At 61.9% G+C, this 230,686-nt stretch carries 213 protein-coding genes and 1 pseudogene (2 of these 214 only partly in view); 70 read left to right on the top strand and 144 right to left on the bottom strand.

The genetic code is table 11. The annotated features are described in order from the left end of the window. The 14 genes from C8K58_RS20140 to C8K58_RS20075 form a co-directional block, all read left to right on the top strand. Positions 1-283, top strand: partial view of a MacB family efflux pump subunit gene (locus tag C8K58_RS20140; protein WP_027606171.1) — the 3' end only. 1,688 nt of this gene lie to the left of the window's left edge; the window shows 283 of its 1,971 coding nt (coding positions 1,689-1,971); its start codon lies off the left edge, out of view; its stop codon occupies positions 281-283. Beyond that, positions 276-1,688 (top strand): efflux transporter outer membrane subunit, encoded by a 1,413-nt coding sequence (locus C8K58_RS20135; protein ID WP_108574188.1) that lies wholly within the window; start codon positions 276-278, stop codon positions 1,686-1,688. Before C8K58_RS20140 ends, C8K58_RS20135 begins: the two co-directional genes overlap by 8 nt. Before the next feature lie 107 nt (positions 1,689-1,795). Beyond that, entirely contained in the window at positions 1,796-2,545 is a 750-nt protein-coding gene (locus tag C8K58_RS20130) for an alpha/beta fold hydrolase (protein ID WP_108574187.1), read from the top strand. 107 nt (positions 2,546-2,652) lie between these two features. Then, complete coding sequence (locus C8K58_RS20125; RefSeq protein ID WP_027606168.1) at positions 2,653-3,423, top strand: FadR/GntR family transcriptional regulator; 771 nt, start codon at positions 2,653-2,655, stop codon at positions 3,421-3,423. Between the two features lie 123 nt (positions 3,424-3,546). Then, on the top strand, positions 3,547-4,749 hold the full coding sequence (locus C8K58_RS20120; RefSeq protein ID WP_027606167.1) for an ABC transporter substrate-binding protein: 1,203 nt from the start codon (positions 3,547-3,549) through the stop codon (positions 4,747-4,749). Positions 4,750-4,816: 67 nt separating this feature from the next. Then, positions 4,817-5,677: a branched-chain amino acid ABC transporter permease gene (locus tag C8K58_RS20115; protein ID WP_065923782.1), complete on the top strand. Its 861-nt coding sequence runs from the start codon at positions 4,817-4,819 to the stop codon at positions 5,675-5,677. A 1-nt stretch (position 5,678) separates the two neighbouring features. Further along, positions 5,679-6,689 carry a branched-chain amino acid ABC transporter permease gene (locus C8K58_RS20110; protein WP_098479098.1) on the top strand — a complete coding sequence of 337 codons (1,011 nt, stop codon included), beginning with the start codon at positions 5,679-5,681 and terminating at the stop codon, positions 6,687-6,689. Then, positions 6,686-7,435 (top strand): ABC transporter ATP-binding protein, encoded by a 750-nt coding sequence (locus tag C8K58_RS20105; RefSeq protein WP_098479097.1) that lies wholly within the window; start codon positions 6,686-6,688, stop codon positions 7,433-7,435. Before C8K58_RS20110 ends, C8K58_RS20105 begins: the two co-directional genes overlap by 4 nt. Continuing rightward, positions 7,435-8,130, top strand: a complete 696-nt coding sequence (locus tag C8K58_RS20100; RefSeq protein ID WP_027606163.1) for an ABC transporter ATP-binding protein — start codon at positions 7,435-7,437, stop codon at positions 8,128-8,130. The genes C8K58_RS20105 and C8K58_RS20100 overlap by 1 nt, the downstream gene beginning before the upstream one ends. Before the next feature lie 13 nt (positions 8,131-8,143). Further along, positions 8,144-9,412 (top strand): Zn-dependent hydrolase, encoded by a 1,269-nt coding sequence (locus tag C8K58_RS20095; protein WP_108574186.1) that lies wholly within the window; start codon positions 8,144-8,146, stop codon positions 9,410-9,412. Then, positions 9,409-10,815, top strand: coding sequence for an amidase (locus tag C8K58_RS20090; protein ID WP_108574185.1), 1,407 nt, complete (start codon positions 9,409-9,411; stop codon positions 10,813-10,815). The genes C8K58_RS20095 and C8K58_RS20090 overlap by 4 nt, the downstream gene beginning before the upstream one ends. Positions 10,816-10,926: 111 nt before the next feature. Next, positions 10,927-11,790 carry a LysR family transcriptional regulator gene (locus tag C8K58_RS20085; protein WP_027606159.1) on the top strand — a complete coding sequence of 288 codons (864 nt, stop codon included), beginning with the start codon at positions 10,927-10,929 and terminating at the stop codon, positions 11,788-11,790. An 89-nt stretch (positions 11,791-11,879) separates the two neighbouring features. Next, the gene (locus C8K58_RS20080) at positions 11,880-12,557 is read left to right on the top strand and encodes a sterol desaturase family protein (RefSeq protein WP_108574184.1); all 678 of its coding nucleotides are present in this window, start codon (positions 11,880-11,882) and stop codon (positions 12,555-12,557) included. Next, entirely contained in the window at positions 12,554-13,648 is a 1,095-nt protein-coding gene (locus C8K58_RS20075; protein WP_108574183.1) for an SMP-30/gluconolactonase/LRE family protein, read from the top strand. The genes C8K58_RS20080 and C8K58_RS20075 overlap by 4 nt, the downstream gene beginning before the upstream one ends. A gap of 60 nt (positions 13,649-13,708) precedes the next feature. Here C8K58_RS20075 and C8K58_RS20070 read toward each other — a convergent pair whose 3' ends face one another. The 4 genes from C8K58_RS20070 to C8K58_RS20055 all read right to left on the bottom strand — a co-directional run bounded on the left by C8K58_RS20070 (position 13,709) and on the right by C8K58_RS20055 (position 19,503). Then, entirely contained in the window at positions 13,709-15,220 is a 1,512-nt protein-coding gene (locus tag C8K58_RS20070; RefSeq protein ID WP_027606156.1) for a hypothetical protein, read from the bottom strand. A gap of 113 nt (positions 15,221-15,333) precedes the next feature. Further along, a complete protein-coding gene (locus C8K58_RS20065) occupies positions 15,334-16,395 on the bottom strand; it encodes a lipocalin-like domain-containing protein (protein WP_108574182.1) in 1,062 nt (353 codons plus the stop codon). Then, positions 16,385-18,847 (bottom strand): FtsX-like permease family protein, encoded by a 2,463-nt coding sequence (locus tag C8K58_RS20060; protein ID WP_108574181.1) that lies wholly within the window; start codon positions 18,845-18,847, stop codon positions 16,385-16,387. Before C8K58_RS20060 ends, C8K58_RS20065 begins: the two co-directional genes overlap by 11 nt. Continuing rightward, entirely contained in the window at positions 18,844-19,503 is a 660-nt protein-coding gene (locus tag C8K58_RS20055) for an ABC transporter ATP-binding protein (protein WP_108574180.1), read from the bottom strand. Before C8K58_RS20055 ends, C8K58_RS20060 begins: the two co-directional genes overlap by 4 nt. Positions 19,504-19,777: 274 nt before the next feature. Here C8K58_RS20055 and C8K58_RS20050 point away from each other — a divergent pair, with 274 nt between their 5' ends. From C8K58_RS20050 to C8K58_RS20040, 3 genes are all read left to right on the top strand, one after another. Next, a complete protein-coding gene (locus tag C8K58_RS20050) occupies positions 19,778-20,446 on the top strand; it encodes a histidine phosphatase family protein (protein ID WP_108574179.1) in 669 nt (222 codons plus the stop codon). A 193-nt stretch (positions 20,447-20,639) separates the two neighbouring features. Continuing rightward, positions 20,640-22,295 (top strand): lipid IV(A) 4-amino-4-deoxy-L-arabinosyltransferase, encoded by a 1,656-nt coding sequence (gene arnT, locus C8K58_RS20045; protein ID WP_098479091.1) that lies wholly within the window; start codon positions 20,640-20,642, stop codon positions 22,293-22,295. Further along, positions 22,295-23,815 (top strand): glycosyltransferase family 39 protein, encoded by a 1,521-nt coding sequence (locus C8K58_RS20040; RefSeq protein WP_027606150.1) that lies wholly within the window; start codon positions 22,295-22,297, stop codon positions 23,813-23,815. The genes arnT and C8K58_RS20040 overlap by 1 nt, the downstream gene beginning before the upstream one ends. A gap of 105 nt (positions 23,816-23,920) precedes the next feature. On the opposite strand, the gene C8K58_RS20035 is transcribed toward C8K58_RS20040, so the two are convergent. The 6 genes from C8K58_RS20035 to C8K58_RS20010 form a co-directional block, all read right to left on the bottom strand. After that, the gene (locus C8K58_RS20035) at positions 23,921-24,325 is read right to left on the bottom strand and encodes a RidA family protein (RefSeq protein ID WP_092354680.1); all 405 of its coding nucleotides are present in this window, start codon (positions 24,323-24,325) and stop codon (positions 23,921-23,923) included. A 311-nt stretch (positions 24,326-24,636) separates the two neighbouring features. Then, a complete protein-coding gene (locus C8K58_RS20030) occupies positions 24,637-25,569 on the bottom strand; it encodes a pyridoxamine 5'-phosphate oxidase family protein (RefSeq protein ID WP_098479981.1) in 933 nt (310 codons plus the stop codon). A 79-nt stretch (positions 25,570-25,648) separates the two neighbouring features. Continuing rightward, positions 25,649-26,533, bottom strand: a complete 885-nt coding sequence (locus C8K58_RS20025) for a LysR family transcriptional regulator (protein WP_092354683.1) — start codon at positions 26,531-26,533, stop codon at positions 25,649-25,651. After that, on the bottom strand, positions 26,533-27,453 hold the full coding sequence (locus C8K58_RS20020) for a LysR family transcriptional regulator (protein WP_098479089.1): 921 nt from the start codon (positions 27,451-27,453) through the stop codon (positions 26,533-26,535). The genes C8K58_RS20025 and C8K58_RS20020 overlap by 1 nt, the downstream gene beginning before the upstream one ends. 18 nt (positions 27,454-27,471) lie before the next feature. After that, positions 27,472-28,104, bottom strand: coding sequence for a glutathione S-transferase family protein (locus C8K58_RS20015; protein WP_027606144.1), 633 nt, complete (start codon positions 28,102-28,104; stop codon positions 27,472-27,474). A 104-nt stretch (positions 28,105-28,208) separates the two neighbouring features. Next, positions 28,209-29,081: a LysR family transcriptional regulator gene (locus C8K58_RS20010; RefSeq protein ID WP_108574227.1), complete on the bottom strand. Its 873-nt coding sequence runs from the start codon at positions 29,079-29,081 to the stop codon at positions 28,209-28,211. A 135-nt stretch (positions 29,082-29,216) separates the two neighbouring features. Between C8K58_RS20010 and C8K58_RS20005 the strand changes: the two genes are divergently transcribed. Then, positions 29,217-29,990: a glucose 1-dehydrogenase gene (locus C8K58_RS20005; protein WP_108574178.1), complete on the top strand. Its 774-nt coding sequence runs from the start codon at positions 29,217-29,219 to the stop codon at positions 29,988-29,990. 14 nt (positions 29,991-30,004) lie between these two features. Then, positions 30,005-31,057 carry an L-idonate 5-dehydrogenase gene (locus tag C8K58_RS20000; RefSeq protein ID WP_027606141.1) on the top strand — a complete coding sequence of 351 codons (1,053 nt, stop codon included), beginning with the start codon at positions 30,005-30,007 and terminating at the stop codon, positions 31,055-31,057. A 430-nt stretch (positions 31,058-31,487) separates the two neighbouring features. On the opposite strand, the gene fetB is transcribed toward C8K58_RS20000, so the two are convergent. Together fetB and C8K58_RS19990 are read right to left on the bottom strand one after the other, a co-directional pair. Further along, the gene (fetB, locus tag C8K58_RS19995; protein ID WP_027606140.1) at positions 31,488-32,279 is read right to left on the bottom strand and encodes an iron export ABC transporter permease subunit FetB; all 792 of its coding nucleotides are present in this window, start codon (positions 32,277-32,279) and stop codon (positions 31,488-31,490) included. Further along, entirely contained in the window at positions 32,276-32,953 is a 678-nt protein-coding gene (locus tag C8K58_RS19990; protein WP_027606139.1) for an ATP-binding cassette domain-containing protein, read from the bottom strand. The genes fetB and C8K58_RS19990 overlap by 4 nt, the downstream gene beginning before the upstream one ends. A gap of 131 nt (positions 32,954-33,084) precedes the next feature. Here C8K58_RS19990 and C8K58_RS19985 point away from each other — a divergent pair, with 131 nt between their 5' ends. Next, a complete protein-coding gene (locus C8K58_RS19985; RefSeq protein WP_092485758.1) occupies positions 33,085-34,161 on the top strand; it encodes an aldo/keto reductase in 1,077 nt (358 codons plus the stop codon). A gap of 623 nt (positions 34,162-34,784) precedes the next feature. Next, entirely contained in the window at positions 34,785-35,993 is a 1,209-nt protein-coding gene (locus tag C8K58_RS19980; protein ID WP_108574177.1) for a DUF1835 domain-containing protein, read from the top strand. Positions 35,994-36,047: 54 nt separating this feature from the next. Here C8K58_RS19980 and C8K58_RS19975 read toward each other — a convergent pair whose 3' ends face one another. From C8K58_RS19975 to nac, 12 genes are all read right to left on the bottom strand, one after another. Beyond that, complete coding sequence (locus C8K58_RS19975) at positions 36,048-36,881, bottom strand: ABC transporter substrate-binding protein (RefSeq protein WP_098479085.1); 834 nt, start codon at positions 36,879-36,881, stop codon at positions 36,048-36,050. Between the two features lie 59 nt (positions 36,882-36,940). Beyond that, a complete protein-coding gene (locus C8K58_RS19970) occupies positions 36,941-37,669 on the bottom strand; it encodes an amino acid ABC transporter ATP-binding protein (protein ID WP_169899070.1) in 729 nt (242 codons plus the stop codon). A 23-nt stretch (positions 37,670-37,692) separates the two neighbouring features. Next, entirely contained in the window at positions 37,693-38,436 is a 744-nt protein-coding gene (locus C8K58_RS19965; RefSeq protein ID WP_092354705.1) for an amino acid ABC transporter permease, read from the bottom strand. Positions 38,437-38,442: 6 nt separating this feature from the next. Then, entirely contained in the window at positions 38,443-39,144 is a 702-nt protein-coding gene (locus tag C8K58_RS19960) for an amino acid ABC transporter permease (protein WP_027608104.1), read from the bottom strand. Between the two features lie 109 nt (positions 39,145-39,253). Next, entirely contained in the window at positions 39,254-40,006 is a 753-nt protein-coding gene (locus C8K58_RS19955; RefSeq protein WP_092354708.1) for an SDR family oxidoreductase, read from the bottom strand. Positions 40,007-40,099: 93 nt separating this feature from the next. After that, entirely contained in the window at positions 40,100-40,873 is a 774-nt protein-coding gene (locus C8K58_RS19950; RefSeq protein ID WP_108574176.1) for a LamB/YcsF family protein, read from the bottom strand. Continuing rightward, positions 40,870-41,262: an acetyl-CoA carboxylase gene (locus C8K58_RS19945; protein WP_027608101.1), complete on the bottom strand. Its 393-nt coding sequence runs from the start codon at positions 41,260-41,262 to the stop codon at positions 40,870-40,872. Before C8K58_RS19945 ends, C8K58_RS19950 begins: the two co-directional genes overlap by 4 nt. After that, the gene (locus C8K58_RS19940; protein WP_108574175.1) at positions 41,259-42,233 is read right to left on the bottom strand and encodes a biotin-dependent carboxyltransferase family protein; all 975 of its coding nucleotides are present in this window, start codon (positions 42,231-42,233) and stop codon (positions 41,259-41,261) included. The genes C8K58_RS19945 and C8K58_RS19940 overlap by 4 nt, the downstream gene beginning before the upstream one ends. Continuing rightward, positions 42,230-42,886 carry a 5-oxoprolinase subunit PxpB gene (gene pxpB / locus C8K58_RS19935; protein WP_092354714.1) on the bottom strand — a complete coding sequence of 219 codons (657 nt, stop codon included), beginning with the start codon at positions 42,884-42,886 and terminating at the stop codon, positions 42,230-42,232. Before pxpB ends, C8K58_RS19940 begins: the two co-directional genes overlap by 4 nt. Beyond that, entirely contained in the window at positions 42,883-44,235 is a 1,353-nt protein-coding gene (accC, locus tag C8K58_RS19930) for an acetyl-CoA carboxylase biotin carboxylase subunit (RefSeq protein ID WP_098479082.1), read from the bottom strand. The genes pxpB and accC overlap by 4 nt, the downstream gene beginning before the upstream one ends. Positions 44,236-44,268: 33 nt before the next feature. Beyond that, positions 44,269-44,682 (bottom strand): acetyl-CoA carboxylase biotin carboxyl carrier protein subunit, encoded by a 414-nt coding sequence (locus tag C8K58_RS19925; RefSeq protein ID WP_108574174.1) that lies wholly within the window; start codon positions 44,680-44,682, stop codon positions 44,269-44,271. 114 nt (positions 44,683-44,796) lie between these two features. After that, positions 44,797-45,702: a nitrogen assimilation transcriptional regulator NAC gene (nac, locus tag C8K58_RS19920; RefSeq protein ID WP_027608096.1), complete on the bottom strand. Its 906-nt coding sequence runs from the start codon at positions 45,700-45,702 to the stop codon at positions 44,797-44,799. Positions 45,703-46,081: 379 nt separating this feature from the next. Here nac and C8K58_RS19915 point away from each other — a divergent pair, with 379 nt between their 5' ends. The 3 genes from C8K58_RS19915 (at position 46,082) to C8K58_RS19905 (ending at position 50,245) form a co-directional block, all read left to right on the top strand. Continuing rightward, positions 46,082-47,290 (top strand): aspartate transaminase, encoded by a 1,209-nt coding sequence (locus C8K58_RS19915; protein WP_092354723.1) that lies wholly within the window; start codon positions 46,082-46,084, stop codon positions 47,288-47,290. Positions 47,291-47,299: 9 nt separating this feature from the next. Further along, positions 47,300-48,850 (top strand): MFS transporter, encoded by a 1,551-nt coding sequence (locus C8K58_RS19910; protein ID WP_092354727.1) that lies wholly within the window; start codon positions 47,300-47,302, stop codon positions 48,848-48,850. Between the two features lie 63 nt (positions 48,851-48,913). After that, entirely contained in the window at positions 48,914-50,245 is a 1,332-nt protein-coding gene (locus tag C8K58_RS19905) for an OprD family porin (protein ID WP_098479078.1), read from the top strand. 10 nt (positions 50,246-50,255) lie between these two features. Here C8K58_RS19905 and C8K58_RS19900 read toward each other — a convergent pair whose 3' ends face one another. Next, positions 50,256-50,792 (bottom strand): hypothetical protein, encoded by a 537-nt coding sequence (locus tag C8K58_RS19900; protein ID WP_027607487.1) that lies wholly within the window; start codon positions 50,790-50,792, stop codon positions 50,256-50,258. A 205-nt stretch (positions 50,793-50,997) separates the two neighbouring features. On the opposite strand from C8K58_RS19900, the gene C8K58_RS19895 reads away from it, so the two are divergent. The 9 genes from C8K58_RS19895 (at position 50,998) to C8K58_RS19855 (ending at position 64,874) form a co-directional block, all read left to right on the top strand. Then, positions 50,998-51,684 carry a molecular chaperone gene (locus C8K58_RS19895; RefSeq protein ID WP_223841607.1) on the top strand — a complete coding sequence of 229 codons (687 nt, stop codon included), beginning with the start codon at positions 50,998-51,000 and terminating at the stop codon, positions 51,682-51,684. A 23-nt stretch (positions 51,685-51,707) separates the two neighbouring features. Further along, a complete protein-coding gene (locus C8K58_RS19890; protein ID WP_098479077.1) occupies positions 51,708-52,691 on the top strand; it encodes a fimbrial protein in 984 nt (327 codons plus the stop codon). Positions 52,692-52,748: 57 nt separating this feature from the next. After that, on the top strand, positions 52,749-55,547 hold the full coding sequence (locus C8K58_RS19885) for an ATP-binding protein (protein ID WP_027607484.1): 2,799 nt from the start codon (positions 52,749-52,751) through the stop codon (positions 55,545-55,547). Next, the gene (locus tag C8K58_RS19880) at positions 55,534-56,727 is read left to right on the top strand and encodes an EAL domain-containing protein (RefSeq protein ID WP_027607483.1); all 1,194 of its coding nucleotides are present in this window, start codon (positions 55,534-55,536) and stop codon (positions 56,725-56,727) included. The genes C8K58_RS19885 and C8K58_RS19880 overlap by 14 nt, the downstream gene beginning before the upstream one ends. An 83-nt stretch (positions 56,728-56,810) precedes the next feature. After that, complete coding sequence (locus tag C8K58_RS19875) at positions 56,811-59,984, top strand: hybrid sensor histidine kinase/response regulator (protein WP_108574173.1); 3,174 nt, start codon at positions 56,811-56,813, stop codon at positions 59,982-59,984. 23 nt (positions 59,985-60,007) lie between these two features. Beyond that, on the top strand, positions 60,008-60,655 hold the full coding sequence (locus C8K58_RS19870; protein WP_027607481.1) for a response regulator: 648 nt from the start codon (positions 60,008-60,010) through the stop codon (positions 60,653-60,655). 196 nt (positions 60,656-60,851) lie between these two features. Further along, complete coding sequence (locus C8K58_RS19865) at positions 60,852-61,457, top strand: fimbrial protein (protein WP_065940259.1); 606 nt, start codon at positions 60,852-60,854, stop codon at positions 61,455-61,457. A 77-nt stretch (positions 61,458-61,534) separates the two neighbouring features. After that, positions 61,535-62,275 carry a molecular chaperone gene (locus C8K58_RS19860; protein ID WP_108574172.1) on the top strand — a complete coding sequence of 247 codons (741 nt, stop codon included), beginning with the start codon at positions 61,535-61,537 and terminating at the stop codon, positions 62,273-62,275. A gap of 85 nt (positions 62,276-62,360) precedes the next feature. Then, complete coding sequence (locus C8K58_RS19855; protein WP_108574171.1) at positions 62,361-64,874, top strand: fimbria/pilus outer membrane usher protein; 2,514 nt, start codon at positions 62,361-62,363, stop codon at positions 64,872-64,874. A 6-nt stretch (positions 64,875-64,880) separates the two neighbouring features. Here C8K58_RS19855 and C8K58_RS19850 read toward each other — a convergent pair whose 3' ends face one another. From C8K58_RS19850 to C8K58_RS19835, 4 genes are all read right to left on the bottom strand, one after another. Continuing rightward, the gene (locus tag C8K58_RS19850; RefSeq protein WP_065940262.1) at positions 64,881-65,744 is read right to left on the bottom strand and encodes an alpha/beta hydrolase; all 864 of its coding nucleotides are present in this window, start codon (positions 65,742-65,744) and stop codon (positions 64,881-64,883) included. Then, a complete protein-coding gene (locus C8K58_RS19845) occupies positions 65,744-67,969 on the bottom strand; it encodes a TonB-dependent siderophore receptor (RefSeq protein WP_065940263.1) in 2,226 nt (741 codons plus the stop codon). The genes C8K58_RS19850 and C8K58_RS19845 overlap by 1 nt, the downstream gene beginning before the upstream one ends. A 97-nt stretch (positions 67,970-68,066) precedes the next feature. Beyond that, entirely contained in the window at positions 68,067-69,410 is a 1,344-nt protein-coding gene (locus C8K58_RS19840; RefSeq protein WP_027607475.1) for a sensor histidine kinase, read from the bottom strand. Then, complete coding sequence (locus C8K58_RS19835) at positions 69,410-70,135, bottom strand: response regulator transcription factor (protein WP_108574170.1); 726 nt, start codon at positions 70,133-70,135, stop codon at positions 69,410-69,412. Before C8K58_RS19835 ends, C8K58_RS19840 begins: the two co-directional genes overlap by 1 nt. 105 nt (positions 70,136-70,240) lie before the next feature. Here C8K58_RS19835 and C8K58_RS19830 point away from each other — a divergent pair, with 105 nt between their 5' ends. Further along, positions 70,241-71,065 carry a 5'-nucleotidase, lipoprotein e(P4) family gene (locus C8K58_RS19830; protein WP_108574169.1) on the top strand — a complete coding sequence of 275 codons (825 nt, stop codon included), beginning with the start codon at positions 70,241-70,243 and terminating at the stop codon, positions 71,063-71,065. Positions 71,066-71,072: 7 nt separating this feature from the next. Here the strand turns inward: C8K58_RS19830 and C8K58_RS19825 are convergent, their stop codons facing one another. The 6 genes from C8K58_RS19825 to gabT form a co-directional block, all read right to left on the bottom strand. Continuing rightward, positions 71,073-72,413 carry an OprD family porin gene (locus tag C8K58_RS19825; RefSeq protein WP_371921655.1) on the bottom strand — a complete coding sequence of 447 codons (1,341 nt, stop codon included), beginning with the start codon at positions 72,411-72,413 and terminating at the stop codon, positions 71,073-71,075. A gap of 69 nt (positions 72,414-72,482) precedes the next feature. After that, positions 72,483-73,688 carry a DUF1624 domain-containing protein gene (locus C8K58_RS19820; protein ID WP_027607471.1) on the bottom strand — a complete coding sequence of 402 codons (1,206 nt, stop codon included), beginning with the start codon at positions 73,686-73,688 and terminating at the stop codon, positions 72,483-72,485. A gap of 28 nt (positions 73,689-73,716) precedes the next feature. Beyond that, the gene (locus C8K58_RS19815; protein WP_256592534.1) at positions 73,717-74,487 is read right to left on the bottom strand and encodes a DUF4198 domain-containing protein; all 771 of its coding nucleotides are present in this window, start codon (positions 74,485-74,487) and stop codon (positions 73,717-73,719) included. Positions 74,488-75,308: 821 nt separating this feature from the next. Next, on the bottom strand, positions 75,309-75,797 hold the full coding sequence (locus tag C8K58_RS19810) for an Lrp/AsnC family transcriptional regulator (RefSeq protein ID WP_010449292.1): 489 nt from the start codon (positions 75,795-75,797) through the stop codon (positions 75,309-75,311). 45 nt (positions 75,798-75,842) lie between these two features. After that, the gene (locus C8K58_RS19805) at positions 75,843-76,487 is read right to left on the bottom strand and encodes a 2-haloalkanoic acid dehalogenase (RefSeq protein WP_065940268.1); all 645 of its coding nucleotides are present in this window, start codon (positions 76,485-76,487) and stop codon (positions 75,843-75,845) included. A 48-nt stretch (positions 76,488-76,535) separates the two neighbouring features. Next, on the bottom strand, positions 76,536-77,828 hold the full coding sequence (gene gabT / locus C8K58_RS19800) for a 4-aminobutyrate--2-oxoglutarate transaminase (protein ID WP_027607468.1): 1,293 nt from the start codon (positions 77,826-77,828) through the stop codon (positions 76,536-76,538). A gap of 194 nt (positions 77,829-78,022) precedes the next feature. Here gabT and C8K58_RS19795 point away from each other — a divergent pair, with 194 nt between their 5' ends. Next, on the top strand, positions 78,023-78,949 hold the full coding sequence (locus tag C8K58_RS19795) for a glyoxylate/hydroxypyruvate reductase A (RefSeq protein ID WP_108574167.1): 927 nt from the start codon (positions 78,023-78,025) through the stop codon (positions 78,947-78,949). A 150-nt stretch (positions 78,950-79,099) separates the two neighbouring features. Here the strand turns inward: C8K58_RS19795 and C8K58_RS19790 are convergent, their stop codons facing one another. The 12 genes from C8K58_RS19790 to C8K58_RS19735 all read right to left on the bottom strand — a co-directional run bounded on the left by C8K58_RS19790 (position 79,100) and on the right by C8K58_RS19735 (position 93,145). Further along, positions 79,100-80,191 (bottom strand): tartrate dehydrogenase, encoded by a 1,092-nt coding sequence (locus C8K58_RS19790; protein ID WP_108574166.1) that lies wholly within the window; start codon positions 80,189-80,191, stop codon positions 79,100-79,102. A 20-nt stretch (positions 80,192-80,211) separates the two neighbouring features. Beyond that, positions 80,212-81,672 carry an NAD-dependent succinate-semialdehyde dehydrogenase gene (locus C8K58_RS19785; RefSeq protein ID WP_108574165.1) on the bottom strand — a complete coding sequence of 487 codons (1,461 nt, stop codon included), beginning with the start codon at positions 81,670-81,672 and terminating at the stop codon, positions 80,212-80,214. Positions 81,673-81,789: 117 nt separating this feature from the next. After that, positions 81,790-82,947, bottom strand: a complete 1,158-nt coding sequence (gene argE / locus C8K58_RS19780) for an acetylornithine deacetylase (protein WP_108574164.1) — start codon at positions 82,945-82,947, stop codon at positions 81,790-81,792. Beyond that, positions 82,944-84,098: an FAD-binding oxidoreductase gene (locus C8K58_RS19775; protein WP_108574163.1), complete on the bottom strand. Its 1,155-nt coding sequence runs from the start codon at positions 84,096-84,098 to the stop codon at positions 82,944-82,946. The genes argE and C8K58_RS19775 overlap by 4 nt, the downstream gene beginning before the upstream one ends. Next, positions 84,095-85,474, bottom strand: a complete 1,380-nt coding sequence (locus tag C8K58_RS19770) for an NAD(P)/FAD-dependent oxidoreductase (protein ID WP_098479063.1) — start codon at positions 85,472-85,474, stop codon at positions 84,095-84,097. The genes C8K58_RS19775 and C8K58_RS19770 overlap by 4 nt, the downstream gene beginning before the upstream one ends. Beyond that, complete coding sequence (locus C8K58_RS19765) at positions 85,456-85,764, bottom strand: (2Fe-2S)-binding protein (protein ID WP_027607461.1); 309 nt, start codon at positions 85,762-85,764, stop codon at positions 85,456-85,458. The genes C8K58_RS19770 and C8K58_RS19765 overlap by 19 nt, the downstream gene beginning before the upstream one ends. Next, positions 85,761-87,602: an ABC transporter ATP-binding protein gene (locus tag C8K58_RS19760; protein WP_108574162.1), complete on the bottom strand. Its 1,842-nt coding sequence runs from the start codon at positions 87,600-87,602 to the stop codon at positions 85,761-85,763. Before C8K58_RS19760 ends, C8K58_RS19765 begins: the two co-directional genes overlap by 4 nt. A 1-nt stretch (position 87,603) precedes the next feature. Continuing rightward, positions 87,604-88,479: an ABC transporter permease gene (locus C8K58_RS19755; RefSeq protein WP_065940277.1), complete on the bottom strand. Its 876-nt coding sequence runs from the start codon at positions 88,477-88,479 to the stop codon at positions 87,604-87,606. Beyond that, positions 88,476-89,432, bottom strand: a complete 957-nt coding sequence (locus C8K58_RS19750) for an ABC transporter permease (protein ID WP_027607458.1) — start codon at positions 89,430-89,432, stop codon at positions 88,476-88,478. Before C8K58_RS19750 ends, C8K58_RS19755 begins: the two co-directional genes overlap by 4 nt. 13 nt (positions 89,433-89,445) lie before the next feature. Further along, the gene (locus tag C8K58_RS19745; protein WP_027607457.1) at positions 89,446-91,083 is read right to left on the bottom strand and encodes an ABC transporter substrate-binding protein; all 1,638 of its coding nucleotides are present in this window, start codon (positions 91,081-91,083) and stop codon (positions 89,446-89,448) included. Between the two features lie 95 nt (positions 91,084-91,178). After that, complete coding sequence (locus C8K58_RS19740; protein WP_108574161.1) at positions 91,179-92,453, bottom strand: FAD-binding oxidoreductase; 1,275 nt, start codon at positions 92,451-92,453, stop codon at positions 91,179-91,181. A 23-nt stretch (positions 92,454-92,476) separates the two neighbouring features. Then, positions 92,477-93,145 (bottom strand): haloacid dehalogenase type II, encoded by a 669-nt coding sequence (locus tag C8K58_RS19735; RefSeq protein ID WP_065940281.1) that lies wholly within the window; start codon positions 93,143-93,145, stop codon positions 92,477-92,479. Between the two features lie 1,389 nt (positions 93,146-94,534). Here C8K58_RS19735 and C8K58_RS19720 point away from each other — a divergent pair. Together C8K58_RS19720 and C8K58_RS19715 are read left to right on the top strand one after the other, a co-directional pair. Then, a complete protein-coding gene (locus tag C8K58_RS19720; RefSeq protein WP_092354806.1) occupies positions 94,535-95,386 on the top strand; it encodes a GNAT family N-acetyltransferase in 852 nt (283 codons plus the stop codon). Between the two features lie 22 nt (positions 95,387-95,408). Continuing rightward, positions 95,409-96,122 carry a cupin domain-containing protein gene (locus C8K58_RS19715; protein ID WP_108574160.1) on the top strand — a complete coding sequence of 238 codons (714 nt, stop codon included), beginning with the start codon at positions 95,409-95,411 and terminating at the stop codon, positions 96,120-96,122. A 1-nt stretch (position 96,123) separates the two neighbouring features. On the opposite strand, the gene C8K58_RS19710 is transcribed toward C8K58_RS19715, so the two are convergent. Continuing rightward, positions 96,124-97,008, bottom strand: a complete 885-nt coding sequence (locus tag C8K58_RS19710; RefSeq protein WP_108574159.1) for a LysR family transcriptional regulator — start codon at positions 97,006-97,008, stop codon at positions 96,124-96,126. Positions 97,009-97,103: 95 nt separating this feature from the next. Between C8K58_RS19710 and C8K58_RS19705 the strand changes: the two genes are divergently transcribed. From C8K58_RS19705 to C8K58_RS19675, 6 genes and pseudogenes are all read left to right on the top strand, one after another. Next, positions 97,104-98,240 carry a DSD1 family PLP-dependent enzyme gene (locus tag C8K58_RS19705; RefSeq protein ID WP_108574158.1) on the top strand — a complete coding sequence of 379 codons (1,137 nt, stop codon included), beginning with the start codon at positions 97,104-97,106 and terminating at the stop codon, positions 98,238-98,240. Beyond that, positions 98,230-98,637 (top strand): RidA family protein, encoded by a 408-nt coding sequence (locus C8K58_RS19700; protein ID WP_092354818.1) that lies wholly within the window; start codon positions 98,230-98,232, stop codon positions 98,635-98,637. The genes C8K58_RS19705 and C8K58_RS19700 overlap by 11 nt, the downstream gene beginning before the upstream one ends. Further along, entirely contained in the window at positions 98,634-99,806 is a 1,173-nt protein-coding gene (locus C8K58_RS19695; protein WP_108574157.1) for an FAD-binding oxidoreductase, read from the top strand. Before C8K58_RS19700 ends, C8K58_RS19695 begins: the two co-directional genes overlap by 4 nt. A gap of 143 nt (positions 99,807-99,949) precedes the next feature. Further along, a complete protein-coding gene (locus C8K58_RS19690) occupies positions 99,950-101,413 on the top strand; it encodes an aldehyde dehydrogenase family protein (RefSeq protein ID WP_108574156.1) in 1,464 nt (487 codons plus the stop codon). A 504-nt stretch (positions 101,414-101,917) separates the two neighbouring features. Continuing rightward, positions 101,918-102,429, top strand: a pseudogene (locus C8K58_RS19680) (hypothetical protein). Further along, entirely contained in the window at positions 102,426-102,911 is a 486-nt protein-coding gene (locus C8K58_RS19675; protein ID WP_051429394.1) for a hypothetical protein, read from the top strand. The pseudogene C8K58_RS19680 and the gene C8K58_RS19675 overlap by 4 nt, the downstream one beginning before the upstream one ends. A 3-nt stretch (positions 102,912-102,914) precedes the next feature. On the opposite strand, the gene C8K58_RS19670 is transcribed toward C8K58_RS19675, so the two are convergent. Next, on the bottom strand, positions 102,915-104,249 hold the full coding sequence (locus tag C8K58_RS19670; protein WP_092354828.1) for an LLM class flavin-dependent oxidoreductase: 1,335 nt from the start codon (positions 104,247-104,249) through the stop codon (positions 102,915-102,917). Positions 104,250-104,566: 317 nt separating this feature from the next. Between C8K58_RS19670 and C8K58_RS19665 the strand changes: the two genes are divergently transcribed. Then, positions 104,567-105,295 carry a trans-aconitate 2-methyltransferase gene (locus C8K58_RS19665; RefSeq protein ID WP_108574225.1) on the top strand — a complete coding sequence of 243 codons (729 nt, stop codon included), beginning with the start codon at positions 104,567-104,569 and terminating at the stop codon, positions 105,293-105,295. On the opposite strand, the gene ribD is transcribed toward C8K58_RS19665, so the two are convergent. The 7 genes from ribD to C8K58_RS19630 all read right to left on the bottom strand — a co-directional run bounded on the left by ribD (position 105,296) and on the right by C8K58_RS19630 (position 112,448). Then, positions 105,296-106,399 carry a bifunctional diaminohydroxyphosphoribosylaminopyrimidine deaminase/5-amino-6-(5-phosphoribosylamino)uracil reductase RibD gene (ribD, locus tag C8K58_RS19660; RefSeq protein ID WP_256592533.1) on the bottom strand — a complete coding sequence of 368 codons (1,104 nt, stop codon included), beginning with the start codon at positions 106,397-106,399 and terminating at the stop codon, positions 105,296-105,298. Next, positions 106,396-107,052 (bottom strand): cyclopropane-fatty-acyl-phospholipid synthase family protein, encoded by a 657-nt coding sequence (locus C8K58_RS19655; RefSeq protein WP_027607440.1) that lies wholly within the window; start codon positions 107,050-107,052, stop codon positions 106,396-106,398. The genes ribD and C8K58_RS19655 overlap by 4 nt, the downstream gene beginning before the upstream one ends. Before the next feature lie 17 nt (positions 107,053-107,069). Next, on the bottom strand, positions 107,070-108,758 hold the full coding sequence (locus C8K58_RS19650) for a WD40 repeat domain-containing protein (RefSeq protein ID WP_027607439.1): 1,689 nt from the start codon (positions 108,756-108,758) through the stop codon (positions 107,070-107,072). Between the two features lie 28 nt (positions 108,759-108,786). Further along, positions 108,787-109,383, bottom strand: a complete 597-nt coding sequence (ribA, locus tag C8K58_RS19645; RefSeq protein WP_027607438.1) for a GTP cyclohydrolase II RibA — start codon at positions 109,381-109,383, stop codon at positions 108,787-108,789. Positions 109,384-109,393: 10 nt separating this feature from the next. Then, the gene (locus tag C8K58_RS19640) at positions 109,394-110,425 is read right to left on the bottom strand and encodes an SUMF1/EgtB/PvdO family nonheme iron enzyme (RefSeq protein ID WP_027607437.1); all 1,032 of its coding nucleotides are present in this window, start codon (positions 110,423-110,425) and stop codon (positions 109,394-109,396) included. Between the two features lie 74 nt (positions 110,426-110,499). Continuing rightward, complete coding sequence (locus C8K58_RS19635; protein ID WP_098479053.1) at positions 110,500-111,393, bottom strand: VOC family protein; 894 nt, start codon at positions 111,391-111,393, stop codon at positions 110,500-110,502. After that, positions 111,393-112,448, bottom strand: coding sequence for a class I SAM-dependent methyltransferase (locus C8K58_RS19630; protein ID WP_027607435.1), 1,056 nt, complete (start codon positions 112,446-112,448; stop codon positions 111,393-111,395). Before C8K58_RS19630 ends, C8K58_RS19635 begins: the two co-directional genes overlap by 1 nt. Before the next feature lie 342 nt (positions 112,449-112,790). Here C8K58_RS19630 and C8K58_RS19625 point away from each other — a divergent pair, with 342 nt between their 5' ends. Together C8K58_RS19625 and C8K58_RS19620 are read left to right on the top strand one after the other, a co-directional pair. Then, the gene (locus tag C8K58_RS19625; protein WP_027607434.1) at positions 112,791-113,444 is read left to right on the top strand and encodes a metalloregulator ArsR/SmtB family transcription factor; all 654 of its coding nucleotides are present in this window, start codon (positions 112,791-112,793) and stop codon (positions 113,442-113,444) included. 35 nt (positions 113,445-113,479) lie between these two features. Then, positions 113,480-114,217, top strand: coding sequence for a nitroreductase family protein (locus C8K58_RS19620; protein ID WP_027607433.1), 738 nt, complete (start codon positions 113,480-113,482; stop codon positions 114,215-114,217). On the opposite strand, the gene C8K58_RS19615 is transcribed toward C8K58_RS19620, so the two are convergent. The 22 genes from C8K58_RS19615 to C8K58_RS19510 all read right to left on the bottom strand — a co-directional run bounded on the left by C8K58_RS19615 (position 114,184) and on the right by C8K58_RS19510 (position 139,072). Next, positions 114,184-115,626: an efflux transporter outer membrane subunit gene (locus C8K58_RS19615; RefSeq protein WP_108574155.1), complete on the bottom strand. Its 1,443-nt coding sequence runs from the start codon at positions 115,624-115,626 to the stop codon at positions 114,184-114,186. The two genes, C8K58_RS19620 and C8K58_RS19615, sit on opposite strands and share 34 nt — an antisense overlap. Then, on the bottom strand, positions 115,623-118,706 hold the full coding sequence (locus C8K58_RS19610) for a MexW/MexI family multidrug efflux RND transporter permease subunit (RefSeq protein ID WP_108574154.1): 3,084 nt from the start codon (positions 118,704-118,706) through the stop codon (positions 115,623-115,625). The genes C8K58_RS19615 and C8K58_RS19610 overlap by 4 nt, the downstream gene beginning before the upstream one ends. 21 nt (positions 118,707-118,727) lie before the next feature. After that, positions 118,728-119,834 (bottom strand): efflux RND transporter periplasmic adaptor subunit, encoded by a 1,107-nt coding sequence (locus C8K58_RS19605; protein ID WP_092354840.1) that lies wholly within the window; start codon positions 119,832-119,834, stop codon positions 118,728-118,730. Positions 119,835-119,870: 36 nt separating this feature from the next. Continuing rightward, positions 119,871-120,371, bottom strand: a complete 501-nt coding sequence (locus C8K58_RS19600; RefSeq protein ID WP_043293747.1) for a DUF2165 family protein — start codon at positions 120,369-120,371, stop codon at positions 119,871-119,873. Between the two features lie 232 nt (positions 120,372-120,603). Next, complete coding sequence (locus C8K58_RS19595) at positions 120,604-121,026, bottom strand: RidA family protein (protein WP_108574153.1); 423 nt, start codon at positions 121,024-121,026, stop codon at positions 120,604-120,606. A gap of 11 nt (positions 121,027-121,037) precedes the next feature. Beyond that, positions 121,038-122,621, bottom strand: a complete 1,584-nt coding sequence (locus C8K58_RS19590) for an FAD-dependent oxidoreductase (protein WP_108574152.1) — start codon at positions 122,619-122,621, stop codon at positions 121,038-121,040. A 12-nt stretch (positions 122,622-122,633) separates the two neighbouring features. After that, complete coding sequence (locus C8K58_RS19585; protein WP_108574151.1) at positions 122,634-123,557, bottom strand: ABC transporter substrate-binding protein; 924 nt, start codon at positions 123,555-123,557, stop codon at positions 122,634-122,636. A gap of 18 nt (positions 123,558-123,575) precedes the next feature. Beyond that, positions 123,576-124,349 carry an amino acid ABC transporter ATP-binding protein gene (locus C8K58_RS19580; RefSeq protein WP_027607425.1) on the bottom strand — a complete coding sequence of 258 codons (774 nt, stop codon included), beginning with the start codon at positions 124,347-124,349 and terminating at the stop codon, positions 123,576-123,578. Further along, a complete protein-coding gene (locus tag C8K58_RS19575; RefSeq protein ID WP_098479051.1) occupies positions 124,342-125,307 on the bottom strand; it encodes an amino acid ABC transporter permease in 966 nt (321 codons plus the stop codon). The genes C8K58_RS19580 and C8K58_RS19575 overlap by 8 nt, the downstream gene beginning before the upstream one ends. Positions 125,308-125,323: 16 nt before the next feature. Next, positions 125,324-127,717 (bottom strand): TonB-dependent siderophore receptor, encoded by a 2,394-nt coding sequence (locus C8K58_RS19570; RefSeq protein WP_098479050.1) that lies wholly within the window; start codon positions 127,715-127,717, stop codon positions 125,324-125,326. Positions 127,718-128,858: 1,141 nt separating this feature from the next. Then, a complete protein-coding gene (gspD, locus tag C8K58_RS19565) occupies positions 128,859-131,081 on the bottom strand; it encodes a type II secretion system secretin GspD (RefSeq protein ID WP_027607422.1) in 2,223 nt (740 codons plus the stop codon). Then, entirely contained in the window at positions 131,078-131,602 is a 525-nt protein-coding gene (locus tag C8K58_RS19560) for a general secretion pathway protein GspN (protein WP_092354849.1), read from the bottom strand. The genes gspD and C8K58_RS19560 overlap by 4 nt, the downstream gene beginning before the upstream one ends. Next, a complete protein-coding gene (gene gspM / locus C8K58_RS19555) occupies positions 131,599-132,210 on the bottom strand; it encodes a type II secretion system protein GspM (protein WP_024076406.1) in 612 nt (203 codons plus the stop codon). Before gspM ends, C8K58_RS19560 begins: the two co-directional genes overlap by 4 nt. Beyond that, a complete protein-coding gene (locus C8K58_RS19550) occupies positions 132,185-133,228 on the bottom strand; it encodes a type II secretion system protein GspL (RefSeq protein ID WP_108574150.1) in 1,044 nt (347 codons plus the stop codon). The genes gspM and C8K58_RS19550 overlap by 26 nt, the downstream gene beginning before the upstream one ends. Further along, entirely contained in the window at positions 133,225-133,950 is a 726-nt protein-coding gene (locus C8K58_RS19545) for a general secretion pathway protein GspK (protein ID WP_108574149.1), read from the bottom strand. The genes C8K58_RS19550 and C8K58_RS19545 overlap by 4 nt, the downstream gene beginning before the upstream one ends. Beyond that, positions 133,947-134,576, bottom strand: coding sequence for a prepilin-type N-terminal cleavage/methylation domain-containing protein (locus tag C8K58_RS19540; RefSeq protein ID WP_108574148.1), 630 nt, complete (start codon positions 134,574-134,576; stop codon positions 133,947-133,949). The genes C8K58_RS19545 and C8K58_RS19540 overlap by 4 nt, the downstream gene beginning before the upstream one ends. Then, positions 134,573-134,941 (bottom strand): type II secretion system protein, encoded by a 369-nt coding sequence (locus C8K58_RS19535; RefSeq protein WP_092354855.1) that lies wholly within the window; start codon positions 134,939-134,941, stop codon positions 134,573-134,575. The genes C8K58_RS19540 and C8K58_RS19535 overlap by 4 nt, the downstream gene beginning before the upstream one ends. Continuing rightward, positions 134,938-135,369: a type II secretion system protein gene (locus tag C8K58_RS19530; protein ID WP_027607416.1), complete on the bottom strand. Its 432-nt coding sequence runs from the start codon at positions 135,367-135,369 to the stop codon at positions 134,938-134,940. Before C8K58_RS19530 ends, C8K58_RS19535 begins: the two co-directional genes overlap by 4 nt. A gap of 9 nt (positions 135,370-135,378) precedes the next feature. Then, on the bottom strand, positions 135,379-135,804 hold the full coding sequence (gspG, locus tag C8K58_RS19525) for a type II secretion system major pseudopilin GspG (protein WP_027607415.1): 426 nt from the start codon (positions 135,802-135,804) through the stop codon (positions 135,379-135,381). 20 nt (positions 135,805-135,824) lie between these two features. Then, the gene (gene gspF / locus C8K58_RS19520) at positions 135,825-137,027 is read right to left on the bottom strand and encodes a type II secretion system inner membrane protein GspF (protein WP_108574147.1); all 1,203 of its coding nucleotides are present in this window, start codon (positions 137,025-137,027) and stop codon (positions 135,825-135,827) included. Then, positions 137,024-138,754 carry a type II secretion system ATPase GspE gene (gene gspE, locus C8K58_RS19515; RefSeq protein WP_108574146.1) on the bottom strand — a complete coding sequence of 577 codons (1,731 nt, stop codon included), beginning with the start codon at positions 138,752-138,754 and terminating at the stop codon, positions 137,024-137,026. The genes gspF and gspE overlap by 4 nt, the downstream gene beginning before the upstream one ends. Before the next feature lie 93 nt (positions 138,755-138,847). Continuing rightward, positions 138,848-139,072: a hypothetical protein gene (locus C8K58_RS19510; RefSeq protein WP_027607412.1), complete on the bottom strand. Its 225-nt coding sequence runs from the start codon at positions 139,070-139,072 to the stop codon at positions 138,848-138,850. 507 nt (positions 139,073-139,579) lie between these two features. On the opposite strand from C8K58_RS19510, the gene C8K58_RS19505 reads away from it, so the two are divergent. Beyond that, complete coding sequence (locus C8K58_RS19505) at positions 139,580-142,330, top strand: glycoside hydrolase family 3 protein (protein ID WP_027607411.1); 2,751 nt, start codon at positions 139,580-139,582, stop codon at positions 142,328-142,330. 462 nt (positions 142,331-142,792) lie between these two features. Here the strand turns inward: C8K58_RS19505 and C8K58_RS19500 are convergent, their stop codons facing one another. After that, on the bottom strand, positions 142,793-143,407 hold the full coding sequence (locus C8K58_RS19500) for a TetR/AcrR family transcriptional regulator (protein ID WP_027607410.1): 615 nt from the start codon (positions 143,405-143,407) through the stop codon (positions 142,793-142,795). Positions 143,408-143,436: 29 nt separating this feature from the next. Continuing rightward, positions 143,437-144,459 carry a LacI family DNA-binding transcriptional regulator gene (locus C8K58_RS19495; protein ID WP_027607409.1) on the bottom strand — a complete coding sequence of 341 codons (1,023 nt, stop codon included), beginning with the start codon at positions 144,457-144,459 and terminating at the stop codon, positions 143,437-143,439. A gap of 208 nt (positions 144,460-144,667) precedes the next feature. Between C8K58_RS19495 and C8K58_RS19490 the strand changes: the two genes are divergently transcribed. The 3 genes from C8K58_RS19490 to C8K58_RS19480 are packed head-to-tail and all read left to right on the top strand — an operon-like array spanning position 144,668 to position 149,113. Next, positions 144,668-146,851 (top strand): TonB-dependent receptor, encoded by a 2,184-nt coding sequence (locus C8K58_RS19490; RefSeq protein ID WP_108574145.1) that lies wholly within the window; start codon positions 144,668-144,670, stop codon positions 146,849-146,851. Between the two features lies 1 nt (position 146,852). After that, positions 146,853-148,184 carry an LLM class flavin-dependent oxidoreductase gene (locus C8K58_RS19485; protein WP_108574144.1) on the top strand — a complete coding sequence of 444 codons (1,332 nt, stop codon included), beginning with the start codon at positions 146,853-146,855 and terminating at the stop codon, positions 148,182-148,184. Beyond that, positions 148,181-149,113, top strand: coding sequence for a sulfonate ABC transporter substrate-binding protein (locus C8K58_RS19480; RefSeq protein ID WP_108574143.1), 933 nt, complete (start codon positions 148,181-148,183; stop codon positions 149,111-149,113). The genes C8K58_RS19485 and C8K58_RS19480 overlap by 4 nt, the downstream gene beginning before the upstream one ends. Positions 149,114-149,224: 111 nt before the next feature. Here C8K58_RS19480 and C8K58_RS19475 read toward each other — a convergent pair whose 3' ends face one another. The 9 genes from C8K58_RS19475 to C8K58_RS19435 all read right to left on the bottom strand — a co-directional run bounded on the left by C8K58_RS19475 (position 149,225) and on the right by C8K58_RS19435 (position 159,210). Continuing rightward, the gene (locus C8K58_RS19475) at positions 149,225-151,630 is read right to left on the bottom strand and encodes a TonB-dependent receptor (protein ID WP_098479042.1); all 2,406 of its coding nucleotides are present in this window, start codon (positions 151,628-151,630) and stop codon (positions 149,225-149,227) included. Between the two features lie 122 nt (positions 151,631-151,752). Then, positions 151,753-153,363 carry a gamma-glutamyltransferase family protein gene (locus C8K58_RS19470; RefSeq protein ID WP_027607404.1) on the bottom strand — a complete coding sequence of 537 codons (1,611 nt, stop codon included), beginning with the start codon at positions 153,361-153,363 and terminating at the stop codon, positions 151,753-151,755. 22 nt (positions 153,364-153,385) lie between these two features. Next, on the bottom strand, positions 153,386-154,165 hold the full coding sequence (locus C8K58_RS19465) for an amino acid ABC transporter ATP-binding protein (RefSeq protein WP_027607403.1): 780 nt from the start codon (positions 154,163-154,165) through the stop codon (positions 153,386-153,388). Positions 154,166-154,167: 2 nt separating this feature from the next. Next, a complete protein-coding gene (locus C8K58_RS19460) occupies positions 154,168-154,944 on the bottom strand; it encodes an amino acid ABC transporter permease (protein WP_027607402.1) in 777 nt (258 codons plus the stop codon). Between the two features lie 12 nt (positions 154,945-154,956). Continuing rightward, positions 154,957-155,763, bottom strand: coding sequence for an ABC transporter substrate-binding protein (locus C8K58_RS19455; protein WP_027607401.1), 807 nt, complete (start codon positions 155,761-155,763; stop codon positions 154,957-154,959). Between the two features lie 64 nt (positions 155,764-155,827). After that, complete coding sequence (locus C8K58_RS19450; RefSeq protein WP_027607400.1) at positions 155,828-156,496, bottom strand: GntR family transcriptional regulator; 669 nt, start codon at positions 156,494-156,496, stop codon at positions 155,828-155,830. 255 nt (positions 156,497-156,751) lie between these two features. Beyond that, a complete protein-coding gene (locus tag C8K58_RS19445) occupies positions 156,752-157,189 on the bottom strand; it encodes a hypothetical protein (protein ID WP_092485937.1) in 438 nt (145 codons plus the stop codon). A 57-nt stretch (positions 157,190-157,246) separates the two neighbouring features. Then, a complete protein-coding gene (locus C8K58_RS19440) occupies positions 157,247-158,530 on the bottom strand; it encodes an ATP-binding protein (RefSeq protein ID WP_108574142.1) in 1,284 nt (427 codons plus the stop codon). Beyond that, positions 158,527-159,210, bottom strand: coding sequence for a response regulator transcription factor (locus C8K58_RS19435; RefSeq protein ID WP_027607397.1), 684 nt, complete (start codon positions 159,208-159,210; stop codon positions 158,527-158,529). The genes C8K58_RS19440 and C8K58_RS19435 overlap by 4 nt, the downstream gene beginning before the upstream one ends. 196 nt (positions 159,211-159,406) lie before the next feature. Between C8K58_RS19435 and bamA the strand changes: the two genes are divergently transcribed. From bamA to C8K58_RS19400, 7 genes are all read left to right on the top strand, one after another. Next, complete coding sequence (bamA, locus tag C8K58_RS19430; RefSeq protein WP_108574141.1) at positions 159,407-161,773, top strand: outer membrane protein assembly factor BamA; 2,367 nt, start codon at positions 159,407-159,409, stop codon at positions 161,771-161,773. A gap of 165 nt (positions 161,774-161,938) precedes the next feature. Continuing rightward, positions 161,939-162,793, top strand: coding sequence for a lipopolysaccharide biosynthesis protein (locus C8K58_RS19425; protein WP_108574140.1), 855 nt, complete (start codon positions 161,939-161,941; stop codon positions 162,791-162,793). A 686-nt stretch (positions 162,794-163,479) separates the two neighbouring features. Continuing rightward, positions 163,480-164,934 carry a site-specific integrase gene (locus C8K58_RS19420; protein ID WP_108574139.1) on the top strand — a complete coding sequence of 485 codons (1,455 nt, stop codon included), beginning with the start codon at positions 163,480-163,482 and terminating at the stop codon, positions 164,932-164,934. Between the two features lie 776 nt (positions 164,935-165,710). Next, positions 165,711-166,928, top strand: a complete 1,218-nt coding sequence (locus tag C8K58_RS19415) for a hypothetical protein (RefSeq protein ID WP_108574223.1) — start codon at positions 165,711-165,713, stop codon at positions 166,926-166,928. Further along, a complete protein-coding gene (locus C8K58_RS19410) occupies positions 166,925-167,386 on the top strand; it encodes a three component ABC system middle component (protein ID WP_108574138.1) in 462 nt (153 codons plus the stop codon). Before C8K58_RS19415 ends, C8K58_RS19410 begins: the two co-directional genes overlap by 4 nt. Beyond that, positions 167,383-169,383, top strand: a complete 2,001-nt coding sequence (locus C8K58_RS19405; protein WP_108574137.1) for a DUF3732 domain-containing protein — start codon at positions 167,383-167,385, stop codon at positions 169,381-169,383. Before C8K58_RS19410 ends, C8K58_RS19405 begins: the two co-directional genes overlap by 4 nt. Before the next feature lie 225 nt (positions 169,384-169,608). Beyond that, on the top strand, positions 169,609-174,939 hold the full coding sequence (locus tag C8K58_RS19400) for an ATP-binding protein (RefSeq protein ID WP_108574136.1): 5,331 nt from the start codon (positions 169,609-169,611) through the stop codon (positions 174,937-174,939). Between the two features lie 142 nt (positions 174,940-175,081). On the opposite strand, the gene C8K58_RS19390 is transcribed toward C8K58_RS19400, so the two are convergent. From C8K58_RS19390 to C8K58_RS32440, 12 genes are all read right to left on the bottom strand, one after another. Continuing rightward, complete coding sequence (locus tag C8K58_RS19390) at positions 175,082-176,206, bottom strand: hypothetical protein (protein WP_108574222.1); 1,125 nt, start codon at positions 176,204-176,206, stop codon at positions 175,082-175,084. Between the two features lie 5 nt (positions 176,207-176,211). Next, the gene (locus C8K58_RS19385; protein ID WP_108574134.1) at positions 176,212-177,069 is read right to left on the bottom strand and encodes a histidinol-phosphatase; all 858 of its coding nucleotides are present in this window, start codon (positions 177,067-177,069) and stop codon (positions 176,212-176,214) included. Then, the gene (locus C8K58_RS19380) at positions 177,066-178,094 is read right to left on the bottom strand and encodes a radical SAM protein (RefSeq protein WP_108574133.1); all 1,029 of its coding nucleotides are present in this window, start codon (positions 178,092-178,094) and stop codon (positions 177,066-177,068) included. The genes C8K58_RS19385 and C8K58_RS19380 overlap by 4 nt, the downstream gene beginning before the upstream one ends. A gap of 38 nt (positions 178,095-178,132) precedes the next feature. Further along, entirely contained in the window at positions 178,133-179,959 is a 1,827-nt protein-coding gene (locus C8K58_RS19375) for a hypothetical protein (protein WP_108574132.1), read from the bottom strand. Then, positions 179,956-182,412: an AAA family ATPase gene (locus C8K58_RS19370; RefSeq protein WP_256592532.1), complete on the bottom strand. Its 2,457-nt coding sequence runs from the start codon at positions 182,410-182,412 to the stop codon at positions 179,956-179,958. Before C8K58_RS19370 ends, C8K58_RS19375 begins: the two co-directional genes overlap by 4 nt. Beyond that, the gene (locus C8K58_RS19365; RefSeq protein WP_108574131.1) at positions 182,412-183,905 is read right to left on the bottom strand and encodes a hypothetical protein; all 1,494 of its coding nucleotides are present in this window, start codon (positions 183,903-183,905) and stop codon (positions 182,412-182,414) included. The genes C8K58_RS19370 and C8K58_RS19365 overlap by 1 nt, the downstream gene beginning before the upstream one ends. Then, positions 183,889-187,296, bottom strand: coding sequence for a DEAD/DEAH box helicase (locus C8K58_RS19360; protein WP_108574130.1), 3,408 nt, complete (start codon positions 187,294-187,296; stop codon positions 183,889-183,891). The genes C8K58_RS19365 and C8K58_RS19360 overlap by 17 nt, the downstream gene beginning before the upstream one ends. Positions 187,297-187,302: 6 nt before the next feature. Continuing rightward, positions 187,303-188,697 carry a protein kinase gene (locus C8K58_RS19355; RefSeq protein ID WP_038848920.1) on the bottom strand — a complete coding sequence of 465 codons (1,395 nt, stop codon included), beginning with the start codon at positions 188,695-188,697 and terminating at the stop codon, positions 187,303-187,305. Beyond that, positions 188,694-189,395 carry a PP2C family serine/threonine-protein phosphatase gene (locus C8K58_RS19350; protein WP_108574129.1) on the bottom strand — a complete coding sequence of 234 codons (702 nt, stop codon included), beginning with the start codon at positions 189,393-189,395 and terminating at the stop codon, positions 188,694-188,696. The genes C8K58_RS19355 and C8K58_RS19350 overlap by 4 nt, the downstream gene beginning before the upstream one ends. Continuing rightward, the gene (locus tag C8K58_RS19345) at positions 189,395-190,066 is read right to left on the bottom strand and encodes a VWA domain-containing protein (protein ID WP_108574128.1); all 672 of its coding nucleotides are present in this window, start codon (positions 190,064-190,066) and stop codon (positions 189,395-189,397) included. Before C8K58_RS19345 ends, C8K58_RS19350 begins: the two co-directional genes overlap by 1 nt. Positions 190,067-190,232: 166 nt before the next feature. After that, positions 190,233-191,717 carry a sigma-54-dependent Fis family transcriptional regulator gene (locus tag C8K58_RS19340; RefSeq protein WP_166655313.1) on the bottom strand — a complete coding sequence of 495 codons (1,485 nt, stop codon included), beginning with the start codon at positions 191,715-191,717 and terminating at the stop codon, positions 190,233-190,235. 287 nt (positions 191,718-192,004) lie between these two features. Continuing rightward, positions 192,005-192,169 carry a hypothetical protein gene (locus tag C8K58_RS32440; RefSeq protein ID WP_158277083.1) on the bottom strand — a complete coding sequence of 55 codons (165 nt, stop codon included), beginning with the start codon at positions 192,167-192,169 and terminating at the stop codon, positions 192,005-192,007. A 565-nt stretch (positions 192,170-192,734) separates the two neighbouring features. Here C8K58_RS32440 and C8K58_RS19330 point away from each other — a divergent pair. Continuing rightward, complete coding sequence (locus C8K58_RS19330; protein ID WP_108574125.1) at positions 192,735-193,094, top strand: hypothetical protein; 360 nt, start codon at positions 192,735-192,737, stop codon at positions 193,092-193,094. Here the strand turns inward: C8K58_RS19330 and C8K58_RS19325 are convergent. Beyond that, entirely contained in the window at positions 193,075-193,590 is a 516-nt protein-coding gene (locus tag C8K58_RS19325; protein ID WP_108574124.1) for a lysis system i-spanin subunit Rz, read from the bottom strand. The genes C8K58_RS19330 and C8K58_RS19325 overlap by 20 nt on opposite strands. Further along, positions 193,587-194,120, bottom strand: coding sequence for a glycoside hydrolase family 19 protein (locus C8K58_RS19320; RefSeq protein WP_108574123.1), 534 nt, complete (start codon positions 194,118-194,120; stop codon positions 193,587-193,589). Before C8K58_RS19320 ends, C8K58_RS19325 begins: the two co-directional genes overlap by 4 nt. A 110-nt stretch (positions 194,121-194,230) precedes the next feature. On the opposite strand from C8K58_RS19320, the gene C8K58_RS19315 reads away from it, so the two are divergent. Beyond that, positions 194,231-196,276, top strand: coding sequence for an acyltransferase family protein (locus C8K58_RS19315; RefSeq protein WP_108574122.1), 2,046 nt, complete (start codon positions 194,231-194,233; stop codon positions 196,274-196,276). Between the two features lie 37 nt (positions 196,277-196,313). On the opposite strand, the gene C8K58_RS32320 is transcribed toward C8K58_RS19315, so the two are convergent. The 40 genes from C8K58_RS32320 to C8K58_RS19125 all read right to left on the bottom strand — a co-directional run bounded on the left by C8K58_RS32320 (position 196,314) and on the right by C8K58_RS19125 (position 223,730). Next, complete coding sequence (locus C8K58_RS32320; protein WP_133822135.1) at positions 196,314-196,634, bottom strand: hypothetical protein; 321 nt, start codon at positions 196,632-196,634, stop codon at positions 196,314-196,316. Then, a complete protein-coding gene (locus tag C8K58_RS19310; protein WP_158277082.1) occupies positions 196,631-197,029 on the bottom strand; it encodes a tail fiber assembly protein in 399 nt (132 codons plus the stop codon). Before C8K58_RS19310 ends, C8K58_RS32320 begins: the two co-directional genes overlap by 4 nt. Continuing rightward, a complete protein-coding gene (locus C8K58_RS32315; RefSeq protein ID WP_133822134.1) occupies positions 197,026-198,300 on the bottom strand; it encodes a hypothetical protein in 1,275 nt (424 codons plus the stop codon). The genes C8K58_RS19310 and C8K58_RS32315 overlap by 4 nt, the downstream gene beginning before the upstream one ends. 1 nt (position 198,301) lies before the next feature. Beyond that, positions 198,302-198,943: a DUF2612 domain-containing protein gene (locus tag C8K58_RS19305; RefSeq protein WP_108574120.1), complete on the bottom strand. Its 642-nt coding sequence runs from the start codon at positions 198,941-198,943 to the stop codon at positions 198,302-198,304. After that, positions 198,943-200,163, bottom strand: coding sequence for a baseplate J/gp47 family protein (locus C8K58_RS19300; protein ID WP_108574119.1), 1,221 nt, complete (start codon positions 200,161-200,163; stop codon positions 198,943-198,945). Before C8K58_RS19300 ends, C8K58_RS19305 begins: the two co-directional genes overlap by 1 nt. Then, a complete protein-coding gene (locus tag C8K58_RS19295) occupies positions 200,156-200,506 on the bottom strand; it encodes a hypothetical protein (RefSeq protein WP_106804530.1) in 351 nt (116 codons plus the stop codon). Before C8K58_RS19295 ends, C8K58_RS19300 begins: the two co-directional genes overlap by 8 nt. After that, complete coding sequence (locus C8K58_RS19290; RefSeq protein WP_108574118.1) at positions 200,503-201,210, bottom strand: Gp138 family membrane-puncturing spike protein; 708 nt, start codon at positions 201,208-201,210, stop codon at positions 200,503-200,505. Before C8K58_RS19290 ends, C8K58_RS19295 begins: the two co-directional genes overlap by 4 nt. A gap of 47 nt (positions 201,211-201,257) precedes the next feature. Then, on the bottom strand, positions 201,258-202,676 hold the full coding sequence (locus C8K58_RS19285; RefSeq protein WP_108574117.1) for a hypothetical protein: 1,419 nt from the start codon (positions 202,674-202,676) through the stop codon (positions 201,258-201,260). Continuing rightward, entirely contained in the window at positions 202,673-202,981 is a 309-nt protein-coding gene (locus C8K58_RS19280; protein ID WP_108574116.1) for a hypothetical protein, read from the bottom strand. The genes C8K58_RS19285 and C8K58_RS19280 overlap by 4 nt, the downstream gene beginning before the upstream one ends. After that, the gene (locus C8K58_RS19275; protein ID WP_108574115.1) at positions 202,981-203,637 is read right to left on the bottom strand and encodes a phage baseplate protein; all 657 of its coding nucleotides are present in this window, start codon (positions 203,635-203,637) and stop codon (positions 202,981-202,983) included. Before C8K58_RS19275 ends, C8K58_RS19280 begins: the two co-directional genes overlap by 1 nt. Before the next feature lie 2 nt (positions 203,638-203,639). Next, complete coding sequence (locus C8K58_RS19270) at positions 203,640-204,917, bottom strand: hypothetical protein (protein WP_108574114.1); 1,278 nt, start codon at positions 204,915-204,917, stop codon at positions 203,640-203,642. Positions 204,918-205,073: 156 nt separating this feature from the next. Next, on the bottom strand, positions 205,074-205,475 hold the full coding sequence (locus tag C8K58_RS19265; RefSeq protein WP_108574113.1) for a hypothetical protein: 402 nt from the start codon (positions 205,473-205,475) through the stop codon (positions 205,074-205,076). Between the two features lie 3 nt (positions 205,476-205,478). Continuing rightward, positions 205,479-205,886, bottom strand: coding sequence for a hypothetical protein (locus tag C8K58_RS19260; RefSeq protein ID WP_108574112.1), 408 nt, complete (start codon positions 205,884-205,886; stop codon positions 205,479-205,481). Positions 205,887-205,896: 10 nt separating this feature from the next. Next, on the bottom strand, positions 205,897-207,039 hold the full coding sequence (locus tag C8K58_RS19255) for a DUF3383 family protein (RefSeq protein WP_108574111.1): 1,143 nt from the start codon (positions 207,037-207,039) through the stop codon (positions 205,897-205,899). A gap of 18 nt (positions 207,040-207,057) precedes the next feature. Then, positions 207,058-207,603: a hypothetical protein gene (locus tag C8K58_RS19250; RefSeq protein WP_108574110.1), complete on the bottom strand. Its 546-nt coding sequence runs from the start codon at positions 207,601-207,603 to the stop codon at positions 207,058-207,060. Next, a complete protein-coding gene (locus C8K58_RS19245; protein WP_108574109.1) occupies positions 207,600-207,971 on the bottom strand; it encodes a hypothetical protein in 372 nt (123 codons plus the stop codon). Before C8K58_RS19245 ends, C8K58_RS19250 begins: the two co-directional genes overlap by 4 nt. Continuing rightward, complete coding sequence (locus C8K58_RS19240) at positions 207,968-208,567, bottom strand: hypothetical protein (protein ID WP_108574108.1); 600 nt, start codon at positions 208,565-208,567, stop codon at positions 207,968-207,970. Before C8K58_RS19240 ends, C8K58_RS19245 begins: the two co-directional genes overlap by 4 nt. Continuing rightward, entirely contained in the window at positions 208,568-208,987 is a 420-nt protein-coding gene (locus tag C8K58_RS19235) for a DUF4054 domain-containing protein (RefSeq protein WP_108574107.1), read from the bottom strand. It lies immediately after the preceding gene. Positions 208,988-209,029: 42 nt separating this feature from the next. Beyond that, positions 209,030-209,344, bottom strand: a complete 315-nt coding sequence (locus C8K58_RS19230) for a hypothetical protein (protein ID WP_108574106.1) — start codon at positions 209,342-209,344, stop codon at positions 209,030-209,032. Positions 209,345-209,412: 68 nt separating this feature from the next. Next, a complete protein-coding gene (locus tag C8K58_RS19225; protein WP_108574105.1) occupies positions 209,413-210,441 on the bottom strand; it encodes a DUF2184 domain-containing protein in 1,029 nt (342 codons plus the stop codon). Between the two features lie 5 nt (positions 210,442-210,446). Further along, positions 210,447-210,941, bottom strand: a complete 495-nt coding sequence (locus C8K58_RS19220) for a hypothetical protein (protein WP_108574104.1) — start codon at positions 210,939-210,941, stop codon at positions 210,447-210,449. Between the two features lie 2 nt (positions 210,942-210,943). After that, complete coding sequence (locus C8K58_RS19215; RefSeq protein ID WP_108574103.1) at positions 210,944-212,101, bottom strand: DUF2213 domain-containing protein; 1,158 nt, start codon at positions 212,099-212,101, stop codon at positions 210,944-210,946. Positions 212,102-212,126: 25 nt separating this feature from the next. Further along, entirely contained in the window at positions 212,127-212,942 is an 816-nt protein-coding gene (locus C8K58_RS19210) for a phage minor head protein (protein ID WP_108574102.1), read from the bottom strand. A 2-nt stretch (positions 212,943-212,944) separates the two neighbouring features. Then, entirely contained in the window at positions 212,945-214,303 is a 1,359-nt protein-coding gene (locus C8K58_RS19205; protein ID WP_108574220.1) for a DUF1073 domain-containing protein, read from the bottom strand. Between the two features lie 34 nt (positions 214,304-214,337). Next, positions 214,338-215,888: a phage terminase large subunit gene (gene terL, locus C8K58_RS19200; protein WP_108574101.1), complete on the bottom strand. Its 1,551-nt coding sequence runs from the start codon at positions 215,886-215,888 to the stop codon at positions 214,338-214,340. Beyond that, a complete protein-coding gene (locus C8K58_RS19195; RefSeq protein WP_178087837.1) occupies positions 215,888-216,535 on the bottom strand; it encodes a hypothetical protein in 648 nt (215 codons plus the stop codon). Before C8K58_RS19195 ends, terL begins: the two co-directional genes overlap by 1 nt. A 49-nt stretch (positions 216,536-216,584) precedes the next feature. After that, positions 216,585-216,818, bottom strand: a complete 234-nt coding sequence (locus C8K58_RS19190; RefSeq protein ID WP_108574100.1) for a hypothetical protein — start codon at positions 216,816-216,818, stop codon at positions 216,585-216,587. A gap of 213 nt (positions 216,819-217,031) precedes the next feature. After that, positions 217,032-217,349 (bottom strand): hypothetical protein, encoded by a 318-nt coding sequence (locus C8K58_RS19185; RefSeq protein WP_108574099.1) that lies wholly within the window; start codon positions 217,347-217,349, stop codon positions 217,032-217,034. Positions 217,350-217,546: 197 nt separating this feature from the next. Then, positions 217,547-218,227, bottom strand: coding sequence for a hypothetical protein (locus C8K58_RS19180; RefSeq protein ID WP_108574098.1), 681 nt, complete (start codon positions 218,225-218,227; stop codon positions 217,547-217,549). After that, positions 218,224-218,826 (bottom strand): recombination protein NinG, encoded by a 603-nt coding sequence (locus tag C8K58_RS19175; RefSeq protein WP_108574097.1) that lies wholly within the window; start codon positions 218,824-218,826, stop codon positions 218,224-218,226. The genes C8K58_RS19180 and C8K58_RS19175 overlap by 4 nt, the downstream gene beginning before the upstream one ends. After that, positions 218,823-219,131, bottom strand: a complete 309-nt coding sequence (locus C8K58_RS19170) for a hypothetical protein (protein ID WP_108574096.1) — start codon at positions 219,129-219,131, stop codon at positions 218,823-218,825. Before C8K58_RS19170 ends, C8K58_RS19175 begins: the two co-directional genes overlap by 4 nt. Continuing rightward, positions 219,128-219,598 carry a hypothetical protein gene (locus C8K58_RS19165; protein ID WP_108574095.1) on the bottom strand — a complete coding sequence of 157 codons (471 nt, stop codon included), beginning with the start codon at positions 219,596-219,598 and terminating at the stop codon, positions 219,128-219,130. The genes C8K58_RS19170 and C8K58_RS19165 overlap by 4 nt, the downstream gene beginning before the upstream one ends. After that, the gene (locus C8K58_RS19160) at positions 219,595-220,290 is read right to left on the bottom strand and encodes a hypothetical protein (protein WP_108574094.1); all 696 of its coding nucleotides are present in this window, start codon (positions 220,288-220,290) and stop codon (positions 219,595-219,597) included. The genes C8K58_RS19165 and C8K58_RS19160 overlap by 4 nt, the downstream gene beginning before the upstream one ends. Beyond that, complete coding sequence (locus tag C8K58_RS19155) at positions 220,287-220,682, bottom strand: hypothetical protein (RefSeq protein WP_108574093.1); 396 nt, start codon at positions 220,680-220,682, stop codon at positions 220,287-220,289. Before C8K58_RS19155 ends, C8K58_RS19160 begins: the two co-directional genes overlap by 4 nt. A gap of 1 nt (position 220,683) precedes the next feature. Then, the gene (locus C8K58_RS19150) at positions 220,684-221,490 is read right to left on the bottom strand and encodes an ATP-binding protein (RefSeq protein WP_108574092.1); all 807 of its coding nucleotides are present in this window, start codon (positions 221,488-221,490) and stop codon (positions 220,684-220,686) included. After that, positions 221,480-222,286: a phage replication protein gene (locus tag C8K58_RS19145; RefSeq protein WP_108574091.1), complete on the bottom strand. Its 807-nt coding sequence runs from the start codon at positions 222,284-222,286 to the stop codon at positions 221,480-221,482. The genes C8K58_RS19150 and C8K58_RS19145 overlap by 11 nt, the downstream gene beginning before the upstream one ends. Continuing rightward, the gene (locus C8K58_RS19140) at positions 222,286-222,957 is read right to left on the bottom strand and encodes a GIY-YIG nuclease family protein (RefSeq protein WP_108574090.1); all 672 of its coding nucleotides are present in this window, start codon (positions 222,955-222,957) and stop codon (positions 222,286-222,288) included. The genes C8K58_RS19145 and C8K58_RS19140 overlap by 1 nt, the downstream gene beginning before the upstream one ends. An 83-nt stretch (positions 222,958-223,040) precedes the next feature. After that, positions 223,041-223,286: a hypothetical protein gene (locus tag C8K58_RS19135; RefSeq protein WP_108574089.1), complete on the bottom strand. Its 246-nt coding sequence runs from the start codon at positions 223,284-223,286 to the stop codon at positions 223,041-223,043. A gap of 19 nt (positions 223,287-223,305) precedes the next feature. Beyond that, the gene (locus tag C8K58_RS19130) at positions 223,306-223,500 is read right to left on the bottom strand and encodes a hypothetical protein (RefSeq protein WP_040267807.1); all 195 of its coding nucleotides are present in this window, start codon (positions 223,498-223,500) and stop codon (positions 223,306-223,308) included. A 35-nt stretch (positions 223,501-223,535) separates the two neighbouring features. Next, positions 223,536-223,730, bottom strand: a complete 195-nt coding sequence (locus C8K58_RS19125) for a Cro/CI family transcriptional regulator (protein ID WP_108574088.1) — start codon at positions 223,728-223,730, stop codon at positions 223,536-223,538. A 108-nt stretch (positions 223,731-223,838) separates the two neighbouring features. Here C8K58_RS19125 and C8K58_RS19120 point away from each other — a divergent pair, with 108 nt between their 5' ends. Beyond that, positions 223,839-224,624, top strand: coding sequence for a LexA family transcriptional regulator (locus C8K58_RS19120; RefSeq protein ID WP_108574087.1), 786 nt, complete (start codon positions 223,839-223,841; stop codon positions 224,622-224,624). A gap of 43 nt (positions 224,625-224,667) precedes the next feature. On the opposite strand, the gene C8K58_RS19115 is transcribed toward C8K58_RS19120, so the two are convergent. After that, positions 224,668-225,009 carry a hypothetical protein gene (locus tag C8K58_RS19115; protein ID WP_108574086.1) on the bottom strand — a complete coding sequence of 114 codons (342 nt, stop codon included), beginning with the start codon at positions 225,007-225,009 and terminating at the stop codon, positions 224,668-224,670. A 467-nt stretch (positions 225,010-225,476) separates the two neighbouring features. Here C8K58_RS19115 and C8K58_RS19110 point away from each other — a divergent pair, with 467 nt between their 5' ends. From C8K58_RS19110 to C8K58_RS19075, 10 genes are all read left to right on the top strand, one after another. Further along, positions 225,477-225,683, top strand: a complete 207-nt coding sequence (locus C8K58_RS19110) for a hypothetical protein (RefSeq protein WP_108574085.1) — start codon at positions 225,477-225,479, stop codon at positions 225,681-225,683. 976 nt (positions 225,684-226,659) lie between these two features. Then, positions 226,660-226,836, top strand: coding sequence for a hypothetical protein (locus tag C8K58_RS32435; protein WP_158277081.1), 177 nt, complete (start codon positions 226,660-226,662; stop codon positions 226,834-226,836). 23 nt (positions 226,837-226,859) lie between these two features. Next, positions 226,860-227,297: a hypothetical protein gene (locus C8K58_RS19100; protein ID WP_256592531.1), complete on the top strand. Its 438-nt coding sequence runs from the start codon at positions 226,860-226,862 to the stop codon at positions 227,295-227,297. Further along, the gene (locus C8K58_RS19095; RefSeq protein ID WP_108574082.1) at positions 227,294-227,485 is read left to right on the top strand and encodes a hypothetical protein; all 192 of its coding nucleotides are present in this window, start codon (positions 227,294-227,296) and stop codon (positions 227,483-227,485) included. The genes C8K58_RS19100 and C8K58_RS19095 overlap by 4 nt, the downstream gene beginning before the upstream one ends. Next, positions 227,482-227,619, top strand: coding sequence for a hypothetical protein (locus tag C8K58_RS32430; protein WP_156179858.1), 138 nt, complete (start codon positions 227,482-227,484; stop codon positions 227,617-227,619). The genes C8K58_RS19095 and C8K58_RS32430 overlap by 4 nt, the downstream gene beginning before the upstream one ends. A gap of 280 nt (positions 227,620-227,899) precedes the next feature. Then, complete coding sequence (locus C8K58_RS32425) at positions 227,900-228,049, top strand: hypothetical protein (protein WP_158277080.1); 150 nt, start codon at positions 227,900-227,902, stop codon at positions 228,047-228,049. Between the two features lie 43 nt (positions 228,050-228,092). Further along, a complete protein-coding gene (locus C8K58_RS19090) occupies positions 228,093-229,202 on the top strand; it encodes a hypothetical protein (protein WP_108574081.1) in 1,110 nt (369 codons plus the stop codon). Positions 229,203-229,212: 10 nt separating this feature from the next. Continuing rightward, on the top strand, positions 229,213-229,971 hold the full coding sequence (locus C8K58_RS19085) for an ERF family protein (RefSeq protein ID WP_218279007.1): 759 nt from the start codon (positions 229,213-229,215) through the stop codon (positions 229,969-229,971). Between the two features lie 6 nt (positions 229,972-229,977). Then, positions 229,978-230,595, top strand: coding sequence for a lambda exonuclease family protein (locus tag C8K58_RS19080; protein ID WP_108574218.1), 618 nt, complete (start codon positions 229,978-229,980; stop codon positions 230,593-230,595). Beyond that, positions 230,592-230,686, top strand: partial view of a hypothetical protein gene (locus C8K58_RS19075; protein WP_108574080.1) — the beginning only. 499 nt of this gene lie beyond the right edge of the window; 95 of the gene's 594 nt are visible here — the first part of the coding sequence; its start codon is at positions 230,592-230,594; its stop codon lies beyond the right edge, outside the window. The genes C8K58_RS19080 and C8K58_RS19075 overlap by 4 nt, the downstream gene beginning before the upstream one ends.

Genomic DNA, 230,686 nt, shown 5'->3' with positions numbered 1-230,686 from the left:
CGAGATCGGCATCCGCATGGCCACCGGCGCGCGCCAGCGCGACATCCTGCGCCAGTTCCTGACCGAGGCGGTGATGCTGTCGGTGGTCGGCGGCCTGTGCGGCATTGCCCTGGCCCTGCTGGTGGGTGGCGTGCTGGTGCTGGCCAAGGTGGCGGTGCAGTTTTCCCTGGTGGCGGTGCTTGGCGCATTCGGTTGCGCACTGGTCACCGGCGTCGTATTCGGCTTCATGCCGGCCCGTAAAGCTGCCCGGCTCGATCCGGTTAAGGCGTTGACCAGTGAATAAACGATCCATTCCCCCGTACCTGCCCGCACTTGGCCTGTGCCTGCTGCTCACGGCCTGCGCCGGTGACCCGCCCGCCGTGGACAGCGCTATTGCGCCGCCGGCTGCCTGGCAGTTTGCCGAACGCGACGCCGCCCGGGCCACCAACCAGCGCTGGTGGACGCAGTTCGGCAGCCCCCAGCTGGACCGCCTGGTCGACCAGGCCCGGCGTGACAGCTTCGACGTGGCCGCCGCCATGGCCCGCGTGCGCCAGGCCCAGGCCACGGCGGTGATTGCCGGGGCGCCACTGTTGCCCGAGGTGAAGTTCAACCTTGCCGCCAGCCACCAGAAGTTGTTGCACGGCGCGGGCGGGCCGGACCTTGACGCCTCACAAAGCGATGACGCCGTCGATAATTTCGGCGCCAACTTCACCGCCAGCTACGAAGTGGATTTCTGGGGTGGCCGCGCCGCTGCCCGTGACAGTGCCCTGCACAGCCTGCGCGCCAGCGAGTTCGACCAGGCGACCGTGGAGCTGACCTTGCTCAGCAACGTCGCCGACCGCTACGCGCAAACCCTCGCGGCGCGCGAGCGCCAGCAGATCGCCGAGTTGAACCTGGCCAATGCGCGTAACGTCCTCGAGCTGGTGCAGACCCGTTACGACGCAGGCTCCGCCACGGCCCTGGAACTGGCCCAGCAGAAAAGCCTGGTGGCCAGCCAGCAACGCCAGCTGCCGTTGATTCAACAACTGGCCGAAGAATCCCAGATCACCCTGGCCGCCCTCCTCGGCCAACCGGTCCAGGCCCTGGACCTGGGCGCCGAACCCTTCCAGGACCTGACCTGGCCAGCCATCGGCGCCGGCCTGCCCAGCCAGTTGCTCAGCCGCCGGCCGGACATTGCCAAGGCCGAGGCCGAACTGGCGGCGGCCCAGGCGGACGTCACCGTGGCCCGCGCCGCCATGCTGCCGGCCCTGACCCTCGGCGCCACACTCGGCTCCGATGCCTACAAGGCCGTGGACGTCCTGCGCAGCCCCTACTACACGCTGACGGCCGGCCTGGTCGGGCCGATCTTCAACAACGGCCGTTTAAGCGCCGAGCGCGACAAGGCCCGCGCGCGCCAGGATGAGCTGTTGCAAACCTACCGCGGCGCGATCATCAACGGTTTTGCCGATGTGGAAAAAGCCCTCAGCAGCATCACGCGCCTGGACCAGCAGCGCCACTGGCAAACGGAAGAACTGCAACAGGCCCAAACCGCCTTCCGGATCGCCGAAAGCCGCTACCAGGCGGGTGCCGAGGACTTGCTGACGGTACTGGAAACCCAGCGCACCCTGTATGCCGCCCAGGACTTGAACGTGCAATTGCGACTGTCACGCCTGCAGGCCAGCATTGCGCTGTACAAGGCATTGGGCGGCGGTTGGAAAACCAGCATCTGATAAACGAAACTCCAGTTTCGTACATAAGTCGTCTACCGCCCCTACATTCTTCGACTCAGGTTCCTTGGTAAAAAATGCCGCTATCACACGGCTGCCAGGGAACACTGATGAATGTTGCAAAATACCTCGCGTGCGGCTGTCTCTGGTTGATGGCAAACCTTGGCCAGGCAGAGCCACTGATCAAACCCACCGCCATTGATTGGCTGCTCGATTGCCCCCTCCCCACCACCGAACGGCTTGACCCCGAGGTGCTGTCGCGCACCCAGTGCGGCATCATCACCGTCCCGCGCAACCATGCCGCCCCCTGGCAAGGCCACCAGCGCCTCTACCTGACCCGTGTCGGCGCCCGCGATCCCCTGAACCGCAAAGGCGTGGTCTTCACCCAGGCCGGCGACACCGCGCAAAAAAACTACGGAAGCACCTTCGCCATTCACCTCGCCAGCCGCTGGGACACGTATTCCACACAAGCCTATCGCACGCTGCTCAACCGCTACGACATGATCGAACTCAGCCCCCGCGACCTCACTCAGGAGCATGGCGTCGAACAGGCCGTACGGGATATGGAGTACGTACGCGCCCAGTTGGGCGACGCCCAACTGCATTACCTGGGGGACACCCTCGCCACGCGCCTGGGCAGCCGCTATGCCGCAGTGTTTCCCGAGCGCGTCGCACGCATGGTGCTGGTCAACGCCGAACACACCATGGCGGGTAGGCTTGGGGTCGAACAACTGCGCCTCAAGGAGCCCGCCAAACCGGACGCCGGCGGCTGTATCAACCGATGGGTGGGTGACTTCCTCGCCTATGGCAAACAGCCGCCACCGTCGACTCGCTGCCTTGACGTGGCAGGCAGGCAGTAGCGCGTCGTTTACGACCTGTTGCCGCCGAAAACGACACCCTGCGTTGACGCTCCGTCACAATCGTTATTAAGTGCTATTTATCCGCATTAATACGATAAATCGAACCCATGCTGACTCGCCCGCTACGCCGCAAACGCCAGAAGCTGTCCGACGTGATTGTCGAGTCGGTCAAGCGCTCCATCGTCACCGACGCCTTGAAGCCCGGCGACCGCCTGCCCACCGAGCGTGAGCTGATGGAAAGCTTCCAGTGCTCCAAGGGCTCGGCCCGTGAAGCGCTCAAGGCCCTGGAGGTCGAGGGGCTGGTGAGTACGCGCACCGGCCCCAGCGGCGGTGCCTACCTGAACCAGGCCGGCACGGAGCCCGCCAGCCGCGCGCTGCGTAACTACCTGCACTTCCAGCACCTGGACGGCGAGCAGGTGTACCAGTTGCGCAAGGTCATCGAAGTGGAACTGGCGGTGTCGGTGCTCGGGCGCCTGAGTGAGGACGACTACCGGGCATTGCAGGACAACGTGGATTTCTGCAGCGCCCCCGAAGACAGCGAAGCCGGCCAGCGCGAGCAACGCCTGGCGGAACTGGAGTTCCACAACCTGCTGGCCAAGGCCTGCCCCAACCCGTTGCTGAGCTTTATGGCGCAATTTCTCAACGACCTGCTGCGCGACCTGGTGGTACTGAAAAAAGCCTACAAGCCCAAGCGCAAGCAGTTCGACGCGGCCAACCTCGACTATCACAAGCAACTGCTGAACGCCTTTCGCGCCGGGGATGAAGGCGCGGTACGCAGCCTGATGCATGAACATATGTGCGACGCCGAACACCATATGACCGCGCTGGAAGGCCAGGTCAGCCCGCACTTTCTACTGGAGTTCGACCACAACCACTGAAAACACCCCGCCCACAGTTGACTGCATTCACTGCGTTACCCCAATAACAGGCCTGCCCACAGGCCCTGCTCCACCGTATCGCCCTTGCTACTCCTGCCAATAACTAAACCAGGGAGTCACCCCATGCAGCGTCGTACGTTATTGAAAGCCAGTCTTACCGCGGCCGCCGCCCTCAGTCTTCCGCTGAGCGTACGGTCCGCATTCGCCGCCGAGCCCTTTACCTTTTACGGCCTCAAGTCCATGTCCGGCGCCTTTGCCAGCTATGGCAAGTTTGCCGACATGGGTTCGCGCCTGGCGGTGGCACAACACACCGAGCTGCTGGGCCGCCCCTTGAACTACAAGGTCATCGACACCGAGGGCAACGCCGGCAAGGCCGTGCGCAAGGTGCAGGAGGCGATCCAGCAGGACGGCGCGCGGTTCTTCCAGGGCTGTACGCTGTCGTCGTCGGCACTCGCGGTGGCCAAGGAAGTCGACAAGGTTGGCGGTGTATTCATGACCCCGGTGGGTGCCGATGAAGTCACCGGCAAAGACTGCAACCACGCCACGTTTCGCTGGTCGGTGCCCACCTACGGCGCGATCCGCGAAACCATGGTGCCGCTGATCAAGCTGCTGCCGGATGCCAAGCGCTGGTACACCATCACGCCGCAATATGTGTTCGGCGAAGCGCTGCTCGAAGGCGCCAGAAACGTGCTCAAGGAACATGGCCTGGAGCACGTCGGCAACAGCTACCACTCGCTGCAGGAGCAGGAATTCTCCGGCTACCTGACCAATGCCATTTCCACCAAGCCGGATGTGCTGGTGTTGCTCAACTTTGGCAGCCAGTCGTCCAACACCCTGCGCCAGGCGGTGAACTTCGGCATCAAGGAACGCATGAAAGTGCTGCTGGTGTGGTCCGCCGGCCTCGACCAGTTCCAGGAACTGGGCAGCGATATCCTCGACGGCGTGTACCTCGGCGCGCAGTACTGGCATCAGGTCGACACCCCGCTCAACCGCGAGCTGGTCAAGCTGACCCAGGCCAAGTACGGCATCAACCCCACCTACCCGCTGGCCGCCGACTACATCAGCACCAAAGTCATGCTCGACACCATCATCGCCACCGGCAGCTTCGACGGGCCGACCGTGGCCAAGGCCATGCAGGGCCTGAGTTTCGAAGGCCCCACCGGCAAGGAGTCGATCCGCGCCGGCGACCACCAGGTGATCAAGGACTACTACCTGCTGGTCGGCAAGGCCGCCGGCGAGATGGCCGACAAGGATGACCTGGCCAAGGTGCTCAGCGCCGGCCAGTCCTTCCCGCCGGTGGAAGCCACGGGCTGCACGCTCGCCTGATCCGCTAAAACACCACCGTTGTACACGGCAGGGCCGCCCCGGCGGCCACCTGTTCGAGGGTTTCTGCATGCTTAATCTTTACCTGTTCCAGATACTCAACGGCCTTGGATTGGGAATGATCTACTTCCTGATCGCGGTCGGGCTGACGATCATTTTCGGCCTGCTCAACTTCGTCAACTTCGCCCACGGCGCGTTCTTCCTGCTGGGCGCCTACATCTGCTACACCGCCGTGAGCCTCACCGGCAACTTCTGGCTGGCGCTGCTGATTGCGCCGCTGGTGGTGGCCGCGTTGGCCTGGGTGATCGAGCGGCTGTTGATCCAGCGGATCTATCACTTGCCGCACATGTTCCAGATCCTGGTCACCCTGGGCATCGCGCTGATCATCCAGGAAGCCAGCGTGATGATCTGGGGCCCGGTGGGCAAAAGCGTCGCCGTGCCGGAACTGCTGCGCGGCGTGCTGGTGGTGGGTGATTTCGTCTACCCCTACTACCGCCTGTTCCTCATCGTGTTTTCCGGGCTGGTGGGCCTGGGCCTGTGGCTGCTGCTGGAGCGCACGCGCTTCGGCGCCCTGGTGCGCGCCGGCAGTGAAAGCACCGAGACCGTGTCGCTGCTCGGCACGAATATCTTCCGCCTGTTCTCCATGACCTTCGCCCTCGGCGTGGGCCTGGCCGGCATGGCCGGGGTGCTGTTCGCGCCGTTGCGCGGTGCGCAGCCGTTCGTTGGCCCGGAGATTCTCGGCATCGCCTTCGTGGTGGTGGTGATCGGCGGCATGGGCTCGTTCAGCGGTGCGTTGGTCGGCGGTTTGCTGGTGGGCGTGGTGCAAAGCCTGATGACCACACTCTGGCCCCAAGGCGCGAGCCTGATGATCTACGGCGCCATGGCCGTGGTGATTCTGGTGCGGCCTTACGGCCTGTTTGGGAGAGCCTGACATGAGCGAGAAAAATCCCCTGCCGTTTGCCAAAACCCAATCGCGCGCCATGTTGCTGTGGGTCGTGGCGGTGCTGATCGGCCTGCCCGTGCTATTGCCCTCGGCGACCCTGGCCAGCGAGATCCTGATCTTTGCCATGGCCGCCCTGGCCTGCAACCTGTTGCTGGGCTACACCGGGCTGCTGTCATTCGGCCAAGGCATCTTCTTTGGTGCCGGTGCCTACTGTGCGGCACTGCTGATGATCCACCTGCAACTGGGGTTGTTCGCCGCGCTGCTGGGTGCCGCCATCGCCGGTGGCTTCCTGGCCCTGCTGGTGGGTGCCCTGGCAATCCGGCGCACCGGCATCTACTTCGTGATGCTTACGTTGGCCTTCAGCCAGATGGCGTACTTTGTCGCCTACACCCTCAGCGACTGGACCGGTGGCGACAACGGCCTGCTCAGCGTGCCGCGCCCGGAAATCCGCATCGGCGATACCGTGCTGCTGTCCCTGGCCGACGCCCGTGCGTTCTATGGTTTTGTCGCGGTGCTGTTCCTGTTGATCTTTATCGGCGCACGCCGGGTGATCGCCTCGCCGTTCGGCAGCACGCTGATGGCGATCCGCGAAAACGAAACCCGCGCCTCGGCCATCGGCTACGACACGCGGCATTTCAAGATCCTGGTGTTCGTGCTGTCCGGCGCAGTCACCGGGATTGCCGGGGCGCTGTACGCCATGCTGCTGCACTTTGTGCCGCTGTCGAATATCGACCTGGCGATGTCCGAGAACATCCTGATCATGACCATTATCGGCGGCACCGGCTCGCTGTTCGGTTCGTTGCTGGGCGCCGGGTCCATCGTGCTGCTGGGGGATTTTCTCTCCGACCTGTGGCCCCGTTGGCTGATGCTGCTGGGGGTGATCCTGATCCTGGTGGTGATCTTCATGCGCGGCGGTTTGTGGGGCGGCCTGGCCGCGTTGTTCGAGCGCGTGCGCGGCCGTCGCAAGGCCGCCGTCGTCGCCAAGGAGGAAGGGCTATGAGCATCCTGTTGGAAACCCAGGACCTGGAACTGGCCTATGGCGCGTTCCGTGCGGTGAATGGCGTGAACCTCAAGGTCGAAGCCGGCACCATCCACACCATCATCGGCCCCAACGGTGCGGGCAAGACCAGCCTGTTCCACTGCCTGACCGGTGAACGCCAGGCCACGGCCGGGGCGATTCATTTCGACGGCAGGAACCTGATGCGCAAGCCGGCCCACGGCCGCGTCGGCCTGGGCATGGCGCGCTCGTTCCAGCTCACCAGCCTGTTCCAGAACCTCAGCGTGCGCGAAAACCTGCGCCTCGCCGCCCAGGGCCGCGACGGTGCACGTGCATTGAACTTCTGGCGCCGCGTGGACAGCAAGCGCGAACACCTGGAGATGGCCGACCAGGTGCTCGAACGCCTGCAACTCAGCGCCCGCGCCGAGACCCTGGCCGGCGAGTTGTCCCACGGCCAGCAACGGGTGCTGGAGGTGGGCATGTCGATCTGCTCCAAGCCCAAACTGTTGATGCTCGACGAGCCCACCTCGGGCATGGGCATCGATGACATCCCGATCATGACCCAGTTGATCAGCGACCTCGGCCGCGACCACACGGTGCTGTTGATCGAACACAACATGAGCATCGTCATGTCCATCAGCCAGCGCATCACGGTGATGAGCCACGGGCAGATCCTGGTGGAAGGCACGCCGGAGTTCGTGCGTGCCGATGAACGCGTGCGCAATGCTTATCTTGGGGAGGCTGCCTGATGCTGATCGTCGAGAATATCCATTCCTACTATGACAAGAGCCACGTGCTCGAAGGCGTGTCGCTGAGGGTCAACCCCGGCGAACTGGTGACCCTGCTCGGGCGCAATGGCGCGGGCAAGACCACCACCCTGCGCAGCATCCTCGGCATCATCTGCCCGCGCCAGGGCCAGATCCACTTCAACGGCCAGGCGCTGGTGGGGCAGAAAATCTTTGAAATCGCGCGCCAGGGCCTGGCGCTGGTGCCGGAAAATCGCGGGATCTTCCGCCTGCTGACCGTCGAGGAAAACCTGCGCATCGCCGTGCGCAAGACCAGCCGCTGGCAGCTCGAAGACGTGTACGGCATGTTCCCGCGCCTCAAGGAGCGGCGCAGGAACGCCGGCCATGCACTCTCCGGCGGCGAGCAACAGATGCTCGCCATCGCCCGCGCCCTGCTCAACGACCCCAAGTTGCTGATCCTCGACGAACCCACCGAAGGCCTCGCCCCGGTGATCGTCGACGAACTGGTGAAGATCCTGCGCAAGGTCAAGGACGACGGCCTGCCGGTGCTGCTGGTGGAACAGAACCTGATGGTCTGCGACAAGCTCGCCGACCGCCATTACGTCCTCGAACAGGGCCGCGTGGTCTACGAAGGCAGTGCCGCCGCCTTCCGCGCCGACCCGACCATCAAGAACCGCTACCTGGCGCTGAGCGCCTGACGGGAGAATACAGATGAACAGTTTTGCGCAACCGCTCCAGGGCAACGCCCCGCTGATCAACCGCGACCGCCTGTGGCAATCGCTGATGGACCTGGCGCAACTGGGCGCCACGGTCAAGGGCGGCGTGTGCCGCCTGGCCCTCACCGACCTGGACCGTCAGGCCCGTGACCTGTTTGTACAGTGGTGCGAAGCCGCCGGGTGCAGCGTCAGTGTCGACGCCATCGGTAATATCTTCGCCCGCCGCCCTGGGCGTAATCCCGCCCTGCCCCCGGTGATGACCGGCAGCCACATCGACACCCAACCCACCGGCGGCAAGTTCGACGGCTGCTACGGGGTGATGGCCGGGCTGGAAGTGATCCGCACGCTCAACGATTTGAACATCGAGACCCAGGCGCCGATCGAAGTGGTGGTATGGACCAATGAAGAAGGCTCGCGCTTCCCGCCGTGCATGATGGGCTCCGGGGTATTTGCCGGTAAGTTCGACCTGCAGGACACCCTCGACAAGCAGGACGAGCAAGGCCTATCGGTGGGCGCTGAATTGCAGCGCATCGGCTATGCCGGTTCGCGTGCGGTGTTGGGCCACCCGGTCGGCGCGTATTTCGAAGCGCATATCGAGCAAGGCCCGGTGCTGGAAGACCAGGCCACCACCATTGGCGTGGTCATGGGCTGCCTGGGCCAGAAGTGGTTCGACCTGACCCTCACCGGCGTCGAAGCTCACGCCGGGCCGACGCCGATGCACCTGCGCAAGGACGCCCTGGTCGGCGCCGCCGAGGTGGTCAGTGCGGTCAACCGTATCGCCCACCAGCAACAACCTCACGCCTGCGGCACGGTCGGCTGCCTGAGCCTGCACCCGGGGTCACGCAATGTGATTCCCGGCCAGGTGCACATGACCCTCGACCTGCGCCACCTGCATGCCGACAAGCTGCAGGCCATGGTCGATGAAGTGCGCGGCGTGATCGAAGCCACAGCAGCCCGGCACGGGTTGACCTTCGAACTGACGCCCACCGCCGACTTCCCGCCCCTGGACTTCCACCCGGCCTGCGTCAACGCCGTGCGCGATGCGGCGGGTGCCTTGGGCCTGAGCCATATGGACATCGTCAGCGGCGCCGGGCATGACGCGATTTTCGTCGCCGAGCTGGGCCCGGCCGGGATGATCTTTGTGCCGTGCGAAGGCGGCATCAGCCATAACGAAATCGAAAACGCCGCGCCGGATGACCTGGCGGCCGGATGCGCCGTGTTGCTGCGCGCCATGGTCAACGCGGCACAGGGGGAGCAGCCATGAGTGACCTAGGTGAACTGACGGCGGTACAACTGCTGGCGCATTTTCGCGACAAGACCCTGTCGCCGGTGGACGTCACCGAGGACGCATTGCTGCGCATCGAACGCCACAACCCGGTGGTCAACGCCTACTGCCATGTGGACCCCGAGGGCGCGCTGCGCGCCGCGCGGGCGTCGGAGCAACGCTGGTTGAAGGGTGAACCCTGCGGTGCCCTGGATGGCGTGCCCGCCTCGATCAAGGACCTCACGCTGACGCTCGGCATGCCCACCCGCAAGGGCTCGCGCACCTCGTCGGCCGAGGGGCCGTGGGACGTCGACGCGCCCTTCCCGGCCTTTATGCGCAAGGCCGGCGCGGTGCTGCTGGGCAAGACCACCACCCCGGAATTCGGCTGGAAAGGCGTCACCGATAACCCGCTGTACGGCATCACGCGCAACCCGTGGGACACCCGCACCACGGCGGGCGGCTCGTCTGGCGGCGCGGGCGCGGCAGCTGCATTGAACCTGGGCGTGCTGCACCAGGGCAGCGATGCCGGCGGCTCGATCCGCATCCCCTGCGCGTTTACCGGCACCTTCGGCATCAAGCCAACGTTCGGCTATGTGCCGCAGTGGCCGGCCAGTTCGATGACCATCCTGTCGCACCTGGGGCCGATGACCCGCACCGTGGAAGACAGCGTGCTGATGCTGCAGGCCGTGGCACAGCAGGATACGCGGGATGGCCTGATCGGCGCGCCGAGGACCACGCCATGGCTCACGCCGCACACCGATTTGAACGGCCTGCGCGTGGCCTACAGCCCCACGTTTGGCTACGTGGATGTCGACCCGCAGGTGGCCAGGGTGGTCGCCCGGGCGGTCGAGGGCCTGGTGCAGTTGGGTGCCCATGTCGAGCAGATCGACCCTGGCTTCAGCGACCCGCTGGAGGTCTTCAGCACCTTGTGGGCGGCGGGCGCGGCACGCCTGACCGGGTCCATGAGCGACGCACAGAAACAACTGCTGGACCCTGGGCTGCTGCGCATTGCCCAGCGTGGCGAGCAACTGAGCCTGGATGACTTCAACGCAGCCCTCGAAGCCCGCGCCGCGCTGGTGGCCCGTATGGCGGCGTTCCACGAGCATTACGACGTGCTGGTCTCGCCGATGATGCCGATCACCGCGTTCGAGGCCGGGCACAACGTACCGCCCGGTTCCGGGATGCAGGAATGGACCGAGTGGACACCGTTCACCTACCCCTTCAACCTTACCCAGCAGCCGGCGGCGTCGGTGCCGTGCGGCTTGGCGGCGAATGGTTTGCCGGTGGGGTTACATGTGGTGGGCGCGCGGTTTGCCGATGAGCAGGTGTTGCGAGTGTGCCGGGCGTATGCCAAGGCGTTTCCGACCCGGCACTTACAGACACCGATCACCCCAACACCGTAGATCCAAATGTGGGAGGGGCGGTGCGACGATTCGACTTGCCCCTCCCACATTTTCTGACCGCATTCCAATCCCCTGCCTCTACAATGTCTCCCATTCATCCCCGGGGGCTTCATGGACATCGAACTGGCACGCACTTTCCTGGAAATCACCCGCTGCGGCAGCCTGGCCGCCGCCGCCGAGAAACTGCACGTCACCCAGACCGCCATCACCGCCCGCGTTAAAAACCTGGAAAGCCAACTGGGCAGTACGCTGTTCGTGCGCAACCGCGCCGGTGCACGCCTGACCGCCGACGGCGAGGCGTTTGTGGTGTACGCCAACCAGTTGCTGCAAACCTGGGAAGCCGCGCGGCGCGACCTGCCGTTGCCCGATGGCTATCGCAATGTGCTGCATATCGGCGGTGAAGTCAGCCTGTGCAACCCGCTGATGCTCGGTTGGGCCCGGGCCCTGCGCGAACAGATCCCCGGGCATGCCCTGCGCACCGAAGTGCGTGAAGGTGAATACCTGCTGCGGCAGCTGGAGCTCGGCGTACTCGATGCGGCGCTGGTGTTCCAGCCGCAGTACTGGCCGGGGTTGCAGGTGGAGCAGGTGCTGGAAGAAAAACTGATCCTGGTGCAATTGACGAGCAAACCGGCCCCGTACGTCTACATCGATTGGGGCCCGGGTTTCCGCCAGCAGCACGACGCGGCCCTGCCCGACAGGGCTCGCGCGGCGGTGAGTTTCAACCTCGGGCCGCTGGCATTGCAGTACATCCTCGAGAACGGCGGCGCCGGCTATTTCCGCACGCGGGTGGTACAGAGCTACCTGGACAGCGGCGTGATGCAGCGCGTGCCCAAGGCCCCGGAGTTCAGCTTCCCGACGTTCCTGGTGTACTCGCGGGCACGGGATTCGGCGGTGTTGCAACAGGCCCTGGGGCTGCTGCGTGAAGTGGTCAAGGCCGAGAGTGACTGGTCGCAGCGCTGGGACCCGTTGATCTGAATCCCTTCACCGGCGCAGCGCGCAAAACTCGCAGATTCCCGTGTACCAACTAAGCTCAGTCTCCAACAAAAAAACCTGAGCAGCCCGCCATGGTCCACCCCACCGAGACGTTTCGCAGCCGCTACCGCGCCGAGGTCAGCCCCCATTACAACCCCTGGCTGCACGCCGGCTTTGTGCTCGGCTATGGCGTGTGCTGCATCGGCCTGGCCGGGGCCTCCACCCACCGAGTGACGCCGTTCGAGTGGCTGACCGTGCCGCTGACCCTGGTGTTCTTCAACCTCTGTATCTACCTGGTGCATCGCCACCTCGGCCATCACAAGCACGCCTTGGCCCGCCTGTTCTATGCGCGCCACACCGGTGATCACCACAGCTTCTTTACCCCCGGCCACATGACCTACGACAGCCCGCGAGACTGGCGCGTCATTCTCTTTCCGGCGTGGCTGATCGTGCTGCACAGCCTAGCCATCACCCTCCCCGCCTGGTGGTTGCTCCAGCACCTGAACACCAATGTCGCCGGGCTGTTCGCCGGGAGCATGATCCTCGGTTACCTGCTCTACGAAGTGTTCCACGCCTGCGAGCACTTGCCCGCCGACCACCCGCTGGCGCGCCTGCCGTGGATTCGCCAGATGCACCGACTGCACGCCCTGCATCACCGCCGCGAGCTGATGCAGGGGCGCAATTTCAATATCGTCCTCCCGCTGATGGATTACCTGTTCGGCACCCTGTACTGGGAACCGAACCCCAACGACAACCAGGAATCGTCATGAGTACCCGTCGAAAGAAAATGCGTCATCTGCTGTTTGTGCTGCTGGCGGTGATCGCTTTCCTGCTGTTGATGCCGACCAAAGTGCAACCGGTGAACTGGGCTCCGCCCAAGGCGCCATCGATGAAGGAAGGTGCCTATGCCGACAACCAGCGCCTCAAGGCTGTGCAGAAAATCGGCGCCCAGGGCATCGCCGGCCCCGAGGCCTTGCTGCTCGATGCCCAGGGGCTTCTGATCAGCGGGCTGCGTGACGGCCGCATCATCCGCACGTCGCCCGACAACCCCACCCTGGAAGTACTGGCCAACACCGGTGGGCGGCCGCTGGGCATGGCACTGCACCCGGACGGGCGCTTGATCATTGCAGACGGGATCAGGGGCTTGCTCGCGCTGGATCCCCAGCGCCAACTGACCGTCCTGAGCGCCAGCGCCAATGGCGTCCCCTTTGGCTTTACCAATGACGTGACCATCGATGCCGGCGGGCGCTATGCGTACTTCAGCGATGCTTCGAGCCGCTGGGGTTATGGCCAGGATGGCGAGGCGGTGATCGAGCATGGCGGCGATGGTCGCCTGCTGCGCTATGACTTTCGCAACGGCACCACCGAGGTGTTGCTGGACCAACTGCAATTCGCCAACGGCGTGGCCCTCGGCCCCGATGAAAATTACCTGCTGGTCAATGAAACCGGGGCGTATCGCATCAGCCGCTACTGGCTCAAGGGCGAACGTGCGGGCAACCACGACTTGTTTATCGACAACCTGCCCGGCCTGCCGGACAACCTCAGTTTCAACGGCCAGGACCGTTTCTGGGTGGCGCTGTACTCACCACGCAACCCGCTGCTGGACAGCTTTGCCGGCTACCCCTTGCTGCGCAAGGTGATGGTGCGTGCGCTGATGGTGGTGCCCAAGCCCATTGAGCGCAAAGCCTTCGTGCTGGGGCTGGATACCGATGGCAAGGTCATCGCCAATTTGCAGGATGGCAGCGCCGGCAATTACTCGCCCATCACCACGGCCCGGGAATATGGCGACTGGCTGTACCTGGGCTCATTGAAGAATACGAGCATGGCGCGCTTGTCGTTGAAGCTGGCGTTGGCGCAATAACGCAAACAGGGCATACAGACGCCTGGCCTGTATGCCCTGGGTACTACGGGTCACTCATGTTCAGCTCTTGGTGCTGCTCAGCAAGGTCTGTTTGCACAGGTGGCCGAAGCTGACGAACTCGGTGTTGTCACCACCGACGCCGATACCCGGGTACTCCAGTACTTCCATGCGCCACACGCCGTAATTGAAGTCGGTACGCCAGGTGTTGTTGTAGCCCTGGGCGTAATCGACAAAGGTGGTCTGGAAATCACCGAAGCAGGTGCCCACGTTGATCGTGCCCGCCGCTTGGCCCGCACTGTCGGTCGCCGCCGAATACGCCTTGTAGACGATATCGCCGTTGGCCGGGTCGATCCGCTGGTCGAGATAGACGATCGGGTGCAGGCCCACCAGCGGTGCACCGGTGCTGTCCGACAGGCCCATGGTCCAGGTCAGGTCGCGATAGGCTTGGGTGGTCATGTAGCCGTAGCCCACGTCGGAAGCCGAATACGGAATGCGCAACACGTTCGCCTCGCCCTTCACATCCGGGCTGTTGACCCGCGGGTTGGAACCGAACGACAAGTTGTACTTGCCGGTCGCGCTCCACGGCTCGTTCGGGTGCTGGTTCGGCCGCACACGTACCTTGACCACGCCACCGACACCCGGGCTCGGGATCGAGGTCGACACGACGTTGGCCCCCACGGTGACCCACTGGGCGCCATCGAAACGCTCGAGGATCCACTTGTTGCGCGTGCTGCCACTGGTCGCATCGGCCGTCAGCGCAATACCCACACTCTGGCCACGGACGGCGGTGAAATCGAAGTAATCGACATCATCCAGGCTGTCGGCATTGCCGTTGATGTAGTTGAGGGTGTCCGGCAGTTGGAAGGCCGTGTCCGGGGTGTCATTGGGTTCGAACGCATCAAGGTTGGTATCGACCGCCACGCCGAACTGAAAGCTCGAGCCCTGGACCGCCGCGTTGGCCTCCATGAACCAGTAGTAATCGCCGGCCGGCACCACGCCGCCAAGGCTTTCATCGCCCGTGCCGGGGTTATTGGAGGTGCCCAGGGGCAGCGGATTGCCCTGGCCGTCGTCCTGGAACAGCGACAACGACATGTCGGTGCCTGCGGTCTGGTTGACCAGCAGAACATTGATCCGCGCCTTCTGCGGCAGGTTGAAGTGGTAGCACAGCAGGTCGCCGGTTTGCACGCCATCGATCGTATAGAGCGAGTTGATGTCCAGCGTCTGCTCACAGCCCTGGACCAGCGCAGCCTGTACGGCAGGCGCCGACTGGGCCGTGGTTTTCTGCAGCTTGGTCACCCTGGCCGGCGCAGTGTTGTCTTCCACCACCGAGTCAGCCTTCGCCTTGGGGGCAAACAGGGTTTTCTTCTGCTGGGCACCCGCCAGCAATTGCTGCTTGAGGGCAGCCGTCGCCTTGTTGGCCTTGACCTTCGCAGCGCTTTTCAAGCCTTGCTTGACCGCAGGAGGCGCCGCTTGCGCAGCCAGGTGAGGGTATTGTTCAGCGAGGGCAAAGGCCGAGACGAAGCAGGTGGCCGCCATGGCCGCACCGAGCATAAAGGCTTTTTTCGATTTCATTTTTTATCCATCCATAGTTAAAAACTGAAGGTCAGGTGACATCCGGTCACCTGGGATGGAATCTAGCCAACAACTGTATGTATGTCCAGTATTTTTGTAGGAAATTTCTTCATCTAATACCCGGTCATCTCCAGGTACCCCACCCCACCCTCAAACCGCACCGGCCCTTCCCAATACGGAATACTCAGGTTCATCCAGGCCTTGGGGTTGACGGCCTGGGTGGTGATATCCAGCTGCTTGCCGGGAATTTTCAGCGACCAGCGTGTGGGAATCTGGCGACCGTCGATCGCCGTGGTGTCCAGCGGTGCCAGTTGGATGTCGGCGTTGTGCAGGGTCTGGGTGTGGCCTTCGCGGTCGATCCAGGTGCCGGTCAGGTAGGACGCGCCGTCGGTTTGCCGCACCCGAAACAGCATCAACTGCTCGCCACGGTCCAGGTGCAGGGAGAACCAGTCCCAGCCGGTCTGGCTGGCGGTCAGCGGTTGGCTGCTCCATTCGCGGTCGAGCCACGCGGGGCCGCTGACCTGGTACGTCTTACCGTCGATGCTGACATCGCCCTCGGCGGTAAAAAACGGCTGGCTGTAGTAGTACGACGCCTGGCCCTGATCGGATTTGCGGCTGTAGCCGTTGTCGCCTTGCAACACCAATGGCCGGCTGGAGGTGAGGCGCAGGTCGTAGGCAAATTGCGCACCGCTGGCCTTGAGTTGCATGTCCGCCAAGGCGCTCGCGGCACCGGGCTGGCTGGCGAAATTCCAGTCGTCGATCCAGGCGTTGAACGGCACTGCCTGCGCCCCGGCCTGGCCGACGCCGCCGCGGGCGAAGCGTTCGGCAGCGTAGTGGCGGGTGGCGGAGGTGACGGCGGCGTGGCCGAGCCATACGGTCGAGTCGTGCCAGCCCGCCTGCGTCGGCCCAGCCTTGAGGGCGTTGCGAAACAACGTCCATTGCACGCCGAACACATTGCCCTGGGCGTCCTTGAGATTGGCGGTGACGTACCACCACTCGATCCGAAAGCCATCGTGGGAGCCGTGGTCTTCGGGAAAGCTGAAGACCTTGCCGGGCAGCACCTGGGCAAAGTCGGCGGCGTCACTGCCCAGGCCGGCGAAGCTTTCCTGGGGCGCGGGGACTTTGTCGCAGGCCGCCAGCAGTAATAACGCACACATCAACGCCCTAATCTTCATGGGCAAACGTCCTCAACAAATCCGCCGGACGGCTGCGGTACAGCTGCCATAGGGGCCAGGCCGACGCCAACAACGTGGCCAACATCGCCAGCCCCAGCAATTGTGCGAGCTGCCACGGGAACACTTGCAACGGCAGCCGCCAACCAAAGGCCTGCACGTTGATCACCGCGTCCAGGCACCACGCCAGCAACAGCCCCAGGGGCAATGCCAGCAGCAGCGTGAGCACCGCCAGCAGCCAGGTTTGCCCCAGGTTCAGCAGCATCAATTGCCTGCGCGTCACCCCCAATGCCCACAGCGGGGCGAGTTGACCGAGGCGGCTCTGGCTCTGGGTCAGCAGGCTGATGAACAGCGCTACGCCGGCCACGCCCAAGGTCAGGCTGTTGAGCGCGGCGGTGGCGGCGAAGGTGCGCTCGAACACCTGGCTCGACCAGCCCTTGAGTTGCTGTTGATCGACGATACGGCTGTCTTCCAGGGCAAAGGCGCGCTGCACTTCAGCCACCAGCGGCGCCACGTCCTGCGGCAGCACCCGCAGGTTGAAACGCGCCGGTGCCAGTGTCGGCCAGTGGGCCAGCAGGTGCCGGGAATTGACCAGCACGTGGCCCTTGGGGTTGCCGTAATCGGCGTACACCCCCACTACGGTGGGCGACCACACCCCCTGGGGCGTGGGAATGCTCACCGTATCACCCAGCGTCACCCCGAGCCGCCGCGCCAGTTGCTCGCTGAGCATCAGGGTCTCGCCTTGCTGCAACTGGTCCCACGGCGCCCTCGCCGCTTCCAGCAACGGCCAGTGCTGGCGATAGGTCGGGTCGTCGACCACGCCAAACAGATCCGCCGGCCAACCCTGCAATTGCACCGCGACCTGCCAGGTGGGCAACACGGTTTGCACCAACGGTTGCTGCGCCAGCCAGGCGCTGAGTTGCTCTGCCTGGGCCGGGTTTTGCGGGTTGAGGTACAGCTCGGCGGTGAGGCGTTGCTCCAGCCAGTTATTGAACGTGTGACGAAAGCCCGAGGTCATGGAGCCCGCGCCGATATTCGCGGCCAGGGCCAACAGCAGCGCCATCAATGCCAGGCTCAGGGCCGGCAATTGTTGGCGGCAGTCAGCCAGGAACCACTGGCCGAGGACCGAACGGCTGCGCCCCAGCAGCGCCTCCAACAGGCCATTGAGCAGCACCGGCAGGCCCAGGGCGGCACCGAGCAGCAAGGCCGCCATCAACACAAAACCGGCGGCCAGGCTGTCGCCCAGCCATAACGCCAACAACGCGATCAGCAAGGCCGTAGCCGCGACCCAGCCCTGGCGCCGCAACCAGCGCCCATGGGCCTCGTGCCAGGCCTGGGCGTTGGCCAGCGCCAGCAACGGCAAACGCGCCGCGCGCCATAGGCTGCTGGCGCCGGCAAGCAAGGCGCCGAGCAGGCTCAAGCCCAACCCTGCCGCCCACCACCAGGGACTCAAGCTCAATTGGCCCGGCACCTCGGCGCCATACAAGCCACGCAGGCTGGCGGCCACATCCGGCAGCAACAGGCTGGCCAGCAGGTAACCACTGGCGACGCCGAGCACGCCCCCCAACAGCGACAACGCCCCCAGCTCCACCCCCAGGCCGAGGATCAACATCCGCGCACTCACCCCACAGGCGCGCAAGGTGCGCAACAACCCGCGCCGTTGCTCCAGGGCCAGGCCGATGGCCGCATGCACGATAAACAGCCCCACCACAAACGACAGGAAACCCAATGCATCAAGGTTCAGGTGAAAGCTCTCGGTCAGCCGCGCGAGGTTATTCTCCTCGCCCTGCTTGAGCTGCAGCCCGGCGGGCGGTGTGGGATGGCGAGCGGCGAAGGCCTTGTCTACCAGCAGGCGCGAGAGCTGGCCGGGCATCTCCAGCAGCGCCTGGGCAAACCCGATATCGGTGAGCAACAGGCCGGGCGCCATATCCGCCTGGACTTGCAATGGCGGCAGGCGCTGCCCATTCAGCGTGAGCGGTTGCTGGCCCTCGCGCAGCCCCAGGGCCTGCAAGGTGTGCGGCGCAATCCAGGTACGCCCCGGCGGTTCAAAGAAAGCCAGCATCTGCGCCTGGCTCAGGCGCTGCCCCGCCACCGCGCCGCTGCCGGGCAACGACAGTGGTTCGATGCCCATCAACTGCAGGCGCACGTCCTCATGCCCCTTGAGTTGCAGCCGCCCCTGCACCACCGGCGACACCGGCCACCCGGCACGACGCAGTTGGGCAAACAGCGTTTGCGGGAAACTGGCGGCGTCCGGCGCACTGAGGCTGGCCTGGGGTTCGCCGCCGATCAATTGGCTGGCGCGCGCGTAACTGTCGCGGGCCTGGCTGTTGAGGGCCTGCACCCCGGTCAGCAGCGCGGTGGCCAGCCACAGGCCGGTGAGCACGCTGAAGAACTGCACCGGATGGCGTCGCCAATGGCTGAGCAAGGCACGCAAGGTCCAGTAAAACACCCTCACGTCGGCATGACCTGTCCATGATGCAGCACCACTTGCCGGTCCAGTCGGGCGGCGATGCGTGGGCTGTGAGTGACCATCAACAAGCTGGTGGGACTGTCGCGCAGCAGGTCCAGCAGCAGTTGCAGGACCTCGTCGCTGGTGGCTTCGTCGAGGTTGCCGGTGGGCTCGTCGGCCAACAGCAAACCCGGGCGCGAGGCCAACGCCCGCCCGACCGCCACCCGTTGCTGCTGGCCGCCCGAGAGTTGTTCCGGGTAACGCTTGAGCAAGTCCACCAGGCCCAGGCGTTCGACCAATTGCGCCTGCCACTGCGGGTCAAAACGCCCCGCCAGGCGGGCCTGGAACGCCAGGTTGTCGTCGACGCGCAAGCTGCCGATCAGGTTGAACTGCTGGAACACCAGGCCAATCTCAGTGCGCCGCCAGTGGGCCAGTTGCGCCTCGCTCATCTGGTCAAGGCGCTGCTCACCCACCTGGATGCTGCCGCCGTCCACCCGATCAAGCCCGGCAACCAAGTGCAGCAGGGTGCTCTTGCCGCTGCCGGACTCACCCATCAACGCCAGGCTGCTGCGCCCCCCCAGGTGCAGGTCGACCCCCGCCAGTACCGCCAACGGGCCCTGGGGGGTGGCGTAGCTTTTGAAGACACCTTGCACCTGCAACATGGGAACACTCATCGGATGGCTGGCAATCGAGAATAACGGCTGAGGATCAAGGCCACGCAAATTTTTCACATGGTTTTCACCGGCCGCCCACCCACCGCACTTTAAATTGCCGGCCAAGCGTCACTCGTCGACAACTTATTAGTTGCCACGCCTGGCAACTTTTAACCGCAGCATGTTCAGCGAAAAGACAGCCACCCTGTGACAGCCTCGCGCTTCACTTCGGGCACTTGCCGACAAGTTGCGCCTAATTAATACAACACAGCCGATAGTGACCATGGTGAATGTAGTGGTTGACCTTACCCTGATTAAACCACGCTCGCGCCGAGCCTTTTTCAAGCGCCTCAAACCGCGTTGGCTCGGGCTTACGGTGGTCGCCGTGCTGCTCACTTGCGCGCTGTTCTGGCCGACCTCCCCACGGGACCTCGGCGTGGGCAACCGCCTGCTGACGTCCCAGGTGCTGCCGCTGTGGCGCGACGGCGACCTGATCGTACTGGTGCGTCATGAAGAGCGCTGCGACCGTTCGAGCAACCCGTGCCTGGGCCCGGTGGAAGGCGTGACGATCAATGGCAGCCAACACGCCGAAAACCTGGGGAAAGCCTTTAAATCCCTGGGTATGGACGGCACCGACGTACTCTCAAGCCCCGCCATTCGCACGGCCCAGACCTCGCGTTTCATGTTCGGCAAAACCGACATGACCTCCAGCGAACAAGCCGTCTGCGGCAAGGCCATGGGTGAAGAACTGCTCGGCCACAAACAGGCTGGACGCAACCTCGTATTCGTCACCCACAGCGGTTGCATCGCCGACTTTGAAACCGCCCTGGGCTTCCCCCACGCCAAGTTTTCCGAGTACGGCAGCGCGCTGTTCGTGCAGGTGCTGGCCAACGGCAAGTTCAAGGCCCTGGGCATCATGAAAAACCAGGACTGGCCTGCCGCGCTTAAATAAATCCACGTCATTCCCTTCCCGCCACTACGGCTTATGTTCAGCAAAAAGACAGCCCTGTTCTGGCATGTTTAGTTGCGTCCTTAATTAAGGTCGTTATGACTATTTCCTGTTATTTAGTGAACGCCGTGACGACTTTCACCATTACTTCATTAATTGAAAAAAACACCATCAGACGTCAAGGAGCGACGTTTTCATGACTCGCCTGAACCCCCTGCCGGTACTCTTGCTGGCCTTCGTCGCGTTTTATCTGTTGCCACTGGGCCTGCACGGTTTGTGGATACCGGATGAAACCCGCTACGCCCAGATCAGCCAGGAAATGCTCCTGAGCGGCAACTGGGTGGCGCCGCACTTCATGGGCATCCGCTATTTCGAAAAACCGGCCGCCGGTTACTGGCTGATCGCCCTGGGCCAGGCCGTGTTTGGCCAGAACCTGTTCGGCGTGCGCATCGCCTCGGCGCTGACCACCGGCTTGAGCGTGCTGCTCGCTTACCTGATCGCCCGTCGCCTGTGGAACGACCCGCGCAAAAGCTTCGCCTGCGCCCTGCTCTACCTGAGCTTTGGCCTGGTGGCCGGGCAGGCGGGGTATTCCAACCTCGATCCGCAATTCACCCTGTGGGTCAACCTGAGCCTGGTGGCGCTGTGGTTTGCCCTCGACAGCAGCACCCTGCGCAGCCGCCTGGGCGCCTGGGCCGTGCTGGGATTTGCGTGTGCCATGGGGTTCATGACCAAGGGTTTCCTGGCGTGGGCGCTGCCGGTGCTGATCGCCGTGCCCTATATGCTCTGGCAACGGCGCCTGGGCGAGTTGCTGCGGTATGGCCCGCTGGCCATCGGCGTGGCCGTGCTGGTGTGCTTGCCCTGGGTGTTGGCGATCCACAACCAGGAACCGGATTTCTGGCGCTTCTTTTTCTGGAATGAACACATCCGCCGCTTCAGCGCCGACAACGCGCAGCACGTGCGACCCTGGTGGTTCTTCCTGCCGATCATGGCGGTGGCTTGCCTGCCGTGGGCCGGGCTGCTGCCCGACACCCTGTACCAGGCCTGGAAAGAAAAGCGCCAACCGGCGATCGCCTTCCTGGCCCTGTGGCTGCTGCTGCCCCTGGGCTTGTTCAGCCTGAGCAACGGCAAGCTGCCGACCTACATCATGCCGTGCCTGCTGCCCCTCGCATTGCTGATGGGGCATACCCTGAGCGAGCTGGTCAGCCAGGGCAAAACCCGCACCCTGCGCCTCAATGGCCTGCTCAACTTCGTGATCGGCATGGCCGCCATGGTCGGGCTGATCTACCTGCAAATCGCCCGGCCGCTGTACAGCAACAGCCATGCCGAGATGTTCAGCCTGTCCCTGGCGTTTATCGTGCTGCTGGGCTGGATCCTTGCCAACCTGCTGCAAAGCGTGCGGCCGCTGACGCTGTGGGCGATGCCGGCCTTGGGCATCGGCCTGCTGGTAGTGCTGCTGCCGTCAAGCATGCCGGCCTACATCGCCGATAACGAAATGCCCGACCAATTTGTGCTGGAGCATCTGGATGAGTTGCAGCACACCCACGCGCTGCTGAGCAATGAACTGGAAAGCGCCAGCGCCTTGGCCTGGCGCCTGCAACGACCCGACGTGGCGCTGTATGACACCGAAGGCGAGTTGCGCTACGGCTTGCAGTACGCCGGTGCGGTCACACGCAAAGTGGAGTTGGAACAGGTTCAGGGCTGGCTCAAGGACGCGCGCCAGCACGGCTCGGTCGGCGTGCTGCTGCGGGTCAACAGCACCAGTGAAATGCGCGAGGCCGGGCAATTGCCGCCCGGAGGCAAACGCTACTACAAGGGCTACCTGGAACTTATCCTCTACCCGCAGGCGCCATGATGCCGGGTTATTTCAAGACCGAACGCGGCGCCCTGCTGCTGTTGCTCGGCGTCTCGGCCCTGCTGCTGCTCACCGGCCTGGGCGCACGTGACCTGTGGGGCCCGGAAACCCGCTGGGCGAATATCGCCTTGCAGATGCTGCAGAGCGGTGACTATTTCGATCCCTATCTCAAGGGCGTGCCCTATTACGACAAACCCCTGCCCTCCTACTGGCTGATCACTGGCGCGGCCCACCTGGCGGGGGGCCTCGGGCCCTGGTCGTTGCGCCTGCCATCGGTGATCGGCGCGTGGTTGAGTGTGTGGCTGGTGTACTTGATCGGCGAACGTTTGTTCCGCAAGGGCACGGGGCTGATCGCCGGCTGGATGCTCGCCACCACGTTCTACTTCCTGTTCTGGGCCCGCGTGGCCACGGCGGATGTGCTCACCGTGTGCGGCGTGCTGGCGGCCGTCGCCTGGTATTGGCGCGGCCCCGACGACACACGGCTGTGGCGCTACACGGTGTTTTTCCTGTTGCTGGCCCTGACGTCGTTGTTCAAGGGCCTGATCGGCTTCGTGCTGCCCGGTCTGGTGCTGTTGCCGCACCTGCTCGGCGAACAGCGCTACAAGCGCCACCTCAACCTGCGCCTGCTTTTGGCCGTACTGATCGCCGCCGCGGTGTACGCCGTGCCGTTCGTGCTGTCGCACGTCTACGGCGCACCGGCCTATGGCGCGAGCGGCCTGGCCTTGGTATTCCGGGAAAACGTGGTGCGTTTCTTCGACCCGTTCGACCATATGGGGCCGATCTACACCTACCTGATCTACCTGCCCGCCTACACCCTGCCCTGGACGCCGTGCTGGCTGCTGGGCCTGTGGCTGGCCGTGCGGCACTGGCGTCACACCCCGCCGAACGTGCGCTGGCTGGTGTGGGGCCTGGGCCTGCTGTTTGTGTTCTTTACCGCCAGCGGCAGCCGGCGCAGCTACTACGTACTGCCGCTGGTGCCGTTTGCCCAGTTGCTGGCGGCGTGGTGGCTGAGTGAACGCGTGTTGAAAAAGCCCGCCAGTTGGCCGCGCTGGCAGAAAGGTCTGGGGATCGCTGCCGCACTCATGCTGTTGATCCTCGGCGTGGCCTATCCCTGGTCCAACGGCAACGGCGGCGTGACCCGCTTCGCCGAGGATGTGCAAGCCGAGGCCGTGAAAAGCGCACCCTGGAACCAATGGCAAATGGTGCTGGTGGAAGTCGACAACAAGGTCCCGATGTACCTGCAAAATGGCGGCAAGCCGTTCTACTACATCGCCGAGACCCAGGACTTTCCCCGCCAGGGTCACACCGCCGCCTTCATGGCCTGGCTGGAAAAAACCAGCGGCCAGACCTTCGACCCGCACCGTACGATCATCGTCGCGCAGTTTTCCAAGGATGATCCGACGCCGCTGGCGTATCTGGGTGCGGATCATCAGGTGATCACGACCCAGCCGGACAATGGCGAGCGGTTGTTTCAGAAGCGTGACGAGGGCAGTGTGGCGTTTATCCCTGCGTCACGCTGATAGCTGTGTATCGAGTGTGCTTGTACCGCGCTGGGCGTGGCGTGGGGACAGTGAGCCGCTGGATCATGGCAAACAGGTTTTCGCGTGAACATGCTTGTTGTGGCCTTATTTCGGTGAAATCACCGCCTCCGCCTCGATTTCGATCAACCACTCCGGCAACGAAAGCCCACTGACAATAATCCAGGACGACGGCGGCGGGTTATGGGGGAAGCGCTCACGCAGCGCCTGGGCGATGAGCTCCTGCTGATCACGTGCGGATTCGACGATATACAGCCGCAGCATTACCACATGGGACAAGTCACCCTCGACCTCGGCCAGGATTTTTTCGATATTGTCCAACGCCGTATCGGTTTGCTCGGCAATGCCTGGACCGACCGTACGCTCCTGGGCATCCACACCTACCTGGCCGGAAAGCAGAATACGCCGGCCATCAGGCACTTCGATGGCTTGGCTGAAGCCGTATTGCAGGGAGTTGAATACGCTCTTGGGATTGATGACCTTGGGTTGCATGACGAGTCCTTGTTGTCGGTAGAAGTGCAAGGCTAACGTTAAAAGTCTTACGTCTCCAGGAGAGGACTTTGGGTGATGAAGATGAGCAGGTCCATCGGACCGCTCTTACGCAGCTTTCGGGTTGCGTCTGATCAACCTCGCCGCCGCCCTTCGCGGGTCGCTGCACATTCAGAGAAGGGGTGTGGAAGCCCGAACTCCCATCATGTGGAAGTGATTAGGGCCGCTGCGCAGCCCAACGCGGGACAAGCCCGCTCACCACAGAGGGAGTTCCCCTGCTTGCTCTTCAACAGGCCGTGATAAATACGCTGACGCTACCAACCGCCCATCGCCAGGCTGAACGGCGAAAACTCCGCGAACTGCCAGCGCAACGCCAACGCCGCCGGGCGGCGGACCACGTGGTCCACGGTCACCGTCCAGAGCCGCTGCGCGCCCTCGAAGCGGGCGACTTCAGGGCCGTCGAGGATCAGCGAGGTATGCCCGGCGATCTGCAGCACATCCCCCGTTTCAAAGTCGATAAACAGCAGCCCCGCCACCGGGTTGGCCGCCAGGTTGCCCAGGGTGTTGAAGAACAGGTTGCCGGCAAAGTCCGGGATGGTCAGCACGTCGCCCTCCACGCGCACGAAGCCGGTATTACCGCCGCGATGGGAGACGTCCACCGAGCGTTCGCCGTCGACCTCCACGTAGCTGGCGACGAAGAAGGTGTCGGCGTTGCGGATCATGCTTTCGGCAGCGGCGTCCAGGCCGTCAAGACGCTCGACCCGGGTGCCGGGTTTACGCGCAATCCCATCGACCGGCCGCAGCTGGATGTATTTGGGGCAATTGCCGTAGGTCTGCACCACGTCGACCGACAGGCCCTCGTGATCGAGCGCGCCGATACGCCCATTCATGCGGTTGCGCCGCCGGGTGTTGAGGTCGATACCCAGCAGACCCACGGCAGCGCCCTTGTGCAAGGCGGCGCGGGCCGGGTCGCTGGCAGAGGGCAGGCTGTCAATCTGCAACGTATAAGGGTCGGGAGAGTGGACGAACCCCGGCGCGCCTTCAATCAGGGTCGCCCAGGGAATCCCCTGTTCATCCACCACGCCAAGCACCAGGTAGGGCAACAGCGGATAAAAATCCCGATGCTGCTCCGGCAGGTGATCGCGTATCACCTTGGGCCCGACCACCGCCATGCGCTCGGCCACGCCGACCGCTGCTTGTAACTGCCGTTCGCCGGCATGCCAGGGGGATTGTTCAATAGGGTTCATGGTGATCACCTCCAGTGGGTTGCCCCCATGCTGCGCCTCGCCAGCCAAACGCAGAATACCCAGCCCAGGCAATCCACTGTTACGCCAACTGAAATGCCGGATGCTCACGCAGCGCCGCCACGCAATGATCGACAAAACTGCGCACACGCATCGGCCCATGGCGCCCTTCGCCGTACACCACATGCACCGGCAGGGGCGCTGGCTCATAGCCCTGCAGGACGCGGCGTAACTGGCCGCTGAGCAGATGCTCATGCAGCGGATAGCTCAAGCAACGCACCAGCCCCGCGCCCTGCACCGCCGCATTGATCGTGCCTTGCACCGTGGCGCAACTCAGCCGCGCGCGGGCCTTGAGCTGGCACCCCTGGAACGCCCAATGCACCGGGTCGGCAGTGGCGATCAGGCGATGCCGCTTGAGGTCGTCCGGGTGTCGGGGTTCGCCGTGCGCCGCTAGGTAAGCGGGACTGGCGCAGAGGATCTGCCGCACGTGCCCGACCGGCCGCGCGATCAGTGAGGAGCTGGGCAACTCGCCGACCAGGATCGCCACGTCCAGCCCCTCTTCGTGCAGGTTGGGGTAATAGTCGTGGTAGTGGGCGGTAAGCTGCACCGCCGGATAACGATCCATGTAGCTGGCCAACAGCGGCGCCATCACATAGCGGCTGAACAGCAACGGCATGAACACCCGCAGATTGCCCTGGACCTGTACATGCAAGCCGTTGGCCGAGGCTTCGGCGGCGTCCACGGCGGCCAGCAGCCGCACGCAGTCGGCCATGTAGACAGTGCCCGTGTCGGTAAGGCTGACACCCCGCGTGCTGCGTTGCAGCAACGGTACGCGCAGGCGTGCTTCCAAGCGGGCGATCGCACGCATCAATGTCGGCGCCGAGACCTGGGCTGCACGTGCGGCCGAGGCCAGGCTCGGTTGCTCGGCGAGCGCGGCAAACAGCTGCATATCGCGATAACGCTCCATCAACCGCGCCGCTTCATCGCCGGATTCAAGGCCGTGTCCTGGCCCAGGCGATGGCTGAGGAAATCCACAAAGGTGTGGATCTTGGCCGGCACGCGCGCGCTTTTCTGGAACACCACCTGGATCGGCAACGGGGCCGGCTCGAAGTCCTCGAGGACAATTTCCAGCTCACCGGCCGCCACCGCCGCCGCGACCTGATAGGACAGCACCCGCGTCACCCCCCAGCCCAGACGAGCCAGGTTGATCGCTGCGTTGTTCGCCGAGACCACCAGCCGCGGTTCGATGGGCACCGTCAGCGGCTGGCCGGCGTCGACAAACGCCCACTCACTCACCAATCGGCTGGAGGACAGGCCGACGATCTGCGCCGCAGGCAATTGCCCGGGGTGCCGGGGGCGGCCGTGCTGGTCGAGATAGCCGGGCGAGGCGCAGACCACCCGGCGTACCTCGCCCACTTTGATCGCCTGTTGCCCCGGCTCATGCAGATGGCCGATGCGCACAGCCACATCGATACCCTCGTCGGTCAGGTTGACCACCCGATCCACCAGCAAGGCATTGATATTCACCAGCGGAAAACGGTCGAGGTACTCGCCCAGCACCGGCGCCACATACAACTCGCCAAACAGTACCGGTGCGGTCACCGTGAGGTGGCCGCAGGGGATCGAATAACTGCCCGCCGCCGCTTCTTCGGCTTCGTCCAGCTCGGCGAGGATGCGCCGGCAATCTTCGAGGTAACGCTGGCCGGCCTCGGTCAGGTGCAGGCTGCGGGTGGTGCGCGCCAGCAGCTGGGTGCCGATGCGCGCTTCCATGGCGGCGATGGCCCGGGTCACGCTGGGTGGCGAGGTGTTCAGGCGGCGCGCCGCGGCGGCAAAGCCCTCCTCCTCGGCCACCGCCAGGAACACCTGCATTTCGTGAAATCGGTCCATCGATGCGCCTCAGCAACGTTAATGTGATTGCAACCCTACCGCCGTACGCGGCATGCCCACAAATCCCGGCAAGGCCTCGATGCTGGCAAGCCAGGCGCGCACCTTAGGGTAGTCGGCCAGCGACACATTGCCTTCCGGCGCATGGGCCACGTAGGTGTAGAACGCAATATCGGCGATGCTCGCTTGCTCCCCCGCCAGGAAGCGGGTTTCGCTCAGTTGCTGCTCCACCAGTGCCAACAAGCCATGGGCACGGCTGATCGCCGCCGCCGCATCCACGTCGGCACCGAACACCACGGCCAGCCGTGCGGTGGCGGGCCCGGCGTGCAGCTCGCCGGCGGCCGCCGACAGCCAGCGCTGTACGCGCGCCTGCCCCACCGGGTCGCTTGGCAACCATTGGCCCTTGCCGTATTTCGTGGCGAGGTAGACCAGGATCGCGTTGGAATCCGCCAGTACGGTGCCGTTGTCGTCAATCGCCGGGACCTGGCCGAAACGGTTGATGGTCGCAGTGAAGTCAGCGCTTTTATGCGCGCCTTGCTTGAGGTCCACCAGGATGAACTCGCTGGGCAACCCCAGCAGGGACAGCATCAGCTCGGCCCGATGGGAATGGCCGGACAAGGGGAAACCATAGAGTTTGATCGCAGGCTGGGACATGTAAGGCTCCAAAGGGTGGGGTTTTGACACCGGCATGTTCCACCGCTGCGCCGACCACTGGAATCACCAGCTTTTACAATCCAGCATTTCAGCGGGTGAAACAATCACTCGCCAAACAGTTCGACGATCAACGCAAACAGCGTGGTCTTCACCGCACTGTCCAACGTGGTCCAGGCCAACCCCGTGCGCGCCTGGAACGCCCCCAACGCCAGTGGCCGCGACACGCAATTGGCCGGCAACGCCCGCGCGGCCTGCTGCGGCAGTACGCCGACGCCCAACCCGGCGCAGACCAGCGCGAGCATGGTGGTGAACTCGCCCAGTTCGGACGCGATCTGCAAAGGGATGCCCACGGCCTGGATAAATTCGTCGTAGAACCCGGGCGCATAGCGCCGCGCAAGGATGTACACCGGCACGTCGAGCAGGTCGCCGGGCTGGATCGACGCCTGTGCGGCCAGCGGATGATCCATCGGCAGGGCCACGCAGAACGGCTCGCGCAGCACCACGCGGGTGTGCACCCCTGGGTAGGCGGCGGGCAGGCGCATCAGGCCGAAATCCAGGCGGTCACTCTTCAGCGCGGCGGCTTGATCGGGGCCGGGCATGTCCTTGAGTTCCAGCTCGATCCGCGGGTAGCGCTGATGCACCGTGCGGATCAACTCGGGCAACAGGTGCGGCAATACCGACGACACAAAGCCCAGGCGCACCCGGCCGATTTCCCCCCGGTTGGACGCCCGCGCCGCTTCCGCCGCCCGCGCGGCCTGGTGCAGGGTCGCCTGGGCTTCGGGCAGGAACACCCGACCGGCATCGGTCAAGGTCACCGAGTGGCGATTGCGGTCCAGCAGGCGTACGCCCAGGCCAGTTTCGAGCAGCTTGATCTGCATGCTCAGGGCCGGTTGCACAATCGACAACTGCGCCGCCGCCCGGCCGAAATGCAGCTCCTGGGCCAGTGCCACAAAGGCGCGCAAGTGCTTGAGCTCCATCGAGCCTCCCCGGTTATCACCGATATTGATCAGCCGATCATAAATGAACATTGGACCTGAACCCTATACCGGAGTGAAGTTAAGCCCATCAGCCATTGTTTTGATTATCACAAGCGCGCCCGGAGAAACATGCCCATGCAAAGCGTTCTAGACACCTTTCGCCTCGATGGCCGGCTGGCGCTGGTCACCGGTTCCAGTGCCGGTATCGGCCTGGCCATCGCCCGAGGCCTGGCCCAGGCCGGTGCGCGAGTGGTGCTCAACGGGCGTAACCGCAGCACCCTGCGCGACGCCGCCGCGCTGCTGACCCTCGAGGGCCTGGAGGTGCACGCCGAGGCCTTCGACGTCACTGACAGCGCGGCGATCCAGGCCAGCGTGGCCGCTATCGAGGAACGCCTCGGGCCCTTGGACATCCTGGTCAACAACGCCGGCATGCAGCGCCGTGGGCCGCTGGAAGACTACAGCGAGCAGCACTGGCGCGAACTGATCAGCACCAACCTCGACAGCGCCTTCCTGGTGGGCCAGGCCGTGGCGCGGGCAATGATCCCGCGCAAGCGTGGGCGCATCATCAATATCTGTTCGGTGCAAAGTGAATTGGGCCGCCCGGGCATCGCGCCGTATGCGGCGAGCAAAGGTGCGTTGAAGATGCTCACCAAGGGCATGGCCATCGACTGGGGCCCCCACGGGCTGACAGTCAACGGTATCGGCCCCGGCTACTTCAAGACCGAGTTGAACGCCAACCTGGTGGCCAACCCCGAATTCAGCGACTGGCTGGTGCAACGTACGCCGAGCCGACGCTGGGGCGACGTCGCTGAGTTGGCCGGTGCGGCAGTGTTCCTGGCCAGCGATGCCGCGAGTTTCGTCAACGGTCATATCCTCTATGTCGACGGTGGCATCACCGCGTCGCTGTAACCCTGGAGAACCTTATGCACGCCATTGTCTGCCACGCCTCAAAAGACCTGCGGGTCAGCCCCCAGGACGAACCCCACAGCCTGGGCCCCGAGCAACTGCGCGTGCGCATCGCCCGCGGCGGCATCTGCGGCTCGGACTTGCACTATTACCAGCACGGCGGCTTCGGCACTGTGCGCCTGCGCGAGCCGATGGTGCTCGGCCACGAAGTCTCGGCAGTGATCGACGCCGTGGGCTCCGACGCCGGCCGGTTCAAGGTCGGCCAACGCATTGCCGTATCGCCCTCGCGCCCGTGCGGTGCTTGCCGTTATTGCCATCAAGGCCTGCCCAACCACTGCCTGGACATGCGCTTCTACGGCAGCGCGATGCCCTTCCCGCATGTCCAGGGCGCGTTTCGCCAGAGCCTGGTGATCGAGACGCACCAGGCACATCTTTTGGCCGATCATGTCAGCCTCGCCGAAGGTGCACTGGCCGAACCGCTGTCGGTGGGGTTGCATGCGATCCAACGGGCCGGCGCGGTATTCGGCAAGCGCGTGCTGGTGACCGGTTGCGGCCCCATCGGCAACCTGCTGATCGCCGGCCTGCGCGCCGCCGGTGCGGCTGAAATCGTCGCGGTGGACCTGTCCGCCAGCGCCCTGGCCTGCGCGGAAAAAATGGGCGCCACGCGCACCCACAACATTGCCGACGGCATCGACGCGCTCAAGCGCTACACCGCCGAGAAGGGTTACTTCGAGGTGATGTTCGAAGTCTCCGGCAGCGCCCAGGCCCTGCGTAACGGCCTGGACTGCATCGCCCCGCGCGGCGTGCTGGTCACGGTCGGCTTGGGCGGTGAGGTGTCGCTGCCGCTGAACCTGCTGGTCAGCCGCGAGATCGACCTGCGCGGCACCTTCCGCTTCCACAGCGAGTTTGCCCAGGCGGTGGACTTGCTCAATCGCCAGGTCATCGACGTACGCCCGGTGATCTCCCACACGCTGCCGTTTGAGCAGGCGGTGCAGGCGTTTGAACTGGCGGCGGACAAGACCCAGGCGATGAAGGTGGTGCTGGATTTTGGCGTGGTGGATCAGCCTTGAACCTGTGACGCGCCCTTCTGGTCAGCAAGATTCTTGTGGCGAGGGCGCTTGCTCCCGTTGGGACGCGAAGCGGCCCCAGCTCTTATCAAACTTAAAATAACTCACTGATTTTAAAGGGTTAAAGTTTCACACTGAAGTCTTGAGCCCTGCATAAATAATTTCAGGCGAGCGCATTCTTGTGGTGAGCGGGCTTGTCGAATCGTCGCACCGCCCGCGTTGGGCTGCGCAGCAGCCCCAAAACCAGGCGCAGAGGAGTGTCTGATACACCACATTTGTCTTCATCAGGGGCGCTTCACACCCCAACGCGGGCGGTGCGACGATTCGACAAGCCCGCTCGCCACAGAGGTCCCAGTTTGCTGCGCGACAGCGCGGCGCCGAAGACGGGGTGGGGCCTCCATCACCACAGAAAACCCCTTCGCCAAATGAACGCTTAGCGCTCTTGCAAGCGCTCACGCAAAAAACGGTGGCTCCTGGAAAACAACCGCCGATAGGTCAGCAACACCGCCCCCACCGTACCCAACGCCGACGACGCGGCAATCAGGAACATGATCACGATCTGATAGCGCACCGCGTCCACCGGGCTTTCCCCCGCCAGCACCTGGCCGGTCATCATGCCGGGCAGGCTGACGATGCCGACCACGGTCATCTGGTTAAGCGTCGGGATCATCCCCGCGCGTACCGCCTGGCGGATCGCTTCCTGCGCCGCCTCCCAGCGTGAGCCGCCGAGGGCCAGGATCATCTCGATGGTGTTGCGCCCCGAGGTCAGTTCCTGGGTCATGCGTTCGATCCCCAGGGACACGCCGGTCAGGGTATTACCGAGGATCATGCCGAGGATCGGGATCGCGTACTGCGGCTCGTACCACGGGTGGATGCGGATCACCGCAAACAAACCCACTGCCGTCACCAGCCACGAACTGCCCCACACCGACAGGATGCTGTCGACCCTTTGCCCACGGTACGTCCTGCGCCCGCGCCCCGCCGCCGACAGCCCGGCGATCAGGGTCATTGCGCCCATCAACGGCAGCACCACATACCAGTAGGCGAACGCGAACACCCAGCCCAGCAGGTAACCGATGGCCAACAGTTGCACCACGGTACGCACCGCCGCCCACAGCAACTGGCGGCCCAGGCCCAGGCGCAGCAGCAGGGAGAGCGCACCGTTGACCAGGATCAGCGAAGCGGCGATGCCCATGTCCAGGGCGGTGAGGTTTTGATAATTCATGGCTGGGTCGCCTCGCTCAACACGCCGGCACTCATGTGCAAGTGGATGTCGCTCATGCGCCGCGCCTGATCGAGGTCATGGGACACCCAGACATAGGCGCGGGCGTTGTCGCCGGCAAACCAGGCGCTGATCAGCACTTCCACGTCGCGGGATGAGGTGGGGTCGAGGGCAGCGGTGGGTTCGTCCAGCAGCAGCACCTCGGGGTTGAGTTGCAGGGTGCGGATCAGCGAGACCACCTGGGCCTCGCCGCCCGAGAGGTCCAATGCGTTCCTGGTCAAAAAATCGGCTGCCTTGCCGGCATGCCCCAGCAACGCGGTCACCGCTTGCGGGTCGAAGCGGCGCTGGCGCAGGGTCTTGAGGCTGAAGGGAAAGCGCAGGTTGTCCTCCACCGTGCCTTCGAGCAGCGCGGGGCGTTGGGAGAGGTAGCTGATATGGCTGCGGTAATGGGGAATCTCGGCATTGGCAATCGGCTGGCCGTTCCACAGGACCTGCCCGCTGGTGGGCGCATCCAGCAGCGCCAATGCCCGCAGCAATACGCTTTTGCCGGAACCGGAAGCGCCGGTGATCGACACGCGGTCGGCGCGGTTCAAGGTGAAATCCGTGGGCTGCAGCAACGGTACCTGCCGGCGTTCGTCCATGCGCGTGAGGGCGCGGGTTTCGATCAGTGCACTCATGGACGCGGTATTCCTCTTAAACCTGTTGGGCGCAATGGTGCGGCAGGCGCGGGAAGTTTTCATGAAAAAATTCAAACTATCGCCACCCACGTCGTTCAGAACTTCAGGTTCAACGTTAAGTAGGAGACGACATGCAATACCGACAACTGGGCCATTCGGGCCTGCTGGTATCCGAAATCATCCTCGGCACCGTGCCCTTTGGCGGTCGCGCCGAGTTTGAAAAATGCGGATCGGTAGACGTGCCCCAGGCCAGGCGCATGTTCGATATCGCGTTCGACGCCGGGGTGAATATGGTCGACACCGCCGACCTCTACTCCCACGGACTGGCCGAAGAAGTGGTCGGCAAAGCCTTGGGCGACAAGCGCAACGATATCCTGCTGGCCACCAAGGGCCGTAGCCCCGTGGACAACAACCCGAACAACTCAGGCTCGTCGCGCTATCACCTGATTCGCGCGTGCGAAGCGAGCTTGAAGCGCCTGGGCACCGACCATATCGACCTCTACCAATTGCACAATTGGGACGGCATGACCCCCATCGAGGAAACCCTCGAAGCCCTGCGGCTGTTGGTTGGCTCAGGCAAGATCCGCTACTTTGGCACCAGCAACTTCACCGCCTGGCAGATGATGAAAACCCTCGGCAAGGCCGAATTGCACGGCATGCTCAAGCCCATCACCCAGCAGATCTACTACACCCCGGAATCCCGCGAGGCCGAGTACGAGTTACTGCCCCTGGCCCTGGACCAGCACGTGGGGACGCTGGTGTGGGGGCCGATGGGCGAAGGCCTGCTGACCGGTTCCACCCGGCGCGGGCAGCAGCCACCGGCCAATACCCGTCAGGGCAGCGGCTGGCCCGAACCCTACGTGCATGACCAGGAACGTGCGCTGGACATCATCGAGACCCTCGCCGCCGTGGGCGATGAACAGGGCGTGTCAGTGGCGCGCACCTGCCTGGCCTGGCTCAAGGACCGTCCGGGAATTACCTCGCTGATCGTCGGCGCCCGCACGGAAGCGCATCTGCGTGACAACCTGGCGGCCACGGAATTGAAACTCACCGATGAACAGTTCTCGCGTATTGAAGCGGTGACACGGCGCCAACCGTTGTACCCGTACTGGCATCGTTTTACTGCCGGGATTGATCGCTTCGACCCGGCAGAACGGCCGTTCCTGGCCGAGCACCAGAAGACCATGGATGCACGCAAGGACAAATAATCCAGAACAGCGTACCTGTGGCGAGGGAGGTGCCACTACCTCTTCGACGTAGCGCTGTCGCGCAGCAAACTGGGACCTCTGTGGCGAGCGGGCTTGTCGAATCGTCGCACCGCCCGCGTTGGGGTGCGAAGCGCCCCTGATGGAGACAAATGTGGTGTATCAGACACTCCTCTGCGCCTGTTTTTGGGGCTGCTGCGCAGCCCAACGCGGGCGGTGCGACGATTCGACAAGCCCGCTCACCACAAGAATGCGCTCGCCTGAAATTATTTATGCAGGACTCAAGACTTCAGCGTGAAATTTTATCCCTTTAAAATCAGTGAGTTATTTTAATCTTGATAAGAGCTTGTTCCCTCACCACAGGTTACTTTTTCCCCTTTCTACGTCTTCACTGACTGGCATGAGGGCAAATCCCCCTCCCACATTTAATCCCGTCCCCCCCAAAAAAGGAGTACGGCTTCGATCCCAAGCCCGATTTGCAATCAAACGCCGCAGTGCCTATATTTCCCGCCTGGCGCTCTCTACGCCACCTTCCGCGGAAAGGGCTGCGCCCAGGACAATGAAGCTCTACCTCATTTCTACGACTCCCAACCTTAAAGCGGAAAAGGTTTGTGCAAGGAGATCGTATGTCGCAACGCCCCGTATCCTCCAACACCGATGGCCGTCTCAACCTTGAGCAGCAGCGCAAGCGCGCCAAGGAACTGTTGCGCCAGCTGAAAGCCCAGGACCCCGGCGCCACCCTGTCCCAAGCCCAATGGCAGATCGCCAGGCAACTGGGCTTCAGCAGTTGGCCCAAGCTCAAGGCCCATGTCGACGCCATTGACTTCGCCGCCCGCCATCCCGACTTTGCCGCCAGCGACGAAGCACGCACCACCCACTGGCGCTGCGGCAATGACATTGCCCACAGCCTCCAGGTGGCCGGGTTCAAGGGCCGCTTCCAGATGCTCACCGACCCGCTGTGCATGGGCCCGGTGCGCGACGTCCCCGCCGCAGAATTCCGCGCCCTGCGCAGCGCGTTCATCAGCCAGGCCTTTGCTCTGCCCTTAGCGGACGTCACGCGCCGCGTCGACGATGAATACGATCAGCTGGAAACCTTGGCCAGTGCCGAGCACAGCGTGCTGTGGTGCGAGGCGGACGCCTATGACCAGTTGTTCCTGATCCGTGCCCTGGCCGGCCTGGAGCAGGCACCGCCCAAGCTGGAGCTGATCGAGGTGGATCGTATTCCCGGTGTCGAGCGTTTTATCGGTATCGGCCAACTGGCGCCGGATGTATTGGCGTGGCTCTGGCCACAGCGGCGCCTCATCGGTGACGATGCCGTGCACCTGGCCAAACAGGCCTGGTCGGCCTATTGCGACAGCTCACCGACCCGGCTGGCGGCGCTTGCCCATGGCCAACACCCGGCCCTGCCGTTGCTGGCGCCGGCGCTGTTGCGTCAATTACAGGAGTTGCCGGGCACCCAGGACGGCCTGTCGCTGACCGAACGCCTGGCCCTGACCTACCTCGCCGAAGCCGGGCCGCTGCCGTTTGGCCGTGTGTTCGCCGAGCTGATGGCCAGGCGCGACCCGCTGCCGTTCCTCGGGGACATGATGTTTCATGCGCTGTTGCGGCCGTTGATCGATGGCGAGCAGCCGTTGCTGACGGAAACCGAGATGCATCTGGACTGGCCCCGCCGCACGTTGTCGCTGACCCCCTTGGGCCATAGCGTGCTCAACGGACAGGCGTACTGGCTCGACCATGCCAGCCACGAACGCTGGGTGGGCGGTACATGCGTCAGGCCCGGCCAACCGCACTGGATGATTGATGAGGCCCTGCGCCCCCAGTACAGAACACCGTAAAAAAACAGCCCGCCGTGCATCACCCACGGCGGGCTTTTTCACAACCGCCGGCGCTTACGGCAACGGCTCGAACTTCAATGCGCTCAAGCTCTGCACCTTGTCCTCGCGGACCATCTTGTATTCGGTGTTCGGGCCGATCCAGCGGTCCCAGATCGCATCGATCTCCCCTGCCTTCTCCATCGCCATCAACGACTCATTGACCTTGGCCAGAAACGCCGGCTCATCGCGGCGCATACCGGCGCCAATGGGTTCCAGGGCCATCGGCTCCTTGGCCAAGGCCAGTTCGACACCACTGGCCTTGGCCTGGTTGACCAGTTTCAGCGCGGTCATGGTGTTGGTCACCAGGCCCACCACCTTGTTCTGTTGCAACGCCATGTAGGCCGAGCCGGTGTCCTGGAAGGTCACCGGGGTGGCCCCGGCAAGGCGTATCGACTGCTCGGAGGTGGAGCCCTTGGTGGAGCTGATGCGCTTGTCCTTGAAGAAGCTTTTCGGCTGGTCGGCATTCGCCGCGCGCACCACCAGGGTTTCCTTGGCGATGTAGTACGGGTCGCTGAACTGGATCTGTTCGGCGCGGGTCTTGGTGTAGGCCAGGTTGGCGAAGATCACGTCGACGCGACCCATTTTCACTTCGGGAATCCGCGCTTCAACCGACAGCGGCTTGAGTTCCAGGGCCACGCCCATGGTCTTGGCCAGGGCCTTGCACAGGTCCACGTCCATGCCCACCAACTCGCGGGTTTTCGGGTCCGGCGCGGAGAATGGCGGCACGTCGGCGTAGACGCCGCAGCTCAGGGACTGCTTGGCCAGGATGTCGCTCAACTGGTCGGCCTGTGCGACGGCGATCGCCAATGGCCCCAATGCCAGTGCGGTAAACAGATGCTTCATACCCATGGGAAATCTCCAGAAAGTTGGACCAGCAAAAATGGCAGAGGGAGCAAAGCCGCCGCAGCTCAATGGGCCCGCAGGTCGGCGATAAAACGTTGCGCTCGCGGGTGCGAAGGCTGGGTGAAGAACGCATCGGGGCTGCTCTTTTCCAGAATCTGCCCCGCGTCCATAAACCAGATGGTGTCGGCCACTTCGCGGGCGAAGTTCATCTCGTGGGTCACGCACATCATGGTCATGCCGTCCTTGGCCAGGCCCTTCATCACGCTCAGCACTTCACCGACCATTTCCGGGTCGAGGGCGCTGGTGGGCTCGTCGAACAGCATCACCGGCGGTTCCATCGCCAATGCCCGGGCAATCGCCACGCGCTGCTGTTGGCCGCCGGACAACTGCGCCGGGTAAGCACCGGCCTTATGGGCCAGGCCGACGCGGTCGAGCAATTCCATGGCCTTTTGTTTGGCAGCGGCGCCCTTGAGGTTGCGCAGCTTGTTCGGCGCCAGGGTGATGTTTTCCAGCACCGACAGGTGCGGGAACAGGTTGAAGCTCTGGAACACAAACCCCACGCGGCTGCGCAGGCGGTTGATCTGCGCGTCGGTGCCGTGCACGTCCTGGCCATCGAACAGGATCTGGCCGGCCTGGATGTCTTCCAGGCGGTTGACCGTGCGGATCAGCGTCGACTTGCCAGAACCCGAGGGGCCGCACAGCACCACCACTTCACCGGGTTGCACCTCGGCGGTGATGTCGGTAAGCGCCTGGTACTCGCCGTACCATTTATTGATTTTCGAAAACATGATCATTGGATGCATGAGCGCAGCCCTCTTCAATTATCGGTGGTCAGCAACGGACCGCCCGCCACGGTTTGCCCGCCATCGCCCAGGCGCTTGCGGGCAATGCGTTGCTCCACCCAACCGGCCAGGCGGGTCAGGCCGAAACACAGCAGGTAGTAGATGATCGCCAGGATGAAAAACACCTGGAACGGCTTGGTCAGCAGCTGGTTGTTGACCTGGTTGGCGGCGAAGGTCACTTCCTGCACGTTGATCACGTAGCCCAGGGAGGTTTCCTTGATGATCGAGATGAACTGGCTGATCAGGCTCGGCAGCGCGTTGTACAGCGCCTGGGGCAGGATCACCCAGACCGTGGTGCGCACATAGCCCAGGCCCAGGGCGCGGGACGCCTCGTACTGCCCGGCCGGCAGCGCCTGGATGCCGCCGCGAATGATTTCGCACAGGTAGGCGCTCTGGTAGATCACCAGGGTGCAGAGCATGGTCATGAAGCCGGTGATGTTATGGCCGATCAGCAACGGCACCAGGAAGTAGGTCCAGAAGATCACCATCAGCAACGGGATGCCACGCAGCACATAGACCCACACTGTCGCGACCCAGTACAAGCCCTTCCACGGCGACACCCGCGCCAAGGCCAGCAGCAGGCCGAACGGGAACGCCAGCAGCAACGCCAGCGCCGCCAGGATCAGGGTACTGACCAGGCCACCCAGCGGGCCGTGGGGGTATTGGCCGATCAGGAACAGCGTCCAGTTCTGCTGCACGATTGAAAACATATCGAACATCGCGGTCTACCTCGCCAGGGCTTTGCTGAAGTGACGGGCGAGCAATGCCCCGGCGCCCATCAGCAGCAGTGAAAACACCAGGTAGAAAACCGTGGCCACCAGGTACGACTCAAAGGTGCGGAACGTGTAGTTCTCCACTTCGCGGCTGGCGTAGGTCAGTTCCATCACGCCGATCGCCATCGCCAGGCTGGTGTTCTTGAACAGCAGCACGGTGTGGTTGATCAGCGACGGCAGGCAGTTGCGCACGCCCTGGGGCAGGATCACGTAGCGCATCGAACGCACGTAGCCCAGGCCCAGGGCCCTGGACGCTTCGGTCTGCCCGGCGGGAATGGCGCGCAGGCCGCTGCGCATGTCTTCACAGAAATACGCAGCCTGGCACAGGCCCAGGGCGATCACCGAGAACAGGTATTCAGTGTTGTGGTTGGCCAGCCACAGTTGCGTGGACTCGCCAAGCAGCGTCGGCACGCCGAAGTACCACAGCATCAGTTGCACCAGGGTCGGCACATTGCGGTGGTACGACACATACCCCGCCACCAGGCGGTCGGCCAGCGTGTTACCGGTCAGGCGCACCGTGACCAGTGTCAGCGCCAGCAGCATCGCCAGCAGCCAGGCGAACAGCGCCAGCTGCAAGGTCATTTCGATGCCCTTGACGATCAGCTCGGCATACTCGCCTTGCAGAATCGCGGCCAAATCGAAGTCTTGCTTCATGGTCAATCCCTATCGGCATTGGGCTAGGGCAGAAATCAAAATCACCCGGCGTGGCCGTGGCGGGATGCAGCGCTGACGGATCGATCCGTTCTTTTGCCGGGGCTCGGATTCAGCCCTGGTAGTCCTGGGGCCGGGCGGTGGAAAGCCCGCCCGGCACCTGCAAGGTCGGGGTGATTTCCATGTGCCCGATGTTGACCGCAATCGGCGCGGCAATCGCGAAGGCGATGGCATTGGCGATGTCCTCGGCCTGGGGCAATTCAAAGCCCTCGACGAAGCGCTTGTAGGTGGCTTCGGAATCGCCGTGCACGTGGGCAAAAATATCCGTGGCGACCCGACCCGGGCAGATCTCGGTGACCCGCACGCGCTTGCCGAACGCATCGATGCGCAACTGGCGCGAAAGCATGCTCACGGCGGCCTTGGTCGCGTGGTAGGTGGAGTTGCCGCCAAAGTTGTAGGCCGCCGCAATCGAACTGATGTTGATGATGTGCCCGCAGTCGCGCTCGACCATGCCCGGCAGCGCCAGGCGCGCCAGGTGCAGCACGGCGCGCAGGTTGACATCGATCAGCAGGTCGATGCCGTCGGCGTCGGCCTTGAGCAGGGAGCCAGGCTTGTCGACGCCAGCGTTGTTGACCAGGATGTCGAAGGTGTTTTCGGCGAACAGTCTGGTCAGCCCGGCAAGGTCGGTGACATCGACGGCATGGGCGATGCAGCCGGTCCTGGCCGCCAGTTCCTGCAACTTGTCGGCGCTGCGGGCCAGGGCATGCACCTGCACGCCTTCCTGGCACAGGCGCTCGACAACGGCGGCGCCGATGCCGGAGGAAGCTCCGGTGACCAGCGCGGTTTTGTAGTCGGAAAATGGCATGGGGTGGTCCTTGTGCTACGGGTTATGGTTCGACTCTATCCAGCCTTCGGGCGCTGGACCAAGACGCAATGGTTGTGTGGCGATAAGGCCTGCTTATGACGCGGCCAGCAGCTGGGAAATCGGCGTGATGCGACCGCCCAGTTGCTCGATTTCGGCGCGAATGGTGCGCGCCAGTTCGACCGCGCCGGGGGTGTCGCCATGCAGCAGGATCGAATGGGTCGGCACCCGCAGCACCTTGCCGCTGAGGGCGGTCACGGTGCCCTCCTCCAGTAACTGCCGCACCCGGCGCAGCACCGCTGCCGGCTCCTTGATCACCGAACCGTCGACCTTGCGCGGCACCAGCAGGCAATCGTCGTCATAGGCGCGGTCGGCGAGAAACGTGGTGGCGACGCGCAGGCCGCACTTCTCGGCCGCGCCCTCGATGGCGCGGCTGCTGGAGGAGCTGATGATCAGCGTCGGGTCAAACGCCGCCACCGCCCGCACCAACGGCTCCGCCAGCGCCGCATCGGCGGCGGCCATATTGCCCAGGGCGCCGTGGAAGCTCATATGGGTCATGGGATGGCCGTTGACCGCCGCGATCCCGGCGAGCGCGCCGAGCTGGTAGATCACATGGGCGGCGAGTTCCTTGATCTCGATGTTCATCTGCCGACGGCCAAAGCCCATCAGGTCCGGGAAGCCCACATGCGCCCCCAGGTCGATGCCGCCGGCCTTGGCCAGGCGCACCGTGTTGTCCATGATCAACGGGTCGCCGGCATGGAAACCGCAGGCGACATTGGCCGATGAAATCAGGTGCATCAGCGCCTCATCCTCGCCCATGCGCCACGGGCCGAAGCCTTCGCCGAGGTCGGCGTTCAAATCAATCTTCATGCGGGGTACTCCACACCAAGGAAGGCTTCGCCGTAGCCGACGGTGGTGCCGCACGGCACGCGCACATCGACGACCCGTGCGGCGCGGGGCGCGCGCAAGGGCAACAGCAACTCACCCACTTGCAGCAGCGCGACCAGTTGCCCGGCGCTGAGCTGATCGCCCACCGCCACGAACGGTTGATCCAGTTGGGGATGGGTCAGCAGCAAGCGGCCCAGGCCGGTGGTGCGCAGCACCTGGTCTTCAACCACGGCCACGGCAGGCGCCGCAACAGCGCCGGCCGAGGCGCCGCGCTTGAGCGTCAGGTGCACACCGGGGCGGCTCATTTCGGCACCGGCCAGGTGGTGCTCCTTGAGCCACAGCGCCAATTGGCGAATTTCCTCAAGGGTCATGCTTTCACTCCTTCACGGTGCAGTTCCAGCAGGCGGCTGACTTCCCGCAGATACGCGCGATTGGTTTCCAGGGCCTCGACGGCCTCCAGGTAGCTGCACTCGATAAAGCGCACCTTGCCGCCGATGGGCGCCTGGCCCAGGCGCCACAGGTCGGCCTCGATCACACTGCCGAACTTGGGGTAGCCGCCGCTGGGCTGGGCGTCACGCATCTGGATGATGGGCTGGCCGCCGTGGGGCACCTGGATCACCCCCGGCACGATGCCGTGGGAGCGAATTTCCATCGGTGCAATGGGCAGCAGCGGCTGGCCTTCCATTCGGTAGCCGTAGCGATTGCTCTGGGTGGTGATCTTCCATTCACCGGCCCAGAACGCCGCGCGGGAGGCCTCCTGGAAGCGCTCGTATTCGGCGGCGGGCAACACGCGCATGGCAGGCACCCCATCAACCTGCAACGGCAGCGCCAGGCCTGGCGCCAGCACCCCAACATCCAGCGGCAACGGGCTGATACCGGGGTGCAGTGCCCCCAGCCGATCACCCTGTTGCAGGGCGCGGCCGTCGAGGCCACCGAACTCGCCGCGCAATTGAGTGCTGCGCGAACCCAGCACCGACGGCACATCCACCCCGCCCGCCAAACACAGATAGGCACGGCTGCCAGACGTCGGATAGCCCAGGCTCAAGACCTGGCCTTCGCGGCCCTGGCACACCCAGTTCGGTGGCAAGGGCTGGCCGTCCAGGGTGGCGTCGCAAGCGGCGCCGGTCACCGCAAAGGCACAGTCCTGCAGCAGCCGTACCTCGAACGGGAACAGCGGTATTTCAATCGCGGCGGCGTCTTCGGGATTGCCCAGCAACAGGTTGCCCAAGGCCAGGGCCAGGTGGTCCATGGCGCCCGATGTGCCCACGCCATAACCCAGGCTGCCGAAGCGGCCGAAGTCCTGCACGGTGGCCAGGGCGGTGGCCGATAAAATCTCGATCATCGAATGATCCTCTCGATGCGCAAGCGCAGGAAATCACCCGGCCGCAAGATCGCGGGCGGGGTTTGGGCGGGGTCGAAAAACGCCATTTCAGTGCGGCCGATGGTGTTCCAGCCGCTGGGGCCGGCCGAGGCGGACACCCCGGTCTGCACCCCGCCGATGGACACCGAGCCCGCCCCAATAGTCAGCACCGGCACCTGGCGCCGTGGCGTGGCCAGGCGCGGGTCCATGCCGCCGAGGTAGCAATAACCGGGGTGGCTGCCCAGGGCGTACACCGGGTACAGCGGTTCGCAGTGCAGGTTGGCGATGGTCTCGATATCCAACCCGGTGTGGGCGATCACGTCCGCCATATGCGGGCCGAACTCGCCGCCGTACACCACCGGCAATTCGACAATGCGCCCCTCCAGAGGCAGCGGCTGGCTCTGTTCCCAGGCTTCCAGCAGGCGCTGGCACAGGCCGTTCAGTTCACGGGGCGGCGTGAGGAAGGTGAGCATCAGGTTGTTCATGCCGGGCACGGCTTCGTGGATCTCGGGCCATTCGCCGGCTTGCAGGGCCAGGCGCCAGATGCGCTGCTGCGGGGCCAGGTCCAGTTCGCCCGGCGCCTCGAAGAGCAAGGCGCTGGAGCCCAGCAGGCTGATGACAGGGGCGATGTTCATGTCGGACTCCTTTGCTGCAACCAGCGCTCCAGGTGATGAATATCGACGCCGCCGGCGCAGAACGCCGGGTCATCCAGAATCTCGCGGTGCAACGGAATGTTGGTGGTGATGCCCTCCACGACCATCTCGCTCAGGGCCAGGCGCATGCGCGCCATGGCGTCTTCGCGCGTGGCGCCGTGGGTGATGACCTTGGCCACCATCGAGTCGTAGTACGGCGGCACGCGGTAGCCGGTGGTGACATGGGAATCGACCCGCACACCAAAGCCGCCGGGCACTTCCCAACGCTGGATCAGGCCGGGGGTCGGCATAAAGGTCAGCGGGTCCTCGGCGTTGATGCGGCACTCCAGGGAGTGGCCGTTCAGTTGAACGTCCTCCTGGCGCACGCTGAGCACTTCACCGCGGGCCATGCGCAGTTGCTGCTGGACGATGTCGATGCCGGTGGTCATCTCGGTGACCGGATGCTCCACTTGCAGGCGCGTGTTCATCTCGATGAAGAAGAACTCGCCGTCCTCATACAGAAACTCGAAAGTGCCCACGCCGCGATAGCCGATGCGGCGGCAGGCCTCGGCGCAGCGTTCGCCGACCGTGGCGATCAGCGCGGGATCGATGCCCGGCGCCGGCGCTTCTTCCAGGACTTTCTGGTGGCGGCGTTGCAGGGAACAGTCGCGGCAGCCGAGCCAGATCGCATGGCCATGGGCATCACACAGCACCTGGATTTCCACGTGCCGGGGGTGGCCGAGGAATTTCTCGATATACAGTTCAGGGTTGCCGAACGCCAACCGCGCTTCTTCGCGAGTGAGACCGATGGCCGCCAACAACTCGGCCTCTGCCTGCACCACGCGCATGCCGCGACCGCCGCCGCCACCGGCGGCCTTGACGATCACCGGGTAACCGATGTCGGCGGCGATGGCGAGGATGCTCGCATCGTCGCTCGGCATGCTCGAATCCGGCCCCGGCACGCACGGCACACCGGCTTCACGCATGGCGCGCTTGGCTGCCACCTTGTCGCCCATGGTGCGAATGCATGCGGCGCTCGGCCCGATAAAGGTCAACCCGGCCGCTTCGATGCGCTCGGCAAACCCGGCGTTTTCCGACAGGAACCCGTAACCGGGGTGGATCGCCTGGGCACCACTGACCCTGGCGGCAAACAGCAGCGCCGTCTGGTTCAAGTAGCTCAGGCCCGGTGCGGCCGGACCGATGCACAGCGACTCATCGGCGTTTTGCACATACTGCGCATGGCGGTCCGCTTCGGAGTGCACCGCCACGGTCTTGATACCCAGGCCGTGGCAGGCACGCGCAATGCGCAGGGCGATTTCGCCACGGTTGGCGATCAGCACTTTGTCGAACATTGAATTCACCTGAATAACGAATACGCGTGGGGGTCAACCGAGCCGGAAGAGGGCCTGGCCCGCTTCGACTTCGACGCCGGCCTGGGCAAGAATCTCAACCAACTTGCCGGCAACCTTGGCCTTGACCGGATGGAACATCTTCATCGCCTCGATCACCGCCACGGTCTGACCGGCTTCGATCGCTTGGCCCACGCTGACGAACGGCGCCTCACCCACGGCGGGCGTCAGGTGCAGGACGCCATAGAGGCTGGCCTTGATCTCCACGGCGGCGCTGGCCACGGGGGTTGCGGGTGTTGGCGCTGCGGTCACGGCCGGCGCGACGCTGGTGATCACCTGACCTGCCTGCTTGAACAGCCGCAGCGTGCTGTCACCTTCGGTCAGGCTCAGTTCCAGCAGATCGGATTCGGCCAGCAAATCCATCAACCCCTTGATACGTGCTGAATCCATGTATGGCCCCTGCCTGTCGAGCGTGTCTTGAGTGGATGGGCCCAATCTACCGAGCCCCTCGAAAAGCGGCCAAGACGCTTTGGCTTTGGGGTGATAAGCCGACCTTATGACCGCTCAAATCAGGCTGCCACGCATCTTCGCCACCAGCTCCAGCAGGATCGCCTTGACCGCCTGGGCCGGCACCGACAACGGCAAATGCCCCGACAGGCACAGCGCCAGCGGCGCCTCCACCTCGGGTTCGACGATGCGGCACATGTGCACCGAAGTGGCCGCCACCATCACCCGCGCCGACGACTCCGGCAGGATGGTCGAGCCGAAATGGTCAGCCACGGCGGCGGTCAGCGTGGTCGAGGATTCAATTTCGGCCACCACCCGCGCACTCAGGCCGATGCGCAGGAAGGCTTCGTCCACCAGCCGACGCATCACGTTGTAGGGACGCGGAAGCAGCATGTCCATGTCGGCCAGTTCGGCCAGGGGCACTTCTTCACGCGTGGCAATCGCCGGGTCGGCACTCACCAGGTACAGCGGCTCGCGCAACAGCGAGACAAAACTCAGGCCATGCACCTCGCGCCCGCCATACAGCACGGCCATGTCCATACGGCCGTTCATGATCAGCTCGCTCAAGGTGGTACCGAAATTTTCATTGAGGTACAGCAGGATGCCAGGGTGGCGCTCACGCACGGTGCGCAGCAACGGCAACGACAGCGCCGACGCCGCAGTACCCGGCGCCAGCCCCACCGACACCTGCCCGGACAACGCCTGGCCGGTGGCATTGATATCGCTCTGGGCCTGCTCGCACTGACGCAAAATAATCTGCGCATGCCCATACAACACCTTGCCCGCCTCGGTCGGCGTGACGCCGCGCTTGGTGCGAATCAACAGCTGCTGTTGCAGCTCGGCTTCCAGGGTTGCCAGTTGTTGGCTCAACGCCGGTTGCGCCACATGCAGTACATCGGCGGCCTGGGTCATGCTGCCGATGTCGACCAGTTTCACGAAATACTTCAGGCGGCGCAGGTTCAAAATGGCGATGCTCATGTAATGGACAAGTGATGCCTTAAATGTGGGAGGGGGCTTGCTCCCGATGGGGCAGTGTCAGTTGACGCATCTGTGACTGACACACTGCTATCGGGAGCAAGCCCCCTCCCACATTTGGTTTTGCGTACACCTGGCAGGTTTGCAAAAGACAGGCCATCCGTATAACCAGCCATAAGGCTTTGCTATGGGTGCCCCTGATCCTCCATCCAAGGCACCCGCCCGGAGCAGCCAGGACTGGACGCACCGCAACAGTGCAACCCCAGCCATAAGCACTGCCTATCAAACCAGAACGAACTCATCTTATGGCGCCCTTCCCCGCGCCTCGTACTGTGGCCCCTGTCAACGCCATCAACGAGGAACGCCCGTGACTGCCTCCCGCATCGCCGCCCGTGTGCAACGCATCAAACCATCGCCCAGCAGCGCCGCGTCCGACCGCGCCAACGAGCTGCGTCGCCAGGGCCAGTCCATCATCAACCTGGTGGTGGGCGAGCCGGATTTCGATACGCCACCCAACATTCGCCAGGCCGCCAGTGCCGCCATCGAGCGCGGTGAAACCCGCTACACCCAGAACGCCGGTACCCCGGAGCTGCGCCAGGCCATCGTCGACAAGCTGGCACGGGAAAACGCCCTGATCTACACCGCCCAGCAGGTGCTGGTGACCAGCGGCGCCAAAAGCGCGATCTTCAACGCCTTCGCCGCCACCCTCGGCGCCGGCGATGAGGTGCTGATCCCGGCGCCGTACTGGGTGTCGTACCCGGACATGGTGCTGGCCTGCGAAGGCGAGCCCGTAACCCTCGCCTGCCCGGAACACAACGGCTTCAAGCTGACCCCAGGCCAGCTGCGCGCGGCGATCACCCCGCGTACCCGCTGGCTGCTGCTCAACTCCCCCAGCAACCCCACCGGCGCCAGCTACAGCCACAGCGAATTGCGCGCCCTGGCCGATGTGCTGCTGGACTATCCCCATGTGCTGCTGATGACCGATGACATCTACGAGCACATCCGTTTCGACGGCCTGGACAACCCGCATATCCTCGCCATCGAGCCGGCCTTGAGCGAGCGCAGCCTGGTGGTCAACGGCGTGTCCAAGACCTACGCCATGACCGGCTGGCGCATCGGTTACGCCGCCGGCCCCGCCGACCTGATCGGCGCCATGGCCACCCTGCAATCGCAGTCCACCAGCAACGCCTGCTCGATCAGCCAGGCAGCGGCGGTGGAAGCGCTCAACGGCGACCAGAGCTTCGTCAAGCAAAGCGTGTTGGTCTACCAGCAACGCCGCGACCGCTGCCTGGAGCTGCTCAATGCCATTCCCGGCCTCAGTTGCCGCAAGCCCGATGGTGCGTTCTACCTATATGTGAATTGCGCTGGCCTGCTGGGTAAAACCACGCCCGAGGGCAAGGTGCTGCACACCGACAGCGACGTCGTGATGTACCTGCTGGAAAGCCAGGGCGTGGCGGTGGTGGCCGGCACGGCGTATGGCCTGGCGCCGTTTTTCCGTATGTCGATCGCCACCGCGATCGCTACTCTCGACCAGGGCTGTGCACGCATCGCCACCGCCGTCACCGCGTTGCGCTGAGGGCCGACCATGACCGTGGCAGCCCACCCGCCCTTGAGTTTCCAGCAAGCCTTGCTGGCCATGCTCGGCATCTCCCTGGTGCTGATGCTCTCGGCACTCGACCAGACGGTGATCGGCAACGCCTTGCCGAGCATCGTCGCCGAACTCGATGGATTTGAACTCTACGCGTGGGTGGCCACCGGTTACCTGTTGGCGTCCATCGTCACCATTCCGATTTTCGGGCGGCTGGGGGATTACTACGGGCGCAAGCCGTTCGTGCTCGCCGCCACGTTGATTTTCACCCTGGCCTCCCTGGCCTGCGCCGTGGCCGATGACATGCGGGTGCTGGTGATCGGCCGCGCCTTGCAAGGCGTGGGCGGCGGCATGCTGATCGGCACCGCGTTCGCCTGCATTCCCGAACTGTTTCCCGATACCCGTCAACGCCTGCGCTGGCAAATGCTCTTGAGTGCGCTGTTCAGCGTGGTCAATGCCATCGGCCCGGGCCTGGGGGGTTACCTGACCGGCGCCTTTGGCTGGCGCTCGGTGTTCTACCTCAACCTGCCCCTGGGGTGCCTGGCGCTGTTGATCGCCTGGCGCTTTCTGCCCTGGTACCGCCCGCAGCAGCGCAGCGGCATTCGCCTGGACTGGCCCGGCGCGCTATTGATCGCTCTGGCCCTGGGCAGCCTGCAGCTATTTGTGGAGTGGCTGGGGCATTCGAGCCTGGCGTTGAGCGCCGCCCTGGGCCTGGGCTGCATGGCCGCGATCAGCGCGCTGTGGCATTGGGAGCGGCGTTGCCCCCATGCGCTGTTGCCGGCGGCGCTGTTCAGTTTGCCGAGCCTGCGATGGTTGTTCGCACTGTCGGTGGCGGCCGGCGCGATCATGTTTTCGCTGTTGTTCTACCTGCCGCTGTTGCTGCAAGGCGCCTACGGCTACTCGCCCCAGGACGCCGGCCTGTTGATCACGCCGCTGGCGTTGAGCATCACCTTGGGGGCCATCGTCAACAGCCGCATCGTGACCCGTTTGCGCAACCCCAACCATTTGCCTCTGGCAGGCTTTGTCGCACTGCTGCTGGCGTGCCTGGGCCTGGCGGTGGTCGGGCGCGGGGCCGCGTTCAACCTGCTGCTCGGTTTGATCCTGCTGGCCGGCCTGGGGCTGGGATTTATCCTGCTCAACCTCACGGTCTTCACCCAGACCCTGGCCGAACGGCAGTTCCTGGGGATTGCCACGGCGCTGACCCAGTCCCTGCGCCTGGTCGGCGGGCTGCTCGGCACTGCGGGCATGGGGGTGCTGGTCAACCTGCTGTACAGCGCCAATGTGCAGCGGGTGTTTCTCGCCGCGAATCACGCCGAGGGCATTGCCGCGTACGCCGATCCGCAAACGCTGTTGCATGCCAACCTCGACGCCTCGCCGTGGCTGAACCTGGCCCGGGATGCCCTGGCGCAGTCCGTTGGCGTAGGCCTGTTGCTGTGCGCCGGGATCGGCGTGCTGGCGCTGTTCATCCTGTACCGCTTGCCGCCGGTGCGACTGCATGTCGTGCCGGCCACCGTTGCTCCTGAAACACCTGCTCCTGAAAACAAATAGAAAACCTTCACTGCCGCTTTTGACTGCCCTCAAAAAAACCAAACACACATGGGGATGACACCGATGGAGCTTTTCAATCGCGCACCAACAGTACTCGCCGGTCTTTGTGGCCTGCTGATCGCCCAACAGGGCTACGCCGCCGGCCTGGTGGAAGACAGCAAGCTCAACGTGCTGGCCCGCAACTTCTTCAGTAACGCCGACAACCGCAGCGGCGCGGCCGACCCCAACTACACCCAGGAATGGGGCCAGGGCTTTATCGCCAACTTCGAGTCGGGTTTCACCCAGGGCACGGTGGGCTTCGGCATCGACGCCATCGGCATGTTCGGTGTGCGCCTGGACTCCGGCAAGGGCCGTCACTACAACCCGCAAAGCACTGCGTTCAACGGCAACGTGTTCCCCACCGATCACGATGGCCGCGCGGTGGACCAGTTCGGCAGCCTGGGCCTGACCGCCAAGGCGCGCTTTGCCCGGACCGAGCTGAAATACGGGACCCTGGTGCCCATGCTGCCGGTGGTGATGTCCACCGACCGCATGCTGCAACAGACCTTCAACGGCGGACAGGTGCAGTCCAAGGACCTGGACCATTTCACCTTCACCCTCGGCCAGCTGGAACACGTGAAAGGCCGTGGTTCGAGCAACCAGATGGGCATGTCGATCCCGGGCGCCAACAACGCGGTCAGCGGTGAGTTCGTCAACAAGTTCTACTACGGCGGCGTCGACTACAAACCCACCAAAGACCTGACGTTGCAGTACTACTATGGCAACCTGCAGGACTTCTACAAGCAGAACTTCCTGGGCCTCAAGTACGACTGGCAGATCGGCCCGGGCACCCTGCGCACCGACCTGCGCCACTTCGATAACCGCTCCGACGGCGCCAACGGCAACGACCCGGCGTTTTACACCTTCGGCTACTACGGCGACGGCGTGATCAAGGGCAAGGTCGACAGCCGCCTGAGCAGCGCCCTGTTCACTTACCTGGTCGACGGCCATACGATTGCCGCCGGCCTGCAACAGGTCAGCGGCGACAGCGATGCGGTGTGGCTGAACCAGGGTGACGGTTCCACGGCCTACTTCATGACCGAGTCGATGATCGGCAAATTCCAGCGCGCCGGGGAAACCACCTGGCAGGTGCGTTACGGCTATGACTTCGCCACGGTCGGCGTGCCAGGCCTGAGCTTTATGGGCATGTACGAAAGTGGCTCGAACATCCGCACGCCAACGGGTGACAAGAGCGAGTGGGAACGCAACCTGACCGTGAGCTATGTGTTCCAGCAAGGCCCGCTGAAGAACCTGAGCATCGCCTTGCGCCATGCCTCATTGCGCACCGAAGTGACCACCCAGCGTGACAGCGATGAGCATCGGGTGATCATCAGTTACCCGTTGAGCATTTTGTAACGCCAGCCCCCTAGCGCTTGGGCGACAACCCGATCGCACACGCGACCACCGCCGGGTCGCCGGGGCAAAACGCACGCGTGCCTATTGAACCCTTACTGACCCGGGGCGCCATGCGCTCCGTGTCTACTGCGCGCAGCGTCGGGCGCTCCAGTGACTGTGGCGTGTGCAAGGGATCGACCATCTCCATGCAACGGCGCAGCGAGTTGAAGTCCGGCGATTGCGACAGCGACAAATGCAAGGTCTGGCTTACCGACACCGACACCCTTGAACTCTGCGCACATTGGCCGTCATACGCCAGTGTGTGGCGGATCAGCGGGTTGTCATGGCAGTACTTCAACAGGTTCACCTCCCGTGTATGCACCAGCGCCATGTTGATGATCAACAGGTCGAATGCCACGCCGGGGGAACGCGTCAACGCCAGCAGTTCGTCGAACGAACCAATCGGGGCGATACGGTGATAGCCCATCTGGTTGAGCATTTTCTCGATCTTGATCCGTTGCAGAAGGTCTGCATCGGCAATCAGAAGGCGTAACGCTTTATTGGACATAGGTAAACCTGACAGTTGGGCATCAGCGTCGATCATTCAACGCCGCTACGTTAACCGTCGGGCGGCAAACCTGACTTTAAGGCGATTCTGAAACGCTAAGCCGGTACACCGGCACACTTTTAAGAATCGCCTGAAAGCCCCCGCGCGCACCTCTCCCTACCATGGGCTGCGTCCCCACACGCTCCCATGGATTTCAATTGTGCTCATGTTTCTACTCAGAATGGCGATGCTGGCCTGTGCGCTGCTGGCTCTCGCACCGCCACCCGCCCGTGCTGCGTTGAAGATCGAAGGCACGCGCCTGATCTACTTCGGCCAGGACAAGGCCGCCAGTATCAGCGTGGTCAATCAGGCACCGCGTGACGTCGTGGTGCAAACCTGGGTCACCGGCGAGGACGATTCAGCCGCAGGCCCCGTGCCGTTTGCCACCCCCGAACCGCTGGTGCGACTGGGCGCCGGAGAACATCACCGGCTGCGCATCCTGTATGCCGGGGAAGGCTTGCCCGCCGATCGCGAGTCGTTGTTCTGGCTCAACGTCATGGAAATTCCGCTCAAGGCGCAAGACGCCAACAGCGTGCAGTTCGCAATACGCCAACGGCTCAAGCTGTTCTATCGGCCGCCCGCGCTCAAGGGTGGCTCGGCCGAGGCGGTGCGGCAATTATCATGGCGCAGCGACGACGGGCCGACTATCACCGTCAGTAACCCCAGCGCGTTTCACCTGTCGCTGGTCAATGTGCAGACCGACAGCCTGGCGCTCAGCGATTACCTGCTGCTCAAACCCCATGAGAGCAAAACCCTCACCGCACCGAGACGTCTGGCCAAAGGCACCCCCCTTCACTTCACCGAAATCACCGATATCGGCTTGCAGGCCCGCCATAGTGCGGCGCTCAAGTGATAGATCGCGGAGTATCTGCCCCCATGTCACTCACCAAACACTGCTTACCGATGCTGCTGTGGGCCTATGCGGTCCTGCCGGCTACCAGCCACGCCCTGGCCTGCCGTGAGGACGGCACCAACTCGATCATCACCCAGGAGGCACTGGGTACTGCGCTGGCGGTGGCCGCCGATGCGCCCAACGGCACCATCATCTGGGAGTCGGGCCCGCGCTCGACCGATGTGATCTGCAAGGACGACTACGGCCATGGCCGCGAAGAAGTGTATTTCTACGTCAATCCGGCCGGCGTGAGTATCGGCACGGGTATTCGCGTGGGCATTCGCTACAACAACCAGCCGATTACCCAAAGCACCGGCAAGGTCGGTACCGGCTTCTATTCCGATCGAGGCTGCAACTTGGCCAATTGCGTCGGCTGGGACAAGGCGCGCTTTACCCTCAACTTCAGCGTGTTCATCGAGAAATACGACCCCACGCCACCCAGCGGGCAAGCCAGTACGTTGACCTCCTACCGGGTATTCCAGCTCGACGGCGTGCGCGGGCTCAACTCGCGGCCCAACAGCAATTTCAACTACGTGGTCACCGGCATGAACGATATCCGCTTCGTGCCCTGTACCCCCGAGTTGACCATCACCCCCAGCGTGGTCAACTTCCCAACACCGTCGCGCAAGGCTGCCATCGGTGAAGTGGCCAGCAGCGCCAACTTCAGCCTGAACCTGCGCAAGGGCTGCGACACGCCCTACACCATCAGCGCACGCTTCGCCAGCACGGCGGGGGGCGGCAGTGTGATCAATGGCTTGCTGGTGCCGGATAACAACAGCTCGGTGGGCATCGCGCTGTCCCGCGCCGAGAGCCAACAGCAATTGCCGTTCAATAACTGGTTCACGCTGCAAGAGTTGATGGGGCTGGGCCAGAGCCACGATGAATTCCGCGCCGACCTGAAATGGCGCACCTTGCCGATCCCGGGTGCCTTCGACGCCGCCGTGGTGGTGGATATGTACTACAAGTAGGCCCGTTTTAAGGATCGTCTTATACCCCCGGTGCACCGTGCTGTTTAAAGTGCGCCGATGCGATTGAAAAGTTATCTGCTCCAGATCAACCCCGTCCTCTCCCGACCCGAAGCAGCCAGAAGGCTGCTTCGTATTTTTGCGACCGTACTGCTGATCGGCATCCTGAGCGGGGTCTATACCTTTCTACTGTCGACGTTCAACAACGACATCTCCCAGCGCCGCGGCTACATGAGCAGCGCCATCGCCGAAGCCCACACTTTTTTCACCAACCGCGAGGCCCTGCTCGAAAGCCTCAGCCTGTCCGCAGTGCGCAAGCAGGCAAGGATCTATCCACCCTCGGAGGAGGAACAACACCTGCAACTGGGTGACACGCCAGGCAACCAGTGGAGCATCTGGCTGACCACGCGCATGCGCGATTACCTCAAGGCCAAGCAGGTCAACCTGCTCTACGTGAACACCGGCCCGACCCCACAGGTGACGCGGCTGTACGACTCCACTGCGCAGGTGCTGCCGATTTCCAAATGCATGCTCAACCGCCTCAAGGCCCTGCAAAACAGCGACCCGGGCACACTCAAGGAGCTGTGGCTCAGCGACAAGACCGAGCAGCACTCGCACCTCTACATCTTCATTCGCCTGGATGAGCGCGACCCTCGCTCCGGCTGGCTGGGCCTGGAAATGGAAAGCCGCGAAGTGTCCCAGACCCTCAGCGACCAGAGCGCCGGCGAATTCATGATGCTCAACTCCCAGGGCATGCTGGTCTTCACCAACAGTCACGACTCACAGCTGAGCCAGCAACGCCTCAAGCCCAGGGAAGACAATTTTTTCGGGTTTGTCGGCAGTGGTTTCCTGCCCGACCACCTGGTGATCCGCAAGCATCTGAAGTCCTCGGACTGGCAACTGATGTACTCCATCGACCTGCGCGCGGTGGTCACCGGCCTGTGGAAACAGTTGCTCGGCTCGCTGCTGTTCTGCCTGTTCAGCCTGACGTTGATCTGGCTGGTGATGCGCCGCGTCGACCAGCGCTTCATCATCCCTTCGATCCATCGCATCCAGGCCTTGATCGAAAGCGAGGCGTTCGGCCGCGACGTGATCCAGACCGCGCCCGTTGCCCTCTGCGTGCTGCGCCGCACCGACGGCCAGGTGGTGCTGGAAAACACCCTGGCCCAACAGTGGCTGGGCCACGGCCCGGAGCGTGAGGCGTTGCGCGCCGGCTGGATCGAGCAGGCCTTTGCCTGCGAGCCGAGCGAACACAGTGACTACTTCGAAACCATCGACGGCCGCCACCTGTACCTGAGCAGCGCCCCCACCCGCTATCGCGGCGAGGACGTGCTGTTTTGCGCGTTCAGCGATATCAGTGCACGCAAGCAAGTCGAGGCGGCGCTGGAAGAAGCACGCCAATCGGCGGATGCCGCCAACGCCGCCAAAACCCTGTTCCTGGCAACCATGAGCCATGAAATCCGCACACCGTTGTATGGCGTGCTCGGCACCCTGGAATTGCTGGCGCGCACGCAACTGGACGCCCAGCAGAAGGACTACCTGCATGCCATCGAAGGCTCCTCCTCGACGCTGCTGCAGTTGATCTGCGACGTGCTGGATGTGTCGAAGATCGAGGCCGGGCAACTGGCCCTGGAGTTGAGCGAGTTCTCGCCCCTGGACCTGGTCCACGAAATCATCCAGGGCTACGCCGCAGCCGCCCAGGGCAAGGGCCTGCAACTGTACGCCTGCTTTGATCCCACGCTGCCGGAACGCTTGATCGGCGACGTGACGCGCATCCGTCAGATACTCAACAACCTGCTCAACAACGCGGTGAAGTTCACCGACTACGGGCGCGTGGTGCTGCGGGTCAAAGTACTGGGCCGCGACGGCGAGCGTTCCAGCCTGTTGTGGCAAGTCTCGGACACCGGCAAAGGCATCGCTCAGGAAGACCAGGCGATGATTTTCGAACCGTTCTACCAGAGTGAAGGCAACACCAATGTGGTCGCCGGCACCGGCTTGGGCCTGCCGATCTGCCAACGCCTGACGGAGTTGATGAACGGCAATATCCGCATGGTCAGCGAACTCGGCCTGGGCAGCAGTTTCAGTCTGATCCTGCCGCTGGAAGAGGCCCCCACCCCGCCCATGCCCCCCCTATTGGCCGAGACTATCTACGTGGCCTCGCCGATTCCGGAGTTGGCCAACTCGGTCAGTGGCTGGCTGCGTCGCTGGGGCGCCAGGGCCCAGACCGGCCTGCCGACCCTGGCGGACAATCATCTACTGCTGCAAGTGCACCCCGGCAGCATCGACCCGTTGCTGGTGCCCGAGTGGCCGGGCCCGGTGATTCACGTCAGCAGCAACGCCTGCACGGCCCTGGAGGCCGACGCCGGTGCCTGGCACGTCAACCTCAACCACCTGGGCGCTATTCATCAGGCCGTCAGCCAGGCGCAAGGGCTGTGGGTGGCCCGCGCCGATGAGCACACGCGCCAGCGTGACCTGAATAAACTCAACCTGCACCTGCTGGTGGCCGAGGACAACATCATCAACCAGCTGATACTGCGTGACCAACTCGAAGAGCTCGGCTGTACCGTGGAGCTGGCGGCCGATGGCCGGGAAGCGTTGCAGCTGTACACCGCCGGCAACTTCGACGTGGTGTTGACGGACGTGAACATGCCCCATATCAACGGCTATGAATTGGCGCGCGAACTGCGCCGCCAGGGCTGCCCGTTGCCGATTATCGGGGCCACCGCCAACGCCATGCGCGGCGAGGCCGACCTGTGCCTGGCCGCCGGCATGAACCACTGCCTGGTCAAACCCTTTGCGTTGCGGGCTCTATTCAACTCCCTGGCGCCTTATGCACGGATCACCCATGAAGCCCCTTAGTATTTTGATTGTTGAGGATCATCCCCTGCAGCACATCTACCTGCAGCACCTGCTCAGTGAGTTGGGGGAGTTCATGCTCGAAACCGCCGCGGATGGCAAAGAAGCGCTGGAGCAGCTGCGCCAGCGGGATTTCGACCTGGTACTGACCGACCTGCTGATGCCCGGCATGGACGGCGTGCAGTTTATCCAGTGCCTGGCCAGCCTGCGCTGCAAGCCGGCGCTGGCGATCATGAGCGCTGCGTCGCGACGCATGTTGATGGCGGCCAGCCTGGTGGCAAAAAACCTCGATGTGGAGGTGATCGGGCTGATCTCGAAACCGGTTGCCGCCGATGCGTTGCGCAGCCTGGTGGAACAACTCAGGAACAGGGTGTGCAAGCCCTCCCCCGCAATGCCCGAGCACGTGGACATCGACCGTCACAGCCTGATCCAGGCCATGAGCGCCGGCCAGTTCCAGGCCTGGTTCCAACCGAAAAAATCCCTGGCCAACGGCCGTATCGTCGCCGCCGAAGCGTTGGTGCGCTGGATGCACCCCGAGCAAGGCGTGATGCTGCCGGGTGCCTTCCTGCCGGCGATCAAGGCCTTCGAACTGGAGGAACGACTACTGTGGCTGGTGCTCAAGCAGGCGATCCACGCCCAGGAACACTGGCGCCAGCGTGGCTATGAAATCCCGGTGTCGATCAACCTGCCCACCCACCTGCTCAACAGCCACGACCTGGCGGACCGTTTGCTGGAGTTCGTGCTGCACCACGATGGCATCCCGGGGATGATCTGCTTCGAGTTGATGGAGTGCTCGGTGCCGCAGGACATCAGTAACTTCTATGCCGGTGCCTGCCGCCTGCGCATCAAGGGGTTCGGGCTGTCCCAGGATGATTTCGGCAAGGGCTACAGCTCGTACCTGAACCTGGTGTCCACGCCGTTTACCGAACTCAAGATCGACCAGGCGCTGGTCCAGGGCAGCCATGACAACGAAGGCATTGCCCAGGCGTTGGCGAGCATCATCGCGCTGGGCCGCAAACTCGGCCTGACCGTGGTCGCCGAAGGGGTGGAGACGCCCCAGCAACTGGCGCTCCTGCGCAAGATCGACTGCAACCAGGTGCAAGGTTTTCTGATCTCCCACGCGGTGTCGCCGGATCAATTTCAACAACTACTGAACAATGATGGCCCTGCGACATCTCACTAGCAGCCGGCCCCGGATTATTTACCCCGTATTAAGGAGTAAGCTCCATCCAGTGCCGATTTATCCTGCGCCCGCGGAAACCCTTGATGAAGCACAACAACGCGATCCTCGAAGCTTTCACCCGCAGCTCATTGCGCCTGAACAAAGGCCTGATGGTGCTGATTGGCATCGCGTTGCTGCTGGTCCTGACCAACTACTGGTCACTGCAACGCGGGATCGAAACCCGCTACGGCGCCACGCGCTTTCACTTCGCGCGGCTGATGGAAAACCTGCAGGAGCAGGAGTCCTATCTCAAGAGCCTGACCCACCCGGGCATCCAGGCCGAACTGTTGCGTGCCACCCATGTGCAGGTCAGCCTGAAAAGCCGCATGGTCGACAACCACCGCACGCTGTACGAAGGCCAGAAGTATTCGTTTTCGGTGCCCTTCAGCGCCAAGTTCGATGAGCAACAGGTCAATGTCGCTGCCCGGCCGCAGATTTTCGCGCTGGGCGCCCACCTGACCAGCTACTACAGCGCCTTCTGGTCCTCGTCGCCCTACGAGGCACCACAAACCTTCCTGTTCAATCGTCAGGCGAACTACACCATTACCGTGCCGTCCGTGGGCTACCAACGTCGCGAAAGCACAGAGGACACGGGCAACCTGGTGGCGCTGGTCAACGCAGTGCAACAACGCCTGGAGCAGACGCCCCAGCCCCTGGAACAAAACCGTGTGTATTGGCAAGCCGGTCCCGCCGCCGAACATTTGCTGGCGTATATCGGCCTGCCACTTGGCGGTCAGGAACAGGCGGTAGTCGGCACCTTGCTCGACCTGTCGCGGGTCGACGATGTACAGCGCGCCCTGGATCACTCGGCATTCGATCGCCTCACGTTGATGGGGCCCGACGGCCAGCGGCTGGCCGGGCCCGACGTCGACGCATCGCTCAGCGATGGCGTGCACTTCAACGCCGATGGCTTCGAATTCAAGATGACCCAGGCCGGTGACCGGCCCTGGAGCGCGGTCTACGGCCTGAACTACGCGCACTTCTTCCACTCTGCGCTGTGGCCGCTGAGCAGCCTGGCGTTGTTTCTCGGCGGCCTGATCACCCTCGGCTGGGGCGGCAGCCGCTGGTATCGGCGCCAGGTAATCAACCCGGCGCGCCTGGCCCACGAGCGCATTGCCGAAAGCGTGGCGTTCAGCCGCGTGATCATCGACACCGCACCCACCGGCCTATGCGTGGTGCGCCGCAGCGACGGCAAGGTGCTTATCGAAAACCAGCGCGCCCAGCAATGGCCGGGCACCGCATGCCTGGTAGCGGCCATGGCCGGTACACCTGAGGGCGCCGAGAGCGGCGAGACGCACCTGGAGATCGAAGGCCGGCACCTGCAGATCGGCTTCGTGTCGACCCGCTACCAGGCCGAAGACGTGCGCCTGTATGCGTTCAACGACATCACCCGTCATATCGATGACGCCCAGGCCCTGGAAGACGCCCGCCGCGCCGCCGATGCGGCCAACGAGGCCAAGACCCTGTTCCTGGCAACCATGAGCCATGAAATCCGCACACCGCTGTATGGCGTGCTCGGTACCCTTGAACTGCTCGGGCTGACAGATCTGGACCCGCACCAGAAAACCTACCTGCAGACCATCCAGCGCTCATCCGGCACGCTGTTCCAACTGATCAGCGATGTGCTCGATGTGTCGAAAATCGAATCCGGGCAAATGGCGATAGAAGCCGTGGATTTCTGCCCGCTGGACATGCTCGAAGACACCCTGCACACCTACGCCGCCTTCGCCCAGCGCAAGGGTTTGCAGCTCTACAGCTGCATAGACCCGCAACTGCCGGACTGCGTCATGGGCGATCCGATGCGGATTCGCCAGATTCTCAATAACCTGGTGAGCAACGCCATCAAGTTCACCGACATCGGCCGCGTGGTGATCCGCGCCCGGGTCACGGCACAGGACGCCAACCACGTTGAGCTGGAATGGCAAGTCACCGACTCCGGCGTGGGCATCCCCGAGGCGCAGCAGGCCAAGCTGTTCGATCTGTTTTACCAGGCACCGGACACCGCCAGCGAAGGCGGCGCCGGGCTGGGATTACCGATCTGCCGGTGGCTGGCGCAGATGATGGACGGCGAGATCAGAGTGGTCAGCGAGCCGGGCCTGGGCAGCAGCTTCACATTGAAAATGCGCCTGCCGCTGTGTGGCGGTGCCTTGACCAACCTGCCGCTGATCGAGCCCAGCCCGACGCCGGTGTATGTGCAGGCACCGGTGCGCGAGCTGGCACAGTCAATGAGTGACTGGCTCAACCGCCTGGGCATTGCGGCGGCGCTGGCGGCGCCCACCCAGGAACAGGACAATCGCCACGCGGTGCTGGTGGACCTGTTCGCCGGCGACCCCGCGCGGCCCTGGGTCGGCCAGCGCGTGCTGTGCCTGCCAGGTGCGCACAGCCCGCCGCTGCACACGGCCCAGGGTTGGAGGGTGGATATGTACGATGTACGTGCCATCGCCGCCACGGTCTCGCTGGCACAACACGGCAAGCATGAGCAACCGCCTGCGACGCGCCTGCAAAGTGCCGGGCAGTTGGGGTTGCATATCCTGGTGGCCGAGGACAACCCGGTCAACCAGGCGATTATCAAGGAACAGCTGGAAGCACTCGGTTGCTCGGTGTCCTTGGCCGCCAATGGCGAGCAGGCCCTGCACTTGTGGCAACCGCACGCCTTTGACCTGGTGCTGACCGACGTGAATATGCCGTTGATGAATGGCTATGACCTGGCCAGGGCCCTGCGCGAGCACGACCCGCAGTTGCCGATCGTCGGCGTGACCGCCAATGCGATGCGCGAGGAAGGCGTGCGCTGCCTGGCGGTGGGCATGAACGCCTGGATCGTCAAGCCCTTGAGCCTGCAAACCTTGCGTGGCCAGTTGATCAAGCTGTGCAAGGTCAAGCCGCCGGTTGCGCCAGCCACCGCGTCATTCAATGACAGCGTGCAGTTATCGGAGAAGATGCGCCCGCTGTTCATCAGCAGCGTGGAGCAGGACTTGCAAGGTATCGACGCCGCCCTGGCACAGCGCGACGCCCACGGTCTTGGCCAACGCCTGCATTCGCTGGCCGGCGCCCTGGGTGCCGTCCAGGCGCTCGACCTGGCCCACGCCTGCATCGAACTGGAAAGCGCACTTAACCGTGGCAGCCTCGACACTGACCTTACGCTCAAGGTGAAAGCGGTCATGCAGCGACTGTCGGCCGTCCTGGAGACTCTCCAGCCCGGGCACTCTTCACTCACTTGAACCGGCACTACGGACGGCCCCTTATGAAAAAATTCAACGTGGTAATCGCCGACGATCACCCGATCGTGTTGCTGGGCGTTCGCGAGCTGGTGGAACGCGACACGCGCTTTCGAGTGGTCGGCGAGGCCGTGTGTTCGGCCGGGCTGATCGATTTGCTGCAGCGCCAGGGCGCCGACATCGTGATCACCGACTACAACATGCCGGGCGACTCGCCCTACGGCGATGGCCTGAAGTTGGTGGAATACCTGAAACGGCATTTTCCACAAGTGCAGGTCCTGATCCTCACGATGATTTCCAACCACCTGATTCTCACCCGCCTGCAAGAGCTGGGTGTGGTCGGCATCATCCAGAAAAGCCAGTTGCACACCGAGATTCAACTGGCACTCCAGGCCATTGCCCAGCAGAGCGCCTATCGCAGCCTGGAACCGCCCAAGACATCAGTGATCGAAACCCTCACCGACTTCGACGAGCGCTTTACCAGCTTGTCGCCCAAAGAGTTCGAGATCCTGCGCTTGTTTATCTCCGGCATGAGTGTCAGTGATATTGCACGCAGCCAGAACCGAAGTTCAAAAACCATCAGCGCACAAAAGATATCGGCCATGCGCAAACTTGAAGTTAACAGCGACCAAGACCTGCTCGCTTATTGCCTGGCGCGTAACATTTTCAACTAAAGAACCACTTGCAAGCCATTCGCCGACAATGGCTTCGCCCTTTATTTTCAGACTCCCCGCCTGTTCTTGACGCGTAACCAGTGCGCCTGAGTTTCGACTTATAAGAATCGTCTTATTCTGATTAACGACCTCGCCTTTTACTCTTTCCTGGCAATTCAGTACTTACATTCTCCAACTAACACTAACGGACATCATCATGAAGAAGTTTTCCCTGGCTGTTATCGCCTCGGCCATTATCGCCGCATCCGGCAGTGCGTTCGCCGACGATACGGCAGCGCCTACTCCGACCCTGGGCGGCAGCGGCAAAATCACCTTCACCGGCGTGATCAACAACGACGCCTGCTCGGTGGACGGCGCCAACTCCGACCGCACCATCTCGGTCGACATGGGCAACGTCTCGATCAAGGACATGGGCACCGCGGAAAACCCAACCGCAGGTCGCGTTACCGCCAAAGACTTCAACCTGAACGTCAACTGCAACCAGGGCACCAAGGTGGCGATGATCTTTGACGCCAACAACGGCGGTTCGGGCCTGGTGACCGGCAAGAACGTACTGGCCCTGAACCCGGGTTCGGCCACCGCGCAAAACGTCGGTATCGCCCTCCTGGACAGCAAAGGCACGCTCATCGATCTGAGCTCGCCAGCCACCGCACGTATCGAAAGCACCATGCACGGTCAAGGCACTGAAGGCGGCGACGCTACCCTGAGCTTCGCGGCGGCCTACGTCACCACCGGTGCCGCCGGTGCGTCCACCGCCGGTCGCGGTGATGCAACCCTGCCGTTCATCCTGCAATACGAATAACCCCGGCGCCCCGTGCACCGAACGCGCGAGGCCATGCGGCCTCGCCATTCCCTTTTTGATGACACCGGATACCCCTCATGCCGCCTCGTTCTATCTCCATGAGCCTGGTGCTGCTGGGCATGCTTATGGCTACCCAGGCCGCCGCCAGCATTTCACTGAATGCCACCCGTATCGTGTTCGATGGCGCCCACAGGGAAGCCAATATCACCGTGCGCAACGGTAACCAGGACGTGTTGGTGCAATCCTGGGTCGACATGAACGATGCCAGCGGCAGCCGCGCACCGTTTGCCGTCACCCCACCATTGGCGCGGGTGTTCGCCAAGGAACAGCAACTGCTGCGCATCCTGTATGAGGGCGCCGGCATGCCCACGGACCGCGAGTCGGTGGTGTGGCTCAACGTGCAGGAGATCCCCAAGGCCAGCGAGGCCGAGAACACCCTGCAACTGGCGATCCGCCAACGCATCAAGATTTTCTACCGCCCTGCCGGCCTCGCAGGCAGTGCGTTGCAGGCCCCAGCGCAGCTCGAGTGGCGCCTGGCCAGACATGGCGCACAGACCCTGCTGCGGGTGAAAAACCCGACGCTCTACCACGTGTCCATGGCCGACATCAAAGTGCAGGCGCAACTGGCCAGCGACTCCACCATGATCGCGCCCGGCGAGGAGAAACAGTTTCCCCTCGGCGCCACGCCTGCCAGCGGGCCGGTGCAGTTGTCGTTTTCCAGCATCAATGACTACGGTGCACAGAACGCGTACACCGCGCCCCTGGCCGTCGGTGCTGCCGCCCCCGCGCACGCCACGGAATCACGCCGCAAACCCTAAGCCCCTTTTCTAATCCACAGGCTCACCTCGCGTGCGTGTTTGCGTGCCCGCCTGTTCGCCAACCCGGGATGTCACAGGTCTTCGCATGTCTTTTTTTTCCAGCAACAGGCCCGCGCACGGCGCACTGACGTTGAAGACACTGTCGCTCGCGATGGCCGCCAGCCTGCCGGCCTGGGCAATGGCCGATGAGCCTGCGGAGCGCTTCAACACCACGTTCCTGCAAGGTGCACAGTCCACCGTAGACCTGCAGCAGTTGCTCTCCGCGAACAGCGTGTTGCCGGGCAATTACCGCGTCGACCTGTACAGCAACGAGGTGCTGGTGGGCCGGCGCGATATCGACTTCAAGCGCAACCCCCACAACGGTCGCGTCGAAGCCTGCCTGAACCTCGACCTGCTCAAGCAATTGGGCATCGACCTGGCCCGCTTGCAGGCCGAGGGCAAACTCGACCCGCAGCACCCGCAGGACTGCTACGCCCTGGCCGAGATAATCGAAGAGGCCAACGTGCGCTATGACAGCAGCCGCCTGCGCCTGCTGGCGAGCATTCCGCAAGTGGCCATGCAACGTGGCTTGCGCGGCTATGTCGACCCGCAGCTGTGGGACGAAGGCGTCCCCGCCGCCTTCATCAACTACCAGCTCAACAGCAGTCGTACTGCGGGCGACTACGACACCCGCATCGCCAATAACCTCGGCCTGCGCAACGGCATCAACCTCGGCGCCTGGCGTCTGCGCAACGAATCGAACCTGAGTGGCGGTACCGGGCGCTCGAACACCTACACCAGCAACCGCACCTACCTGCAGCATGATGTGACGGCGATCAAGGGTCAGTTCAGCGGCGGTGAAATTTTCTCCGACACCGACCTGTTTGACAGCGTGCGCTATCGCGGCCTGAAACTGGCCTCCGATGAAGGCATGCGCGCCGACAGCGAACGCGGCTATGCGCCCGTGATCCGGGGTGTGGCGCAAACCAACGCGACCGTGGAAATTCGCCAGAACGACTACATCCTCTACACCGCCAACGTCGCGCCAGGGCCGTTCGAGATCAACGACATCTACCCCAGCGGCTCCAACGGCGACCTGCAAATCACCGTGACCGAAGCCGACGGCAGCCGCCGCGTGACGATGCAGGCGTTCTCCAGCCTGCCGATCATGGTGCGTGAAGGCCAGGTCAAATACAGCGTTTCGGCGGGCACCTTCAAGAGCAATGCCGACGGCCTGGCGACCCCGCGTTTTCTCAGTGGCACGCTGGCGTACGGCTTGACCAGCAACCTCAGCGGCATCGTCGGTTTGCAGGCCAGCGAGGACTACAACGCCGTGTCGGTCGGCGCCGGCAAGAACACCTCGCTGGGCGCGTTCTCCCTGGACGCCACCCACTCGTCCAGCAAGGCACGCGGGCAAACCACCCAGGGCAGCAGCGTGCGTGCGCTATATGCCAAGACCTTCGCCGGCACCGACACCAACTTCACCCTGGCCGCCTACCGTTACTCCACCGAGGGCTACCGCACCCTCACCGACCACGTGGAGGACCTCAGCGAAGACGTGCGCGTTCGCACCGGGCATTCAAAAAACCGCACCGACCTGACCATCAACCAGAGCCTGGGACGCAACAGTGCGTTCGGCAGCCTGTACGTGAATGCCAGCGACCAGCGCTACTGGAATCGCGGCGGCTCGCAGAGTTTTTCCGCCGGCTACACCAGCCACTGGGGCGACCTGAGCTACAACCTGGGCGTGACACGCACCAAGCAGATCGTCACCTGGGGCGAACCCAGCAGCGACACGCAGTTGAACCTGTCCGTCTCATTCCCGCTGGGCAGCCAAGCGCGCGCGCCACGCGCCTTTGTCACCACCAGCCGGCAACACGGCGACACCACCACCCAGGCGGGGATCAACGGCTATGTCGCCGACACCAGCGACACGTTCTATTCGGTGCAGGCGGGCCACAGCGATACCAGCGGCGATTCCGGCTCGGTGAATATCAACAGCCGTACCGCCGTGGCCGACGTCAGCCTCGGCTACAGCCAGGGCCAGGGCTACACCTCGCAGAACGTCAACCTCGCAGGTTCGGTGGTGGCCCATGCCGGCGGTATCAACCTGGGGCAAACGGTCAGCGAGACCTTCGCGCTGGCTCAAGTGCCGGGCATCTCCGGGGCGAAGATCAGCAGTTACAGCGGTGTGGAAACCGGATCCAACGGCTATGCGGTGATCCCGACGGCGCAACCTTATCGGGTGAACTGGATCAGCCTCGACACCCGCGACCTGGGGGGCAACGTGGAGATCACCAACGCCACCCAGCAACTGGTACCGCGCCGGGGGGCCGTGGTCGTCGCGCATTACAGTGGCACCACCGGACGGCGAGTGTTGTTCGAGTTGTTTGATGCGCAACGAAAGCCGCTGTCGTTTGGTACCTCATTGGAAGATGCCAACGGCAAGCAACTGGCAATTGCCGACCCGAACGGCAATGCCCTGGCGCTGGTTGAGCAGGACCGGGGCACCCTGACCATCAAGTGGGGCGAACAGCGTTGCCGTGCGAGCTATGTGCTGGCGCCACAGAACAAGGCGTTGAACTACGAGCGACAGCCGTTGGTGTGCCAACCCGATTGATGACGCCTACAGGTGTTCGAGGGTATAGCGCAACGACGCGGGTAACATCGGGCCATGGCCAAGGCCGGGAAAGGTCTGGTAGCGGGTAGTCAGCCCCTCGACACTTTGCAGCCTGACCAGCAAGCGCTTGGCCGCGGCATCATCCTGCGGCGTGGCCGACCTCGTCGGGCCGGCGGGTTCTGCGTCGCCACGCATCAGCAACAGCCTCGGCCGCCGGCCCTGCAGCCGTTGTTGCAAGCCCAGCCCTTCGGCCTCGATCACCCCACTGTTCCACCACAGCGAGGGGCTGGCGGCGGCATACTCATCAAAGGCCTGCGGGCGTGTCAGCAGGGTGTGCAGCACCAGCAGCCCACCATAGGAATGCCCCCACAGCACTTGGCGCGCAGGCTGCACGGCGAGGCGCTGGTTGATCAAGGGCCGGATCTGCCGGGTGAGCAGGTCGAGGAACTGATCGGCCCCACCGCTGGGCACATTCGTCAGTGGGTCGCGTTGCATGCCTTCGCCCACCTGCGGTGTGTAATCGAAGGTGCGGGCATTGCGTTCGATACGCAGTGGCGTGGCGTACCCCACCGCCACCAGCACCGGTGGCGTCGGGTGGTGGGACAGGCGATTCAACAGCTCGGTATCCAATGCCGCCATCGCCGCGTTGCCATCCAGCAGGTACGCCACAGGGTTGGCGGCACTGACCTTGGGCGGTTGCCCCAGCCAGATGCGGTAGTGCCGCGCACCATCGGCGGAGTCCAGTTCCAGGGTGCTGAAACGATAGGCGCTGGCTTCGCGCAATACCGGCGCGTCCATCAACTGGTCCGGTGCCGGCCTGGCATGGGCACCCTGGGCGACAAGCAAGGCAAGGAAGATCGCGCGCCCCATCAGAACGACGCCGTCAGGCTGGTGTACAGGGTGCGGCCGGACTGGTTATAGGTCGCCGCCCCCGCGCCTTCGATGTTGTTCACCCCCTGGGCGTTGCCCTCGCGCCACAGGCGTTTGTCGAAAACGTTATCGACGCCAGCGGTAACGCTCAGATGCTGGCTGATGGCGTAGGTGCCGCTCACACCGGCAATGGCATAGGGCGACAGTTGATTGTTGCCGGTGCCGGTGACACGGTTGCCGTGGTAATCGTACTTTTTCGGGGTCTGCTTGCCGTACCAGGCCACGCTGGCCTGCAGGGACAGAGCCTCGGTGGCTTGCCAGTCGAGCATGGAGTTGAGGGTGTACTTGGGCGTGACCGAGAGCACATCGCCGGTCTGTTTGTTTTTCGATTGCAGCATGTAGGTGAAGTTGTTGGTCCAGGTCAGCGACTCGGCCAACGGCAACGTGAGGTTGCCTTCGAGCCCTTCAACCAGTGCCTTGGGGACGTTTTCCCATTGGAAGATATTGGCGTTGGCCGTGGTGCCAGAACCGCCCGAAGCGGTGCCCACCGGCGTCAGGCCGGACTCGATCTTGTTCTTGTAGTCGTTGCGAAAATACGTCAGGCCGGCGACCACCCCGGCAGTATTGCGGTACTCGATCCCCAGCTCCTTGTTGACGCTGGTTTCGGCCTCGAGATCGGCATTGCCTTGCAGGTAGCAGCTCTTGGTCGAGCCATAGCAACCCTGGCCATTGCTGTACAGCAGGTAGTTGGGGTTGAGCTGGTAGAGGTTCGGCGCCTTGTACGAACGGGCAATGCCGGCCTTCAAGGTCAGCGTGTCGGTGAGCACCTGGGACAGGTTCAGCGAGGGGCTCCAGTTGTCGCCGACAATGTCGTGGTGGTCCAGGCGCAGGCCCGGCGTCAGGCGCGTGCCGGGGCGCAGCTCGATATTGTCTTCGGCGAACACCGAGAAGATGCGTGACGACGAGGTACTGCTGCGGTTGGTGCTGGTCAGCCCTGCGACACTGCCGCCGGCAGTGGTGGTCTGGGTGTTGGCGCTCGGGTCGTCGAGCCGCGACTCGACCCACTCGGTGCCCAGGGTCAGCACCTGTTCGAAACCGGCGTGCAGCGGCAGGTTGACCTCGCCGTGGGCGGTCAGGTCGCGCAGCACAGTGGTGTAGAAATCGGTGTTGGCGAAGATGCCTTCGGTGCCGCCCGCCAGGCCTTCGTTGATGCGGCTGTTGCGGGTCTTTTCGTATTGCAGGTAGGCCAGGCTGCTGCCGAAATCCCACTCGCCACGGTGGGTGGCCGAATAGGTTTCACGGTAGAGGATGTTGGTCTCATGGCCCAGCATGCTCTTCACATTCGCATTGCTGTTGGTGTTCTGGGTATCGCCGGTATAGATATTGCCCTGGCGGCTGAACCCTGCTTCCAGATCGAGCGTCTGCTCGGGGGTGAACTGCCAGCTCAGCAGCCCGTTGACGTCCTTGTTGCGTACACCTTCGCGCCCCGCCGGCAAGGTGCCGACCTGGTTACCGGTGCGCACGGACTCATGGCCGCTGTTGATATCGGCATCGTCGGCATTGGTCTTGGCGATGTTGCCATACACGCGGTAGCTGAGGGTGTCGGTCAGCGGGCCGTTGAGGCCGAAGTTCATGCGCTCGGTCTCACCCTCGGCCGTGTGCTGGGCGAAGTTGTGGTAGATCGTCGCCGAGCCGTGGGTTTCGCTGCCCGGTTGCCGGGTGATGATATTCACCACGCCGCCTGCCGCGCCGTTGCCGTAACGCGCCGCCGCCGGACCACGGATGACTTCGATGCGCTCGATCTGGTCAGCCGGCACCCAGTTGCTGTCACCACGGCTGTCGCGCTCGCCACGCCAGCCGTAACGCACCGAGTTACGGCTGCTGACCGGCTTGCCGTCCACCAGGATCAGGGTGTTTTCCGGGCCCATGCCGCGGATGTCGATCTGGCGGTTGTTGCCGCGCTGGCCGCTGCTGGAGTTACCGGTGAGGTTGACGCCAGGCATGGTGCGGATGATCTCCGAGAGGTCATTGGCCGGGGGGCGTTTCTTGATGTCTTCGGCGGTGATGATCGACACGCCGGGCATCTGCTTGATCTCTTCCTGTGCGGTGCCCAGTACCGTCTGGGTCGGCAGCTCCATCTGCGCGGGGGCTTCGGTTTCAACCGCGAAACTGCTGGCGGGCAACAGGCTGCAAATACTCACGGCAAGCAGGGACAAGCGGAACATGCGCGGATCTCCAAACGTCAGCCCGACCGATAGCGGTGGGCCATCAAAGATCGCCGATGATAATCAGATGCAATTGCGAGTAAAGAACATTAACTTTCTAAACATTCGCCGCGGGCAGGCGCAGGTTCATGCGCAGACCTTGAGTGCCCTGGCTGGCCCACAGCCGGCCGTGCTGCAGTTCGATGGCGCGCCGGGCGATGCTCAGGCCCAGGCCGAAACCGCTGCCCACCGTGCCATCCAGGCGCAGGTAGGCTTCGAAGATGCGCTCAAGATCGCCTTCGGCCACGCCCGGCCCCTGGTCTTCGATCACCAGCCACCAGCTGTCGCCGTCACGCTCGCCGCTCAAGCGCACCACGGCGTGTTGCGGTGAGTGGCGGATGGCATTGCGCAGGATATTTTCCAGGGCCTGGGCAAAGCTGTTGAGGTGCACGTGCACCTGGCAGGCGCTGTCCAGCTCGCAGACCAGCGCATCCAGGGGCCAGCCGGTTTCGAAATGCGCGTCCTGCACCAGCGCTTCCCACACCGAGGCCACCACCACCGTTTCAGCTTCCAGGCGCGGTTTTTCGGTGTCGAGCCAGGCCAGGTTGAGGGAGTCGTCCACCAGCCGGCGCATCTCCTCCACTTCCCGTCCCAGGCGCTGCTCCAGCTGGGCCGGCGACAGGCCGCTTTCACTGGCGATCTTCAAGCGTGCCAACGGTGTGCGGATTTCATGGGACAGGGTGCGCAGCAATTGCCGTTGCTGGTGCAGGCTCTGGCGCAGGCGCCCCGCCATGTGTTCATAGGCGCGTGCCAGCTCGCCCAATTCGTCCGGGCGCTGGGTCACGCGGCTGCTGGCCAGGGGCTCGAGGTCGCCGGCACTCAAGGCGTTGGCGCGCTCACGCAGTTCGTTCAACGGCTGTACCAAATGGCGATACAGCAGCAACCCCAGGCCCAGCGCCAACAGCACCGGTACCACGCCGTGGCTCAATACATGGGTCCAGGGCGTCAGGCCCGGTGGCAACAGGCGCTCCGGCAATTGCATCACCAGCCGCCCGCGCTCGGGGTGCTGGGGGAAGGCGATGCTGACGTAGGGCAATTCATCGTCCAGGCGCTTGCTCATCGGCCAACTGAGCTTGCGCATGAAAGTCAGGTGGCCGACCTGTTCGGCCGTCAGCGGCGTGGTGCCCAGACTGTGCAAGTAGTCATCCAGCACCGCGACCCAGGTGTGCTCGCGCTGCTGCAACGCCAGTCGCCAGCGCTCCAGCGCCTGGGCATCGCCGCGGGCCGCCAGCTGTTCCGCCTCGGCGGCATACGCAGCCAGCGCGATGCGATCCGGCTGTTCCAGAAAGTAGGTGTTGCGCTCCACCTGCAAGCCCCAGCTCCAGACCAGCCACACCAGCAGCAGGCAGAAGCACACTTGCAGCGCCGCCATTTTCCACAGCAGCGGATGACGGCGCGGCATCAGGCGCTGTCGCACAGCAGCACGTAGCCCTGATGGCGCACCGCGTCGATGCGAATACCCTGCACATCGATGGCCGCCAGCTTGCGGCGCAGGTTGCACACATGCACATCGAGGCCACGGTCCAGGCGGGTGTAGGGGCGATGCAGCACCTGTTGGTAGAGGAAAGCCTTGCTCAGCGTCTCGCCCCGGTGTGCGTGCAGCGTGCACAACAGACGGAATTCCGAAGCCGTCAGCCCGGCGGCGCGGCCGTTACAGGTGAAATCGCGTGCGTCGCTGTCCAGTCCCGATGTGGAATGCCGGGCGAGCGGTTTCGCGACCCCGCAATCAATCGCCACGCGACGCAGCAAGGCGTCGATGCGCACATCGAGTTCCGCCAGGCTGAACGGCTTGGGCAAGTAGTCATCGGCGCCCTGGCTGAAGCCGGTGATGCGATCCTGCTCGGCGCCCAGCGCCGACATCAGGATCACCGGGGTGCCGCGCGCATGCCGCAGGCGTGCAAGGATATTCAGGCCGCTTTCATTGGGCAGCATGATGTCCAGCAGGATCAGCTCCACCGGCGAATGCAGCGCCAGGTCCAAACCCTGGTCGCCGCACTGGGTACTGTTCAAGGCAAAGCCGCGACGGCTCAAATGGTTGCTCAGGTGCGTGCACAGCTCCACGTCATCCTCGATGATCAGGATGCGCGGGGCCGGCGATAAGGTTGGTGCTAGATGATAAGTATTCACAATTACGTCAGTTTCGCATCCGGCGAAACATTTCGCAATGTGGTGAATCCACGCGGGATTAGGCTAAGGTGCGGCCCACGCGCCCTTTCCCTGCGAGACCTCTGCATGCGACCCCTGATCTTCGCCAGCCTGTGCCTGCTGGCAGGCTGCCAACAAACGCCGCCGGCCAACGACCAGCTCGACGCCGTACTCTGGACCCAGACCTCCATCGAACACGAGTTGATCTATCGCCAGGTGTTCGCCAACGCCACCCGCCAGCTCGACGTGGCCCTGGCCGATCCCAGCTGGGACGCGTTGCCCTTCCCGCCCCGCAACCTGAGCGGCCTGCCACCGGCAGTGGTGGTGGATATTGACGAAACCCTGCTGGACAACGTGCCGCTCAATGCCCGCGACGTCATCCATAACCAGGTGTATGGCTACGACCGCTGGAACACCTGGGTCGACCAGGCCAAGGCCCAGGCCCTTCCCGGTGCAGTGGCGTTCCTGCAAGCGGCGAAGCAAAAAGGCATCCAGGTTTACTACCTGACCAACCGCGAACACAGCCAGGTCGCGGCCACGGTGGCCAACCTGCGCCTGCGCGGTTTTCCGGTCGAGAGCAATCAACAGGTGCTCGCCGCCAGCACGCCTACCGGGCACTGCGAAAGCGCCGGCTACGGCAAGAACTGCCGCCGCCAATGGGTCGCCAGCCATGCTCGCGTGCTGTTGATGGCCGGTGATTCCCTGGGGGATTTCGTCCAGGCCGAACGCAACACCCTCGAGGCCCAGCGCAAGGCCGTCGAACCCTATGTGAACTGGCTCGGGCAGCGCTGGTTTTTGCTGCCCAACCCGACTTACGGCAACTGGTACAGCGCGCCCTATGGGGACGATGAAAAGCTGCCGTTCGCGCAGAAACGCCAGCTCAAGCAGCAGGCGTTGCAGTTGCAGGAGTAACGCCGACCTAGTGCAAGCGTCCGCCCAACGGGTACTCGACCGCCAGGCGGATCTGGTTGGCATCCAGTTCCGCCTGGGCCGCATTGCCCCGGTGCACGGCGTGGCGCAGGGTAAAGGCGAGGTTTTTCGCGACACCGGACTGCACCACGTAGCGTGCCTGCAGGTCGCGTTCCCAATGCTTGCCCCCATCACCATAGCCAAGCCATTGGTAGCCGCCGCGAGGATCCATGTGGCGACCGTCGATGCCACTGCCGCGTATATACAACGCCGCCAGGCTCAGGCCGGGCATGCCATGGGCCGCCAGGTCCAGGTCATAGCGCGCCTGCCACGACGCTTCCCGGGGGGCGTTGAAGTCGGACAGCGCCACGGCGTTGCTCAGGTAAATCGCCCCGCGCGTCACGTAGTCGAACGGCGTGTCGCCACTGACTTTCTGATAGCCCACGCCCACACTGTGGGCACCGAACCGATAGGTCGAGAGCAGGCTCCATGTGGTGTTATCGATGCGCCCGGACAACGCCTTGCCGGTGTCCTGGGTGCGATACAGGTTCAGGTCAACGGTCAGTGCCTGGCCGGGAAACAGCGGCCGGGTGTAGACCGCCCCCAGGTAATGCTGGCGCCAGGTGTCTTCATAGACAGCGCCGAAGACGCTGGCGCTCAGCCCCTTGATTGCCGTATTGCGCACGCCCACCAGGTCAAAGCGATCGCCTTGCCTGCCATTGGAATAGTTGACGACAAACCCTCGGTCATGGCTGCTGGCGTTGCGGTCGGTGCTCTCATTGAAGTGCCCCGCGAACAGGGTGGTGGCCGGCAACTCGCGGCTGGTCAGCCACCATCCCGTCGCGGTTTCGGGCAGCAAGCGGCTGTCGGACGAGGCAAACACCGGGGTTTTCACCCGCTGCTCGCCGTAGCGCAATTCGGTTGAGGAAACGCGCAGTTTGGCAACTGCGCCACCGCGGCTGAACTGCTCCTTGGGGTGGCCGTCATTGTCCACCGCCAATAGCCGTGCCTTCCCGGCGCGCCCACCGCCACTGTCCAATTGCCAGGCGGAATAAACGTGGGCATCCAGGCCAAAACCCAGGGTGCCGGTGGTGAAACCCGAGGCGTAGTCAGCCATCAGGCCATAGGCCCATTCTTCCGCCAGGTCGCTGCGCTGGGATCGAGGTTTGTAGGCGTTGCGTGCGCCGTTGCTGAGGGCGCCATGCTGGTAGTCGCGGCGGTCGTAGACACTGCGGTTGAGCAGGTTCCACTGGCTGTCCTCGATAAAGCCGTTGGCGGTGTCTTGTTCGGCGGCGAAGGCGAGCAGGCTCTGCCCTCCCAATGCCAATAGCAGGGTGCGGGTCGATAGCATCTTCACGATTTGACTCCAGAACGTGTCAGGCAAAGGTGTTCCGCAGGGCGCAGAACACCGTTGGTTCCGTCAGAGGTATTTGAGCATCGCGATGTCGCGACGACGCTGCTTGAGGTCGGCGAACCAGCGTGTCGGGAAGAACAGCAACACCCCGAGTATCACGCTCCACAACCACACCATGGGCAGGTCGTCAAACCCGTAGTAGGTGCCCTGGTTAGCGCCCCAGATCGCCAGCGCGACCAGGTACATGGCCTTGAGCACGTAGAGGTGCAGCAAGTAGAAAAACATCGGCGCCCCACCGTAGATCGCCAGGGTCGCAGTGGCCCAGCGGGCCTGCCACTTCTCGAACAGCGCCAACAGCAGCAGCGACAGGCCCAGGGTGGGCATCAGGAACATCAGCGACGGCGGGTATTTCTTCGCGCTCATGAAGCTCATGAAGGTGCGCAGCGCATCACCGGTCTGCACCCAGGGTTTCTCGCCATACACATTGAGGTAGCGGATAAACACGAACGCGACCAGCAGGCCTGCACCCAGCTTGACCAGGCGCGAGATACGCTCGGCCGACGGCATTGCCTTGCCAAACCACGGGCCGATGCCCCAGCCCAGCAGGATCACACCGATCCACGGCAATATCGGGTACGTCGTGCGGGCGCGGGTGAATTCGGTAATGTCGATAAACACCCGCTGATGCAGGATCGACCAGGGCACGAAGAACGGCGACTCCGGCCCGACGGTCACGCCGTCGAGCAGGTTATGCCCGGCGACAATCGCCACCCCCAGCACGATCAGCCAGGCGCGCTTGAAGTGCAGCAAACCGGCGAGCACGATCATGCACAGGCCGATACACCAGATCACTTGCAGCCACAACGTCTTGGGTGGGAATTCGGCATTCCAGGCAAAGCACACGAAGGTGATTTCCAGGAACACCAGGAACAGCCCGCGCTTGAGCAAAAACACCGAGGTTTCGCGGGCGCTGTGTTTCTGGCTGTAGAGCCAGGCCGACAAGCCCGTCAGGAAGATAAACGCCGGGGCGCAGATCTCGCTGAGCATACGGGTGAAATACAGGTCCGGGGTGACACTCAAGGCGTCGATCGGGTCGGTGACCTGCCGGTGCAGCAAGAAGGTTTCGCGCACATGGTCGATGAGCATCAACAGCATCACAAAACCACGCAGCGCATCGATAGCCAGCATGCGTGTGGCCGTCGTGACGTTCGTGCGGGCAAGCGTCGGCGCAACAGTGCCCGCCTGACCGGCCAATCCTGAAGAAAGGGTCATATCAATCACTCATGAAGGAGGCAATGAATCAGGCTGACTTTTTCAGCCTGGCGACTTCCGATGCCGGCAGTTGCGACGGCGCGCGAGGTAACGGCGCCTGGCCTTGCCGGCGGTGGAACGACAACGTCGAACTGAAGCGTTTGACGTCAAACCGCTCGGGCTTGCCCGCCGGATCAAGACGCTCCCCAGGGCTGTTGTCCTGGTACTCGACGGCCACCACGTAAGTGCCCTGCCAGGGCAGCGTGAAGCTGACGTTGCCGGCGGCATCGCTGCGCTGCTTGAAGACTTCACCGGAGGCGGTTTCCAGCATCACTTCCTGGCCCGTCAGCGGCTTGCCCGCGTAGAACACCCGGAACTGCGCACCGCCCACATCGGCAACGCCGGTGGGGACGATATCCAGGGTCAGCTCCGGGCTACGGGCCCGCAGGTCTCCGACCCAACGCGTGGCCGGGGTCCAGGCGGCTTTCAAGGTCTTGGCGCCTTCCTGCACATCGAACATCGGATAGTGCAGGTCTTGCGCCAGCAGCGAATCCTCTTGCCCGGGCTGCTCCGCCAGCAGGAACGCCTGGCGCTGCAGGCTCAGTTGCAGCGGTGCCGACCGGTCGGCCATCGACCACGCCCGCAGTTGCCTGAACCGGTCCATTCCCCCCGGCGTGACCTCCAGCACGTTCTTGTCATATTCCCCGTAGTACAAGGCCAAGGGCTGGCCGGGAAGTTGTTCGTACCAAATCTGATGCGCCTCGCTGGCGGTTGCCAACATGAACGCGCCATAACCCAACAGTGCTTTTGCGTTGCTCATTCGCATTTTTTCGCTCCGATTGGTGGTGTTCAACCCAAGGCTGTCGCGGCTGGAAAACACCGCACAACCCTGCGCTCCCTCACTCTGCGAGCATTACAGCGCAGGCCCTTTTGCGTTTTTCGCCGAATTGCACCCACGGATCGGCGCAGACCACTGTTTAAGGGCCCGAAAAAGTGTTTTATGCGGGTTGCGTCGAGATGAGGCGTTTAGCCGAGACTACGGGGGGGCGTGTCCAATTGAGGTGCAAAAGCAGTGAGCTTTGATCGTTCCCACGCCCTGCGCAAAGCTGTGTACCGGATGCACCGAGGTGCCTGCATCGCAGGCAAGCCAGCTCCCACATTTGAACCGGTTCCCCCCCTAAAACGGGGTCAGCTGAAAGACCGCCATCAGGGGCATAGCTATCTACAACGTTGTAGCCACCAACAGTAACCACGATGCGAAGCGAGCCGCCCTTGATCTTGCTTTTGATCTTGATCTCAGGCGCCCCGTTAAACCACGCTGGCCGGAATTCGACAGTGATTTGGGGGGTAAACCGGCAGGGATGCCGGTTTAGCCGCCCCGCGCCATGGATGGCGCGTGGCGGCGGCCCCCCAAATCACTGTCGGATTACGGGCACACCGAGCCTGGGCGAGGTGCCGAGTGGTGGGGCGAAGGCCTTTTGCTTACTTTTGGGCCTCTCCAAAAGTGAGTCGCTGTAAGAGCGAAACCCTAAGTGGCCGTTACCGCAGCAACGGATATGTACTCATTCCACGCCAACATCCTGGTCGGCTGTCAGGCCGCCATCAGGTTCAAGCCCCCTCCCACAGGAAAGCGCGCGGATTTCAGTGCCGCAGCAACTTGCGCAACGGCACGCCATCCTTGAGCACCGGTGACTTGATCACGATGTAGCTGAAGTACTTGGAGATGCCAATGTTCTTGTCCAGCAGGCTCTCGACCACTTCCTGGTAGTGCTGGATGCTGCGGGTCATGAAACGCACCAGGTAGTCATAGCCACCACTGATCAGGTGACACTCAAGCACTTCATCCACCAGGCGGATATTCGACTCGAACTTGGCGAAGTCTTCACGCTTGTGGTCGCTGAGGGTGATCTCGGTAAACACCGTCACCGAATCGGTGATCTTGGCCAGGTTCAAGTGCGCCTTGTAGCTGGAAATATACCCGGCCGATTCAAGCCGCTTGACCCGTTGCAGGCAGGGGCTGGCGGACAGGCCCACGGCATCGGCAAGGCTGACATTGGTCATCCGCCCGTCTTTTTGCAGTTCAACCAGAATACTGATGTCGATCCGGTCCAGCTTGACTTGCCCTTCCATCACGTACCTCTTGACTGCCGTTTGTAAGACAATCTTCTAGCAAAATCAGCGCCGTAAAGACAGCTGATGCTGCGCCACCAGATCCGCCATGCTGTTGATGCAGTACTCCGCCGCACAAGGCGAAGGCTGCCGCGCCCGGTGGCGGCCGATCAAACAGCGGTCCAACGCCCCATGTGCGCCGACCGACGGTCGCGTTACATGCAGTACCGGTTGCAGCTGCGCGCCTCGGTCCGTGAGCCATTGCGGGTCTTCGGCGAGGGAAATGAAATCTTCCGGTGCAATCCCCAATCGCTCGCACAACACCCCGCGGTCCTCGGCATCACGGTCGCCACGCACCAGCAAGCGGTAGAACTTGCGCAGGTACAGCATCGCCCCCGGCGCATCCTCGAACAACGACCAATTGCCCGCCGAACGAGCAAAGCTCATGCCCTCCTCCCAACTGGCGTGCAGCCCCCAACTTTCGGCCAGTTGGCGATGGGCAAAACACAACACGCCACTGAAGCCCAGCTCGGCGAAACGCGGGTAGAGCCTGGCAACCTGCGTGTTGAATTCGGCCAGCACCTGATCCTTGGCCGGCTGCCCGCCACGGCTGTCGAGCAGCGGCTGCAACGCCGCCCACACCCCTGAATCGCGATCCACCAGCACTTCATCGCAATCGATCAGCAACGCTCGATAATCTGTCAGTCCCATGTGGGGTCAAGCCTCCAATGCCGCAGTTGGCCCGTAGCGGGCACAGCCTCAGTTCAAGACCCGTGCCAAGGCGCCGTCGAGGATTTCCAGCGCTTCGTCGACCTGGGCTTCGCTGGTCACCAGCGGCGCGAGGAAGCGCAGCACATTGCGATGTACCCCGCACTTGATCACCAGCAAACCACCGGCCCGGGCTGCATCGATCAAGCGTTGATTGAGATCGGCATCCGGGGTGCGGGCCGGGTCATCCTTGATCAACTCCATCGCCAGCATAAAGCCGGTGCCGCGCACATCGCCGATGCGCGAGCAGCGCGCCTGCAAACCGAGCAACCCCTGGCGCAGGCGCTCGCCCAGTACTTGGCTGCGCGCCAGCAACTGCTCCTGCTCGAACGCATCGATCACCGCCAGCGCCGCCGCACAGGCCAGCGCATTACCACCGTAGGTGCCGCCCAGCCCGCCGGGCAGCGGTGCATCCATGATGTGCGCCTTGCCGACCACGCCGGACAACGGCAAGCCGCCGGCCAGGCTCTTGGCCACGGTGACCAGGTCGGGCTGGATACCCGCGTGCTGGAAACCGAACCAGGTGCCGGTGCGACCGAAGCCGGTCTGGATCTCGTCGAGGATCAACACGATGCCATGCTTGTCGGCCAACGCCCGCAACGCCTGGAGAAACTCAGGGGGCGCAGTGAGGAAACCGCCATCGCCCTGCACCGGTTCGATGATGATCGCGGCCACCCGTTCCGGCGCTACCTGGGTCGCCAGCAACTCATCCAGGGCCTTGAGCGCGATGTCGCTGGTCACGCCGCGATAAGCATTCGGGTACGGGGTGTGGAACACCTCCGGCGCAAACGGCCCGAAGTTCTGCTTGTAGGGCTGGCTCATGCCGGTGAGCGTGGTGCCCAGCAATGTGCGCCCGTGGAAACCGCCACGGAAGGCGATGACCGCCGAGCGATTGGTATGGGCGCGGGCGATCTTCACCGCATTTTCCACCGCCTCGGCGCCGGAGGTGAAAAACGCCGCTTTATAGGCTTCCTGGCCGCCGATCATTTCACACAGGCGCTGGGCCAGGGCGAGGTAAGGCTGGTAGGCCACCACCTGGAAGCAGGCATGGGAAACCTTCTGCAACTGGGCCTGCACGGCGGCGACCACCTTGGGGTGGTTATGGCCGATGTTGAGCACACCGATACCGCCGACGAAGTCCAGGTAACGCTTGCCATCCACGTCCCACAATTCGGCGCCCTGGGCGCGGTCGATCACCAGCGGGTGCGCGGTCACCAGGCCACGGGGCACGAACTGCTCGCGCTGACGGAGCAAATGAGGGGTTTCGTCGACTTTGCTATTCATGGCATTTCCCATCGTGAGTCCGGCAACCGGAAGGTGGTTGCGATGCAGTCCAGAGTACGGCCTGCGGGCAACCAACTACGCCGAACTTGCCCCGTGAGAAATTCGGATCAACTGTTTTCGCCCCGCGTTTCAACAGATCCTGCGCCGGGCTTTGGGCGATGATGATGCTTCCGTTTATCCAGCAGGAAATGCCCATGGCCTTGCTCTACAAAGCTGACCCGGTGCGCGGCCGACACTGGCAGGCACTGTTCGCCCAACACGCGCCGGAAATCGAGTGGCGCACCTGGCCCGACCTCGGCAACCCCGACGAGGTCGACTACCTGGCCGCCTGGCAGGCACCGGAAGATCTGGCCCGCATGCTGCCCAACCTGAAGGTGTTGTTCGCCTTGTCGGCCGGTGTCGATCAGTTGGACCTTGATCGCCTGCCTGCGGGCCTGCCGGTGGTGCGCCTGCTGGACCCGGGCATCACCCGCGGCATGTGCGAATACGCCAGTTGGGCGGTGCTGAGCCTGCACCGCGACATGTTGCGCTACCGCCAGCAGCAGGTGGCGCGCTGCTGGCAGGCGCACCTGCTGCAGCCGGCTGCGAACCGGCGCGTGGGGGTGATGGGGTTGGGTGCCCAGGCCCAGCAGATCCTGGCGACCTTGGCCCCCCTGGGCTTTGCCCTGTCCGGCTGGGCGCGCAGTGCGCACCAGGTGTCGGGGGTGGAGTGTTATGCGGGGGAAGCGCAACTGCCGGCGTTTCTCAGCCAGTGCGATATTTTGCTGTGCGTGTTGCCGTTGACGGAGCAGACCCAGGGGATCCTGGACCGGCGCTTGTTTGCGCAACTGCCACGGGGGGCGGGGTTGGTGAATATGGGCCGTGGGGGGCACCTGGTGGAAGAGGATTTGCTCGAGGCGCTGGAGAGTGGGCAGTTGGGTGGTGCGGTGCTGGATGTGCTGCGGGAAGAGCCGGCGGCGCCGGAGCATCCGTTCTGGGGGCATCCGCAGGTGTTATTGACGCCGCATATTGCGGCGATGACCCAGCCGGAAAGTGCGTTTGCGGTGTTGTTGGAAAATATTCGGCGGTTTGAGCGGGGGGAGGAGATGGTGGGTGAGGTGGATCGGTTGCGGGGGTATTGAGTACCTATTCGGTTCCAAGGCCGCAAGAGCAGGCCAAGGTTTACCTGATGTATGCAGATCAAAATGTGGGAGGGGGCTTGCCCCCTCCCACATTTTTAACCCAGTACACCAGGCACAACGCCGGTCGGCTATAAGGCCGCCGCGCTTTGATCAATTCGCCTCAGCCAACCGACTCGCAATGGCCAATCCCACATCCTGAGTCGATCCCCGGCCCCCCAGATCCGGCGTGACCACCCCTTCTGCAATCACCGCCTCAATCGCCCGCAATATCCCATCATGCGCGTCCCGATAACGCCCATCCCCATTGCCCAAGAAGTCCAGCATCAACGCCCCCGACCAGATCATTGCAATCGGATTGGCAATGTTCTGCCCATAGATATCCGGCGCCGACCCATGCACCGGCTCGAACAATGACGGAAACCGCCGCTCCGGATCCAGGTTCGCCGACGGCGCGATCCCGATGGTCCCCGCACACGCCGGCCCCAGGTCCGACAGGATATCGCCAAACAGATTCGAGGCCACCACCACATCAAACCGGTCCGGCTGCAACACAAACCGCGCACACAAAATATCGATGTGCTGCTTGTCCCACGTCACCTCGGGATAGTTCGCCGCCATCAACGCCGTGCGCTCATCCCAGTAAGGCATGCTGATGGAAATCCCATTGGACTTGGTCGCCGCCGTCAGCTTCTTGCGTGGACGGGTCTGGGCCAGGTCGAAGGCGAACTTGAGGATGCGGTCAACCCCGCGTCGAGTGAACACCGACTCCTGCAGCACGAATTCATGCTCGGTGCCTTCGAACATCTTGCCGCCCACCGAGGAGTATTCGCCCTCGGTGTTTTCGCGGATCACCACAAAGTCGATGTCCCCCGGCGCGCGCCCGGCCAAGGGGCATGGCACGCCGGGGAACAGCCGCACCGGGCGGATGTTCACGTACTGGTCGAAGTCGCGGCGTAACTTGAGCAGCGAGCCCCACAGCGAGATGTGGTCCGGGACTTTGTCGGGCCAGCCCACGGCGCCGAAGTAGATCGCGTCAAAGCCCTTGAGCTGCTCGAACCAGTCCTCGGGCATCATCTGCCCGTGTTCCAGGTAGTAATCGCAGTGGGCCCAGTCGAGCACTTCGATGCTCAGGTCCAGGTCCCAGATCCTGGCGGCCTGTTCCAGTACCCGCAGCCCTTCGGGCAGGACTTCCTTGCCGATGCCATCGCCGGCAATCGCGGCGATTCTGAATGCCTTGCTCATGGTGCATGCCTCGCAAAAATTCAGTTCAAGCCGCCGATATGGAAGGCTTTGACTTCAAGGTATTCGTCCAGGCCGTACTTGCTGCCCTCGCGCCCCAGGCCCGATTGCTTGATGCCGCCGAACGGCGCGACCTCCATCGAGATGATCCCGGTGTTGAGCCCGACCATGCCGAACTCCAGGGCCTCACCAAAACGCCACGAACGCTGCAGGTCCTGGGTGAAATAGTAGGCGCCCAGGCCATACGGGGTGGCGTTGGCCAGGGCGAGGGCCTGGGCTTCGTCGGTAAAGCGCATCAGCGGTGCCACCGGGCCGAAGGTTTCTTCATTGGCCAGCAACATCCCGGCGTGGGTATCGCCGAGTACCGTGGGCTGCACGAACTGGCTGTCGCCGCTGGGGACCGCGCCGCACAGCAGCCGGGCGCCCTGGCTCAGGGCGTCGTCGATATGCCGCGCGACTTTGTTCACCGCTGCGGGGTTGATCAGCGGGCCGATAGTCACGCCGTCGTCCAGGCCGTTGCCGACCTTGAGCTTGCCCACCTCTTCCACCAGCCGCGCCGCGAAACGCGCGTAGATACCGTCCTGCACCAGGATGCGGTTGGCGCACACGCAGGTTTGCCCGGCGTTGCGGAACTTGCTGAGCATCACCCCGGCCACCGCCTGTTCGAGGTCGGCGTCGTCGAACACGATAAACGGCGCATTGCCGCCCAGTTCCAGGCTCAAGCGCTTGATGTGCTCGGCGCTCTGGCGCATTAACAGGCGGCCGACGGCGGTGGAGCCGGTAAAGGAAATCTTGCGCACCGCCGGGTTGCCGGTCAGCTCTTCGCCAATGCCGGCGGGCAAGCCGGTGATCACATTGAACACCCCGACCGGAATACCGACGCGCTCGGCCAGCACCGCCAGGGCCAGGGCCGACAGCGGCGTGAAGTCCGAGGGTTTGACGATGATCGGGCAACCGGCGGCCAGGGCCGGTGCGCATTTGCGCGTGATCATCGCGTTGGGGAAATTCCATGGGGTGATGGCGGCGCATACGCCCACCGGTTGCTTGAGGGTCAGCAAACGCCGATCACCACTGGGCGCGGGCATGGTTTCGCCGTAGACCCGGCGCGCTTCCTCGGCGAACCATTTGACGAAACCGGCACCGTAGCGCACTTCGCCACGGGCTTCGTTCAGGGGTTTGCCCTGCTCGCAGGTCATGATCAGCGCCAGGTCATCGAGGTTGTCGATCATCGCCTGGTACCAGCGCTCCAGCAGCGCCGCACGTTCGGCAGCCGGGCGTGCGCGCCAGGCAGGCCAGGCACGCTCGGCGGCTTCGATGGCGCGGCGGGTGTCCACCGCGTCCATGGCCGGCACCTGGGCAATCACGTGGCCGGTGGCCGGGTCGCGGATGTCCAGGGTGGCGCCGCTGTCGGCAGCGATCCACTGGCCATCTACGTAGGCGAGTTCAGCCAGCAGGCTGGGGTCTTGCAAGCGATTCTTGAGCATGGTCGAGTCCTGATCCGAGACACGCTCCAGTCTAGGGAGGTACCGCAAACGAGGATGCCGAAAGCGCGGTTAAAGCAGCGTGCCGTGCTGAAATTGCGCCCAGGACGGCAGGCTCTGCTAGGCCGTCAGCGAACCGAGCAAGCCTTGCAAAAAGCGCTCGCCGGCGTCCATCTGGCTGATCTCGATAAACTCGTCGGGCTTGTGCGCCTGCTCGATGCAACCCGGCCCGCACACCACCACCGGTACGTCCAGGCGCTGCTTGAACAGGCCGCCTTCGGTGCCGAACGAAACCTTGGAGGTGCCGGTGCCCGGCGCGGCGAATTGCTTGAGAAAGCGCACCGCCTCGACACTGGGATGGGTGTCGAGGCCAGGATAGACGTTGATCGTTTCGATCTCGATGGCCGCCACGCTGGACAGCTTCTGCGCCTCACGCACGATCACCTCGGCGCGCTCGCGCATCTGCTCCAGGAACGCGTCCAGGTCGTCCGCCGGCAGGTTGCGCACTTCGAAGTCCAGGGTGCACAGGTTGGGCACGATATTCAGCGCCTTGCCGCCGATAATCTGGCCGACATGCACGGTGCTGTAGGGCACGTCATAGTCGTTGTCCTGGGCGCCGTGGCGTTGCAACTGCTGCTGGCTGTCACGCAGGGCGGCGATAAAGTCGCAGGCCACGTGGATGGCGTTGACCGAGCGCGGCGCCAGGGATGAATGCGCCTCCTGGCCTCGGCAGTACGTGCGGTAGGAGCCCTTGCCCTTGTGGCCGAGGACAAACTGCATGTTGGTCGGCTCGCCGATCACACACAGAAACGGCCGCATCGGCGCCAGGTGCAGCACGTCGAGCAAGCGCCGTACGCCGACGCAGCCGATTTCTTCGTCATGGGACAGGGCCAGTTGCAATGGGCGGTTCAACGTGTGGTCGGCGGCATCCAGCATGGAGTCGATGGCCAGGGCGATAAAGCCCTTCATGTCGCAGCTGCCGCGCCCATAAATGCGCCCGTCCTGAACGGTGGCGGCGAAGGCGGGAAATGTCCAGGCCTGCCCCGCCGCCGGCACCACGTCGGTGTGCCCGGACAGCAGCACGCCGGGCTGTTCCTTGGGCCCGGTGCTGGCGAACAGGTTGGCTTTCTTGCCGCTGGGGTCCTTGACGATCAGCGAGTCGATGCCCTTGCTCAGCAGCAGGTCGCGCACATATTCAATCAAGGCCATGTTCGAGGCCGATGACACGGTGTCGAAGGCCATCAGCTGTTTCAGAATCGCCAATACGCGGGGTTTCATGAGGCCTGGCTCCGTTGCTCGGCAGGTGGGGCGAACCGGGTGATGGAGAATGGCTCGATCGGGGTGCTGGTGCTGCCGGTGGCGAGCAGCTCGGCCATCACATCGCCGACGCCCGGGCCCAGCTGGAAACCGTGGCCGCAGAACCCGAAGGCATAGAACAGCCCGTCGACAGTACCGCTGGGGCCCATCACCGGCAGCGAGTCCGGCAGGTAGCCTTCGATGCCGCTCCACACGCGGATGATGTTCAGGTTGCCGACGCCCGGCAGCAGGCGGCGCATCTGGCTGACCTGGTTGAGGATGCTGCGCGGTTCCACGTAGGCGCGGCGGTTGAGCATGTCCGGCTTGCTGCGGTAGCCGCCGCCGATGACGATATTGCCCCGGGGAATCTGGCGGAAGTAGATCACCTCTTCGGGCACCTTGGTGTACACGCCGATCACCGTGGGCAAGGCATAAGGCACCGGCTCGGTCACGGCCATTTGCGGGCCGTGGGTGTCCAGCGGCACCGGTTCGCCGAACTGCGCCGAGAGCTTCTGGCCCCAGGCGCCGGCGGTGATCAACAGTTGCGCGGCGTGGAACTGGCGGCCGTCGGTGGTGGTGACCTGGAAGTCGGCGCCGACTTTCTGCACCTCGGCCACTTCGGTGCGCTCTTCGATCTGCGCACCCAGGCGCCGGGCGGCGCGGGCAAACGCCGGCGCGGCCAGGCGCGGGTTGGCATGGCCATCGTGGGGCGCGTAGGAGCCACCCTTGACGTCCGGGCCGAGGAAGCCGAAGCGTTGATGCAGTTCGGCGCCACGATAAATCTTCAGGTCCAGTTGTTGCGCTTCCGGTGCGGCGGCGTAGGCCTCCAGCTCGGCAATTTCATCCTCGCGGTAACACACGCGCATATGCCCGCTGGGGATGAATTCCAGGTCGTCGTCGATCAGTTCCGGCAGGCGTTTCCACAGCGCCCAGGAGCGATTAGCCAAGGCCAACTGGCCGAGGAAACGCCCTTGCCGGCGTACATTGCCGAAGTTGACGCCACTGGCGTACTGGCCGATCTGGTCGCGCTCCAGCAGGATCACCGACTGCCCGCGACGGCGCAGAAAAAACGCGGTCGCCGAGCCCATCAGCCCCCCGCCGACAATCACCACATCGGTTTTTTGCACGCTCATGACGAGACCTCCTCGGTGATCAGCATCGACAACGGTTTGACCGGCGCCTGGCCGCGCTGGCGTCCGACCGCCTGCACCGGCACGCCGGCAGCGGCGGCGATCACTTCGGCCCCGGCCTGGGAGCAATAACGCCCCTGGCAACGGCCCATGCCCACGCGGCTGAACGCCTTGGCGCGATTGACTTCGCAGGCGCCCTTCTCCTTCACCGTGCGGCGCAGCTCGCCGGCGCTGATCATCTCGCAGCGGCACACGATGGCGCTGTCCGGCAACGCCTTGGCCTGTTCGCTCGGCCACGGGAACGCCCGGGCCAGGCCCAGGCGGAATTGATCCATCACCGCCAGGGCCTGCTGTTGTTCATCCCGCAGGCCGGTGTCCACCGGTTGTTGCAGGTCTTCCAGCAGCGCCAGCGCCACCAGGCGCCCGGCATGCTCGGCGGCATCGGCGCCGCGAATTTTCGCACCGTCGCCGGCCGCGTACACGCCCTTGACCGAGGTGCGTCCAGCGTCATCCGTGGCCAGCCACCATTGGCTCGATGCCTCATCGAACGCCATGCGACAGCCGGCCAGGTCACCCAGCTGGGTTTCCGGGCGCAGGTGGTAACCCAGCGCAACGGCATCGGCCTGCACCGTGACGGTCTGCCCGTTGCCGGTGGCGAAGCGCACACCGCTCACGCCATTGGCCACGTCGCCCATCACTTGCAGCGGCTTGACCCCGAGGTGCACCGCCACCTTGGCGCGGTACAGTTGCGCCAATAGGGTGATCCCGGTGAACAGCACGCCAGGCCGCGCCAGCAGTTTGGGCAAGGCTTTCAGGCGCAGGCTCAAGGCTGAGGTGTCGAGCACCGCCGCCACCTCGGCGCCGGCCTTCACGTACTGGCTGGCGACCAGGTACAGCAACGGCCCGCTGCCCATGAACACCACGCGATGGCCGATGGACACGGCCTGGTTTTTCAACGCGATCTGCGCCCCGCCCAGGCTGTAGGTGCCCGCCAGTTGCCAGCCCTCGATGGGCATCAGGCGGTCGGTGGCGCCGGTGCAGAGGATCAGTGCGTCGTAATCCACCATGGTGTGGCGGCCCTGGCTCACGCAGCACAGTTGCCCCGGCGTGAGGTTCCACACCAGGGTGTCGGGGCGGTAGTCGATGGCGTCGCGCAGGCGGTCGAAACTCTGGTGCAGGGCCTGGGCCTTGGCGGCCTCGCTGCCGTACAGGGTCGCGTAGTCGCGGGTGAAGCCTTCTGGCTGACGCCGATAGATCTGGCCACCGTCGCGGCGGTTTTCATCGATCAGGATCGGTTTGATCCCGGCCGCCAGCAGGGTTTCGGCGCAGCGCACCCCGGCCGGTCCGGCGCCCACAATAACTACCCGTGCAGTGGCCATGTCGCCTCCGGTTGTGTGGTAACGATATCCAGCCCGTCACGGACTTCATTGGAGCAGGCGCGCAGGCGTTCACCGCTGCGGGTCCACACCCAGCAATCCTGGCACGCGCCCATCAGGCAGAAACCGGCGCGGCGGCCGCTGTCGAATTCCGACTGGCGCAGCGCGTTGCCCTGGGTCAGCAGCGCGACCATCAGGGTGTCGCCCTGCAGGGCTTGGACGGCAGCGCCATCCACGGTCAGGCTGACCGTCGGCCGGCCCTGTTCGGCCAGCCTCACAAAACGCGCGCTCATGCATAGGCTCCCACAGTGAGGGTGTTGACGCCCTGCTGGGTATCCAGCAAATGGGCGCTGTCGTGGTGGCAAAGGATTTCACCACCGTCGTCAAGGCGGCGGCGCGGCGGCGCGGTGCGGTTGCACAGACCGTCGACGCGCACCGGGCAGCGATTGAGGAAGGTGCACAGCTGCGGCCCATTGGCCCGCTCGCCGAGCGCCGGCAGCGTGTCGCCTGCAGTACCGCAGGTTTCCAGCCAGCCCTGGCGCAACTCGGGCACCGAGTGAATCAACAGGTCGGTGTAAGGATGGAACGGCGGCTCGGCAAACGCCTGGCGACTGCCGGCCTGGACCTTGCGGCCGCTGTACATCACCACAATGTCATCGCACAGCGCGCGCACGGTGGAAATATCGTGGCTGATAAACAGGTACGACACCCCCAGTTGCTGGCGCAGGTCGCGCAACAGTTCGAGAATCGCCGCACCCACCACGGTGTCGAGAGCCGAGGTCACTTCATCGCAGAGGATCAGGTCGGGCTTGGCCGCCAGCGCGCGGGCCAGGTTGACCCGCTGCTTTTGCCCGCCGGACAGCTCATTCGGGCGCCGTTCGGCGAGGTCCCGGGGCAGGCGCACCAGGTCGAGCAGTTCGCCGATGCGGGTTTGCAGCGCCGCGCCCTTGAGGCCGAAATACATTTTCAACGGCCGACCGATGATGGCCGCCACACTGTGCATGGGGTTGAGCGCGGTGTCGGCGTTCTGGAACACCATCTGGATCCGCCGGAACTGTTCCGGGGTGCGCTCGGCGAGGCTGCCGCCCAAGGGTTGCCCGTCGAAGGCCAGGCCGCCGAGGGCCGGGGTCAGCAACCCCGCCACCACCCGGGCCAGGGTGGACTTGCCCGAGCCCGACTCGCCGATCACGCCGATGGCCTGGCCACGGCGCACGGTGAGGTCGATGTCTTCCAATACCCGAATCGACGGCATGCCGTGCAGGTTCTTGTTGCCGTAGCCGGCGGTAAGGCCGGTGATGGTCAGCAGCGGTACCTCCCCGGCGACGCCGCAGGGCGGCCGAATGGTGGTGTCGGGCCGTGCGGCGGCCAGCAGGCTGCGGGTGTAGGCGTGAGCCGGGGCATTGAGCAGCGGCGCCGTGGCGCTCTGTTCGAGGATCTGCCCGCCGTTGAGCACCACGATCTGGTCGGCCATTTGCGCCACCACCGCCAGGTCGTGTGACACGTACACCGCCGTGGCACCGCGCTCACGCACCACGCGCTTGAAGGCACGCAGCACGTCGATCTGGGTGGTCACGTCCAGGGCGGTGGTCGGCTCGTCGAGCACCACCAGCAGCGGGTCACTGATCAACGCCATCGCCGCCATCACCCGTTGCAGCTGCCCGCCGGAGACCTGGTGCGGGTAGCGCTGGCCGATGCGTTCCGGGCCCGGCAGCGCCAGGTCGCGGAACAGTCCGATGGCCTTGGCGTGCAGCTCGGCGCGCGTGCCCAGGCCGTGGATCAGCGCGCCTTCGATGACCTGGTCGATGAGTCTTTTCGCCGGGTTGAATGCGGCGGCGGCACTTTGCGCGATATAGGACACACGGTTGCCGCGCAGGCCTTGCAGTTGGTGTTCGCCCAGGGCGAGCATGTCGTGCTCGCCGACCTGCACCACACCGCCGGACAGCCGACAGCCGCGCCGTGCATACCCCAGCAAGGCCAGGGCGATAGTGGTCTTGCCCGAGCCGGACTCGCCGATCAACGCCAGCACTTCACCTTGTTTCAGGGCAAAGCTCACGCCCTTGACGATTTCCACCTCGCCGCGCTCGCCACAGGCGACCACGCGCAGGTCTTCGACGCGAATCAATTCAGTCATTTCAATGGCCTCCCGTGCGTCGACTACGTCGCGACGACAGATAGTCGATCAGCAGATTCACGCCGATGGTCAGCGTGCCGATGGCCAGCGCCGGAAGGATGATGGCCAGCGCGCCCTGGTTGAGGCCGCCGATGTTTTCCCGCACCAGCGAGCCGAGGTCGGCATCCGGCGGTTGCACACCCAGGCCAAGAAAACTCATGCCGCTGAGCAACAGCACGATGTAGCCGAAACGCAGGCCCAGGTCGGTCAGGACCGGGTTGAGCATGTTCGGCAGGATCTCCACGCACGCCACGTAAAGCCGGCGCTCGCCACGGGTACGCGCGACCTGCACGTACTCCAGGGCTTCGATGTTGACCGCCATGCTGCGGGCGACGCGGAAGGAGCCGGGGATATAGCTGATCACGGCCGTACAGATCAGCAGCGTCACCGATGAGCCAAACGCCGAGACCATGATCAACGCGAGCATTTTGCTCGGGATCGAAATAAAGGCGTCCATGATGCGGCTGATGATCTCGTCCAGCCACTTGGGCGAGACCACCGACAACAGCGCACAGCCGGTGCCGAAGGTGCTGGCCAGTAACGCCGCCACCAGCGCCAGCCCGACAGTAAAGCGCGCGCCCACCAGTATCCGGCTGAGCATGTCGCGGCCCAGGTAATCGGTGCCGAATGGATGCGCGAGGCTGAAGCCTTCGAAGATGTTATCGGACACCACCTCCCCCACCGGATGGGGCGCCAGCCACGGACCGAGCAGCGCCACCAGCAGCCAGGCGACACACACCACGCCGCCCAGCAGCCCCAGCCACGACGGGCCGCTGGACACCTTGGCGAGTGCCAGGGCGGAGGAGACAGGCTTGGATTTCGCAATGAGGTTGTTCATTGGTTTCTCAGCCTCGGATTGGACAGGATCGCGCACAGGTCGGCGAGCAGCACCAGGCCCAGGTACGCCGCGCAGAACAACATGGTGCACGCCTGCACCAGCGCCATGTCGCGGTTGGTCACGGCATCGACCATCAAGCTGGCAATGCCGGGGTAGTTGAAAATGGTTTCGACGATCACCACCCCGCCCAACAGGTACGACAGGCTCAGGGCGATGGCGTTGGCAATCGGCCCGATGGCATTGGGCAAGGCATGGCGCAGCACGATGCGGATCGGGCTGACGCCCTTGAGGCGCGCCATTTCCACATAGGGACTGTCGAGCTGGTCGATCACGGCGGCGCGGGTCATGCGCGCCATTTGCGCGACGATCACGCAGCACAGCGTCATCACCGGCAAGGCATAGGTGCGCATGAATTGCAGCGGTGAACTGATGTCGCTGGCATAGGAGAGCGCCGACAACCAACCGAGGTTGACCGCAAAGATCAGCACCGCCAGGGTCGCCACCAGGAATTCCGGCACCGCGACCATCGCCAGGGTGATAAAGCTCAGGCAACTGTCGATGCGCCCGCCCCGGCCCATCGCCGAGCCGATGCCGAGCACCAGTGCCACCGGCACCGAGACCAGCGCCGTGGCGCCCGCCAGCATCAGGGTGTTGGGCACCCGGCCCGCCATCAGCTCACCGACCGGCATGGCGTTGGAGACCGATACGCCCATGTCGCCGCTGAGCAGGCTCATCAACCAGTGCAGGTACCGCAACACACCGGGCTGGTCCAACCCCAGTTTCAGGCGCAGGGCCGCCACCTGTTCAGGGGTCGCGAACTGGCCCAGGGATTGTTGCGCCGCGTCCCCCGGCAGTACCGCCGTGATCGCGAACACGACCATGGACACGATCAACAAGGTCAAGGCCCCGGCGCCGAAGCGCCGGCCGATCAACCACAGTGTATTGCTATTCATCCCACCACCCTCCTCAAGCGTCCAACCACACCTGCTCGGCAAACATGTAGCCCATGAAACCGCCCAGTGGGTTGCTGTCGTAGCCTTTGATGCGCTGGTCGACGCCGTCGATATTGCTGATGAACACCGGCACGCCGATGCCGCAGTGGTCGTGCACCAGGACCTGCATGTCGCCATACATCTTGGCGCGCTTGGCGTCGTCGGTTTCGCCACGGGCCAGCATCAGCAACTGGTCGAACTGATCGTTCTGCCAGCCGGACTCGTTCCACGGCGCCTTGGACTGGAAGAACTGCGAGAACATCACGTCGGCATTCGGCCGGGGGTTGATGTTGCCGAAGCTCAGCGGATGCTTCATCCAGTGGTTGGACCAGTAGCCGTCGCTCGGCAGGCGGTTCACGTCGAGCTTGAGCCCGGCCTGTTTGGCCGATTGCTGCAACAGCACGGCGATGTCCACCGAGCCGGTGGCGGCAGGCGAGGCCATCACGGGCATGGTGATGCTTTCCATGCCGGCTTTCTTCAGCAGGAACCTGGCTTTTTCCGGGTCGTAGACCGTCTGCGGCAAGTCGGTATTGAAGTAGCGCGAACCCGGCGCAATCGGGTGGTCGTTGCCCACCACCGCAAAGCCACGGAACACCGCGGACTTGACCTGTTCACGGTCGAGCAGCAGCTTCATGGCCTGGGTGAATTCCGGGCTTTTGCCGGGCAGTTGGTCCTGGCGAATGATCAGGTCAGTGTAGTTGCCCGACGGCGCGTCGACGACGCGGTGCTTGGCGCTGGCCTTGATGCGCGTGGTGGAGCGCGGGTTGACCTCGTTGATCATGTGCACATCGCCCGACAGCAGTGCATTGACCCGCGATGGCTCGTCGGCAATCGCGATGAACTCGATCTCGTCGAGGTACGGCAGGCCCGGTTTCCAGTAGTTCTTGTTGCGCACCGCAATCGAACGCACGCCGGGCTTGAACTCGCCCACGGTGAACGGTCCGGTGCCGATGCCTTTACTGAAGTCGCTGGTGCCCTCGGGGACGATCAACAGGTGGGACACCGCGAGGATCGACGGCAATTCGGCGTTGGCCGCGCTGAGGCGGATCTGCACTTCGTTCGGCCCGCTGGCCTTGATCTCGGCGAACTGCTCCATCAGCGGCATGACCTTGGAACCGGTCAGCGGGTCTTTGTGGCGGTTGAGGGAGAACACCACGTCGGCGGCGGTCAGGGCCTTGCCGTTGTGGAAGGTCACGTCCTTGCGCAGGGTAATGGTCCAGACGGTGGCGTCGGTGTTGTCGATGCGCTCGGCCAGTTCCAGTTGCGGCACCAGGTGCTTATCGAAGCGGGTCAGGCCGTTGTAGAACATGTAGTGGCGCACATAGTCGGTGGACAGCGCGCCCTTGGCCGGGTCGAGGGTATCGGCGGTGGAGCTGGACATGCCGGCCACGCGGATCTTGCCGCCTGGCTTGCCTTTGCCGGCCACGGCGGCCTCGTCGGCGAACAGCTTGCCGGCGGCGCCGAACAGGCTGCCGGCACCGGCGGCGGCGACACCGGCCACACCGAGCATTTGCAGGGCGTTGCGGCGCGACATGCCACGGTTGAGACGTTCGAACACCCGCAGGCTGTCCTGGCCGGAGATGAGTTCGGGGGTGTTTTTGTTGTCAGTCATAGCAAGGCTACCTGTCGATAATCGGAAGAATCGAGTGCTCACGGATGTCCGGAGCGTCCTGGAAACACAAACGACGGTGACGCAACAACGGCGACTCAGTGCAGATAGTCCTGGAAGCGGTAGTAAGCCCCCACGAACGGCAGGAACCACGGCTTGCCGAAATGCCCGGGAATCGCCGGCCATTCCAGTTCGCGCCAGGGGTTGGCCGCGGTATTGCCGGCCATGACCTCGGCCATTACCTGGCCCATGTGCACCGACATCTGCACGCCATGGCCGCTGTAGCCCATGGAGTGGAACACGCCGCCATGCTGGCCGGCGCGGGGCAGGCGGTCGGACGTCATGTCCACCAGGCCACCCCAGCAGTAGTCGATCTTCACGTGCGCCAACTGCGGGAACATGTTCAGCATCGCCGCTTGCAGGACCTTGCCGCTCTTGGCGTCGGAGACGCTGTCGGACATGGCAAACCGCGCACGCCCGCCAAACAGCAGACGGTTGTCCGGGGTCAGGCGAAAGTAGTTGCCGATCATGCGGCTGGTCACATAGGCGCGGTGCCGGGGCAGCAACTGGTCGATCAGCGCCTGGGGCAAGACTTCGGTGGCGATGACAAAACTGCCCACCGGCACAATGCGCCGGCGGTACCAGCCGAGGTCGCCATGCTGGCAGGCACCGGTGGCCAGCAGCACTTGCCCGGCGTGCAGTGAACCCTTGGCGGTGTTGACCTGGTAACCGCCGGCCTGGGCCTGCCAATCCTTGACCTGGGTGTGCTCATAGATCATCGCACCACGCCGCGCCGCCGCTTCGGCCAGGCCGACGCCGAAGCGGCCGACGTGCATCTGCACGCCGTTGCGCTGCAGCAGGCCGCCATGAAACTGCGCCGAATTGACCTCAGCACGGGTCTGTTCGGCACTGAGCAGCTCGACCTCGGCATCCACCTCCTGGCGGATCAGCTCGCAGGTACGCGCCAGGCCTTCGTAGTGCATCGGCTTGGCCGCCAGCTTGAGCTTGCCGTTGCGCACCAGGTCGCAGGCAATGCCTTCCTGCTCGACCAGTGACACCACGGTGTGCACGGCACTTTCATAGGCCTGGTAATAGGCGCGTGCCTTGGCGGCGCCGAGGCTGGCGTGCAGCCCGGCGTAATCCTGGGCCACCCCGGTGTTGCACTGCCCACCGTTGCGTCCCGAGGCCTCGCCGATCACCCGCCCGGCGTCGAGCACCACCACACTGGCGCCCTTGAGCGCCAACGCCCGCGCTGCCGCCAGGCCGGTGAACCCGCCGCCGACCACAGCCACATCGACCTGGCTGGGCAAACCACCCAGCCGGGCACCGGTAAACGCCGGTGCGGTGTCGAGCCAATAGGATTCACTGCCCATGTCTTGCCCTCAGAGGTGTGCGATTACAGACCGACCAGCGCCGGCAGCCCACCGATATCGGTGATCTGCTGGTAACCGTAGAACGCGTTCCCCGGCACTTCGTGGCCACGGGCAACGAAGGCTTTGTTTTTGATCTTCATGTCATGGGCCGGCATCAGGTCGTAACGGAAGCTGGACGACACATGCAAGATGTCTTCCGGGCCGCACCCGAGGTTGTCGAGCATGAACTCAAACGCGGCCAGGCGCGGCTTGTAGGCCTGGGCCTGCTCGGCGGTGAACACCTTGTGGAACGGCGCGCCGAGCTTGTCGACGTTGGACATGATCTGGCTGTCGCTGGCATTGGAGAAGATCACCAGGGGAATCTTGTCGGCAATTTTCGACAGCCCGGCCGGCACGTCCGCATGGGGGCCCCAGGTCGGCACGGCGTCGTAATACAGCTGGCCTTCCTCGCGATAGTCGATACCCCAGCGCTTGCAGGTACGAGCCAGGGCGGTCTTGAGGATTTCATCGTAGGGGCGCCAGTCGCCCATGACCTGGTCGAGGCGGTAGGCCGAGAAATCCTTGACGAACTGGTCCATCTGCTCGGGCGTGATGCGATCGGCGAACAGCTCGCGGGTCATGGTGCCCATATGGAAGTTGGTCAGCGTACCGTAGCAGTCGAACGTAATGAATTTGGGACGAAGAAAGCTCATTGAGTGCGGTCCTGGAGTTCGTTGAGTGTGACAAGCGTTCGCTGCCCTGGCGGCGCGTCGGCCTCGTTGCAGCACAGGTTCATTACACCACTGTGAAATCAGCATATGCCGTCTAAAAAGACCTGCGCTCAATACAAACCACCGTTTTGGTGGCCGGGCTCAGCAGACTTTGCGGTGCGCGCCAGGCTTGGGCAGGGCCAGTGTTTGTGCGCTTTTAGGGGGCTTTTCGGGGTGCAGAGGCTTAAGCACGGGGGTGGGGGCGGCAGAAAGTGTGGCGGGTTGAACGGTGGGAGGGAGCTGGGTTCCGTGGCGGCCTTCGGGCCGACCATGTCGTTGGGTTTGACTGAGTACATATCCGTTGCTGCGGTCACGGCCACCTAGGGTTCCGCTCTTACAGCGGCTCACTTTTGGAAGGACCCAAAAGTAAGCAAAAGGTCCTCGCCCCACCACTCGGTACCTCGCCTAGGCTCGGTATGCCCTCACTCCGGCTTGAATCCGTGGGCCGCCGTCATGGGCCATCCCTGGCCCAGGACGGCTAACCCGGCGTCCTGCCGGGTTACCCACGGATTCAAGCCTGCGTTCGGCCAGCGTGGTTAACGGGGCGCCTGAGATCAAGATCAAAAGCCAGAGCCAGAGCCAGATCAAAAGATTGCTGACTTCGTCAGCGATTAAGGAAGTAGAAGCCACACCGCGCACGCTTCAATAATCAGGTCGGCTTTAAGGCCGCCTCGCTTTTGTTTTTGATTTGGCATCGCCCCGTCAAACACGCTGGCCGAACGCAGGCTTTGGAGCGTGGGTAACCCGGCAGGACGCCGGGTTAGCCGCGCTGGGCCAGGGATGGCCCATCGCGGCGGCCCACGCTCCAAAGCCGGAGTGAGGGCATGCCGAGCCTAGGCGAGGCACCGAGTGTTGGGGCGAAGACCTTTTGGTTACTTTTGGGTCTTTCCAAAAGTGACCCGCTGTAAGAGCGGAACCATAGGCAGCCGTTACCGCAGCAACGGATATGTACTCACCCCCCAAAAAAAGCGGTCGGCCCGAAGGCCGCCACGGAAGCAAGTGCCCTCGCCACAGACCGCTGAAAAAAATGTGTAGATACTTATGCCCCGATGGCAGTGGGTCAGCTACAGATGTATCCACTGACACGGCCTCATCGGGAGCAAGCCCCCTCCCACATTTGTACCGTGTACACCCTTCCTACTCCAGTTGGCTCCAACGCCAACCCCATGGCATTTGCTGCTGCCCCCCAACCCCAATTAAGTAGTAACTGTGGTCTCGCCCCGCACACCGCGAGGAATCTACCGAATATTCCCGGCCCCCTTGCCAGCCTCCAACCCAGGTGGGATACAAGCAACCTGACACCGCCAAAACAACGCTCTACGGAGGCTCGCCATGTCCGCCCTGCCACACCCCACTTATCTCTACCGCCCAATGACCGCAGCCGATCTGCCGGCCGCCCACGATTTGTCGGTGCAACTCAAATGGCCTCACCGCCTGGAAGACTGGGCAATGTTGCAACGGGTCAGCGACGGCTTCGTGGTCATGGATGGCGAGCGGCTGATCGGCAGCGCGTTCACCTGCCCCCAGGGCGACTACGCCACCATCGGCCTGGTGATCGTCAGCAATGACTACCAGGGCCAGGGCATCGGCCGGCGCTTGATGGAGAAGGCCATTGCCGCTTGCGATACGCGCACGCCGGTCCTCAACGCCACCCTCGCCGGCGCGCCGTTGTATGCCAGCCAGGGGTTCGTCGAGTTCGGCCGGGTGCAGCAGCATCAGGGCCAGGCGGTGGTGCCCGCGCTGCCGACGCTGGCCGACGGCGAAACCTGCCGGGCGCTTAACGCCGATGATCACGCCAGCCTGCTCGCGCTGGCCAAGGCCGCCAGCGGTATGGACCGCCGTGAAGTGCTGCGTGACCTGCAGGTGGAGCACGCCGTGGGTATCGAACGCGACGGCCGGCTACGCGGCTTCGCCCTGCTGCGGCCGTTTGGGCGTGGGCGTTGCATCGGCCCGGTGGTGGCGGAAAATATCGAGCAGGCCAAGTACCTGATCGCCACCTTGCTGGCCCAGGTGCCGGACACCTTTGTGCGCATCGACATTCCCGTTGCCTGCGGCCTCAGCGACTGGCTCGAACAGGCCGGCCTGAAGAACATCGACACCGTCGCGCAAATGGCCCTGGGTACGCCACCCCAGGCCAGCCAAGGCGTCCACCCCTTTGCCCTGATCACCCAGGCGATCGGCTGACTTTTCTCCCGGAGCACTCCCCATGTCATCTCCCCGTATCCTGCTGTTGGCACGCGCCGACGGCAGCCGCGTTGCCACGTCTTTCAACAAAGCCGCCTTGAGCGCGCTGGACCCGTTCGGCGACAGCCGCCAACTCGCCTGGATGGGCGACGATGGCGTGTCAGCCGGCGTGGTGTCCTTCAGCGGCGAAGCGGTGATCGAAGAGTTCCCCCACAGCGAAACGCTGGTGGTACATGCAGGCCATGTCGTGCTCAGTGACGCGGAACAGACCTTGGAATTGGACGTCGGCGCCAGCGCCGTCATCGGCTTCGGCACACGCCTCACGGTGCAGGCCAGTGCAGGCAGCGAATGGGCGTTCTGCGCAGTCGAGCAGGCCGATGCCCCGGTGTCCCCCGGCCTGACCCTGCTCGAGCCGCACACTCTGCTCAACTCCTCCGCCGCGCCGGAACCGCAGATACTGATCGGCCCTACCCCGCAGTGCCGCGCCCTCAACCTGTTCGACGATGCCGTGACCGAGCTGCGCATCGGCATCTGGGACTCGACGCCCTACGCCCGCCACGGCCGCCCGCACAAACTGCACGAACTGATGCACCTGCTCGAAGGCCGCGTCACCCTGCAGGGCAACGAAGGTGGCGAAGTCACGGTGAATACCGGCGACACCGTGTTCGTGGCCAAGGGCGCGCCCTGCGCCTGGACCAGCACGGTGTACGTGCGCAAGGTCTACGCGGTGAAGTGACTCAGGCCTTCAACGCCTCTTCCAGAAACGTCACCAACGCCTGTACGCGCGGGCTGCGCAGTTTGCGCGACGGCACCAGCAGCAGCACCGGTGCGCTGTCAAAGCTCCAGTCCGCCAACACACGTACCAGGCTGCCGCTGGCCACGGCGTCACTCACGTCCCACTGCGAACGCAGCACCAGCCCCAAGCCTTGCTCGGCCCAACGTCGGGCAACACTGCCATCGTTGCTCAACAACGCAGGTTCCACGCGCAGGGTCTTGCGGCCCTGGCCTTTGCGCAGGTGCCACAGGGTCACGTCCTCATCATTTTCCCGAATGCAGATGCAGCGATGGGACGCCAGCTCGTCCGGCGCAGACGGCACGCCATGGGCGTGCAGGTAGGCCGGGCTGGCGCACAACCAGCGCTCGTTTGGTGTCAGTGGCCGCGCGGTCCACAAGCTGTCATTCAGATGGCCGATGTGAACCACCGCATCGCTGTCATGGCGATCGGGCCAGGGCGTCTCGCGCAAATCCAAGTGCAAACACAGCTGCGGGTGCAGTTTGGCAAACCGCGCCAACAGCGGTGCGATGCGCTGGCGGCCATAGCCAAACGGCGCCGCCACCCTCAAGGTGCCCATCAGGGTTTCATCCTTGTGCCGGAACGACTCCGGCAGCGCCTCAAGCTGTTCCAGCAACAGCGCGCTCTCCCGCGAAAAACGCTCGCCATCCGCCGTCAGGCTGAGGCGCCGCGCATCGCGATTGGCCAGGCTCAGCCCGAGCAGCGTCTCCAACTTGCGCAGGCGCATGGACAACGCCGGCGGCGACACATTCAGGGTGCGGGCGGCGGCGCTCAGCGACTCCGAGCGGGCCAGGGTCACGGCAAGGCGCAGGTCTTCGATGGAAATCATTCAATTTTACTTAATGATTGATGAGCACCGATTGAACCACAGGTTAACAACAGCTGAGTAGAGTGCAGCCTGTCCCCCGCCACACGAGGTCCGCCATGTCCACGCCGATTGCTTCCCTCGACACGCCCGCCGCGCTCGTCGACATCCCGCAGATGCAGCGCAATATCCAGCGCATGCAAGAGCGCATGAACAGCCTGGGCGTGCGTTTGCGCCCGCATATCAAGACCAGCAAGTGCCTGCCGGTGATCCACGCCCAGATCGCCGCCGGGGCCAGCGGTGTCACAGTGTCCACCCTCAAGGAAGCCGAGCATTGTTTCGCCGCCGGCATCCGCGATGTGTTCTACGCCGTGGCCATCGCCCCGGGCAAACTGCCCCAGGCCCTGGCCCTGTGGCGCAAAGGCTGCAACCTCAGCCTGCTCACCGACAGCGTCCCGGGCGCCGAGGCCATCGTCGCTTTCGCACAGCAGCATGAAGCACGCTTCGACGTGTGGATCGAAATCGATTGCGACGGCCATCGCTCCGGCCTGGCCGCGCAGGACCCTGTACTTATCGACGTCGCCCGCATCCTCAGCGAGGGCGGCCTGCACCTGCGTGGCGTGATGACCCACGCCGGCTCGAGCTACGAGCTGGACAGCCTTGAACCCCTGCAAGCGCTGGCCGAACAGGAACGCGCACTTTGCGTACACGCCGCAGACACCCTCCGCGCAGCCGGGCTGGCGTGCCCCGAGGTCAGCATCGGCTCCACTCCCACGGCCCTCTCGGCGCTGAACCTGGACGGCGTCACCGAAGTGCGCGCGGGGGTGTATGTGTTCTTCGACCTGGTCATGCGCAACATCGGCGTGTGCCAGGCCGATGAGTTGGCGCTGAGCGTACTGACCACCGTGATCGGCCATCAGCCGGACAAAGGCTGGATCATCACCGACGCCGGTTGGATGGCCATGAGCCGTGACCGTGGCACCCAGCGCCAGCACCAGGACTTCGGTTACGGCCAAGTGTGCAGCGAAGCGGGCGACTGGATCGACGGCGCGCGGGTCAGCGCTGCCAACCAGGAACACGGCATCGTCAGCCTGGGCGCTGCCCACAGTGACGCGCTTGTCACGCGCTTTCCCATCGGCAGTCGGCTGCGCATCCTGCCCAACCATGCCTGTGCCACCGGCGCGCAGTTCCCGGATTATCACGCGGTGGAGGCCGATGGCAGCGTGCACACCTGGAGTCGCCTGCATGGCTGGTAATCGCATCCACTCGATTCATAGCCCCCACGCGGCACCGCCGGGCGGGCACTATTCCCAGGCGGTGGCACACGGCGGCGTGCTGTATGTGTCGGGGCAACTGCCGGTACGCGCCAATGGCGAGCACAGCGCCGGGCAACCGTTCGCGGTGCAAGCCTCGCTTGCCCTGGATAACCTGGTGGCGATCCTCGGTGAAGCGGGCCTGAGCCTCGGTGACCTGCTCAAAGTGACGGTCTACGTGGTCGGCATCGAACACTGGCCCGCCTTTGATCAAATTTATGCGCGCTGCCTGGGTGAACATAAACCGGCCCGCGCCGTGGTGCCCGTGCCGGTGCTGCACCATGGCTACCTGATCGAAATCGAAGCGGTGGCCCGTGCCACACAGGAGCAGCCTGCATGAACCCGCAAAAAAGCGCTGTGCTGATCATCGGCGGCGGCATCATGGGCGCCTCGTCGGCGTTTTTCCTGCGCCGCCGCGGCTGCTCGGTCACGCTGCTGGAACGCGACCAGATCGGTCAGTACGCCAGCGGTGTGAACTTCGGCAATGTGCGCCGCCAGGGCCGCTACCTGGGGCAACTGGAACTGGCCAACCGTTCATGGGCACTGTGGAAGCGCCTGCCGGAGCTGATCGACGACGACCTGGAATTCATCCCCAGCGGCCACATGCGCGTGTGCTATCGCGAAGATGAAATCGCTGAACTGGAGGCCTACGCCGCTGCGCCGGAAGCCGCGCAACTGGACCTGAAAATCTATCGCGGCGCCGAGTTGCACCAGCGTTTCGGTTTCCTCGGCCCCGAGGTGAAAGGCGGCTCCTACGCGCCCCACGACGGCCACGCCAACCCACGCCTGGCCGCGCCGGCGTTTGCCCGCGCCGCACGGCGCCTCGGTGCACGCATCGAGGAAAAAACCGAAGTCGCCGACGTGGAAAAGGTCAACGGCCTGTTCCACGTCACCACCACCGACGGTCAGTTGTTTGTTGCCGAGCAATTGTTGATTACCGCCGGCGCCTGGGCCGCGCGCCTGTCCGAGCGCTTCGGCGAGCCGGTGCCGCTGGAGCCCAACGGCCCGCAGATGTCGGTGACGGAACCGGTGCCCTATGCGCTGAAAACCGTGATCGGTGTGTTCACCAAGCTCAAGGAAGAGGTGATCTACTTCCGCCAGATCCCGCGCGGCAACATCATCATCGGTGGCGGCGCCCGCTGCACGCCGGACATGCTCAACCGCCGCGCGTTTTTCAAGCCCGAGAGCCTGCTCAACCAGATGCGCCAGATGAAACGGCTGTTACCGGGCGCCGAGAAACTGAACATCATCCGCGTGTGGAGCGGCATCGAAAGCTATACACCCGACTCCCTGCCGGTGATGGGCCCCAGCGGCAGCGTGGACGGGCTGTTTTATGCCTTCGGCTTCTGCGGCCACGGCTTCCAGCTCGGCCCGGGCGTGGGGGATGTGATGGCCGAACTGATCAGCACCGGCAGTACCAGCACCTTGATCAGCCCGTTCGATATCCGGCGCTTTACCCAACCTTCGACGGTGCCGGCAAACGCCCCCACCACAGGAAAACTCATATGAGCCTCACCCGCCTGCCGGATTCAGCAGATTATCCCTTGCAGCGTTGAATAACGGCATCTTTGCGCGGGAGCCTTTTGCTAGCTTATCCGGACACCGGGCCGTGCTGTTTGCAACGCCTATTACCGCTCCAGGGAGCCAGTTGGATGACAACTCAATCTTCAAACAGCTACAGCGTTGATGCGCAAACGGCTCACCAGTTTTACATCAACGGGCGTTGGACGTCCCCGGCGATCCCGGCGACGCTGCCGGTGGTCAACCCGGCCACTGAAGCCGTGGTTGTCGAGGTGGCACGCGGGTCTGCGGAGGATGTCGACCGGGCCGTTACGGCGGCACGCGGGGCGTTCGCCGGTTGGTCTGCAACCCCGGCGGCTGCGAGAGCCCAGGTGCTGGGGAAAATCCACGCCCTGATCCTTGAACGCAAAGAGCAGCTGGCACAGGCGCTGTCCCTGGAAATGGGCGCGGCCATCGGTTTTGCGCGGGGCATGCAAGTGCCGCTGGCGGCCGAACACGTGCGGGTCGCCCGTGACCTGCTGTCCAGCTATCGCTTCCAGACCGTGGAAGGCGGCACCGCAATCGAGCGCGAGCCTATCGGCGTGTGCGGCCTGATCACGCCGTGGAACTGGCCGCTGTATCAAATCACCGCAAAAGTCGCCCCGGCCATCGCCGCCGGCTGCACCGTGGTGTTGAAACCCAGCGAACTGTCGCCATTGAGCGCCCTGCTGTTTGCCCAACTGGTGCATGACGCCGGCCTGCCGCCTGGGGTATTCAACCTGGTGAACGGCAGCGGTGCCGAAGTCGGCGCGGCCATGGCCGCCCATGGGGATATCGACATGATTTCCATCACCGGCTCCAACCGCGCAGGCGCGTTGGTTGCCCAGGCGGCCGCGCCGACGGTCAAGCGGGTCACCCAGGAACTGGGGGGCAAGTCGCCGAATGTGCTGCTGCCCGACGCCGACTTCGCCAAGGCTGTGCCGCTGGGGGTGATGTCGGCGTTTCGCAACGTCGGCCAGTCGTGCAGCGCGCCGACCCGCATGATCGTGCCAAGAAGCCGCCTGGCCGAAGTCGAAGCCCTGGCGGCGGCTACCGCGAATGCACTGATCGTCGGCGACCCGCAATCGGAACAGACGCAGTTGGGTCCGATCGCCAACGAAGCCCAGTTCCATCGCGTCCAAAGCATGATCCAGGCCGGCCTCGATGAGGGGGCCAAACTGGTGTGCGGTGGGCCGGGACGGGCGGCGGGTTTTGACAAGGGCTTCTATACGCGGCCGACGGTGTTTTCCGAAGTGGACAACGCCATGCGCATTGCCCAGGAGGAAATATTCGGGCCGGTGCTGTGCATCATTGCCTATGAGACGGTGGATGAAGCCGTCGCCATCGCCAACGATACGGTCTATGGGCTGGGCGCCCACGTTCAGGGGCAGGACCTTGATCTTGCGCGGGCGGTGGCGTCGCGTATACGCGCGGGCCAGGTGCACCTGAACCATCCGGCGTGGAATCCGATGGCGCCGTTTGGGGGCTACAAACGCTCGGGGAATGGGCGGGAGTATGGGGTGCAGGGGTTTGAGGAGTATCTGGAAACCAAGGCGATTGTCGGGTTTGGCGAGTGAGTGATGGGCCTTTATCAAGCTTAAAATAACTTATTGATTTTAAAGGGTTAAATTTTCACTCTAAAATCTTGAGTCTTGCATAAACAATTTCAGGCGACCGCATTCTTGTGGTGAGCGGGCTTGTCCCACGCTGGGCTGCGAAGCAGCCCCAGTCAAGAAGAACGCGGTGTATCAGACACTCTGTAGAGGCTGGTTTTGGGGCTGCTTCGCAGCCCAGCGCGGGACAAGCCCGCTCACCACAGGGAGATGTGTCAGGGTTTGAAAGGTTGTGTAGATACCTATGCCCTCTCAGCGCATCACACCTTGACGTTCTGCCGGATATTCCAGCCAAACTTCACCGGCCCACCATCCTTGGCGCCATCAGCCCTTTTCCTCAATCGGGAGCGGGCCTACAAGACGTCAACGTCGCGTCAGGAAGTGCCCGACTGCAAATGGCGATGCTTCCGACACTCATCCCAGTCGCGGCGTCTTTACTCTCTCAACTCCCAAAAAAGGAGTTCAGGAATGACCGTCGCCCTGTTCAAGGATGGCTTCCCATCAACCCACCGCACTACACGCCAACGCATTGAAAGCAGCCTCGACCTGCGGCGGTTGTTTTTCGCCATAGACGCCGACCCGACGTTGATCGGCGCGGGGGTGGTGTATATCGATGGGGATTTCAACGTGGTGGTACTGCGTGAGTTCCAGGCGATTTGCAGTGTGCGGCCGATCAAGGTGGTGCTGCGGGAAGCGCCGAGGTATGTGGGGCCGGTGGAGTTCAAGCGGATGTTGGAGCATGAGCCTCGGGAGTCGGAATGGGTAGCGGAGTCCAAGACCCGCGCCTGACACCCAAGCTCCTCAAGCTCAAGCAAGCCGCACGTAACGCACCAAAACGCATTCCAGCAACAAAGATAAAACCCATCATCGCGACCCATCGCAATGATGCCATTGCAGCAGCACTGGGCCTCGTCAGCAGCGGTATGTCCGGAAACACCAAGACGCTGGCCATCGGTATCTACGAAGAGTTCAGCGAATGAAAAACCGCCAGGAGCCCCTTTACCTTATAGATCCTCGCCCTCTTTGGGCGCGTCACAGACTGGCGTTGTTTGGCGGCCTTATAGCCTTGTGCCTTTCGATTGCCACCACCGGCACCCTGATGAATCTCACCTACTTCGCCCACGCATCCGATGAACTGACCAGTAATGCGTTCTTCATCGCAGGCGGGATTGCGTGTGCGGTATTCGGCGTCGCGCAGAGCTTGGTCCTTCACGGTTACCCACGATGGGTGTGGCTTCAGGTTGGGGTGTTCATCATCTACTTACTGCTCGTATTACCGACAATCCTTTACAGCCCCGATCACCTCCTATTTACCCTTGCCTTACTAAGCCCGCTGATCGGACTTCTCTGCCTGAACAGCAAACGCCAACGACAAATGCGCCGAGAGATGTTGGAAATCAGGCATAAACGCAACAGCGTTATCGCGACCCTGAAACAACAGGGCCGCTGGAAATGGTGGTGACTCTCAGGCCGCCTCGCTCCTTGCCGCCGTATGCCGATTCACCGGCACCGGCAAGCCCAGATGCCCACGCAACGTGCTGTGGCTGTACTCACTGCGAAACAACCCACGCTCACGCAACAACGGCAGCACCTGGTCGGTAAACCGCGCAAAGTCATCCGGCGCGCCGACGTGGATATTGAACCCATCCACCGCACCTTCCACAAACCAGCGTTCGATCTCGTCGGCCACGGTCTTGGGCGAGCCGACAAAGCTCGAGAACGGCTTGGCAAAACGCAACGCCGCCTCGCGCAGGGTCAGGCGCTGGTCGCGGGCGACTTGCTTGATGTTTTCGGCATGCCCGCGATAGCCGTTGCTGCCCAGGTCGCCCAGGTCCGGGAAGGGCTCGTCCAGCGGGTACTGGCTGAAGTCGTGGTAGTTGAACGGTCGCCCCAACTGCACCAGGGCCTTGTTCAAATCCAGCTCGCCATTGCGTTCGCGGTCGATGGCCTGGGCCTGTTCGTCGGTGTCGGCAATGATCGGCGAAATGCCCGGCAGGATGGTCACGTGATCGGGGTTGCGTCCGGCGGCGGCGGTGCGTTGTTTGATGTCGCGGTAGTAGGCCTGGGCGTCCTCGAAATTGCCCACGCCGGCAAAAATGCCCTCGGCATAGTTGGCCGCCAGGCTGCGTCCGGATTCGGAAATACCCGCCTGGAAAATCACCGGCTGGCCCTGGGCTGAGCGCGCGATATTCAACGGCCCGGTCACCGAGAAGAACTCGCCATGGTGATCCAGGCGATGCTGGCGTTGCGGGTCGAGGAACACGCCGCTGGCCTTGTCGCGCACGAAGGCGTCGTCTTCGTAGGAGTCCCATAGCCCTTGCACCACCTCCAGGTGCTCGGCGGCGCGGCGATAGCGCTCGGTGTGGTCGATATGCTGCTCACGGCCGAAGTTGCCGGCCGCGCCTTCGAGGCCGGTGGTGACCACGTTCCAGCCGGCGCGGCCGCCGCTGATCAGGTCCAGGGAGGCAAACTGGCGGGCGACGTTGAAGGGTTCGGTATAGGACGTGGTCAGGGTCGCCACCAGGCCGATCTTCGAGGTGGCACCGGCCACGGCCGAGAGCAGGGTCAGCGGCTCCAGGCGGTTGAGAAAATGCGGTGCCGAATCCGGGGTGATGTAGGGGCTGTCGACGATGAACACCAGATCGAACTTCGCTGCTTCCGCCTGTTGCGCCTGGGTGCGGTACCAATTGATGTCCACACTGGCGTCGCCGGGGATTTGCGGGTGCAGCCATTCGTTCTGCGCGGTGCCGACGCCGGTGAGGATGGCACCGAACCTGAGTTGCCGGGGTAAGTGGGACATCACGATATTCCTCCGTGGATGGCAGCGACGCTGACCTGTGGAGGAGGACCATAAGGCCCATCGACAGGCTTGTGAAATGCTTTGTGGATCTATGCTAATCATTAAAAATAATGATCAAAACAATTCCGGACATTCCCTAAGCGCATAATCAACCCCACGCTCTCCCATCAGCAGACTGACCCGATCGAGCAGCACCGCCCACTAAGCCGTTTGTTAAATCGAGGCGTTGCGCCTAATATCGCAAGCAACACCTTGCATAAAAAACCACCAAGGCTTGCTCATCACCCAGCCCGCATATTCGAAGGAGTGGCATGCAGATGAAAGAATCCAAAGAAGTGTACGAACGCATCAGTGAACAGTTCGAGGATTTCACCGCCAGGGCCTCTCAGCGCAAGGTCGAGGTCGACACCTTCCGCAGCATGGTCGGTAATATCGAGGGCCTGCATATCCTGGACCTGGCGTGTGGGCATGGTTTCTTCAGTCGCCAGTTGAAGGACTGGGGTGCGGCCAAGGTGCATGGCGTGGATATTTCCGAAAACATGATCTACCAGGCGCGGCAAGCCAACGACGGTATCGCCTACGAAGTGCGGGATGTGGCAAAGATGGGCCGTATCGGCGCCTACGACATGGTGACGGCGGCCTGGCTCTTCAACTATGCCAGCAGTGTCGACGAACTGAGCAAGATGTTTCAGTCGGCCGCCGACAACCTGAAGCCCGGCGGTCAATTGGTGGCCTACACCGCCAACCCGTCGTTCGAACTGCGAAAAGGCAATTTCACTCGCTATGGGATTGAGGTGTTCGATGAAACCCCGGTCGCCGGCGGGTTCCGCTGCAACGCGCAGTTCATGTCATCGCCCCCCGCACCGTTTACCTACTATCGCTGGGAGCAAGGCGTGTACGAAGAAGCCGCACGGGTAGCCGGTTTCAACCAGCTCACCTGGGTCGCCCCGCTGATCAGTGAACACAGCCGCACCTCCATGGGTGCGGGGTACTGGCAGCTGTTCGAGCGCAACAGCCTGCAGATCGGTTTGACCTGCCGCAAATAATCACGCCGGGGCGGCGACCGGGCGCAATCGCACCCGGATGTCCGCCCCCACCAGACACTGCTCGATGATCGACAAGGGTTGCGCCTGGCCCAGATCGGTCAAGCCATCCAGCGCCAGCAACGGCCGTGCATCACTGCCCAGGAACAGCGGGGCGATGTAGACCAGCCATTCATCCACCAGGCCTGCCGCCGCAAAGGCGCCACACAATACCGGGCCGGCCTCGACCTGGACCTCGTTGCACCCCTCCTCAGCCAGGACCGTCATGACCTCTCGCAGGTCAAGTCCTTCGCCGTCCACCCCGACCTGCCGGAAACGCACACCCGCAGGTGGTGGGTGCGCCGGCTGGACGCCGGGCCCATGAAACACCAGGGTCGGTGCCGCGCCATCCAGCACATGGGCATTGGCATCGCCCTTGAGGTGCTGGTCGAGCACCACCCGCAGCGGCGCGGAAAACGCCGTGTGCGGGTCGGGCAGGCGCACCGTCAGGCGCGGGTTGTCCGCCAGCAGCGTGCCACTGCCGGTGAGCACCGCGCAGGCCCGGGCGCGCCACACTTGTACATCGTCCCGGGCCTCGGGCGAAGTGATCCATTTGGATTGCCCGTTACCCAGGGCCGTGCGACCGTCCAGGCTCATGGCCAGTTTGATCCGCAACCACGGTCGCTTGCGCTCGGTACGCGAGAAAAACCCCTGGTTCAACTCGCGCGCCTCCGGACACGGCAAGTGTTCGACCAGCACCCCCGCCGCCTCAAGCCGCTCAATGCCATGATGCTCATGCTGGGAGCGGTCGACACTGGCGATCACCACCCGCGCCACCCCGGCCCTGATCAACGCGTCGGCACAGGGCGGCGTGCGCCCATGACCGCCGCACGGCTCCAGGGTGACATAGGCGGTGGCGCCCCGCGCATCGACGCCCGCCTCGCGCAGGGCATTGACTTCGGCGTGTGCCTGCCCCGCCCACTCGTGCCAGCCCTGGCCAAGCAGCAGGTCGCCCTTGGCGATCACGCAACCGACCCGCGGGTTCGGCGCCGTGGTAAAGGCGCCGCGGTCAGCCAGTTTCAGGGCGAGCCGCATGAAGTGCATGTCGCGCGCCAGCGCCAGGTTCATGTGCGAACCAGCGCCAACAGGTACACCGCCTCGCCATGCTGGCGCTCGATCACCACCAGGTCCTGCCAGGTGAAACCAAACGCTTCCAGGGTGTCGCGCACGCCCTGTTCGGTGAAGAAATAACCTTGACGCTGGTTATCCATCTCGCGCCAGCCCGGCTCCGGATTGCTCGCGTCGACGCCGAAGACGTTGAGCCCGATCAGCGCGCCAGGGCGCGCGTACTGGCGGATATTGGCCAGGTAACGGTCCCATTCATCCGGATGCTGGTGATGGAAGCAGCCATTGTCGAGTACACCGTCAAACGCCTCCCCCGCCGGTGGCTGCCAATCCTGCAGGGCGCTGCACACCAGGCTGAGACGCTCACCCCAGCGTTTGCGCAGCAGCGGCCAGCTGGAATTCTCGACGATGTCCAGGCCGGTCACCCGGTGCCCTGCCAGGATGAACTCCGAGGCATCCCGCGCACGGCCGACGCCCACGTCGAGGATGTGCTGGTCCGGCGTCGGCCCCAGTGCCTCGAGGAAAACCCGGGCGGCCTTGGCCATGCCGATGTCCCAGGACCACTCATCTTCACCATGGCTGTAGCGGTGGACAAATGAGGTGTCGAGCGCCCGGCGGTACGTCGATACGTCCATGAATTGCGCTTGCTTGCTCATATCAGGCGGTCCTTGGGTCAAGAGGCGCGACGGGTGGCAATCCCGTAGATCTGGCCATCGTAGGAACTGGCCAGGAAGTCATCACTGGCCACGCTGTGGGTGATGCAGGAGATGCCACTGGCGGTGGGACGCTGTACTTGCTGCCAGGAACGGCTGGGCAAGTCGAACAGCGCGATGGTGCCGCTGTAGTTCGCGGTGGCAATCACTTCCCCGTCGGCCGAGGCACAAATGCACTTGATGGAATTGCGGTGCGGCGTGTCATAGACCTCGTCACCGGACTCCAGCCACAGGCGCAGTTTCAGGTCGCGACCAATGCTGGCGAAACCGCCGTCGACCCGGCAGCAACCGTTGGAGATGCGCGTGTGGGCATTTTCGATATGCCGCGCGCAACTGAAGTCGCTGATATTGTGCAGGGCGGCGGCGGCCGAGGCGCACACGCTGAACAAGTGATGCTCGTTGGCGGCCACGCCTTTGATCGCGTTGTCGTGCATCGGGATCGACGCCACCAGTTCCAGGCTGTTATCGCCGGCGATGACAAACACCAGGCCTTCGCCGGTGTAGGTTCCGATCAATGCATGAAGCTGGCCATTGCGCTGGAACGTGGTGCCGCAATTGAGCGGCGAGCGATGCTGATACAACAGGCGCCCGCTGAGGGCATCGAACACCTGGCCCATCTGCCCACCGGTCAGCAGCAGCGAACCGAACGGCAGCAGGAAGTTGCACAGGCTGCCGACGCCGCTCACGGGCTGGTTATCGCGAAACAGCAGGCCCGCGTCACCGATGCTGTATTGCCCGCCCTCGGTGGTCACCACGGCGTTGATGCTCACCGCAGGCTGAATGCCGTCCACGGTCCACTGATCGTGTTCATAATCCCAGGTGGCGTAGCGCGAGCCGAAGGTGGCGAACACCAAGGCGTCACTGCCGACGAACGCACAGCTGCGCGGCCAGACGATGCTCGGCAAATTGGTGCTGCGCAGGCGCTCCAGCTGGGTGCCATCGAAGCGCCAGAGGATCGCCAGGCGGTCATAACTCAAGGTCACCAGCAGCTGTTTTTCGTCGTTCCAGACAATGCGCTTGATCCCGGCGTCGTGGGCAGGAATGGAGCGGATCTCGCCCCCATGGATGATCGAGATGCGCCCTTCATCGTCACCGGCAAACACCACGCCGGCACGGGTAATGGCGACGGTATCGGTCTCGACGCCGCCGATGTCGACTTCATCGCATTGCTCGAAGGTGCTGGTGTCCCACTGGCGCACCGTGCCGTCGTCGCTGCTGGAAATCAGGCGCTTGCCATCCGGCGACCAGACCACGGAAATCACATCGGCCTGATGCCCCCGGCAGGTGCCCTTGAGGTTGCCGTCGAGGTCGAAAAGGCGCAGTTGATGATCGCGCGAGCAGGTCGCGATCGACGCACCGTCCGGCGAGAACACCGCCATTTCCACGTCGTCGTCATGCCCCGACAGCACGGCCTTGAGGCGCATGCTCGGCACTTCCCAGACGCGGGCGGTGTAGTCGCTGCTGGCGCTCACCAGGTACTTGCCATCGGCGCTGAACGCGCACTGGTTGGCCAGGTGGTCATGGCTGACACGGTGGATCGAATGCCCGGTCTGGGCGTTCCACAGAATGACTTGGTTGTCGTAGCCGGCGGTGGCGATGAACTCACCAGCATGGGCGGCGACGCCGCTGATAGGGCCTATGTGTCTCATCGAAAAGTCCTTTTCCTGGAGAATGAAATCAAAGCTTGATGGTGTGGCTCGACTTGCTGACTTTTGATCGCAGGTAGTTGTGGTTGTGCTTGGTCAGGAACACCCCGGTCGGCACTGAGCTGACCACGTCGATCCCGCCATCGCGCAACTGCTTGACCTTGTCCGGGTTGTTGGTCAGGAGCCGGCAGCGATGCACATCCAGGGCCCTCAGCATGGCGACCGCCGGGGCGAAACTGCGCGAGTCTTCCGGGTGGTTGAGCTTCACATTGGCCTCGTAGGTGTCCATGCCGGCGTCTTGCAGCAGGTAGGTTTCGAACTTCGAATACAGGCCGATACCGCGACCTTCCTGGCGCAGGTAGATCAGGTAGCCGCCTTCGGCATCGAGCGCCTTCAGGGCTTCCTGCAGCTGCGGGCCGCAATCGCAGCGCTGGGAACCGAATACATCACCGGTGATGCATTCGGAATGCACGCGCACCAGGGGCACATCGGCATCGGGCTCACCGGCTCTGACGGCAAAGTGTTCATTGTTCTTGTCAAAGCCCTTGAACCCGTAGAAGTGGGCGTTGACCTCACCGCCAAGAATGGAGATGGGAACTTGCGTATGAAGCGTTACTGGAGTGTCCATGGCATAGCCTCTATGGAAGTGTCGCGTTCTGGCCAGAGTGGTTTTCTACCAAACGGAATCCCATGACATAGATGGGTCTTGGATAACGTCCATGTCGGCGCTGATTGCGCGCAAGATCCCTGAAGCGGGTGAAACTGCCGCCACGGGCTACCCGGTGCCTACCAACATCCAGCACCAGGTCATCGTTGATCTCAGGCCCGCCCGGATAGGCCCGATAATCGTCGGCAACGTACTCTTCCACGTTGCCGGCCATGTCCAGCGCGCCAAACATCGAGGCGCCCTCGAGGAACACCCCGACGGGTGTCGACGTGAGCAACCCCAACTCGATGGTGTTGGCGTACTCGACATTGAAGGTTTCGCCCCAGGGAAACTGAGAGCGCTGCGGCCCTGCCGCGGCGTATTCCCACTGTGCTTCGCTGGGCAGCGCGAACGCCCGCCCGGTGCGTCGGCTCAGCCATTGGGCGTAGGCGTCGGCATCCACGTCGCTGACGCTGTAGACCGGGTGGTTGGCCTGGTGCTGGGGAAAGCGGCCAAAGGCCCAGCCGGTCGGCAGGAACGGATAACCGGTATCCAACAGGAAGGCGCGATATTCGCTGTTGGTGACCGGGTAGCGACCGATGCGAAAGCTCGCCAGGTCGACCCGATGGTTGGGGGTTTCTTTCTCGATCCAACTGCGGTCCAGGCCCAGCCCGGCGTAGGCGGTCATGACCGCATCGACGCGCTGCGGCTCCAGGCCGATCTCGACCTGGGCGGCAGGAACGTCGCACATGGCGGGGCTGAACACGTCGATGCGCGGGTCGCCCTTGTAGCCCAGCACTTCACCGGCGGCGATACGCCGCACCAGGGGTTCGGCAACCGACTCGACCACCCGTAGCAGTTGTTCGATGGGCGCACTCATCAGCTGTCCGGTGGCGTCGGCGATTTGCCGGGTCAGTTCATATTCGACGTAAGCCTGCGGGTAGCCCATCAATACCCGATCAGACACGTTCTTTGGCAAAGGGCTCGGCAGCGTCGGCCAATGCCAACCGTATTGATTCGTCATAGGTACACCTTTATTCCGAGCGAACACATCCACGACCGAGCGCGAAACCGCTCGGCGTGTGGATCAGTCAGGTATCAGAGTCGGTCGAGCAGCAACCTTCGATTGGTCTCGATCATCTCGATTTCGGTGGAGTACACCTCAACCACCAGGCCATCGGGATCTTCGAAGTACACGGCCGTGCGGACGTTGTCCGGACCGTGGTGATAACCCGGCGCGGGGCCATTGCCCTTGACCAGGGTGATGTTGTCGTCGGCAGCCACCTTGTCGGCGATGCGCTTGACATCCTCCGGCAGCGCACGAATGCCGATGTGGTAGCCCGGCGGGTAGACAAAGTCGGGATTGTGCTCGATGAAGAAGTCGAACCCGTTCAACTCCATCACCACTTTGCGTGGCCCCAGGTTGTAGCAATAGTGGGCGCCGAAGATGTCGCGATAAAACGCCTGGGAGGCTTCCAGGTTACGGGTGAGGATGTTGATGTGGGTCAGTTGCGGACGCTGGGATTCCAGCGCGGCCGCCTCGATGGATACGCCTTCCAGGGACCGCCACATTTTGATCGCGGCGGCGAATTTGGAGAAACCGGCCAGCCAGTTTTTCACCGTGTCCGTGGATACGCCCGCGTCAGTGATCGCCAGGCCATGGGGGTAAATGAAACAGGCCGTGCGTTGCAGCAATGCCGCGTTCAGCGGATCGCCGGCAGGTTGCCCGGCGCTGCCTTCGGCAAGGCGCACGATGCTGACCGCCTTGTTGTGGTAGCCATCGGCCAATGCCGCGAGCCGGGCAGTGAGGGTATCGAGGCTGTCTGCCGCCGACACCAGCAGGATAAACCCGTCGGCCTGGGGTAACTGCGCGCCCTCAACGGCCGCGCACAGTTCAAAACCAGCGGCTTTCGCGCAGGTGTTCAACGGCTCGAGAAAGCCGTTCAGTTGTGCGGCCGTGTCGGAGCTGTACAAGGTAATAAAGCGCAGCATCAGGCAACCCTCCCCTCAGTGCGGCGACCGATCAACAGGCTGTAGCGCCCGATAGGCTCCTGGACCACCTCAAAGCCCTGGGCAACCATCTGTTCGGCGATCCAGCGGGTGGGATGCAGTTCGCCGTGCACCGTGTTGACCATCATGTGCAGGGAGAAATCCGCCGACAGCGCCGGGTGAATTTCATCGTCTTCCAGGGTCATGCTCAGCACCAGCAACGAACCGCCGTCGTTGACCAATTGGGCCGCCGAGCGGATCAGCGTGCTGGTTTCTTCGCGGGTGAAATAGTGCAGGCAATCATTGACCATGATCACGTCGGCGCTTTCACCTTCGTAGCGGGCCAGGTCCAGCAGGTTACGCTCCTTGAACGTCAGGCGCCCCGCCAACTGGTACTTCTCGACGGTGCTTTCGGCGGACTGGCGCGTGGCGGCCAGGTCCCAGATTTCGCCCTGGACCTGAGGGTGCCGCCGAGCGATTTCGGCGATATAGGTGCCGTGTCCACCGGCCAGGTCGATGACCTTGCTGGCGGTATCGAACACCGGCAATTCCTTGAGCACATCGACCATCGGTTGACTGAAGCGCACCATCGCATCGTTGAAGGCATCACGTGCGGCAATGTCGTGCTTGAAGCGGTTCTCCTGCTGGAAATCCATGGACTCGGCGCTGCTCAGGATCTCCCCGAGGCGTGGCCAGTTCTGCCACTGCAAGCGCTGGTGGGCAATGATCGGGCCGATGAACTCGGCGCTGCGGCTGACCAGGAAACGCTCGGCCAGGGGCTGGTTGGTATAGGTGTCGGCGGACTTTTTCAACAGGCCCAGGGCGACCAGGCCATTGAGAAAGATCTTCGCCTTGTTGGGCACCCAGCCCAATTGCTGGCTGATCGCGTTGGCGGTAGCCGGGCGGGCGGTGTGATCGAAGAGGTGCTGCGCTACGGCGAAGTGAAGGATGGCGGATTGTCGATACTGGTCGGAGAGTTTTACCAGGTCGACCACGCTGGACAGAGCGGTTACTTCATCGGCGTGCTCATAGATGGTCGTCGGCTTTTGCGCATTCATACAGATTCTCTTCCTTGAATGTTTTTGTCTTCACTGGCGTCGGCGAGCGATGAGTGCTTGGGACGCAGCGTGTTTTTTAACGGTCCGGAGTCGTGTGCAAATGAATGTTTACGAGCAGCTTCCAAAAAGCTAGCTACGATCCTAGTCGTAAGCCCTACAAAAGCAAGGCAAACCTTTTATAATTATTTGCTATTTATAATTACCTATTGATTCCATTTATTTATTATTTTCCTGAGCAGCAAAAATGACTATGCTCATGCCCACTACCCCTTACGCAATGGATGGCGCCAAAGGTCGACGAACTCCAGTGATGCCCTCACTCCCCATGGTTACACGCGATTTATGACCTCCAGACCTGCCGACGATACCCAGTCATCCACCGCTGAACGCATCCTGTTTTTGCTCAAGACCCGTGGCCCGTTGAAAACCACCGAACTGGCGTCCCTGCTGGAACTCACGTTTGAGGCAACCCGGCAACAAATCCAGAAGTTGCAGGCATCGGAACTGATCGTCGGCGTTTCGGCACCCACCTCCGGGGCCGGCCGCCCTTCGTTGAAGTGGGCGCTGACGGACACTGCGCAGAACAAATTCCCCGATTCCCACAGCGTGCTGACCCTGCACCTGATCGAATCCATCGAGGGGGTTTTCGGCAGTGACGGCATCGAAAAAATCATCACCAGCATGGAAGCGACCAACCGCCAGGAGTACGTCCAGGCGTGTTCGCAAGCCTCGTCCCTGGAAGAAAAAGTCGCCATCCTGGTGCGCATCCGCGAACTCGCCGGCTATATGGCGCATATGGAACCCGCAGGTGAAGGTTGGCTGCTGATCGAAAACCATTGCCCGATCTGCGCTGCCGCGCGCAAATGCCAGGGTTTCTGCCGCTCGGAGCTGCAGATATTTCGTGCAGCCATGGGTGACGACACCCTTGTCGAACGCTGCGAACACCTGATCTCCGGGGACCGGCGTTGCGTCTATAACATCCAACCGCGCACCTGACCGCCCCACACCAACCGCCCTAAAGGAATAAGGCCATGACCCCGACTATCGACTTGCTCGCCAACCACCGCAGCGAGCGCAGCTTCCAACCCACGCCCGTCAGCGACGAACACCTGGATGCCATCTTGCGGGCCGGCCACCTGGCGCCGACGTCCTTCAATGCCCAGCATATTTCCGTGGTGGTCGTGCGCGACGCAGGCACCCGCCAACGCATTGCGGCAATAGCCGGCGGCCAGCCCTGGATCGCGTCGGCACCGGTGTTTATCACCCTGGTGGTGGACTTTCACAAGACCGCCGTCGGTGCCGCGCTCAATGGCCAGCAACAGCAGATCCAGCGGCACTTGGAAGGGCTGATCGCCGCCAGCACCGACGGCGGCATCATCCTCAGCACCCTGATGATCGCCGCACGCTCATTGGGGTTGGGCGTGGTGCCGGTGGGCGGCATTCGTGCCAACGCCGAGGCGATGATCGAGCTGCTCGGGCTGCCCGAGCAGACCTTCGCCCTGTGCGGCCTGGCCCTGGGTCATGTGCACGAGCCGGCGGCACAGAAACCGCGCATGGGCATCGAAGCCTTCCGTCACGACGAGCGCTACAACCCGGCCGCGCTGGCACCGGCGATCAGTGCCTATGACCAGCACCTGATGCGCCATTGGCAGATCATCGGCCGTGCGGACGGCCAGTCCTGGTCAAGCACCGTGGGCCGCACGTATGCACGTAACTACCGGCCCGATCTCAAGGCTCAGTTGCTGGCCAATGGTTTGTCCGCTGATTGAGCCTGCTGCGCACCGCCACTGCCCCAGCCCAGCGCCTTGTATAGCGCGATGGCGTTGAGGTAGGACGCCGTCTCGGCATCGGCCACGTCCTTCTTGATCAGGAAAAACGCACGCTGGTTTTCCAGCACCGCCATGTAGGTGCCCGAACCGCTGCGGTAACGTTTGCTGGCGATGTCGATCGCCTGCTCGGCATGGGTGGCGGACGCCAGCAAGGCGCCCAGGCGGGTCTGGTCCTGCGCCAGGCGCATCAGTGCATTTTCCACATCTTCCTGGGCCTTGAGCAGCGACTGTTGATAGCGCGCCAGGGCACCTTCGGCCTGGGCCTGGGAACCGCGCAGGCGTGCGCGCACGTTGCCCAGGCGAAACGCCGACCAGTCCACCGACGGCGCCAGCTCATACGCGCGGGACGCGCTGCCCAGGTCGCCGCCACGCAGGGCGAAGAAGCCAATGAAACCGCCCAGGTTCAGGCGTGGGTACAAGTCCGCCGTGGCGGCGCCGACGTCTTCGGTGCTGGCGGCCAGCAGGCGTTCGGCGCTGACCACATCCGGACGATTGCGGATCAACTGGTCGACATCGCCCAAGGGCAGTTGCCGGGCCAGGGGCGCGAGGAAATGCGCCTTGGCCAGGGCCTGCTGTTGACGCGGTGGTTGGCCGGTCAATACGTCCAGGCGATAACCGGTTTCCTGGATCCGCGTCAGCAACGGTGGAATCGCTGCCTCACTGAGCAGCAGGTTGGCATGGGCGTTTTGCTGATCCTCGAATTGGCCGCTGCCGGCGCGCACCTGGGCGCTGGTCAGCGTGAGCGTTTCGCGCCAGGCACTGACCTGGGCCTGGGCCACCTCCAGGCTGCGGGTCAAGCCTTGCTGCTCGTAGTAATAACGCGCCACGTCGGCGGCGATGCTCAACTGCATCAGCGCCAGGTCCGCCTGCGCCGCCTGGGAACGTGCCATGGCCGATGCGGTCAGGCGCTGCAAACGCCCGAACACATCGATCTCCCACTGCACATCAAAGCCGGCGCGATAGGTCTGCGACAGCATCCGCTCCGGTGGCCCACCGTCGAACGGCAACTGCTGCTCCAGGCTGCGGCCATAGGCGGCACGGGCGGTGACGCCGGGATACTGGTCGAGCCGGCGGTCATCGAACACCGCGCGGGAGGCCAGCAGGTTGGCCTGGGCCTGGCGGATGTCATGGTTATGCGCCAGCGCCGTGTCGATCAGGCGATCGAGCTCGGCGTCGTCAAAAAACGACCACCACTGGGCCTGCACCGGCGCCTGCCGAGCAAACAAATCCTTTTGCGCGGTGACCAGGCTGATCGGCGGGGTTACGGGCTTTTCGTAATGCGGCCCGACCATGCAGCCGTTGAGCAGCGTCAGCGCCAGCACGGTGGTGACAGTTTTGCCGGGCTTCATGGTTCACTCCTCAGGGTTTGCGCCAGGGACTGGGCCCGTGGGGTCGCGGCCGCCAGGGAATGCTTGCGGGCCAGCAGGGTGTAGACCGTCGGCAGCACGAACAGGGTGAAGCAGGTACCGATCAGCATGCCCGATACAATCACCACCCCCAGGCCATAGCGGCTGTTGGCCCCGGCACCCGAAGCGAACAGCAGCGGCACCAGGCCGACCACCATGGCCGCCGTCGTCATCAGGATCGGCCGCAAGCGAATCTGCGCGGCCTTGCGTATCGCCTCGGAACGGTCGAGGTGTTCCTGGGCCTGCAGGGCGTTGGCGAACTCGACCATCAGGATGCCGTGCTTGCTGATCAGCCCGATCAGGGTCACCAGGCCGATCTGGGTGTAGATATTGATCGTGGCGTAGCCCAGCGCCAGGGGAATCAGCGCGCCGCTGATGGACAGCGGCACGGTGATCAGGATGATCAGCGGGTCCATCAGGCTTTCGTACTGCGCCGCCAGTACCAGGTAGATCACGATCACCGCCGCCAGGAACGCCAGCAGCAGCGCATTGCCTTCCTGGGTGTACTGCCGCGCATCGGATTGCCAGTCGTAGCTGAACCCTACGGGCAACTCGGCGGTGACGCCCTCCAGGAACGCCACGGCGTCGCCCAGGGTGACCCCTGCCGCCGGCACGCCCTGGAAGGTCGCGGCGTTCTGCTGGTTGAACTGGGTCAGCTTGTTGGGTTCGACGTGCTCGGACACCTGGATCACCGTCGACAGCGGAATCAGCGTGCCGTCTTCCGTGCGCACATACTGGCGGGTCAGGGCTTCGGGCGTCAGTCGCTCACTGCCCGGGCTCTGGGCAATCACATCATAGGAGCGGCCCTCCAGGCCAAAGCGGTTGAGATAGTTTTCCCCCACCAGCACCGCCAGCGATTCGCCGATGTCCTGCATGCGGATCCCCAGGCTGTTGGCCTTGGCCCGGTCCACCCGCACCTGTACCACCGGGTTGTTATAGTCCAGGTCACTGTCGACCACGGCGAACAACCCACTGTCGCGGGCCTTCTGCTTGATCTGCTCCATGGTTTCGTACAGCACGCGGTAATCCTGGGAGCTGCGCAGCACCAGTTGCACCGGCAGGCCACCGGTGGAGCCCGGCAAGGCAGGCAACTGGAAGGCAAAGATGCTGGTGCCTTCCACATCGTTGGTGGCCGCCTGCAGGTCGACCTGGATCTGCGCGGCGGTGCGCTCGCGCTCGCCCCACAACGTCAGGTTGATGCCGCCAATGCTCGAGGCGATGCCGTCGCTGCCATTGATGATCCAGGTGCTGACGGTTTCCGGCAGGCGCCCATAGACCTCATTCAGCTTGGCGGAAAAGCGCTCGACGTATTCCAGGTTGGCATGTTGCGGCGCCTTGATGGCGGTGAGCAGCCCGGCCTGGTCCTCGGTGGGCGCCAGCTCCCGCTGCGGCAACTGGTACAGCCACGGCAGGCTGATCATCACCAGCAAGGCAAACAGCCCGCTGAGCCAGCGATGCCGCAGCGACAGGTCCAGTACCTTGGCATAACGCAGGGCCAGGCCGTCGAAGAAACGGTTGGCCAGGTGTGCCATGCGCCCTTCCGATTGCTTGGACTGCAGCAGGAACGAGCTCATGACCGGCGACAACGTCAGCGCCACCACGCCGGACACGATCACCGCGCCGGCCAGGGTCAGGGCGAACTCCCGAAACAACGCCCCCGTGAGGCCGCCCATCATGCCGATGGGCGCATACACCGCCGCAAGGGTAATGGTCATGGCGATCACCGGCCCCGCCACTTCCCGCGCACCGACCAGGGCGGCCGCCACCGGGGTCTTGCCCTCCTCGATATGCCGGTGCACGTTCTCCACCACCACAATCGCATCGTCCACCACCAGCCCCACGGCCAGCACCATCGCCAGCAGCGTCAACAGGTTGAGGCTGAAACCGAACGCCAGCATCAGCGCCGCGGCCCCCAGCATCGACAAGGGGATGGTCACCACCGGAATCAGTACCGTGCGCAACGACCCCAGGCACAGGTAGATGACGATCACCACGATCAGCAAGGCCTCGAGCAGGGTCTTCATCACCTCGTCGATGGAGGTCTGGATAAAGCGCGCGGTTTCAAACGCCAGCTCGGCCTTGACGTCCGGCGGCAGGGTCTTGCGCACGTCCGGCAGGAGTTTCTTGATACCGTCGACAATCACCAGCGGGTTGCCGCCGGGCGTCGGGAACAACCCCAGGTGCACGGCCGAAACGCCGTCCATGGTGGCACTGGTTTCGCTGGACGCCGCGCCCAGCTCCACGGTGCCGACATCCTTCAGGCGCACCAGGCCGTTGCCATCGTTGCGCAGCACCAAATCGCGAAATTCATTGACGTTGGTCAGGTCGGTATTGACCCGCAGGTTGGCGACCACGAACAGGCCTTTGACCTTGCCCGGCGCCGCCTGGTAGTTGTTGCGGCGCACCGCGTCGGCCACATCGGCGGCGGTCAGGCCGCGAGCGGCCAGCCGTGCGGGGTCGATCCACAGGCGCATCGCCAGGGTTTGCCCGCCGAACACCTGGACCTTGGCCACGCCCTCGATGGTGCTCATCACCGGCTCCACCACCCGTGCCAGGTAATCGGTCAAGGCCGGGGTCGACAGGGTCGGGCTGGAGAACCCGATATAGGCCACCGCCGTCGACTCGCCGGACGAGCGCTCGATCACCGGGTCATAGGCCTGCTCCGGCAGCCGGAAACGCACCTGGTTGACCTTGGCCATGACTTCCGTGAGCGCCTGGGTCGAGTCACGGTTGAGCTCCATGCGCACCGTGACCACGCTGCGCCCCTGCACCGACGAACTCGACAGGTAATCCACACCTTCCACCGACGACACCGCCTGGGCAATCGGTTGCGTGACGAAGCCCTGCATCAGGTCGGATGACGCGCCGGGGTATTCGGTGGTCACGGTGATGGTGGAGCTTTCCAGCATCGGGTACTGGCGGATCGGCAGCTGCAACAAGGACATGATCCCCAGCAGCAGGATCAGAATACTGACGACAAGCGCGAGCACCGGCCGCCGAACGAAAATATCGGTGAAAGTCATGAGCGTTCTCTGGGCGAAGAATCAGATGCCCGTCACAGGCGGTTTGGACGCAGGCAGGGCCAGGGTGTCATCGGTCGCCTGCACCGCCATGCCGTCACTGAGCTTGAGTTGCCCGGAGGTCACCACCTGGTCACCCTCGTGCAAGCCTTCCTGGATCTGGACCCAACCGTCCTGGCGCTGGCCGATTTTCACCGCCACCCGCTTGACCACCAGCGTGGCGCCCTGGTCCGGGCGGGCAAGGAAAACGGTATCGCCATAGGCGGTGTAGGCCACCGCCGTTTCCGGCACGGTGAGCACATCGGCCACCTCGGTATCGGCCACTTTGACGCTGGCGTACATGCCCGGCTTGAGGGGGGCGTCCGGGCTCTCCAGCGTGGCCTGCACCTGCACCGTGCGTGAGCGGCCGATCATCGGGTCGACGGCACTGATCCGCGCCTTGAACACCCGGTCAGGGTAGGCGTCGATCAGCACGCCCACGGTTTGCCCTACGACCAGGCGGCGACTGAGCTGCTCATCCAGGGAAAAATTGACATAGAGCACCTGGGTGTTGACCAGGCTGACGATGCGATCGCCGACATTGAGGTACTGCCCTTCGTTGACCTGGCGAATCCCCAGCACCCCGGCGAAGGGTGCGCGGATAGTCTTCTGGGCAATCAGTGCCTGGACTTTTTTCAACTCGCCCAAGGCCATGTCATGGGCGGCCCGGGCGTTGTCGAGCTGTTCCTGGGTCGCGGCGTTTTCCCTGACCAGCCCGGTCACGCGCTTGCGGATGATCTCGGCATTGCGCACCTGGGCCTGCAGCCGCAACTGCTCGGCCTGTTCCGGGGCATCGTTGAGTTTGACCAGCACCTCGCCAGCCTTGACCTGGCGGCCCGACTCGAAGTTGATCAAGGTGACCCGCCCGCCGACCTCGGCGGAAACCTGCACCTGGGAGGCCGCTTCCAGCTCACCGACGCCGGCGAAATACACATTGGCCGGGCGCAATTGCACCGCCCCCAGGGCCACCTTGGTCAACGCGCTGGCGGGGGCATCGGCGGATTGGGCCTGGGACGGCGCGCGCGACATCATCACCACCGCGATGACCGCCACCGGAATCAACACCAGGCTGGTTATCTTCTTCTTGTTCATGGACGTCCTTATCACGATGAGTGCGTTACGCGCGGCTCACAGCCAGCTGTGGTTGAACAGGAAGAAGGCCAGTACCGCCCAGATCGACAGCACCAGGTGAGTCAGTTGCAACCCCTCCTGGCGAATCCAGTAGCCGAACCACAAGCCCCCCAGCAGCATCGCGAAGACAAACGCCGAAAACGCACTCAGGGCGAGGTTGAGCCAGGGCCGTGCCGACAGCAGGCCGTCGCCGAGGATCAAGTGATAACTGCCGGTCCAGGCCGCGAGTGCAGCGACCAGTTGCAGGGCCAGCACCACCAGCAGCGCCAGTTGGTGCAGACGGGGTGAACGCACGGCCCGCACCAGCAAGGGAATATCGATGGCGGGGCTCTGGCGCAACGGCTCCATGGCCATGGTCGCGCCTACCGCGCCTACCGAGCTGCGAAACGCTTGCCAGTTGTTAAGCACCGCAATGCTCAGCCACAGGCTCAAGCCAACGGCCTGTACGCCCAGGAACACTGACATCGAGTGACCCAGTAACCCTGCCTCCACAGTCATTCAAACCTCCGTATTTGTCGAAAGGGAAATCCAGCCTCAGGTATATACACAAGACATTGCTTGGATAATACGTCGCAGGCGTTTAAATACAAGATTTATCTTTGTGCGGGAGGGGCTTCAGGAAGGTTGGAAACGCTGTCTGGCAGGCGCCCGCCGGGGCGTTCGGCGCAGTCACGCCGAAGCCCGGAAGCGGTTGTGAGGGGGCTGGAGGGGAGTGACTTGCGAGGGATTGTCACGCCGTCCTGGCGGCGATGGCTTCGATTTCCACCAGTGCACCGGGCAATGGCAACGCCACGACCTGCAACGCGGTGCGTGCGGGCTTGTTCGGCTGCTCGGGGGTGCCGAAGAACTGCGTATACCCACGCTGCAACCCGGCGAAATCCAGCTTGCCGCCCGTTTCCTCGGCGCCGACCAGGAATACCCGTAACTGCACGACATCGCCCAGGTCCAGGTCTTGCTGGCGCAGGATCTGGCGCAGCTTGTTGAAGACCGAAACCGTCTGCACTTCGGTGTTGCCAAACACCCCGGGAACCGTTGGATCAACCAGGTCCGGCAAGGTCCCGCTGACAAAGATCAGGCTGGCGGACGCCGGTACGGTGACGGTCTGCGAGATCGGGAAATCGCCGACGCTGGTACGTTGAATGCTGTCGCTCATGGTGTGTCTCCTTAAGAGGCGGCGAGTGCCGCGACCTGTCGTTGTTGGGTCACGCGTTCAGCCAGTTGCGCGACCACATGCCGCGCCGAGTTGGCCGCCGATTCCTGCCAGATGCCCACGCCGCTTTGCACCAGGCCGTCGCCGGCGAAGTACACGCGGCCGTGGCCTTCTTCGAGCAAGGCGCTGGCATCGGCCGGGAAGTGTTCACGTTGCAGCCACGGGCCTTCGCTGAAGGGGATCTGTTCCCAGGACACCGCCAGCGGGTGACGCAGGTGCCTGGAGTAGCCCGGATGCAGCAGTTCCACCGCTTCCTTGGAGGTGGCGTACTGCTGGTCGAACGGTCGCGCGCCAAACGCATCGGCGCCCTCCCCGGTCACGTAGCCGGCCACCAGCAGGCCCTCGCGGGTGTTGAGGTCGTTGCTCGGGTACCAGAGCAGGCGCGCCGGGTGTTCGATCCACGACAGGCCGCCGTAGGTGCGGTAGTCGGTTTCCCAGAAGCGTGGGGACTGCCACGCCACTTTGGTGGCCTGGTCGCTGCGGGTGCTGAGCAAGGCGGCCTTGATCGGGTCGCTGAAGTCGGTGTCGAGCTTGGCCAGCAATGGCAGCGGCAAGGTCGAGACCAGATAGTCGGCGCGTACCACCTGCTCGCGACCGCTGCGTTGGTCGTGGTAGGTCACGGCCACGCCGTTTTCCAACTGACGGATCTGGCGCACCTGGGCGCCCAGTTGCACGTGATCGCTGACGCGCCGGTAGAAGGCGTCGGTGATGCGGTCCATGCCGCCCACCGGTTGGAACATCGTCGCCGAAAACTCCGGAAATTCGGTGTGCAGCAAGGCGCCCCACAGCTCGGGGTGCAGCAGTTGGTCCAGTGCCAACGGGCTGCGGCTGGCGGGCAAGGCGCCGGGATGGGCCGGGGATTCGAGGTGCCCCGAACGGATCGTGCCCTCAAAGGCCAGCTCCTGGGACAGGTCGCCATACACGTGCAAAAACGCCAGCAAGCGCGTGCGTTCCTCGGCGCTCAGCACATCGTCGAGGGCATCGCGCTGCACCGCCTTGGCCAGCAACCCGGACACGTGCCCGCGCGCATCGTTGATCGCCTGGCCGACGCTGAAGGCCGGCTGGTTCACATCCGGCCGCACCTGGGCGCCATGGCTGCTGTTGACCAGCACTTCCAGCGGCACCCCCAGCTCACTGCAATAATCGAGGATCGTGCGGTGCTGGCTGGGAATCCTTGCCGGCCCGGCGTTGAAGTAATGCCCCGGCTCGAACGCGGCGGTCTGCGTACGGCCATCCTGGTAGTCCACACGGTCGCCATGGCGGATTGTCCAGGTGCGACCGCCGACCCGCTCACGGGCTTCCAGCACCTGCACGCTGAACCCGGCGCGGGTCAGTTCCAGGGCGGTGACCAGCCCGGCAATCCCGGCGCCCAGCACCAGCACGCGGGTGCCCTGCCCCAGGCCGTCCTTGAGTTTCAACGGTTGCGGTCGGCGGTGCGATGACGGCCCGAGGCCGAGTACCGCGAGTGCATCCTTGACGGCTTTTTCGCCGCCTACCGCAGCGATGCTCGACAACGCTTCACGTCGTGTCAGTCCCATGTCGATTGCTCCTTAATCCGGTAGGCCCGGTGGGTTGATCAGCGACTTGTCGACGCGTTCCACATCCAGGCCCCAGCGTTGCAGCACCTGCGCGTACTGGCCGCCGGCAATCGCGCCTTCCAGGGCGGTGTGGATCGGCTTGACCAGGCCGTTGTCCTTGCGGGTGGTCACGGCAATGTCCGCCTGCAATGGCCAGCCACCGTTCACCGTGCCGACGCGCTTGATGCCGCCGGTGATCGCCGCCGAATAGGCATACACCGAGTTGGGCCCGAACAGCGCATCGCTGCGCCCCGACTGCACCGCCAGTTGCGCGGCGGCCTGGTCGTCGAAGTACTGCAACAGCGCGGGTTTGAGGCCGGCCTTTTCGTTGGCCTCGTTCCAGGCCAGCAGGACTTTTTCCTGGTTGGTGCCGGAGCCGACGATGATCTTCAGCCCGGCAATATCGGCTGCTTGCTTGATCTCGCTGATCTTGCTGGTGGTCTTGACGTAGAAGCCGAGCACATCCTGGCGATAGGTGGCGAAGTCAAAGCGCTTCTTGCGCGCCTCGGTCACCGTGACGTTGCTGATCACCGCGTCGTACTTGCCCGAGCTGACGCCCAGGGGCCAGTCTTCCCAGCTGGTCTGCACCACATTGAGTTGCAGGCCGAGGCTGTCGGCCACCAGTTGCGCGGTGTCGGCTTCGCTGCCGATGGTGGTCTTGTCGTCGCTGGCCAGCAGCGCCAGGGGCGGCCCTGCCACGCCGGACACGGCCACGGTGAACTTGCCCGGCTGGGCGAACTTGAAGCCCGGCGGGATCTGCGCAATCGCCGCTTCGTTACGCGGCACATGGATGCGTGGGCGGTCGGGGCTGAGGTCGACCTGTTGCACGGCGAATGCGCTTTGCGCAGCACTGACGGCCAGCGCCAGCAGGGCCACGCGGGTGATGTTGATGAACATGGGCAGTCACTCCTTGAACTAAAGCACCTTGCCGAGAAAGGCCACGGTGCGGGGATGTCGGGGTTGGCGGAAAATCTGTTCGGGCGGGCCTTCTTCGATCAACTCGCCGTCGCAGAGAAACACCACGTGGTCGGCCACTTCGCGGGCAAAACCGATTTCGTGGGTGACGATCACCAGGGTCACGCCCAGCCGGGTCAGGCCCTTGATCACGTCGAGTACTTCGCCCACCAGTTCCGGGTCGAGGGCTGAGGTGGGTTCATCGAACAGCAGCACCTTGGGGTCCAGCGCCAGTGCGCGGGCAATGGCGACGCGCTGTTGCTGGCCGCCGGAAAGCTGGCGTGGGTAGGCATCGACCTTGTCCGCCAGGCCAACCTTGGCCAACAGTGCGGTGGCCTTGGCCTGGGCGTCGGCCTTGCTCCAGCGCTTGTGCGCCAGCGGCGCCTCGGCGACGTTTTCCCAGGCGGTGAGGTGCGGGAACAGGTTGAAGTTCTGGAACACAAAACCGACGTCGATACGACGCTTGAGAATCTCGCGTTCCTTGAGCTCGTAAAGCAGGTCGCCCTTGCGTCGATAACCCACGTATTCACCGTCGATGGTGATGTGCCCGCTGTCGATCTTTTCCAGGTGGTTGATGGTGCGCAGCAAGGTGGACTTGCCCGAGCCGGACGGCCCGAGAATCACCGTGACCTTGCCCGGATCGATGGTCAGGTCGATGTCTTTCAACACCTGTTGATTGCCAAAGCGCTTGCCCACGCCCTGGATCTGGATACGGCCGGCGCGGGCTTCACTCATGGGTGTTCTCCTTCAGCCAGCGGCGCACGCGTTGCAACGGCGTGGGCGGCAGCACCCTGGCCGTACCCCGGGCAAAATGCCGCTCGACGTAGTACTGGGCGCTGGTGAGCACGGTGGTGATGATCAGGTACCAGACGGTGGCGACGATCAGCAACGGGATCACCGCCTGGGTGCGGTTGTAGATGACCTGCACGGTGTAGAACAGCTCCGGCAGCGCCAGCACGTAGACGATGGAGGTGCCCTTGACCAGGCCGATTATTTCATTGAACCCCGACGGCAGGATCGAGCGCAGCGCCTGGGGCAGGATGATCCGGAAGATGCGCCGCGAGGCCGGCAGGCCCAGGGCCGCCGCCGCTTCATGCTGGCCGGCATCCACACCGATCAGGCCGCCGCGAATGATCTCCGCCGCGTACGCCGCCTGCATCAGGCTCAGGCCCAGTACGGCCACGGTGAATTGGCTGAGCACGTCCACCGTCGACCACTCGGCGAACACCACGCTGGTGAACGGTACGCCGAGGACAATGTGGTCGTACAGGTAGGCGAAGTTGTAGAGGATGATCAGCACCAGCAGCGCCGGCATCGAGCGGAAAAACCAGATGTAGCCCCAGGCCAGGGCCGCCAGCAGCGGCGAGCCCGACAGCCGCGCCAACGCCAGCGCAGTGCCGAGGATGGCGCTGAACACCGTGCTCAGCAGCGTCAGCAACAGGGTCTGGCCGAGGCCACGCAGCACCGACGGCGAGAAGAACCACTGGCCGAAGACGCCCCACTCCCAGCGCGGGTTGGTGGCCAGGGAATGGGCGATGGCGAGCAGCACCAGCGCGGCAAAGATCGACCCGGCCCAGCGCCAGGGGTGCCGCGCGGGCACCACCTGCAGGGCTTTGATCGGTGTGGACACACGGGCCTGGCGCAGCGCGCCGGGCGAGTCAATCAGGTCATAGGATTTGGCAACGATGGGCATGATGTAATTCCTCGGCCTAGAAGGCATAGGTCAAGCGGGTGTAGTAGTACCCGCCGGTAAAACCGTAGGGCGAATAGGTGCCGTAGCTGCTGACCATGGTGCTGCTCGGTACACCTTGTTTTTTCGGGTAGACGTCGAACAGGTTCTTGGCGCCGATGGCCACGTTGAGGTCTTTGGTGAGGTTGTAGCCAAGATCGAGGTCGGTGATCCACTTGGCGCTGTAGACCCGGTCGAGGCTGCGGTCGGCGGAGACGTTGACCTCTTTGTAAGAGCCGTAGCGGGTCAGGGCCAGGTTGAGGTTGAAGCGTTCGATGCTCCAGTCGCCACCGAGGATCAGCTTGGTGCTGGGCTGCACGCCGGTGATCAGGTTGCGGGCCTGGCGGTCCATCAGGTCATAGGCCGTGCCCAGGATCGTGGTGGATTCCTTGTAATTGAGGATTCTGGTCTGGTTCCAGTTGAACGCGGCGGTCCATTTCAGCGCGCCATAGGGGCCGAGGTCCTGGCTGTAGTTGCCGACCAGGTCCAGGCCTTTGGTGCGGGTGTCGGCGCCGTTGATGAAGTACTGGCCGCCGGAGGTGGAGGTGATGCCATTGCCTTGCAGCACCTGGGTGATTTCCGGGCCGAGCAAGGTGCCCGTGAGGGTGATGCGGTCGCGCAGGTTGATCACGTAGGCGTCGGCGGTGAAGCTCAGGCGATCGCTGGGGGTCAGCGTGAAACCCAGGCTGAAGTTGGTGGAACGCTCGGGTTTCAGTTCCTGCGCCCCCAAGGCCTGGGCAGCGGCCGAACCTACCGGCAGCACGCCGTAGTTGATCGATTGGTACACGCCGTCGACCACGCCATAGGTGGTGGACCGCGCACTGAACAGGCTGTTGGCCAGGGACGGTGCACGGAAGCCATTGCTCACGGTGGCGCGCACGGCGAACTGCGGGGTGAAGTCGTAGCGGGTGGTCAGCTTGCCGCTGCGGGTAGCGCCCACGCCCTGGTTGTAATGCTCGTAGCGAAACGCGGTGCCCACGTACCAGTCCGGCACCGGGTTGAAGCCCACGTCGACGTAACTGGCGAGGCTGTTGCGCGAGGCGCTGCTTTCTTCATCCGGCGAGATGCCGTTGGTGACCTGGGCCCCGGACGACGCACAGTTACCCGGTGCCACGCAGTAGCCGCCGTTGGCGTAGGACTCATAGTCACCGGCCTGCACCTCGTAGGTGTCGCGGCGATGTTCGAAACCGTAGCTCAGGTCCAGCGGCTTTTGCAGGCCGATGTCGAAGCCGCGCTTGAAATCGAGGTTGGTGGTCAGCTCGGTGGAAATCCAGGTACCGGAGGTGAAGCTGTTCGGCGTGGCCTCGCCCAGGGATGGGTTCTGGTTATGGGTGGTGCCCTGCTCCGCCTCGTTGCGTCCGTAGGTGGTGGACAGGTCCCAGTCCCACTCGCCGACGGTGCCTTTACCGCCGAATGCGGCCTGGAAGTCGTCCTCGTCGATATACCAGGTCGGCGTGTAGCCGCCGGGGTAACCGTTAGGCCCGGTGGTGATGGTGTTGGTGATGGTCGGCAGGCGGAAGTTCTGGCCCTGCTCGGCCTTGCGCCGCGAATAGGTGGTGAAGGAATACAGGCTGAAGCTGTCGTCGATCGGCAATTCGGCGTTGTAGCCCAGGGTCAGCAGGTTGGTCTTCGGTGTGCCGTAGCCGCCATAGGTGGAGCGGCCGGCCTGCTCAAAGGCCTGGGCGTAGGTGTAGCCGTTGGCGCTGGCCTTGTTGTCGTCGTTCTGACTGCGCGCGTCCAGGGCCAACTGCACGATGCCGCCGTTGCCGATCTCGAAGCCCTTGTTGAGGCTTTGCTGCACGGTCTGTTTCTTGCCGTCGTAACCCTGGCCGACATTGGTCACCGAGGTGCCACTGGTGTCGGCCTTGAGGATCACGTTGATGACCCCGGCGATGGCATCGGAGCCGTACTGGGCGGCGGCCCCGTCGCGCAGGACTTCGACGTGGTCGATGGCGCTGATCGGGATCAAATCCAGGTCTGCCGGCGCGGCGCCGGTGTTGATGCCGTTGATGTTCAGGGTGGCCGCGGTGTGGCGGCGCTTGCCATTGACCAGCACCAGCACTTCGGCGGCACTCATGCCGCGCAGGTTCGGCGCACGGGCGATGCCGCTGGCGTCCCAACCGGTTTTTTCCGGCAGGGTCAGCGATGGGATCACCGCGCTCAACGCCTCCATCAAACCGGGCTTGCCGGTGCTCTGCAATTGCTTGGCGCTGACCACATCGATCGGCACCGGGCTGCTGGTGACCGTGCGTTGTTCGGCGCCACGGTTACCGGTGACCACCACGGTAGACAGGGTGCTGTCGTCCTGGGCCCGGGCAGTGTTGGCCAGGATCGCCAGCGCCAGGATGGCGGTCGGTTGTAAGACTTGCTTCATAGCCACTCCAGACATTCCAAATCGCAAAGTCGGGCAGTCACGCGGGCGGGCGCGGTGCTCGGTTTTTTTCAGGGGGGTTGCGGCGATTGGGGACTAGGTGTGGCGCTGGGTTTGAATTGGCAACATACGTTGAACTCCCTTCCAACGATTCTGCTGCGGGGATGATCACCCGGTTATGGCGCGCAGAATCTTGATTACGCTGGGTACCATCCGAGGTCAGGGGTAGGCTGTTGCGATCAAACATAACGGAATGGGTTTTGAAAATACAATGCTGTTTTGATATAAGCTAATATTCTCTAATTTTATTATTTTTTAGTTTTTTTATTCATATAAATAATGTCTTTTCGAGATTGGCCTTTAGCTCAGGCCGAGGTCTACCTGAGGTATGCAAATCCAAATGTGGGAGGGGCGGTGCGACGGTTCGACTTGCCCCCTGATGGCAGTGGGTCAGCTACAGATGCATCAACTGACACTCCCGCATCGGGGCATGGATATCTACACAACTTTTCAGCCTCTGATAAATCTCCCTGTGGCGAGCGGGCTTGTCCCGCGTTGGGCCGCGTAGCGGCCCCAAAACAGCCGCTATGGAGTTTCTGATACACCGCATTCAGCTTTACTGGGGCTGCTACGCAGCCCAACGCGGGACAAGCCCGCTCGCCACAGGGGAACTCGCCAGTCTCTGAAAATTGTGTAGATACCTATGCCCCGATGAGTATGGGTATCTACACAACGTTGTATTAACCAACGGTAACCACGATGCGAAGCGAGCCGCCCTTGATCTTGCTTTAGATCTTGATCTCAGGCGCCCCGTTAAACCACGCTGGCCGGAATTCGATAGTGATTTGGGGGGTAAACCGGCAGGGATGCCGGTTTAGCCGCCCCGCGCCATGGATGGCGCGTGGCGGCGGCCCCCCACATCACTGTCGGATTACGGGCACACCGAGCCTAGGCGAGGTGCCGAGTGGTGGGGCGAAGCGTTTTGCTTACTTTTGCGCTGTTCAAAAGTGAGCCGCCGTAAGGGCGGAACCCATAGCGGCCGTTACCGCAGCAACGGATATGTACCCGGTCCAATCCAAAAAAATGGTCGGCCCAGAGGCCGCCATCGGGGCAAGTCGAATCGTCGCACCGCCCCTCCCACATTTCAGTTAGCCGGCTTCAACAACTGCATCTGCTGGCGATAGTCATCCGTCACCTGCCGCGCCTGGCTGCTGCTGGTAATCACCCTCGGGGTAATCAGCACAATCAATTCCGTGCGGTCCTTGGACTTGCTGGTATTGCCAAACAACCAGCGCAACCCCGGAATTTTCCCAAGGTAAGGCACCGCACTGACACTCTCCGCGTTGTCCTGCTTGATCAACCCGCCCAGTAGCACTGTCTGCCCGCTCTGCACCGCGACCTGGGTGGATACCGAACGCGTGGAGATACGCGGGTTGGCCTGGGTGTCGTTGCTGGACGCCTGCTGGTCCTGGGCATCGCTGACCTGCTGCTGGATGTCCATGTACACCAGTCCACCCGGATTGATCCGCGGCACGACGTCGAGGATCACCCCGGTCTGCACGTATTCAACACTGCTCAAGGTGGTGTCGGAGGTGCCGGTGTTGACCGTGGTCTGGCTGATCGGGATGTTGTCGCCCACCTGGATCTGCGCCGGTTGGTTGTTCATCACCACCAGCGACGGCGCCGACAGCACCTGGGTGCGGCCGTTGGTTTCGAGGGCGTGCAGGGCCACTTGCAGGTTGGAGCTGACGAAGGAGTAGAACAACGAATCCGTCGCGCCCAACCCTGCCCCGCCGCCGCCCAACGCGCCCTGGCTGCCGGCGGTGTTGGCCACGGTGGTGCTGGTGGAATTACCAGCCAGGCGGCCGAGGTACCACTGCACGCCCAGGTCCAGTTCACCGGTGAGCTTGACCTCGAGGATGCGCGTTTCGATCTGCACTTGCAGCGGTGGGTTGTCGAGGCGTTTGATCGCCGATTCGATCTCTTTCCACTGCACCGGGCGGGTGCGGACCAGCAGTTGGTTACTGCTTTTTTGCGCGGTGATGCGGGTGCCGGCGTCGAGGCTTTTGGCCGGGGCGTCTTCGCTCGCGCCCTGCTCGGCGGTGTCCTGCTCGGCCTCGGGCTCCTGCTCCTCATCCTCGGCGGCGGGTGGGTTGCCATTGAGGTTGTTGCTCAGGCCACCGGGCGTGCTGCCGGAGGTGCTGTTGGTGCCCGGCGAGGACAAGGTCGCGGTGCGCAAACCGGGGGCGACCTTGGCCGGGGTATCGTCCTTGATCGCGCCCGTGCCGTAGATCTGGCGCAGGTACTTGGCCAGGTCGGTGGCCTTCATGTTGCGCACGTCGTAGACGTACATCTGCGGCTCGTTGCCGCCGCCTTCGTCGATGGTGTGGATCCAGTCGCCGACTTCACTGAGGTACTGCGGCTGCGACGAGATCGCCACCACCGAGTTGGTCCGCTCGATGGGCAAGAAGCGCACCATGCCGGCCAGGGGCATGCCGCTGTCGGGGCCGAACATTTTTTGCAACTCGGGCATCAGCTCGGCCACCGACGCCCGTTGCAGGCCGAACACGCCCACCGACATGCCCTTGAGCCAGTCCACGTCGAAGGTGTCGATGGTGTCCTGGTAATTGGCCAGTTCCTCGGGGGTGCCGGCCAGGCTCAACACATTGCGCGCCGGGTCCACCAGCAGGAACGCATTCTCGCGGGCGAACGGCTTGAGCAGTTTCTGCATCTCGGTGGCCGAGATATAACGCAACGGAAACAGGCGTGCCGACAAACCGCTGGAGGGCTGCGACACGCGCATCTCCGGCACCAGCTTGCCCGCCACCGCCTGGTTGGCCGGCAGGATCACATAGCGGTTGCCCTGTTTGATCATGGCGTTGTCGGTCCACGACAACAGGGTCTCCAGGATCGACAAGGCCTGCTGCTTGTTCACCGGCTTGGACGTGGAAAAGCTGACATTGCCCTTCACGCCCTGGGCGATGCTGTAGTTCTCGTGCAGCAGGTCGCCCATCACGCTGTTGATCACCGCTTCGATCGGCTGGTCGGCGAAGTTGAACACGATGTCGCCGCTGCCCTCCTCCTTGGCGGCCGAGACTGCTGCCGGTTGGCGCACGAACTGCTGGTTGCCGCGTATCAACTGGCGCTGGGGCGGTGTCTTCGCCTGGGGTTGGCCGCTGTCGACCGGCGCCTGTTCGCTGGCCGGGTCCACGGGTGGGCGTTGCGAACCGGTGCCCTGCATCGCCTCATGCAGCAGGGCCTCGTCCGGGTCGAGATGCTCGGGGAAGGTGCCGCAGCCACCGAGGGAAACGGCGGTGGCCAGGCACAACACGGTGGTGCGCAAGGCGCCAGGGAAGGTATCGATCAAGGGGTGGACTCGTGAGGAAGGGTAATCGGGGGTGTGGTGGACGGCGGCGGCAAGCGCAGGGCCCGCAGGCTCAGGGTTTGCGTACGGCCGTCGAGGACAAAACGGGCATCGCGGGGCGTCAGCTGTTCCAGGCGCCAGCCGTTGGGCAGGGTCTGGCCCTGCTGGACTTTGAGCGGCGGGCCATCGGCACGCTTGAGCAGCGCCACGCGCAGGTCGCCATCGAGAACGATCCCGGTCAGCACCAGGCTCGACAGGCTGGAAACACCGGCCTGGCCCACGGCACGGTCGGGGCTGCGGTCGGGGCTGAACAGCGGCGCCTGCCAGGTGCCGGCCAGGCTTTCAAGGGTCGCGCTCGGCGCCACCAGCACCTTGGCGGCGGTGTTGGCGCGCGCATCGGGCTCTGGCGCCGGCAACCATTGCGGCGCATCGCCGATGCTGCTGAGGATGCCGACCATCAGCAGGCCCAACAGCCCGGCCACGCCGAGCAACAGCCATTCCAGGGGACGCAATGCATGGATCATCGTTGCACCTGCCGGGCGGCGGCCGGTTGCAGGTAACCGCGCACCAACAGGTGCACCACCAGTTGCCCGGCGCCGCCACTGGCCGGTGCGTTCGGTGGGCGGCGAATGCTCATCTCATCGACAAACAGAAACGGCCGCTGGTACTCCAACTCATGCAGGATCGCAGTCAAGGGCTCGATGGCGCAGTTAAGGGTCAGGCTGACCTTGACCTGACGATAGGGCTCGGCGTCGTCCTGCTCCGGGGTGATGGGCATGCGCTGGGTCAGGCTGCAACCGCCACCGAGGCCGGCGCGGCTGTTGATCAGGTCGGCGATGCGCTGCATCAGGTCCGCCGCCACCGCGCTTGGGTCGTCGCCGGGCAACAGGCTGGTGCTGCTGGCCGGGTCCTGCCGCGCCTGTTCCAACTGTTGGCGCAGGCTGTCGCCCTGGCGCAACACGCCGGCGTAGCGTTGCTGCTGTTCACGCAGCTGCTCGGCCTGCTCGCCCATGCTGCGCAAGGGGCCGGCGAACCAGCTGTCGATCAACAGCCAGTAACCGGCGCCGAGCACCAGGGCCAGGGCGATCAGGGCCGCGCCACGGCGCTCACGGGGTGTCAGTGGTCGGCGCATCGGCGGCCTCCTGGTGCAGGTGGGCGCGCAAGGAAAATTGATCCTTGCCGGTTTGCGCATCGGGTTGGATCACCCCTTCGAACTGGGCGTTTTCCAGGCTGCGGCAGCCCTTGATCCGAGTGATCAAGGCACTGGCCTTGGCGCTCTGCCCGGAGAAGGACACGTCGGCGCCGTCGTTGACTTCCAACTGGTCGAGCCAGGTGTCCGAGGGCAGGCACGCGGTCAGCTCGCTGAGCAGCGCCGCCAACGGCGGTTGGGCGGCCTTGCGGCGAATCAGGTACTGGGCGGCGCCACGGGTATTGAGCAATTGCTGGCGCAGGGCCTGGATCTCGGCGACCTGGGCTTTCTGCTCGCGCACGCTGTGTTGCATGGCATCGAGCACGCGCTGGCGGTCGTTGAGCCACAGCAGCATCGCCGCGATCAGCAACGCGCCGCACAACCACGGCAGGCTGCGTTGCAGGCCCTTGCCCTGGGGACGCTGACGGGGACGCAACGGCGCCGGCAGCAAGTCGATGCCCATGGGTTTGCCTGCGCTCTCGGCGACATCCACGGCATGGGGCTGCAAGCCGAGGACCGCGCAGTCATTGAGGATCTGATCGAGGCGCTCACGCAGGATCGCTACCAGCGTGACGTGCAGGTGCGTGGGGGTGCGGCGCTCCTGGCGCGCGACAAAGTACAACTGGGCGGCGTCGAACGGCGTGAAGCGGTCCAGTTCATAGCCCACCACTGTCGACAGGTTGCGCGCCGCCGCCGGGGGCAATTGCAGGGTTTGCACCAACACCGTTTCAGGCGGCAGCACCAGCACCTGACGCGCTTCGCCGGGCAGCTTTTCCACCGCCGCGGTCAGCGGCCAGGCGTAGACATGCTCGGGGATCTCGGCAAACGACAACCATGCCGGCAGGCAGCCACGCAGCTCCTTGAGCCACAGTCGCCAGCCCAATTGCAGCAGGCTGCCGCGCCAGCGCTGGGTGATGGGCTGCGCCAGCGCCTGAAGCCGTGCGCTTAACTGTTCGTTCATTCTTGCCAACGTAAGACTCGATAAGGTTGTGCGCTGCCTTGCGCGGGGCTCAATAACACGGTGGCCTGCACCTGGGCGTGGTAACCGCCGGGGCGTTGGGCGCGGCTGCTGACCACCAGCACGTCGCCGGGATCGGCACCCACCGCATTCTGATGTGGCAGGTTCAGTGCGCGGCGCATCAAGGCACTGGCGAATGCCGGATCGGGCCGGTCCAGGCCGCTCCACAGGCTGATCTCGGGCACCAGTTCGCTGTACAACGCCTGGGTCATGCCCGGCAGTTGGCGCACCTCTTCCACTACCCGAAACGGCGCCAGGCCCTGGTTACGCCGCACCTCCAGGGCCCTGGCGAGGTGGTTGGCCTGGGCCTGGGTCGCACCGCAGGCCAGGGCCAGGCGGGCGAAATCGCCCACCTCGGCGCTGTTCAAATACAACTTGCCGCGCTCGCTGTGCAGGCTGACGCGCAGCTGCGCATCGTCGAACAGCAGCGGGATTTCACGCCCGTCGGCAATCCACTGCTTGCGCTGCAACGGGTCGGCGACGGCCTGCATCGCCAGCGCCACCCCGGCCTCGGCCGCCAGCACCGCCTGGGTGTGCTGGCGGTGCCAGGCGGCCTGGCGGGTTTCCAGTTGCACCCAGCCGGCCAAACCGCCGAGCAACAGGCTGAGCAAGGCCAGCACCCACAGCACCAGCAGCAGGGCTACACCGCGTTGATGGCGGATCATTCGGGTGCCCCGCCGGACAGGTTCAGGCGCAAGGCAACCACCTGGGTCACCCACGGCACCGGCCCGTTCACCCGTGCGTCAATCCGCACTGCGTAAGGCAGGCGTTTGGTCCACGGCCACTCACTGATCCAGCCGGTGGCCTGGCCCTTGGGCGACACCCCGCGATAGCTGAATTGCAGGTCCTCGATATCCTTCAACAACACCTGCGGCTCACTGCGCGAGGCCGGGACGCTGACTTGCGCGGGGGACTCAAACCGCGCGAACGCCACCTGCAAATCGCGCTGCGATTCAGGGCCCACCAGTTGCAAGGTGAAGCGCTGAATCCCGCCGCCGAGCACACCCGGCAAGGTCGCGACAAACTGCATGCGCTGGGGCCCACCGGCAAAAAAACCATCGGTCTGGCTGTCGTCCTCGGTCACATCCAGCGGTAACGCCTCGCTGATGGCGGTACGCAGAAACTGCTGCGCGGCGCGTATTTCATCCAGGCTGACCGTGTAGCGCTGGGCCTTGAGCACGGCGCGATTGGCCCCCAGCAACGCACCGCCGACCAGGGTCAGCAACACCCCGAGCAGGCTCAGTACGATCATGATCTCAAGCAAGGTAAAGCCCTGCTGACGCGCCTTCACAAGCCGGCACCGACGCCGGCAGCGCGCAGTTTCAAGGTGCTGAAACGGGCCTGGCGCGGGCCTTCGCTGACGGTGAGGTCCAGGCGAAACAGATGGGCCTGGCCGATCCGGCTGGGCTGCTGGGCGATACGCAGTTGCCAGGCGATGCCGTCCAACTCGCCCTGGCGTGTACCGCTGGCCAAAGGGCCCATGCCTTCCTGATCCATCACACTCAAGGCGGCATGGGTCAAGCGGTCGCTGTGGGCCACCTGCAACAACGAGCGCGCGCTCTGGCCGAAGGCAACCAGCAGCACCGTGCTACAGATCGCCATCAGCGTCAGCGCGGCGAGCATTTCCAGCAGGGTGAAACCCGCCTGGCGCTTCATGGCAGGGCCTTGGATTCGACGCTGCCGGTCAGCCAGCCGATGTCGATGCGCCAACGCCGACTGCCGTTGGCCAGCAACACGTGGCCGCCGGTGGAGCTGCCATCGGGGTAGAAATCCACCGCCGCGCCGGCTTGCTCGGCGGTGTGCAGGGTCACTTGCAGCCCGGCCGGCCAATACTTTTTCGGACGGCCCGGCGCCTGCACGCTGAGGTTGCGCAAATCGAACACCGTGCTTTCGGTAGTGCCACTGACAATCGCCCGCGCCCGCGTGCTGCGCAACGCCTCGACCACCTGCCCGACGGCCTGGCGCTCTTTGGCCGCGCGCAGGCCTTGTTGCAGGCCAAACCCTACCAAGCCGGCCGCGATGCTGATCAAGACGATCACCACCAGCATTTCCAGCAAGGTAAAGCCGCGTTGGGCGTTGGCCATGGTCGTGGGTTATTCCCAGTTGCCCAGGTCGGCGCTGTAGCCTTCGCCGCCGGGCTGGCCGTCCTGACCGTAGAAAATCAGGTCGAACGCACCGTGCTCACCGGGGAAGCGATAGCCGAAGGCATGGCCGAACGGGTCCTTGAGGTCCGACGGCTTGGCATACGGCCCGGCCCAACCGGCGCTGTTGCCCGGCTTGTCGACCAGTTGCTGCAGGCTCTTGGGCGGCGAGCCGACGTCCAGGCCGTAGCTTTCGATCTTCATGCTCAGGCTGGCCAGCTGGGCCTTGCCCGCGCCGTACTTGCCCTTGTCCACGTTGCCGCCGACCTGGCGTACCACGATGGTCGCGACAATGCCCAGCAGCACGATCACCGCGAGCATTTCCAGCAAGGTAAAACCGCCCTGGCGGCGGGCGGGCTTGAATCGGGTATGGCGCATCAGCGTGTTTCCTTAAGGGTTCATATATTGCTGGTCAGGCTCATCAGCGGCAGCATGATCGCCAGCATGATCACCGCCACCAGCACCGCCATGACCACGGTCAGGGACGGCACCAGCGCGGCGAGCAGGCGGTCGATGCCGCGTTTGGCCTCGACGTCGAACACCTCGGCGACCTTGAGCAGCATGCTGTCGAGTTCGCCGGCCTGTTCGCCGACTTCAATCATTTGCAACGCCAGATCCGGCAGCAACGGCTCGCTGCCGAAGGCGCTGGCCAGGGTGCCGCCGCCCTTGACCGACTCGGCGGCCTGGGCGACCTGGGCTTGCAGGGCGCGGTTGGTGCAGACCTGGCGGGCAATCACCAGCGCTTGCAGCAGCGCCACACCATTGCTCAGCAAGGTGCCGAGGGTGCGGGCCAGGCGGGCGGCTTCGACCCGTTGCAGCAACGGGCCGATGATGCGGATGCCCAGCACGCGGCGGTCATAACGTTCGCGGCGCTGGGGATCGCGCAGGCGTGCGGCCAGGGCCCATGCGCCGACAATCAACCCGGCCAGCACTACCAGGCCGTAGGCCCCGAGGAATTGGCCGAGACCCAGGATCACCTCGGTGATCAGCGGAATCGGCACGCCCAGGTCCTTGAAGATCGGCACGAACTGCGGCACCACGTAGGCCAGCAGCAGGGCCAGCGAACCGAGCACGCCGACCACCAGAAAGGCCGGGTAGATCAGCGCGTTGATCACTTCGCCCCGGAGTAACTGGCTGCGCTCCAGGTAGTCGCTGAGCTGGCGCAGGGTGTCTTCGAGGGCGCCGCCCGCCTCGCCGGCGCGGACCATGCTCAAGTACAGCGGCGAGAACTGGCCGCCCTCCGCCTCCAGCGCCTTGGATAACGGCTGGCCGGCCTTGACCTGTTCGCGGATACGCTCGATCAACGCACGGGTCTGGGGCTGGCCGGGCTGCTTGAGCAGGATGCCCAGGGAGCGTTCCAGCGGCTGGCCGGCGCCCAATAGCGTGGCCAATTGTTGAGTGAAACTGACCAGGGCCGCGCCATTCAACTGACCCCGGCCAAAGGCCTTGCGCAGGCCCTGGGCGCCCGCCACCTCGATCTGCAACAGCAGCAAACCGCGCTTGTGCAGGGCGGCGACTGCAGCGTCCTGGTCCTTGGCTTCGAGGGTGCCGTTTTGCGCCTGGCCCTGGCTGTCGAGGGCGCGGTATTTGAACAGGCTCATGCGCCCTCTCCCCGGGTGACGCGCAGCACTTCTTCAAGTGAGGTGACACCGGCCACGGCCTGGCGCAGGCCTTCTTCATGCAAGGTCCGCAGGCCGCCACGGCGGGCGGCCTGTTCGAGGGTGGCGGCGTCGGCCTGGCGCATCAACAGGCTGCGCAGTTCGTCGTTCATCACCAGCAGTTCAGTGATCGCACTGCGGCCGTGGTAGCCACCGCCCGGCGCATCGGCGCGGGGGCGATAAAGCATGATCGGACGCTGCTCGGTAAACCGGTCGAGGCCGTGTTCGGCGATCAACTCCGCCGGTGCTTCGAAGGCTTCGCGGGTGGCCGGGTCCAGGCGCCGCACCAGGCGCTGGGCGAGGATGCCGTTGACGGTCGAGGCAATCAGGTAGCTTTCGACACCCATGTCCAGCAAGCGCGTGATACTCGCCGCCGCGCTGTTGGTGTGCAGGGTCGAGAGCACCAGGTGGCCGGTGAGGGACGACTGGATGGCGATGCGGCAGGTTTCCAGGTCGCGGATTTCACCGATCATGATCACGTCCGGGTCCTGGCGCACGATGGAGCGCAGCGCGCCGGCGAAGTCGAGGCCGATGGCCGGTTTCACCTGGATCTGGTTGATGCCCTCAAGCTGGTATTCCACCGGGTCTTCCACGGTGATGATCTTGCGCTCGGCGGTATTGAGCCGCGACAGCGCGGTGTACAGGGTGGTGGTCTTGCCCGAGCCGGTGGGCCCGGTGACGAGCAGGATACCGTGGGGCCGTTCGAGCACTTCGAGGAAGGCTTCCAGGCGCTGGCCATCGAAGCCCAGGCTCTGGAAATCGAACTGCACGGTCTGGCGGTCGAGCAAACGCATGACCACCGATTCGCCAAAACTGGTGGGCACCGTGGACACCCGCAAGTCCAGCTCCTTGCCCTGGATGCGCAGCATGATGCGCCCGTCCTGGGGCAGGCGCCGCTCGGCGATGTCCAGGCGCGCCATGATCTTCACCCGCGAAATCACCGCTGCCGAAGAGCTGGACGGCGGCGCCTCGGCTTCATGCAGCACGCCATCGATGCGGTAGCGCACCTTGAGCTGGTTTTCGAAGGGTTCGATATGAATGTCCGAGGCGCGATGTTCCACCGCGCGCTGCAGGATCAGGTTGACCAGGCGAATCACCGGCGCTTCGGAGGCCATGTCCTTGAGGTGTTCGATGTCTTCCAGGGCACCGCCCTGCTCGTCGAGGTTTTCGATCAGGGTGCCCATGGCCGAACGGCCCTGGCCGTAGTAACGCTCGATCAGGGTTTCGACTTCGTTGCGCGGGCCCACGGCCAGCCACACCGGCACGCCACAGGCATAGGCCATGGCCTGGAACGGGTAGACCAGCGACGGGTTGGCCGCCAGCACCCGCAGGCCGCCCTGGCTCCAGCCCACGGGCACCACCTGGTAGTGGCGCATGAAACGCTCGGTCAACACCGGTAGCGGGTCCAGCAGCGGCGGCGCCGCATCGGCCAGCAGCAGCGGTGCGCCGAGCAGGTCGGCCCAGGCACGGGCCAGTTCCACTTCGGAAACCAGCCCCAGGCGCGTGAGCAGGCCCAGTAATTCGGTGTCACCGCCCTCCTGGGACAAGCGTCGGGCGCGCTCCAGATCAACGGTTTTCAACCCGGCGTGCTGCATCAGCCACGCGCAGACCTGTTCGGTGTGCGGGATGTGCAGTTGGCAGGCATTGAGAGGTGTTGAGGAGCTGGGCATGGGTAAAAATCTGAGGGGCGATGTTCTAAAGGGCGATGGGAAACCCTTGTGGGAGGGGGCAAGCTCCCTCTCACAGGGGACCGCATTTCCCCGTTAGTTCGAGGTCTTCGGCGCGGCCTGGCTGCTGCTCAGCGGTCGCCCACCCTTGGTGGTTTCAGCCTTCTGTTTTTTGACGGCCTTGGCATCGTGGGCCTGGGTCAGCACCGTGGAATCGGCGGCGCCGGATTTCGCATCGGCGTCCGTAGACTCCGCCGCCATCGCCGCGCCACTTAGCGCAACGCCCAATACAACACCGGCACCCAACAGGGAAATCTTCATCAACTTTCTCCAGATCAAAAACAGCAGATAGCCCAAGTGGCGCCTTGAACTCGATCAAGACCCTACACCAAAGCGTTGTGTATGACAGCTTGTGTAAACATGGCACTTTAGAACTACCGAGCAATGCCACTAGTTAGCCACGACTCGATAAATTTTCTTAAACCAATCGACTGGTAGGTTTAGCCTTAGTTCCGAAAGGTAAGAAAATATTTCTTATTTCACGCAAAAATTAGCTTTCGTTTGACTTATAACCGCAAGAATTGCCTTAATTATGCGGTTTTTGCGGTTCAAAATGCCATCTCGTGATATCGCTTAGACACTATCCACAACAATAACTAATACAATTATTACACTTATAAAACTGCGAAATTCGCCAAATAGTTGCAATTAGCCATCGGTTAAAAATTGCGATCACGGGCAACTATTGCCCGAAAAAAAGTGACGAGGTGCAGTGCAACACGCACTTCTCGGCGCGCCCTGTTTACTGAACTGTTGTCGGAGAGACCCATGAATAAACGTAAAATGATCGGTGCACAGTCGGCTTTCGCCCTGCTGGCACTGGCCGTGTCCCAGGTGCATGCAGCCACCAGCCCGGCCCTGGATGAAGGTCGGGTCAGCCGCGCGGAAAAAGCCGCGGACAAGACCCTGGCGAAGATGACCCTGGAAGAAAAACTCGCCTACATCGGCGGCACCGGTGGCTGGGACGTCAAGCCACTGACCCAGTACGGTATCCCGCAGATCCACGGCGCCGATGGCGGTGTGGGCGTGCGCTACACCAGCGAAGGCAACGCCCAGGGCGTGGTCTACCCGTCGGGGCCGAACCTGGCCGCCAGCTGGAACCCACGGCGCGCCATCGACCTGGGCCGTGCCCTGGGCTATGACACCGCCAGCGGCGGCTATCAGTTCGTCACCGGCCCTGGGGTGAACCTGTACCGCATGCCGTACAGCGGCCGGGCGTTCGAGTACCTGTCCGGTGAAGACCCGTTCCTCGGCGCCAGCCTGGCGCCGGCCGTGATCAACGGCATTCAGTCCCGTGGCGTGTGGGCCAACGCCAAGCATTTCGCCGCCAATGACCAGGAAAGCAACCGCTTCCACCTCAATGAAATCATCAGCGAACGCGTGCTGCGCGAGATGACCCTGCCGCCGTTCGAGTCCGCCTCGAAGAACAGCAAAGTCGCGATGATGATGTGCGCCTTCCAGAAGGTGAACGGCGAGTTCGCGTGCCAGAACAAGCACCTGATGCGTGACATCCTCAAGACCGAATGGGGCTACCCGGGCTTCGTGCAGAGCGACTACAACGCGGTGGTCGACGGTTTGCCGGCGGCACAGGCGGGTACCGACCTGGACATGATGGGCTACCAGATGAACAGCACCATCCTCAAGCCGTACCTGGACAGCGGCGAGCTGAGCAGCGCGACCATCGATGACAAGGTGCGCCGCATCCTCAAGCAGATCTACCTGTACAAGTTCGACAGCAAGGCGCCGCTGACCAGCCACAACATGAACAGCGCCACCAGCAACCGCGTGGCCCTGAACGCCGCCCGCGAAGGCATCGTGCTGCTGAAAAACCAGAACAGCCTGCTGCCGCTGGACGCCAGGAAAGTCAAGCGCATCGCCGTGGTCGGCACCCTGGCCAAGTACGCGCCGCCTACCGGTTTTGGCAGCGCCAACGTCATGGCCGCCAACTACATCAGTGAGCTGAGCGGCTTGCAGCAACTGGTGCCAGGCGCCAAGGTCGAGTTTATCGACGGGCTGTCCCTGGACCCGGCCACCTCGACCTGGACCCATGCCGACGGCAATGGCAACAGCGTCAAAGGCCTGAAGACCGAGTTCTTCAGCAACACCAATTGGTCCGGCGACCCGGCCGCCAGCCGCACCGACCCCCATGTCGACCTGGACTGGTCCACCGACAGCCTGCCGGTGAACGGCGATACCGCCGCCACCTCGATTCGCTACAGCGGCCAGATCACCCCGACGGTCAGCGGCGAGCAGGTGTTCAAGGTGCGTGCCGACGGCGCCGTGCGCCTCTACGTCAACGGCAAGAAAGTCCTCGACAACGGCGACGGCAAACCGCTGCCGAACAACAGCATTCCGCCGACCATCCCGGTGTTTGCCAAGGTCAACCTGGAAGCCGGCAAACCGGTCGACATCAAGCTGGAATACTCACGCCGCAACGGCTACCTGTCGACCATGGGCGGCCTCGTCGGGGTGCAGATGAGCTGGGCGTCGCTGGTAGCGCCGCAGGACCTGGCCAAGTACGACGCGGTACTGGTCGCGGCCGGTAACAGCAATGAGTACGAAGGCGAAGGCTTCGACCACAGCTTCGACCTGCCCGAATACCAGAACCTGCTGATCCAGAGCATCGCCAAGGTCAACCCGAATACCGTGGTCACCCTGCACGGCGGTACCGGCCTGAAGATGAGCGACTGGATCGATCAGGTACCGGCTGCGCTGCATGCGTTCTACCCTGGGCAGAACGGCGGCCAGGCCTTGGCGGAGATCCTGCTGGGCAAGGTCAACCCGTCGGCCAAGCTGCCGATCAGCATCGAGCGCAACATTGAAGACAACCCGATCTACGCGACCTTCCCCAAGTTCGACAACCAGGAAACCCTGGCCGAGATGAGCTACAAGGACGACCTGTTCCTGGGCTATCGCGGCTACGAGAAAAAGGGCATCAAGCCGCTCTACCCGTTCGGCTACGGCTTGTCGTACACCACCTTCGGCTACAGCAACATCAGCGTGACCCCTGGGGTGGCGGTGGCCGGGGCGCCGATCAAGGTGTCGTTCGACCTGGCCAACACCGGCAAGGTCGCGGGTGCCGAAGTGGCCGAGTTGTACGTGGGCCAGAACAACCCGAAAGTCGAACGCGCGATCAAGGAACTCAAGGGCTACAAGAAGGTGTTCCTCAAGCCGGGCGAGAGCAAGCGCGTGACCATCGAGCTCAACGATCGCTCGCTGGCCTACTACGACGTAGCGAGCAAGCAATGGGTGGTGGATGCCGACAGCTTCAACCTGTCGGTGGGCGCGTCGTCCCAGGATATTCGCCTGAACGCCAAGCTGGTCAACCCGTTCCGCCAGGAACTGTCGACCACCACCAGCAACCCGCTGCCACGCTCGGCGCTCAACTCGACGCTGCGTGAATCGACGGTGAAGACCGGCGGTGTGCTGCATCAAAACGAAGGCGACAGCGGCACCAGCGACGGTGATGGCTATGACATGAGCGATGACAGCAGCCAGGGCAGTGCCACCGGCAACTGATCCCTGTGGAAGGGGGCTTGCCCCCGATGAGCATGGGTATCTACACAACTGTGTAGCAGCCAACGCTAACCACGATGCGAAGCGAGCCGCCCTTGATCTTGCTTTTGATCTTGATCTCAGGCGCCCCGTTAACCACGCTGGCCGGAATTCGATAGTGATTTGGGGGGTAAACCGGCAGGGATGCCGGTTTAGCCGCCCCGCGCCATGGATGGCGCGTGGCGGCGGCCCCCCACATCACTGTCGGATTACGGGCACACCGAGCCTAGGCGAGGTACCGAGTGGTGGGGCGAAGCGTTTTTGGTTACTTTTGGCGCTCTTCCAAAAGTGACCCGCTGTAAGAGCGGAACCCTAAGTAGCCGTTACCGCAGCAACGGATATGTACTCATTCCAACCCCAGCACATGGTCGGCCCAGAGGCCGCCATCGGGGGCAAGCCCCCTCCCACATGTTGACTGTGTTCGACTCAGGTTCTGATGGCTGCCTCGACCCGCGCGATGTAGCTGTCAAACCGCGCCACCAGGTCCACCTGCTCGGGAAACCGCAGCCACTGGATCTGCAGGCCATCCATCATGGCCAGGATTTCTTCCACCAGCCCGGCGATGTCCACATCGCTGCGCACCTCCCCCGCCGCGACCAGGTCGGCAAACTGCCCCTGCATGCGCTGGTGAATCGCCGCATAGCGCGCCTGGAACCAGGCCCAGGCCGGTTGGGTGTCCAGCAGGCTTTCGGCATTCAAGATGGTAAACGCGCGCACCACGCCCGGTGCCGTGGCATTCGAACGATTGATCGCACGCAGGCTGCCGAGCAGGCCATTGAGGGTTTTCTCCGCACGTACCTCATCGGCAATCCGTTGATTGACCTCATCGCGACGCTGCAACACCCCCATCAACAGCGAGATCTTGCTGGGAAAATGATGCAGCAGCCCGGCCACCGAAATACCCACGATCGCCGCCACCTGGGCCATCGAGGCGCCGCTGTAGCCTTCCAGGGAAAACACCTGCAGGGCCGCGTCCAGCAGCTCTTCGCGGCGTTTTTCACCTTTGGGGGCGCGGCGGGTCTTGGGGGCGGGTTCGGTCATGGGCAGGTCCTAGTGGGCGATAAAAAAGCTCAGGCGCTTTCCCGTTCGATCAAGCGGCAATCCAACAGGTTCAAACGCTGTACGGCATCCGGCAACACGCCGAGGCTTTCCAGCACGCGGGTTGCCGCCAGTACGCCGATCTCCAGGGCCGGCGGTTTGATTGTACTCAGGCTGGGCAACAGCATTTCGGCAAACGGGTAATCACCGAACCCGAGCACCGCGCACTTTAACCCGGAACGCTGCCCGGCCAGCAAACCACCGGCGGCGAGGTTGTCATTGGCGAAGAAGATCGCGTCAGGCGGGGTGGCGTGGTTCATCAGGGCTTGCATCGCCTGCTTGCCGGCCTCGAAAGGCGCGCTGTCGGCGTCCGGGACGAAGACCCGGGGCTGTACACCCAGTTCGATCAGGGTCGCGGCAAACCCATCGCCCCGCTCCAGCGCGCTGAAGTCGCCCGTGGCGCTGTTCTGCACGAAGGCCATGCGCCGATAGCCCTTGCCATGCAGGTAGCGCGCGGCCGTGACGCCGACGTCGTAGTGGGAAAAACCGATCTGCACCGGCGCGCGTTCGGGCACGTAGTCCCAGGTTTCCACCACCGGGATCTCGGTTTCGGCGATCATCTTTTCGGTGCCTGCACTGTGGAAGCGGCTGGTCAGTACCAGCGCCGCCGGCGACCAGCCGAGGAACGCGCGCACCGCGCTTTCTTCCTGCTCGGCGCTGAAGTAACTGGACGCCAGCAACAGCTGATACCCATGGCGACTGAGGGTGTCGCTGAAGCCCTGGATCGTGTTGGCGAAGATCGGCCCCGAGATGTTCGGGATCACCATCGCCACGATCCGCCCCCGCGCCGACGCCAGCCCGCCGGCCACCAGGTTGGGCACATAACCCAGCTCGGCCACCACCTCGGCGATGCGCTCGCGACGCTCGGGCGAGACCTGCTCCGGCTGGTTGAAATAGCGCGACACGGTGATTGCCGACACCCCGGCCTGGCGGGCCACGGTGTTCAAGGTGACGCGCCCGGCGCCACGGCGTTTACGCGGTTTGTCTTCGCTCACGGGACCATCCTGCTAACAACAAAAAAGAATATAGGAATAATTTTTAAGTCTTTGACGCTCTAAACCCGAGCTACCAATAATACCGATGTTAGCGCTAACAAAGCGCGCTGTCTGCTACTCGCTCAAGCGAATGCCCACGACAGTCTTACAGGCGCTGACGGTCGTGAGAGCCGCAGCGGTCCAGGGCATTTTTTCGAGCAAACACACCATGCACAGGCACACGCACTTATTCCTTCTCGCCGGTCTGACCGCCCTCCCCGTGCCCGGCGCCTTTGCCGCCGACGAGCAGGAACCCACGCTCAAAGCGGTGACGGTCACCGCCACCCGGCGTGAAGAATCCCTGCAAAAAGTCCCGGTGGCGGTCTCGGTGCTGGACGGCGAACAACTGGAGCGCGACAACCGCAACGGCGTGGCCAGCATCGCCCAGCAAGTGCCGTCGCTGAACTTCCGCACCGGCGCCTCGAACAAGGACACCTCGCTGTTCGTGCGCGGCGTGGGCACCATTTCCACCTCCCCTGGGGTGGAGCCGACGGTGGCCACGGTGATCGACGGCGTGGTCTATGCGCGCCCCGGCCAGGCCACCCTCGACCTGCTGGACCTGGAACGCATCGAAGTGCTGCGCGGCCCGCAAGGCACCTTGTTCGGCAAGAACGCCTCGGCCGGCGTGCTCAACATCACCAGCAAGGCGCCCACCGCCGAGACCCACGGCTATATCGACCAGGCGTACTACAGCGGCAACGAAAGCCGCACCCGTTTCGGCATCGGCGGCAGCCTGGTGCCGGAGGTGCTCAAGGGCTCGATCAGCACGCTGTTCGGCAGCTACGACGGTAACGTCGATAACCCGCACAACGGCCAGGAGGTCAACGGCTACAACCACAAGGGCATCCGCGGCAAGCTGGAATTCACCCCCAACGATGACGTGAAACTGACCCTGATCGCCGACTACATGCAGTCCCACGACGATGCGCCGAATGGCGTGGTCAGCAAGTCCCTGAGCCCGGCCTTCAGCAATGCCTTGAGCCCGGTGCGCGCCTCCGGCGACAACCGCGACATCAACACCGATACGCGCAGCCATGTCGAGGACACCAACAAAGGCTTGTCCGCTCAGTTGGACTGGAACCTCGGCGACTACACCCTGACCTCGATCACCGCCTGGCGCGGCTGGGACAACACCCAGTACCAGGACGGCGACCGCCTCGGCACAGTGACCGCCGCCTTCCCCGGCACCGCCGACAAGGGCGAGCTGGCTTTCGACCAATACTCCCAGGAACTGCGCCTGGCCTCGCCCAAGGGTGAGTTCCTGGAATACGTCGGCGGCCTGTTCTACATGCACGGCAAGGACGAGGAAACCTATCAGCGCACGCTCACGACCACCACGCGCACCGACCGTGGCATCGCCGACTACAGCACCACCAGCGACAGCTACGCGGTGTTCGGCGAGACCACGCTGAACTTCACCTCGCGCTTTCGTGGCATCGCCGGCCTGCGCTACACCCACGATGAGCTGAAATACGATCACCGCCGCGTCTCCACCTCGGCCACCACGGTCAGCGGGATTCAACCGGCCACCTCCAGCTCCGGCTCGGTGGACGAAGACGGCTGGTCAGGCCGCCTCGGGGTGCAGTACGACCTCAGCGACAGTGTCACCAGCTACCTCACCTACTCGCGCGGCTACAAGGGCCCGGCCTACAACGTGTTCTTCAATATGCAGCCGCGCGACACCGACGCGCTCAAGCCGGAAACCTCCAACACCTGGGAAGCCGGGATCAAGGCCACCGCCTGGAACAACCGCCTGACCACCAACCTGGCGATATTCCGCAGCGACTACGACAACTACCAGGCGAACTTTTTCGACACCGTCGCCGGCCAGGTCGTGACCCGCCTGATCAACGCCGGCAGCGTCAGCACCGAAGGCGTCGAGCTGGATTACGCCCTGCAGGCCACCCAGCAACTCAAGCTCTCCGGCGCCCTGGCCTACACCCGTGCGCGCATTGATGAGTTCGCCTGCCCGGCCGGTGCAGCGGCGACGTGCAACGTGAATGGCAAGCCACTGCCCTTCAGCCCGGACTGGAAAAGCTACGTGCGCGCCGACTACACGATCCCGCTGGATAACGGCCTGGACATCGAACTGGGCACCGACTACAGCTGGCAGAGCGAAGTACAGTACGACATCAGTCAGAACGTCGACACCAAGCAAGGCGCCTATGGCATCTGGAACGCCAGCGTGGCCCTGGCCGACTACACCAACGGTTGGCGCGTGGCGTTGCTGGCCAAGAACCTCGCCGACAAGTCCTACTCACCGCTGCTGGCCAGTGGCGGCAACTACATCTACCGCGCCGTACCCCGTGACGATGAGCGTTACTTCGGCGTGCAACTGCGCAAGGATTTCTAGCATGAGCCGTCAACTGAAACTCGGCGCCTTTCTCATGGCCACCGGGCACCATGTCGCCGCCTGGCGCCACCCGGACGTGCCGGCGGATGCCGGGCTGGATTTCGCCCAATACAAACACCTGGCACGGGTGGCCGAAGCGGCGAAGTTCGATGCGCTGTTCGTGGCCGACAGCATCGCCGCTGCCACTGGTGAGATCGCCAGCCATATGGCGCGCTCGGACCATTTCGAACCGCTCACCCTGCTCTCGGCGCTGAGTGCGGTGACCGATAACATCGGCCTGATCGCCACGGCGACCACCAGCTACAACGAGCCCTACCATGTGGCGCGCAAATTCGCCTCGCTGGATCACCTGTCCGGCGGGCGTGCGGGCTGGAACCTGGTGACCTCGGACAACGCCGCCGAAGCGCAGAATTTTGGCCGCGACGAACACCTCGGCCATGGCGAACGCTACAGCCGCGCCAGGGAGTTTCATCAGGTGGTGACCGGGCTGTGGGACAGCTGGGAAGACGATGCCTTTGTGCGCGACAAGGCCAGCGGCAACTATTACGACCCGACGAAACTGCATGTGCTGGACCACGTGGGCGAACACTTCCGGGTCAAGGGCCCGCTGAATGTGGCGCGCTCGCCCCAGGGCCAGCCGGTGATCGTGCAGGCCGGCTCGTCCGAAGCCGGCCGTGAACTGGCCGCGCAGACCGCCGAGGTGGTGTTTACCGCACAGACCTCGCTGGCCAATGCCCAGGCGTTTTATGCCGACCTCAAGGGCCGCTTGAGCCGGTACGGGCGCGGGTCGGATTCGCTGAAAATCATGCCCGGCGTGTTTGTGGTGGTCGGGGCGACCGAGGCCGAGGCCCAGGCCAAATTCGAGGCGTTTCAGGATCTGGTCGAACCTGAGGTGGGCGTCGCGTTGCTGGGGCGCATGCTGGGCAATTTCGACCTGTCCGGCTACCCGCTGGACGGGCCGTTGCCGGCGCTGCCGTTGACCGACAGCGGGCAACGCAGTCGCCAGCAACTGCTGAGTGACTTGGCCGATCGTGAGCAACTGACCCTCGCGCAATTGGGTCGGCGAATTGCCGGGGGCCGCGGGCATTACAGCCTGATCGGCACGCCTGCGCAGATTGCCGATGAGCTGCAGAACTGGTTCGAAAACGGCGCGGCCGATGGTTTCAATATCCTGGTGCCGCACTTGCCGGGTGGGTTGGAAGATTTCGCGCAAGGGGTGGTGCCGGAGCTGCAGCGGCGCGGCCTGTTTCGCACTGAATACAGCGGTTCCACCTTGCGCGAAAACCTCGGCCTGGCGCGCCCGGCCCATCGTTTTACAGAGGCTAGAGCATGAAAATCCCCGCACTGATTCTGGCCCTGCTGGCGGTGACGCAAACCGCCCTGGCCGCCGACCCCGCCACCCTGCGTATCGGCTACCAAAAAGGCTCCATCGCCCTGGTCCTCGCCAAGCAACACGAACTGCTGGAAAAGCGTTTCCCGAAGACGGAGGTGAAGTGGATCGAATTCCCCGCCGGCCCGCAGATGCTTGAAGCGCTCAACGTCGGCGCATTGGATGTAGGCGCCACCGGCGACATCCCGCCGCTGTTCGCCCTAGCCGCCGGGGCCGACCTGGTCTATATCGGCGCCGAACCGCCCAAGCCGAGCGCCGAGACGATCCTGGTGCGCAACGACAGCCCGCTGCATTCGGTGGCGGACCTCAAGGGCAAGAAAGTGGCGTTCCAGAAGGGTTCCAGCTCCCACAACCTGATCCTGCGCGCGCTGAACAACGCAGGCCTGAGCTACAAGGACATCCAACCGGTCTACCTGCCGCCGGCCGATGCGCGAGCGGCGTTCGAACAAGGCAGCGTCGATGCCTGGGCGATCTGGGAACCCTACTCGTCACTCGCCTTGAGCCAGAGCCCCAGCCATGTGCTGGCCAATGGCGAAGGCTTGGGTTTGTCGGGTCCGGTGTACACCGCCCGGCGCGCGTATGCGCGGGACAACGGTGCCTTTATCCATGACCTGCTCGACGAACTCACCGCCGCCGAAGCCCTTACCCGCAGCCAGCGCGAAGACAGCCTGAACGTACTGACCGACTTCATGGGCCTGCCCGCCGAGGTGGTTGCGCGCTACATGGACAACCGCCCGCCTTCGCCGATTTTGCCGATTGATGACAAGATTATTGAGGCGCAGCAGGCGACGGCGGATCTGTTTTTCCAGAATCGGTTGTTGCCCAAGGCCATTGAGGTGAAGAAGGCCATGTGGAATTCCCAAGCCAACTGAGATCCAAATATGGGACGGGACTTGCCCCCGATAGCGGTGTGTCAGTCAAGGATGCTCCAACTGAACCGCCGCAATCGGGGGCAAGCCCCCTCCCACATTTTTAATCCGCGTCTAAAAGTCGACGGTGGCAGACAGCAGATAGGTGCGCGGGGTCGACAGGGTCAGCCCCGGCTCGCTGTCATCCGATGCGCCGGCCGAACTCCAGTAGCGCTTGTCGGCGACGTTTTCCACATTCGCCCGCAGGGTGATGTGCTTCTCATCGACCTTGAACGCATAGCGGGCGCCGACGTCGATGCGGTTCCAGGCGTCGATTTCCTTGACGTTGGACTGGTCCAGGTATTGAGAACTGGAGTGGATGCCACGGCTGGTCAGGGTCAGGCCTTCGAGGGTCGGGACATCCCACTCGGCACCGAGGTTGACGTTGTACTTGGGCGTGGCCGGCGCGCGGTTGCCGTCCCAGGCGCCATTGGTGGTGTCCTTCAATTTGCTGTCGATGTACATCACGCCGCCGAGCAGGCGCACGCCCTTGAGGGGTTCGCCGAACACGCTCAGCTCCGCACCGGTGTTCTGGCGCTTGCCATTGGGACCGAACAGCCGCGACGTGGCGTTGGTCTCGTAGGCCGGTTGCTTGATGCGGAACACCGCGGCGGTGACGGCGAAGGCGCCGGCGTCGTACTTGGCGCCGACTTCCACCTGGCGGCTGATAAACGGCGGGAAGATCTGGTCTTCGTTTCTCGACGTGGACGGTGCGATCTTGCCCTGGCTCAACCCTTCCATGTAGTTGGCGTACAGCGACAGCTTGTCGGTGGCTTTGAACAGCAGGCCGCCCGAAGGCGAGATCTTTTCTTCGTCGTAGTTGGTCTTGCCTTTGATGCCGTTGCTCCAGTCATCCACGATCACGCGCTGCCAGCGCGCACCGAGGGTGAGCAACAGGCGGTCATCGAAGAAACCCAGGGTGTCGGACAAGGCCACGCCACTGAACTTGTTCTCGGTATAGACCTTCGCATCCTGGCGCGTGGCCACCGACGGCGTCGGGGTTTGCACGGGGTTGTAGAGATTGCTCGATGCGTTGGCATAACGCGCACCGCCGTTGGTGAAGTCCATATAGAAGTAGCTGGCGGCCAGGTTGACCTCATGGCTCACCGGCCCGGTGTGGAACCAGTTACGCACGCCGGCCGTGGCGGTACGGACGTTTTCATCGCGGGTGAAGTCCCGGGGCTGCACGGTGAAATCACCGGCCGCATTGGTCACCGAAACAGCATGGCGCAGGAACTCGTGGTTGCTTTTGCGCGCGCCGACACCGCCGTAGAGCATCACCGAATCGCTGAGGTCATATTCGGCATTCAGCGTACCGAAGGTGTCCTTGGTGCGGGCCTTGCTCCAGGACTGCGCATAGTTGCGGCGCACATCGTTGGCGCTGGGCACCGGCGCGGCAGCCGCGACTTGCACACGCTCCTGCGGCGCATCGGTGTCGCGCTCGGTGCGGCCGATATCGGTGGAAAGGCGCAGGCGCTCGCCACGAAAATCCAGGCCCAGCACGGCCATCTCACGGTCGACGCTCTGGTGGTCCCATTCGGTATCGCCGGACTGCTTCACGCCGTTGAAGCGCAGGCCGAACTTGTTGTCCTCGCCAAAGCGCCGGCCCACATCCACGGCGCCACCGGCCTGGCTGTCGGAGGCCCAGGTGCCGGTGAACGAGGTGATGTCCTTGTCGGTGGCGCGCTTGGGCACCACGTTGATCCCGCCGCCCACGCTGCCGCGCGGCGAGATGCCGTTGATCAACTGGGTGGGGCCTTTGAAGATGTCGACGCGGTCGGCCATCTCCATGTCGATGGTGTAGGTCGGCAGCACGCCGTACAGGCCGTTGTACGACACATCACTGTTGAACAGGCTGAAGCCGCGAATGGTGAACTGCTCATACCGCCCGCCGGCCGGGTTGGTGGCGCGTACCGACGGGTCGCTGGCGATCAGGTCGCCAAGGGTGCGCGCCTGCTGGTTTTTCACCGCGTCCTGGGTGTAGGTGGTCATGCTGAACGGGGTTTCCATGAAGTCCCGGGTGCCCAGCAGGCCTTGCGAGCCACGCCGCGCCACCTGGCCACCGGCGTAGGTGTCGCCGTCGTACAGGCCGGTGGTACCGAGAATCGACGTGGGCGCCAGCTCCAGGCTGCCGCCCTCCGGCACCGGCACCAGCATGTAGGCCTGCTCCCCCATGGGCTGCAATTGCAGGCCGGAGCCTTGCAGCAAGCGGGCAAAGCCCTCTTCCACGCCATATTCGCCGGATAAACCGCTGCTGCTGCGCCCGCTGACCAGCGCCGGGTCCACCGACAGGTTGACCCCCGACAGCCCGGCAAAACGGGTCAACGCCGCACTCAGGCTGCCGGCCGGCACCTGGTAGCTGCGGCGCGCGGCGCTGTCTTCGGCATAGCTGACGGGGACGAACAAGGGGCTGGCGCTGAGGCTCAGCATCAGGCTCAGTTTGAGCAACGGGCGCAAGCGCAAGGGGTGGACTGCGGGCATTGGAAGAAGCTCTCGATTTTGTTCACTTGCCTGGAATGACAGGCGAGGTGAAAAAAGGGGACAGGCTTCGACCAACTTTTTTCAAAATGGCAGGGCAATGGCGGCGCCATGCCCTGCCCTGGTTACCATACCGCGATATGGGAATCCGCACGCGGTTCGGTGCCGCCGCACAGCACGCCGCTGACCGGGTCGCGCAGGATGATCTGCCCACGGCCGTAGTCGGTGAGGTCGCTGGCGATCTGCACCTGGTGACCACGCCGGGCCAGGGCATTGGCCAGGTCGCGGGAGGCACCCTGCTCGATGCCGACCTTCATGTCGCCCAGCCATTGCCAGCGCGGCGCATCCAGTGCGGCCTGGGGGTTGAGGCCGAAGTCCACCAGGTTCATCACCATCTGTACGTGACCCTGGGGCTGCATGTAGCCGCCCATCACGCCGAACGGGCCCAGGGCCTGGCCGTCCTTGGTGAGGAAACCGGGGATGATGGTGTGGAAGGTTTTCTTGCCTGCTGCCAGGCAGTTGGCGTGGCTCGGGTCGAGGCTGAATTCCTGCCCACGGTTCTGCAACGCAATGCCGCTGTCGGGCAGTACCACGCCGGAGCCGAAGCCGTGGTAGTTGCTCTGGATGAACGAGACCATATTGCCTTCGGCGTCCGCCGTGGCCAGGTACACCGTGCCGCTGGCGTGCGGGTCACCGGGCTTGGGCGCCTGGGCCTGTTCGCCGATCTGGCTGCGACGGCGCGCGCTGTAGTCGTCGCTGAGCAGGTCGGCCACTGCCACGCGCATGTGCAGCGGGTCGGTGATGTAATGCAGGCCGTCGCTGTAGGCGAGCTTCATGGCCTCGAGCTGGCGGTGCCAGGTCTGTTGGCTGTCGCGGTGATCGAAGGTGAAGCCTTCGAGGATGTTCAGCGCCATCAGCGCCACCAGGCCCTGGCCGCTCGGCGGGATTTCCCAGACGTCGACACCGCGATAATTGATGTGGATCGGGTCCACCCACTGTGCGCGGTAGTCCTTGAGATCACTGGCGCGCAGGTAACCCCCGGTGGCCCGTGAGTGGGCGTCCAGGCGTGCGGCCAGGGCACCGCGATACAGGCTTTCGCAACGGCTGGCGGCGAGTTCTTCCAGGGTGCGCGCCTGGGCCGGGTTGCGGAAAATCTCGCCCGCTTGGGGTGCGCGCCCATCGATGAGGAACGTGTCGAACCAGGCTTGCAGCACTTCATCGCGGTGCGGGCTGAATTCGTTCAAGGAGATCTGCCATTGGTGGGCAACCACCGGTGACAGCGGGAAACCCTCGCGGGCCAGGCGGATGGCCGGTTGCAGCAACTCGGCAAACGCCAGCTTGCCGAAGCGTTGCGACAGCTCCGCCCAGGCCGATGGGCAGCCGGGCACGGTCACCGGGGTCCAGCCGTACAGCGGCATCCGATCGTGCCCGGCAGCCTTGACCGCCTCGACACTCAAGGCGCCCGGCGCATGGCCATTGCCGTTCAGGCCATGCAACTGGCCCTTGCACCACACCAGGGCAAACGCATCGCCGCCCAGGCCGCAGCCGGTGGGCTCCACCACCGTGAGCGCGGCCGCCGTGGCGATGGCCGCGTCGATAGCGTTACCGCCCTTTTGCATGATCTCGATACCGGCCTGGGCAGCCAGGGGCTGGGACGCGGCGACCATGCCACGGCGGGCAAATACGCTCTGGCGCTGCGATGGATAGGGATACTCGTGAGCAGAAAATTTCAACATGGCAAAGGCTCTTCAAAAAAAGTCATAACACACGGCTGAGAAACGCCCGGGTCCGGGGATGACTGGGGTGGCTGAAGATCTGTTCCGGCGGCCCTTGTTCGATGAGTTCGCCCTGGTCGAGAACCACCACGCGGTCTGCCACTTCCCGGGCAAAGCCCATTTCATGGGTGACCACCACCATGGTCATGCCCTCCTCGGCCAGCTCTTTCATCACCTGCAGCACTTCGCCGACGGTTTCCGGGTCGAGGGCGCTGGTGGGTTCGTCGAACAGCATGGCCTGGGGTTTCATCGCCAGGGCGCGGGCGATGGCGACCCGTTGCTGCTGGCCGCCGGAGAGCATCGACGGGTAATGGCTGGCCTTGTCCGCCAGGCCGACCCGCGCCAACAGGCCACGGGCCTGTTCCAGTGCTTCGGCACGTGGCGTGCCGAGGACCTGGATCGGCGCTTCAATGATGTTTTCCAGCGCCGTCATATGGGGGAACAGGTTGAAGCGCTGGAACACCATGCCAATGTCGCGGCGCTGGCGGGCGATGTTGCGCTCCGAATCACGCACCAGGCTGCCGTCGCTGCGCTCGCGATAGCCCATGGCGCGGCCGTTGACGCGGATGCGCCCGCCCTGGATGTCTTCCAGCAGGTTGATGCAGCGGATAAAGGTGGTCTTGCCCGAGCCCGAGGCGCCGATCAGCACCACCACTTCGCCGCGCCGTACTTGCAGCGAGATACCCTTGAGGATCTGCAACGCGCCGAACGACTTCTGAATATCCAGTGCCTCAATGATCAGCTCTTCACTTTGGTGCGCCATGGTTATCGTCCCCTCAGCAGTTTCAGGGTGCTGCGCCCGAACATGCGGCTGGCTGCCGGTGGTGGCGCGGAAGGCCGGTCGGACTGGCTGAAGCGGGCTTCGAGCCAGCGCTGGAAAAAGCCCCAGAGGGTGGTCAGCGTCAGGAAGTACAAGGCAACCACCAGGTACAGCTCGAACACCCGGAAGGTGGCCGAGGTGATCATCTGGGTGCTGAGCAGCAGTTCCTGCACACCGATCACGCTGACCAGGGTGGTGTTCTTGAGCATCACGTTGAACTCATTGCCCAGCGGCGGCACGATCACCCGGAACGCCTGGGGCAGCACGATGCGCCGCATCAACTTGGCGAAGCCCATGCCCAGGGAGCGCCCGGCTTCATATTGGCCCTTGTCCACCGCGCCGATGCCGGCACGGATGATCTCGGCCATGTAGGCACCTTCGTTGAGGCCCAGGGCAATGATCGCCGCCTGGATATTGCCGGGGACGATCAGGCCGAACAGTTCGATATCCTCAAAGCGGAAAATCCCGCCCGCCGCCAGCGCCGTGTACAGAAACACGATCTGCACCAGCAGCGGCGTGCCGCGCATCAGCCACACGTAAAAACGCACCGGCAGATGCAACAGCGGGTTCTTCGACAAGCGCAACAACGCCGCCGCCAGCCCCAGCGCGCAGCCCAACAGCATCGCCAGTACGCTGATCAGGCACGTCAGCCACAGCCCCGTGAGGTAGACCCCGCTGGGTTGCAGCAGGTACTGCCAGAACACATCCCAATTGAAATTCATCGCAGGTACGCCTCAGTCGAGTGTGTCGCTGCTGACATGCCATTTGTCCAGCAACTGCACATAGCTGCCATCGCTGCGCATATCGCTGATCACCTGCTGCACGGCGGCGGTCAGTTGCGGGTCGTCCTTGCGTATGCCCAGGCCGGTGAGGATGCGGCTGAACGCCGGCACGCCTTCCTGGAACAGGTCCGGGGCCATTGCTGCGTAGTAACCGGCGGTTTCCACGGTGGTGCCGTAGGCGTCGACCTGGCTGATGCGCAGGGCCTGGAAGGCATCGGTGTCGGTGTTGTAGACCACCAGTTTCATCGGGGGCTTGCCGGCCTTGGCCAGGCTTTCATTGTGGGCATCGAGCAGGGTCTTGATGGTGGAGCCGTTGAGCACCGCGACCTTGTGCGCGGACAGGTCATCCAGCGCCTTGATGCCCTTGGGGTTGCCCTTGGGCACCACCACCGACTGGCTGGAATACATGTAGTTGACGATGTCGATCACCTGGCGCCGCTCGGGTTTGTCGAACAGCTGGTCGACGATCATGTCGCACTGCTGGGCGAGCAGCGCCGGCACCAGGCCAGAGAACGGAATCACCCGCCATTGCACTTGCTTGTCGCCCAGGCGCCTGGCGATTTCCAGGCCCAGGTCGACGGTGAGCCCGCGGGGTTTCTGGGCTTCGTCGAAGGACACCAGGGGCGGGGAATCCATCCCCGAGCAATAGACAAGTTTGTCGACTTTTTGCAGACGATCCGGCACTTGAGGCGCAGCAAAGGCCCCTTGTGCGCAGAGACCGAAGGAGACAGCCACCAGCAAGGCGCGGCATTTATGCATGACCAGACACTCCAGTTCGTTGAATAACGGGGCAGGACTAAAGTCAAAACACAGCGGGTGTTTCTTATTGTTCGGTTTGCAGGAACTGGATCAGCGCCGGCACGGTGCCTTCGATGTGTTCGCGCACCACGGCTTCGGCGCGGGCGGCATCGCCGGCGCGGATCGCATCGAGGATCACCGCGTGTTCCTGGCGGGCGCTGAGGGGTTTTTCGCCGTGCTGCAGCCACAAGCGCATAGGTGCCTCGACCAGCGAGTACAGCGCCGAAATCTGCTTCATCAAGCGTGGGCGGCCGCTGAGGCTGCACAGGTATTCATGGAACGCGCGATGGCGGCTGACCCAGGCGGCGCTCTCATCGCGGTAGTCGTCCATCGCGTCGAGCATGCGCTCCAGGGCCGCGAGTTGACGCTCACCGATACGGCCGACGGCCACGCGCACCGCCAGGCCTTCGAGGGCGCTGCGCATCTCGAACACTTCGTGCAGCTCATCGATATCCAGACCGCTGACGATCGCGCCACGGTTGGGCCGCAGGGTCACCAGGCCCTGGGCGTCCAGGCGGCGAAAGGCTTCGCGCACCGGCATGCGGCTCATGCCGATCTCGCTGGCGATGTCTTCGGCAATCAGCCGGTCACCCTTGCGGTAGCGGCCGCCGCAAATGGCATCGAGCAGAAAGTTGTAGGCCTCCTCCTCGGCAGTGAGGGGCTGGCGGTCAACGTAAGCGGGAGCGAATTGCATCGGCAGCACCTTTTGAATTTTTGTATCCAATTATCCACGGATGCAAAAAAGCAGGATGCGTGCCAACGGCTTGGGACAGGAGCCAAGTGATTGATTCAGATCGGATAGAAGGGAAAAAGCTGGGGCTGGCGTTGAAAAGTCGCGTGGGAATTTGCTACCCAATGGCGCAGAAGACGCCCCATTGGTGGGCGGAAGTAACAAGCGGGACGTGGGCGAGATGCTTTTGCTTGAGGCGAATCCAGCCCACCGCTGGCGTTATGGCTCGACCGAATAGATAACGGTTTGCGCGCTGTTTTCGCCGACCGCCCGGCGGGTGAAATAGGTGTCGCCTTCGTCGGTGAGGATCTCGTAGTCGGCCTTGCGGGCCGGACTGGCGTGCTTGATGATTTTCAGCACGCGCTGGAATTTCACGCTTAGCGTGCCGTTGTGGCTGGGCCCGGTGAGCACATTGACGCTTTGAAACCAGCCGGCGTGCCGCTGGTTGCTCACCAACGCGTGGCTCATCGCCTCGAAACGTTCCAACCGCGTGAAGCCCCACAGGGTCTGTTCTTCGACGGTGGCGCCCGGCGTAGCGGCGCCGGTAAACACAAACAGATTGATCGCCGGGCTGTCTTCGCAAAAGAAGTCGTAAGGGACCAGGCCGTCGACCATTTTCCTGCCGGGCACAAAGCCCTTTTTATGCACCTGAAACATCGCCACCTCCACTCAATCAAGGGTGACAAGTCTAATCAGGCGCGACGTACAGGGCGGTCAAGCCAGTGTAATGTCGTGTAAAGATCGCGCGCTGTGCAGGGTGATCTCCACTGTCAGCCCACCGCCTGGCTCGTTGCGCGCGAGGATGTGGCCGCCGTGCATCTGGACGGCCCTCGCAGCAATGGCCAGCCCCAGGCCAAACCCCACGCTGGCATCGCCCACCCCACGCTCGAACGGCTGGAAAATGCTGTTCAACCGGTCATTGTCGACGCCCGGCCCTTGGTCGGTGATCAGCACCGTGAGGCGGTTCGCATCGCGGTTGACCTGCGCCGACACGCACACGGTGGTGTCCGGCCGGGTGTAGCGCACGGCATTGCGGATCACGTTCTCGAAGCAGCGGTACAACAACTCACCGCTGACGCAGGCGATAAACGGCGGGCACGCCTGCAGGTGCACGCGGCAGCCTTTGATGCCGGCTTCGAACTGCGCATCTTCAACGATCATCGCCAGCAATTCGACGATATCCACGGGCTCGCGCTCGATACTTTCCGGACGGCCTTGCAGGCGCGCCAGGGTCAGCAGCGCTTCGATCAGGGTGTCCATGCGCTCGGATTCGCGCTCGATGCGTTCGAGCATTTCCAGGCGGGCGGCGTCCTGGCGCAACAGGCCGATGGCCGCCTGCATGCGCGTCAGCGGGGAGCGCAGTTCATGGGAGATGTCGTGCAGCAGTTGCTGCTGGGCCTCCACCAGCCCCTTCAACTGGTTGGCCATGCGGTCGCAGTCTTCCGCCAGGTCGACGATCTCGTCGCGACGCTTGCCCATGGCCGGCTTGACCCGGGTTTCGAAGCGTCCCTTGGCCGCGTCGCTCATGGCGCGCTTCAGGTAAGCCAGGGGCCAGGCCAGGTAATAGGCCATGTAGCCGCTGAACAGCGCACTCATCAATGTGCCGATGATCAACGGAATCTGGTGCCAGGGCCGGCCGGGCGGGTTACCGGGCGCGTGGGTCGACCTGATCGACAGCGCCAGGCCTTCCTTGCTGACGACCGCTCGCTCATAGGCCGGCTGCGTCACCGGCCCACCTATCAGCAATTGCCCGGCACTGTTGTAGACGCCGATGGCCTCATCCGCCGGGCGCTCCCACACCGCCAGGAGCTGGCCGCCCGCCTCGACACCAAACGTTTGCAGTAGCTTGTCTTCGGCCGCCAGCATGGCTTCCACATGCGGGTCATTCGGCTGGAAACGGCCCAGTTCAAGCACGCCGACGCCCACCAGGAAGGTCAAGGTGGTCGCCAGCCAGAAGGCCAGGAACAGTTTCCAGAACAGCAGGCTGGGCCTGGTCATTCGGCAATCAACAAGTAGCCGAGGCCACGTACGCTCTGGATCCAGGCCTTGGCGTCCGGGCGCGGCCCGAGTTTTTGCCGGATGCTGCTGATATGCACATCGATGCGCCGGTCGTAGCGGGTCAGCGGGCAACCGAGGGCATTGAGTGACAGATCCTTTTTACTCACTACCTGGCCGGCACTGCGGGCCAGCTCTTCCAGCAGGCTGAACTCGGTGCTGGTCACACCCAGCTCGAGGCCGTTCCACAGGGCCTGGCGCCTGCCGGGCCACAACACCAGCGCGCCGGTCTTGATCACTTCGGTGGTCGGCTGGCCCACCGGCTGCACCCTGCGCATGATGGCGCGCAGGCGCGCGACCAGTTCGCCGGGGGAGCTGGGCTTGGGCACGTAATCATCGGCGCCGAGTTCCAGGCCGGTGATGCGGTCGATGTTGTCACCACGGGCGGTGAGCAGCACTACGGGTACCTGGCTGACGACGCGGATGCGCCGGAGCACTTCGATGCCCGAGCGCTGGGGCAGCATCACGTCCAGCACCACAATGCTGTAGCGCCCCGACAGCGCCTCCACCTCGCCCTCCTCCCCCGTGTGCACGGCCGTGGTCTCAAAGCCTTCGCGCGCGAGGTATTGGCTCAGCATGTCAGTCAGTTCCTGGTCGTCGTCGACCAACAATACGCGGATCATCTCGGGCTCGTCGGTGGGGGGTTGCGCATTATCGGCCCGGCATCGGCATCCCAGGCCAAACTTTACCTAACTTGACATTCGGTTAACCGCACCAAACGCCCCTCGCTCGTATGCTGGATGTTCACCAGTCCGGCCGCGCGGCGAGTTGTCCATGCGTGCCGGCGCTGCTTGTCGATGTGTTCTGGAAAAGATCTTGATGAATTTTTCGCGCCTGCTCTGCTCGGTTGCGCTGCTGCTCAATGCCTCACTGGCACTCGCCCAAGGCTTCAAAATCTCGGATATTCGAATCAACGGCCTGCAACGGGTCTCTGCAGGCAGCGTGTTCGGGGCATTACCCCTGAACGTCGGCGACGAAGCAGATGACCGGCGCCTGGTGGACTCGACCCGCGCGCTGTTCAAGACCGGTTACTTCCAGGACATCCAACTGAGCCGCGAAGGCGATGTGTTGATCATCAATGTAGTCGAGCGTCCTTCGGTTGCCAGTATCGAGTTCGAGGGCAACAAGGCGATTGCCACCGATGACCTGATGAAAGGCATGAAGCAATCGGGCCTTGCCGAGGGCGAGATTTTCCAACGCGCCACCCTGGAAGGGATACGCAACGAGTTGCAGCGCCAGTACGTTGCCCAGGGCCGTTACTCGGCGTCGGTCGACGCGCAGGTGGTGGCTCAGCCGCGTAACCGCGTAGGCTTGAAAATCAAGATCGACGAAGGTGAAGTGGCGTCGATCCAGCACATCAACGTGGTAGGCAACACGGTGTTCCCCGACGATGCCCTGATCGACCAGTTCACCCTCAAGACCAGCAACTGGCTGTCGTTTTTCAAGAACGACGACAAATACGCACGGGAGAAGCTGTCGGGCGACCTTGAACGCTTGCGCTCCTATTACCTGGACCGTGGCTATATCAACATGGATATCACCTCGACCCAGGTCTCGATGACCCCGGACAAAAAGCACGTCTACATCACCGTGAACATCCAGGAAGGCCAGAAATACGCGGTGCGCGAGGTGAAGCTCAGTGGTGAGCTGAAAGTCCCGCAGGACCAGGTCCAGTCCTTGCTGCTGGTGCAGAAGGGCCAGGTGTTCTCACGCAAACTGATGACCACCACCTCGGAGCTGATTACCCGTCGCCTGGGCAACGAAGGCTACACCTTCGCCAACGTCAACGGCGTGCCGCAGGCCCACGATGAAGACCACACGGTTGACGTCACGTTCTCCGTCGACCCCGGTAAGCGGGCCTACGTCAACCGTATCAACTTCCGTGGCAATACCAAGACCGACGACAAGGTGCTGCGGCGGGAAATGCGCCAGATGGAAGGTGGCTGGGCGTCAACCTACCTGATCGATCAGTCCAAGGTGCGCCTGGAGCGCCTGGGGTTCTTCAAGGAGGTGAACGTCGAGACGCCTGCGGTGGCCGGCCTCGATGACCAGTTGGATGTGAACTACGCCGTGGAAGAACAGGCGTCCGGTTCGATTACCGCCAGTGTCGGCTTTGCCCAGAGTTCGGGGCTGATCCTCGGCGGCTCGATCACCCAGAACAATTTCCTCGGCACCGGCAACTACGCCAGCCTGGGGCTGACCCGCTCGTCCTACCAGAGCAAGTACAACATCGGTTTCACCGATCCCTACTTCACCACCGACGGGGTGAGCCTGGGTTACAACGCGTTCTACAGCAAGACCGACTACAACAAGTACTACGATGACGGGGTTTCCTATTACGCCATCAATAGTTTTGGCCTGGGCACCACCCTCGGTTACCCGATCAATGAAACCTCGCGCTTGAACTTTGGCCTGACCGTACAACACGACAGCATCGAACCGGGCACCTACAGCGCCGACGAGATCTACGACTTTATCGAGCGCGAAGGCAAGGAATTCACCAACTTCAAGGCCAACCTTGGCTGGTCGGAGTCGACCTTGAACAAAGGCGTGCTGGCGACTCGCGGGCATTCGCAAAACCTCAACCTGATGGTGACGGTGCCCGGCAGCGACCTGAGTTTCTACAAAATCGACTACACGGGGCAGACGTTCCTGCCTGTCAGCAACACCACATCACTGCGCTTTCACACCAAGCTCGGCTACGGCAGCGGCTACGGCTCCACGGACGGGCTGCCCTTCTATGAAACCTACACCGCCGGCGGCGAAGGCACGGTGCGCGGCTTTGAAAGCGGCACCCTCGGCCCGCGCAACACCCCGGCAACCGGTGCCTACGCCAGTGCCGGGCAGGCGTACTACTCGGACCGGGACACCGAGTCGCTGGGCGGCAATATCCTGATAACCGGCGGCGCGGAGTACCTGTTCCCGGTGCCGTTCATCAAAGACAACAAATCCGTGCGAACCTCGTTGTTCTGGGACGTAGGGACGGTGTATTCGGACAAGTGCTACCTCAGCACGACCCAGGGCTGCGGCAGCGTGGACCTAAGCCAGATGGCCAGTTCGGTGGGAGTTGGGGTGACATGGTACAGCCCGCTGGGGCCGCTGAGTGTGAACTTGGCCTACCCGATTCGCACGCCGGAGAACGCGGACAAGCAGGTGTTTCAGTTCTCCATGGGGCAGACGTTTTAAAGGTTGCGGCGTGTTGATGCGTTCCCCCCCTCTCGGAAAGGCCCTACACAAATACCGGACGTCTGGCGAAGCCGCGTTTATGTATTGTTTTTTATAAAGGAACTCCGCTATCGAGCCTTGGTCGGCTGATGTGTGGATTTTCCTTTCACTACGCGGATAGATCGGATGAAACAGATGCCCTTCGTCGAGGCCAAGCCTGTTGCCGACAAAAAGCTGGCTTTGTTTGCACCCGTGCCAGCGCCATGGCGTTCAAGCGCACGCCCGCTGCACCTGCACGATTTTGCTGCCTGTCGGAATGTCGAATCAGGCGCGGTTTTTATTATCGCTTCCGGCCTGTCAGCCAAATCATTCCCCCTCGAAAAGTTCGCGCACGTGCCCATGATCACCATGAATGGCGCCATTTCGATGTTTATGAACACCGACATCAAGCCGAGTTTTTACGCCTGCACGGACAGAAGCTTTTCCAAACAGCAGCCGGATTTATTCAACTACGCCATGGCTGTCAGCCAAAGGGTCGCGCTGTGGGAAGACCATGCGCAATCCTCCCATGCTCGTCCAACCGGGCAGCTCTACCCGCTGTCCAAGGCGCCAAAACCGTCGTGGATCGATGTGGCGCTCGGAAGATCAAAAGAGCTGGTTACTGATCACCCTTTGATCGCCTTTCGGAAACGGTCCATCGGGTTCAGCAAGGACATGAGCCAGGGCTTTTTTGATGCCCGAACCGTGGCCTACCTGGCCATCCAGCTGGCATTCCACGTCGGGTTCTCCAAGGTTTTCCTGGTGGGCGTCGACCTGGACGAAAAGTCGGGGAGGTTTTACGAAACGAAGGACTCCATAAACTCCCCCTGCGGGCTCGACCAGCACTATTACACCCGCATACTGCCGTCGTTCGAGTTGATGTCCAAGAAAGTCATCGGGGATGACTTCATGGTTTACAACTTATCCGATATTTCGAAGATTCCGGCGAGTGTGATTCCGCGTATCAGCGTCGCTCAAGTGGAAGCGATGCTCCACCAGTAGACACACAGTCGGCCTGGAGGCCTTCGCCAACTCCCTGCACTACACACATTGGGTGTCGGCAGCTGAGGGCCCTTCTCAAAAAATCCGAATATCAGCCCGGATACTTCAGTCTTTTTTAGCAGGAGATTGAAGGAGTTATCTGGATTGGGTTCCACGGCCAGCGAGAAGAATGGCGGGGGCCTTCTGTTGCATAGTGAGCACTATGCCCTGGGCCATTTGGGGCTTACGCTGAAGCGTATGCGCTGATCGTACTTCAGATCTGCCTATGCTCAATGAACCTGTGTGGGTTTAAAAAGAATTTTCAGAATCAGCAGACGTAACTCATCCAGGACCTTGATGGCCGGAAGCTTTCAGTGCATTGGCTGGATCCAAGCGTGGGGCGGTGACGATCTTGAGGAGGAAGTTGGGATGATCCCCCGCAAAAGTCCCTATGCGTAAAAAAGCCGAACTGGCTGGAGTTCGGCTAAGTCACTGAAAAATATGGTCGGGACGGAGTGATTCGAACACTCGACCCCTAGCACCCCATCTCCTTTTTCATACTTCTTGAAAGATCTCAAAATTTTACCCTGGATTTTTCTAAGCTAGTATTTACTTGAGCTCCAGCGGTGTTCTGCTCTACGAGAGTCCAGAAACGTCCATCAAGAGCCGACGTTTTTGTGGGGGTAAAAGTAGGGGGAGCCCGTTTCATGGCCAAAATCACCATCAAAGAACTCGAGTCGCTGACTCCCAACGATGCCGGCCGAATCCTCCGAGAGGATGGCAATCTGGCCGGTCGAATCTCAGTCCGCAAGGACGGTGTGTCGGTCAGCTTTTTCTATCGCTATCGGTGGGGCGAGCAGAACAAAGAGTACTCCTGCGGGTCTTGGCCGCGCAAATCCCTGACGGACATCCGCAAGGCCCGCAACCAGGCCCGAGCGCTCATCGATGAGCAAATCAATCCCAACGAGCACAAGAAAACCGCCAAGGCACAGGCTCATGCCGCGACGAACGCAAAAGCCGATCAGGAAAAATCGACGAAGGTCCAAACTCTGACCGTCCAGGATCTGGCCAAGGCCTGGCTGCTGGATGGCGTCGCGCGTAAAGACGGCAATGCCGAGTTGCAACGGCGCTTTAACAAGGACCTTTTGCCAGCACTCGGTAGGACAGCGGTGAACAATGTTTCCGAACACGATGTTCGGGCGCTGATCCGGGCCGTGGTCAACCGCGGCGCTCACCGGCAAGCCATCAGTTTCTTCGCCGACCTCACCCAGATGTTTAGCTGGGCTAGAAAGCGTCAGCCCTGGCGGACCTTATTGATCGAGGGCGATCCGACTGAGTTGGTCGACATCTCCCCTCTGATCCCCGCCGACTACGAGGCGGAAAGAAGCCGTATCCTTTCCCCGGCGGAGCTGTTGGAACTGCACAACCGTTTCCAGCAAATGACCGCCGATTACGACGCCCTCCCCGCGGGCCAAAAATACGACGGCATTCGTCCGCTAAAGAAGGAAACGCAGCTCGCGCTCTGGATTAGCCTGGGCACGCTGTGCCGAATTGGTGAATTGCTGCAGGCCGAATGGAAAAATGTCGATCTGGACCAGCAAACCTGGTTCCTCCCCAGCGAAAACGTCAAAGGCACCCGCGGCAAGAAACAGGACCACCATATCTTCCTCTCCTCCTTCGCCTTGCATTTCTTTCAGGAACTCAAGACCCTGACGGGAGACTCCCTGTGGTGCTTTCCGAACAAGCAGGATGATGGGCATGTGGACGTGAAAGTGGTGAGCAAACAGGTCGGCGATCGCCAGGCCCGGTTCAAAAACCGTAAGGCCCTCTCCAGACGGCGTCACGACGATACCCTGGTCCTTGCCGACGGCCAAAACGGCGACTGGACGCCTCATGACCTGCGCCGCACCGGCGCGACCATGATGCAGGCTTTAGGGGTCAGCCTGGACGTCATCGATCGCTGCCAAAACCATGTGTTGGCCGGTTCTCGGGTGAGGCGCCATTACCTGCATCACGACTATGCCGAAGAGAAGAAACGTGCCTGGAATCTGTTGGGCGATCGACTCAGTGCGGTGCTGTCTTCGACCTACGAGCACACGCCAAACGAGTCGATGTTGTCTTTTCCAGCGTACACGGCGACAGAGACGCTGGCACCCTCATAGGGCTGTTGCACCCTGCGTTCACCGGAGTTTAACGTCCGCGTGTTGTGACCCAAAATTCGCGGTGAGCAAAAGTGACAGACTGCATGTACATATTCGTGAGCTTCACCGTTGCGGAACTGTTCGACAAAGTATGGCAAACGCCCATGGTCAAATTGACCCACGACATTGGTGTTTCCGACGTCGCCGCCACCAAAGCTTGCCGCAAAGCCGGCATCGCTCTCCCTCGCCGTGGCCACTGGTTAAGATCGAAAAAGCAGCGACAACCCAAACCCGAGCCTACTCACGTTCCAAGTTCTCGACCGTTACAACCCGCCCGGCAAGACTGGCACTGATTCGAACTCACCAATAACCCGGCGTACGATTGCCCCCCTTTCAATTGAGCCCGACGCGCTGCAACCACACCAATCTGATAATGACAATCTAGCTCGCTAGGTACGCCACCAGTGGTCGCTCAATGGCGTGACGCAATATGCTGCGAAGCGAGCACACGGGATCTGAAAAGACGTTCTCCGCTCTGCATCCCTTGACCTGCTATGGCGACGGAAAAGTTAGTTGACGGTCGCAGAGGCATATTGATCGAGGAGTCTTTCTAACCTTTTCGATTAAAAAAATAACGGTATGACTCAATCAGATGGCGTTTAGCCAGTTTGGGTTGATAAGATTGCGCTCTGAATACATTCAACCTGTATATCAATACAGTATCGTGGATTTTCCTGGCCAGGATGGCGAAGTTAGCTACTCACTGGCCAATCTTGTTTTCCAAGATTGGAGTTGCTGTGAACGCGAAGCTCGATTTTGACGCATCAAAGCTCTACGAAGCCCTGAAGTACCAAATCCACGTAGCGATCGACTACTGCCATACCCTTGATAAGGACGATGTCCTTTGGATCGAGGTGTTTGGCGATGTCACCGTCGAAGGCCGTGATCAGGTTGAGGTTAAGGAGTACAGCGACAGCCTGACCGACAGCCATGAAAACCTCTGGAACACCCTCAATAACTGGCTAAAGCCTGATTTCAATCATCAGCAATACGCCAACCTGATCCTGCTGACGACTCAGGCCTATGGTGAGCGAGCAGCTATCAAAGATTGGTATCAGTGGAATACTGATCAGCGTCTGGCTGCGCTGGAAAGAATCCTCCAGGATGCGGAGGCTCGCTTCGAAAAGGCCAAGCAGGAGAAAGAGGCAACTGCTGACCAAAGCGAGGAAGGTGGTACAGGAGGAAAAACTCCAGGGCCTTCTAAGGCGCTGACCCTGCAGCGCAAGGTGATGGCAAAAGCCATGCGTGAGTCGCTGATGGAGGCTCTGCCCAAGGTCAAGATCATCACCGAGCAACCTGACCTGCTTGGCTTGATCGCCAGGTACAAGAGGGCCCATCTTAAAAGCATCCATGAGCATCGCATGGACGACTTCTTGAATGACCTCTTTGGCTTCATGACCAGCGCCGTTAAGGTCACAGAAGGATGGCGGTTCACCACCGCGGAATTCGACAGCAAATTCACAGAGCTCACCGCCCGCTACCTGATTGGCTCGGTGAAGTTTCCCCGTGTCAACACTGAGGAGATCGAGCGGGAAGCTGCTGAGATGAATGTGCGTGACCGCATTTACGCCCAAAAGCTAGATGAGATCGGCGGTGAGGAGGAGCTTATTCTTGAGGCAACTGCCGATCTGCTTCATGCCCACGAATACATTGCCGAGCTGATCAAGGACTGCACCACGTCACAGAGCGACGTGGAAAGCTACAGCAAGAACCATATGCGCACTCATAGTGCCAGCAGGGCAAAACTGATGATCGGTTGCGACGAAACCTGGTCGGTTTCGAAACTGAAGCAGGAATCCCTCAAGTTCTACTACGCGCGCTGTGAATTGGATGTCGTGGGCTTTCGAAACTACGAAGACACGCCCGTTGAGTTCCGCAATGGCATCTACCACATGCTCGCAGATTCAGTGCCCGCAAGCTCAGCGAAGGAGTTTCACTGGAGGCTCTGGAAATGAGTGCAAAACCCATTGAACACCTTTTCACGCTTCAGCGTTCCCCCATCGCACTGGCACCGGTGATCCACAACTTCTTCGCCCATTCCGAACCTAGGGAACGAGACCTGCTGTTGAGCTATCTGGTGCTGCCCATGGTGCTGTACCCGGCCATGCAAACGTACCTGCTGGCCGTGAGGAAGACCAGCAACCTGCGCACGCTCTGCAAAGAGCAGTCGCGGCTGGTAGGGCTCACCCACAACACCCAGCAGTTCAAATCCCTCACCAACGCCGCTCTACTTGTCCTTCAAGCAGAGCAAAGCATCGAGATCACCGAAGACCTAACTGTGAAGTCGGTCGGGGACGTCAGGGCCTCCAATGCCAACCCCAAACAACTCGAGGCCGCCCGCCGTCTTTCCATGGTCTGCGCAGAGGCAGACGTCGTTTCCATCTACAGGACGTTAGGATTCAAGTCTCTATGAAATGCTTTCTGCGGTACATCGGCGTAGTCGACACTCAAGAAAAAATTCACAAAGTGCGACTGGAGCCTGGGCTCAACGTCATCACTGGCAAGTCATCCACTGGAAAAAGTGCGATCCTGGAAATATTCGACTATTGCCTCGGCAGCACCGAAGACACAATTCCGGTGGGCACGATCACTGAGCGCGCCGAGACCTTTTTCATTGCGTTGCAATTTCCCAGCTACTTCATCGTGGCCGCACGCAAGAAAAAATCCGACCGCTGCTTTTTGCTTGAGGTACAAGGCTCCGACCCAGATCAATTGCTCCAACTAATCGAGCAACCCAAGGCCTTCTTCGATCCCAAGCACTACATGCCACTGGCAGACTTCAAGAAAAGCCTTGGGCGCTATTTTGCGATCACGCTGGAAAACATCGACGAAGACCCGTACCTGAAAGCGGCCGGCCGCAACAAATCAGCCACTCCATCGGTACGCAGTTTTTCCTCCTTCATGCTCCAGCATCAAAACCTAGTGGCCAACAAGCACGCGATTTTCTACCGCTTCGATGAGAAGGAAAAACGTGACCAGGCGATCAATCACTTCAAGATTCTGATGGGTCTTGTGGACGAAGCTTATTTCGATCTGTACCGGGATCATGAGGTTGCCAAGCACGAACTCAAAAAAATCCAGGCGCAGATTCCCAAGCAAGCTCAGCGCAAAGAAGCTGCGATCGCTCGTTACAACCGTTACCTAATCGAGTTCAAGTCCTTGGCAGGTCTTCCTCTAGTCGATGCCACGGCTGAGGACATCTACAGCAAACCCGCGACGATGCTGAAGATGATTTCCGGGCGTTCCGTCAAAATCGACGTGCTCTCAGATCAGGTTGAAATGCGTCGGGCTGAACTTCACTCTCAACGAATCGCTGCGCTCATCGAAAAGCGCAAGCTGCAGGGACAGATGAGGCTGGTCAATGAGTCTCTGACTTCTGCAACACAATTCAGCTTGAGCATGACCGCTGAGACATTGCCCGATTCCATTGAGCTGTCCGAAGCTCATTGCCCGCTTTGCGAGGCTCACACCAGCACCCCCGCTATGGAAGCCAACAAGCTCGTAGGTGCTATCGAGTGGTTGAATGACGAGCTCAAGCTGTCCGCCTATGCCCGGGAGAGTTTCGCTGCAGAGCGCCGAAACATTCAGGACGCGCTCGATAAGGCTAACGCAGAGCTGCGTCGTATCCAGACCGACATCCAGCCACTCGATGAAGAAATTGCCAAGCTCAAGACATCCAAATCGATCGATGAGCAGGCCACCAAGGCCAAGCTTCGGCTTGAAATCGCCATTCAAGATCAGTTGGACAAACCTGAGTCGGAGCTGGCGACTGAAGAAAAAAATCTGCGCACTGAGGTTGATCGCCTGGCCGGTCTACTTGAGAAATACGACATCAAGGACAGGTTGAAAACGTTAAGCAATGAGATCGACGCCAAGATGTGTGAGCTTGGCAACCACTTCGATTTCGAGGAAACGTACAAGCCTTCGAAGCTGCGCTTTGACGTTGAAACGTTCGACCTTTGGTATCAGCAGAATCAGAACACTCGGGTTTACCTACGCTCGATGGGCAGCGGTGCGAACTGGTTGTACTCTCACCTCGCCTTGTTCATGTCCCTGCACTACCAGTTCGCGGCGCTGTCGAACAAAGGGTGCAAGATCCCACCAATCCTGTTCCTTGATCAGCCCACCCAGGTGTACTTCCCTGCCTCACTGGATGACGCAGAGGATTTCGATGCTCAAGAGCTTTCAAAACAGGCCAAGCGTGAAGACGCAGTCGACGCAGACATGAGTGCTGTGACCAACATGTTCACTCAGTTGGCCAAGTTCTGTGATGAAACTGGCAAGAAGACAGGCGTAACTCCGCAAATCATCGTCTCGGATCATGCAGATAGACTGACCCTAGGCGAAGGTTACAAGTTTCCGGACTATGTCCGGGCTACATGGAGAACGCGGGGCTTCATCGCCGACTAGGAGTCTTCATCCTGAAGGGGGGATTACTCCCCCGTTTCTTGATCAGGCCATAGTGGTTGGTGCATCAATCATTACGCCTGAGACCTGTGGGGACGAAGTCCTTAACAACCCGTCTGTTCTGGCGTGGTGTGGTGTGGTGTGGTGTGGTGTGGTGTGGTGTAGATACGCTATACACTTATGAATGTACGGACATCACAACGCCATGAAAGCCAGGGAAGCTAGACTATGAGCATCGACGTAACTGCACCAGCGCCGAGGGCTTTCTCAGAAAGCGACACGCGCACGATTGAGATGTCACCCTCCGGTTACCTAGAGCAGATACTTGATCGAGAGCTCAAGCTCACGCTCCACGGCATCGAGCTGGGGTCCGAGCGAGATGACTCCATGCGTCAACTCACTGACACCGCAGCAACGCTTTACGATGGCCGCATTCTGCGCGAGCTTATACAGAATGCGTACGACGGCGCTGGTGAAGATGTCGATGCCCATATCCTGGTGAAGCTGGATCTTGCCTCTGCCCCGCACGCGATGCTGGACGTCTGTAACACTGGCAATGGATTCTCCCGGGCCGATGTCGACTCAATCGTGAATCCGGCAAGAAGTAGAAAGCAGCCCGGAAACTCCATTGGCCACAAAGGACTTGGATTTCGCAGTGTTACGTTGATCAGCCATGATCCTCAGATCTACTCATCTCAAGCTGAAAATAAGGCAGCGCAATTCGACGGGTTCTGCTTTCGATTTGCTGATGAGCAGGCCCAACGCGAGCGACTTCTGCATCTAGCTGAACCCGACCTTGCGGAAAGGGCGGTCGGCAAGACTCACAGCTTGCAACTGCCGCTCGTGATAAATAGCTTCCCCGATGACATACAGGGCTATGCATCGCATGGGTTTGCGACAGTGATAAGACTGCCGTTGACCGACCGTATGGCCGCCTCTCGCATGGAAAAGGAATGGCAGTCACTTTTTGATGAGCGTGCCCCGCTTAATCTCTTTCTACCTAAGCTCACCAAGCTCGTATTTGAAAAAATTGACGCGGACGGCACTACTTCGCGTCGTGTGTTAACGCGTCGTCGGTACCCTCCGAATCGCCCTCTGAAAATTGACAATCTTGAGATAGAAGAAATCGTTGTCGACGATCGCTCGTACTTGTTCATCAGCCGCGTCGTTGATCCGCCGCGGTTTTTGAGAGCAGTGGACGCTGCTGTCGAACAACGTCATAAGGTAGAGAGGTGGCGAAATTGGGCAGGCGCGCCCACGGTCAGCATCGCGATCCCCCTAGGGTTCGAGGTTCCGGAAGGTCGCTACTATGCTTTTTTGCCAATGGAAACCCCCTGTCCTTTTAACGGTCATTTGGATGCTCCGTTTTTCCCAGATCCAGATCGCAAGGGCTTAAGTCTGGACAACGCCCTTAATCAAGAATTGGTCAAGGTTGCAGCAGAGATGTGCATTGACCTTATATATGGTGTAGCTGCTGCCAATATCAATCTAGTCTCATACGTGCACGCCGCTGTGGATGCCATCACATGGGGCCCCGCAGACCATGTCTTGGCTGCATTTCGGGCTAAAGGGCTGGCGTACAAAACTCTCCCACTTCCAACGATGAGTCCACCTGGCAGTGATGCAAGATGGGCAACCCTTGACCATGTTTTTGACTGGCAAGACGACCAATACAAATCACTGCGTGCGACTTGGATTGCGAAGGTTACAGGCGCATTTCTGCTGCGACGCAAGCTGGGAGCCAGGCGAGTTATCGCCTTACGCAGCCTTGCTAATGATGTGGGGCTTCCGCTTGAGCCGGAGAACGACCGTCTCGCAAAGTGGGTACCGTTGCTCGCTGCCGACCTTGAACGCCAACGCAAAGCTACAGCCGCGAATTGGGAGGATTTCTATACCGACCTGAGCGTACGCAAGGACATCCTTGAGCAGCTTCGAGGCAAACTCATTTTTAGAAACGAAGCTCGCAAACTCGTGCGAGCCGAAGGCGCTAAATCCGTAGCGGGCGAACCGGTTCAGTTTTTCATCAATGCCGACCCTGGGCGTGTCACCAAGAAGAAAAAACGCCTGGATGACGCCGGTGTTTTTCCTCCAAGCTGCATAACCAAGGGGCTCGAGTTCGCCGACCCGACGCTTGCCTGGTCTGCGGATGTGGTCACGGCGTTTGTTAACGCAGGACTTGCTTCCGAGTTTCGCCTCATCAACTTGGTTTCAAGATTGGGAACACTCCTCGGAACTCGCCCTCGCACACGCGACGCTTTGTCAGTCCTTACCTGGGCCTTCAGAACATGGAAGCAAAATCGCACCCCGGACTTCGACGAGGCCCTTCAGACCGCGGGACTCTGGGTTCCCTTGGCCAGCGGCGGAATTGGCAAAGCGAGCCTTGCTTATTTCTCAGCGGGATGGCGCGACACGCTCGGTAATTTGCTCACTGACCTCTGTAAAGAGGCGAGCCACGACAAGCAGATTGCCGGAATCGCGAAGATGATGCTTCCTGATTGGAACGAATGGAAAACCGGTCCGGGGGAAAGCGCTCAAGACTGGCGGGACTTTCTGAAAATTGCCGGCGTACGGGACGGCCTTCCTTGGAACCGAGGCGCCGTTGTACGCATGTACTCACCAGACTGGCGAAGCTTGAGATATGGGTATTTGCCAACACAGAATTTCGAGCTGGAGCTGGGAATTTGCTGGCGCAAAGCCGTTGGTTTTTCACGCGACCTCGGCTATCAAAGCGGTATCTACGTTCTAAATGGCGTTCCCTACCTATACGGCCAAGCGAGCTACGACACAATGAACGGCGCGGCCCGCTTAGCTTACGGGCGGCTAGTTATCCACGCGCTCACAAAGATTCCCGCCGAAGCTATGGTGACAACACTCTCCCGCAGCGGTGCCCGTTACGACCACATTCACTGGCCTAGCGCCATCGCCGCATTTCTGAAGTCGACTGCTTGGATTCCTGCGTCGGCGGGCGACGATTTCGAAGGGTTAACTTTAGATCAATGCTGGTTAGGCAGCAGGAGTGACATACCTCGTTTCGTACCGCGGCCGGAGCGCATGGTACGAGAGCTGATAGAAAGCAACCGCTACCTTCAAGAGATGTTGTCCGGCAAATTGAATGTACCCGCTTGGTCGGACCCAAAAAGTGCACCCCGACGCATTGCCGCACTTGGCGAGCTACTGGAGCGCGGTATATCAGAGGCCTTTCTTGATGACTTTCGAAAAGCCTATCGCGAAGCATGGACAGAGTACGCTCAGCTCGACTTGCGCCCGGCTCTGCCTCCGACACTCGTAATCCCTAAAGACACTATTGATGGCTTGACGGCCGTGACGCTTCACAAAAGCGCTCCACTCGTTGAAACGATCTACATTGACGATGGTTCGCGGCCCACTTTTCAACAAATTCTGGCTTCTTTTGGTCGCATCACCATTGATGTGGGCGGTACAGCGACTGCAAGCTGTATCAGAGCGCTAGCAACGTATCTGGGTTGTAAGGCCCAGCCAATTCATGAGGACTCGATATCCGTCACCACAGACGGCGTTCCTTTCTTTCCGAGTGCAGCGGATGAGCTGCTCGTAAGCAAAGATTGTGAATGGATCGCTGACCTCGCTGTTCTCGTACTCGAAGTGAGCTCAAATCTAAGCAACCAGAACACCCTTCGCGCGCGGCAGGCGTTGGGAGGCGCTATCCGCCGAGTACGGTTGCGTTTTGTCCGAGAAATCACTGTCTCGATAGATGGGAACTCAAGCCCCCTGCCAGAGGAGCTTGACGGCATACTTCCGGTTGCCAACGAAGAGTATCCGTCGGTCCTGTGCGAGGGGCAGTTTTTGAATTGGTCCACGCTGTCCATGATCGCGTCGGCCGTGCCCGCGGCGATAGGCAGACCGGGATTAACGGACGCTTTTCGCCTAACATTTTCTGCGTTTGGAAACGAGATGTCGCGGGACGGTCATGAGCTGAAAGCACCCACGGATTTGCAACTTGCTCGAGCACTTGGACGACCCGTCTCTCGGATCACCGAGCTGAGGCGATCGCTTCGTGCGACCACGCCGCGTTTATTGGAGTATTTGATCCCGTCCGTCCACGCTATGGGGCATACCTACCTGGCTGCAATATTGATCGAGCGGACCGACGAATTCAGAGACGATTCCGACGTGATGGCGGTTATTTCTGGTTACGGTATACCCTCCGACCAAGCCGAAAGAATCGTCAGCGCCTGCCGAGACGCCGACACACTCAGCGGCCTACGGCATGAGCTAGGCCTTGAGTTCAACGTACTGAACGCGAGCCTCGTTGCGCTGGGACGTTCTCCGTTGGAGTTCAAGAAAAGGTTAACGGAGCGTTTCTCCTCCCGCGTTGAGCATCGACGTGCTGAAGTTGAGCGAGCCGTACGGGATGCGTACACCCAATCCATTGAAGCAGACGGACCCCTTCAGGCCTATCGCGAAGCAGTCGCTTTGAAATGGCTCCACCTGCCAGATGATTGGGTGGAACGATTCGACGATATTGATATACCGCAGGTAGATGAGGAAATCGATAGGCAGGTAACCCTCCGCCTTGGTGCAGGCCCTTTTCCCAATGGCAGTCCCATCGACGGCGTCCGCCAGCACAACCGCCAGCTACTCACGCGGATTGCGGAACATTTGCAACGTTTGGTCAGAGCTTGGGCGAAGCGCAATTCGGCGCCACTTGATGAACTCTGGTTGCAAGGACCTGAACGCCTGATTCGAGCTGCACTGTCATCCGGTACGCTTGACTTCGAGTCCCTCGACGAGAGATCAGTCCCCCCCGCACTTCGCCGAGCGAGCCTCTGGCCAAATCAAATGCCGGAAAGCATGAACACTGTTGCGCTCGGCCTTTCGGACAGTGATCTGGCATTCGAAGCATTAGAGGAGCGTGAACGCGAAACGCGCAGACAGACAGAACGTCGTAGCCTGCAGTTTGGGGAATTAGAAATCGATGGTGGCGCTCAGGGTTGGCATGATGCAGTTGCGAAAGCCATGCAAGAGACACTTGCGAGTGGAGGATTCAAAACGCGGTCCGGTCCTGCTGCATTGCAAGTCTTTGGCCCCCGAACTGCCCCTAGACCGACTAAGCGCGGTACAAGCAATCGAGGTGATGATCCTCAGTATTTGAGTCAAGAACAACGCGACCTCATCGGTTTCGCCGGGGAGCTCGCCGCCTATCAATATTTGCGCAATAAACATCGAAATATGCGGCCCGAATATTGGGTATCTTCGATGGGCCGCAGGTATCTAGGGCTTCCGCCAGAAAGTGATCAAGGATTCGATTTCAAAGTATCGGACGCGAAAGGCTGCATTCATTACGAGGTTAAGGCGCATGTCGCAGATCCAGGACACATCGACTTAGAGCGCTCTCAGGTAACTGCGGCGGTAACGATGCGCCATGACGGAACCAACCGCTGGCGTATTCTCTATGTCGCGTACGTACGAGGTCCTAACGTCGCAGTTTATGAGCTGCCTAATCCATACTCCCTAGGTGCAAGTCGGCTATTCCGAGAAAGTCATCAGCAGGGTGTCCGTTTCACTGTCATGCGTGAATAGCAATTGCCCGTCAGCAGCAGGAATTTCTCACCCAGGGCCCTCTGGATCGAAACCAGCGCCAACGCGGTGTAAGGTGGCATTGAATGCCCCGGTGCAGCCTCCCAATAGCTCACATAACGGACGTCCTCCACCTCGCTGCCGCTCAACCCCAGACCGCCATACCATCGGGCCTCAATAGCCCGGCGTCGACAAGATAGCGTTTGAGTATGAGCAACGACGGCGTGCACTCGGGCTGTGCGAGAAACTCATTGCCCAGCGCGGACGTGTACAGGCGCAGCCAATTGCGGGCGGGCACCCTTGGCAAGAATGCGGCCAAACCAGCGAAATTATCGCTGGAAAACACCAGACGCAGCGTACGCAGGATCGGCTGGTAATCCGGCGCGGAAAGCAGCGCAGCGAGGGTGTCGTCGAGCAGGTGGGTAATCACGACTTTATTCAGCCGCTCCTCGACCTTGGCGTCCGCGAGCGCCACCCGTGGGTCAATTGCCACCGGGTAAATCGACTGAAACGACTTCGCGCCACTGAGCATGGACTCGTAGAGCACCTTGTCCGCCGTCGAACCGGTTACCAATACATCGTCGCCAAAGATCACATGCACCCCACTCCAGCGGTAGAAGTTCTCTGCGGGGATGACATGGTCCTGGACCAGGTTGACGCGTTCACGTTCTTCGGTGCTCAAGCTGGCGTAGTTCTCACAAGGCGGCGCGATCCGTGGAAGCTTGACGTTGATGACCGTGGGCAAATGCATATGAGCCAGTTTGACATTGATCTCGCTGACCACGATCTCATAGAGCACGTTCGCCGTGGACGGCACGTTGCGCCAGCCGGTGGTCATCAACACCACGTTGTCACCACTGGCCTTGGCGCTGCGAAACAGCCGGGCCCAATGGGAGTAGGGGTCGTCCAATTGCGTGCACCAGTAGTCAATGACCAACCAGGCCAGGTGGCGAATATCCTCAATGCTTCCATACTTGGCGCGGCTGTAGATCGCCACCAGCGCCGAGGCATCCGCCCCGGTCGTCATGTCGCGGAACGAGCCCGCGCCATCCTGCGTCAGGCAGTGCAAAGCATGACCGCCAAGTACCGAGACATAGCGGGGCATGCTGATCAGCCCGCGGGCCAGCAGGTCGGCAGCGAAAGCGCGAAAACCCCGTTTCGCATCCTCGAAGCGGGTCGATGCCAGCGCCTGTTCAAACTGATCCAACTGGGTTTCTACGGGAGCGCTGGCGATCTCACGCCAGCAGGTCGGGAGCGGTGCTTCGGTCATCATGTTCACGGTTGAATCAATCCATCGGAAATAGTCACGGTCGCAGTCAAGGTTCCCAGGGGGACATCGACTCGGCGGCGGCTCTCGTAGTAGCAAATGCTCTGTAAGCCAAGCGGTTGCAGGCTCTGGAGTAGTTCACGGATGCCAGCACCGGCATCTCGCGGGTCATGGGTATCAGAGCCGACGGTGAACGCCGCCTGGTGCTCGATCAGGTGAGGCAACAGGGCGCGCGACGGATAGGACCAGCGCCCATGCACCTCACGCCCCGATGCGTTATCCAGGCTCGATTTGCGGATGCCCGAAGCGTTTAGCTCATACGCCACGCCGTTGCGCGCAAACAGCGGCAGTAAAGGCTCGAAATGGCGCAGTACGACCTCTTCGTCGACACCGCGCAACAGGGTGTCCGCATGCCCCACGGCATCAAACAGGCCGCTCCTCAGCAGTGCTTCCAGGTCCGCGAAATAACGATCCAGGAAGTTTTGGGCAGCCAGGCGCGGCAGCTCCCACACCTTTACCATTGGTTCGCCGGGCACTTCGACGTAGTGAATGGAGCCAATCACAAAGTCCAGTTCATGGCGCGCCAGCAAGGCCCGGTTATAGATATCGGAGCCCGGCATATAGTCGAACTCAAGGCCACGCAAGATCTTGATTTCACCCCGGTACGCCGCCTGCGCCCGCTGGATATCGGCAAAGTAACTGTCGAGTTCGGACTCCAGCAGACGGTTATCGGAGTCCACCGGAAAAGGTGCGTGGTCGGTGATGGTCAATACCCTCACACCGGCTTTGATTGAAGCCCGGACAAGTTCGTCGACCGTGCCAATGGCATGTTTGGAATAGAAGGTATGGCTGTGGGAGTCGATCATGGGCACACCATCTGTTCAAGCAGGCCATCATGGTTCGCCAACTCCTTGACCAGCCAGTAAGGGTTGTTCGCTTTCGCCATAATCGCCTGCACCAACTCGCGGTCATCAAACCGTGCCAGCAGGTCGGTCAGCGGCTGGGTATACAGCGCCCGGGCCAAAGGGGTTTCACTGATATGGCTGGCCAGGTGCTCCCAGCGTACGTGATCAAAATGGATGTTGCCCAGACGCTGATTCTCGATACCGTAGAGATATAAATCACCGTTGGGCTTTACCGTCAGGTCCATGCCATTGGCAAGCGGCGGTTTGTTCAGGCTGCCAAAGGTAAAGCGCTTTTTGACCTTGATCTCGATGGCCTGGATGTAGTCGAGCAGATCCAGATAGCCTTCGGGTGTGCCTGGCGCGGGATGGACGAGGTTTTTGTAGTCGATGCCGAATGATTCGCCGTCCACCTTCAACACATCCTCCAGCGCATTGCAGGGTTCAATGGTTGCGTGAATATCCCAGCGCGCCAATTCGGCGACCAGAAAGTCACGGGTGAATGCCCGGTCCGTGTCGATGGAGCGAAACGAAAAGCTCAAGCCCCCCGGACGCCGCGTGCGCAGGTAATCCAGACTCAGCCCATGGGCGCGCCATTTGACTTTCTCGATGTGGTGACTGTCGGCGCTCAAGCGGATGTTGCAGGTGTCGCCGTGGCTCAACACGATCTGGTCGGTGGTGTCATAAAAATCGAGCATTTTGTCATGGGGAAAGAACCCGCTGGTGATGAACTCGAACGCCTTCCCACCATTAGAAAGGTGCAGGATTTCGTGGAATACCTTGATGTTATTGAGCGGCTCGCCTTCCCCGCTGATAGAGATGCGCTTGACCTGCGGGGCATTGATTAGGGCCGCCAGGTTCTCCCGGGCGAGCGTCGAAAGCTCCATGCCGATGCCGATCTTGTGCTTGTCGGCATACATGCAGAATGCACAGCCGATTCCGCATATCTGGGTGATGTCGATGTAAAGGAGATGACCTTGCAGATCCATGCCTGAATTGCCTTATACGTATGAAGAGCAAAATGAAGTCAAGGGCGCCGTGGCCCCTGGATGTGTGTCGCCCGGCGCCCGACCTTGCGGAAATCTATCTCTGCGTTGAGTTTCTGCTCATACACCCACTGGCTTGCCTGGTGGCGCAGGTAGCGCTCGGTTGCACAGTCGCCACAGTTGGCCTTGAAGCCGGCCGGCTGCTGGAATACCAGCCGCACGGACGACCCGCAGACCGGGCAGGCCTGCAGCGCCACGAGTTCCTGCTGACGCAGCCCCAGGGCCTCGGCCTGCTGACCGGCGTTCGCAGCGGTCAGTGCCTGTTGCAACTGGGCCAGGTGTTTTTCCGACAAGACCTCGCGAAGCACCATCTGGGCCGACCCCGTCTCCAGGCTGATGGCGCTCATCTCCCCCCCCGCCCCGCGCATCACGGTGCCCGGCACCTTGGTAATCGGCGTGCCATAGGCCTGCAGCAGCGGCTGCCAGAGAATCGTATCAACCAGATGGCCAAAGCGCTCCACGCCGTAGAGATCAAAGGGCGAAAGCGCTATCCAACCCGCCTCCAGCGCCGCCTCGTTGTTCACCTGCCCCAATGCGGGCCAGGCAATGACCCTCTGGGGCAGGCCAGGAGTATGGTCCGGGCGCTCGGTAAAGCTGAACCAGGGCACCACCGTCAGCAACACCTTGGCGTCCGTACCCAGGATGGAACTCACCAGTTCCCACTCCAGGCCTGAACTGCGAAGGCTCAGGGTTCGTCCCGCCCATTGCGCCTCATCCTTGCCATCCAGGTAAGGGGCCAGGGCGTGGCGCAACATTAGCCCCGCATAGCGTGAGTAAGCACTCGCCAACTGGCGATTTTGCTGAAGGCGCTCCTGGGGGGGCTTGCCTGCACGCCCCTGTTCCTTGCGTAGTTCCTCCCACAAGACCGCCACATGACGATAGTGCGCGTCGTGACTGAGGATATTGGTCAAGTGCAGGCCACCGCTGGCTTGCGCCGACCGAGGCACCAGCGGATACAACCCAGTCTGTTTCAACCCGGCTATCGCCTTGGAGGCCGCCTTCAATTGCCGCAGGGTTTCACCCAGTAAATGTGAAGCTTCGCTGGTCATTTCCTGGTTACTGAAGGTTTGCCCCCAGAGTGCGCAAATGGCATTGGCCAGGCGATGGTCAAGGCCATCGGCCCCATAGAATTCCAGCGCCTTGCTCAGGGTGCCCTGGATCTGCTCCAAGGTCGCGATGCGTCGCCACAGATGCCGCTCGATACGGTCCAGCAGGCGCGCATACACACGGTTTTCGTAAGTGTTGTAGTCGTCCTCGCTGAAACGCGCCAACACTTTCCTTGGGATGACACCGCTCAAGGTCTGCCGCTGCCAGCACTCCGAGTGAGACGCCAGGTGCACCAGCGCGCCTTTGGCCATGCGCTTGGCTCGGGCTACATCCGTGACCTCATCTTCGTAGTGAAGATCCAGGCGCGGGCGCAGTGATACCTGGTGCAAGTGGCCCTTGCTGATCACGTCCAGCAGCGACACCTCGAACGGCAACAGATGGCTTTGCTCATTGATCACCTCGGCCGGCATCAACGGCGACCTCAAGGTTGCCTGCCGCGAAAACTCTGCATCTAGGGACTCAAGCGCACTGGCAAACAGCTCGGCCTGAGGAGACAGCAGGGCGTTCGACGGCACGAACCCATGCAGCGCTTTGTCCAGCAGGCAGCGGTCGCTGCCATCGGGCACCAGGATGTCTTGCCGCAGTAGGGTGTGGCCGTTGATCGTCACGCCGGATTTGCCGGCCCAGCAGAAGCGCCCGGGCTCGACCAGCCCGGGCAGCGTGGCCACGGGCTCGCCCAGCAGTCGGTCAAACCAGTTCAACGATGCCCTTCCCGGCGTTTGATGTCCGCCGTCAGCAGGTCCAGGGATTTGACCGGGTCGCCCTTGAGGTTCGCCTTGATCCAGAAGCTTTCAAGCGCGCTCATCAACTCCGTTACATCTGTGGTGCCAACGTCATAGCGCCCAGTCACCTTGCCCTTGCGCATCACACGGGTGGACAGCAGATGGTCGAGGGCCTGCCCCTCACTCGCTCCGGTCTCCAGCATGACCGGAATAAACCGCAGTGCCTGTTTCTCAAAGCGGTTGCCCCAACCTAGGTCAAAATGGCTGGCCAGTTGCTGGGTAAATTCATCGCGGGTCAGCCTACCGAGCAGGTCCTTTACAGGCATCTCATGGAGCAAGCACGCCCGATTGAAGGCTTTTTGCAACGAAAAGAATGAGTACCGCTTCTTCTCGTAAGGCTGGATGACAAACCCCGCATCCTGCTTGGGCAGGGTCATCACGTGGGCACGGTCGTAGGTCTTGTCGGCCAACTCGCTGGTGGATTCATCATGGTTGGCGGTACCGATAAACCAGACGTTATTCGGCACCAGTATTTCCCGGCCGTTCTTGAGGTTGAGCGGCGCACCCGACAGCGCGACTTCCGACAGACTGATCAGGCGCTCCCTTGGATCATTCTTCTCCAGCGCCGAAAGGAACTCGGAGAAATACTGCTCGGGCCTGGACAGGTTCATCTCGTCCAACAGCACCACGTTGCAGGCGTCGTCCCAGCGAGGGGTCTGCGCCTTGTACAAGGCTTGCAGACAATCCTTCTCATAGAAACGCCGCTCAAAGGCGTTGTAATGGCCCAGCAGGTCATCCCGGTCACGCCAACCCGCTTGTACGGCGATATCCGTGCAGAAGCCGCCCATGGCCTTGGCGAACGCCTTGGCCAAGCTAGTCTTGCCTGTGCCGCTAATGCCCTGGAACACATGAAGCTGGCTCATGGCCAAGCCGCCCAACAACACCCGGATGTCTTCAATGGGATAGAACAGTTTGACCGAGGCTTCTGCAGTGGCGATGCGGTGCTGCAATTCAACCGCGAACGGCCCGAGGTCCTGCACCTCCTCCAACTCAGCGCCAGCACGGTAGTCCTTGTGGGTGTCCATCAAGGACATGGCAGGGAATGGCGTCTGGGTTTTCTGTGCGTTGGTCAGTTGCTCAACGGTGGTGGCCAGGTCATTTATCCTGGCGTCCAGGACGGTTGCATGAGTCTCCAGCACGCGTCTTTTTCGCTCGCTCCATTCAAGGTCAGTGGCCGCGACACGCGTCATGCCAACTTCGCGATTGGCCTTCTCGTATTTGGGCATGATGTCGGCAATCTGCATGCCCAGGTCCGCCACATGCTGGCGAAGTTTATCGTTTTCGCCCTGCAGCTCTGCGGCATCGGATTGTTCCAGCCGGGTAAGCAGCGCCCTGTTGTCTTCACGCAGTGCACTCAGTTCGTCAAGCAGGACCGTCGCCGACTGATCCCCCAACTGAGCTTTCAACAACTGCAACTCGGACAGCTCGTTTGCGCTCTTCTCCACCATTGCCCAGGCCTTGCGCTCGCGCGTTTCCACGCGTTCCACCTCGCGTGCGAAGCCGTTGCGCTCCTGCTCCATCTCGCGCGCAACCTGATCCTGCTGGGTCGCCTTGGCCTCCTTGACGGCGGCCCACTCCCGGTCCAGGCGGCGCGTGCGGTCCTCCACCTGCTGCTCGCGTTGTGCAAGCGCATCTTCACGGGTATCCAACACATCGGCACGGGCAGCCTCGGCTTCAGTGCAACGGAATTTCACATCGGCGAGCTGCCTGGCGAGCTGGCGCAATTCCTGGTCCAGGGCCTGTTTTTCTTCCTGACGCAGCCCAAGCTCGCTGTCATGCTGTTCGCCCAACACGCGCTGGCGCACTTCGAGGACCACCAGCGCCTGGCGGTTCTGCTCGGCAAACCCGGCCTCGGCATTGACCTCACGCAGCTTGACCTCACGCTCGCGCTGCGCCAGTTCGCCATCGGCTTGCGCCTGTCGCTGCTGCACGCGTTCAAACTCAGCCTGGCGAAGGGCCTGGGCCTCACGCTGTACCTCAAGGACCGCCTGGCGTTCATCCAGCTGTTGCATCCGCGCATCACATTCCCGGCCGGCCTGGTTGGTCAGCTCCCAGCGCTCCTCATACTCTTCGAGCAGTGTATCCGCGCGCTTGCCCAGGTCCTTGCAGAACTGGGCGAAGCGCTCGATCCAGGTCGAAAACGCCTTGCTGTCGTCATCACTGATGTGGGCGACCAGCTTGCTCAAGAAGGCTTCATCCACCGAAAAATCAGGGGCCAGGGAGCCACAGGAATACAGCTTGGAGGCATTCCCGAAGGAGGCGCTCCACATTGGCACCTGCTTCTCCAATTGCACGCGATTGGCAGTCTTGGCAGGTGCGGATGCGCCGCCTATCGGGGCGCTGTAAGGGGCGTTACGATTATTTTTGGCCATTACATCCATTCCTTGAAACGTTCGGTAAAGCCCAGGGCGTATTGAATATGTTGCTGCGCCATCGGCACGGTCACGGGGGTGACTTTCTTGCCGGTAAATTTGCTGTGGGCGTGGCTGCCCTGGTTACGCAGGGTGGCCAGCGCCAGGAGCTGTTCCAGTTGCAGCTGCTCTTCGGTCAGCGTCTTGAAGGGATGCCCGGCATGGCTGCTGGCGCCCCAACCGGCGGCAAAGAGCAGTGCCTTTAGGGAGCTGCTGGGGCTGGAGCACGCCGAGATGACCTGATCCAATTTTTGCCGGGCCAATTGCCCAACGACCTCGGCGTTGAACGCGGGCAACCGAAACGACGTCAGGATTTGGCGAGTGACGCGATAGTCAGCACGCTGCTCTCCCCTGGGCATCAGGGCAGGATCGACCGGGAACGTGCCGATCAGCCATTGCATCACCACCTCCAACAGTTTCTGGCACTCGGTCATGGCTGCTTCAAGCTCATTCTCGGCGGTATCGCCCTGGGCCAGTTTTTCCTGGCGGGACAGCAGCGCTGCCAGGTAACGCTTGATATCCGTCTGGCGCTCGACCCAGGGAAACTCGGTTAACACCCGAAGATCCGCCTGCTTTTGCAGATCGGCCAGCCACTGTTCGACGCTCTGCTCGTCGCCGCGAGGTGCCTCCACCAGGCTGGACAGGTACTTGAGCAGCCCCTGGTTTGCCTTCACCAACGGTAACAAGCGGCTGTCCATCCACCAGGCCTGGTCACGCAGGTCGAACGGGTCCCTGATTGCCCACAACTGCCCACCATCCGGGTCTGGCGTAATCCACACCAGTACATGAGCGAGTCGGGCCTGGGCGTCCTGGCGCTCCACCCCTTGCAGCTTGATCTGCTCGGGCAGGTCGGCCTTGCCATACAGCTGCAGCGTTGCCCGGTAGTCCTCGCGATAATCCCGATAGGCTTTCATCAACGCTGGCGTGCTGCAGGCCGGCTGCACACGCTGGTTGGGCAGAAGCAGAAAAGGTGCAGTCGTTTGACCGGTTTTCCTGTTCAGGGCAAAGACCGGGAACTGTCCACGTGTTTCGGTCGGGACGATGTCCTTGAGCTGTGCCTCGAAGCGCGGCCACAGTTCACCGCCGAGCGCGTCCTGGAAGAGGTACCCGGATTTGAGATTGGCACTGGCCTCCTCCTCGTCCAGCAGCATGCGCAAGCCCTTAGGGGTAACGGCATCCGCACGGGTCACCAGCCAGCCATTGCTGACGGCTTGGGCGAGGATCAGCTTGACCAGGTCTTCATGCAGGTTGGTCAGCTCGGCAATCGCCTCTGCCCGCACCACTTGGGCCCTGATCAGGCCCAATACGGCACGTTGGAACACGTTCAACCGTGCACGCGTGACTTCGGGGTACAGCACCCGATGCACCCACACCGGCCACAACACGGCACGAGCGCTGCCGTGGGGCCTTTCGCCGAACTTGAGGTAGGTTCCGGATTCACCGAAGGCTGCCATGCGCACCTCCACAGAGTTGGTGCAGCGCCACCAGGGCAGGCACGGCTTCCTCTGCATCGACATGGGTCGCCAGTGCCGCATCACCGACGCAGATCAGCATCTGGCGCTGGCGACTCATGGCCACGTTCATCCGGTTGGGTAACCGCAGGAAGCCGTATTGCTCATTGAGCAGGGTCTCCCGGGACTTCTCCGGGCTATCTTCGGCACGCCCGGCCGGCCCGCGCCGACCTTGCGGGCCGGTGCGTACACAGGACAACAGCACCACATCAAACTCCTTGCCCTGGAAGGCATCCACCGAACCAACCCGCAGCCGCTCTTCTGAGTACTCAGACCCATCACTGCGGACTTTTTTCGCCCACTTGAATTGCTCATGGGGCTCGATGCCGGTGCTCTTGCGTTCCATCAAGGGCACACCATCGATCTGCACCTGGGTCAGTTTTTCCATGATCAGGTCACGCTGTGCGGCATAAAACGTGATCACCCCCACGGAGAGGGCTTCACCGCCCGCGATCATCAAACGCTTAACCTCTTCCACGACCCGCTCGGCTTCGGTCTCGCGCATGGGGCTAGTCCCTCCCAGACGTTGCGCAAGGCCCGCGCTGGCCGGCACATCGATCCACTGGCAGACCTTGTTTTCGTAATGCCCACCGTCGTTGCCCAAGGCCCGGATAAAGTCCGGCGCAAACGCAAACTCATCATCCTTGCGCGTGGTCTTGACCGCCTCTAACCCGACTTTTTCATAAAACTGTGCACTGACAAAATCCCCCAGCACGCGGTGCATGCGAAACTGTGTGTCGAGCATCACCACGCGGCGAATGCCGTCTTTTTTCTCCAGGTCCTGCAACATCAGGCGCATCCTCTGGAAAAGACTCGAGCGCAAGGCCTCCAGCTGCAACGCTGTGAGTGCATGCTCCTCCTGCAACTGGCTCTCGACTTCTGGCTCCAGCATGTGCGGCAACTGGCGGTCATCGCCGACCAGCACGATGCGCCGCTTGGCCATGGCCATGGGCACGAACAGGTCCAGCGGGTTGGCACGCGCGGCCTCATCAACGATAACGGTGTCGAACTCGATGTCCATGCTGTCCAGGTCTGACACGGCCTTGAGGCTGGCCATCTGGCGTCCGGCCGCCTGCTGGCAGGTGGCGCCCACCACCATGGAGTATTCCTGGGCCGCCGCCACGGCGGCGGCACGGTCCATTTCCAAACTGCCAGCCAGTTGCTCCAGTACCCAGGCCACCCCCAGCTTGCGCTGGGAAATCTTGTCTTGCAGATGCTGTTCCAATTGGTCGATCAAGCTGACGCCCAGGGCATCGAGTTGGTGCTTGAGTTGCGCAGGTCGGTAATCCGGCAGGAAGCGATCCAACAAGCGGTTCTTGCCCTCGGCCAGGCGCTGCAATAAATCCTGCGAGGCCTGCCGGCAATCGGCGGCTTGCTCCAGCAGCTCGCGCATTCCCTCACCGAGCGCTACATCGTGGCGCTTCAACCAACTGAGCAAGTCCCACGCACGGTCGGCACCGTCATCACTGAAGGCGCCAGGCTTAACCCGCAGGGCGCGAATGCGGCGCAGGGTTGCGCTGTCGACTGCGTCGGCGCCGCGTCCGCGAGGCAGAGGGTTGATCTGATCGATATAGTCCTGCAACACCTGTTCCAAGCGCGCCGGCAGGAGCAGGCCGTGTTGCGCCAGTGAACGGGCCGTCGCCAACATGTCCTTGAATGCATCGGCCCGTTCTGCTGGTGAAAGGCTTGAGACACGGGTCATCAACAAGGCCTGTGACAGGCGGCTGACGGGCTCCAATTCCGGATAGCGTTCGTACTCCTGGGCAATTTTGCCCTGGACATGCTCGACTTGGCGTTCAAGCCAGGGATCGATGCGATTGTCTTCTTCAACATCTCGACGCTTGCCGCCGATGCGTGTGGCCGGCAACTTGAACACGTCGCTGCGCTCCAGGGCGTTATCCACGGCATCATGCTGAAAGCTGCTGATCAGAACCTGCCCGGCAATGTTCTGCTCGCGCGTTTCTTCCGCCAGCCTGCGCTGCAAGGCTGCGATCACCTGGGTCTTGCCGGTACCGGGAGGGCCGATGATGATCGCCAGTTCCGGCGTATTGAGTGCCTTGTCCAACGCATCGATCTGTTTGTCTGTGGGTTGGCCACCTTTAAACGACTCCTTGGCGTAGGCTGTCAGGCCCTTGAGCGTGCGGCGCCGCTCCGCCGGTATGGCCAAACCTTCGAGCAACCACCTGAGTGACGGCAAGCGCCTGCCGGAATCAATGGACTGCTTGGCGATAAGGCGTCGCTTGCCAACGGTGCGGTTACCGGCAACGGACAGGTACAGCCAGCCCTCGGGGCTCTTGGGTTTAACGTCGTTATGGGTCGACACCGGCGTGAACACCAGACACTGTGCTTCAAAGCGGATCCGCCCACGGGGTGTCGGGGCAAACGAGTCGGACGGCGCTTCATTGCTCAATTCTTCCGACCAGTCCGGCGGCGCGTCCCCCAGGTCGAACTGGGTATCGCGGGACAAGTCCAGGCCCTTGTGACGCTCGCAGAATAGTTGGTAAGCCTCTGGGGACTTGGGCCACAAGCGCCAGGCGTTTTCTCGCCCGTTCTGGAAACTTTCATAGCGCACAAACCGCAACGCCTTGAGGGTCTGGGCCTGTTGCAGCGCGCGTTGCCACTCCTTGTCGTTGTAAAGGTTCCACAATTCCAGGTAGCCCGCATTGTCGCGCAGCATAGCGTTGAGCAACACTTGCTGGGCGGGGCTATTGAGCTGCGCCGCGACCGACGCGTCCCGAAAGGCAAAGTCACCCACCAGTAACGAAAACGAATCGCTGCGCCGCACATGGCGAGCCACGCGTTTTACCAGCAGCGCACCGTCGGCGGTGCGCTCGATATCGGCGCGCCACCCCATGCCCAACACCTGGAAGCTGCCCTTGGCTGCGGTGTTGTTGAAGCGCGAAAGGGCCAGCCAATCACCTTCGAGCGCACCTTTGACGACAAACTGCTCCTGCATCCACTGGCAGGCCTGTTCGACATCGTTCTGGCCGATTTCCTGATGGGTATACAGGCTGTCGGCAATCAGCCCGTCGACCCTGAACTCCAGGTTCATGGCCGATACATCGGCAGGTGCGCAGTACTGCACCTGCAATTGGTTTTTTTTGCACGCTGCCAGCATCCAGCGCACCTGGTCCCGTGACGCCAAAGGGCCGAACAGGGTGCTTTGCGACGGATTGCAGGTCACCACGATACGTTCGTCGCCCTGCACCACCAGCCAATCATCCTGGTAGCGCTGAACGGTGATCGCTTCGTTCACGCGCAAGGACTGGGTTTCCTCAGTCGTCGAGAGGCTCAACACATCCGCGCAAAACAATGGGAATTCTTGAAGGTTCATCGTTCATCACCACCGGAATTGCCAGACGACATGGGTTTCCCCGGGAGGGCCGATATGCAACTGGTACGGCTGGTCATACTGGCCACGACGTGCCGCCTTGAGCCCCTGGAATTCCCCGAGTTGCTTGGGATCGCCCTCGCCTTGCAGGTACAGCTCGCCGTCTGGCAACTGGTGGATCCCCAGGCCCTTGCCGGTGTATTCGAGGCGTACATGGTCGGTGGGCCAACGGTCATAACTGAACGAGGGCAACAACCGCTTGAGCTCTTGGTTTGCCCCCGGTTGCAGGTACACACGGCGACCGGTGGCGATGCGGTGGTCAGGCAGTTCGGCGTCCCTTTCTTCCGGCGCCAGGCAGATGAACTCCTCGAACACCACCAGGTTGGCGTCGACCGGTGCATCGCAAAAAAAGCAGGCCATGTGCGCAGGGTCAACGCCAGTGCCCGGCATCAACGAGGTGGAGGTGCATTCGGCGCACTCAACCATGCGTTCGTCGATCTCCACCAGGGCTTCCAACCATTCGGCGATACCCGGGCGGGCGATTGCATCTTGCTTGCCCTGCTCGAAGCAGCGACTGAACAGCGCGGGCAAGCGGCTGTGTTCGGCCAATTGCAACGGCAGGTTGGCAAAGCAGGCATTGTCGGGGTCATCCGAATCATTGATCCATGGATGCTCCCCCCGCAGTGCCGCGTCCTCTTCCTCCGGCTCACCCAGTTCGACCAGTTCGCCCTTAAAGGGATGGTTGTGGGTCAACACGCGATAGGCGATGACGGCAAAGCTCCAGCAGTCCGTCAGGCTCGACAGCATGGCCTCGCCGCGCACCACTTCCGGCGCGCCATAGTCGGGGGTGTGAAGGGTCAGGCCGCTGTGGGCCTGCAGGCTGATGTTGTCGCAGTCGATCAGCCAGGTTTCGGCAAACCCGGGATCATCCGACACAAAAATATTGGCCGGGGACAGGTCGCCGTAGAGCATGCCGCGCCCATGCAGCTGGTTCAAGGTCCTGGCCAACTGGCACAGAATACGCACCCGCCGACGCAGGCCGCCCTGGGCCAGGTAATCACTGGCGGCATCGTCCTCGGCGGCGACAAAACTGTCCAACAGGCTTTGCAATGGAACCAGCCCGTCCATCAGCTCCATGACATAGCCAAAGCGCGGCGGCTTGAGCAGTGCCAGCGGTCGCGCCAGTTTCAGGTCGCTGAGGTCCTGGCGGATCAACCATGCCATATGACGATGCCAGCGTTGCTTGGCATCGAGGTCAGTATGGATAAAGCCCTTGACCAGGACAGTGGGCAATTGTGTGCGATACACCACACCTTGCCCGCCACGGCTCATCTCGCTCAACAAGTCGTAGCGAGTGCCCTTTTCATCCAGGACATGTTTGGTACTGCGCTGGGTAGCGGTCATTGTTTGTGATCCGTTCGAAAGATACCGGCGATGCTCTTGTCATCACCGTGAAGTGGCGTGGACCAGGCGTGCATTTCTCGCTCCAGCCAGGTGCGCATGCGGCGTCTGTTGCTGCGGGCAAGGCGGCGGTAAATCACATCGAAAAAGGGTTCCAACTGCTCGGGGATCAGATCGTCACTGATGCCGTCCGTCATCAGCAGCACGCCATCGCCGGGCAGTACCAATTCGAATTCGCAGGTCTGCCACAGCCCCTCGCCTGCCTGGGCCAGGGTGTCGGTCTGGTTGCCGAACCCCTGGCGCGCCGCGCTGATCACCCGGAAGGCACCTCGGCTCTTGAGCAGCAGCAGCCCATCCCCTATCTGCCCGGCCTGCCCGCGGCCGCGGGCATCGACCCGGGCCCACAGGCAGGTGGTTTCGTAATCGCGATAGCGGGTGCCGAAATGCTCAAGCCAGGACAAGCGAATGGCCTGGCCCAGTGTTTGTGCAGACACGGCGAAGGCCTGCCTGGCATGTTGCTTGACCAGGCGTACCGCCTTGCTGGAGCCGATGTGGCTCAGGCGCCGGCTGCCCAGGCCGTCGCAGACCGCGATGCACCACCCCTGACGCACGCCATAGACCCCCATGGCATCCTGGTTGACCACGCCGTCCTGCAGGTGCCCCGGCCCGATGACCTTGGCACCAGACGCTGCCAGGCGCATCAGAATTCCCAGTCTTGATCATCGGCAGACGGCAGCTCCAACGGGAGCGTTTGATTGGGGGTCGACGACTGGCTACGGGCGCTGACGCTCATGGTCACGGCACGGAAGAAGCGATGAATATCCCGTGCCTCAGAGGCTTGAAACAGCGGCGCTTCCTGATCATTGGCGAAGTCGGCCAGCATGCTCACATCTGCATCGGCACCGATGCCCATGGCGAAGCGCGTGGCCTTGGAGGAGCGCTCGCCATTTTGCAATTGCGCAAAAGGCGTCTCCCACTCGTCATTGGGGTAACCATCGGAGACCAACACAATCACCGGTTTGTAGGCGCGGGACGGCACGATGTCTTTGTCTTCGATCAGTTGGCTGGCCAGGCGCAATGCGCCGCCCAAGGGCGTGGCGCCATCCGCCGTGAGCTGGCTGAAACTTTGGATTTGATGGGCCGGGGTCAAGGGCAGGTTCAACTCTGCGCTGCTGCCGCCAAAGGTGATCACGCTCACCTGGATTTCAGCGCGCAGGCGGCTTTCATGGGCAAAGGTGGCGATCATGTCCTGGAGCGCGCTGTTCAACGCCTCGATCTTGCCGCCCTCCGACATGCTGCCACTGGTGTCCGCCAGCACAATCACAGGCAAAGGACGGGCAGCTTGGATCTGGAATTTCTTGAGCTCTGACATTTCAACGGTTCCTTGGTAATCAGTAAGTGACGTCCTGGTTATAGCGAGCTTCGTGCCAGAATAATTTATTTCTTTAAAAACAATAATTTACGAAATACAAGGATCAATAACGCCCGAAAAAAAATAATATTCATTACTTCAAAGTAATTTTTCTTACCCTCGCTTGTTATTCGACACAGTGCTTTTCGATCCACTTGCTCAGGGTCTGCTGGCTCTTGAGCCCCAGGAGCAAGGCGGCTCGGGTTTTGTTCTGGCCCGTTGAGGCCAATGCGCCACGCACGTAGTGGCTCACGACTTTGGAAATGATGTGGTTGATGTCCACCCCTTGGGACACATCCATCGTCATCAGGTCGTTGTCCTGCGCCGGCAGTTTGAACAACGCCTGGTCAATATCGCCCCGGGTAATCAGCGAGTCCTGGCACCAGAGCGCAGCGCGCAGCAAGGTGGCGTGTAACTCCCTAACGTTGCCGCGCCACGGGTGCCGTTGGATGAGTTCCCTGGCCTCCAGCGAAACCTTTTTGTCCTTCAGGCTGGGATCTTGGCTGCCGATACCGGCCAGCAGCGCATCGGTCAAGAGCCGCAGGTCACCCTCGCGCTCGCGCAGCGCCGGCAGATGCAGGACACCTACAGCGATGCGATAAAACAGGTCCTCACGGAAACTGCCCTGTGCGACGTCTGCCATCAGATTGCGGTGAGTGGCGGTGATCAGGCGCACATTCACCTGCACTTCACGACTGGCACCGACCGGCGTGAAGGTGCCCTCTTGCAGTACACGCAATAGCCGCACCTGCACGGCCAAGGTCAGTTCACCGAACTCATCAAGAAATAGCGTCCCGCCATGAGCCTGTTCGAACACCCCAAGCCGATCTGCAATCGCGCCGGTAAACGCACCTTTTTTGTGGCCGAAGAGCACGGAATCAACCAGTTCAGAGGGAATAGCACCGCAGTTGACAGTTACGAACGGCTGGCTAGCGCGCGTTCCTGCGTTGTGGATGGCTCGGGCAAACAACTCTTTGCCGGTACCCGTCTCTCCATAGATAAGGACCGGCACGCCTTTCTCAGCAAGAACCTGGGCCTGTGCCTTGATGGCCAGCATGCGACCACTTTCCGCGACAATGCTGTCAAACGCGGCATCCACCGGCACTTGCTGCTCAGCCAGTTTGGCCAACTGGTTGCCGCTGATTGCGCTGGCCGCTGGAACATACTCGGCAGCGATTTCGAAGGGGATATCAACCTGCTGGACACCTTGTTCCAACGAAGATTGATAGAACACTGCGGGGTAACGGGTCTTGCCCAACAGGATCCACACCGCCTGCATCGCAGGTGTTCCGGGGCTCAGCAAGATGGAAAGATGTACCCCTTCTCCCACCAACCGCTGCAGATGCCGATTGGCCGCGTGATAAATCTCGCCGAAATGCACAGGGGAGGATAACGGCTCGACATAGGCCGTGACGGGAATATCGACTTGCTCGCGGAGCCAGCGAAGATAACGCTCAACCTGCTCCGCAGGGTACGCACACAAGAGTTCGACGCCATCGAAATCGACAGCAGCGAGGGCCGAACGGACAGGCCCCGCCCCCTCGCCGATCACCGCTTTCAAATCGTTAGCGCCGATCCAACTGACCAAAACCTTATGCTTTACCGCAACCATCCCTGAGCTCCAACAAATCCTTTTGCTAACGAAGGCCCTCATCACGATCAAGGACTATCGCTACCAGATATCAAATCAAATGCCTTTATACTTAAAAAGTGGCCATTTAACATCTATCCGTTAGTAGGCACCCACATGATCCTATTTACTTCGATTTAGCATCAGGCTGATGCGGCAGGCTACACGCACTCTCCACCACGATGGAGGCGGCTCCAATCAGTGCTTATGCAATCCGCCAGATTTTGAATCTTGAATGCCTTGGAAGCAGAGCTACGTGCAAGAGTCGATTAACGAAATGACCAATCTTCTCGTTCGAGATGCGAAACTCGCCTATCACAGGTATGACGCTCTGGAAATTTACAAGCTGCAATTCGCCACCAAGGCGGCAAGGTTTTTACTTCTTTGGGCTGGGCTTCTTCTTGGAGCGTGAGGGATTGAACGATGTCGTCCATGCGCGCCATCCTTTGTCGTTATGTCCAATGGAGTGCCGGAATTGGTCAGCCAGGAGGACACTCTTGAGCTGATAGCAGGATGAAAGCTCTTTTCTAGTGAGAGCCGCAATGTCTCTTTGTCGTTACTGATTTCTCCTCCCATCATCGAATGGCCGCTACGTAGACCGAAGCAAGCCGCCTGCTAAAAGTTCCTAGAGCAAAATTCGATATTGGTAACACACGCGAAAAATCCACTCAGAGCTGACCGTTTTGTGGGGGTAAAAACGCGGAAAAATAAAAAAGGGTCGCGAGATAAAATCTCGCAACCCTTTGAATTATATGGTCGGGACGGAGTGATTCGAACACTCGACCCCTAGCACCCCATGCACGCAGTACCTCTGTAAGACCTTGTTAAGTAGCTGTTTTTATTGGCGCTCGCTGCAATCGACTGCCCACAAGAGCTTACAAGTGCGTGAGAGTGTCACGCAAAAGTCACGCACCCTCCCCGGCGTCCTGCCGACGAAAACCACTCCCCAATCCGCACGACCTCGATTACTGTACGAACATACAGTATCGAGTAAGAATCATGGAAATCGACGAAGACACCTGCGAGTGGCTGGGCTGCTCCACACCGCTCGAAATGTACAAGCATCAATGCGCCCTGCTCGAGGACGAGATCAGCGACCTGCAGCGGCAGCTGGCCAAGTCGAGAGCGAACATTGCCGGCCTCGTTCAGATGAACGACCTATTGATCACAGGGAAGGCCGCGGCTGAGGAACAGCTCAGATCCATATCCTCACAACTCAGCCTTGCGAACGTGCACAATTCCGAGCAGAGCAAAGAGATCATGAGCCTCAAAATGATCGCCAGCCAGAACTCACACCTTCGCGTTGAAAACCAGCGGCTTCTCCTGGAACTGACCGTCCTCAGGGGGCCACAGCCCTGACGTAAGCCTGGCAGGCCCGCAGCGCGATCACGGCGTTATCCCCGTCGTCGGTGATGGCGATAATTCGTTGCGCATGCGCTGGGTCAAGTTGGGCTCGACGGGCTGCATGAACCACGCCGGCGGTGCCGGAGGCGGCAGGCACGTTGCAGCAACCGGCTGGATCCTCGGCAAGGAGGACTGACAGCCGGACATCAGCAGTAGCAAGCTGGTCACGCAGGCGAGCCTGATTGCGCTGGGCATCGGATAATTCCTTGGTATGTTGTTGGTCTTGGCTGGCGAGCTTCTGCTCCAAGGCCAGCCTTTTGTCTTGCTCAGCGCGGGCCTGGGCCTCGGCGGCATTGCTGATCGCAGCCAAGTCATCCTTGTGCAGGCCTGCCTGCTCGGCGAGCGCCTTGCCCATGCGCCAGTCTTGGACCTGCCAGGCCAAACCGGCAGCACCGGCCATCAGCCCCAGGGTCAGCGCCACCAGACCGGCCAGCTTCTGCACCGGCGTCATGCCAGCACCTTCAGCGCCGTGTCGTACAGCGCCTGGCGATCGGCTTGGCCGATGAGACCACCATTGATGCGCCGGGTGATCTTCACGAAGTCGCCCTGATCCGCCAGCGTGTTCAAGCCACGGGTTGACCAGAACCATGCCGCCGACATCGCGGCGTACTGCGGCTGCTCCAGGAGCGTGGGTTGATTGATCAGATCCAAGCCCAGCGCTTCCCCACACGCCGCATGGTTCGCCCGGCCGGTGATCTGGATAAGGCCGCGCCCGCGATACTTGGAGCCGTCGCCCGGCACGGTGTTGCCCAGGTCGGCACGACCCTCGTAGCCGGCCTGCTGCGCCGTGGGGCCCCATATCTCGCGCACGTAGCGAAGTTGGCCCGACTCGTGCCCGACCTGGGCAATGAACGCGGCGGCGCGCTGCGTGCCAACGATGCTGTAACGGTTCATTGCCGTGTTCAGGGCAGGAACAAAAACGCCGGCTTGGCGGCCGGCGTTCGGGAGGATCTGCAGCAACTGCTGCTCAGTGATGGGCATGACTTTCTCCAAGCGAAAAAATACCCGCTCATGGCGGGAGATTGTGTAGTTGCTGTTACCATGCATGCGCCCAAGCAGGGCGCTGCCATAAAACGGATTTAAAGCGAAGAATGACAAACTTATCTGAAGCTTCATCCGCCGCAATTCAGTGCGGCACCGCACACCAAAAGTATCGCCCTGACATAGACGGCCTTAGAACAATTGCTGTCATGGGAGTTGTAATTTTTCATGCCTTCCCGGGCCTTCTCAGGGGCGGCTTTGTCGGCGTAGACATTTTCTTCGTGATATCTGGATATCTGATAACAACGATCATCAATAACTCAATAAAAGATCGGAGCTTTTCCGTAATCGAGTTTTACTCGAGACGGATTAATCGGATATTCCCGGCTCTGATCCTGATGCTGGTCACAGTGATGTTGTTTTCTTGGTTTGTGCTTCTACCGAGCGATCTGGAGGCATTAGGAAAGCATGTGGCTGGAGGAATGGGATTTTCGCAGAACTTAGTTTTGTATAAAGAGGCTGGCTACTTTGATGCCTCGGCCATTTCTAAGCCACTACTGCATCTCTGGTCTCTCGGCGTAGAAGAGCAGTTTTACCTGACGCTTCCGATACTAGCCTTGGCCTTTTCCTCAAAACCAAGTTACTTCCCTTTCGCAATTGTGATTATTGCATTAGCGTCTTTCGGGATAAGCCTACATAACTCCTACGCAAACCCGGAAGCCGCCTTCTACCTTCCGGCCTCTCGCGCTTGGGAGCTTTTGATCGGCGGCCTCATAGCCACATTTTATGTTCGCACAACCTTATCGACGAATCTATGTAATGCTTTTTCTATAGTTGGTGCACTCTTGATATGCGCTTCGATGATTATTATCGAAGAGGGAATGCGATTCCCTGGGTGGGCAGCTTTGGCGCCAACCATGGGGGCGGCTCTTATCATCAGCGCCGGCCCGACTGCAATCGTTAACCGGCTAGTGCTACGCAGCAGGCCATTCGTACTCATCGGGCTTATCAGTTTTCCTCTGTACCTTTGGCATTGGCCACTGCTATCTATTGCGTGGCTTGTAGACGCGCCTGGTAGGCTTGAGCGGCTAGCACTGGTGGCGATCGCGATCATTCTTTCCATTGCCACGTACAGGCTGGTAGAGCTGCCAGCCAAAAGATGCAGGCATAAGGGGCGGCTATCGATTGCTCTATTGATCGTCGGAATAGCTCTTCTTGGCGCAGGGATCACGATCTACAAGGCGGGCGGATTTCCTGACCGAGAAAGCATCAAAAAATACAGTGAGATCGACAAGTCACTTGCTTGGATCTACTCGAAGAATGAGCTTTGCAAAGAAACCTTCGGCAAGCCTGACTACCTGGATGAATGGACGTTCTGTTACACCAACAGCAAAACGCCAGATGTCATCATCATCGGGAACAGTTTTGCGAACCACCTTTACCCGGGCCTAGCGAACAATACGGATATGGCTGGAAAGGGCGTTCTATCAATTGGCATCTGCGACCCGGCCGCACACACTGATTGGGGAAATCCTGAAAATCCAAAAAGCCCGTGCGCATCACGAAAGGCAGACCTGGAGCGAACATTTATTGACGAAATCATAAAAAATACCGCATCAATCAAGACGGTTATAATAAATGCTTGGTGGCCAGCATTCGACGCTAGCGGAAACTATGTGAACGCAGGCGGCAATTATGGAGAAAAGAAAGTAAAGCTGTTTGACAGGCCGGAAATGGACGATAACTCTTCTTTTGAAAATTACTTCTACGGTTTAGAGGATCGTGTTTCGTTTTTAGAGCGAGCCGGCAAAGCAGTTGTAATCTTTGGACCGAAGCCTGAACTGAGAAAGGATATAAAAAGCTGCATTGGAAGGCCTCTAGGGAAAACAGAAGCCGGATGCAGTTCGGACACCAGTACAGAGTTGAACAAGGTTCTAAAATTTAGAGAGGGCGTCTACGCTCTTATGGTGAAGCACCCGAACCTGAAATATTTCGACCAGTTCGACCTGTTTTGTGATTCTCATGTATGCATTTATTTCCGCGATGGGAAGCCGCTTTTGCGTGACGATGCTCACCTATCGGTATATGGAAGCTCATACGTCATGGATAGTTTTGTTGCATGGAGTAAGGAGCACATGCCGGAGCTATTGAAATAGCCCCGGGCTATAGTGCCGATGGCGCCTAAACAGGAGGCTATGGCGTTGGATTTTCAAGCGCCATAAGTCGAGCAGAAATGTCGCCAGGAAGCATTTCGATGGAAATTTCTTCCATCGTATCAGCGTTCTTCAACTTTCCTTCGTGGTAGACGACATTGAACGGTGGGTCAGGGAATACATTCCACGCGTAAGCACCTTCCGGAGTTGCGAACCAGTCTCCAAATCGTGTTGGTCGATTAGTTGGTGGCATGCCAATCATCGCTACGGTTCCTTCCGGCGGAGGAAAGTCATCTTCGTAATATGCGCACAGAATCTCATTCGTCCCCGGCTTTCCGTGACATCTATATGATCCGCTCATGATGCATCACCTCCAGCTGGAAGTTCCGGCCAAATGATTTTGTTCGGGAACTCTTTGCTTTCTGGAACAGCGTTGAGGGCAACCCGGTATTCCTTCCACGCCCTCAACAGTTCAACGCCATAAGATTTTGCAGTGCCAAGGTCTACAGCGTCTTGCAAGGGAGCAATACGAATTGCTGCCATTGCAAGAAGTCGATCGCATTCGTGCATTGCATTAGCCGCCAACTCTTCTGTGGTTGGCAGTGGAGCAGGAGGTGGGCCATCCTCAAAGCCCATGAAGTATTCCGTATCCGGGTCCATGTAGACTTTTTCAGGGCTTTCTGGGTCCGGCGTAGCGCCATCGACGATACGCCAGAACGTCAGATCTTTCTTTACTGCATAACCCGGAGTGTTCATAGATTGTCTTCCCATCCCATACATTGAAGTACTGCGGTTGATGCGGTTGATGCGTACATAACTGACTGGGTTCGCAGGTTTATTTCGCCAGAAGTAGTGGGTACGGGGCCGGAAGCGTTCCAGCCACCGGCGAATGGAAAACCATTCGCTTGGGCTGTACTCAGGTAATTAGAGCCAGGCGTTGAAACAAAGCCCCCGAGGGGGGCGAACGCAACAAACCCAGAGTTAGTGCCGGCGACTAACATTGCCTTACTAGCGGTAATAGGAACTACCCCAGTAAGCGCAATAGTCATTGCTGTCGTAGCCGATCCACTCGTTACACCTGGGAAAGATGGCACGTTTGCACCGACATCATATCTTGCTGTCCGGCCAAATTGGTTAAATCGCAGGGGGAAAAGACTTGCATCGGTTCTTGCCCAGCTAACACGAGCTTTGAAGGTGTAGCCAGACGGCATGGTTGGGGACGTGGCACTCAGCGAAAGCAAGCATGACGTTGTGGTGCCATTACTGATGACCCAAACGCTATACCACGTAGCCGGTGTTGCGGCCGCCGCTAAATCTCTTCCGTTGACTCCGACTACTATCGTGCTTGCCCCGACATTTACCGATTGAGCCAGCAGGTTCTTTCCAGTCGTATCTGCCAAGATAATCTGGTCAGCCGAAACGGATACAAAATTGCTCGACCCACTAGCGGACACCTGCAGGTTTTTAAATGCGCCCTGGATTGCTACGGCGTTATTAGAGGGTAGCTGATCGAGCAGCACAGCATCTGTGCCGTCGTACTCAATATCTGCCAGCTGGTCTATTGCAAATACCGCCGAAACCTTCGCACCTGCCGAGTCGTACTGCTTCAGGGGTTTCGGGCCAAGACCTGAGATATTAACGGTGTCCGTGCCAGTGCTGGCCCGGTTGAACTTGACGCGGAATCGTTGGCCGGCAGCATATGCAGCGATCGCCGGCGACGGAGTCAACACCAGTGCAGCCGACGGGCCTGTCGTGGGGAATGCCGTCCCAGACTGAGTCTGTTTAAGCCTCTGGAGGGCGTCGAAAAGCTGGGAGGCCCCGACTTTGTCTACGGAACCGTTGGCTTCAAGGCCTGCCGCCGAAAGAAGCGATTGGAAAAAACCCTCCTTGTCGTTTGCCCAATCTTGTTCGAGGTACGATCCGTCTTTAGCGCTAGGTGCCGTTCTGTTTTTAAACGACCCTTGCGGATAGTCGGCGGAAGGGTTATTGAAGCGTCCAGGGTAGCGCTCGTTAAGCTTCAGTGACATGTTAAGCCCCTATGTATCCTGCAAATTCTGCGTCTTCGTCACCAAATTCAGCGTCAATATCGCCGAACTCGACCATGTCGAACCCCTCAAGGAATCCGTTAAATTTGACTGCTTGCGGCTTCGGCACCAGGCCAGCATTGAGAAGGGCGAACCGTTCAAGGTTGGTGATTTGCCCGTAGAACTCGATACTGAACGACATGTCCTCGCCGTCAGTAACACGCAGAACTTCCGCGTTCGGCAGAAGGAAGTTCATGCCGGCGAGTATGTTTTCTATCGTGGCGTCGCCGTTGTTCTTGACGATCTTGGCCTTGATGACCAGACGGTACAGTTCGTCGGAGAGCTGTCCGTCTTGGTCTATGGTCAGGGCGCTGAACATGGCTTCGTCGTCACCGAACTCATCACCGTCGGTTAGATCGAACAGACCGGGGTTCATCGGGGTAGAGCCAACAAAGCTGCGTGGTGCGACGACGATCCGGCCGATAACGTTCAACTGCTCGCCAAGGACGTTGTCGATGTCATAGCTCTTGCGAATGGCCTCGGCGGCGTCCTCAAGGCTTCCGCCCAGCTTCCTGGCTATGGCGTACCAATCCACGGCCTTTGGCTTGTTGCGGTACTGCGCGTAGATGCGGTCTGGAATATTCATCACGTTATCACTACGGTGATGTTGCTCTCCGTCCACCGGGACATCTGGTTGTAAGCAATGACAACGTTGGTCTGTCCTCCGTTGAGGCTGGATGAGGGTAGGTCTACGTAGCTGTCACCGTACGAGCCGATGACCTTATTGACCGGCGTGAAGATCGTGCTGAATGGCACCGTCTCGCCAATGTCGAAGCCGTCGATCTTGAATCCGACATCCGCCGGGATCAGGTCTCCGGCGGCGTATTCCATCATCGCCTCCTTAATAAGCTGGTCGGCGTTTGGCGGAAGTGATCCGTCATTGACGACATGAATAATGGGAAGCATGTCCACGTAGATCGGCCGGCTGGCGCGAATCAGCTTCTGGTTCGTTGGGTACTTTGGCGACGTAACCAGAACCTCAAACGGCGTGCCAGCCTGATACAGCGTCGCACCAGGGTTCTTCTTGAGGTAGATCGCCATGGCTACATCATCGTCGGTGCCGCCGTCGATGATTGGAGCAATGGAGTGCCGTGGGAGCCCGTACGGGTTGTCTGCCGAGACCGCGCTCAGGTTAGTGTCGTTCTCGTACACCTTCACCCTACGCACGCCGTCCACACCGAACAGTTCGCCGATCATGGAGTCGATCTGATTGTTGCCTGGCTTTCCCACTGCTGTAGCGCGCGTGACGCGTAGCTGCTCGTCGCGCTGTCCGTCTGTACCTGGAGTTGCTGGCGCTGCGTTTGTCACGCTGGCCAGGCCCGCCACCACGTCCACGATGCGCGTGATAGTGCCGGCGTCTGCCTGGGTAGGCCCGACGACTGTGCATGTCGCGTTCACTGTTGCGGAGCCGAGCGAGTCAGCGGTCACTGCCTGGTCGGTAGTCCAGCGGCTGCCGGTGGTGACCGACTCGAAACGGTTGCCACCAGGTATAGGCGTTCCTGGAGTGGCTGTGATCGTCAGCTGAACACTCGAGCGAGACCCGCCGGAACGGATGGTGCCGGTCAGCGAGCAAATGATGTCGAGATCGTTGCCCTTGGCCTTGTTCGGATCTTTCGAGTTATAGGCCTGCTGCAGCGTCTCATCGAGCGCGTAGAAGATCTCGGAGTCGTGCGCCATCTTCAAGCCGTCAGGCGTCGAAGGATCCAGGTTCCACAGCGGATCAATATCCAGGTAGAACTGGCGCTCCTGGGCGAACCAGTCGTTTTGCGTCTGTAGCACGTAGCCGGTCGAAGTCAGGCTAGCCATTCAGTGTTACCTCTTCCAGGCCGAACTCGGTGAGAATCCCAGCGGTTACGCTGTATTTGCGGTTTTCGATGTTGAAGTCAGCAGAGAAGCTGGTGAGCCGGATCACGCCTGGCGTGTTGGCGATTCGCGCCCTGAGCGCGGCCTCAGCGGTGGAGAGGCTTGTGAACTTTCCCAGGATTTGCTCGTACCAAGGCGTTCCGTCGGTGATGTCCCGGAAGTACTCGCCCAGGAACAGGCGCAACCGGGTAAGCACCGTCTGAGCGACCTCGGATTGCCCGGTGATGAACTGCTGCCCGCGCGTCACGATGTCACCTGTTTCTTCGTCCAGTCTGCGTACGGTCATATAACTGGCGCTCCACTTGTTCCAGACCCAGGCGTAACACCGGACGTTCTGTGGTTTTTGAGAGATATGCCGGTAGCTGTGATCACATCACCGTCAGCCGTGATCTTCAGCCCGTTAATCAGGAACGAACCGTCTGCCAGCAACTGGAAGCTGCCGGCGCCGTTCTGCATCAGGGTTGTGCCATCGGCTAGAACGTTGAACCTGGCGACCCCGTTGTCCATGGAGATGCTGTTGTCGTTCTTCAGCCAAACGAACTGCGTGCCTGCCCGGTTGCGCATACGCACGCCGTTGTTCTGGAATCCCGGCAATACGTTTGGCTGCGACCTGAATCCCGGCAAGAACATGGCGTCCTGCATGTTGTGGAAGCGCCCGATCGGGTTGGCCGCCACCCCGCCGCTCTGCACCCAGCCATCAATGCAGCGTTGGGAGAACAGGATGTCGCCCTCACAACCAGCATCGACCTGGTACTCGATGCAGTAGTCACCGCCAGGGAAGTAAACCGGCACCTCGATGATCGGGGGGATGGTGAACTCAGCTCCGTTGATGTCGACGCGAGCTATGCCGGGCTGCACCTGGGCGAGTTGCTTTACCGGGTCGAACGTCAAGATGTGGCCCGGCAGCGATGTGCAGACCCCCTTCAGGATCTCCCGGAAAGAGTCGCGGATCAGCTTCGCCTGCTTTGCGCGGCCTTCTGACTCAAGCATGCCTACCTCGGATTCGGTGAACCCGTGGGGCGGGCCTGGTTAAGTGGTCATCGCACGAACTGCTGCCCGCGCATGTAGGAGGTGTTAACGGATGCGACGGCCTCGCCGCGGGTAATAACCCCGTTGCGGTTTACGTCCAGGCCAGAGTTGGCCGCGTACTCGCGCTGGTATGGGCCGCTATCCCGCTCCCACATCACGTACGAATCCGGGCGCCCCACTGCCGCCGGCCAAAGCACTGCCAGGTAAGCGTCACCGAGGTTCCGGATACGCCCTGAGTAAGGCTTGTAGTACGCCTCCACGTAGTCGAGCTGGCGAACTGCCGTCATCCGTGCAAGCTGGGCAGTGGATGTGCCGACGGCGCGCGCGGAGGCCTCCAGAAACTGGATGAGTCCAGTAGCGGTGCTGCCTGGGTTTCTTGCGGCAGGGCTAAACGTGTAGCCCGTCTCGAACCCCATAACGGCCATGAGCCAGTTCGGGTCGAAGGACAGTCGGTCGCATATCTCGCGAACCTTGACGCGGAACGCCTGATCAACCCTTGCGCCCCAGATCAACTTGCCGTTTTGCGGGGTTGCGGTCTCATTCGCCGCAGGAGTGGTGCCAGCGCGCAGGCCGTCGATTTCGGTTTTCCAATGTCCCTCCGGCCCAGAATCGCCAGAGTGCTTCATGGCGAAAATGTTGTACTCGCCGTTGGCGCTGGCGTCACCGCTCAGTTCGGACACGAAGAGGTTGCCGGTGTTGAATGTCGCGAACTCGCTCTCTACGTTGATCTTGCCGTTGATGCGCAGCGCCGGATTGAGCTGAACCGCCACGAACACGCCGAGGCCGTCAGGCCCGCGTGAGACCTCCGGGATGCCGATCATTCCGCTGAACTGGTCCACTTTCACCATAGTCGTGGTGCGCGGCATGTTCGGCTTCGTGACGACAATACGCCCGCGGTCCTGCATCCATTCGAATTTGTAGGCGTATGCCAGGTCGGTCATGGCTTGTGGGATATCCCCGTCCACCACCAGCCCAGATGATAGCGGCTTAGCGTCGGCGAACTGAGCGTTGTCGATATCGATCGGAAGCGGCCATGCGGCTGCCAGGGCGCGGATCACTTCCTCAACCCTGGTGCCGATGCCGAATGACAGCTGGGCAGATGCTCGGTCAACCGCCGGCTGCCCTGATCGGCAGATCAGCCTGGTAATGATCTCCGGCGCGCCTGGCTCCCGCTCCCGCAAAGTATTTGTCACAAAGCCAGTGAAGATCGCGTCGACGTTGTCGTTGTAGCCAGCACGCAGCACGATACTTGACCGTTGCGCGATCGCAGATCCCTTGTTCATGTTGTAGAGGCGGATGTCAGCGAACGACAGCGCGTCACCAGGGGATATATCGATGTTGAACTGGATGCGGAACTGCCGGCGACCAGACTGGAGACCAATGTAGGGCTGGCCATTCACGTCAATCGACCAAACACGCTCTCTCATGTTTCCACCAGTGGGGGTATCCAAACGAGGAAGTTATCGATGCCCAGGTTGTCGAGGGTCACGTCTTTGCCGGTGAACACCATCTGCCCAATACCAGATCGGTAGCTCTGGATGATGTCGCTGCCAGGCTCAAGCATTGCACCGGCCACGATGCGGCTGCCGTCACGTAGCAGGTTCATGGACCAGGCCGGCACATCCAGGTAGGAGATAAAGTCAATTTCAAAGTCGATCAGGTTGTCACCGAGCTGTACGCCAAAACGCTGGTGAGCGTTGGCGGCACCGGCGCGCAGCGGGATGGTGTACATCAGACGACTCCGTCGAGGATTCCATTTACCGACTTCGAAACGCTGTCGGATGCTTCTTTGGCAATTGCCTGGCCGCGATTGATGGCGCGGGTCAGCGCCGACTTTGACGGGTCCCCGTCGCGCAGTTGATCCGGCGTGCACTGGTAGTCCCGCTGTATGCGGTCTAGTTCAATGACTTCCTGCATCTCCACGATGAACTCCAGGCCGCCCTCGTTACGTGGCTCCTTGGTCCTGGACAGGCGCGTGATAGCCATGTTCTTCAGCAGGATGTCGCCGGCGTCGATGTCGAACGGGTCGTACGACTTCATCAGCCAGATCAGGAAGTCGAGCGTGGTACTGGCGCGCGTCTCGTCGCTCCCGGCCAGCCAGCCAGCAGATAAACCGGCCACCGTGGAAACGATGGGGTTGTCGGTAAGGTTGGAAAGCGCGCCGCCGAGGAAGTCCGTCAGCTGAACCTTGACCGGGTTATTGCTGATTGCGCCGGTCATGGTCCACTTGAATGGGTTGAGGATTCGGTGATCCGCGATCCTTACGCCTGACTCAATGGGGAATGAGGTGATCGTCACCGTCGCCTCGAACGTGTCTTCCAGCACCGCGTCGAACGAGTACCCGGCAATTGTCGGGGCTTTGCGCGTGAAGATGTTGATGATGCTCACGGCTATCGCTCCGTTGTGGTCTTCAGGTCACCCAGCGTTTCGTAGTTTTGGCGCTCGTTGACCTGGTTAATCTTGGTTTCCAGGGCCTGGCCGTCGAGCTCAAGCGTGATGCCTAGCTGGTTTTTCACGTTGATCGGCGTGCGGGCCAATACGCCAGCAAGCGCTTCGGCTGATGCTTGGCGATCTTCGTCCGGTGTGGTTCCACTGGTAGGCGGCATGCTGTCGGATGCAGACCTGTCCCGGTGATCCAGGTAGTCGATATCCTCCTGAGATCGTTGAATTTTCCCGGAATAGACCTCCGGAGCTGCCCGATCAACGCCGAAGAGCTTGTCGAACATCGGGTCAATGTAGGGCGTCATGAGGTCGGCAAGGCTGATTGCCATGCCGATCTGTCCGGCACCTTTCAGCGCCCCACCGATGCCGCTCAAGCCGATCTTGGAAAGCCCAGCCCCGGCGACCACTGAGGCAGCTCCAATCCCTACGCCTGCCGTGGCCTGTGGGTTTTCTGCCAGAGCGTCGATGCCCTTGCTGATCTCAGGCCGGTACTGCTTGAGGAAGTTGTTCAGCCCTTCGGTAGCGCCCACCAGACTGGGAAGGAATTTCTCTGCCAGTTCGTTCTTGACACCTTCGATTATCAGTCCGAGCTGGGCCGTGTTGTCTGCAAGCTTGCGACTGTTATCGACAAGCTGATCAACGCTGCCAGTCAGCGCGCTGGCCCGCTTCATAGTTGCGTCGAGCTGATCCACTCCGCCGGCGAGCGAGCGGAAAACACCGTCCGACAGGCCGAGTGAGTTTTGAACTACGGACCGCTGCCCCTCATTCAGCTTTGGAATCATGCCCGACAGCGCGCGCATGAATTCCTCGCCGGTGTTCGTTTCGTATAGAGAACTTACATCGATGCCAGCCATTGCCAAATCGTTGATCGGGCCAGCTTCGCCCTTGAGTCGCAGGTTGTTCTGGATCTCCTCGAATCCTTTTATGGTATCCAGAGCCTCTGATGCTTCGCCGCCCATCAGTTTTACAGCGCTACCGAAGCTGTACACCGCATTCATTGAGGTGCGCAGGTTCTGCGTGGACATGGCTAACTTGTCGACGCGATCTGATACGCCGATGATCGCGCTTGCAGAAAAGCCAAAAGCACCAACCAATGCGGCAGAAATACTGAGCGCCCCAGACTTTATGTTGCCAATGCTGGTGTTGATCTTCTTGTCGCCCGCCTCCAGGGCTTTGGTGTCCCAACCTATGCCGATCAGGAATGACTTTAGAACCTTACTGGCCATTCGTGATTGCCTCTTTTTGTTCCCACAGTTCGTCCATGGCTTGGTTAAAGCGCTCGACGCTGGCTAGGGAGTGGGTTCCGTCTTCAAGTTGCGCCCAGGTGCACAGCGGCGGGCACACGCCAACAATCCCGACACAGGGGCGCATCAGGAACCAATTTACTGCGCTGCGCTTTCCGCGCCCGGCTGCCCTGGGCTTTTTGCGCCGCTTGGCAGCCAGTCGAAAAAATCGGAGAGGTTCCAGCGCAGCAGCTCGGCCAGCAGTTGGTTGTACTGCACCATCTTGCCGCCGAAGTCGGCCACGGTGACCGCGCGCTCGGTGCCGTTGATGAACACCCGGGTCATGAGGATCTGCACGACCTGAGCCTTCACGTCCTGGCGCATCGACATGAACATCGAACAGAGCACCTGGTCATCGACCTCAATACCCGCCTGCGCGGCCGTGGCGAACCGCTCCAACACGGCGCCGGACAATAGGGACATCAGGCGGTCCTGATCGACAGCGCTGGCCATGGCGGCGTTGTACTGCACGCCGCCAATGGTGAATGGTTTCACGCTCATCTATCAGCCCCTTGTTGCTTCCCAGATGTTGAATTGCATCGTGAACTGGTCGTCCGTGATGGTTGAGCCGGCCCGACCGCGCTGGCCGTCGTTCACGATCACGCCTTCCGAACCCAGTGCCGTTTCCAGCGTGCCGATCTGGGTGAAGGTCAGCGTGATGTTCGCGTTCGAGTTCAGCAGGCCTTGCACGTATGCCGAGTCGGACGAGCCCGGGTTGAGGTAGACGTTCACCTCGCGGCCAGGGTTTTGACGATCGAGGCGGACGGCGTTACCGCCCTGCCCCCGGCGCAACTGGCTGCGAGGGTCGATCGGCGCATCCGTGTACGGGGTAGCGGTGTCGCCCCAGTCCTGGATCTGCCGGCCATTGATGGTGACGACGGTCAGGTCGTTCGAGAAATTACTCAGGCTCATGGGTCACCTATCAATAAACGTCGAGGTCGACATCAACGATGTGGATTGCGCCGGCGCGGAACAGGCGAATGCGGAGTGGTGCGGATTTGCGGGCGTTACGGTCGGCATCCGACAAATCGAGGATGTCCTCTGGCTTGGTCAGGATCTCGAAACCGATGGTGTACTTCTCAAGGCCGTCGTCCGGATCGATGTAATTACGCGGGCCCAGGTAGCCGTTGTTGATGAACTGCTGCATGGTTGCCCGTGCGGCGCCGATCAGCACGGCCTGGCCGACTGGGGTCTGGGCAAGCTTGGTGGTTTGGTTCGCAACCGCGTTGTAGAGCGACGTGGTTAGGAAATTCACGCACGCGTCGAGGTTGATCACATCATCGATGAATTCGCCGTAGGTGCTGTGCGTAATCGTGTTCAGCCAACGGCCCGAATCCGTCGAACCCTGGTTGTCTACAACGGTGTAGAAGACCGCCTTTTTCTTGTCGCTCTGCATGGCGGTGTAGGCCGTGCCGGACAGAGACTCAGCGATAACGCCAGGGGATTTCTTGAATTCGCCGGTGATGGTCGAGCGGTCGGCGCTGTAATTCACCGCGGCGAAGTGCTTGGCCAGCGCAGAACCAGAGTACGGGTCGGTGGCGTGTGCAGCGGTGTATACGTGCCGGAAGCCGGCAGAGGTCAGCTGGGTAGCAATGTCGTCAACATCCACTGGGTCGCGTATCTCGGTAGCCGAGGCGCCAGTCTGGCTGTCGATAAACATGCTGGTGTTGTCTTCGCACCACTGGGCGATAGCCAGCACGTCAGCTTTGACGGCCAGGATAGGCGCCGTCCACATGGTCCAGTACCACCAGAGCAGGTTACGCGCCTTGTTCAGGGTCGCCGCACGGGTCGCATCGGCGGTGGCCACGCCATACACCTTCAGTTCGCGAGTAGCGGGCGTGCCGCCAAGCCAACGCTGGGCCGCCTTGTAGGTCTCAGTAGTGTCGGCGAAGTCTTCAGACAGCGCGACCAGCGTGAAATACGTCCGGTACGTATCAGGCGCGAAGCCCACCGGCAGCTCAAGCTGCGGAGCGAACAGCATGGCGCTGGCAAAGTTCGCATTGCCCAGGCCTGCCGGGCTGATCCGGGCATTAATCCGGATGATGTTGGTAGCTGGATAGCTCACTGTGCTAGCTCCAATGGGTTATGTGGGGTCGAATTCCACGGTGAAGGTGTCAAGCACCCTGGCCTTCTCGTTCTGAAGCGCCACTTCGACGCTCAGGATGTTGTTCACCACCGGCAAGCTGCTGGTTTCGTACATCAGGCGGATGGTGATCTGCGCCCGCTGCTCAAAGTTGGCAGACTGCAGGCTTGTGAGGTTGTTGACTGCGTCGGTGCTGTTCCAGCCGATCTTGGCCTTGAAGAGCATCATGCTCACGTCGGGTCGCTTGTTGGCTTCAATCAGCCGCTCAGCGAACATCAGGGCTTCCCCTCGGTAGAAGTTGACGCTGCACGAACACATGATCTGCGCCCGAACATCGACCTCCACCTGGTTGCCTGGGATGTCACGAGACACGATGTTGGCCTGGCCGCGACGCGTTGGTGACTGCCTTGGCGTGATCGTCGCATAGGCACCTTTCGGTGCTGGCATGCTGCTTGGGCCTGCCTGGTCCGCAAGGATGCACTCAGGCACCCCAGTCGCCAGCATCACAATCGGGCGCAGCTTTGCGAATAGCTCTTGGTTGGTCATGCTGGGCCACCTGACTGATCGTCAATGCGCATGACAATGACCTTGCAGTAGTTCCGCCAGTAGCGGTTGTCGACCTTGACGGCCTTCCATTGCTGGCCCATGAATGTCCAGGTTCCGGTCTGGTCGATCAGTTGCATCTCGCCCTGGTTGATGTAGATCCGGCGCGCATCGGTGATCCGCTCGCCGCCCTGTCGCAGGAAATCGACTTCCCTATCGCTGGCGGGCTGGATGTTCACGATGTAAGGCGTGGTGCTCGGCGTGCCCGGCGTCCATATGCCGTCTACCCATGCGCCGCCAGTATCAACCGTGCGGGATGCCTCGACGCTTTCAAATACGCCATCGATCTGGCCCTCCATATTCAGGCTCATTCGAGACCCTCCGATGCGGGACCAATGGAAACTTGGTGGGTGACCGACTGGCGCATGGCGCCGGTATCGATCAGCGGATTGCTGCTGCCCTTCTTGCGAATGGTCGACGCTGCGTTGGGTGGCGTCTTCAGATCGGTCATGTACACCTTCACCTTGCCCGCGGCCACCACACCGACTGCCTCGAGGATCTGGTCCATCGACTTGCCTGCCTCCATACCATCCTGGATGGTCAGCAGCACTTCTGGCGTCGCGCTCGCAACCCCCGGCTCAAGCCATGGCCTGGCCGGGATGTTGATGGTGTGCGCCTGGGTCACGCCCAGTTCCATGTATCCCTTGCCAGTCTTGAGGAAGCGAACCTCATCGCGGTCGGCAGCAGCTTTGCTGGCGTAGCCGTACGATGTTCCGCCCGGGTGCTTGATATCGGCGCCGAACTCGTTGATAGCGCCAAGACTGGCCATGGTCAGGTCGCCCGACTCAACGTCGCCGGCTTCCTCATGGATGCCTACGGTGACGACCTTGTTCGACTTGAGCGCATTCAGCTCCTTCGCCAGCTCGTCCTGCAACTCCTGGAAGCCCTGGATATCGAGTTCGATCATTCAAACCGCCTTGGCACCCATCCCGGCGCGCTTCTTGAGCCTGTAGAACTGCTGGCCGTAGTTGGTGTAGGTCAGCCAGTCGGTGCCCGCGTCCATCATCTGGGGCACGCGGTAGGCGATCGATTCGTCACCGACCGACTTCTGGGCCACGTTGAGGCGGGCCTCAGAGTTGGGCGTGCCGCCGGCGCCGAGCGTGGCAAAGTTGGTTGCCAGCCAGTGGGCGGCGAAGTACTGCATGCCACGCCATTTGAAGTTGTCGCAGGTCAGTTCGAGGGCGCCCCACCGGCTTGAGCCGGTCTCGGTACCGGCCTCGCAAAGGGCCTCAACGATGTATTCGTCTGGCCACTTCACCGGGTCAGCAAACGCTTTGAACACAGGATTGCTGCGGAAAGCCGCAATCATCTCGGGGGTGATTAGCATGGGCTCTCCGGTATGAATGAGTGGGCGCCAGGCGCCCGGGTGTTACTGTGCTGCCTGAGCCTTAGCGATTTCTTCGCGCAGGCGCGTTTCGCCCCAAGTCTTGTTGACCTTGATGCCAAGCGCTTCGGCCTGGGCGTTCAGGTCGTCTTCTTCACCATCGTCGGCTTCCAACTCATCAGCACCAACGCGGCGCAGGTCGCCGTTCTTCAGCAGAGCCTTGACGAAATCGATCTTTGCCACCGCGTCCGGAACTTCGACCGCCGGGTTTTCGCCAGGCAGGATCGGGTAGCTGGTTTCTTTGTCGTCCACCAGGTGGTTGATGGTGATCAGTCGTGCTGCTTCGTTCTTCAGGAACATGTCGAATCCTCGCCCGGAGTCATTGGCCGCCGCCCCGGGCATAGCGGAGGCGGCCCTGGAACGGCTGGTTAGAACTGGTCGCGGTAAGCGCCAGAGAACGGGTAGCGGAATTCCACGCCAGACAACTTGTATTCGCACGGCACGCTGACCGTGAGGTTGTGGAACTGCGGAGCCAGGGAGCGCCACGGGATCGGCACCTGCATACCCAGGTTCTCGTCGTTCAGCTCGTAAGCGACGATGCGGTCCTTGTTGCCGTTTGACACGCCAGCGGCGGCCAGCTGGGCAGCGGACAGTTGCAGGCGGCTGAAGATGTTGATCGGGCGACCGGTCAGCGCAGTGAACTGGTTGTTGGTGCGGAAGTACTCAAGGATCGTCTTGTCGGTGATGGTGCCCATCCGCTTGTTCGAGATGAACGCGAAACGGGCAGCATCAAGGATCACGGTATCGAACAGGTGAACGGTCGCCGAGTTGATGTAGCCATCAACCAGGATCTTGTTCAGGTCCGCGACGATCTGGTCACCGGTGGTGGCAGCGTTGTACCAGTCCAGCGTCGAGTTCGAGAGCGCCAGGTTCGGGTTGTTGAACAGGCCAGTCATGCCGCGAGCCGCATCGCCGAAGTACGCCACGCGCTGGGTGTGCTCTTGGGCACCACGGAAGGCCAGGCGCGCCTTGGTGGTGTCCAGAGGAATGCGCAGTTGTTGCGATTTGCGCAGTTCGTCCAGGCTGTAGCTGTACTTGTTACCAGCGTAGCCGATTGGCACGCTGGATTTGTTCGCGTTGATGGTTACATCAGGCAGGTCGTCAGCGCTGGCGCCGATGAATTTTCCGATGGTCACGCCGTCGTAGCTGATGTAATTCCACTCGTCTACCCATTCAGGAAGCGAGGTGTCAACAGGGATCAACTCCATGTAGTTGATCGCGGCATACTTGGCCTCGTAGATACGAGATTCCAGGTTTGCTAACTGGCTGATATAGAACGCCAGGCCATCGTCGAGAGTCGGAAGACCGTCAATAAAGGTTACTTGGTGAGCGTCACGGCCGATCTGTTGCGCGATTGCAGCATCGATGGCTACGACGATTTTCTTAAGCTGAGTCATGTCGATTAGCCCCCGACCTTCAGAGAAATTTTAGCCAGTGCGCCGGCGCCGGCGGTGCTGACCCATTTGGCGTTCGGGATCAGGACTGCCAGAGTGGCGGCGGCGCCGACCACGTTGGAGAACTGGCCCTGGTTGGTACCGGTGCCGTCGCCGACTACCAGGTAGACCGGGTCATCCTTGGCGACCGCCACGCGGGCGGTTACCCAGATAGGCGCCATGGTCTCGACGGTCATGTCGCGCTTGGCGACAGCGCCGAATACATCGGTCGAGGTGTAGGCGCGGTTCAGCTCACGCTTCACGACACCGATGAACTGGGCCGCGGTCGATGCGGCTACCGGCAGCTTGGCGCCGTCGTCACCGTCAGTGACCACGCCCAGGCCGTAGGCGATGTTGACGGTGCCCTTGTTGACCTTGGAGACGCCGTTGGACACTTCGCCATCAGCGACCATGCCCGCGTACGCGACGCCGTGGTTGATTGCGTTACCACCTTGAACTGGCATGGTTAGGCTCCTTTCTGTTTGTGGGCGCCGGACAAGCTTTGCTTGTGGGCCTGGTATGGGGTCGGCGCGGCGTCCGTGGTCGCAGGGGTGCTTGCACCGTCCTTGGCCAGCTGCATGAACTGAGCGAAGAGCGCAGCGGTGTCACCGGTTGGCATTTTCGGCTTCTTGCCACCCTTGCCGTCGTCCTCCTCTTCTTCCTCGTCCTTATCGGACTCGGCGTCGAAGGAGGCCTCAACGTAGCCGGCGGACTTGTCCGACCAGTCACGCTTCGGCAGGGCAACGGCCAGGGCGGCACGCTTGATCTCGATTACGTCGAGGCTGTCACAGGTGAAACCGTCGCCGGCGACCTTGCGCGCCAGGGCCTGGGTGGCGCTGATTGCCTTGACGCGCTCGCCAATTGCGACATCGCTCGAAGCCTTGCGGGCCTCGGCCAAGTCTTCGGCAGCCTTGTCCGCGGTAGCCTGGGCCTTATCAGCCTTGGTTTCCGCATCGGTGGCACGCTTCAGCAATCGGTCGAACGAGTCGGCGACCACTTGGGCGTTCGCAGGATCAGCAACATCAACGCTGCGCCCGCTATCGGTGGTGATAAGTACAGGCATTGTGTTGCCTCCTGGGTTGTGGTCAAAAACGCGGGCATTGGCGCCCGCCCTTGCTCGGTCAACGATCGCAACGTGGTTTATTCGGATTTCACGCTGGATGTATTCGTACGCCTTGCCGTCTTCGGTAACGCCTGGCGCGTGGTCGTAAATTGCGGTGTATCCGGCGGAGACCTCGCACTTACCGGCATTGATGTCGGTGATGGTCTTCTGATCCTTGACGATCAGGTCGGCGGCCACAAAGTCGCCATCTGGCCGCCCAGGGCCTCGCACCACGCCCACCGCCACGCCCTTGTAGGTCAGCGCAGTGACAAGCTCTTTCGGGTGATCGTTGGTGATGTCGCTGGAGTCGTAGGTGCCCAGCGAATCAGGCGAGAAAACCTCTTCCGGCGGCCGATACACGCGAACAATGCGATTCGGGTCACCGTCGAGCCCAAGCTCGCGGGCCAGGTACTCCTGAATCCCGGTGCGGGCCACCCTGGCCGGCACCTTGAGGAACCCCTCGTCGGTGTACTCTCGCTGGGTGATGCGATACCCAGCCCGGTCGAAAACCGTGCACTTCATGTTGCGGCCTCGCGGATTGGATGAATTAGCGGTAGACGCCCGGCGCTGTGCGGCCTGCGTCTTGGTTGGCCTTGACCTCGCGAGCGCTTACAGGGCGTGCGATGCATCGGCACTGATAGTCGGAGCCCGGCTTGATCGGGACGCCCTTGTCGCTCAACGGGAGGTTGTCCCAGCGGTAGATGCCCTTCCCGTATGCGGTGACCTTCTCGTCGATGGCGCGGTGCCTGGTGCGGACACGCTCATCATCGGCGTCAACCCACTGGAAGTACTCGAAGCCGGCGGTCGTCTGCTGCTTCTCTGCCAGCTCGCCTTGGATCTTTGAGGTTTGGTCGCGGGCGATCATCTTGGCTCGGCGCTGCGTCACGCCGTACTGCTCTTGCAACGCCTTCTCGATGTAGCTGGGCCGCATGCCCGCGCGCATGTTCGCCATCACCTGCGTCTGCACCTCTTCCAGGTACTTGCCAGGGATGGACTTGATCAGCTGGACGTTCTGTTGCGCCGAGGCCTTGAGATAGTCCTGAAGCACTTTATTGCCACTGAATACGTCGATGCCGACCGAGCGCTTCATGTCCCGCTCGGACTTCTTCAGGGCGGCCTGCACGAAGTCTGCGGCGATGCGCCCGGCGCCCGAGCCGAAATGCTCCGACTGCCACCTTTGGACGAGGCGGCCCATCGTATTTAGGATCAGGTCAGACCAGGCGTCAGTCGTTACCACCGCGTCCTGGGTGTACTCCGGCGCCAACTGGCGAACGAGCGGTATGAGCTCCTTGCTGATCGACGCCTTGACCTGCTTCACCAGCCGCTGCAGCTTGGCGTTGTACTGGATGCCGATCATGTCCATGGTCATTCAACCTTGTCGTCGTCATCCACCGGGTCGGTGAACATGGTCAGGTCCTCGTCCTCTTCCAGCGCGGCGATCTTCTCGTCGTCGAACTGGTAGAGCTCTTCGGCCTGCAGGCGTCGCTGGATCTGGCTGGTGGTGACGATGCCGCCATCCTTGTAGAGCAGGTCGGTCTCCGCCTTGGCCTTGTTCGCCGTGGCGATCTGCACCGCGTCAGGCTGCTGGAATGGGTTCCAGACGTAGTTGAAGTCGTCAAGCCACTGGCCGGTTGCCGAACGGACCAGCACCTCGTCCAGCTGACGAAGGCCTGGGTCAATCTGGGTCAGGCGCTTCGATGACAGCGAGTTGAAGTAGTTGTCCATGTCCCCTTCGCCGGTGGCGTTGAGGCCCTTGGCGGACGTGCCGAACAGCCGAGTGAGCGGTATATCCGCCGCACCACTGATCCAGGTCATGAGCGTGTCGAGCACCGGCGCAACCCCGGAAAGGTCCAGGGTCTTGCGGTCGTAGGTCTCTTCGCCATCCAGCAGCGCCAGGTTGATCGAGGACTTCATCATGCTGAACAGGGCGTAACGCGCCGTGATGGCGTCGTCCTGATCGCTTGCCAGCTCATCCGAGAGGCCTTCACGCTTGATGATGTCGACGTTCGCTTCCTGCATCAGCTCGGCGATGCCGTCCTTGCTGGCTACGATGTCCATCACGTCGTCGAGGCACTTACGCAGCTCTGAGTCGCCCCAGCCCTGCGTCTGTGCTCGCTGGCGGCGCGGCAGCTTGGCACCGGCGAACCGGGCGAAGTGCGTCCAGTGGATCTGCTGGGCGCCGGCTGAAATGGTGTAGAACTCCGGCTGCAAGTAGTTGGCGGCCAGGATATTGGTTTGGTTCAGGTCCATCGCCGTCATGTCGAAGCGGTCGATCACCAGCAGGCGGTACAGATCGCCCTTCTTGATCTTCTCCGGCTTGAGCGGCTTGGTCAGGTCCTGGTTGGTCAGCATGAGGATGCCGGCGCCCCCGTACAGGCGCGCCCAGCTGGTTGCCTCGCTGACCATGGCCGGCAGCTGCAGGCGGTCTTCCTCGGCCCGGATCACGTCCGCGTCGTCGCACTTGAGGGTGCGCCACTCGCGGGTCATGTCCTCGGCCGGGTAGTCCACGATCGCCCGGGCAAGCCAGCTGGTTTGATAAGCCGCGTCCAGCTGCTGAAAATCGTTCAGGAACCCGTATTGGAACTGGTTGTGGGACCGCTTGGCCTTCTGGGTGCCAAGGCCGGACACGACGTTCACCAGGCCGTCACTGGACGACTTGATGGACGCCTCGTACTTCTGAGCGGCCCGCACAAGGGCTTTGCCCAGCTTTTTGTCTGCTGGCACTAAGCCCTTCTTGCTCATGGGGTCACCGATTTGGTTATAGGAGATCGCGGATTGAGCGCTTGCCTTTGATGTAAACCTCGGACAGAGCGTCGATCATCACGTCGGTCTGGTCGTCGTACTTGTGGCTGTCGTCGGCAGTGAACGAGGCGACTTCGCACACGAACTCATAGTTCTGGCTGTCGTCGTAGGGCAAGCACACCAGCTTTGCAGCATGGAAGCCTTGAACGTCGAGCGCCCTGGTCAGCTTGTCGCGGTCCCGAGGGACTGGCGTCACCTTGAGCGGTAGTCGCTTCTCCATCTCCTGGATCAGGCCGGTGCCGCTTGATTTGTCCTCGACGTAGACACGGCGCAGGACGCCATTGGTCTTGCCGTTTTTGGCCCAGGCACCCTTGACGAACGCCTCGAACTCCCGCCGCAGGGTCTTGGCATCCATCCGGCCGCGCTTCATGCCAACCCGGTAGATTCGTCCCTCGGCCACTCCCCACTCCCCGAACACGGTCCAGTCGTTCCAGGTGTTGGTTTTCTGCGCGGTGTCGGCAGTGATGAAGCGGTAGTCGAATTTCTCCGGCAGAGGCAGATCAGCACCAGCATCCACGTCGCCGTAGTACTGGAAGTCGTCAGCCGAGAAGATCCCGCCGTCGAGCGTGTCGGGGTCCTGCATGTACTGGCTGCTGAAGGTGTACGGGTGAGCCGTGCGGAGCGCGATCAGGTCGTGAACGCTTTCCTTGGCCGGCCAGTACGACCAATAGCCGTCTACCTGCTCGGACCCGCACACGCTCTTGATGCAGCGCTCGCGGATGCCGTCAGGCAGTGAGTCGATGTATTCCTGATTGACCAGGGCCGGGATCTTGATGTGCAGATCGATCTTCAGGCCCATGCCGCCCGACAACAGGAACGCAGTCGAGTCGTCGATGTGGCCGCGCTGCTGGATGGCAACGAATGGTGTGCCGCTGTGTGCCTTCCGGCTGCGCAAGGTGTTCACCAGGCGCGTGTGTGACTTGCGGCGCTTTGCCTCGCTGAACAGATCGTCGATCTTGTCCCAGTCATCCGCCTGGATGTGGCCGCTGTACTCGTCGCCCATGTAGCCGCCACGGACACCGGTGATCTGCCCACCGCTTGAACGGCTGAACAGTTGGTGTACGCGCTTCCCATCCTTGGCGAGTGTCCAGTCGTCTACCTTGTCCTTCTCGATATCGAAGGGGTAGAACTCGCGGAACTCAGCAGACTTGACCAGGGCGCGGCTGCGCTCGCTGTTCTCATCTACCAGGCTCTTGGAATAGCTGGTGTTGAGGATTCGCACCCGGCGGTGCTTGACCATCGTGTAGACAGGCAGGTGAACAGACCAGAACTCGGTCTTGGTGCCGCCTGGCGGGATGTTCACGACGATGTTCTGCGCGTCACCGGCAAGCATCTTGCGGGCGGCATAGTCGAAGTAGTGGTGGTGCCAGTTCGTCCTGAAGCTGTCGCCCTGGGTAATGTTGAACCACAGGCTGGTGAAGGCCAAAGGGCTATGCTCGCCAGCCGCGACCAAGGCGGAGCGCTCAGCGTGGCTCAGCGCGTCCCACTCGATCGGTTTGATAGCCATCAGTCCACCAGCTTGTCTACCAGGGCGGCGATGAGCGACGAATCGACAGCGGTCCGACCAGTGTCACCACCAGGCGGCCTATCTCCTTCAGCCTCATCAAGATTAAATGCTTGCCGCTCAAGGGAAACGAGCGTCTTCAGGGTGTCGGCCAATTCCTTCATGGTCTTGGTTCGATTCGGGAGAGCGCTCATCTTGCTGGCAAGCTTCAGGACATCAGACATCGCGTCGCCGTCTTCGTGGTCGCCATCCTTGAGCTGATCAATCAACTCCCTGATGGTGCCCTGCTCATCCGTCAGCGCCTCAAGCTCATCCAGCAGCTTGTTGGTGAGTCGACGCGACCGACCAATGTCAGCGCGGTGTGCGATCCGGACATCAGCAATGATCTGGGCATTTGCATCAACAATGCCTTTCTCGGTTAACGCTCGTTCCTTGTTAACCTCGCTGTTAACCACCTGGTTGTTAACCAGCGCATCAGCCTTGGCTTTGATCTTCCCTGCAAGGTCGCGCGTCCATCCGTCACGCTTGGCGCGCTTGTGGATGGAGACATGGGACACGGTGCAGGTTGTTGCGATCTCTCGCACTGACAGCACGCCAGCCCTGTAGAGCTGCTCGATGCGCTCCCAGTCGGTGGGTTGCTTGTCGGTCATGTGAATCCCTTCGCGCCACGATTTGGCGCATTCGAAAACGTGGCGCGGATTAACTGGCCGGGTCATCCGGCTTGTCGTCTGTTCGCAGAGCTGGCTGCTGAATCACCCTGACGACTGCAACCCCGATACCGAGGACCATGTTCACCGAGGCGAAGATCAGCGGGTCTACCGCGCCCTGGAAGGCGGACCAGCCAGCGGCGGCCGCATTGAGGGCAACACCGATGATTGCCAGTTGCACACTGGTCATGCGCCAGAACTTTCGCCATTCAGGGATTAGATTCATGGGGTGTCTTCGCTGCCGGTAGTTTCTCCAGCCTTTCGGCGTAGAGCTTCCATTCATCGCGACTCTTCCGGGCCTCTCGCAGTTGTCGAGCCAGTCGCTCAGACGGTGCGCAGTTCGAGGCGGTGAGGCCGGATACCGTGTAGGTGATCTGGGGTGGCGGAACATGCTTGGTCGTGCACCCGGCAATCAGGAACATCACGATCAGCAAAATTCTCATTTTGGGCGTCCGTTCTTCACCAGGTCGCGCAGGCTGTCAACTACTTGATTGATCTGGAACTCTTGGCGCTGGGTTGTGATCCGGAGGGAATCGACGAACTTGTCGGTCGACTCCCTCGATCGCTCCAACGATTCCACCCTCTGGCCGATCAGGGCCTGATTGGTTTGGTAGGCGGCCAGCTGCACCTGGAGCGAACCAAGCGAGCTGACCACATACGCAAAGGCGCCTATAGCGGCAGCCGACAGAACCGTCTGCAGTATCGGCACGGCAACCTTGAACGCCGTGCTATCTGCAATGCGCGACACTTCTGTCATAGGGGGCACCAGGGAATTAAAAGGGCCTCATTAGGGTGAGGCCAAGATGCAGCAAGGAGCACCTGGAATTCAGGCAACAAAAAACCCGGCGCGGCGGCCGGGTTTCGTTAGTCAGTCCTACACACGCAGGAATGACAGGATGTGCTTAATTTACGACATGGCGACATGATATTGCAAGCCCTTTTGAGGGACTATTTTCAAGCCGCCTCCCCAGACAGCACGCCTACCTCTTCAAGCATGTGCTGGGCATCTACAAGCGCTTCGTTCACAAGGCCTTCCAAAGCACCCTTGATCGACTTATTCCATCGCTGATAGGTCCGCTCCGTCAGGCCTTGGGTGTCCCAGTTCGTCATGTCGTAGTTCGACTCGGCAAGGACGATCATCTCCCCCGGCTTCGACTCGGCGACCGACCTGGCGTGCTTGTTGGCGCGGGCCACATCCGCATCAGCTGCCTTGTTGCGCCAATCCCACTGGCCATCTTCCTTGTTTTCCCGATGCTTTGGCGCCTTCACCTCGACCATGGCGCGCTGGATGCCCTTCGACTGCTGCGGGACCGCCCAGACCAGCACGGCCTGTTGGGTGAATCGCAGCGGCGCGGGTGTAGGCACAACCGCGACCAGGCGACCGATTGAATCGATCTTGCGCCCGCGGTGGGTGCTGTACTTGGCCACCAATGCATTCCAATGGCGCGGGGCGAGCTGGGCGTGCAGCAGCTTGTGAACGATGCAGTCGGCGAGCAGTGCCGCATCTTTGCCAGTGATCTCGCCTTTGAGCTTGCTGGTCTGTACCCTGGGCTCGACATTGCATCCGCCGGCGCTGTTGATGGTTTCCGCTGCCAGAGCGCGGACGACTGCCGAAATGACGTTTTGATAGTTCATGCTGCCGCCCTCTTGAGTTCTCTGGTCATTGCCCGGTACTTGGCCTTGATGGCCTTGATCTCTTCGACGGTGTACTTGCACGGCGCGTGCAGCCCCTCAAGCCAGGACACCTTCTCAGCGCCGATGCGCTGCACCAGGCGGATGCGGTACTCCACAGCGTTGCCGGAAAGGTTGCGGTTGCACTTCACGCACTGTCGGTGGATGTTCATCGGCTCGAAGCGCAGCTCCGGGCAGGCGCCGACAGAACGGTAATGCCCAGCGTCCCAGCGGCTGCCGGTCATGAGATCGTTGTCGTTCGGCGATGAGTCGCAGCTGATACACGGAAGGTGCGCGTCACGCAGACGCACGTACTCGTTCACCGCGGCCTGGGCTTCGCGCAGATGATCCGCGCGGGTCTTCAACTTCTCCTTGCGGACCTTGATGTCCTTGCGCTCGATGTCGGCCAGGGCCTTGCGCGCCTTCGGCTCATGCCTGGGCGCGTCGATCATTGCGCAGGCCGGACTGCACACCGCCTGGCCCAGGCGCGCAGGGACGAATGAGGCCCTGCAGGTAGCAACGCGGCATTTCTTCGGTTTGGCCTGCTTACGTTCGATGGTCATACAGCCTCCTTGGCTTTCTGCTGCTCGGGCGCGAAATCGCCGCGTAGGGGCATGAGCCATGACTGCGGTGCTGCTCCAACAGTGGAATTGATCTCGCCACGCAGAGTGCTATGAGCTACGAGGTTCCCCCGAATCACCCAGCACGCAATGTGTTTGGGATTGGGGGCGAAACTTCGAGGGGTATCTTCAGGGAGCGCGATTTTCTCGCTCCTGTCGAAGCGAATAAGCTCTACTACTTTTCCAATGTTTTCGGCATGTGTAGCGCGGATAATCAGCGCCAGGTCACCCGGCTTGAACTGGCTCATGCGGCCTCCTGGCTAAGCAGGTCAGAGAAGTACACGCCCTGCGGAGCAAAGCGCGCGACGATGCGGTCGGTGTAGGCGATGCCCTGGGCGCGATTGAACAGGCTGGTCACCGGGAAGCCGTCAGGCCCGAACAGGTGGCACTCGCCCATCATGTCCAGCTTGGTTTCGTATGGCAGGTGACGCATCACCCGGTACCACTCGGCCTGGAACCCGGCGTCCTCGTTCAGCAGGATCTGCACGCCGATGTGCAGCTTGCAGTACTTGCGGGCGTCAGCAGCGTCACCGATCTGGGTCATCTCGGCGACGCGCTTGTACATCGCGAACCACAAACGGTTCTGGTCCAGGGTACGGTCCTTGCCCGGGCGAAGACTCACCACTACGAAGTGCTTGTCCTCGAACATCTTGGACATGCGGGTGATGGCCTCTGTGAGCATGGAGCGGCAATTGACGCTGATCTTGTCGGTCATGGCCGTTCATCCTTGCCCATGGCAGACAGGATGTCGTGCAAATACCCTGTCGCCACACTTGGCTGATTGCCTGCGGCATCACGCAGCTTCTGGACGAAATCAATAGCGCTCTGCAGGCGCTTGGCATCCTTGCGCAGCGCCTCGACCTGGTCCATCGCGAAAGGGATGCACTGCCCGTGAACTGGGCACTCGAACATATTCAGCAGCCGATCACGGTCAGCAATGAGCTTGTCGTCCAGCGCGACTTCTTCACGCAGCGTATCGTTCTCGGCCTTGAGCTGGTCGCGCTCGGCGTGAATAGCCTTGATTGCCGAATCTGGAACGATGGTGTGCGCTTCGAGTTCGCCACTCACCAGCGCCAACAGCGACTGGGCTTCGGTGAAGTACATGTGCCGCTCAGCCTGGTTCTCGTCCTGGTCGTGCTCTCCATCCACGAAGCGCTGGAGCATGCCGGCCATGGCTTCGTTCTCGGCGATCAGGGCCAGAATGGCGGCAGGATTGGCGGCGAGCACCAGATCCGCATAATCCTTGTTCTGCGCCATGACGCCAGGGAATGAGCGGTTCTGATGCACATCGAAGACGATGCCCTTGTCGTTGCGGATGTACAGCGCACCGTGGCTGCGCATGAAACGAAGCGGCTGATGCTGCTCGCACGCCTCGGCAATCGCTTTCAAATCGCGGAAATCGTTCATTCGGCGAACTCCTTGAGCAACTGGCGAGCCCCCATGACTGCACCCTTGTCGCCGGATGTACGGCTTATGTCCTTGAGCCATTCCAGCATTCGCGTGTTCTGCGCTTTCAGGTCGATAACCATGCCGAGCAGCTCATCGCCATCGGCGTCCATGTCGGACTTGAGTGCTTCGCCAATCGCGCCAAGGTCGCAAACTGCCGCCAGGAGCATGCGCTTGTGGCTCTCAAGGTCCTTGATCAAGGCGAGGACTGCCTCAGCACTGGCCACGCATCGGAATGAGGCCTGAGCAGGCAGGGCCTCCCATCCGCACCCAGACGCGCAGAGTTTGATTACTCTCGCCTCCTCGGTTTTTGCAGCCTCAGCCAGCCGCTTAAGCTCGGTGTAGTCGGTCATGTCAAAAGCCCTCCTTGCCGCGTTGCGATTCCCACTCGAACGGGATAACGATCACCCCACCCTCCCGAAGCCTGTCTGCGCAACGCTCGCCGATAGCCGTAGCCAAAGCCTTCGCGTCGAGGTTGGAAACGATGACGGTAGGTCGCAGCTCTTCGTAGCGGCCGTTGATGATGGCGAACAGGGTGGTCAGCTCGAAGTCGCTGGGCTTCTCCTTGCTGACGCCGATCTCGTCCAGGATCAGCAGCGAAGGGCTGATGAGGCTCGACAGGATCTGGCTTTCGCTCTGGTCGCTGGCGTGGTCGTAGGTGGCGCGGATGGCCTGGAGTACCGACCCGATCGTGCGGTACACAGCGGTGTCGCTCGACTTGGCCATGATCTCGTTGGCGATGGCTACCGACAGGTGCGTCTTGCCGGTACCGGGCTTGCCCAGCAGCAACAGGCAGCGGCCGGCGGCGGCTATCTGCTTGAACTCGGCGGCGTACCGGATGCAGGTCTTCAGCGCCTTCTGCTGTTCGGGGGTGTCGGCGATGTACCCGGCGAACGTCTTGCCCGCGAAACGCTTGGGAATCAGCGCCGAGCCCAGCTTTTCCGCCATGCGCATACGCAGCAGTTGGGCTTCCTGGGCCTCTTTGCGCGCGGCTTCATCCTCGTTGCGGATGCGGCTGCACTCTGGGCACCCGGTCTTGAACTCCCGGCCGAAGATCACATTCACCTGCTGCGGGAACTGGCCGTGGTCCTCGCACACGCCGGTGGACTGCTGCGGCGCCGGAGTAGTGGCGGGCATGGAAACGATCTTGTCAGAACGCATAGGTGCCATCCTCCCGAGCGATCAGTCCGGTGGTGTAGTCGCGTTCAGCGAAGCCGGCGTGGCGCGATTGCGGGAACTGGTGGACGTTACCGGAAAGCTTCACCTCGTCTTCCCAACGCTTGCCGTTGAGCCAGCTCGCCGGATGCGGGATGAACTGGCCTCCGTCTTTGGTCCATGCCGGGCAAGCAACCTGCTTAGCCAGGCCTTCGGCAATCAGGGCGAATAGTTCGTCAGTGACCTTGAGTTTCCTCCAAGCCTTTTCCGCAGCAGCCTTGCCCTTCTTGTTCGGGTAGAGCTTCCAGAACTTCGGGAAAAGATCTGCACTCGGCGAAGTCGGCAATGCCGGAGGCGTTGACGGGGTGAGGGAATCAGGAATCAGGGATCCGGAATCAGGAATCAGAGAATCAGCCGGAGCGCTTCCGAGAATGGCAGAAGTACTTCCGCCAAAATCGGTAGTGATACAACCTTCTGATACAGAAGGAATAACTGACTCTGGTTCGTTACGATGCGGGTTCTGATGTTTGTCGAAATTGTCGACTTGGATATAACGCTTAGCTGCGACGGAGTAGCGAACGATGAAGCCCTCGACCGCAAGGAACCTCAAAAGCCCCTCGATATCCAGGCCGTCGCGGTATGGAAAAAGCTCGCCCTTGATGCGCAGAGGGCGATCCTCAAGACGGCCAGCTTTATCTGCAAGTAGCCAAAGACCTTCGAACAGCAAGGTAGCCATAGGGTCGGCCACCCCAAGGATTTCATTTTTGAACAGTGCGGGCTTTATGTTGCGAGCGCGGGCCATTACACAGCCTCCCGTGTCTTTGCAAAAGAACTGATGAGGCCGTCTACATCCTCAAACCATTCACCATGACGACGGAGTGCGGCGAAGCGCTTGTGAAGCTCTTGCTCAATATCCGCAGGGATTACTGCCAGGGTCGCGAGAATAGCTCCGGCCCCAGTTTGCAAAGACTTGATTCGTCCTTGAACGTCGCTAGTGCGGCCGATCTTGATCATTCCCGTAATTGGATGGCGAACGATATAGGTCTTGGTAGACGAGGCTTTGTGGTCGAGGAAAGACTTGTTGCACTGGATGTAGAACGGGATGAGGGTTGCCTCGGCGTAAAACAGCGCGCTGCAATGAAACCGCATGGTCTCCGCGATATATGGGTATTTTTCAAAGAGTGGAGCGATGCCTCTCAAGTGCTCTCGGCCAGTTTCTATTTCGTCGAGCGCAGCCCTAGCCTGCTCTCTATCCATATGATCCAAGTCGCCCAAATTAATTGATCCGACCTTCTGACTCGCGAGGGACATGAACTTAAACGCCCACTCATAAGCTACAGCCATGGTGGCCGTACCGGCTTGTATCGAGAGAATCTCTTCCGAGATCACCTCTTTCCGCGACACGTTTTCAGCAATCGAAAAACGTGGCGCGGGATTATTCAGGGCCTGTACATCGTTGTTAGAGGTATGCATAATCGGCCTCACAGATTGTTTTGCTGTATGCAGTTAAAGAAGCCGGGATTGCACCCCGGCTTTTTTGTGCCTGCGATTTGGGTTTATGGTTTGAGGTCTTCATCAGTCCCTCCTTTTTCAGGCCCTAATACGGCCTTCGGCGGGTCACGCCTTGTTGTTGGTAGATGCCGGATCTTCCCGGCGCCCCTTGGCCTGGTTTTCTCGAAAAAACGCTCCGCTCCAAGCTCTGCGGCGTATTCGTCAGGCGTCTTGCCTGCTGCCTTCGCCAGTCGTTCAAGCTTTTCGTAGAGGCGCCCGTCGATCCCGTGGCAGATCGTGGTTTCAGGCACATAGCCTCCTTCAGGGCCTTCAGGCCTGCATGTGTTTACCGGTAGCATTCGGTTCAACGATGCTTTCCAACTTCTCCTCGACGCACATGCGCACGAACACGGCCAGCTGCAGCTTGTGCAGGCGGGCCACGGCCTTTAACGCTTCGTAGGTTTCATCGTCATAACGGGACTTGATCTCCCGGTCTTTCAGGTGGCGTGTGTCGTCATATGCCATTGGTGAGGCTCCTTTGTTGAATGCATGCAAGGTGGTTAAGCGGCTGTTTTTTGAGACGGGAACGGACGCTGCTCTTGAGCCGACAAACTGCCGTCATCTTCGAGGGTCACGAAAACATCTCGGCCCACACGGATCGCTTTACTAAGTGCGCCCTGGGTGCAACCGAGCATCTGGGCGGCCTTGGTATGTCCGTGCTCTTTGGCAAATTCGGTGAGTGTGATTCGGCGCATTGCGGCGTCCTCTACGTAGATTTCACCACAAGTATGACCGCCGGTATTGTTCGCAGTCAATACCGGCGATATTGGTTAAGCAAATACCGTGGGTAATACCATCAGCGAATGAAAAAAGACTCCCGACGGCTTCCGTTATCCGAATGGCAGCTGCAAGACAGCGCCCGACTGAAATCCCTGTTCCAGGCCAAGCGCGGGGAGCTCAAGCTCACCCAGGAAAAACTTGCTTCAGAGTTGGGTGACGGTGTCACCCAGGGCGCTGTCAGCCACTTCATGAACGGCCGAACCGCGTTGAGCGTGAATGCGGCGGTTGTATTTGCGAAAGCGCTCGGCGTGCCAGTTTCGGAGATAAGCCCAACGCTGGCGACCCAGATCGAAAAAATGTCTCAGGCGCTTCCTGGGAAATTCGCACAGCAGCCAACTGACGGCCGCACTCCTCCGCGCAGCTTCGATCTGAAGGATGAGCCTGGGTACACTGGGGTCCTACAGTTGACAGCGCGCGGCTCGACGGGAGGCGGAGATGACAATCCGCACGTAGAGATACGCGGCGTCATGGCCTTTAAGTCGGCGTGGCTCCGCGCCAACAACCTCAACCAAAAACACCTGGATGTAATCTACGCCAGCGGTAACAGCATGGAGCCGACGATCAATGATGGCGACGTGCTGCTGGTGGATGAGTCGAGGGTGGATCCGAAGGACGGTCAGATCTTCGCGATGCAGAGCGAATCGAAAGGCACGATCGTGAAGCGCCTGGTGAGGTCTGACTTCGACGGATGGATCATCCGAAGCGACAACCCTGACAAGGCGCGCTATGGCGATGAGACGCTGCGCGACGGGGAGATAAACGAGATCCGCATTATAGGGCGCGTCGTTTGGCGTGGCGGGATGCTATAGAAACAGAAAGGCCCGGACATGCACCGGGCTTCTTATTTGCGGCCTATTCCACTCGCCGAATATCAACACCAGACACATAGTCTGCCGCGCGATGCTTGGCCGCTTCCTCGCAGTTGATAACCCCACCAAGCCCACGAGCTACTTCCCACCCATCTATGTACAGCCTGTTGACCGCGATACTTTTGATTCCTAAAAAAGTCTTTACCGCTTCACCCGGTCTCATCCATCCACGAAAGTCGCCAGCGTTCATGCCGGACTTGAAATCCGTGCATCCTGATGACCATATAAAAGCGGCATCATCGTTGGCGTCCTGCTGCGTGTAGCCGAATGCTAACCCGGGCGCGCCAAGCATCGATAACACACCCACCATCGCAATCCGATTCATTGCTACCTCCACTCGCTGATTGGTCCGATTGTAGCAGCACTTCCCTCTCCATCCAGGCCGCTATTGAGCGGCCTTTTTTACCCCCAATGAAAAATACATGACCGGCGGTATTGACCCCATACAATACCGGAGGTATTGTTCACCCATCGCAGCGACTTACCAGGGACTGCGAAGGGCCTCACAGCCCGCCGCTCTTTAACAGCACGGGAACCTCGCAGATCGATCCCCAGCAATGGGCACAGCGCGAGCAATAAATTCGATCTCCACGCCAGCTCTGGAACTGGCCGTGCTCACCAGATGTGAGTACGCGAAACCACGCAAGCCAGCCAGGAAGAACACCGGACACGAAATGTGTGACCTGGCCAGAGATATGAATCGGGCGATGCGCGTGGTGGAGAGGAAGCACCCACAGATTTACTGATGCCGCTTCTATGAGGCGGCATTGGAAATCAACGGAGGGAACAGAAATGGCTCAATTCAACATTGATAACAACAGAACCCTCAACAAGCGCGTTGAGTGGCTGGCGATCCCGGAAGACGGCGAACTGGCACACGACGTCATGAGCATGGTGAGGCAGGCAGCCATCGACAAGTTCGGCGCCGGAGTTTTCTTCAACCACTGGGAGCATGTGGTGGCAAGCAACGGCCACATCACTGTTCGGATGTATGCGTGACAGGCAGCATCACTTCTGCACCTTCGCGACAGGGTGCAGCGGGATGGCGAAGGCCTACGGAAATGGGCGAACTACACGTATGAACCCCATACAAAAGTAATGGTGACGTGGAAGTCCGGTGCAAGCCCGGGCCCGAGCACCTGGTACTCCCCAGCACCAGGCCGCATCGGAATGTGATTTGTTTGCCCCGCAATGGGTGGGCCCAGAAATGGGAAGCCGGAGCGGAGGAATATGGGAGGCGAAAGCCAGCAAGCCGGGCAGCCCAGACCGGACGACAGATCACACCCCGATGCGGACGAAACTGCGGCCTATAACCGCCCACCTGCATCACCGCAACAAGCAGATGAATGCCCGGGCTGACGGGCAAGTGTAAGACCTGAGGGATCGCGGGAATCGTGGCCGGTAGAGTGAGTAAGCGCCCAGATGGCCACGGCGAGTCCAAGAATAAGCGGCTGAAACCTTCGCCCCGGTGAAACTCCGGTGTCACTAAGGCCGCTAATAGTCGTGCCGGGATCAGCTCCGGTCATCTGCATCACCGGCGAATAGCTCAACCCGCATTGCGCAGGGTCAGCGCCAACCTGGTATTGGCGAGCTACCTTGATCTGGCACAAGCGCCGTGACAGCCGGGAAAGACCGGCGCCCAATCTCATAGGTGGCCACTGCCTTCCCAGTGAGCGAACAACGGAGGGTAACCATCATGGACTAGCCAACCAGCTGCCCGACGCCTCATGCGCCCGGCAGGCTTGTACGTAAAGAGGAAAAAGCCCGGTTTCGACTGGGCTTTTTTACGCCTCGCCTCTACCCGTCAGCACTCCCCGGCGCCCATCGGCAAACAGCCGTGCGTGAGTGTTGACGAATACAGGTGAACCAACGAATGGAGAGAGTCATGAACGAGTCAAGCAAGTCGCAAGCTACCGAGTCGAACTACAACGACCCAAAGCCGACCTACGCCTAACCCCAAACACTGGAGGTCGCCATGAGCGAAAAGAAATGCGAAGCCGATCATAGCTGGCGTCGTGTAAGCCAATGGCGCAGCGATCCGGGCGCCGTCAGTGGAACGGTTCACTACAGCTACCTGGAATGTCGGGTGTGTGGTGAAGAAGACCACAGCCATCCGAATCCAGAATCCTACGAATGTGCACCTGAAGATTAAAACCCGCCACCCTGGAGGCGACCATGAACGCAGCATTGAAGATATGCCAAGAGCGTTACGACGCTCAGTTGCCTCCAGAGATCAGCGAGGCGAACCCAGAACAGGAATGGCTGGAACACGCAGCTGAACAGTTGGTGTGCGGTATGGACATCAAATGGAAGCGCCGCTACGGCCAGCCGCAGGTGGTGACGTTCGACCGGTTCTGCACTTACCTGCAGGGCCACCTGAACCAACGCCAGATCGATGGCTTGGACGAGCGAGATTCGTTCGCCCGCCTCTTCCTGTCGGCGATCATCGGCGGCCAGGCAGATTCACGCGGACACGCTGCCGACTTGATCGGGCAGCCCCGCCCCATCGAAGCCGCAGAGCGCATCGCTATGGACCTGCTCAGGCCCTATGCCGCCGACGCAGTAGCATCGGAGCGGGAAGCGGCAGAAGACGACGTGGATGCCGACCTATGAGCCCTCACATCCTCATTGATGAAGCGCTCGAGGCTCTGGAGCACCCCGCCAGCGAGCCCGGCGCCCAGCGCATCGTCCTGAACATGATCACCAACATGCTCACCGGCAACGCCATCACCAACGAAGAGTTCGCCCACTACTGCCAGCGCCTGCTGAAAATCACCAGGCACCGCAAGGAGGCTGCATGATCGCAATCATCGCCCGAAACCACAAAGCACTATCACAAGCCCTGCACCGTCAGGGCTTTTCTTTGGTCGCGGATCTTCCTACGCGGGTTCGCATCACTCAGCGGCGCGGCATGCTGATTGCGAGGGTGTCATGAGCCGAAAGAATCGCCATTACTACTACGCGGATGCCCGATATCAGAAATCCGGAACAATGCAGTGCTGTGCGTGTGGAAAGAAAATCACCGAAGGCCCTTACCGTTATCACGAAACGACAGATGCCTACGTTTCGTGTCACCGATCCTGCTGCCCTGAAGATCCGAAGTGGTTAGCGCTCGATCAGGAAGAGCAGGCATCGATTGAGCGACGGCGACTGTTTGAAGCGGATGTGCTCGCCTTTTACGATAAGTGGGGGGCGCCCGATGAAGAGGATTTCATGTGCATCGTAAGCTGCAGGCCGCACCAGTCATGACCACCCGCCAGCGGCACCGGCGCCGCGCCATCCGCGCTCTGTCGGCCATCGTTGGTCTGACCTTCCTCACCATCGTATTCCTGGGCCCCGCCATCGGTGGCCTGATCACCCAATAACCAACACCTTCAATCGCTGCGAGCATCGCGGCAGGGAGTCACCGTGTCCGCAGAAACTCAACTGGCCGTCGTGCCGCCGAAAGAAACCGCTCTGGCCGTGTTCAGCACCGTTAAAGGCCTGGATCCTTGGCTTGAACAGGTGCGTGCCAAGGTCGACGAATTCAAAAAAGTGCTTCCTGATCTCAAGACCCGCAAAGGCCGGGAGGCTTATGCCTCGATGGCGCACCAGATCGCCAAATCGAAAACGGCACTCGAAGCGGTAGGCAAGGAAATCTCAGCAAAACAAAAGGAGATCCCGAAGCTGATCGACGCCGAACGTAAGCGCGTATGGGACACCCTGGAGTCATGGCAGAAGGAAGTCCGGCAGCCGCTGGATGATTGGCAGGCGGCCGAAGATGCTCGCGTTGCCAAGCACGAGGAAGGAATCCAGCAGATCAAGGACATGGCTCTGTTCGGGGAAACACCTCCGGCGTCCGTAGTTGCCCTTGTGATCGACGACCTCGAAGCTGTCGAAATCAACGATGCCTGGGAGGAGTTCGTGGCTGAAGCCGCCCAGGCGAAGGACCAGACCCTGGCGAAGTTGCACGCCCTGCACGCCGAGCGCACCCAGTACGAGGCCGAACAAGCCGAACTGACTCGCCTGCGCCTGGAGAAGGAAGCCCGCGACAAGAAGGACAACGAGGATCGCATCGCCCGCGAAGCAGCCGAGGAAGCAACACGCAAGGCCGAGGCAAAGGCCCAGCAGGACCGCGAAGCCGAAGCACAGCGCGTCCGTGATGAACAGGCGGCCGCCGAAAAGCGGGAGAACGACCTGAAATTGCAGGCAGCCGAGTCTGATCGCCGCGCCGAGCAGGCAAAGCGTGAGCAGATCGAGGCTGAGCAGCGTGCCGAGCGCGAGCAAGCTGCCGCCGTCGAACGCCAAGCGGCAGCAGTTGAGCAGGCCCGCCAAGACGAGATCGCCCGCGCCAACGCGGCAGCAGACGAGATCCTGCGTCAGCAGCAGGCACGCCAGGCTGACGTAGCGCACAAGTCGAAAATCCTGGGCGAAGCCAAGCAGGCTTTAATCGGAATGAACATCAGCGAAGAGCTGGCAAAGGCCATCGTCCTGAAGATCGCACGTGGCGAAGTTCCCCACATCACTATCCAATTTTGAGGCTATAGCCATGTCGCAAGAAATCATCATGCCGCTTGAACGGGATCGCCAAATGGCCGCCCAGCCAGCGCAGGAAATCAGCATGTTGTCGACCATCAGCCGGCTTGCCCTTGATCCTCGCTGCGACATGGACAAGCTGGAGCGCCTGATCAAGCTTCAGGATCGAATGGAGGCGAAGAGCGCGCTGGAGGCATTCAACGCTGCGTTCGCTGAAATGCAGTGCGAAATGCCTTCTGTGGAAAAGCGCACCGAGAACACGCACACCAAGAAGATGTACGCCGACCTCGACGACATCAACTACGCGGTGCGCCAAGTCATGGCCAAGTTTGGCTTTGGCGTGTCGTTCAAGATCGTCAACCAAGCCGCTGGCGTGAGCATCACCGGCATTCTGATGCACAAGGCCGGGCACCGCGAAGAAACAACCATGGTCCTGCCGCTTGATATTGGCGCCGGGCGAAGCGCTGTGCAGTCGGTGGGATCGACCACCACCTACGGCAAGCGCTATGTCATGTGCGCCCTACTCAACATCACCAGCGGCGACGACAACGACAATGATGGCTATGTAGAGCCGTCTGATCAGCTCGTAACCCCCGCCCAAGCAAGGCAGGTTCAGGCTCTTCTGGATAAATGCAGCGAGGCTGTTCACGCCAACTTTGAAAAGATGTACGGCGACCCAGGCCAGATTGCAAAGTCAGCGTTTGACGGCGTGGTGGCAGGGCTAAACAACTCAATCTCGAAAGCGGCCAAGGCCGCGCAGCAAGCGGGGTAATTGACCATGCAGATCATCACAGAAGTTGAGCAAAGCTCGCCTGAGTGGCTGGCTCTGCGCCTGGGTATCGTCACTTGCTCTGAGCTGGAGTGCTTGCTTACAAATGGCAAGGGGGAGGCTGGCTTCGGTGTCGGCGCATTCAGCTACATGAACACGCTGATCGGCGAGCGCATCACCGGCGAGGCTGCTGACCCATTCATGGGAAACCGGCACACCGAGCGCGGCCACGAACTGGAAGGTGTCGCCCGCAAGCTATACGAGCAGCGTGAGGAAGTCGAAACCAAACAAGTGGCGATCATCCTCAACCACGGCGCCGGCTATTCGCCTGACTCGCTCGTCGGTCCTGCGGGCCTGACGGAAATCAAAACCAAACTTCCGAAATTCCAGGTCGAAGTGATCCTGTCGGGCGAGATCCCCAAAGAACACGTCGCCCAGTGCCAGGGCGGACTATGGGTATCGGAACGCGAGTGGATCGACTTCGTTTGCTACTGGCCAGGTATGCCGATGTTCGTCAAGCGCGCCTACCGGGATGAAGCAATGATCCGCAAGATCACCGAACGGGTTAAGACCTTCTACGAAATCCTTGAAGATCGCATGAACCAAGTACTGGGGATCGCAGCATGATCAGCATCCTACAGAACGAAGTAGAGCGCCTTCGTCCAGCATCCGACGAACTAGCCGCCCAGGTCGCTGAGTTTGTGGCGGCCGGTGGCGA

It is taken from the genome of Pseudomonas sp. GV047, from assembly GCF_003058245.1.
Taxonomy (GTDB): domain Bacteria; phylum Pseudomonadota; class Gammaproteobacteria; order Pseudomonadales; family Pseudomonadaceae; genus Aquipseudomonas; species Aquipseudomonas marginalis.
Note: the sequence above shows the minus strand (reverse complement) of the source record. Positions and strands in the feature narration are given on the sequence as shown.

Bases quoted from the DNA above. Each gene is read 5' to 3' on its own strand.
- C8K58_RS20130 (WP_108574187.1), top strand. From the start codon at position 1,796: ATGAATGTTGCAAAATACCTCGCGTGCGGCTGTCTCTGGTTGATGGCA.
- C8K58_RS20125 (WP_027606168.1), top strand. From the start codon at position 2,653: ATGCTGACTCGCCCGCTACGCCGCAAACGCCAGAAGCTGTCCGACGTG.
- C8K58_RS20120 (WP_027606167.1), top strand. From the start codon at position 3,547: ATGCAGCGTCGTACGTTATTGAAAGCCAGTCTTACCGCGGCCGCCGCC.
- C8K58_RS20115 (WP_065923782.1), top strand. From the start codon at position 4,817: ATGCTTAATCTTTACCTGTTCCAGATACTCAACGGCCTTGGATTGGGA.
- C8K58_RS20110 (WP_098479098.1), top strand. From the start codon at position 5,679: ATGAGCGAGAAAAATCCCCTGCCGTTTGCCAAAACCCAATCGCGCGCC.
- C8K58_RS20105 (WP_098479097.1), top strand. From the start codon at position 6,686: ATGAGCATCCTGTTGGAAACCCAGGACCTGGAACTGGCCTATGGCGCG.
- C8K58_RS20100 (WP_027606163.1), top strand. From the start codon at position 7,435: ATGCTGATCGTCGAGAATATCCATTCCTACTATGACAAGAGCCACGTG.
- C8K58_RS20095 (WP_108574186.1), top strand. From the start codon at position 8,144: ATGAACAGTTTTGCGCAACCGCTCCAGGGCAACGCCCCGCTGATCAAC.
- C8K58_RS20090 (WP_108574185.1), top strand. From the start codon at position 9,409: ATGAGTGACCTAGGTGAACTGACGGCGGTACAACTGCTGGCGCATTTT.
- C8K58_RS20085 (WP_027606159.1), top strand. From the start codon at position 10,927: ATGGACATCGAACTGGCACGCACTTTCCTGGAAATCACCCGCTGCGGC.
- C8K58_RS20080 (WP_108574184.1), top strand. From the start codon at position 11,880: ATGGTCCACCCCACCGAGACGTTTCGCAGCCGCTACCGCGCCGAGGTC.
- C8K58_RS20075 (WP_108574183.1), top strand. From the start codon at position 12,554: ATGAGTACCCGTCGAAAGAAAATGCGTCATCTGCTGTTTGTGCTGCTG.
- C8K58_RS20070 (WP_027606156.1), bottom strand. From the start codon at position 15,220: ATGAAATCGAAAAAAGCCTTTATGCTCGGTGCGGCCATGGCGGCCACC.
- C8K58_RS20065 (WP_108574182.1), bottom strand. From the start codon at position 16,395: ATGAAGATTAGGGCGTTGATGTGTGCGTTATTACTGCTGGCGGCCTGC.
- C8K58_RS20055 (WP_108574180.1), bottom strand. From the start codon at position 19,503: ATGTTGCAGGTGCAAGGTGTCTTCAAAAGCTACGCCACCCCCCAGGGC.
- C8K58_RS20050 (WP_108574179.1), top strand. From the start codon at position 19,778: ATGGTGAATGTAGTGGTTGACCTTACCCTGATTAAACCACGCTCGCGC.
- arnT (WP_098479091.1), top strand. From the start codon at position 20,640: ATGACTCGCCTGAACCCCCTGCCGGTACTCTTGCTGGCCTTCGTCGCG.
- C8K58_RS20040 (WP_027606150.1), top strand. From the start codon at position 22,295: ATGCCGGGTTATTTCAAGACCGAACGCGGCGCCCTGCTGCTGTTGCTC.
- C8K58_RS20035 (WP_092354680.1), bottom strand. From the start codon at position 24,325: ATGCAACCCAAGGTCATCAATCCCAAGAGCGTATTCAACTCCCTGCAA.
- C8K58_RS20030 (WP_098479981.1), bottom strand. From the start codon at position 25,569: ATGAACCCTATTGAACAATCCCCCTGGCATGCCGGCGAACGGCAGTTA.
- C8K58_RS20025 (WP_092354683.1), bottom strand. From the start codon at position 26,533: ATGGAGCGTTATCGCGATATGCAGCTGTTTGCCGCGCTCGCCGAGCAA.
- C8K58_RS20020 (WP_098479089.1), bottom strand. From the start codon at position 27,453: ATGGACCGATTTCACGAAATGCAGGTGTTCCTGGCGGTGGCCGAGGAG.
- C8K58_RS20015 (WP_027606144.1), bottom strand. From the start codon at position 28,104: ATGTCCCAGCCTGCGATCAAACTCTATGGTTTCCCCTTGTCCGGCCAT.
- C8K58_RS20010 (WP_108574227.1), bottom strand. From the start codon at position 29,081: ATGGAGCTCAAGCACTTGCGCGCCTTTGTGGCACTGGCCCAGGAGCTG.
- C8K58_RS20005 (WP_108574178.1), top strand. From the start codon at position 29,217: ATGCAAAGCGTTCTAGACACCTTTCGCCTCGATGGCCGGCTGGCGCTG.
- C8K58_RS20000 (WP_027606141.1), top strand. From the start codon at position 30,005: ATGCACGCCATTGTCTGCCACGCCTCAAAAGACCTGCGGGTCAGCCCC.
- fetB (WP_027606140.1), bottom strand. From the start codon at position 32,279: ATGAATTATCAAAACCTCACCGCCCTGGACATGGGCATCGCCGCTTCG.
- C8K58_RS19990 (WP_027606139.1), bottom strand. From the start codon at position 32,953: ATGAGTGCACTGATCGAAACCCGCGCCCTCACGCGCATGGACGAACGC.
- C8K58_RS19985 (WP_092485758.1), top strand. From the start codon at position 33,085: ATGCAATACCGACAACTGGGCCATTCGGGCCTGCTGGTATCCGAAATC.
- C8K58_RS19980 (WP_108574177.1), top strand. From the start codon at position 34,785: ATGTCGCAACGCCCCGTATCCTCCAACACCGATGGCCGTCTCAACCTT.
- C8K58_RS19975 (WP_098479085.1), bottom strand. From the start codon at position 36,881: ATGGGTATGAAGCATCTGTTTACCGCACTGGCATTGGGGCCATTGGCG.
- C8K58_RS19970 (WP_169899070.1), bottom strand. From the start codon at position 37,669: ATGATCATGTTTTCGAAAATCAATAAATGGTACGGCGAGTACCAGGCG.
- C8K58_RS19965 (WP_092354705.1), bottom strand. From the start codon at position 38,436: ATGTTCGATATGTTTTCAATCGTGCAGCAGAACTGGACGCTGTTCCTG.
- C8K58_RS19960 (WP_027608104.1), bottom strand. From the start codon at position 39,144: ATGAAGCAAGACTTCGATTTGGCCGCGATTCTGCAAGGCGAGTATGCC.
- C8K58_RS19955 (WP_092354708.1), bottom strand. From the start codon at position 40,006: ATGCCATTTTCCGACTACAAAACCGCGCTGGTCACCGGAGCTTCCTCC.
- C8K58_RS19950 (WP_108574176.1), bottom strand. From the start codon at position 40,873: ATGAAGATTGATTTGAACGCCGACCTCGGCGAAGGCTTCGGCCCGTGG.
- C8K58_RS19945 (WP_027608101.1), bottom strand. From the start codon at position 41,262: ATGACCCTTGAGGAAATTCGCCAATTGGCGCTGTGGCTCAAGGAGCAC.
- C8K58_RS19940 (WP_108574175.1), bottom strand. From the start codon at position 42,233: ATGATCGAGATTTTATCGGCCACCGCCCTGGCCACCGTGCAGGACTTC.
- pxpB (WP_092354714.1), bottom strand. From the start codon at position 42,886: ATGAACATCGCCCCTGTCATCAGCCTGCTGGGCTCCAGCGCCTTGCTC.
- accC (WP_098479082.1), bottom strand. From the start codon at position 44,235: ATGTTCGACAAAGTGCTGATCGCCAACCGTGGCGAAATCGCCCTGCGC.
- C8K58_RS19925 (WP_108574174.1), bottom strand. From the start codon at position 44,682: ATGGATTCAGCACGTATCAAGGGGTTGATGGATTTGCTGGCCGAATCC.
- C8K58_RS19910 (WP_092354727.1), top strand. From the start codon at position 47,300: ATGACCGTGGCAGCCCACCCGCCCTTGAGTTTCCAGCAAGCCTTGCTG.
- C8K58_RS19905 (WP_098479078.1), top strand. From the start codon at position 48,914: ATGGAGCTTTTCAATCGCGCACCAACAGTACTCGCCGGTCTTTGTGGC.
- C8K58_RS19900 (WP_027607487.1), bottom strand. From the start codon at position 50,792: ATGTCCAATAAAGCGTTACGCCTTCTGATTGCCGATGCAGACCTTCTG.
- C8K58_RS19895 (WP_223841607.1), top strand. From the start codon at position 50,998: ATGTTTCTACTCAGAATGGCGATGCTGGCCTGTGCGCTGCTGGCTCTC.
- C8K58_RS19890 (WP_098479077.1), top strand. From the start codon at position 51,708: ATGTCACTCACCAAACACTGCTTACCGATGCTGCTGTGGGCCTATGCG.
- C8K58_RS19885 (WP_027607484.1), top strand. From the start codon at position 52,749: ATGCGATTGAAAAGTTATCTGCTCCAGATCAACCCCGTCCTCTCCCGA.
- C8K58_RS19880 (WP_027607483.1), top strand. From the start codon at position 55,534: ATGAAGCCCCTTAGTATTTTGATTGTTGAGGATCATCCCCTGCAGCAC.
- C8K58_RS19875 (WP_108574173.1), top strand. From the start codon at position 56,811: ATGAAGCACAACAACGCGATCCTCGAAGCTTTCACCCGCAGCTCATTG.
- C8K58_RS19870 (WP_027607481.1), top strand. From the start codon at position 60,008: ATGAAAAAATTCAACGTGGTAATCGCCGACGATCACCCGATCGTGTTG.
- C8K58_RS19865 (WP_065940259.1), top strand. From the start codon at position 60,852: ATGAAGAAGTTTTCCCTGGCTGTTATCGCCTCGGCCATTATCGCCGCA.
- C8K58_RS19860 (WP_108574172.1), top strand. From the start codon at position 61,535: ATGCCGCCTCGTTCTATCTCCATGAGCCTGGTGCTGCTGGGCATGCTT.
- C8K58_RS19855 (WP_108574171.1), top strand. From the start codon at position 62,361: ATGTCTTTTTTTTCCAGCAACAGGCCCGCGCACGGCGCACTGACGTTG.
- C8K58_RS19850 (WP_065940262.1), bottom strand. From the start codon at position 65,744: ATGGGGCGCGCGATCTTCCTTGCCTTGCTTGTCGCCCAGGGTGCCCAT.
- C8K58_RS19845 (WP_065940263.1), bottom strand. From the start codon at position 67,969: ATGTTCCGCTTGTCCCTGCTTGCCGTGAGTATTTGCAGCCTGTTGCCC.
- C8K58_RS19840 (WP_027607475.1), bottom strand. From the start codon at position 69,410: ATGCCGCGCCGTCATCCGCTGCTGTGGAAAATGGCGGCGCTGCAAGTG.
- C8K58_RS19830 (WP_108574169.1), top strand. From the start codon at position 70,241: ATGCGACCCCTGATCTTCGCCAGCCTGTGCCTGCTGGCAGGCTGCCAA.
- C8K58_RS19825 (WP_371921655.1), bottom strand. From the start codon at position 72,413: ATGCTATCGACCCGCACCCTGCTATTGGCATTGGGAGGGCAGAGCCTG.
- C8K58_RS19820 (WP_027607471.1), bottom strand. From the start codon at position 73,688: ATGACCCTTTCTTCAGGATTGGCCGGTCAGGCGGGCACTGTTGCGCCG.
- C8K58_RS19815 (WP_256592534.1), bottom strand. From the start codon at position 74,487: ATGAGCAACGCAAAAGCACTGTTGGGTTATGGCGCGTTCATGTTGGCA.
- C8K58_RS19810 (WP_010449292.1), bottom strand. From the start codon at position 75,797: ATGGAAGGGCAAGTCAAGCTGGACCGGATCGACATCAGTATTCTGGTT.
- C8K58_RS19805 (WP_065940268.1), bottom strand. From the start codon at position 76,487: ATGGGACTGACAGATTATCGAGCGTTGCTGATCGATTGCGATGAAGTG.
- gabT (WP_027607468.1), bottom strand. From the start codon at position 77,828: ATGAATAGCAAAGTCGACGAAACCCCTCATTTGCTCCGTCAGCGCGAG.
- C8K58_RS19795 (WP_108574167.1), top strand. From the start codon at position 78,023: ATGGCCTTGCTCTACAAAGCTGACCCGGTGCGCGGCCGACACTGGCAG.
- C8K58_RS19790 (WP_108574166.1), bottom strand. From the start codon at position 80,191: ATGAGCAAGGCATTCAGAATCGCCGCGATTGCCGGCGATGGCATCGGC.
- C8K58_RS19785 (WP_108574165.1), bottom strand. From the start codon at position 81,672: ATGCTCAAGAATCGCTTGCAAGACCCCAGCCTGCTGGCTGAACTCGCC.
- argE (WP_108574164.1), bottom strand. From the start codon at position 82,947: ATGAAACCCCGCGTATTGGCGATTCTGAAACAGCTGATGGCCTTCGAC.
- C8K58_RS19775 (WP_108574163.1), bottom strand. From the start codon at position 84,098: ATGAGCGTGCAAAAAACCGATGTGGTGATTGTCGGCGGGGGGCTGATG.
- C8K58_RS19770 (WP_098479063.1), bottom strand. From the start codon at position 85,474: ATGGCCACTGCACGGGTAGTTATTGTGGGCGCCGGACCGGCCGGGGTG.
- C8K58_RS19765 (WP_027607461.1), bottom strand. From the start codon at position 85,764: ATGAGCGCGCGTTTTGTGAGGCTGGCCGAACAGGGCCGGCCGACGGTC.
- C8K58_RS19760 (WP_108574162.1), bottom strand. From the start codon at position 87,602: ATGACTGAATTGATTCGCGTCGAAGACCTGCGCGTGGTCGCCTGTGGC.
- C8K58_RS19755 (WP_065940277.1), bottom strand. From the start codon at position 88,479: ATGAACAACCTCATTGCGAAATCCAAGCCTGTCTCCTCCGCCCTGGCA.
- C8K58_RS19750 (WP_027607458.1), bottom strand. From the start codon at position 89,432: ATGAATAGCAATACACTGTGGTTGATCGGCCGGCGCTTCGGCGCCGGG.
- C8K58_RS19745 (WP_027607457.1), bottom strand. From the start codon at position 91,083: ATGACTGACAACAAAAACACCCCCGAACTCATCTCCGGCCAGGACAGC.
- C8K58_RS19740 (WP_108574161.1), bottom strand. From the start codon at position 92,453: ATGGGCAGTGAATCCTATTGGCTCGACACCGCACCGGCGTTTACCGGT.
- C8K58_RS19735 (WP_065940281.1), bottom strand. From the start codon at position 93,145: ATGAGCTTTCTTCGTCCCAAATTCATTACGTTCGACTGCTACGGTACG.
- C8K58_RS19720 (WP_092354806.1), top strand. From the start codon at position 94,535: ATGTCCGCCCTGCCACACCCCACTTATCTCTACCGCCCAATGACCGCA.
- C8K58_RS19715 (WP_108574160.1), top strand. From the start codon at position 95,409: ATGTCATCTCCCCGTATCCTGCTGTTGGCACGCGCCGACGGCAGCCGC.
- C8K58_RS19710 (WP_108574159.1), bottom strand. From the start codon at position 97,008: ATGATTTCCATCGAAGACCTGCGCCTTGCCGTGACCCTGGCCCGCTCG.
- C8K58_RS19705 (WP_108574158.1), top strand. From the start codon at position 97,104: ATGTCCACGCCGATTGCTTCCCTCGACACGCCCGCCGCGCTCGTCGAC.
- C8K58_RS19700 (WP_092354818.1), top strand. From the start codon at position 98,230: ATGGCTGGTAATCGCATCCACTCGATTCATAGCCCCCACGCGGCACCG.
- C8K58_RS19695 (WP_108574157.1), top strand. From the start codon at position 98,634: ATGAACCCGCAAAAAAGCGCTGTGCTGATCATCGGCGGCGGCATCATG.
- C8K58_RS19690 (WP_108574156.1), top strand. From the start codon at position 99,950: ATGACAACTCAATCTTCAAACAGCTACAGCGTTGATGCGCAAACGGCT.
- C8K58_RS19675 (WP_051429394.1), top strand. From the start codon at position 102,426: ATGAAAAACCGCCAGGAGCCCCTTTACCTTATAGATCCTCGCCCTCTT.
- C8K58_RS19670 (WP_092354828.1), bottom strand. From the start codon at position 104,249: ATGTCCCACTTACCCCGGCAACTCAGGTTCGGTGCCATCCTCACCGGC.
- C8K58_RS19665 (WP_108574225.1), top strand. From the start codon at position 104,567: ATGAAAGAATCCAAAGAAGTGTACGAACGCATCAGTGAACAGTTCGAG.
- ribD (WP_256592533.1), bottom strand. From the start codon at position 106,399: ATGAACCTGGCGCTGGCGCGCGACATGCACTTCATGCGGCTCGCCCTG.
- C8K58_RS19655 (WP_027607440.1), bottom strand. From the start codon at position 107,052: ATGAGCAAGCAAGCGCAATTCATGGACGTATCGACGTACCGCCGGGCG.
- C8K58_RS19650 (WP_027607439.1), bottom strand. From the start codon at position 108,758: ATGAGACACATAGGCCCTATCAGCGGCGTCGCCGCCCATGCTGGTGAG.
- ribA (WP_027607438.1), bottom strand. From the start codon at position 109,383: ATGGACACTCCAGTAACGCTTCATACGCAAGTTCCCATCTCCATTCTT.
- C8K58_RS19640 (WP_027607437.1), bottom strand. From the start codon at position 110,425: ATGACGAATCAATACGGTTGGCATTGGCCGACGCTGCCGAGCCCTTTG.
- C8K58_RS19635 (WP_098479053.1), bottom strand. From the start codon at position 111,393: ATGCTGCGCTTTATTACCTTGTACAGCTCCGACACGGCCGCACAACTG.
- C8K58_RS19630 (WP_027607435.1), bottom strand. From the start codon at position 112,448: ATGAATGCGCAAAAGCCGACGACCATCTATGAGCACGCCGATGAAGTA.
- C8K58_RS19625 (WP_027607434.1), top strand. From the start codon at position 112,791: ATGACCTCCAGACCTGCCGACGATACCCAGTCATCCACCGCTGAACGC.
- C8K58_RS19620 (WP_027607433.1), top strand. From the start codon at position 113,480: ATGACCCCGACTATCGACTTGCTCGCCAACCACCGCAGCGAGCGCAGC.
- C8K58_RS19615 (WP_108574155.1), bottom strand. From the start codon at position 115,626: ATGAAGCCCGGCAAAACTGTCACCACCGTGCTGGCGCTGACGCTGCTC.
- C8K58_RS19610 (WP_108574154.1), bottom strand. From the start codon at position 118,706: ATGACTTTCACCGATATTTTCGTTCGGCGGCCGGTGCTCGCGCTTGTC.
- C8K58_RS19605 (WP_092354840.1), bottom strand. From the start codon at position 119,834: ATGAACAAGAAGAAGATAACCAGCCTGGTGTTGATTCCGGTGGCGGTC.
- C8K58_RS19600 (WP_043293747.1), bottom strand. From the start codon at position 120,371: ATGACTGTGGAGGCAGGGTTACTGGGTCACTCGATGTCAGTGTTCCTG.
- C8K58_RS19595 (WP_108574153.1), bottom strand. From the start codon at position 121,026: ATGAGCGACAGCATTCAACGTACCAGCGTCGGCGATTTCCCGATCTCG.
- C8K58_RS19590 (WP_108574152.1), bottom strand. From the start codon at position 122,621: ATGGGACTGACACGACGTGAAGCGTTGTCGAGCATCGCTGCGGTAGGC.
- C8K58_RS19585 (WP_108574151.1), bottom strand. From the start codon at position 123,557: ATGTTCATCAACATCACCCGCGTGGCCCTGCTGGCGCTGGCCGTCAGT.
- C8K58_RS19580 (WP_027607425.1), bottom strand. From the start codon at position 124,349: ATGAGTGAAGCCCGCGCCGGCCGTATCCAGATCCAGGGCGTGGGCAAG.
- C8K58_RS19575 (WP_098479051.1), bottom strand. From the start codon at position 125,307: ATGCCCATCGTTGCCAAATCCTATGACCTGATTGACTCGCCCGGCGCG.
- C8K58_RS19570 (WP_098479050.1), bottom strand. From the start codon at position 127,717: ATGAAGCAAGTCTTACAACCGACCGCCATCCTGGCGCTGGCGATCCTG.
- C8K58_RS19560 (WP_092354849.1), bottom strand. From the start codon at position 131,602: ATGATCCATGCATTGCGTCCCCTGGAATGGCTGTTGCTCGGCGTGGCC.
- gspM (WP_024076406.1), bottom strand. From the start codon at position 132,210: ATGCGCCGACCACTGACACCCCGTGAGCGCCGTGGCGCGGCCCTGATC.
- C8K58_RS19550 (WP_108574150.1), bottom strand. From the start codon at position 133,228: ATGAACGAACAGTTAAGCGCACGGCTTCAGGCGCTGGCGCAGCCCATC.
- C8K58_RS19545 (WP_108574149.1), bottom strand. From the start codon at position 133,950: ATGATCCGCCATCAACGCGGTGTAGCCCTGCTGCTGGTGCTGTGGGTG.
- C8K58_RS19535 (WP_092354855.1), bottom strand. From the start codon at position 134,941: ATGAAGCGCCAGGCGGGTTTCACCCTGCTGGAAATGCTCGCCGCGCTG.
- C8K58_RS19530 (WP_027607416.1), bottom strand. From the start codon at position 135,369: ATGGCCAACGCCCAACGCGGCTTTACCTTGCTGGAAATGCTGGTGGTG.
- gspG (WP_027607415.1), bottom strand. From the start codon at position 135,804: ATGCGCCATACCCGATTCAAGCCCGCCCGCCGCCAGGGCGGTTTTACC.
- gspF (WP_108574147.1), bottom strand. From the start codon at position 137,027: ATGAGCCTGTTCAAATACCGCGCCCTCGACAGCCAGGGCCAGGCGCAA.
- gspE (WP_108574146.1), bottom strand. From the start codon at position 138,754: ATGCCCAGCTCCTCAACACCTCTCAATGCCTGCCAACTGCACATCCCG.
- C8K58_RS19510 (WP_027607412.1), bottom strand. From the start codon at position 139,072: ATGAAGATTTCCCTGTTGGGTGCCGGTGTTGTATTGGGCGTTGCGCTA.
- C8K58_RS19505 (WP_027607411.1), top strand. From the start codon at position 139,580: ATGAATAAACGTAAAATGATCGGTGCACAGTCGGCTTTCGCCCTGCTG.
- C8K58_RS19500 (WP_027607410.1), bottom strand. From the start codon at position 143,407: ATGACCGAACCCGCCCCCAAGACCCGCCGCGCCCCCAAAGGTGAAAAA.
- C8K58_RS19490 (WP_108574145.1), top strand. From the start codon at position 144,668: ATGCACAGGCACACGCACTTATTCCTTCTCGCCGGTCTGACCGCCCTC.
- C8K58_RS19485 (WP_108574144.1), top strand. From the start codon at position 146,853: ATGAGCCGTCAACTGAAACTCGGCGCCTTTCTCATGGCCACCGGGCAC.
- C8K58_RS19480 (WP_108574143.1), top strand. From the start codon at position 148,181: ATGAAAATCCCCGCACTGATTCTGGCCCTGCTGGCGGTGACGCAAACC.
- C8K58_RS19475 (WP_098479042.1), bottom strand. From the start codon at position 151,630: ATGCCCGCAGTCCACCCCTTGCGCTTGCGCCCGTTGCTCAAACTGAGC.
- C8K58_RS19470 (WP_027607404.1), bottom strand. From the start codon at position 153,363: ATGTTGAAATTTTCTGCTCACGAGTATCCCTATCCATCGCAGCGCCAG.
- C8K58_RS19465 (WP_027607403.1), bottom strand. From the start codon at position 154,165: ATGGCGCACCAAAGTGAAGAGCTGATCATTGAGGCACTGGATATTCAG.
- C8K58_RS19460 (WP_027607402.1), bottom strand. From the start codon at position 154,944: ATGAATTTCAATTGGGATGTGTTCTGGCAGTACCTGCTGCAACCCAGC.
- C8K58_RS19455 (WP_027607401.1), bottom strand. From the start codon at position 155,763: ATGCATAAATGCCGCGCCTTGCTGGTGGCTGTCTCCTTCGGTCTCTGC.
- C8K58_RS19450 (WP_027607400.1), bottom strand. From the start codon at position 156,496: ATGCAATTCGCTCCCGCTTACGTTGACCGCCAGCCCCTCACTGCCGAG.
- C8K58_RS19445 (WP_092485937.1), bottom strand. From the start codon at position 157,189: ATGTTTCAGGTGCATAAAAAGGGCTTTGTGCCCGGCAGGAAAATGGTC.
- C8K58_RS19440 (WP_108574142.1), bottom strand. From the start codon at position 158,530: ATGACCAGGCCCAGCCTGCTGTTCTGGAAACTGTTCCTGGCCTTCTGG.
- C8K58_RS19435 (WP_027607397.1), bottom strand. From the start codon at position 159,210: ATGATCCGCGTATTGTTGGTCGACGACGACCAGGAACTGACTGACATG.
- bamA (WP_108574141.1), top strand. From the start codon at position 159,407: ATGAATTTTTCGCGCCTGCTCTGCTCGGTTGCGCTGCTGCTCAATGCC.
- C8K58_RS19425 (WP_108574140.1), top strand. From the start codon at position 161,939: ATGAAACAGATGCCCTTCGTCGAGGCCAAGCCTGTTGCCGACAAAAAG.
- C8K58_RS19420 (WP_108574139.1), top strand. From the start codon at position 163,480: ATGGCCAAAATCACCATCAAAGAACTCGAGTCGCTGACTCCCAACGAT.
- C8K58_RS19410 (WP_108574138.1), top strand. From the start codon at position 166,925: ATGAGTGCAAAACCCATTGAACACCTTTTCACGCTTCAGCGTTCCCCC.
- C8K58_RS19405 (WP_108574137.1), top strand. From the start codon at position 167,383: ATGAAATGCTTTCTGCGGTACATCGGCGTAGTCGACACTCAAGAAAAA.
- C8K58_RS19400 (WP_108574136.1), top strand. From the start codon at position 169,609: ATGAGCATCGACGTAACTGCACCAGCGCCGAGGGCTTTCTCAGAAAGC.
- C8K58_RS19390 (WP_108574222.1), bottom strand. From the start codon at position 176,206: ATGACCGAAGCACCGCTCCCGACCTGCTGGCGTGAGATCGCCAGCGCT.
- C8K58_RS19385 (WP_108574134.1), bottom strand. From the start codon at position 177,069: ATGATCGACTCCCACAGCCATACCTTCTATTCCAAACATGCCATTGGC.
- C8K58_RS19380 (WP_108574133.1), bottom strand. From the start codon at position 178,094: ATGGATCTGCAAGGTCATCTCCTTTACATCGACATCACCCAGATATGC.
- C8K58_RS19370 (WP_256592532.1), bottom strand. From the start codon at position 182,412: ATGGCCAAAAATAATCGTAACGCCCCTTACAGCGCCCCGATAGGCGGC.
- C8K58_RS19365 (WP_108574131.1), bottom strand. From the start codon at position 183,905: ATGGCAGCCTTCGGTGAATCCGGAACCTACCTCAAGTTCGGCGAAAGG.
- C8K58_RS19360 (WP_108574130.1), bottom strand. From the start codon at position 187,296: ATGAACCTTCAAGAATTCCCATTGTTTTGCGCGGATGTGTTGAGCCTC.
- C8K58_RS19355 (WP_038848920.1), bottom strand. From the start codon at position 188,697: ATGACCGCTACCCAGCGCAGTACCAAACATGTCCTGGATGAAAAGGGC.
- C8K58_RS19350 (WP_108574129.1), bottom strand. From the start codon at position 189,395: ATGCGCCTGGCAGCGTCTGGTGCCAAGGTCATCGGGCCGGGGCACCTG.
- C8K58_RS19345 (WP_108574128.1), bottom strand. From the start codon at position 190,066: ATGTCAGAGCTCAAGAAATTCCAGATCCAAGCTGCCCGTCCTTTGCCT.
- C8K58_RS19340 (WP_166655313.1), bottom strand. From the start codon at position 191,717: ATGGTTGCGGTAAAGCATAAGGTTTTGGTCAGTTGGATCGGCGCTAAC.
- C8K58_RS32440 (WP_158277083.1), bottom strand. From the start codon at position 192,169: ATGGACGACATCGTTCAATCCCTCACGCTCCAAGAAGAAGCCCAGCCC.
- C8K58_RS19330 (WP_108574125.1), top strand. From the start codon at position 192,735: ATGGAAATCGACGAAGACACCTGCGAGTGGCTGGGCTGCTCCACACCG.
- C8K58_RS19325 (WP_108574124.1), bottom strand. From the start codon at position 193,590: ATGACGCCGGTGCAGAAGCTGGCCGGTCTGGTGGCGCTGACCCTGGGG.
- C8K58_RS19320 (WP_108574123.1), bottom strand. From the start codon at position 194,120: ATGCCCATCACTGAGCAGCAGTTGCTGCAGATCCTCCCGAACGCCGGC.
- C8K58_RS19315 (WP_108574122.1), top strand. From the start codon at position 194,231: ATGACAAACTTATCTGAAGCTTCATCCGCCGCAATTCAGTGCGGCACC.
- C8K58_RS32320 (WP_133822135.1), bottom strand. From the start codon at position 196,634: ATGAGCGGATCATATAGATGTCACGGAAAGCCGGGGACGAATGAGATT.
- C8K58_RS19310 (WP_158277082.1), bottom strand. From the start codon at position 197,029: ATGAACACTCCGGGTTATGCAGTAAAGAAAGATCTGACGTTCTGGCGT.
- C8K58_RS32315 (WP_133822134.1), bottom strand. From the start codon at position 198,300: ATGTCACTGAAGCTTAACGAGCGCTACCCTGGACGCTTCAATAACCCT.
- C8K58_RS19305 (WP_108574120.1), bottom strand. From the start codon at position 198,943: ATGAATATTCCAGACCGCATCTACGCGCAGTACCGCAACAAGCCAAAG.
- C8K58_RS19300 (WP_108574119.1), bottom strand. From the start codon at position 200,163: ATGGCTAGCCTGACTTCGACCGGCTACGTGCTACAGACGCAAAACGAC.
- C8K58_RS19295 (WP_106804530.1), bottom strand. From the start codon at position 200,506: ATGACCGTACGCAGACTGGACGAAGAAACAGGTGACATCGTGACGCGC.
- C8K58_RS19290 (WP_108574118.1), bottom strand. From the start codon at position 201,210: ATGCTTGAGTCAGAAGGCCGCGCAAAGCAGGCGAAGCTGATCCGCGAC.
- C8K58_RS19285 (WP_108574117.1), bottom strand. From the start codon at position 202,676: ATGAGAGAGCGTGTTTGGTCGATTGACGTGAATGGCCAGCCCTACATT.
- C8K58_RS19280 (WP_108574116.1), bottom strand. From the start codon at position 202,981: ATGTACACCATCCCGCTGCGCGCCGGTGCCGCCAACGCTCACCAGCGT.
- C8K58_RS19270 (WP_108574114.1), bottom strand. From the start codon at position 204,917: ATGGCCAGTAAGGTTCTAAAGTCATTCCTGATCGGCATAGGTTGGGAC.
- C8K58_RS19265 (WP_108574113.1), bottom strand. From the start codon at position 205,475: ATGAGCGTGAAACCATTCACCATTGGCGGCGTGCAGTACAACGCCGCC.
- C8K58_RS19260 (WP_108574112.1), bottom strand. From the start codon at position 205,886: ATGAGCCTGAGTAATTTCTCGAACGACCTGACCGTCGTCACCATCAAT.
- C8K58_RS19250 (WP_108574110.1), bottom strand. From the start codon at position 207,603: ATGACCAACCAAGAGCTATTCGCAAAGCTGCGCCCGATTGTGATGCTG.
- C8K58_RS19245 (WP_108574109.1), bottom strand. From the start codon at position 207,971: ATGAGCCTGAATATGGAGGGCCAGATCGATGGCGTATTTGAAAGCGTC.
- C8K58_RS19240 (WP_108574108.1), bottom strand. From the start codon at position 208,567: ATGATCGAACTCGATATCCAGGGCTTCCAGGAGTTGCAGGACGAGCTG.
- C8K58_RS19235 (WP_108574107.1), bottom strand. From the start codon at position 208,987: ATGCTAATCACCCCCGAGATGATTGCGGCTTTCCGCAGCAATCCTGTG.
- C8K58_RS19230 (WP_108574106.1), bottom strand. From the start codon at position 209,344: ATGTTCCTGAAGAACGAAGCAGCACGACTGATCACCATCAACCACCTG.
- C8K58_RS19225 (WP_108574105.1), bottom strand. From the start codon at position 210,441: ATGACTCAGCTTAAGAAAATCGTCGTAGCCATCGATGCTGCAATCGCG.
- C8K58_RS19220 (WP_108574104.1), bottom strand. From the start codon at position 210,941: ATGCCAGTTCAAGGTGGTAACGCAATCAACCACGGCGTCGCGTACGCG.
- C8K58_RS19215 (WP_108574103.1), bottom strand. From the start codon at position 212,101: ATGAAGTGCACGGTTTTCGACCGGGCTGGGTATCGCATCACCCAGCGA.
- C8K58_RS19210 (WP_108574102.1), bottom strand. From the start codon at position 212,942: ATGGACATGATCGGCATCCAGTACAACGCCAAGCTGCAGCGGCTGGTG.
- terL (WP_108574101.1), bottom strand. From the start codon at position 215,888: ATGGCTATCAAACCGATCGAGTGGGACGCGCTGAGCCACGCTGAGCGC.
- C8K58_RS19195 (WP_178087837.1), bottom strand. From the start codon at position 216,535: ATGACCGACAAGCAACCCACCGACTGGGAGCGCATCGAGCAGCTCTAC.
- C8K58_RS19190 (WP_108574100.1), bottom strand. From the start codon at position 216,818: ATGAATCTAATCCCTGAATGGCGAAAGTTCTGGCGCATGACCAGTGTG.
- C8K58_RS19185 (WP_108574099.1), bottom strand. From the start codon at position 217,349: ATGACAGAAGTGTCGCGCATTGCAGATAGCACGGCGTTCAAGGTTGCC.
- C8K58_RS19180 (WP_108574098.1), bottom strand. From the start codon at position 218,227: ATGAACTATCAAAACGTCATTTCGGCAGTCGTCCGCGCTCTGGCAGCG.
- C8K58_RS19175 (WP_108574097.1), bottom strand. From the start codon at position 218,826: ATGACCATCGAACGTAAGCAGGCCAAACCGAAGAAATGCCGCGTTGCT.
- C8K58_RS19170 (WP_108574096.1), bottom strand. From the start codon at position 219,131: ATGAGCCAGTTCAAGCCGGGTGACCTGGCGCTGATTATCCGCGCTACA.
- C8K58_RS19165 (WP_108574095.1), bottom strand. From the start codon at position 219,598: ATGACCGACAAGATCAGCGTCAATTGCCGCTCCATGCTCACAGAGGCC.
- C8K58_RS19160 (WP_108574094.1), bottom strand. From the start codon at position 220,290: ATGAACGATTTCCGCGATTTGAAAGCGATTGCCGAGGCGTGCGAGCAG.
- C8K58_RS19155 (WP_108574093.1), bottom strand. From the start codon at position 220,682: ATGACCGACTACACCGAGCTTAAGCGGCTGGCTGAGGCTGCAAAAACC.
- C8K58_RS19150 (WP_108574092.1), bottom strand. From the start codon at position 221,490: ATGCGTTCTGACAAGATCGTTTCCATGCCCGCCACTACTCCGGCGCCG.
- C8K58_RS19145 (WP_108574091.1), bottom strand. From the start codon at position 222,286: ATGGCCCGCGCTCGCAACATAAAGCCCGCACTGTTCAAAAATGAAATC.
- C8K58_RS19140 (WP_108574090.1), bottom strand. From the start codon at position 222,957: ATGCATACCTCTAACAACGATGTACAGGCCCTGAATAATCCCGCGCCA.
- C8K58_RS19130 (WP_040267807.1), bottom strand. From the start codon at position 223,500: ATGGCATATGACGACACACGCCACCTGAAAGACCGGGAGATCAAGTCC.
- C8K58_RS19125 (WP_108574088.1), bottom strand. From the start codon at position 223,730: ATGCGCCGAATCACACTCACCGAATTTGCCAAAGAGCACGGACATACC.
- C8K58_RS19120 (WP_108574087.1), top strand. From the start codon at position 223,839: ATGAAAAAAGACTCCCGACGGCTTCCGTTATCCGAATGGCAGCTGCAA.
- C8K58_RS19115 (WP_108574086.1), bottom strand. From the start codon at position 225,009: ATGAATCGGATTGCGATGGTGGGTGTGTTATCGATGCTTGGCGCGCCC.
- C8K58_RS19110 (WP_108574085.1), top strand. From the start codon at position 225,477: ATGGCTCAATTCAACATTGATAACAACAGAACCCTCAACAAGCGCGTT.
- C8K58_RS32435 (WP_158277081.1), top strand. From the start codon at position 226,660: ATGAGCGAAAAGAAATGCGAAGCCGATCATAGCTGGCGTCGTGTAAGC.
- C8K58_RS19100 (WP_256592531.1), top strand. From the start codon at position 226,860: ATGAACGCAGCATTGAAGATATGCCAAGAGCGTTACGACGCTCAGTTG.
- C8K58_RS19095 (WP_108574082.1), top strand. From the start codon at position 227,294: ATGAGCCCTCACATCCTCATTGATGAAGCGCTCGAGGCTCTGGAGCAC.
- C8K58_RS32430 (WP_156179858.1), top strand. From the start codon at position 227,482: ATGATCGCAATCATCGCCCGAAACCACAAAGCACTATCACAAGCCCTG.
- C8K58_RS19085 (WP_218279007.1), top strand. From the start codon at position 229,213: ATGTCGCAAGAAATCATCATGCCGCTTGAACGGGATCGCCAAATGGCC.
- C8K58_RS19080 (WP_108574218.1), top strand. From the start codon at position 229,978: ATGCAGATCATCACAGAAGTTGAGCAAAGCTCGCCTGAGTGGCTGGCT.